Source organism: Pseudomonas saudimassiliensis (assembly GCF_000939975.1).
Taxonomy (GTDB): domain Bacteria; phylum Pseudomonadota; class Gammaproteobacteria; order Pseudomonadales; family Pseudomonadaceae; genus Halopseudomonas; species Halopseudomonas saudimassiliensis.
This window is the reverse complement of record NZ_LK391969.1, coordinates 990,910-1,218,798: the sequence shown is the minus strand read 5'-3', so window position 1 is coordinate 1,218,798 and position 227,889 is coordinate 990,910. Positions and strand designations below refer to the sequence as shown.

Genomic DNA, 227,889 nt, shown 5'->3' with positions numbered 1-227,889 from the left:
GCCTACCAGGCCGAATTCCCCGAGCTGGCCGCCGAGTTCACCCGCCGCATGGCCGGCGAGCTGCCCGCGGACTTCGACGAGAAGGCCTCCGCCTATATCCGCGCGGTGGCCGAGAAGGGCGAGAACATCGCCAGCCGCAAGGCCAGCCAGAACTGCCTGAACGCCTTCGGCCCGCTGCTGCCGGAGCTGCTGGGCGGCTCGGCCGACCTGGCCGGCTCCAACCTGACCCTGTGGGACGGCTGCAAGCCGGTGGTCGAAGAAGACGCCTCGGGCAACTACATGTACTACGGCGTGCGCGAGTTCGGTATGGCCGCGATCATGAATGGCGTGGCCCTGCATGGCGGCCTGATTCCCTACGGTGCGACCTTCCTGATGTTCATGGAATACGCGCGTAACGCGGTACGCATGTCGGCGCTGATGAAGCAGCGGGTGATCTACGTGTTCACCCATGACTCCATCGGCCTGGGCGAAGACGGCCCGACCCACCAGCCGGTCGAGCAATTGACCAGCTTGCGCACCACGCCGAACCTGGATACCTGGCGCCCGGCCGATACCGTCGAGTCGGCGGTGGCCTGGAAGCACGCATTGCAGCGCCAGGACGGCCCCAGCGCCCTGATTTTCTCGCGCCAGAACCTGCCGTGCCATCTGCGCGACCACGAAACCGAGGCGGCCATCGCCCGTGGCGGTTATGTGCTCAAGGGTTGTGAGGGCGAGCCGGAACTGATTCTGATCGCCACCGGTTCGGAAGTCGGGCTGGCCATGCAGGTCTGGGAAAAGCTCACCGAGCAGGGCCGCCAGGTCCGCGTGGTGTCCATGCCCTGTACCAGCGTATTCGACCAGCAGGACGCCGAATACCGCCAGGCCGTACTGCCGCTGGAAGTCGGCGCGCGGATCGCCATCGAAGCGGCTCATGCCGATTACTGGTACAAGTACGTGGGTCTGGATGGTCGCATCGTCGGCATGCACACCTACGGCGAGTCGGCCCCGGCAGGCCAGCTGTTCGAGGAGTTCGGCTTTACCGTCGACAACATCCTGGCGGTGGCTGAAGAGCTGCTGGAAGACTGACCCCAGCGGCAAGCGACAAGCGGCAGGCGCCAAGCTGAACCTATGTAGCTTGCGCTTGCCACTTTCGGCTTGCGGCTTCAACCGAGCTGCTGACCATGCCCTCGAGTCACCGCCCCCTGCGCATCGCCCTCAACGGTTACGGCCGTATCGGGCGCTGTGTGCTGCGTGCACTGCATGAACGTGGCGGCAGCGATATGCAGATTGTCGCCCTCAACGACCTGGCCGATCAGGCCAGTGTCGAGTATCTCACCCGCTTCGATTCGACCCACGGGCGCTTCCCCGGGGAAGTACGGGTGGAAGGGGACTGCCTGCACATCAACGGCCAGTGCGTGCAGGTGCTCTGCGCACCCCGTCCCGAGGATGTCGACTGGCAGGCGCTGGATATCGACCTGCTGCTGGAGTGTTCAGGGCAGTACACTTCCCGCGAGGATGCCGAGCGATTCCTTGCGGCCGGTGCGCCGCGGGTGCTGTTCTCCCAGCCGATGGCCAATGCCGCCGCCGTGGACACCACGCTGGTCTACGGCGTCAATCACCAGACGCTGGATCCCGAGGCCCGCCTGGTCTCCAACGCCTCCTGCACCACCAATGCGAGCGTGCCGGTGCTGCGCCTGCTCGATGAACTGATCGGCCTGGACTACGTCTCCATCACCACCATCCACTCGGCGATGAATGACCAGCCGGTGATCGACGCCTATCATCATGCCGACCTGCGCCGGACGCGCTCGGCATTCCAGTCGGTGATCCCGGTGTCCACCGGTCTGGCCCGCGGTATAGAGCGGTTGCTGCCGGAGTTGGCGGGGCGCGTCGAGGCCAAGGCGATCCGCGTGCCGACGGTCAACGTCTCGGCGCTGGATATCACCCTGCAGACCCGGCGCGATACCAGCGCGGCAGAAGTGAACCGTCTGCTCAAATCCGCGTCTGAGTCTCAGTATCGTGGGCTGCTGGACTATACCGAGCTGCAGCACGCCAGTTGTGACTTCAACCATGACCCGCATTCCGCCATTGTCGACGGCAGTCAGACCCGGGTGGCCGGCCCACGGCTGGTCAATCTGCTGGTGTGGTTCGATAACGAATGGGGCTTCGCCAACCGCATGCTGGATGTGGCGGAGTTCTGGTTGCGGCAAGCGAATCGGCAAGATTGATCAATAATTCGACAAGGAACCCCTGAATGACCGTACTCACCATGAATGAGCTGGATCTCCAAGGCCAGCGGGTGCTGATCCGTGAAGACCTGAACGTGCCGATCAAGGACGGCCAGGTCAAGAGCGATGCGCGTATTCTGGCCGCCCTGCCGACCATCAAGTTGGCGCTGGAGAAGGGCGCCGCGGTGTTGGTCTGTTCACACCTGGGCCGCCCCGAGGAGGGCGTTTTCAGTGAGGAAAACAGCTTGGCGCCGGTCGCTGATTATTTGAGCAAGGCGCTGGGCCGCGACGTACCGCTGGTGCGGGACTATCTGGGTGGTGTGCAGGTGGAGCCGGGCCAGGTGGTACTGCTGGAGAACGTACGGTTCAACCCCGGCGAGAAGAAGAACACCGACGGGCTGGCGCAGCAGTATGCTGCTCTGTGCGACGTCTTCGTGATGGACGCCTTCGGCACGGCGCACCGCGCCCAGGGCTCCACCCATGGCGTGGCCAAGTTCGCCAAGGTCGCCTGTGCCGGCCCGCTGCTGGCGGCCGAGCTGGAGGCCCTGGGCAAGGCGCTGGACCGGCCGGCCAAGCCGATGGCAGCCATTGTCGCCGGCTCCAAGGTGTCGACTAAACTGGATGTACTCAACGCCCTCGCGGAAAAGTGCGACCAGCTGATTGTCGGCGGCGGCATCGCCAACACCTTCCTGGCCGCTGCCGGCCTGCCGGTCGGCAAGTCGCTGTACGAGGCGGACCTGGTGGACACGGCGAAAGCCATCGCCGCCAAGGTCAGCGTGCCGTTGCCGGTGGATGTGGTGGTGGCCAAGGCCTTCGCCGAGGACGCCGAAGCGACCGTCAAGCTGGTGGCCGAGGTAGCTGAGGACGACATGATCCTGGATATCGGCCCGCAGACGGCTGCCCAGTTTGCCGAACTGCTGAAATCCGCCGGCACCATCCTGTGGAATGGCCCGGTCGGGGTGTTCGAATTCGATCAGTTCGGTGAGGGTACCAAGGCCCTGGCCCAGGCCATTGCCGACAGTGATGCCTTCTCGATTGCCGGCGGCGGCGATACCCTGGCGGCCATCGACAAGTATGGCGTAGCCGAGCGTATTTCCTATATTTCCACCGGTGGTGGCGCCTTCCTGGAGTTCGTGGAAGGCAAGGTCCTGCCTGCGGTAGAAGTGCTGGAGCTTCAAGCTGCCAGCGCCAAGCTGTAAGCTGTTCGCAGGATCAGCGTTTTATATGGCAGGCGGCCGGGTAGTCGCCGCTTGCTGCTTGAGGCTTGGAGCTTATGGCTTGAAGCTTTGTCGGATATTCATTTACGGAGAGAAAGATCATGGCTTTGATCAGCATGCGCCAGCTGCTGGACCACGCCGCCGAGCACGGCTACGGCGTCCCGGCCTTCAACGTCAACAACCTGGAACAGATGCGCGCCATCATGGAAGCGGCCGACAAGACCGACTCGCCGGTGATCGTGCAGGCCTCCGCCGGTGCCCGCAAGTATGCCGGTGCGCCTTTCCTGCGCCACCTCATCCTGGCCGCCATTGAAGAATTCCCCCACATTCCGGTGTGCATGCACCAGGACCACGGCACCAGCCCGGCGGTCTGCCAGCGCTCCATTCAGCTGGGCTTTTCCTCGGTGATGATGGACGGTTCCCTGGGTGAGGACGGCAAGACGCCGACCGATTACCAGTACAACGTCGATGTGACCCGTCGCACCGTCGAGATGGCCCATGCCTGCGGCGTGTCCGTGGAAGGCGAGCTGGGTTGCCTGGGCAGCCTGGAAACTGGACAGGCCGGCGAAGAGGACGGCATCGGTGCCGAAGGGATCCTGGACCACAGCCAGATGCTGACCGACCCGGAAGAGGCGGCTGACTTCGTCAAGCAGACCAAGGTGGACGCCCTGGCCATCGCCATCGGCACCAGCCACGGCGCTTACAAGTTCACCAAGCCGCCGACAGGTGACATCCTGGCGATCGACCGCATCAAGGCGATCCATGAGCGCATCCCCAACACCCACCTGGTCATGCATGGCTCCTCCTCGGTGCCGCAGGAGTGGCTGGCGATCATCAACGAGTACGGTGGCGACATCAAGGAAACCTACGGTGTGCCGGTCGAGGAGATCGTCGAAGGCATCAAGTACGGCGTGCGCAAGGTGAACATCGACACCGACCTGCGCCTGGCCTCCACCGGCGCCATCCGCCGCTACATGGCCCAGCACCCGAGCGAGTTCGACCCGCGCAAATTCTTCAGTGAAACGGTCAAGGCCATGCGCGACGTCTGTATCGCCCGTTACGAAGCCTTCGGCACCGCCGGCCATGCATCCAGCATCAAGCCGATCAACCTCGAGACCATGTACCAGCGCTACGCCAGCGGCGAGCTGGACCCCAAGGTCAACTGATCCGTGCTGGCGCCGGGCACCCGTCCCGGCGCCCCTTACGCGAGTCCGACACATGCATTCATCCGATGAGGCGCCTGATGACGCCTTCGCCCATGAAAAGCTGCTCGAGGCGGTCGAGAATCAGCTGATCGCCGGCGAGCCGCCGGCTACCCAGGCAACCTTGAACAAGCTGACCCTGGTGGGCTATGAGCGCGAGGAGATCCTGAGCCTGATGGCCCAGGTGCTGGCGCACCATATCAATCTCATGCTGGAGCAGGACGCACCCTTCGATCTGCAGGGGTACGAGCAGTCCCTGCGCAACCTGCCGGACCTGCCCTGACAAGGAATAGACAATGTCACCGGTTGCTGTACTGCGAGTTATCGTTTTCTATCTGCTGGCCGTCCTGGTGGCGGTCGTCCTCGGTTGCCTGGTACAGGCCCAGCTCCAGCTGGCGGGCACGTCTGCCCCGCAGGTGCCGGTCAGCCTGACCGAGCGGCTCACCCAGGCGTGGCCGGCGCTGCTTGGCTTCGGTCAGGCCTTCGCCCTGCTGGTAGCCGTGGCATTTGGGTGCTTGCTGCCGGTGGCCGCCGGGCTGTCGCGCATATTCCGGCCCTGGCGCTGGCTGTTGTTTGCCCTGGCGGGCGCTGGTGGCGTCTGGGCGGGCTTCAAGCTCAGCGCGATGTATCTGCCGGGCTTCATCGTCGCCCCGGAGCAGGACTGGGGCTTGGTCGCCCTGCTGATCGCGGCGGCCGTGGGAAGCTGGTTATTCGGTCGGCTGACCCGTCCCAAGGCCAGGCGCGGGTTGCGCGTGCTGGGCTGAGGTCGTTATCGCGGCGGGGCGCCGCTCCTACAAAAACCGTAGTACTATCTGAGTGCATCGGTAGGGGCGGCGCCCCGCCGCGATGGCGTCGCAGAACGCCTCGCCCTTCAGGACCCTAGCACCGGTTACGGCAAACCCGGTTGTTTGCAGCAGCGGCGCTTCGCCGCGATGGGGTTGCCCGGACGAGCGTCCCTACAACAACCGCACCTTGAACCGCCGCCCCTTGATCTTGCCTTCCTCCAAACGCTCCAGCGCCGTATTTGCCATATCCCAGCGCACCGCGACCAACGCCTGAAAATCACTGATGCTGATCTTGCCGATGGCGTCGCCCGGCAGCCCGGCTTCGCCGGTCAGCGCCCCGAGCAGGTCACCGGGGCGCACCTTGTCCTTGCGCCCGCCGCCAATGGCCAGAGTACGCATGGGTGGCAGCAGCGGTTTGTCGAGCCGCTCCGGCAACTGGTCCAGGTCATGCCAGGGCAGCGGCTGGCCGAGTTGCTGCTCGATGCTGCGCGCACGCCCCTGTTCCGCCGGGGCGACCAGGCTCAGGGCCAGGCCGGGCTGGCCGGCGCGTCCACTGCGGCCGATGCGGTGGGTGTGTACCGCAGGGTCGGGAGACAGTTCGGCGTTGATGACCGCGGCGACCCCCTCCACGTCAATGCCCCGGGCCGCTACGTCGGTGGCGACCAGCACGCTGCAGCTCTGGTTGGCGAACAGGGCCAGCACCTGGTCCCGTTCCCGCTGTTCCATCTCCCCGTGCAGCGCCTGGGCGCTCACGCCGTTGGTGGACAGCAACTGCTGCAGCTGCTGGCACTGCTGGCGGGTATGGCAGAACACGATGCAGGGTTGGGGCCGCTCCGCCGCCAGCAACCGCAACACGGCATTCATCCGGTCCTCGCCAGTGGTTTCATAGAAGCGCTGGGTGATGGGGTTGACCGGCTCGGCTTCGGTGATGATCACCTGCTGCGGTTCGCGCAGAAACTGCCCGGCCAGGCGCTCGATGCCGGGCGGGTAGGTGGCCGAGAACAGCAGGGTCTGGCGGCGCTCCGGCGTCGCCTCGATGATCTCGCTGATGCTGTCGATAAACCCCATATCGAGCATGCGGTCGGCCTCGTCCAGCACCAGGCAGTTGAGCCGGTCCAGGGCCAGGGTGCCGCGCTGCAGGTGGTCCCGGATGCGTCCCGGGGTGCCGACGATAATGTGCGCGCCCTGTTCCAGCGAGGCAGCCTGGGGGCCGAACGGCGTGCCGCCGCTGAGCGTGACGATCTTGATATTCGGAACGCCGCGAGCCAGGGCCCGCAGGGCCGTGGTGGTCTGCCCGGCAAGCTCCCGAGTCGGGCTGAGTACCAGGGCCTGACAACCGAAAAAGGCGGGATTGAGGGGTGCCAGCAGGCCGATGCCGAAGGCTGCGGTCTTGCCGCTGCCGGTCCGCGAGCGGGCGATCAGGTCCTGCCCGGCCAGGATCACCGGCAGCGCCGCCGCCTGCACCGGCGTCATGCTCTGATAACCCAGATGCTCGATGGTAGAGAGCAGGGAAGGGGGCAGCGGGAGGGAAGAGAAAACGCTACTGGTAGTCACGGTGGCGGCCTGTTGGAAATAGGCGCCACAGTGTAACAGAAGGCAGACCGCGTACGATCAGTTCCTGATGCGCGACTTGCGGAATCCACCATGGGTGACGAAGGATCCGGTATCACCTAGTAACCAGAACCGCGTTGCCCGGTAGCCGGCTTGAAAACGAGAAACGTGATAACTCCGCGCCTTGCTATAGGCCCACTTCCAGCCTCGTTTATTACTCATAATTCGTTGTTACCGTTTCATGATCGGCGGTGCCGAATTTCAGTGACAAAACGGCTTTGGCAGACAGTGGTGCGATGAAGGACACGTCCTTGTTCCAATCGGGGTGCCAATGTGTCCGCCCGCCTCAGACCGACAATGGCCTTTGGAAACGGGTGGGTCGGAATGGTTCCCTGATTTTCCCTGTCAGTCACAAAACCCCTTCCCCAGGGTTACAGCTACCTACTGTGGCTCACCCCTGCTATGGCATACTGCCACTGCTTTATGTGATGCGCCAGTAATTTGATGGATTCTTGGTGATTACGTTAAGAGTGTCAATATTTCATCGCTTGAGGCGATCGACGTCACTCAAATAGGGTATTGTCCTAGAACAGCTCACGTTTTAGGGTCCGGTAAACCCCTGCTAACATCGAAGCCATGACCCAGAGTTCAAGCCCCTTTCCCCTGGACGCCACGTCCCCGCTGCCCGCCCGGTATAGTCAGGTTCTTCTGCGACTGCTGCTGGCCGGAATGAGCGGCTTTTTGCTCTGCGTACCTTGGCTGAATAGCGACCTGTACTGGGTCGGCTGGTTTGCCTGGGTGCCGCTGCTATTTGCCCTGCGCGGCACGGGGGCGGCCGCGGCCCTGTGGCTTGGCTGGTTTGCCGGGGCGATTTGCTTCGCCGGTGGCAGTTACTGGCTGGCCGACTTCATGGTCAATCTCAAGCAGATCAGTCCGCTGTCGAGCCAGTTGCTGGCCCTGCTGTTCTGGGGCTACCTGGGGCTGGTCGTCGGGCTGGGTTGCTTGGGTTATCGCTGGCTGGTCAACCGCCTGGGTGGTTGGGACCTGCTCGCCTTCCCGGCGACCATGGTGGCGGTCATGGCCCTCTACCCCATGCTGTTCAAGACCCACTTTGCCGACGGCCAGGTCGACTTCCTGCCAGCCTTGCAGGGCATCGAACTGACGGGGGCCGCCGGGCTGGATGCACTGATGCTGCTCTTCAACGTGCTGGTGTTTCGCCTGCTGACGCCCCGCCGCTCGCCCCTGGTGTCCTATTCGGGTATTGCCCAGGGACTGGCCTGGGCGGCGGTCGCGCTATGGTTTGGCTATGGCTACGCCAGCCTCTACGAATGGGACCGGCGCATGGCGCAGTGGGATACGCGCCGGATCGGCCTGGTGCAACCCAATGATGCCGTTACGCTGGACATCCCCGCCCCGGCGCCGGGCTTCAGCCGTGAGCGCCCGCCGGAACTGGCGGCGACCGAGCGGCTGGTGGCCGCGGGTGCCCAGTGGGTCGCCTGGCCTGAAGCGCGCTACAAGGGCTTTTTTGACAACTACAGTGTGCGCGACAGTTATGCGGCGACGCTCGCCAAGCATGGGGTGCCGCTGATCTTCCATGATGTGGAGCGGCGCTGGGTGGATGCCGAGCGGGTCAGTTTCAATACCGTGGCGCTGCTGGATCGGCAGGGCGAGCTGACCTCCCAGTACCGCAAGATGCTGCGCATGCCCTTCGGTGAATATCTCCCCGAGCCCTGGTCGTGGCCGGTGCTCAAAGGGATCACGGACCTGGTGTTCGGTGATTTCCTGCGCCCGTTGGGCGCAGGCAAGGAGCATGTTGCCTTCAATCTGGATGGCATGCGGGTGGTTCCCAAGGTCTGTTACGAAGCGGCGTTCCCCGACTTTGTGGCCGAGGCGATCCGGGGGGATGGGGCCGGCAAGATGCTGCTGTTCCTGTCTCAGGACAACTGGTTTGGCGAGACGACCCAGCCCTTCCACCACGGCAACATGTCGATACTGCGCGGCGTGGAGAATCGCCTGCCGATGGCCCATCTGATCAATAACGGCCCATCGGTGGTATCAGCGCCCAATGGGCGGCGCCTGGCTACCAGCGCAGCGTTCAATCGGGACGAGTTGATTGTAGATGTGCCCTTCGATGCGCAAACCGGCGGCAGTTTCTACAGCCGCCATCCGCAGTTGTTCCTGAATCTGATCTACGGGGCGGCAGTGCTGCTGATACTTGCCGCCCTGTGGCGCGGCGGTAGGCCGTTCAGACGGCGAGCCCGGCGCTATAGCCGGATGACCAGGCCCATTGGAAGTTGAAGCCGCCGAGATGGCCGCTGACATCCAGTACCTCGCCGATGAAATACAGCCCCGGGCAGTCCCGGGCTTCCATGGTTTTCGAGCTGATCGCCTCGGTGGCTACCCCGCCGAGGGTAACTTCCGCAGTGCGATAGCCTTCGGTGGCTGAGGGCTTCAGGGCCCAGCCCTGGAGCTGGGCGGCGACGCCCTGCAGTTGCTTGTCGCTGTAATCCGCCAGCGGCCTGGCCGGTGCATCGGGCCACCATAGCTGCAGCAGTTCGGCCACCAGCGCGCGGCCGAGCCGCTGGGCCAGTAGAGTCTTCAGGAGCTGCTTGCCTTGTTGCTGCCGGGCTTCGCGCAGCCAGTTGAAGGTGTCTACGCCCGGCAACAGGTCAATGGTCAGGGTATCGCCCGGGTGCCAGTAGCTGGAAATCTGCAACATTGCCGGTCCGCTGATGCCGCGGTGGGTGAACAGCATGTTTTCGGTAAAGCTCTGGCCATTGCACTCAACGCTCACTTCGAGTGCCAGGCCCGATAGCCGCTCGCAGACCGACTTCATGGTATCGCTGAACATGAAGGGCACCAGGCCGGCACGGCGGGGTACTAATGGCAGGCCGAACTGGGTGGCGATGTCATAGCCGATGCCGCTGCCGCCCAGGGTGGGTATGGACAGCGCGCCGGTGGCCACCACCAGCGACTGGCAGTCCAGCCGCAGGGGCTGTTGCCCCTGGCGCCCGAGCAGACGATAGCGAGGGTGGTGGGTATCCAGAGCCTGCACCTCGGTCACCTCGCAGTGGGTGCGAATCTCGACGCCTGCCTGGTGGCATTCGTCGAGCAGCATATCGAGGATATCCCGCGCCGAATGGCGGCAGAACAGCTGGCTATGCTTGCGCTCCTCATATTCGATGCCGTGGCGTTCCACCATGCCGATGAAGTCCCACTGGGTATAGCGCTTCAGGGCGGCCTTGCAGAAATGCGGGTTGGCCGACAGGAAGTTGTCGGGCTCCACCTGGTAGTTGGTGAAATTGCAGCGGCCACCCCCGGACATGAGAATCTTCTTGCCGACCTTGTTGGCCTTTTCCAGTACCAGGACCCGCCGTCCGCGCTGGGCAGCGGTGGCGGCACACATCAGGCCGGAGGCGCCGGCGCCGAGGATGATCACGTCGAAAGTAGGGCTGGAGGATTGCACGGGAATGGGGTCTGCTCAGCATGGGAAAGGGCAATAAAGGACCGCACGCAGCGCGGGCGTGCCGGCGCGCATGATAACACGCAGCCCTGGATCCCCGCAGCGGGGCGGATGCTACAGCAGGGCCTTCTTGCGCCAGGCCGGCAGCGGGCGGGTGCGGCTGACCGGTGAGGCTGGTGCGCTGGGCGCGGCGAAGGGACGGCACCACCAGAAGGTCGAGCTGGCGGAGGGCGATTGCAAACGGGGTGGGGTAGGTGTCCACATGGCACTGTTCTCTCTAGCGTTCTATGACTTCAACCGGCATCACGATCAGGTCATACAGCCGCCAATCCAGGGCGCGGGCCTGTTCTGCTATCTCCTGCACCCGGCGGGCGACGTTGGCCTGCCCGGGTGCCAATACCACAAAGATCTCGCCACCGACGATGTGCCCTTCTTCACGCAGGCGGGAGGCGGCATCGAGAATGTCCGGCTCGCGCAGCAGGGTTTCGGCGATCAGGTCCTCCAGGCCCAGCGGCTTGTTGCCGATGGTTTCGGTCGGGCGCTGGTCCATCAGGTTGAACATGGCCTTGCGCACATGGGTAACACCGTCCTTCAGCACGTCCAATGAGATGACTGCAGCGGCGAGCGAATCGGCCCACCAGAACCCCAGGCCAATACCCAGGATACCGACGATGGCCGCCGCCGCGGTCATCCAGTCGGCCTTGTTCATGTCCGCGTCGGCATAGAGGGTGCTTTCGTGCAGCGCCTCGGCCAGGGGCATTTTCAGGTGCCCGAGGATCACCGGAAGAATCATCGCGTATACCAGGGCCGCGATCATGATCCAGCCGCCCCAGATCTGGTACTGCCAATCGAACAGCTGGAAGTGACCAATACTGGGATGTTCCCGCTTGATCAGCGACGACAGCGAATCCATCAGCATGAACAGGCCGAACATCAGGATGGCCACAGCGGCCGCCAGGAAAGCCAGCAGGATTGCCCGGCTGTAACCGTAGGGATGGCTCTCGTCCGGCGGTCGCCTGCGGATACGCATTGCCAGCAGGAACACCGCCGGCGGCACGAACGCCAGCAGGTCTTCCAGCAGGGCCATCTTCATCGCCTGGGACGAGCCCATGGTCAGGTACATGGCGACAACAATGGTGAGGGTGAGAAACAGGGAAATCCATTCCAGCCGAATTGCGCGGCGCAGCAGGCGCTCCTTGTCCTCGGGCAGGATATAACCCCGGCGTGCTTTCATCGCTCGTTCTCCTGCTGCTGGAACAGGAAGCGCTCGACGGCCATCAGCAGCGCATTCTCCCCTGGCGGCGTCAACAGCACGCGATCCTCATGGTGGGGGAAGCTGTTGCCGACCTCGGCCTTCCAGGGGTTGGAGCGAGTGAACCCGCCGATCAGCAGATCCAGCTCATAGGCGCGCAGCGCTTCGATCTGCTCCTCCACGCCGCCGGTTTGCCAGTCCACCACCAGGTCGTGTTCGGCAGCGAACTGCGCCACCAGATCGCTTTCAACCCCAGTGGGGGAGGTGGGGTCGGCCAGCTCGACCCAGGGGGGATTGGCAATCACCCCGACCCTCAGGCTGCCCCGTTCCAGGGCGCCATTCAGCGAGTCGCGGGGGTCTGCCGGCCACTGGTCACAGCCCTGCAGTACCAGCATCAGCAGACCCAGCGCCAGGCTGAAACAGATCGATACAGCACGTTGCATGATGGAGCCTGAAATTGTTTGTGAATGTGTCAGAGGGTCAGACTAGGCGCAGCGGTCGGGGTTCCAGTTATATATCCCGGCCAGCGGTTAAAAAACCATCCCAAGGCCGGGCAACTGGCGTAAAATCGTCCCCTTTCTGACTTGATCGGGGTTGCACGATGGGACGCGCTTATCAGAACCGCAAAGAATCCATGGCCAAAACGGCCGATGCGAAAACCAAGATCTACAGCAAGTATGCTCGTGAGATCTATGTCTGCGCCAAGTCCGGCGGTGTTGACCCCAACGGCAACCTGTCCCTGCGGGGCTTGATCGACCGCGCGAAGAAGGACCAGGTGCCCGGTCATGTGATCGACAAGGCCATCGACAAGGCCAAGGGCGGCGGCGGTGAGGACTTTGCTGTCGCGCGCTACGAGGGTTTTGGCCCGGGCAACTGTATCGTCATCGTCGATTGCCTGACCGACAACCCCAACCGCACCATCGCCGATGTGCGTCACTGTTTCACCAAGACCAAATGCAAGATGGGCACCCCCGGCAGCGTCAGCCACATGTTCGACCACTGCGCGATCCTGGCCTTCAAGGGCGATGACGAGGAAGCGGTACTGGAAGCGCTGATGCTGGCGGATGTGGACGTGACCGACATCGAGAACGAGGCTGGCGTCATCACGGTATTTACCCCGCACACCGAATACGCCAAGGCCCGCCAGGCGCTGACCGATGCCCTGGGCGATGTCGATTTCGAGGTGGACGAAATTCAGTTCCTGCCGCAGACCTCGACGCCGATCAGCGCCGAAGACCTGCCCATGTTCGAGCGCTTCATCTACATGCTCAACGATGTCGAGGATGTGCAGAACATCTACCACAACGCCGAGGTCTGATCAGTCGCTGCAGTCCAGCTGCTGCGCCTCTCCCCGCAACTGGAAGCGCCCGTCTTCCCGGGCGTAATCCCAGCGTGAGATACGGCAGTGGCGTTGGCCATTGCTGGCCTCATGTTCGATCAGGTTGACCGAATTGGGCACCGCGCCGCGGACCCGCCGTGACACCCCGGTGCCGGCCTGCAACGCCCAGGCGCGGCGCTGCGACGTGCCGCCAAGGGTCGTCAGGTAGGGCAGGTGAATATGCCCGGCCAACAGCAGGTCTGCCCCGGCGTCGACCCAGGCCGGGATAGCCTGCTCCCGACCGATCAGCAGATTGGATACATCCGTAGGCTGAATGGCGCACACCGGATGGTGCAGCATGATCACCCGCAGCTGGCCCGGCCGCGCCTGACGCAGGCGGTCGGCTACGCGTTTGATCTGGGCGGCGGAGACCTCCCCATCCTTGTGCCGGGCGGGCCGGGTGCTATTGACGCCAATGAGCAGCAGGTCATCCCGTTCCAGCTGCGGTTCCAGCGACTGGCCGAAGGCCCGTCGATAGTTGCCGTAGGGGTTCAGGAGCCGCAGGGGCAGATTGAACAGCGGCAGATCATGGTTGCCGGGCACCGCCAACACGGGCGCCGGCAGTTGCTGGACGAAGGCCCGGGCCGCGGCGAACTGGGCGCGACGGGCGCGCTGGGTGATATCGCCGCTGAGCAGGCACAGATCAGGCTGCTGCTCCCGGGCCAGCTGCAGGAGTGCCGCCACTACCTCCGGGTCCTCGGTGCCGAAATGCAGGTCCGACAGATGCAGGAGGCGGCTCATGGGTGCTCCGGCGGCGGGGCACTGCGGGGAATCAGCAGCGGCAGCGCCTTGGGGACGATATTGAATTGCAGCGGGGTACGCATGCGGAAGATCTCGCCATCCATGGCCACCTTGACCAGCCGCGGGCGCGACCCCAGCTGTGCGGTCATGGTTTCGAAGCCGATGCTGATGACATTGTCCGCCTCGCCCATACGGCTCAGCAGCCCCTGCACCAGCAGGCCATAGAGCGCCAGGGTGCCCACCGGGCGGGAGGCCAGGGCGATCAGGTGATCCGACTCCTCCGGCAGTTGCGGGTCGATGCCGATATGATCCAGTTGCAGCGGATTATTGCAGACCACCAAGGTCGGGGTGCGCAGACTGCGGTGCTGGCCGGCGTAGTCCAGCTGCAGGTGCAGCTGACGATGCGCCCGGGCCAGGGTAACCACTGCCGACCACAATGCCACCAGGCGACTGCGACCATAGCGTTGTTTATAGGCTTCGCGATCCTCCAGCAGTCGGGGATAGAGCCCGACGCTGGCATTGACCAGGAAGTAGCGACCATTGAGCCGCCCCAGGCTGACCTGTTCCAGGCGGGCATCGAGCAGGTCCCGTAGGGCTTGCTCAAGGTCCTGGGAAATCCCGTGGGCCCGCCCGAAATAGTTGAAGGTGCCCTGGGGCAATACCCCGAAGGGCACCCCCTGGCCGACCACGGCCTGACAGACCGCATGCAAGGTGCCGTCACCACCCACGGCGACCACCACACCGGCCTGTTCCCGCGCCAGTTTTACTGCCTGTTTTGCAGTGGCCTCGAGCTGGTTGCCCTGGCGCACCAGGAGTAATTCATGATGTCGCCCAGCCTCCTCGCATACGGCCCTGATGATGGCCTGTCTATCCGTGCTGTCGTGCTTGCCGGAGCCGGCGTTCATGATCATGAACAGGGGCTCGCGACCGGTCAGCGTCAACGTCCCTGTGGGCTGCGGCTGGTGCATCATGCGGATTCTCCGGTGCGGTTCAACGCAGTTGACTGTCCTTGCTGCCGCGGCGGTTATAGCCGCCGGCGGCCTGTTGTTCTCGGTCCAGTGCCGACTGGCACGCCACGCATAACCGCACGCCCGGCACCGCCTGGCGGCGAGCCTCGGGGATGGCCTCGCCACATTCCTCGCAATGGCTGAGGCTTTCACCCGCCGGCAATTTGCTGCGGGCCCGCTCGACGGCGTCCTTGATGGTGTCGTCGATCTGGTCCTGTACCGCACCGTCCTGCGCCCATCCGGTTGCCATGTTTGCCTCCGCACGTCATTGGTCATAGAGCTGGCGATAATAATCATCCGCCAGGCGATCGGAATCGAACCGGGGCAGCACATCGCGCATGCCCTGCTTCACCAGTGCCAGCCAGCGCTCTGGCTGGTCGTAATACAGCGGGCGTACCCGCTGGTCGATGATCTCCATCAGCTGCTGGTAATCGGCCTGGTCCTGGGCTGCGGTATCCAGCCCTGGCTCAGCGGGTCCGATGAGCAGGCAGTTTTGGCCATCGCGGGCGAACTCCGGGACCCAGCCGTCGCTGATCGACAGGTTCACCGCGCCGTTCATGGCGGCCGCCATACCGCTGGTGCCAGACGCCTCGCGTAGCCGCTGGGGCGTATTCAGCCAGACATCGGCGCCCTGTTTCAGCAGGCGCGATAGCCGGATTTCATACCCGGTCAGGACCGCAAAGCGCGCTGTCTTGTAGGACAGCCGCACTAGCCGGTTGAACAGCTCCACAGCGGTCTGATCGAAGGGGAACGGCTTGCCCGCCCAGATCAACTGTACCGGTCGCTCAGTGTCCACAATCAGCCGACAGAATCGATACAGGTCATGCATGAGCAGATCGGCCCGCTTGTAGGCGGCGAAGCGCCTGGCCCAGACGATGGTCAGCACTGCGGGGTCGAACAGCTTGCCGGTCTGGTCTGCCACGACCTCGAACAACTCGCGCTTCAATTCCTGTTTGCGGCGCAACAGCGCCGTGTCGTCCTCCTGATCCAGCGCGTGGCGTAGCGCCCGGTCCTGCCAGAAACGGGCGTTCTGGGCATTAGTCACCGAACCGATCGGACAGGTTCCCGGCTCGCTAGCCCACATCTGATTGGCTACCTCTCCGTGCAGCCGGGAGACGCCATTGGCGCGACGCGCCACGCGCAGCGCCGCCAGGGTGTGGCTGAAAAGGGGGCCGGTCATCCCGGTCAGGTCGGTGATCTGATCGGCACTCAGCTCACCAAAAAAACCCATGCGCTGGAGGAACACCTGGTCGTGTTCGGGGTTGCCGGCTTTTTCCGGCGTGTGGGTGGTGAAGACGATCCGCTGGCGTACCGCCTGGCTGTCCGGCAGGTGCGCCCTGAGGTGGAAGGCCAGGGGCAGGGCGTGGGCTTCGTTTAGATGGTAGACGTCCGCACCGCCGAGGCGCTCCACCAGCCTGGCGCCGCCCATCCCCAGGACGATGCTCTGGGCGATGCGGGTCGAGGGCTCGGTATCGTACAGCCGGTGGGTGATGGTCTGCGCCAGGTAGTCGTTTTCCGGGATGTCGGTGGTCAGCAGGTAAAGCGGGGCGGTACCGAACACCTCGGCCGGCAGCAGCAACGCCTTGACCCAAACCTGGTGGCCATTGACGGTGACCGTAACGCAGATGCCGGTATCCACCAGGAAGGGGTAGTATTTTTTCTGGAATTGCACCCGCATGCCCTGGTCATCCTGGCGGACCTGGTCGTAGTAGCCGTTCTTCCACAGGATACCGATGCCGATCAGGTTCTGGCGCAGGTCGAAGGCACTACGCATATGGGAACCAGCGAGAAAGCCCAGTCCTCCGGAGTAGATCTTCAGCGGCTGGTCGATGGCGTATTCCATGGAGAAATACGCCACGCGGGTGCGGTATCGTGGGTCGGGCTCCCAGGGGAGCGGCCAGGCTTGAGTCATGGAGGACTCCAGTGTGAAAGCAGGCCGGCCTATCGTCGGCCTGCGCTGTCACCCCCTCGACAATCAGGCCATGCAGGCGCGCTCGCGCTGGCCGGCAAACAGGCGCGCATCCGCCAGGGCATGGTGCGGCACCTCCAGTTGCTCATCCCAGGTCACTGGATCATGCGGTACGGCGCGCATGCATACACTAGAGGGTAGCCCATCGGGGCCCAGCAGCCATTTGAGCAGGGGCTGGTCCCAATGGGGCGAGGCGGTCAGGATGTCCACCGGGGCGATAGTCTCGAGAAAGGTGCGCAGCCGCTGGCGCGCCTGGGTGGTCGTCAGACCATGGGCGAGCAGGTCAAGCTTGGGTAGCACGGTGTCCTGAACGAACCCGGAACAATCATCGATCTTCCAGTTATCGAGGAGCTCCAGGTAGAGTTCCTGACCGTCACTGGTGACGAGGGCGAGACTGATCAACCGGGCATGGCTGGCGAGGCTGGTAAATTCCATATCCAGATATGCTCTGCGCATATTCTTGTTCTCCCTGAAGTGTCGCTGAGGTGCAACTTCAGCAATGCTGACCAGCAGAGAATCAATCAATCCGACCCTAAAGGCAATAGGCCGCTCGTCGGTTCGTCGGGCCGAGGGCAGGTGGTGAGACCTGCCTCACGCCACCCGCGCGGTTATTGGCCGAAGTGCGCCGCCAACTCGTCGTAACCGCCGATACGCTCCCCCTCAAGGAACACCTGCGGCGTGGTCTGAACCCCGTGTTCCTCCTTGAACAAGCGCTCCTCGGTCGGGTCGGCAAATACATGCACTCGGTAGGAAACGCCCTGCTTGTCCAGCAGCTCGATGGCCTTGGCGGCGTAGGGGCAACCTTCCTTGTGGTAGACATGGTTTTCGCTGTCGTTCATGGGTACTCCCTCGTCGATAAAAGAATGCTGTCCTTGTTCGACGGGTACGGCAGCAAAAGATTCGGCCTTTTTGTGCTGCAGCGGTCGGCTCAGGTGCTGGTCTGGCGCCGTTCGAAGGCGGCCATCACGTCGGCGACGATACGCATCACCGCCAGGTTGGCTTCTTCCATGCCGCCCAGATGTTGTACGGCCGTTTCCAGCGCGCCGTCGTTGAAGCAGTGCATGGCCGCCAGTCCTTCGCTGTGTACTGCGGTATGCGGTCGTTCGATCTCCCGGAATTGCTGGGACTGCTGGATGCTCTGGCTACCATTACCGTAGTACCACCTGCCGAAGCGGCAATCGCGCTCGCCGGGCAGCTCCGGCAGGGGCGCGCCGCGCTTGCCCAGGAGGTGGTTGTACACCACGAACTTGAGGGACAGCTCGTCCAGATTGGCCAGCTCCACCCCGGCGCGGAAGGCCGAGGTCTCGATTCCCCGTTGCATTTCCCCGGCCAGGCTGTGCAGCAGGTCCATGCCCACCACCGCCGCCTCGGTGGACCGACTGAAGTCCTCGGCCAACGCGCCCTGGGACTGGATGTATTGCTGCACGGCGCCGGTAATCTTCTGCAGCTCGTCGATTCGCGCCACTATGTCGCTGGTGGCCTGGGCGGTGCGTTCGGCCAGGTGCCGGATCTCACTGGCCACCACGGCAAAACCGCGGCCGGCTTCCCCGGCGCGGGCCGCTTCGATGGCGGCGTTGAGGGCGAGCAGGTTGGTCTGGCTGGCAATGCCGCCGATGAGATCGACGATACCGTTGATTTCTGCAGAGTGTTCCGACAGCGTCTCGACCTGATTCGACGCGCCAATCAACCCGCTTTCCATGGCAGTCGCCTTGTGGCGCAGGTCATCGAAGCGCTGCTGATTGCCCAGCGCGGCGCTGGCAACCTCCACGGCATGCTCGCGATCACGGTTGAGCTGGCCGGCCAGGTATTCGAAGGAGTCCCCAAGGTGGGTAACCGAGGTACTGAAACGGATCAGGTTGCCCGATACCTGGCGGTAATAATCCAGTTCGCGCTGGTCGCGGTGCGACTGTTCCTCCAGCTGCTGCTGGAGCTCGGCGATGTGGCTGGCCTGTCTGGCCACTTCGGCTTCGAGGCGCTGCCGGTCCCGCTGCAGTGCCTGTAGTTCATCTTTATTACCGCGCCACCACATGGTTACCTCTGCCCGCCGGTTATTTCCTGTTTTATCGGCAGCGCTGGCTGGGTCATGAGCCAGGGGGGCAATTTGTCGCAGCTGCGGACAACTTCCGCTATCGCCAGGGAAGACAGGCGACCTGCCTTCCCCCGGCTCCGGTTACTGGTTGAGTTCTTCCCGTGTTTCGACGCTGACCTCGTCATCGGGTCGCGGCGTCTTGGCGGTACTGGCCGGCAGCACCGGCAGCGTCAGCTGGGGCTGGTCGCCGGTCAGGCTGTGCAGGAAGGCGGTAATGGCTTTGATGTCGTCCGCTGCCAGTTCCCGTCCCAGCTGGCTATCACCCATGATGGCAACCGCCTGCTCCAGATCCCATACCTCACCGCTATGGAAATAGGGTGGCGTCAAGGCAACGTTACGCAGGGGCGAGGCGCGGAAGACGTATTCATCCGAGGCGGTGCTGGTTACCGCGAACCGGCCCTTGTCCTCCACCGGCAGGATGTCAGCGCCGGGGCGCTTGACCACACCAAAGGGGAAGTAGGCCTGGCCGCCGAGGTTCACGCCGTTATGGCAGGCGACACAGCCGGTGTCGATGAAGGAGGCCAACCCCTTTTTCTGCACCTCGGTCAACGCATCATCATCGCCCTTCAGGAACTGGTCAAAGGGCGCGTTCGGCGTGATGAGCGTGGTTTCAAACGCCGCCAGGGCCTGGGCCGCATTCTCGAAGCTGACCGGATCATCGCCCCCAAAGGCCTGGGTGAATTCATCCACATATTCGGGAATACTTTTCAGTGTGGCCTCGATCCGTTCGGGGGTATTGTTCATTTCTACCGCCGCCTGCAACGGACCCTGGGCCTGCTCCTGCAGATCCTCGGCGCGGCCATCCCAGAACTGGGCGGCGTTGAACACCGCGTTGAGCACCGTCGGGTTGTTACGCGGACCCTTTTGCCAGCCATGACCGATCGACACCTGGACGTTGTCGCCGCCACCGATACTGAGGTTGTGACAGGTGTTGCAACTGATCAGGTGGCTACGTGACAGGCGGGTTTCGAACCAGAGCTTGCGGCCCAACTCGACCTCCGCAGGCTTGACCTGCTTGCCGCGGATCTCGGTAACCTCATCGGGAATGGGCTTGAAGATGGCCTGGGCGCGATCACGGAGCGCCTGATCGGCATGGGCAATACCGGTCGCAAGGGCCAGGCTACCGACCAGCAGCGAGAGCCCTTTACGGGCTGTGGTTCTTTTCATCGTTCACAATTCCTCATCGTTGGCGTGGGGAGAGCGGCCTGCCTGGGCAGGCCGCCAGCCTCGGATAGAGTATAGGACGCTATCGTGACCTGACTCAGGCAGCAGCGATTGCCTCAGCCACACCGAAGTCGCAGGACGATGCTGGGCGGTTGCCCTTGGCGAACCGTGTGCGGCCATGGACGGCCGCACACGAGCGCCATGGACGGCACGGGTGCGAGTTCGCCAAGGGCAACCGCCCAGCATTGTCCAACTCCGAGCCCTGCCGCTACGTGTCGATGATGAAGCCGCCCTTCAGGAATGCTGCTTGAGCTTTTCCGCCTCCAGCGACTGGGGATTGGTTTCGCCCTCATTGACCGCCTTGCGGAAGCCGCTGATGGCGCCGCCAATGTCATTGCCCAGCCCGCGCAGGCGCTTGGTGCCGAACAGCATGATCACGATCAGCAGAATGATCACAAGTTGCCAGATACTGATGCCCATCATCTCGATTTACTCCGTTACTAACTATGATCCGGCCGCCATGGCCGGGTGGTTGTTGGTGCAGGTCAGTGCATCTCGCCATGCATCATGGTGTCGTGCATGTTGTCCTGATCCAGCATATCTGTCATATCACCGTGCTGCGCCGCCGCGGCCTGTTGCAGGAACGCCTGGTCGATCTCGCTGAAGGGCAGCACCACCCCGTTGTGTTCGCTGGCCAGCGCCTCGGCCGCGGCCTTGTCCGCAAAGGAGGCGAGGGACGCCCCCATGGCGCCCTTCAAGGGCGTACCGGAGACATACCAGGCCTGGCGCGCATCAATCAGGTGGGCGTCATCGGGCTGGCCCCACTGGCTGCGGCCCATGTCATGCACATACAGCTGCACATCCAGGATGCGGTTTTCCGGCTGCAGCCACCAGCTGAGCATTTCCGCGGTGGAGCAGAACTTCTTCACCCCATCCTGGCCCACCACCTGGCCCTTCGGGCCATCGAAGTCCGCGACGATCATCCCGCATACATGGCACTCATCGTCCTGGTGAAAGGCCACCGGGTCCAGGTTCACGGGCGCTTCTTCCTTGTCGCCGCAGGCCGCCAGAGCCAGACCCAACAGCATCAACAGCGCAGTACGCAGGGCAGATTTGTAGCTCATCTTCATGACAGTTTTCCTATTCTGGTTGTTCTCGTCAGGCGGCACGGCGCCGGAAGGCGACATAGGCCAGCAACAGCGCCAGGCCAGCCCAGGCCAGCAGGCATAGCCAGAGCACGGCGGCGCCGATGGGCAGATCCTCGCCCAGGGACAACACACCGATGGCGCTGGCCCCATCAAAGCCGGACAGGTTGATCAGCCGGTAGATATCCGTAGGGTTGAGCAGCAGCAGCCACGGCAGCAACTCGGGGTTGAACTTGCCCTCGCTGAAGACCAGCAGAGCCAGCAGCACCAGGTCGAAGACCAGCACGAAGAGAAACCACACCCCCAGGGCCAGGCCGGCGGCGCTGGATTTCTCGCTGACCAGGCTGCTCAGCAGATAGGCCAGTGCCAGGAAGGCCCAGCCCAGCAGGGTCGAGGACAACATGAAGCGGCCGAACGCCCAGACCAGCAGGCCCAGTTCGATATCCTCGACCAGCAGGGCGATGGCCAGGGCGGCGCAACCGAAGCCGATCAATACGGCCAGCGCCAGGATCAGTCCGTGGCCGACAAACTTGCCGAGCAGAATGTGACCGCGACCCAGTGGGTAGGTCATCAGCAACATCAGGGTCCCGCCCTCGTCCTCACCGACGATAGCGTCGTAAGCCAGCAGCAGGGCGATCAACGGCATCAGGAAGGTCGCCAGGCTGGCCAGGCTGGCGATAGTGGCGGGTATCGAGGTGAAGCCCAGTTGCCCGGAGGCAGCGGCGCCGAGCCAGGCGATACCAACGGCCAACGCCGCGAACAACACGCTGATGGCAAGCAACCAGCGGTTGCGCAAGCCGTCGTTGAGCTCCTTGCGGGCAATATTCCAGATCTGGTTCATGCCGTTTCCTCCCGGGCCTGGGTCTGGTTGGCGCGCTCGGTGTAATAGCGGTACAGATCCTCCAATGACGGTTGGATGATCTCGATATCGCTGGGCTGGTCCTGTTCCAGCAGCTGGCGCAGCAGCGGGATCTTGCCGGCGCTGGGGCCGACCAGTTCGATGCTGTCGCTGCCCAGCGCCCGGGATGAGTTGCCCGCCGCACTCAGGGTGGCCAGTAGCTGGTCCCGGTGCTGCAGGCCGCTGGCGCGGATCCGCGCGGGCAGGCCGGCTTCGCTGCGCAGGCTGGCCAGGGTGCCGCTGGCTTCCAGCCGGCCGGCGGCCAGGATGGCGGCGCGGTTGATATGCGCTTCCACCCCGGGCAGGACGTGGGAGCAGAGCACCACACTGGTGCCCTGCTGGCGCAGGGTATCGATGAGCAGGTACAGGTCCTGGGTCGCGATCGGATCCAGGCCCACGGTCGGTTCGTCCAGCAACAGCAATTGTGGATCGCCGAGCAGCGCCTGGGCCAGGCCCAGGCGCTGGCGCATGCCTTTGGAGTAGGTCTTGACCCGGCGGTCAGCGGCATGGGCCAGGCCGACCTGTTCCAGCAGGTCATCGGCTTGCTGGCGGGCGGCGCCCTTGATGCGGGCGAAGTGGTGCAAGGTCTCGCGTCCGGTCAGCTGCGGGTAGAACATCACGTTCTCCGGCAGGTAGCCCAGCTGGCGGCGGATTTCCGGAGTGTCTGCCCTGCCGCCCAGCACCCGCACCTGGCCTTCGGTCGGGGTGAGCAGGCCGAGAATGAGCTTCATGGTGGTGGTCTTGCCGGCGCCGTTATGGCCGAACAGGCCCAACACCTCGCCCGGTTCCAGTTGCAGATCAAGCTGGTGCAGCGCGGTCATGGCGCCATAACGTTTGCTGACACCTCGAATATCAACAGCATTCATCAGTGGGTTTCCTGTGTTCGTTGGGTCAGGTGGCCGGTAGGCAAATGCATCAGCGGATGGCTGTCCTGCACGCCCTGCATCTTGATCACCGGGAAGGCGCGCTGCACCCAACGCAGCAGTTGAATGGCCGGGCTGTTCATCAGCAGCCGTACCTGGGGATACATCCACAACAGCCGGTCGACGTTGTCGTTGGGCTCGTAGGGCACATCGCCAAGGCCGTCATCATTGCGGTCCCAGCCCAGGTAATCGCTCCAGTAGTTGCCGCGGCCGTCGACCGACCATTCCTGGGTGCGGGTGGCGACGTACTTGACCTGTTGCTCGTTATCCATGAAGGCGTTGCCGCTGATCTTGTTGTCCTCCGAGCCCGCAGTCAGGTGAATGCCCAGGTTGCTGCGTTCGAACTGGTTGTTATTGATGGTGTTGAACAGGGAGTTGTAGATGAACAGCGCCTTGCCTTCGCCGCCCTTGATCATGCTGTCGTCGCCGGTCTGGCCGCGCTGCACGTTGGACACGAAGTTATTGCTGATCGTGGAATAGGTAATGAAGTTCATCAGGATGCCGTAGTTGCGGTCATCCTCGGAGCGGTTGTTCTCAACCGTGAGCAGGCGGCTTTGCATCAGCGCATAGCCGGTGCGGGTGCGGCGTGTGGTATTGCCGATCACCCGGTTGCTCTGGGAGAACATGTAATGAATGCCGAAGCGCAGATCCTCCATCAGGTTGCCCTGAATGAGGTTGTTGTTCGAATTGCCGAGGTAGATGCCATCGCGGGTATTCTTCACCCGGTTATCGACGACGCTGGCGTTGTTGGTATTGATCAGGTGGATGCCGTTACCGCGATCCTGGGAGCGCAGCTCGGGATCGCCCTCGATCAGATTGTCCTCGACCCGCAGGTCGCGCGTGCTGTCCGACCAGATGCCGAAGCCCTGGCCGCGCAGGTGGTTGTTGCGCAGCACTACGTTGCTGGCCGTCTGTTCGACGAAGATGGCCGCATCCATGTCGGTCAGGTTGTGCCCCCAGTTGCGCAAGGTGCAGCCTTCGATGGTCACCTCGGCGGCGCGAATGGTCAGGACATTACCTTGGCCGCCAGACTGCAATACGGCGCCCGAGGCACAACGCAGATGGATTGGGGTTTCGATGACGAACTGGCCGGAATATTCCCCCGTGGGCAATATCCAGCTGTCACCTTCGGCCTGCAATGGCAGGCTGTCGATTGATTGGAGGGATGCGTGAGCAGTGGCTGAAAGGCCGCACAGTATCATGAGTGCCGAAAGGCCCCAGGGTATGGCCTGATGCTTGAACAATGCTGTTTCCTTATGCCGCTTGAGATTGCTCTGTTGTCGGTGGGTACGCAGACCGGAATGTGCGAGCCTCACGCGGCTCTTTCTTTGTCCGAGCTGGGCTTATGTGGGAGCGGTCAAGACCGCTCCCACAACCGCTTTACGCCGGTTCGACCAGCATGCGACCGCACATTTCCATGTGCAGAGCATGGCAGAACCAGCTGCAGTAGTACCAGTACACCCCGGCCCGGTCGGCGGTGAAGGTGATGGACGAGGTCTGCTGCGGGCTGATTTCCATGCTCACACCATGGTTGACCATGACGAAGCCGTGGGTCACGTCCTCGATCTGGTCGATGTTGGTGATGGTGACAGTGACTTCGTCGCCCTGCTTGACGGTGAACTCATTGAGACCGAAGGATGGTGCCATCGAGACCATGTACACCCGGACCTTGTTGCCGTCGCGGATGACCTTGCTGTCGCTGGTCAGGTTGATGCCATCGGCCTCGGCCATCTTCACGGTCTCGGCGAAGAAGGGGTCATTACGATCCCAGACCTTCTTGGTACGGATCTGGTCACGGCGGGCCATGATGCAGTCGTGTGGTTCGGCGAAGGTGGGGCCGTCGTGTACCAGGATCATCTCCTCGCCGGAGATATCGATCAGCTGGTCGTTCTCGGGGTGCAGCGGGCCGGTCGGCAGGAAACGGTCCTTGGAGAACTTGGACAACACCACCAGCCACTGGCCGTCTGCTTCGCTGGTTTCGGTCAGCGAGGCGTGGGTGTGGCCCGGCTGGTAATGCACGTCCAGCTTCTGCTTGATGTAGTTGACCTTCTCGCCGTTGTAGGCGCGGATGGCTTCCTCGATGTTCCATTTGACCACCTGGCTGTCGATGAACAGGGTGGTGTAGCCGTTGCCGCGACCGTCGAAGGTGGTATGCAGCGGCCCCAGGCCGAGTTCGACTTCAGCGACGACCACATCCCGCGGGTCTTCGAACTTGTTGTCGAACAGCTCGGGCAGCTTGTCGATGGCAATCACCGTGACGGTGGGCGACAGCTTGCCGGCGGCGATGAAGTACTTGCCATCTGGCGAGGTGTTCAGGCCGTGGGGGTTCTTCGGCACCGGAATGTAACGGGTGACCTTGGGAGCCTTACCGTCCTTCTTGCGACCGTCGACAACCGGCACCTTGGAGTCGCCCAGGGTGATGAAGTTGCCGGCTTTCACTTCAGCCTCGATGGCATTGACGTCGAATACCACGACCCAGTCGCGCTCGTTGCGCATGGTGCCGCCCAGGTCCAGCGCTTTCTCGGAGTTGTAGCAGGTAGCGGCGGCGAAACGGCCGGTGTAATCCGCGTCGGTGTTGTCGAGGTTGCCGTCGACGATGACCTGCCAGGCCACTTCCATGGTTTCCGCGTCGATCGCGTTGTACATGGTGTAGCTGTTCTCGTCATCCATGGCGAAGGTCGAACCATCGTTCGGATGCGGGATGATGAACTCGGCGTTGCAGAACACGTACTTGGTATGCGGCACCTTCTGCAGGCGCAGACCGTGGATGGCCTGCACGTTGGGTACGGTGGTGATCCTGTCCGTCTTCATGATGTCCAGACGGATGCGCGCCACGCGGCTGTTGGCCTTGTCGTTGATGAACAGGTATTTGCCGTCGTACTTGCCATCGGTCATCGACAGGTGCGGGTGGTGGCAGTCGCCGTTGGCGAAGCGGGCGCTGTCGCCGAGGATCCGCTTGCTCTCGTTGGTCAGGCCCCAGCCGGTGGCCGAGTCGACGTTGAAGACCGGGATGCGCATCAGCTCGCGCATGGAAGGCACGCCGAAGACGCGCACTTCGCCCTGGTGGCCGCCGGACCAGAAACCGTAGTAGGTATCCAGCTCGCCCGGGCCGACGTGGATCTTCGCCTGGGCTTTCTTCTGGGCGTCAGTGACTGCCTGCGCCCAGGTTTCACGGCTCATTACCGCGCCGCCGAAGGCCGTCGCCGCCACAGCCGCACCGGTCATCGCACTGGCGCCGAGGAAACCGCGACGGCTCAGGCCTTTGGATTCCGGCTTGGCCGGAAGATTCTTGGGGTTGTCGCTCATGTTCTGCTCCTTATTGGACCATCTTCGTTGACCGGGTGGGGTCAGGGTTCCACTACTTGCACTACGGGGATCAGTTGATCATCCGGCGCCTTCTTGCCACGCGATTTGCGCTTGTTTTTCAGTATCAGCGGGGGACACTTGTTTTCATTGTGGTAAGTCATCTGGCAGTCCAGGCAGTAATGGCATTCGTTGTGGTTGATATGCCCATCCGGATGGATGGCCTGGATCTCGCATTCCTTGGCACACAGCTGGCAGGGGTTGCCACATTCCTTGCGGCGCTTGAGCCAGTCGAACAGCCGTACGCGGCTGGTGACCGACAGCGCGGCGCCCAGCGGGCAGATATAGCGGCAGAACACCTTGCGGGTGAAGATGTTGATCACCAGCAGAATCACCGCGTACAGCACGAACCACCATTGGCGATCGAACTTCAGGGTGATGGCGGTCTTGAAGGGCTCCACCTCGGCGGCCTTCTCGGCCATCATCATCGATTCCAGCGAGATGCCGAACAGCACCAGCAGGATGATGTACTTGATCGCCCACAGTCGTTCATGTACGGCAAAAGGCAACTCGTACTGGGGAATCTTCAGTTTGCGGGCGATCTCGTTGATCAGCTCCTGCAATGCCCCGAAAGGGCACAGCCAGCCACAGAACACGCCGCGGCCCCAGAGCAGGATGCTGGCGGCGGTGAAGGTCCAGATGATGAAGATCACCGGGTCGCTGAGGAACAGCTCCCAGCGGAAATCAGTGAACAGCGCATGGGCGAAGGTCAGCACGTTGACGATCGACAATTGCCCCAATGCATACCAGCCAATGAACACCACGGTGAAGGTCAGGTAGCCGTGGCGCAACCAGCGCAGGAAGTTCGGGTGCCGGGCGAAGTTGTCCTGGAAGAACAGGATGATGGTCAGCAGCAGCAGGGCGACCAGGATCACCCCTACCTGGAAGCTCTTCTGATACCAGATGTTGACCCATACCGGGCGGTTGGCCTCCTCGATGGCCTGCAGTTCCTCGGGGGTAGGTACCGGCCGGTCGATGTACTGCTCCGGGGTTTCGTAGGGCAGCTCGAAACTGGTGAAGATGCTGTCCACCGGGCCGGTCTGGCGGCGTACCAGCAGCTCCAGGGTCCAGGGCGTGCCGGGATCGAATGCCGCATCTTCACGAAGGATGAAGATGGCCATTTCCTGGAACGGCGGAGCGCCGTCGGCCATCACGTCGTACAGCCGGATATGGTCGAGATCGCGGAAGCTGTGGATGTTACCGAACTGGCGAATCTGCACCCGGTCGAAGATGCCGCCGCGCACGTAGCCGGAGCCCTTGAACGAATACTGGCCTCTGCCCAGCACGGCGAAGGCATGCTCGCCGGGCTTGAGATCGTCCATCAGGAAACGGTACTGGTTGTCCCCCAGCACGGCGCGGCCCACGGTGGGGGCGTTCAGCCAGGTAGCGTAGAGGTCGATGAAGGTCTCGTCATTGCGTTCGGCCGGCGCCTCGTCGATGCCTTCGGCCTCGGTGCCCTGGAAGGCACGGTTGATATCGGCATTGGTCAACAGCAGCCGACGGATCGAGCCGTCGCCGGTCAGCTGGGCCCAGCTCGCCTCCTCATAGACGTCTTCACGGACGGTCGCCGGCTTGCCGCGGGCGGTCAGGTTGCCCTTGACCAGCCCCAGCGAGGCGGCCACCTCCTGGGCAGCGCGCATGACGATTTCATTGACCACCATGACGGTCACGGTGGCGCCGGATACCGCATCCACGGTAATGGCGTTCTCATCCCGGGAGCGGCCGACCACCACGCGCCGATCGGCCTTGACGCCGGCATACAGGGCAGTGAAATCGTGCAGTTTCTGCTCGGGAATGCCGATCAGCAGAATGGGTTCGTGATGCTCCAGTACATAGGCATCCCGGATCACGCCCTCGGTATCCAGCAGCACCAGCATGTTGATCGGCTTGCCGGAGTAGGCCGGGATGTTGAGGACGTTGATGCTTTCGAAGGCGTAGCCGTAGACGGTACCCACGGCGTTGCTGAGCGTGCGGACGCCGTAGTCGCCCTCGGGCTCGGATACCACGGTGACGTCGGGAAAGACCTGCTCGATGCGCTGTTCGATGATGGCGGGATCAGCGGCGAAGGCCAGATTCCATGACAGGGTTGCAAACAACAACACGACGGCCAGCACCAGTCTGCTGATGGCGGTCGCAACAATCGGCAACTTCATGGCAGTACATTCCCTATCAAGAATATTTTCATTTTATCGTTCGGCTCTCCAAGAAGACTTGATCACTATCAAGCGGGTGTCAAACCAGGGGGCTACTCCGGCCCCCGCGGTTAGCCCGAACGTCGGCGTTGATGCGGCGGCCGGGCCGGGGTTGCCAGCCCGAGCCGCCGGGTCAGTCGATGCAGGTTGCCACGGTCGATCCGCAGCGCCCGGGCAGTCGCTGACAGGTTGCCCTCATGGTGTGCCAGCATGCTTTCAATGAGCTGGCGCTGATATTCATCCACGGCGTGCCGCAGGCCGCCATGGGCCGATCCCGGGCCGGGTGGCGCCGGTTCGCCGACAATGGTCTGGCTCGTATTGGCGGCCAGGTCCAGGTCGGCCGCGCAGAGTTGCCTGGGGGACGGCGACGCGTCCTTGGCGCGGGCGCGGAGCAGGGCGCGGTTGATCAGGTGCTCCAGCTCGCGCACATTGCCCGGCCAGTCATAGGCCAGCATGGCGTCCCGCGCCGCCCGGCTCAGGCCAAGCGTTGGGACCTGCATCCGGATACGCCCCTGCTCAAGAAAGTAGCCGGCCAGCAACAGTACGTCCTGGCCCCGATCTCGCAGCGCCGGGACATGCAGCGGGTAGGCGCCAAGGCGGTGATACAGATCGGCACGGAAGCGGCCGGCGCGCACCTCCTCGGCCAGGTCCCGGTTGGTGGCGGCGATGATGCGCACATCCACGTGCCGCTGCTGGTCCGACCCCAGGCGCTGCAATTGGCCGTTCTGCAATACCCGCAGCAGCTTGGCCTGAACCGTCAGCGGCAACTCACCCACCTCGTCGAGAAACAGGGTGCCGCCATCGGCCAGCTCGAACTTGCCGCCGCGGGCACCAGTGGCGCCGGAGAAGGCACCGCGGACATGGCCGAACAGCTCGCTTTCCACCAGCGACTCGGGCAAGGCGGCGCAGTTGAGGCTGATCATTGGCTTGTGACGACGATCGGATTGCTGATGGAGCGCCTGGGCCACCAGCTCCTTGCCGACGCCGGTCTCCCCGGTAATCAGCACGGTCAGGTGACTCTTGGCGACCAGCTCGATTTCCTGCAGCAGGCGTCGATGGGCCTCGCTGGCGCCGATCAACTCCCGGGTCGGTGTGCCGTGGGCAACCTGGCGCCAGGTTTCCGCGAGGCGGCGATCGGTCGCCGCCTGCTTGGCCAACCGGTCCATGCGCTCGCAAGCCTTGACCGTGGCCGCGGCCAAGCGGGTAAATGCTTCCAGGGTGGGCAGGTCGATCTGGCCGAAGCGGGCCGGGTCCAGCGAGTCCAGCGTCAGCAGGCCCCAGGGGCGGTCATCGATATACAGCGGACACCCCAGGCAATCATGCACCTGCAACCGTCCGGGGGTGCTTTCGACCAGCCCGTCATAGGGGTCGGGCAGATCGCAGTCCGCGGCAAAGCGGGTCGCGCCCTGGTTAGCCAGGATCTGGGCCAGGCGCGGCTGGTCCGCTACTCGGAACCGGCGCCCCAGGGTATCCGGGCTGAAGCCCAGCACCGCCACGGGCACCAGCAGGTCACCTTCCAGGCGCAACAGTGCCAATGCATCACAGGGCAGGCAGCTGCGCAGCGCCAGCAGCAGGCGACGGTAATGCTCGGCCTGGGGCAGGTCCCGGCTGAGATCATCGAGCAGCGGTAGCAGCGCAGTGAGTAATGGACTTGGGTTCATGTGGTTTCAACAACGCCTGGGTATGGGTTACCAAAAACATGGATGTGAATATGACCCCTTGGGCCGGCCAAGTCCTTGATCCAGGTCAAGTGAAGGGTTGGCACGCTTCGTGGAATGGGTATTGGGACATATCCAGAAAACCAGAAGGAGCATTTATGAAATCCGTTATCAGTTTCGGTCTGACCCTGGCGCTGTTTGCCGCCAGCCACGCGGCGCAGGCCGATGAGATCGTTGCGCAGACCACCGACGCGACCGCGGGTGGTGCCCTCGGCTTGAGTACCGGGGTTATGCTGGGCGGGGCAGCAGGCGGGCCGCTGGGCGCCTTGGTGGGCGCCGGGGTCGGCCTGTTCATGGGCAAGGGCGTCCAGGCCGCGAGCGGACTGGAGGAGCGCGCCTATGTGGTACGGGATAACAGCGGTGCGGAGCGGGTGGTGCGGTCCCCCAACGCGACATTTGCCGTGGGCCAGCAGGTGGGGCGCCAGGGTGCCCGGTTGCGGGCGATCGATAACTCAGACATGCCCCAGGGGTGAGCGGCTGCGCCGGCGGGCACGGCGCTCGGTCAGGCTCAAGGTCAGGCGGGTCAGGGGGCTGCCGGCGTGGGGGTCGCCGTAATGGAACAGCGCCGTGGCCCGGCGGTGCGTCGGACTGCAGGGCTCGTTGGCGTGCAGGGTCCGATAGCCCCAGAACAGATAGAGGTTGCCGGGTCGCAGGATCAGCCGCACGGGTTTCACCCAGCCGCGGGCGATCGCCCTGACCAGTAGCCCGCGGCTGAGGCGGTTCTGCAATAGCGCTTTTTCCAGCAGGTTGACCAGGGCGCTGGCCCGCACGGGGCGCACATTGGGGAACAGCAGCAGGTCGCCGCATTGCTCCGCGTCCTGGGGAATCTCCACCGGGACCAGCGCCGTGACCAGGGTGGCATCGTAGTGGAAGGCGTTCGACTCGCGCCGGCCGGTCTCGCCCTGGACACAGCGCAGCACCGGGCGGATGGTCGGGTCGACGGCGGGCCGGGCGCAGCTCAGGCGATGGATCGAGTCCAGCAGGGTTTGGAATTCCACGGATTCGGCCAGCAGGCCCAGCAGGCTGTGGTCCAGGGTCGGGCCGCCATGGTAGGCGAAATAGTTGCCCTGGTGCTGCAGGGCCTGGGCCGCGACTTCACTGCGCAGCCGAGCCAGTTGCCGGGCGTCGAGGTAGTCGGGAATGCAGGCGAAACCCTGTCTGCGAATATCAGCGACCACGCGGTTGCGGCTAGGTATATCGATGCTCTTGAATATCTCGGTCAAGCGTGGCGCTCCGTCAGTCGCCGGCGGAGCCGGTGAACATAAAGTGGTGCCAGCAATACTCAAGGTGGCAGGACGCAAACAAGTATGGTTCTTATTGCTGTCGTGGCTACTAACCTTTCCCTCACGGCGGCTTTAGCACGGGGGGGTCAGCCCTGCCACCCGCCTCGAAGGGCGGGGGCACGTCAGCTGGTCAGGCGCGCTGCTCGGTTTCCCGTACCCGGAACCAGGCGGCATACAACGCCGGCAGGAACAGCAGGGTCAGTGCCGTGGCCACGGCCAGGCCACCCATGATCGCCACGGCCATGGGCCCGAAAAACACACTGCGCGACAGGGGGATCATCGCCAGGATCGCCGCCAGGGCGGTCAGCACGATGGGGCGGAAGCGCCGCACCGTGGCCTCGATGACGGCGTGCCAAGGATCATGGCCGGCGGCGATGTCCTGTTCGATCTGATCAACCAGGATCACCGAGTTGCGCATGATCATGCCGGACAGGGCGATGGTACCGAGCATGGCGACGAAGCCGAACGGCTCACGGAACGCCAGCAGGAACAGGGTCACGCCGATCAGCCCCAGCGGGGCGGTGAGAAATACCATGACCGAGCGGGAGATACTGCGCAGCTGCAACATCAGCAGGGTCATCACCACCAGCAGGAACAGCGGCATACCCGCCATGATCGACTTCTGGCCACGCTGCGAGTCCTCCACGGTGCCGCCTACCTCGAAGCGGTAACCAGGCGGCAGCTCGGCGCGGATCGCGGTAAGGTTGGGCATGATCTGCTGGACCAGCGTGGGCGGCTGCACGTCGCCATGCACATCGCCGCGCACAGTGACGGTGGGCAGGCGGTCCCGCCGCCAGATCACCCCTTCCTCGAAACCGTATTCGAGCGTGGCCACTTGCTCTAGTGCCACCCTGCGCCCGTCGCCGGACGGGATCGCCAGGCTGGCCAGGTTCTCCAGGGCGCCACGCTCATCAGCCGTACCGCGCAGGGCGATTTCAATCAACTCATCCCCCTCGCGGAACAGGCTCACCGTAGTACCGGTCAGCTGGCTGGTGAGAAAGCGCGATACGTCGCTGGTGCTCAGGCCCAGCGCCCGGGCCCGCTCCTGATCGATCTGCAGGTGCACAACCTTGCTTGGCGCCTCCCAATTGAGGTGCACGTTGGCTACCTCCGGGTTGGCCCGGACCTGCACGGCGACCTCCCGGGCGATGCGACGCACTTCGTCGATGTGCTCGCCGGAGATGCGGAACTGGATCGGATAGCCCACCGGCGGTCCGTTCTCCAGGCGCGAGATACGCGTGCGCACCTCGGGGAATTCCTGCTTCAGCAGCGCCTGCAGCCAGCCGCGCAGCTCTTCGCGGTCGGCCACCGAGTGGGCCTTGATGACGAACTGGCTGAAGTTGGTGGCCGGCAGTTGCTGATCGAGGGGCAGATAGAAGCGTGGTGACCCCGTGCCAACATAGGCGACGAAGTTCTCGATACCCGGGTGATCGCGCAGGCGCTGCTCCAGGCGTTCGGCCTGGGCCTGGGTAGCTGTCAGCGAGGAACCCTCGGCCAGGGTGATATCGACCATCAGCTCGGTACGCGCCGACGGTGGGAAGAACTGCTGCGGGACCAGGCGAAACAGCAGGATCGAACCCACGAACAGGCCCAGGGTCACCAGAATCACCAGCCAGCGATGGCGCACGCACCACTGCACCGTCTGGCGTACGCCCTGATAGAAGCGGGTGGCGTAGGGGTCGTGGCCAGCGGGGTCGCCGCCATGCTTCTTGGCGTGCAGTTTGGCCATGTCCGGCAGCAAGTTGTAACCCAGGTAGGGCACGAAGATGACCGCAGCGATCCAGGACACCAGCAGGGCAATGGTGACCACCTGGAAGATCGATCGGGTGTATTCCCCGGTACCCGAGGCGGCGGTGGCGATGGGCAAAAAACCCGCCGCGGTAATCAGGGTGCCGGTAAGCATCGGGAAGGCGGTGCTGGTCCAGGCGAAGCTGGCCGCCTTGATCCGGTCGAAGCCCTGCTCCATCTTGATCACCATCATTTCCGCGGCAATGATGGCGTCATCCACCATCAGCCCCAACGCCAGCACCAGGGCACCCAGGGAAATCTTGTGCAGGCCGATGTCGAAGTAGTTCATCACCGTGAAGGTCATCGCCAGCACCAGCGGAATCGACAGCGCCACCACCAGGCCGGTACGCAGGCCCAGGGAGAAGAAGCTGACCAGCAGCACAATGACCACCGCCTCGGCCAGTACCTTGACGAACTCGCCGACGCCTTCGCGGACGGCCTCCGGCTGGTCGGACACCTTATGCAATTCCATACCGACGGGCAGGGTCTGGCGCATGCGTTCGAATTCGGCTTCCAGGGTCTGGCCCAGGGCGAGGATATCCCCGCCGGGCTTCATGGATACCGCCAGGCCCAGCGCGTCCTGCTCCATGAAGCGCATGCGCGGCGCCATGGGGTCATTGAAGCCGCGGCGGACATCGGCAATATCGTCGATGCGGAAGGTGCGATCGCCCACCCGGATGGGGAACTGGCGGATCTGCTCCACGCTCTCGAATTGCCCCGACACGCGCAGCCGCACCCGCTCATCCGTGGTCTCGAAAAAGCCGGCCTCTTGCAATGAGTTCTGCTCCTGCAGGGCCTGCTGTACCGCGCTCAGCGGCAGGCCCAGGGTCGCCAGCTTGAGGTTGGAGAGCTCGATCCAGATCTTCTCATCCTGCACCCCGAGCAGCTCGACCTTGCCCACATCGGATACCCGCTGCAGCTGCAGTTGCAGGCGTTCGGCGTAATCCTTCAGCAGCGCATAATCGAAGCCATCCCCGGTGAGCGCGTAGATGTTGCCGAAGGTGGTGCCGAATTCATCGTTATAGAAGGGCCCGACAATATCCGGGGGCAGGGTATGGCGGATGTCATCGATCTTCTTGCGCAACTGGTACCAGAGCTCGGGAATCTCCGCCGAATCCAGGCTATCGAGGGCGACGAAGGTGATGGTCGACTCGCCGGGTCGGGAATAGGACACCACCTGCTGGTAGGCGCCGGTTTCCATGGCCTTCTGCTCGATGCGGTCGGAGACCTGGCGGGCGACTTCCTCGGCGGTCGCGCCCGGCCAGTTGGTGCGTATCACCATCGCCTTGAAGGTAAAGGGCGGGTCCTCGCTCTGGCCCAGTTCGCCATAGGACAGCACGCCGGCCACCGACAGCACCAGCATGAAATAGAGTACGATCTGGCGGTTGCGCAGCGCCCAGGCGGAGAGATTGAATGACATGGTTATTCTCCGAGGGACAGGCTGCGGTTCTGCCGATCCACCGGTTGGATCTGCTGGCCCTCGACCAGGATGTGCACGCCGGCGGCGACCACCCAGTCATCCGCCTCGAGCCCATCGAGGATGGTCGCCTGGTCCTGGCCGTAGGCACCGAGCTGCACCGGTGTGCGCACGACCTGGCGCGTCGCGGGGTCGACTACCCAGACGAAGCTCTGGTTCTGTTCCGCGCTCACTGCCGCCAGGGGGACGGCCAGCGGCACCTGGTCCGGCTGGCGAATGAATACTCGGGCGCTCTGGCCGATTTCGACCCGTTGTTCATCGGCAGCGAAACTGACCCGCGCGGCAAAGGTGCGGGACAGCGGGTCGGCCGCCGGTGACAACTCGCGGACGGTACCGGGCAGGCGTTCCTCCGGGCGGGACCAGAGCTGTACCTCCACCGGCTGGCCCACCGCGATCTGGCCGATACTGCTTTCCGACAGGCTGATCAGCACTTCCCGTTCCCCGTCGGCCGCCAGCACGAAGACCCGTTGCCCGGCGGCCACCACCTGGCCGACCTCGACCGCACGCTGGGCAATCACCCCGTCCTGGGGCGCCCGCAGCACACTGTAGGTCGCCTGGTTGTCCGCTACGTCGAACTCGGCCCGCGCCTGCTTGAGCCGCGCGGCGGCCGAGCGATAGGTGTTGTCCGCATTGTCATACTGCGAGGAGCTGATCATCTGGCGCTCCAGCAGCGTGCGATACCGGTCGCGCTCGGTTTTTGCCAGCTGCAGATTGGCCTCGGCCGCGACCACCTGGGCCCGCGCTGCCTCCAATTGCAGGCGCACGTCCTCGGGATCGAGTTCGGCCAGAGCCTGGCCCTTACGGACGCGGTCACCGGCGTCGACCATGCGCTTGCTCACCTTGCCGCCGATACGGAACGCCAGTTCCGGCTCGAAGCGCGCCCGTACTTCCCCGGGGTAGCTCTGCACCTGGGCCGTCGCGGGTTGGGGCTGGACCACCACGGCAGGGCGCGGCGGCGCGCTTTCGACGCGCTCCGGCTCGCGGCAACCGGCAAGCGAGGTGGTCAGTACAAGGGCGAGAAGGCCGAGCAGGGCATGGCGGGACATGATGGATACCTGGGGCATTGTTGGAATAATTGAACTGGCGAGTATATTATGAATAGCAAACCCGCCAGTCCAGTATTTAAATAGCCCATGCCTGAAAAAAAAGTACGCGCCGCCGGCCCCGGCCGCCCGAAAGATCCAGCGAAGCGCGAAGCCATCCTGCATGCGGCCCAGGAGCTATTCCTGCGCCACAGTTATGAAGGAACCAGCATGGATGCCATCGCCGCCGAAGCGCGGGTCTCCAAGCTGACGGTGTACAGCCATTTCACCGACAAGGACACGCTGTACGCGGCGGCTATCCGCCATGTCTGCGAAGCCCAGATGCCCCAGCTGTTCTTCGAACATGCGCCGGAACATGATATGCGTACGCTGCTGATGCGCATCGGTGAAGGCTTCTGCGTCCTGATCAATGGCCGCGAATCCCTGGCGCTGCATCGCCTGCTGGTCAGCCGAGCCGGGCAGGATCGCAAGCTGGCCCAGCTCTTCTATGAGGCCGGGCCACAGCGGGTCTGCGATGGCATGGTGCAGGTTCTGCAGCGGGCAGTGGATCGCGGTGAATTGCAGATCGAGGCGCCGCTTGAGGCGGCCCGGCATTTCTTCTGTCTGCTCAAGGGCGATCACAACTTTCGCTTGCTGATCGGCCATGACGAGCCGCAGACCGCAGCGGAGCGCCAGCGCCATGTGGCACAGGTGGTGGACATCTTTCTGCGCATCTATTGCCCCCGTTCGGGCTGAGCGGGCGGACGCGGCTGGAGATGCGCAGCGCTTTGGGATATCCTCTGCGCCTTTTTCACAGGGGATATGACATGCTGGAAACCACTCTGACCCAGCTCGAACGACTGGTCACCGAGCTGCTGGAGCAGAACCGCACTCAGGGCGAGCACCTCAAGCGCCTCGAACAGGAGTTGCAGCAGGTCAAGGACGAGAACGACAGCCTGCAACTGGCTGCCATGGAGCAGGAAGAGCAGATGAATTCGACCCTGGGTCGTCTCCAGGCCATCCTGCAGCGTAGCGGCGTCAGCGCCGAGTCATGAGCGATGTGCGGGTAGTCAGTTTCCTGGGGCAGGATTATTCGTTCAGGATCGATGTGAACGACGAACAGCTGTTCCAGCAGGCCACCGCACTGCTGCAACGGAAGCTGAACGAATCCCGCCAACAGCGCAGCGGCAGCGACGCCTACCAGTTACTGATTACCACCGCCCTGGGTCTGTGCGTTTCCGAGATCCAGCAGACCACCCAGTTGCAGCAGGCGGAGCAACGCCTGACTGCGCTGGTTGATCGCCTGGAACAGCATGCCGCGGCTGCGCCAGGCGATCCCGATGGCGCCTGAGGCGCCGTTATCTTCCGGAAACCTCTCTACCTTCTGCATGAAGCGCGTCGCTCCCAGCAGCCGGCTCGGCATTCTTGCGGGTGCCGCGCAGGTTCATCAGGAACAGGCCGACCTGCAGCACGATCAGTGCCCAGGCGTGGGTATGCCAGCCCCAGATGATCCACAGCAGGTTGCTGAGGATGAAGCAGATGAACCCGGCGAAACGCTTGAAGCGCTGACGGGACCCCACCAGCCAGGCCGCCACCAGCGTGATGAGCATGGCCGGCCATTGCAACAGATTGATCAGGTTATCGGTATCCATGTCCAGTCTGACCCACGCGAAGCGGCGGTGTTCCATCGGCGATCATGCCGGTTGGTCGGCAAAATAGCGCCAGGTTTCCCGGCCCGCATGCTTGGCTCGATAGAGCGCGATATCGGCGCAGCGCAGCAACTCGTCGGAATCGTCGGCGTCGTCCGGTGCCAGGGCAATCCCGATGCTGGTGCCCACATGGACGTCGTGACCCTGGTAGGGGATCGGCCGGCCCAGGCGTTCGATGATGCGCGTACACAGCTGGTCGATTTCCGTACGCGCCAGGCGGCCGCACAGGATCATGATGAACTCGTCGCCGCCCAGGCGCGCCACCAGATCCTGGCTGCGAGTACAGTGCAGCAGGCGCTCTGAGACCTCCTGCAGCACCGCATCCCCAGCGGCGTGGCCCAGGTTGTCGTTGATGGCCTTGAACCGGTCCAGGTCGAGGCTGAGGACCACCAGCGGTTGCCGCCTCGCCAAACTGTCGGTAAGGAAGGTCTGGAAGCGGGCGCGGTTGGCCAGGCCGGTCAGCGGGTCATGCAGGGCCAGGTGTTCGATCTGCCGTTGCTCCCTGACCCGCTCGGTGATGTCGCTCGCGGCGCCGCGATAACCGATGCAACGGCCCTTGTCGACGATGGGGCGCGATGCCAGTTGGCTGATGCGCGGGTTACCGAGGCGATCGGTATAGTGACAGCGCAGCGACTCGGGGTCGGCTGACCGCAGCCAGCTTTCCAGGTCGGTGTTTTCACCATGCAGCAGGTCGGCCAGGGGGCGGCCCAGCCAGTCGGTGATGGCGTGGCGCGTAATCGCTTCGAAACGTCCGGACAGGTAGACCAGGCGTAACTGTTCGTCGGTCTCCCAGAGCCAGTCGGAGGCCGCTTCGGCGATATCCCGGAAGCGTTTCTCGGTGGCGGCGAGTTGGCTGCGGCTGGCATCCAACTGGTTGTAGCTGGCGACCAGCTTGCCCGCCGTGCGTAGGGCGTCGCGGGCGATCAGCCCGACCAGCAGCGCCAGTACCAACAACGAGCCGAGGATAACCGGCAGTAGCTCGCGCAACAGTCCGCGGCCGAAGGTCGGCGCCGTCCAGCTGACAATCAGCGGCGATCCATCCAGGTAGGTCAATTGCAGGCGACTGTCGGCAGGGGCCGCATCGTCGGCGATGTGCAGATCCGCCAGCCCGTAATCGAAGCCCAGTTCCAGCAGCGGGTAATCGTTGATCGGGCGGGTCAGGATGAAAATCAGCTCCGGTGGCTGGGCGCCATCCACCGCCGGTACCGTGGCAGCGGCCACCAAAGCTGGCCCATCCGCGGTACGCAGGAAGCCGACCGCGGTGCGTTCCAATGGGTCCATATCGCTCAACAGCAGCGAGCGCCGCTCGGCATCCAGCATGGTATCGCGACCGTGCAGCAACTCCCCGTCGGCGGTGATGATCTGGACATCGTCATGGCCGACCCGCTGATAATAATAGTGCAGGGCGCGGACCTGCTCCGCGGTATCCCCGGCGATGCGGTAACTGGCGGCGATCCGGGCGTGCACCAGGGCCTCCCGGCGCAGCTTCTCGCTTTCCTGCTGGATGGCCTGCCGGGCCAGGTAGGCGCTGTGGTCGACGAAATAGCGATCCAGCACCGTCGTGACATGATGCAAGGTGAATAACCCCGCGAATGCCGCCACCAGGAGCACGCCGACCAATTGTGGCAGTGAGCGGTGGGTAAACGTCGTGTTGACGTGCATGCTACTCCTCGCCATGTACGGGCCGTGGCCAATCAGCTAGCTGACCTCCCGCAAGCGGTCGGGTCAGCGCAAGATAAACAGCACCTGGACCCTGTCGTCCAGCTCGTCGCTATCGACATACCCTATTGCCCGGGGATCGCTCGCCACCAGGTCGAGCATCGCGGCCTGGTCAGCTACCGGCCTGGGTGGGCGTCCCTTGCCGGTAAAGATCCGCGTGGCCCAATAGGATTTCAGTTGGTCCTCGTTCTTGCGTATGAGTTCACGATAGAACTGCTGGCGTACCTCGTTCCAGTTCCCCAGGTCCACGGGCGCCAGTGACCGGTCCAGGCCGAGGTAGATGTTTATCACGTCGGTGCGCGCCGGCCGGCTGGGGGCGTCAGGATGGATGATGACCGCCACATCGGCATGGCTGGCGGCCGCCATGGCGCTTAGCAGCAAGGTTCCGAACAAACGCAACAGGGTGATCATGTGCCGCGTCCTCAGAACAGGAAATCGATACCGACGGCCAGAATATCGCCGTCAAAAGTACGCATGGGCTGGCCCAGTAACCGCTTCCGGGCCAGGGCTTCGAGGTATTCTTCGCCGCTGCGCACGTACACGCCCTGGCTTTCGCTGGCGTTGTCGACGCGCTTGTATTCGCCCTTGAGCACCACTGCCGGGCTCAGGCGGTAGCTCAGTCCCCAGGTCCAGGAGGATTGCCGGCCGGTGAACTCATCATCCAGCTGGGCATAGGTCAGGTGCGCGCCCAGATCGCCGAAACGGCGGCCGCCCATGAGGTAGAAGGCGTCAAAGGACGGGGTCAAGCCCTCGATGACGATGCGCGTCGCTTCGCTGGCCGCCAGCCAGGTGCCATCGTCGTATTGATAGCCGAGGGCGGTGAACTTGCCTTTGACATCATCGGCGATGCCTTCGAGGGGGGTGCCATCCATGTAGGGCAGGCGCATGTTCAGGCTCGCCTCGCTGTAGGCGATGCGGAAGGAGCCCCAGTGGTGGGTCGCCAGGGTGGCGTTGATGCCGGCGACCTTGTGGTAATCCATGTCGTGCTGGTCGTCATGGATGAAGTGGTCCCGGTTGTGGGCCTGGCCACCATTGACCTGCCAGGTGAGGGAGCCAAAGGGCAGGGGAATACTGTACAGCAGGTCCACCCCTTCGTAATTGGCGATCTGCAGCTGGTAGTAGACCTCGTCCGGCAGCCGCAGCCAGGGATAGGTAACCCCGACATTGAGGGTTTCGGAGTACATGTAGACCGGATTGCGCAAGCGTCCGGCCCGCAGGGTCAGGCGGTCGGTCGTTTCCCAGGCCAGGTACAGCCAGTCGAGGTCCAGGCCCCAGCTGTCCTGATCCGCCGCCGCGGTGACCTGGGCGGTGGCAACCAGGTGATCACGCAGTTGGTAGCTGAACTGGCCGCCCAGGCGCGACAGCTCGTCGCCCCGCCAGCGGTCGTTCACCTGGCCCTGGATGCCATAACTGCGTCCCGGGTCTTCGCCGCCCAGCCGGCTGACGCCGAGGGTGCCGAAGCCGTTGAAGGTGAAGCTGCCGTCATTGGCCGGCGCGGACGTGCTAGCCAGCAACAGCAGCAGCGTGAGCATGCGAAACGGATTCATGGGCAACCCCCCCTTGATGGCAGCGAATCACGGCATCACCCGGGCGGACAGTTGAGCGTCTCGGACCCGGCGATGGAAATTTGGCGCTAATAATACGTCAGGGCAAAAAGAATGCCAGATTTGAGTGGCAGCCTTGTGCCAGTATGCGATGGACGGTAGCAAGGGGACTTGATCAGGCGCAAAAAAGCCCGGCGGAGAAAGGCCTGCCGGGCTTTTGCAGCGCTGCGGGCGGATCAGCCGGCGAGCTTGGCCTTCAGCTCGCGGCGTCGGCGGTGCAGAACCGGCTCGGTGTAGCCGTTGGGCTGCTTGGTCCCTTCAAGGATGAGTTCCAGCGACGCCTGGAAGGCGACGCTGTCATCGAAGTTCGGCGCCATCGGGCGGTAGGCCGGATCGCCGGCATTCTGGCGGTCGACCACTTCAGCCATGCGCTGCATGCTTTCGATGACCTGCTGCTCGGTGATGATGCCGTGACGCAGCCAGTTGGCCAGCAGCTGGCTGGAGATCCGCAGGGTGGCACGGTCTTCCATCAGGCCGACATCGTTGATGTCCGGCACCTTGGAACAGCCCACGCCCTGGTCGATCCAGCGCACCACATAACCCAGGATGCCCTGAACGTTGTTGTCGATCTCGTTCTGCTTCTCTTCCGCGCTCCAGTTGGTGTCCTTGGCCAGCGGGATGGTCAGGATATCGTCCACCGAGGCGAAGGGGCGCTTGGCCAGTTCCTGCTGGCGCTCGAATACATTGACCTTGTGATAATGCAGAGCGTGCAGGGTGGCGGCGGTCGGCGAAGGTACCCAGGCGGTGTTGGCGCCGGCCATGGGATGGTTGATCTTCTGCTCGAGCATGCCCGCCATCAGGTCAGGCATGGCCCACATGCCCTTGCCGATCTGCGCCCGGCCGGACAGGCCGCAGTTCAGACCATGGTCCACGTTCCAGTCTTCGTAGGCGGCGATCCACTTCTCACCCTTCATGGCGGCCTTGCGCACTACCGGGCCGGCCTCCATGGAGGTATGGATCTCGTCACCGGTGCGGTCGAGGAAGCCGGTGTTGATGAATACCACGCGCTCGCTGGCGGCCTTGATGCAGGCCTTCAGGTTGACGGTGGTACGACGCTCCTCGTCCATGATGCCCATCTTCAGGGTATTGCGCGCCATGCCCAGCAGGTCTTCCACCCGGTTGAACAGCTCATTGGCGAAGGCGACTTCCTCCGGGCCATGCATCTTCGGCTTGACGATGTACATGGAGCCGGTGCGGCTGTTGGCGCGGGTGGTCTTGCCGCGCAGGTTATGCAGGGCGGCCAGGGACGTGAATACGCAATCCAGGATGCCTTCGGGCACTTCGGCGCCGTCCTTGTCGAGGATGGCATCGTTGGTCATCAGGTGGCCGACGTTACGGATGAACAGCATGGAGCGACCGTGCAGGGTCAGCTCGGAGCCGTCTGCCCCGGTGTAGACCCGATCAGCGTTCATGGTACGGGTGAAGGTGGTACCGCCCTTGCTGACCTGCTCGGCCAGTTCGCCCTTCATCAGGCCCAGCCAGCTGCGGTAGACCACGGTCTTGTCTTCGGCATCGACGGCGGCGGTGGAGTCTTCGCAGTCCATGATGGTGGTGATGGCGGCTTCCATCAGCACGTCCTTCACGCCGGCGGCATCGGTCTGGCCGATGGGGCTGGTGCGGTCGACCTGGATCTCGAAATGCATGCCGTTGTTCTTCAGCAGTACGGCCTGGGGCTCGCTGGCATTGCCCTGGAAGCCCACGAACTTGTCGGCTTCCTTGAGGCCGGTCTGGCTGCCGTCCTTCAGGGTAACCAGCAACTGGCCGTTTTCGATGGCGTAGGCGACCGAGTCGGCATGGGAACCTTTGGTCAGCGGAGCTGCCTCATCAAGGAATGCGCGGGCGAAGGCGATAACCTTGTCGCCGCGTACCTGGTTGTAGCCCGGGCCTTTTTCGGCGCCGTCGGCTTCGCTGATGGCATCGGTGCCGTAGAGGGCGTCATACAGGGAGCCCCAGCGGGCGTTGGCGGCGTTGATGGCGAAGCGGGCGTTCATGATCGGCACCACCAGCTGCGGGCCGGCCATGCTGGTGATCTCTTCATCGACATTGTCGGTGGTGATCTTGAAGTCCGCCGGCTCGGGCAGCAGATAGCCGATGTCCTGGAGGAACGCCTTGTAGGCAACGGCATCATGGGGCTGACCGGAACGCTGCTGGTGCCAGGCATCGATGCTGGCCTGCAGTTCGTCACGCTTGGCCAGCAGGGCGCGGTTCTTCGGAGCCAGATCATGAATCAGCGTGTCCACGCCGCTCCAGAAGGCGTCAGCTTGGACACCGGAATCGGGAATGGCCTGGTCGTTGATGAAATCGAAGAGAACCTTGGCAACCTGGAGGTTACCAACCTGGACGCGTTCAGTCATGAAAACCCCTCACTCTGCTGAGATATTGCGCTCTGGGCGCGAAAAGATGTGGTGTGGAAGTCGCTGCATGTTACACGATGATCGTTTGCAATTCATGTTCAGAACATGAAATTGTATCGATCTCAGATCAAGGCAGCAGATAATTACCCGTCTGCTGCACCAGGACAAGCCGGGACCTCAATGGATCAAACCTTTCTCGACACGCTCGTAGAACAGTTGCCCGAGCTGGAACCGGGTCAGCCATTCAATCAGGCCGCCAGGCAATATGCGGCCTATTATGGTATCGATTTCAGTGCCGATGCCCAGCAACATCTGGGACGTATCAGCGTAGATGGCTTCGACGTCGCCGTACAGGTGTGGCGGCCCTCGGCGCCGCGCGGCACCCTGGTCCTGCTGCATGGCTACTACGACCATATGGGCTTGTACCGCCATCTGATCCGCTGGGCCCTGGGGCAGCGACTGGCGGTGCTGGCCTTCGATCTGCCGGGGCACGGCCTGTCCAGCGGCGAGCGGGCCAGTATCGATTGTTTCCTGCGCTACCAGCAGGTGCTGGACGGCGTCTTCGAGCAAGGCCGTCTGTGGCAATTGCCGGCGCCTTGGCACTTCCTCGGGCAGAGCACCGGTGGGGCGATCCTGATCGATCGCCTGTTGCATGGGCCGGTGCCGGAACAGGCGGGCCAGACCATCCTCATGGCGCCCCTGGTGCGACCGCGGCAATGGGGTGTGTCCCAGTTCAGCCTGAAGTTGCTGGGCGGCTTCATCCAGCAGCTGGGGCGGCGTTTCACCGACAATTCCACGGATATGGATTTTCTCCAGTTCATCCGCCAGCGCGACCCGCTGCAGGCACAGGTGCTACCGGTGGCCTGGGTACAGGCGCTGGATAAATGGATACCACGGATCGAGACCGCGCTGCCGGCGCCGCACCGCCCCCTGATTGTCCAGGGGCAGGCCGATGGCACGGTGGACTGGCAGCACAACATCAAGGTGTTGCGGGAGAAGTTCGACGATCCGCAGCTCTTCTACCTGCCCAAGGCGCGTCATCACCTGGCCAATGAAAAGCCCAGGTATCGCCGCCAGTACCTGGACTGGCTGGGCGAACGCCTGGGCTATTGAGCGGGCTGCACCGGTCCCGCTGCGGTCAGGGGTTCAACGCGTCGCGCACCGCCTGCTCGGTGGCGCGATAGAAGGCCTGGCCGGCGGCGGATTCGGTCCATTCCGCGAAGCGGGTCAACTCGTCGTCGCTCAGCTCCCGATAGATGTAGGCCAGAGTATCGGGCAGGTCGGGGCGCATCTGCGCGCGCAAGCGCTCACGACCACCGCTGCCGTCCTGCTGCGGAAGCTTCATCAATCCCCCCAACAGGTCATTGGCGCTCTGCGCCGCCAGCCCGGTCAGCGCCATGGACACTTCCACGCCCAGCTCCAGGGCCGGCAAGCGGGTCGCCAGCCGCTCGACCAGGGCGCGGCGCGCCGGGCTCAGCTGCTGCGCCGGCAGCCCCTGTTGCATGGCGGCGACCGAGGCCGGCGAACTGGCCCGGGTTTCCGCTGAAACTATTTTGCTTCCCAGGGGACTGTTGAAGAAGGTAAGCGCCTGCTGGATATCCGCCGGTTGCAGCGCCAGCGCCAGCCGTGCCTGGGCGCGATCGTGCATGCCCTGGGGTTCGAACCGCTGGCTGCTGTTGCGGGTCAGGGTTTCCTGCACTGCTGGCGGCAGTTGCTGGGCGTAGCGCTGCTGGGCGCGCTGCAGGGCAGCCTGGAAGTGCTCCTGATGCTGGGCCATGCCGGAGCGCTGGTAGAGTTCGGCGGGGCTGGCAGCGGCATGCAGGCTCCAGAGCAGCAGGGCGGTAAAGGTCAACCACAGAGACGACAGGGGTATGGGGCGCATGGATCCTCGCAATCATGGGATAAGGGCAAAATCGGATACTGTTCCGGAGGGGGCGGTCCGTTTACACTATACGGCGCCCGGAACCCCGGGTCTTGTCCGCCGTGCCCCGTCCGTGGCAGGGCGATGCCGCTACCCCGATTTGAGTATGAACAGGATGCCCGAGTTCCCTGGCGCTGCGCCGGACCGTCTGGTTCGTGTGGCCGACAGCCTTGCCGTGCACGGCTGGTCGATTACCGAGAGTGCGTTACCTGATGAATTGCTCGGGGAGTTGGAGCGCAACTGCCGTTCTCTATGGGCCAGCGATGCCCTGAAACCCGCTGCGGTAGGCCGTGCGGGCGAGCAGGTGGTGGTCCCCGATATCCGTGGCGATCATATCCGCTGGCTGGATGACTGCCCCGGCAACCCGGCGGCGGACGCCTATCTGGCGGCGATGGAGCAGCTGCGCCACACCCTGAACCGGACGCTGTTCCTCGGTCTGGAGGACTTCGAGACCCACTACGCGCTTTACCCGCCCGGCGCCGGCTATCAGCGGCACGTCGACCGCTTCAAGGACAGCCCCCTGCGGACCGTCTCGGTGGTGCTCTACCTGAACCGCCAATGGCAGCCGGGCGATGGGGGAGAGCTGCGCCTGCATCTCCCCGACGGGCCCATCGACGTGCCTCCGCGGGCCGGGACCCTGGCGGTATTCATGAGCGCCAGCCTGCCCCACGAAGTACTCCAGGCCCAGCGTGAGCGGGCCAGCCTGGTAGGTTGGTTCCGCCGCCGGCCGGATAACCCGCTGATGCTCTGACCGCCATGCAGAAGATCCTGATCAGCAGTTGCCTGCTGGGCAATCCGGTCCGTTACGACGGCGCCGCCCATGGCCCCTACACCCTGCTGCAGCAGTGGCAGGCCGAGGGACGGGTGGTGGCGCTCTGCCCGGAGGTCAGCGGTGGGCTGCCTACGCCCCGGCCACCGGCGGAAATCCCCGGCGGGCAGGGCGCGGCGGTGCTGGATGGGCAAGTGCCGGTGGTCGACGTGGATGGCCGCGATGTCACTAGCGCCTTCCGCGCGGGCGCGGATATGGCCGTGCAACTGGCCAGCCGCCACGGCATCCGCTTTGCGGTGCTCAAGGCGCGCAGTCCTTCGTGCGGCAACCGTGAAACCTACGACGGCAGCTTCAGCGGCACCCGGATCGTCGGCGAAGGCGTGACCGCCGCGGCGCTGCGGCGCCACGGGGTTCAGGTATTCAATGAAACCGAGCTGGATCAGCTGGCGCGGTTATTGGGCGATTGAGCGGTCGGCCTGATCCACCGGGACGAACCGGTAGAACAGGTTTGGCTCACTGACCACGTAGACCCGTCGCTGGTTATCGACGGTCAGTCCCTCGGCCTGGGGCACGGTGCGTTCGAGCCCGGCCATGCCGCGCCACAGCCCCAGCACGCTCACGGGCGTGCCATCGGCGGTGTACTCCACCACCATATGGGATTCGTCGCTGAGCAGTAATACATGCCCGCTGCGGCTATCGGCGTTGAGGGAGGACAGGTCACTGACGAACAGGTTCTCGGCGGGCAATGAGGGCTCCAGCTGGATGCTGATGGAGGCGTCCGCCACCTGCCCGACGAAGCCGGTAATGCTCATCACCCGCATGGGGTCACGTTCCTTGACCACCAGCAGCCGTTGGCCCGCCGCGTCCCAGGACAATCCTTCCAGGCCCTTGTTGGCCTTTTCGTCCACGGCGATCGTCAGGCTGGGAGCATTGGTCACATCCAGCTCGGTGGCGCCATCGGGGATATCGATCTCCCGCAGGCGCTGGTTGCGCTCCTCGGCAATCACGTAGCGATCACCGGCAACGTGGGTGAGCCCTTCCATATCCCGCACACCCTCGACCCTGATCTGGCGTAGCAACTGGCCGTCCAGGCTCAGCTCGACGATCAAGGGCGTGCCGTTGACCAGGCCAAACAGCGTATCGCTCTCGCTGTTGTAGGTCAGGGCGGACAGATCGTCATCCAGTTCCGCGATGGGCAGCGCCTCGATATCCACCCGGTAGCGGCCCAGGTCCATGGCCTGGGCCGGCATGGGCTGGCGGTTCAGCTTCCACTGTTGCCAAAGCAGGACATCAAGATGGTGGTAATGCAGGAAGCCGAAGCCTCCCACCAGCAACAGCGCAAAGGTAGCCAGCAGATAGCGTTTCAACGGGAGTTTCCTTTTACTTCAAAGCTGTCAGGACTGGTCCCGCGCCAGGAAAGTTCCCGGTGCAACGATCGGGGCGTCAGTCAAGTACCCGGCTGGTCTGGTGCAGCACGCCGGGAATCGCCAGTTCCAGCGCGTCGCCCGGGTTGAGCACACCCACCCCGGCGGGGGTGCCGGTGATCACCACGTCCCCCGGCAGCAGGGTGAACACCCCGGCGATATGCTGCAGCAGCGCGATGATCGGCGTGATCATCTCGGCGCTGGTGCCTTGCTGGCGCAACTCCCCGTTGATCGTCAACTGCAGGGGGATGGCATTGAGCGCAGGCGCCTGTTCTGGGCGAACGAAGGTCGATAGCGGGCAGGCCGCATCGAAGGCCTTGGCCCGCTCCCAGGGATGACCCTTGGCCTTGAGCTGGTCCTGCAGTTCCCGCAGGGTCAGATCCAGCGCCAGGCCGACGCCGGCAATGGCGCCGGCGGCGTCGGCCGGGTTCACCGTGCCGGACAGCGGGGCACCGATCAGCAGGGCAATCTCGGTTTCATAATGCACGGCGCCGCGGCCGTTGGGCAGCTGGAAGCCATCGGCCAGCGGCACGACCGCGGTGGCGGGCTTGATGAACAGCAGTGGCTCGCTGGGGACCGGATTGTTCAGCTCCCTGGCATGCTCGGCATAGTTGCGGCCCACACAGACCACCTTGCCCATGGTCAGGTTGATCGGCGTGCCGTCAGTGTACTGATGCTGGTAGGTCATGCTTGCCTCCCGTGGGCGATAGTCGTGTGAGCGCTGCTGCCGGCCTTCAGACCGGAAAGATCTTGCCCGGGTTCATGATGCCGTTGGGGTCGAATACCGCCTTGACCGCCTTCATGATGGCGATCTCCTCGGCGCTGCGGCTATAGCCCAGGTAATCGCGCTTGGTCATGCCCATGCCATGTTCGGCGGAGATCGAACCGTTGTAGCGCTTGACGATGTCGAACACCCACTGGTTGACGCTGCCGCACTTGGCGAAGAACTCTTCCTTGGGCATGGCGTCGGGCTTGAGGATGTTCAGGTGCAGGTTGCCATCGCCGATATGGCCGAACCAGACGATCTCGAAGTCCGGGTAATGCTCGCCAACGATGGCATCGATATCCCGCAAAAAGGCCGGCACCTGGCTGATGGTCACCGAAATATCGTTCTTGTACGGCGTCCAGTGGGAGATGGTCTCGGAGATGAACTCGCGCAGCTTCCACAGGTTCTGCAGCTGCTGTTCGCTCTGGCTCATCACCCCATCCAGCACCCAGCCCTGTTCCACGCAGTGCTCGAAGGTTTCCAGCGCCTGGTTGGCGATCTCCTCGCTCACGGCCTCGAATTCCAGCAGGGCATAGAAGGGGCAGTCGGTCTCGAAGGGCGCGGGGACGTCACCGCGGGCCATGATCTTGGCCATCGCCTTGTCAGAGAAGAACTCGAAGGCGGTCAGGTCCAGCTTGCCCTGGAAGGCATGCAGGACCGGCATGATCGAGTCGAAGTCCGGCGTGCCCAGCACCATGGCGGTGAGGTTCTTCGGCGCGCGCTCCAGGCGCATGGTCGCTTCGACCACGAAACCCAGGGTGCCCTCGGCGCCGATGAACAGCTGGCGCAGATCGTAACCGGTGGCGTTCTTCACCAATCCCTTGTTCAGCTCCAGCAGCTCGCCACTGCCGGTGACCACCTTGAGGCCGGCCACCCAGTTGCGGGTCATGCCGTAGCGGATCACCTTGATGCCGCCGGCGTTGGTGCCGATATTGCCGCCGATCTGGCTGGAGCCAGCGGAGGCGAAGTCCACCGGGTAATACAGCCCCTGTTCCTCGGCATACTGCTGCAGCTGCTCGGTCACCACGCCGGGTTGGCAGGTGACGGTGCGGTCATAGCGGTTGAAGTCGAGGATCCGGTTCATGTAGTCGAAGGACACCACGATCTCGCCATTGGCCGCCACCGCGGCGGCGGACAGGCCGGTGCGGCCGCCCGAGGGTGTCAGCGCCAACTTGTGTTCATTGGCGAAGCGCACTACCGCCTGCACCTGCTCGATGCTCTTGGGGAAGACGATGGCCAGCGGTGCGGGCTCGAACTGCTTGGTCCAGTCCCGGCCCCAGGTGTCCAGCGACGCGCTGTCGGTGCGGACCTTGTCGGCGTCGACCAGCGTTTTCAGGGTTTCGATGATGACTTCTGGGTTCATGGCGGCTCTCAAACAAAATTCATGCGGTGCCTGAACACAATTCATGGGTAGCAGGCATCTGGAAAAGGGAGATTATGCTAGCATATGCGGCTTCCGAAACAGGTCAGCGACGGAGAAACGCCGGAAAACCTGACGGACCATCATACATCAGCATTACGGGTAACTGACACATGGCTAAAACCTCGCTGGACAAAAGCAAGATCAAGTTTCTGCTCCTCGAGGGTGTGCACCAGACTGCCGTCGACACGCTCACGGCAGCCGGTTACACCAACATCGATTATCACACCGGCTCCCTCCCCGACGAGCAGCTCAAGGAAGCGATCGCCGATGCCCACTTCATTGGCATCCGCTCCCGCACTCAGCTGACCGCGGACGTGCTGGCACATGCACACAAGCTGGTGGCCATCGGTTGCTTTTGTATCGGTACCAATCAGGTCGACCTGGACGCTGCCCGGGAAATGGGCGTGGCGGTCTTCAACGCGCCCTATTCCAACACCCGGTCGGTCGCTGAGTTGGTGCTGGCCGAAGCCATCCTGCTGCTGCGCGGCATCCCTGAGAAGAACGCGGTTGCCCATCGCGGCGGCTGGCTCAAGAGCGCTACCAATTCCTACGAGATCCGCGGCAAGAAGCTCGGCATCATCGGTTACGGCTCCATCGGTACCCAGCTGTCCGTGCTGGCCGAAGGGCTCGGCATGCAGGTGATCTTCTATGATGTGGTGACCAAGTTGCCGCTGGGCAATGCGCAGCAGATCGGCTCGCTGACCGAGTTGCTGGGCATGGCCGATATCGTCACCCTGCACGTGCCGGAGACCGCCGCCACCAAGTGGATGATCGGCGAGAAGGAAATCCGCGCGATGAAGCCCGGCAGCATCCTGATCAACGCTGCCCGCGGTACCGTGGTCGATATCGATGCGCTGGCTGCCGCGCTGCGCGACAAGCACCTGAACGGCGCCGCCATCGACGTGTTCCCGGTCGAGCCGCGCTCCAACAATGATGAGTTCGTTTCGCCGCTGCGCGAGTTCGACAACTGCCTGCTGACCCCGCACATCGGTGGCTCGACCATGGAAGCCCAGGCCAACATCGGTCTGGAAGTGGCCGAGAAGCTGGTGCGCTACAGCGATAACGGTACCTCCATCACCTCGGTAAACTTCCCCGAAGTGGCGCTGCCATCGCACCCGGGCAAGCACCGCCTGCTGCACATCCACCAGAACATCCCCGGTGTGATGAGCGAGATCAACCAGGTGTTCGCCAGCAACGGCATCAATATTTCCGGTCAGTATCTGCAGACCAACGAGAAGGTGGGTTATGTCGTGATCGACGTCGACGCCGCCTATTCCGACCTGGCGCTGGAGAAGCTCCACGAGATCAACGGCACCATTCGTTGCCGCGTGCTGTTCTGATCTCATCCTGTGGCGGGGCACCCCCGCCACATTGCGGTCCCGGGTAGTCTTCACTGCCCGGCGCACGTGCCCTGGCGTGTCCCGGAAAAAGCGCCGCTTCCCACCCGGTTGGCCTCCCGTTCAGGTAAGGTTCAGCGAATGTTCAGGTCAGGTTCAGGCCCGCTCTGGCATGCTGTTTCTGACTTTTAAAGGAGGCACAGCACATGAAAAATTCTCTGAAAATGTTGGCACTGGGCACTGCAACGGCCATGGCATTTGCCAGCGCCCCTGCGCTGGCGCAGGACAGCTTTGTCGGCCTGACCTGGGGTGAAACCAGCAATAATATGGATCGCTCGAGCAGCCTCAAGCGCAATCCGCTGGCGCCTTCCCTGGACAGCGCCATCAATAACGACAGCACCTGGGGTGTACGTGGCGGGATGCAGGATGAGACCGGACGTATGTACATGACCTACGACTACGTCTCCGACAGCGCCAGAGGCTACAAGCTGCGTCAGCAAAACCTACTGGGTAGCTATGACCTGTTCCTGCCGATCGCCGATAACACCCGTCTATTCGGTGGCGTAACCGCCGGTTTGGTCAAGCTGACTCAGGATTCCCCGGGCTTGCATCGCGATAGCGACATCGGTGTGGCCGGCGGTGTTCAGGCGGGTGTCCTGCATCAGCTCAACGCGCCTGTTTCACTGGAAGCCGGTTACCGCTATCTGCGCACCACGGCGGACGTCAGCGTCAACGCGCGTGACGGGAGCGTGGGCGGCTCTGCCGACCTGAAGAGTTCCGAACAGCTCTATCTCGGTCTAAACTACCACTTCTGATTCGGCAGTGAGTAGTGTCCCGCCCGGCGCTCGCCGGGCGGGTTCGTATGCGTCGGTTACCGGAGGATGAGATGAAGCTCCTGTTGGTCGAAGACGAAGCGCTGCTGCGCCACCACCTGGCGACGCGTTTTGCCGAGGCAGGGCATGTTGTCGACGCCGTAGCCAGTGCGGAGGAAGGCAGTTACCGGGCTCAGCAATACAACCATGATATCGCCATCATCGATCTGGGCCTGCCGGGTATGGACGGGCTGGATCTTATCCGTGAACTGCGCAGTATGGGGCGTACCTTTCCGATTCTCATTCTTACCGCCCGCGGCAACTGGCAGGACAAGGTCGAGGGGTTGACCTCCGGTGCGGACGACTATGTCGTCAAGCCGTTCCAGTTCGAAGAGTTGGAGGCGCGCCTGAATGCCCTGGTACGTCGGTCCTCGGGTTTTGTCCAGGCGCAGATTTCAACGGGCCCGCTGGTGCTCGATCTCAATCGCAAGCAGGCGCTGGTCGAAGGCGAAGCGGTCCCGCTGACAGCGTTTGAATACCGGATTCTCGAATACCTCATGCGCCACCATCAGCAGGTGGTAGCCAAGGAACGGCTGATTGAACAACTTTACCCCGATGATGAAGAGCGTGATCCGAATGTTATCGAGGTACTGGTCGGCCGCCTGCGGCGCAAGCTGGAGGCGGCGGGAGACCTGCGTTTGATCGAGACGGTGCGCGGTCAGGGCTATCTGTTCAGCGAACCCTGCCGGTGACCCATTCGTTACGCGCCCGACTGGTGCTGAGTGCCGCCGCCTTTGCGGCACTGTTCATTCTGGCTCTGGTGCCCGCGCTGCAGAGCGTATTTGACCGAACGCTCGAGCAGGTGGTGCAGCAACGGCTGGCGGCGGACGCCTCGACACTGATCAGTGTCGCCAGCGTCGTGGATGGCCGTCTGGTCATGCCCGAGCGTATGCCCGATGAGGAGTTCAACCTGCCGGAAGCCAAGTTGCTGGGCTATGTGCATGATGCGCTAGGCCAGGTGGTCTGGCATTCCCGGTCAACCACGGATGAGGAGCTGCACTACCTGCCGCACTATTCCGGCAACCGCATCGACTTCCTGCGCATACTCGATACCCGTGGGGAGGAATATTACGTCTATGACGTCGAGGTCAATCTGGCTGGCGACAACCAGTTGCCGCTGAGCTTTGTCACCATGCTGCCGAGCAGCGAGTTCGCCTCCCTGCGGCAGGATTTCACCCAGCGGCTGCGCTGGTGGTTGGGAGGCGGCCTGCTGCTGCTACTGACGCTGCTGTGGTTGGCACTGAGCTGGAGTCTGCGCTCATTGAAAGGTGTGCGCCGCGAACTGCAGGAAATCGAGACCGGAGGCCGGGAGCGGCTGAGTGACGAACATCCCCATGAATTGATGCGGCTCACCCGTTCGTTGAACCGACTGCTGGACAGCGAGCGGCTGCAGCGCACCCGCTACCGCGACTCTTTGGCGGACCTGGCCCATAGTCTCAAGACCCCGCTGGCGGTGTTGCAGACAGTTGCGGAAAATCTCCGTGCACAGCCTGCCGGCGGCGAGCAGGCGCGTATCCTGCAAGATCAGATCGAGCGCATGAGCCAGCAGATCGATTACCAGCTGCAGCGCGCTAGTCTGCGCCGCAGCGGTCTGGTGCAGCACCGCGCTGAAGTGCTGCCCTTGGTAAGGCGGCTGGGTGAAGCCCTGGGCAAGGTGTATCGGGATAAGAATGTGCGGCTGGACACCGACATGGCTGCCGGTGCCACCCTGCCGATCGAGGAGGGTGCGCTACTGGAGGTGCTGGGCAATCTGCTGGAGAATGCCCATCGCCTCTGTGTCTCCTGTATCCGGGTCAGTATCAGCGTGCAGCCAGGGGGCTACGAACTCCGTGTGGATGATGACGGAGCAGGCGTTCCTGAGGACCAGCGCGAGCGGGTCATCGGGCGTGGCGAGCGGCTGGACACCTCTCATCCGGGGCAAGGCATCGGCCTGGCGGTGGTCAAGGACATTATCGAAAGCTACAGCGGCACCCTGAGTCTGGAGGATTCACCTCTGGGCGGCGCCGCCTTCCGGCTATGGCTACCGAGCGACGCCAGGCCGCCCGGCAACCGCCGCCGGCGCGGCTGATCAGCTGCTGCGTTCCATGCGCTTGACGCCCGCAGCGGTACCCAGCAGCAGGATATCCGCCGGACGAGCAGCGAACAGGCCGCTGCAGACCACGCCGACGATGGCGTTGAGCTGTTCTTCCAGCCCGCGCGGATCATGGATCTGCAAATTGTGTACATCGAGGATCACGTTGCCGTTATCGGTCACCACGCCGTGGCGGTACACCGGGTCGCCGCCGAGCTTGACGATTGCCCGGGCGACGTGGCTGCGGGCCATCGGGATGACCTCCACCGGCAGCGGAAACTCCCCCAGGGTGGCGACCAACTTGCTTTCATCGGCAATGCAGATGAAGGTCCGGGCGACGGCGGCGACGATCTTCTCCCGGGTCAGGGCGGCGCCGCCACCCTTGATCAATTCCAGATGCTGGTTGGCCTCGTCGGCCCCGTCCACGTAATAGTCCAGGTTGGCCACATTGTTCAGGTCATAGACCGGAATGCCGTGTTGCTTGAGGCGCTCGGCGGTCGCCTCGGAGCTGGCCACGGCGCCATCGAAACGACCCTTGTGACGGGCCAGGGCGTCGATGAAGCAATTGGCGGTCGAGCCGGTCCCGACCCCGATGACGCTCTGGTCTTCCAGATTGGGCAGCAGAATCTCTACTGCGGCCTGCCCAACGGCTTGCTTGAGTTCGTCCTGGGTCATTGCCCGTTACCTCTGTGCTTTGGATAAAGGGGGCAATTATACGGCCCCACCCGGACAGCGTGTAGTCGGATCGGGCCCGATTCGTTTAGACTGGCGGTTTTATCTCACCCAGTCACCAAGCCGAATCCCGATGCCTACTCTGGAAAGTTACGTAAAGAAGATCCTCTGTTCCCCCGTCTACGATGTCGCCATCGAAACCCCTATTCACCCTGCGCCCTTCCTTTCCGAGCGGCTTGGCAACACCGTGTTGCTCAAGCGCGAGGACCTGCAGCCGGTGTTCTCCTTCAAGATCCGCGGCGCCTACAACAAGCTCAAGCAGCTGACCGATGAGCAGCGGGCCTGCGGCGTGATCGCGGCATCGGCGGGCAACCATGCCCAGGGGCTGGCATTCGCGGCGCGGCATATGGGGGTAAAGGCGACCATCGTGATGCCGCGGACCACGCCGGAGATCAAGGTCAAGGCCGTACGGGCGCGGGGCGGCAAGGTAGTGCTGCATGGGGACGCTTTTGACGAGGCGCTGGCCTACGCGCAGAAGCAGGTGGAAGAGAAGGGCCTGGTATTCATCCACCCCTATGATGACCCTGATACCATTGCCGGCCAGGGCACCGTGGCCATGGAGATCCTGCGCCAGCATCCGGGCCAGCTGGACGCGATCTTCGTGCCGGTCGGTGGTGGTGGGCTGATTGCGGGTATCGCGGCCTATGTGAAGTACCTGCGCCCGGACATCAAGGTGATCGGTGTCGAGCCGCAGGATTCCAACTGCCTGCAGACGGCACTGCAGAAGGGTGAGCGGGTGATCCTGGAGCAGGTCGGGCAGTTTGCCGACGGGGTGGCAGTGGCGCAGATCGGCCAGTACACCTTCGACCTGTGCCAGCAGTACGTGGACGAGGTCATCACCGTGTCCTCGGACGAGATGTGCGCGGCGATCAAGGATATCTACGACGATACGCGCTCGATCTGCGAGCCGGCGGGGTGCCTGGGGGTGGCCGGGATCAAGAAGTATGTCGAGCGCGAGGGCTGCACCGGCCAGGTGATGGTGGCCATCGATTCCGGCGCCAATATCAACTTTGACCGCCTGCGCCATGTGGCCGAGCGTGCCGAGATCGGCGAGCAGCGCGAGGCGCTGCTGGCGGTGACCATCCCCGAGCGCCCGGGCAGTTTCAAGGCGTTCTGCCAGGCCATCGGCAAGCGGGCCATCACCGAATTCAACTATCGCTACCACGATCAGCGCGAGGCCCATATCTTCGTCGGCGTGCAGACCCACCCGGAGCTGGACCCGCGCGAGGCGTTGGTCGCCGGCCTGATCGAGCGGGATTTTCCGGTGCTGGACCTGACCAATAACGAGCTGGCCAAGCTGCACATCCGCCACATGGTCGGCGGTCATTCGGTGCAGGTGGAGGACGAGGTGGTGTACCGCTTCGAATTCCCCGAACGCCCCGGTGCGCTATTCAATTTCCTCAACAAGCTGGGCGGTCGCTGGAACATTTCCATGTTCCATTACCGCAACCATGGCGCCGATTACGGGCGGGTGGTGGTCGGTCTGCAGGTGCCCGAAGCCGAGCGGGTGAAGGTGCCGGCGGCGCTGGATGCGATCGGCTATCGCTATTGGGAGGAGACCGATAATCCGGCCTATCAGCTCTATCTCGGGTAGTCGAGCGGGCCGCTGCGGCGGCCTGGTTCCCGCTTGTATCCGGTCTTGGTTGACTTGCCATTGGATATCCGGTATACGGGTGCGCTCAATACGTCGGAATGTATTGTCCCATAACGCTGTGTGCGTCCATACCGGACGCTCTGATGGATCAGACAAGGTAGTTGGCCAGTATTGGAGGGCAGAAATGCGCCGTAAGCCGGATTTGATGTGGATTCTCGTACTTGTTTTCACCTTGGGTGTGGTAACCACGGGGTATACCCAAAGTTACTTCGACCGCCCAGCAGCTCCCCTCGGGACTGGCACTACTTCAACAGAATGATCTGCTGATCGCTGACAATACCGTCCAGTGGGATATCCCAGCTGGCGGTCGGCAGCTGGGCGACTTTCTGACAGTGATGGGCCAGGCCGAGCAAACGCGGCCCGGTCCAGCATTGGCGGCGTCGACGGTAGGCGAAGGTGCGGTCGTAGAAGCCGCCGCCCATCCCCAGGCGGTTGCCGGCTTCATCGAACCCCACCAGCGGCATCAGCACCAGGTCCAGGCGCCACGGGCGGGCCTGCAGGTCGGGGTCGACGAGCGGCTCGCGAATACCGAAGCGATTGGTGATCCAGCGTTGCCCGGGTACCAGGCGCTGGAAGTGCATGCGGTCGGCCGGCCAGCCGGTAATCACCGGCAGATAGCAATGCTTGCCCAGGCGCTGTGCATGTTCCAGCAGGATCGCCGGATCTATCTCGCCATCATTGGCCAGATAGAAGGCGATATGCCGGGCGCGGCGAAACAGCGGGTGCTGCGCCAGTTGGCGCCACAGTCTCTGGCTGGCCTGGTGTTGCTCAAGGGGGGAGAGGGCGCGGCGTGCGGCGCGCAACTGACGGCGCAGCGTGGAACGGTCGCTACCCGTCATTGAAATGGACCCCGGAATGCCGCTGTCGGGTAAGCCCTTGAACCCGAAAGTTCAAGGCGGAGGACATGGTATCGTTTTAGGCTTTCCGGCAAGCGGACATGCACACCGACGACAACGCGTGCCCCCCTTCTACAGGAGTATCGGCTCAGGGACATCACCGACTGGCAAACATCCCAGGGATGTGACCGAGTATACAGAAAACTCACTGCTATTCCAGACCCGGGGTGGGGTGGCTATTCCTGATGACGGGCGAGGGCTTGATCAAGGCGGTTGGTCAGCTCGGTTATCTGTTGCTGCTGGTCACTCAGCATGCGGCCTTTCTGCAGATTGCCGGTGAGCATCTCGTGGCTGATGTTGAGCGCGGCCATCACTGCGATCCGCTCCAGACCAACCACCTTGCCGCGATTGCGGATGTCGCGCATGGTGTTGTCCAGATGGCGGGCTGCTTCTTCCAGGTTGTAACGTTCTTCCGGGGGGCAGGCGACCTGGTATTCCTTGTCGAGAATGCGCAGGGTGACTGTCAGGGGTTGGTTCATGAATCGTGCTCCAGGGATTTCAGACGCAATATCATGGCTTCGACCTTCTGCCGGGCCAAATCGTTCTTCTCGATCAGTTGCAATCGTTCATCACGCCAGGAACGTTCCTGGGCCAGGAGCTGGTGGTTCTGTTGTTGCAGTCGATCGCAGATGGCGATCAACCGGTCTACTTTCTCGATCAGGTCGTTGATGCTGGAATTGTCCATATAGTCTGCCATCCCCGCTGTCGGGGAACTATAGAGGGGGCCGCCAAGGCGGTCAAACCCGTTGTGGGAATCTGTCGACCTGTCCCAGGTTGTTCCCGGGGCGCTCTGGTCTGTAGGATATGCCAGTTAAGAGAAGCTTCCCAGCCCGATATCCGCCCATGTTTCGAGAGGCCAGTAAACCATGGCTCTGATGCCCGCCGTTTTTGATTACGATCGAGTCGACCAGATGTTCACCGAACAGTCTGCCGCCGGTTTTCCCGCTGAACTGCACGGTCATCTGGTGGGTCGCCTTGCCGCCGGTGGGCGGCTCGACCATGGCACCTGGCTGCAGGTGGCAAGTGAAGTCATCGATGGCCGCGGCAGCCTGTCCGAGGCCGACAAGGTGCTGCTGATCCAGCTGTATGATGCCAGCCTGGCGCAGCTTGCCGGCAGCGGCTTCGATCTGGTGTTGCTGCTGCCCGATGATGACGCCGCCATTGATCACCGGACCCTGGCGCTGGGGCAGTGGTGCGAGGGCTTTCTCGGCGGCTTCGGCCTGGTCGGGCGCGAGGGCAAGCTCAGCGAGGAGGCCGACAGCGTGCTGGCCGACTTCGCCGCCATCGCCCAGGTGCAGAGCGACCTGGAGGAATCGGAGGCCAACGAGGCCGATTTCATGGAGGTCTCGGAGTACGTGCGCATGGCGGTTCTGCTACTGTTCAGCGAGTGCCAGCCGACCGACCAGGCCCCGGACCAACCGCCCGCTTCACTGCACTGAGAGAAGAGTCCATGTATATCAGCAAGCAGGAATATGCCCGCCGCCGCAAGGCGCTGATGGCGCAGATGGAACCCAACAGTATCGCCATCCTGCCGGCCGCCCCGGTTCATATCCGTAACCGCGACGCGGAATACCCCTACCGCCAGGACAGCGACTTTCAGTACCTGACCGGTTTCCCGGAGCCGGAAGCGGTGGCGGTGCTGATTCCGGACCGCGAGCATGGTGAGTACGTCCTGTTCTGCCGGGAGAAGGATCCGGAACGCGAGTTGTGGGACGGCTACCGCGCTGGCCAGGACGGCGCGGTCACGGAGTACGGCGCCGATGATGCTTTTCCGATCGCCGATGTGGACGACATCCTGCCGGGGCTGATCGAGGGCCGCGAGCGGGTCTACTACGCCATGGGCGCCAACCAGGAATTCGATATGCGCCTGACCGGATGGATCAACACCATCCGCAGCAAGGCACGCATGGGTGCCGAGCCGCCGAAGGAGTTCGTGGCGCTGGATCATCTACTGCATGACATGCGCCTGTACAAGAGCGCGGCGGAAATCCGCGTCATGCAGGCCGCCGGGGATATCTCCGCCGAGGCACACGTCCGCGCCATGGAGGTGTGCCGCCCGGGGATGTATGAGTACCAGCTGGAGGCCGAACTGCAGCATACCTTCATGCGCCACGGCAGCCGCGCCCCGGCCTATGCCTCGATTGTTGCCGCCGGGCGCAACGCCTGCATCCTGCACTACACCGAGAACAGCAGCCAGATCCGCGACGGCGACCTGATACTGATAGACGCGGGCTGTGAGCTGGATTGCTATGCCAGCGATATTACCCGCACCTTTCCGGCCAACGGCCGCTTCAGCCCCGAACAACGGGCCATCTACGATATCGTGCTCAAGGCCCAGGCCGCCGCCTTCGCGGTGATCGGCCCGGGGCGGGACTGGAACGAGGCCCATGATGCCACCGTGCGGGTGATCACCGCCGGTCTGCTGGAGCTGGGGCTGCTGCGCGGTGAGCTGGAAGAGTTGATCGTCAGCGGCGCCTACCGGCCCTTCTACATGCACCGCGCCGGCCACTGGCTGGGCATGGATGTGCACGATGTCGGCGAATACCGGGTAGGTGGCGAATGGCGCGTGCTGGAGCCGGGCATGGTGATGACCGTCGAGCCGGGCATCTACATCGCACCGGATAACCTGGATGTGCCGGCCAAATGGCGCGGTATCGGTATCCGCATCGAGGATGACGTGGTGGTGACCCGTGAGGGCCACGATGTGCTCACCGGCAACGTACCCCGGGAGGCCGATGAAATCGAAGCGCTGATGGCCCGGTCCCGCAATGCGGCAGGCGTGGTGGCGTGACCGTCCGCCTGGATATTGTCGGCGGCGGCATGGTTGGTGCCAGCCTGGCGCTGGCCCTGCAGGGGGGCGCCCGCCAGAACGACTGGTCCATTCGCCTGGTCGAGGCCCAGCCGCCGGTCGAAGGTGGCTGGCAACCGAGCTACGACAACCGTTCCACCGCGCTGTCCCACGGCAGCCGGCGGCTGTTCGAGCGCCTGGGCGTCTGGACTGAGCTGGCCCGCCGCGCCGAGCCGATCCGGCAGATCCATGTATCGGATCGCGGCCACCCCGGCTCGGCCCGGATCAATGCTGCCGACGAGGGCGTGCCGGCGCTGGGCTACATCGTCGAGAACGCCTGGCTGGGCGAGGTGCTGCTCGGCGCGCTGGATCGGCAGGCCATCGAGTGGCTGGCACCGGCGCGGGTGTCCCAGGCGCGGCCGCGGCCGGGTGGTTACGCGCTGGATGTGCAGACCCCCGACGGCCCGCAGCAGTTGGCGTCGGATCTGCTGGTCATCGCTGATGGCGGACGGTCCGGTTTGCTCGATCAACTGGGCATTCGGCGCAAGGTAAACCCTTATCAACAGGTAGCGGTGATCGCCAATATCACCTCCGCCGATGGCCACGCCGGGGTTGCCTACGAACGCTTCACCGACAGCGGGCCGCTGGCCTTGTTACCCTTGTCAGGACAACGCAGTGCGCTGGTCTGGAGCCTGCCGGTGGACGTCGCCGAGGCCGTGGCGGCGTTACCGGATGCCGACTTCCTCCAGCGTCTGCAAGCCGCCTTTGGCTTTCGCATGGGCGCGCTGACCAAGGTCGGCGAACGGGCCAGTTATCCGCTGAACCTGATCGAGGCCGAGGAGCAGGTGCGCCCCCATCTGGTGGTGCTGGGCAATGCCGCCCATAGCCTGCACCCGATTGCCGGCCAGGGTTTCAACCTGTCCCTGCGCGATGCCATGGCGCTGGCCGACCGCTTGCAGCAGGCCGGCCGGGAGCAGCGCGATCCCGGCTCGCTGGCCGTATTGCAGGGCTACCTCGACGGCCAGTTTGCCGACCAGGCGGCGACCGTCGCCTTCAGCCATTACCTGACGCGGTTGTTCAGCAACCGCAACCCGGCGCTGGTATCCGGTCGTAACGCCGGTTTGCTGGCGCTGGACCTGCTGCCACCGCTCAAGAGCCTGTTTGCCCGGCAGGGCATGGGGTTGCGGGGATGAACAGCACTGTATCCGGAGATACCATGGCGCAGCAGTTTGACCTGATCATTGTGGGTGCCGGCATGGTCGGCGCGACCCTGGCCCGGGCCCTGGCCGATACCTCGCTGCGCGTGGCGGTACTGGACGCCATACCCCTGGACCAGCCCCTGCCGGTGCCCGCCACGGTGTCGGGCTACGATCCCCGGGTAAGCGCGCTGAGCGCCGCATCGGAAAATATCCTGGCCAACCTCGGCGCCTGGGATCGCATCACGTCACAGTGGCGCAGCCCCTACCGCCACATGTGTGTGTGGGACGGCGAGGGCACCGGGGAAATCCGCTTCGATGCCAGCGTGCTGGGGGAAAACCGTCTCGGGCACATTGTCGAGAATCGCCGCGTGCAGCAGGCCGTGCTGGATAGCCTGGCTGGTACTGGTGTCTCCCTGCTCGGCGAGCGCCGAGTCACCGATCTGATCCGGGGTGATGCCGGCTGGCGCCTGCAGCTGGATAACACCGAGGCGCTGCTGGCGCCCTTGGTCGTGGCGGCTGACGGCGCCCGCTCCCGGTTGCGTGAATTGGCCGGTTTTACCCTGCGCGAGTGGGATTACCTGCACCATGCGGTCGTCACCACCATTCGCACCGAGCGGCCCCATGAGGACACTGCCTGGCAGTGCTTCCTGCCCACCGGTCCGTTGGCCCTGCTGCCGCTCAACGACCGTGACGGGGGGCATTACTGCTCGATTGTCTGGTCGCTGCTGCCCGAGGCAGCCCAGCGGATCATGGCGCTGGACGAGGCCGGGTTCGCCGCCGAGCTGGAAGGCGCCTTCGAAGGCCGGCTGGGCCGAATCCTCCACAGCGACCAGCGCCACTGTATTCCGCTGCGCCAGCGCCACGCGCGGCGTTACGTCCAGCCTGGGCTGGCCTTGGTCGGAGATGCGGCCCACAGCATCCACCCGCTGGCGGGGCAGGGCGTGAATCTCGGGCTGCTGGACGTGGCCGAGCTGGCCGATGTGCTGATCGCGGCGCTGCAGCGGGGCGAGGATATCGCCAGCCTGCCGGTGCTGCAGCGCTACGAGCGCCGGCGGATGGCGGCCAACCTGTCGATGATGGCGGCCATGGAAGGGTTTGAACGGCTATTCCACGCCGATGCGCTGCCGCTGCGTTGGATACGCAATGCCGGAATGCAGTGGCTCGACGGGCAAGGCATGCTCAAGGCAGGCGTCATCCGGCGCGCCATGGGTCTCGGCAGCAAGTTGCCGCCGTTGGCGCAGTCGCCGGAACTGCGGGCGGACGGGGCGGGCGCCAGCTGAAAACCGGATTTTTTCGGCTGCGCTCTGGATTGGAAGAATTAAAATCATTATCATCTGGGTTCGATTTCGACCCAGAGGCTTTCTCCGATGTCCTTTACCCGTAACCTCGTCGCCCTGACCCTGGCGGCCACCGCCTTTACCAGCGTTGCCCAGGCCAAGGAACTGGTGGTGTACTCCTCCCGCCAGGATCACCTGATCAAGCCGGTTTTCGAAATGTACACTGAAAAGACCGGCGTCGAGATCAACTTCATCACCGACAAGGAAGCGCCGCTGATGGCCCGCCTGCGGGCTGAAGGGGCCAATACTCCGGCCGATATGTTCATGACCGTGGATGCGGGTAACCTGTGGCAGGCCGAGGAGCAGGACCTGTTCCGCAAGGTTGATTCGGCCACCATCAAGGAAAACATCCCGGCGCACCTGCGTTCCAGCAACGACATGTGGACCGGCCTGTCCCTGCGCGCCCGGACCATTGCTTACTCTACCGAGCGGGTCAAGCCGGAAGAGCTGAGCACTTACGAGGCGCTGGCCGACGACCAGTGGAAGGGCCGCGTGTGCCTGCGTACCTCGAAGAAGGTCTACAACCAGTCGCTGGTCGCCACCATGCTGGAGTCCATCGGTGAAGAGAAGACCACCGAAGTGATCCAGGGCTGGCTGGCCAACCTGGCGACTCCGGTGTTCTCCGATGACACTGCCCTGCTGAAGGCCATCGACGCCGGCCAGTGCGACGTGGGTATCGTCAACTCCTACTACTTCGGTCGCCTGCACACCGCCGAGCCCGATGTGAAGGTCAAGCTGTTCTGGCCGAACCAGGAAGACCGTGGCGTGCACGTCAACATCTCCGGTGCCGGTGTGACCAAGCACGCCAAGCAGCCGGAAGAGGCAACCAAGCTGCTGGAGTGGATGACCACCGAGGAAGCCCAGCGCGTCTTCGCCGACGTGAATATGGAGTTCCCGGCCAACGCTTCCCTGGAGCCCTCCGCGGAAGTGGCCGCCTGGGGTGATTTCAAGGCCGATAACGTCAATATCGAAGTGGCCGGTCGCCGTCAGCCCGAGGCCATCATGCTGATGGATCGCCTGGGCTGGAACTGATCCGCAGCGCCATGCCGTCGGGGTAAACCCCGACGGTGCCGCTTGCTATATACTGCACGCCCGTCGGCCCTCCGATGGGCGTGTTCGTTTATAACCACAGGACGTTGTCAGTGCCTCTTCCCTCCATCGCCAGGAAAACACGCTGGCAACTCGTCGCCTACCTGTCCGCCGCGCTGGTATTGATGCCGCTGCTGGTGCTGCTGATCAGCTGGCAGGCTATCGATCCGCAGATCTGGGGCCACCTGCTGCAGACGCAGATGCTGCGCCTGATCGGCAATACCCTTTGGTTGATCCTGGGGGTGGGGGCGGGGGTGATCCTGCTGGGGGTGAGCCTGGCCTGGCTGACCAGCCTGTGTGAATTTCCGGGGCGGCGCTGGCTGGACTGGGCGCTGATGCTGCCCTTTGCCGTGCCAGCCTATGTGCTGGCCTTCGTCATGGTCGGGCTGCTGGACTTTGCCGGCCCGCTGCAGAGCCTAGGTCGGGAATGGTTCGGCAATGATTTCCGCTTGCCGCCGATCCGCTCCACCGGCGGGGTGATCATGACCCTGGTGCTGGTGTTCTATCCCTACGTCTACATGCTCGCGCGCAGCGCCTTCCTCGCCCAGGGCCGGGGCCTGATGGAGGCGTCGCGGATTCTCGGGCAGACGCCCTGGCAGGGTTTCTGGCGGGTGGCCATTCCCATGGCGCGCCCGGCCATCAGCGCTGGCACCGCGCTGGCGATCATGGAAACCCTGGCCGACTTCGGCGCGGTGTCGGTATTCAACTACGACACCTTCACCACGGCCATCTACAAGACCTGGTACGGCTTTTTCAGCTTGCAGAGCGCCACCCAGCTGGCCAGCCTGCTGCTGCTGTTCGTGTTCCTTGCGCTCTTTGCCGAGCGTCGTGCCCAGGGCCGCAGCAAGCGCTTTCCGGCCAACGACAAGCCGCGCAAGGGCGCCCTCTATCGGCTTCGGGGACCTGTGGCCTGGCTGGCCAGCGGCTACTGCCTGCTGGTGCTGTCGATTGCCTTCATCATCCCGGTGGCCCAACTGCTGTACTGGCTGCTGAGCAGCGGCATCGCCGATCTGGACAGCCGCTACTGGGGGCTGATCCGCAACACCCTGACCCTGGGAGCCATCGCCGCCGCGCTGACCGTCAGCGTCGCCATCCTGCTAGTGCTGGCCCAGCGGCTGCAGCCGATACGCCGGGTGCGCAGCGCCATTGCCCTGGCCAACCTGGGCTACGCCTTACCCGGCTCGGTCCTGGCGGTGGGCATCATGTTCTTCTTCAGTTACCTGGATAACCAGCTGGTGGTGCCGCTGCAGGGCTGGCTTGGCATGGCCAATCCCGCGCCCCTGTTGCTGGGCGGCCTGTTTGCGCTGCTGCTGGCCTATCTGATCCGCTTCATGGCGGTGGCCTACGGACCGCTGGATACGTCCCTGGCGCGCATCCGGCCCTCGCTGCCGGAAGCGGCGCAGAGTCTCGGCCAGCCCGGCTGGGTGGTGTTCTGGCGGATCTACGTTCCCCTGCTATTACCCGGCATCCTCAGCGCCGGGTTGCTGGTCTTTGTCGATGTACTCAAGGAAATGCCCGCGACCCTGCTGATGCGCCCCTTCGGCTGGGATACCCTGGCGGTACGCATCCACGCCCTGACCACCGAAGGCGACTGGACCCGAGCGTCCTTGCCGGCGCTGACCCTGGTGGCGGTCGGATTGCTGCCGGTGATCGTGTTGATTCGGCGCTCCGGGCGCCGCTGAAGCACGGCCCGGGTGAGAAACTGCCAAAGCCCGATCATTGTGGCTACAATCAGGCATTGACCCGTCACCCCAAGGAGCAGCCATGGGTAAGCGAACGCCCCTCTATGACCGCCACCTGGCCGCGGGTGCCCGGATGGTGGATTTCGGCGGCTGGGACATGCCGCTGCACTACGGCTCCCAGATCGAGGAACATCACCAGGTCCGCCGTGACGCAGGCATGTTCGATGTCTCGCACATGGCAGTGGTGGATATCACCGGCCTGGATGCCAAACCCTGGCTGCAGCGGCTGCTGGCCAACGACGTGGCGCGCCTGGGCGAGATCGGCAGGGCGTTGTACAGCGCCATGCTCAATATCGATGGCGGTATTCTCGATGATCTCATCGTCTACCGCACCGAAGACGGCTACCGGCTGGTGCTCAATGCCGGCACCCGGGACAAGGACCTGGCCTGGATGCAGCAGCAGGTCGACGGCGCCGCCGTAACCCTCACCGAACGTACCGAACTGGCCATGCTGGCCGTCCAGGGGCCGCGGGCCCGGGAGCTCTGCGCCAGCGTGCTCAGCGAGAGCCGCGCTGCCCTGATCTCGATTCTCAAGCCCTTTGAAGGACAGCCGGAAGGCACCTGGTTCATCGCCCGCACCGGTTACACCGGCGAAGACGGCCTGGAAATCATGCTGCCCGCGGACGAGGTGGCCGAGCTCTGGCAGGCACTGCTTGACGCTGGCTGCCAGCCCTGCGGCCTGGGCGCACGGGATACCCTGCGCCTGGAGGCCGGCCTGAACCTGTATGGCGCCGACATCGACGAGCAGACCTCGCCGCTGGCCGCCAACATGGGCTGGACCATCGCCTGGGAGCCGGTCGATCGCGACTTTATCGGCCGCCAGGCCCTGGAAGCCCAGCGCCAGGCCGGTGACCAGCCGAAGCAGGTAGGCCTGGTGCTGAACGAGCGGGCCGTGTTGCGGGCCCATCAGACAGTGATAGTGGACGGCGTCGGGGAGGGCGAGATCACCAGCGGCAGCTTTTCCCCCACCCTCGGCTGTTCCATCGCCCTGGCCCGCGTGCCGGCTGCCACCGGCAGCACCGCCAGGGTCGACATTCGCGGCAGGCAGCTGGACGTGCGCGTGATCCGTCCAGGCTTTGTCCGTAACGGCAAACCGATATTCGAATAACCCATCGAGGACCATGAAAATGAGCGATACCCCCAGCGAACTGCGCTACGCCAGCAGCCACGAATGGAGCCGCCAGGAAGCGGATGGCACCATCACCGTGGGCATTACCAACCATGCCCAGGATGCGCTTGGCGACGTGGTGTTCATCGAGCTGCCGGAAGTGGGGCGCCAGCTCACTGCGGGCGAAGAGTGCGCAGTGGTCGAGTCGGTCAAGGCCGCTTCGGATATCTACGCGCCGGTCAGCGGTGAAGTAATAGCGGTCAACGAAGCCCTTGCCGATACCCCGGAGCTGGTCAACGAAGATCCCTATGGCGCCGCCTGGTTCTTCCGCATCCAGCCCACCGATACCGGCGAGCTGGACAAGCTGCTGGATGCCGAGGGTTATCAGGCCAGTCTCTGAGGTGGTGTTGTCATCCATGAAATGACCATTGGCCGCGGCCCAGCCCAGCCTGTCATCGCCGGGTTGCCCAATGGTTCTCCCCTGCAGCAGAGGTGAACGCATGAGCCATACCCCGAGTCTCCGTGAACTGGAACAGCCTGATGCCTTCATCCGCCGCCATATCGGCCCGGATACGGCGCAGCAGCAAAGCATGCTCGAGACTCTGGGCGTAGCGTCGCGGGCGGAGCTGATCGAACAGACCCTGCCGCGCAGTATTGCCATGGACGCTGCGCTGGCGCTGGACGAGCCGCGCAGCGAGCCGCAGGTACTGGATTATCTGCATGGACTGGCCAGCCGCAACCAGATCTTCACCTCCTGCATCGGCATGGGTTACTACGACACCATCACGCCGCCGGTGATCCTGCGCAACGTGCTGGAAAACCCCGGCTGGTACACGGCCTATACGCCCTACCAGCCGGAGATTTCCCAGGGGCGGTTGGAAGCCCTGCTGAATTTCCAGCAAATGACCCTCGACCTGACCGGCATGGAGCTGGCCAACGCGTCCCTGCTCGATGAGGCCACCGCGGCGGCCGAGGCCATGACCCTGGCGCGGCGGATGGCCAAGAGCAAGAGCAATCTGTTCTTCATCGACCAGGACTGCCACCCGCAGACCATTTCCGTGGTGCGTACCCGGGCCGAGGCGTTCGGGTTCGAGCTGCTGGTGGATTCGGTCGATGTGCTGGCGCAGCATCAGGTGTTCGGGGCGGTCTTCCAGTACACCACCACCTGGGGCGAGGTGCGCGATCTGGCGCCGCTGATTGCCCAGGTCCAGGGCCAGCAGGGGCTGGCCTGCGTGGCGGCGGACCCGCTGAGCCTGGTACTTCTGACGCCGCCGGGCGAGCTGGGCGCCGATGTGGTGTTCGGCTCCTCCCAGCGCTTTGGAGTGCCCATGGGCTACGGCGGCCCCCATGCAGCCTTCTTTGCCACCCGCGACGCCTACAAGCGGGCAATGCCGGGGCGCATCATCGGCGTCTCGGTGGACAGCCGGGGCAACCGGGCGCTGCGCATGGCGCTGCAGACCCGTGAGCAACACATCCGCCGGGAAAAGGCCAACTCCAATATCTGCACCGCCCAGGTGCTGCTGGCCAATATCGCCAGCTTCTATGCCGTCTACCACGGCCCCGAAGGGCTCAGGACCATCGCCCAGCGGGTGCACCGGCTGACCGCCATGCTCGCCGCCGGGCTGGAGCGGTGCGGCATCCAGCGCAGCAACCGGCATTTCTTCGATACCCTGACGCTGCGGGTGCCCGGCCAGGCGGCGGCTATCGTCGGGCGCGCGCGCAGCCGGCGGATCAACCTGCGGCTGATCGATACCGATCATCTGGGCGTGAGTCTGGATGAGACTACCACCGCGGCCACGGTGGAGGCCCTGCTGGGCTGTTTCGCCGGCGACGCCCACGGCCAGGACCTGGCCGACCTGGACCGCCTGGTGGCGAGCAGCGAAGAACCGGGTCTGCCCACCCAACTGCGCCGGCGGACGGCGCTGCTGACCCACCCGGTGTTCCACCTGCATCGCTCGGAAACGGCCATGCTGCGCTACATCAAGGCCCTGGAGAACAAGGACCTGACGCTCAACCACGCGATGATCCCGTTGGGCTCCTGCACCATGAAGCTCAACGCCACCAGCGAGATGATTCCCATCACCTGGCCGCAGTTCGCCCGCATGCATCCCTTTGCCCCGCTGGCCCAGGCCCAGGGGTACCAGGCCATGATCGGCGAGCTGGAGGGGATGTTGCGGGCCATTACCGGCTTCGACGCCATCAGCATGCAGCCCAACTCCGGCGCCCAGGGAGAATATGCCGGGCTGCTGGCGATCCGCAAGTACCATGAGGCCAGCGGCGATGGCCAGCGCAACGTCTGCCTGATCCCGACCTCGGCCCACGGCACCAACCCGGCCTCGGCCATGATGGCCGGCATGCGGGTGGTGCTGGTGGCCTGCGATGAGCAGGGCAACGTCAATGTCGAGGATCTGCGCAGCAAGGCCGCGGCCCATGCCGCTGAGCTGTCTTGCCTGATGATTACCTATCCCTCGACCCATGGGGTCTATGAAGAGGGTATCGGGGAGATTTGCGACATCGTCCACCAGCACGGCGGCCAGGTGTACATGGACGGCGCCAATCTCAACGCCCTGGTCGGCCTGGCGCGGCCAGCGGACTTCGGCGCGGATGTCGCGCACATGAATCTGCACAAGACCTTCTGCATTCCCCACGGTGGAGGCGGGCCCGGCATGGGGCCCATTGGTGTCAAGGCGCACCTGGCGCCCCATGTGGCCAACCACATGGTGGTGCCGCTGGACGGGCCCAACCCGGAGAACGATGCGGTCAGTGCCGCACCCTGGGGCAGTGCCAGCATCCTGCCGATCAGCTGGACCTACATTGCGCTGATGGGCGCCAGTGGCTTGCGCCAGGCCACCGAGGTGGCGATCCTCAACGCCAACTATATTGCCCGGCGGCTCGGCGACGCCTACCCGGTGTTGTACAGCGGCCGCAACGGCCGGGTCGCCCATGAGTGCATCCTCGATATCCGGCCAATCAAGGCCGCCTCGGGCATCACCGAGGAGGATATTGCCAAGCGGCTGATGGACTTTGGCTTCCACGCCCCGACCATGTCCTTCCCGGTGCCCGGCACCCTGATGGTCGAACCCACCGAAAGCGAGTCCAAGGCGGAGCTGGACCGGTTTATCGATGCCATGCTGACCATTCGCGGCGAGATCGCCCAAGTGGAGCAGGGGCACTGGAGTGCCGAGGACAATCCGCTGTGCAACGCGCCCCATACCCTGGCTGATATCACCGGCGACTGGCAACGCAGCTACTCCCGCGAGCAGGCGGTGTTTCCCCGTGGCTGGGTGGCGGCCAACAAGTTCTGGCCCGCGGTCAATCGGATTGACAACGTCCATGGTGACCGCAATCTGTTCTGCGCCTGCCCCCCGCTGGAGGCCTGGGCCGAATAAGGTGGTTTCGCTGCTGCCGCGGCGAACCGGTGTCGCGGCAGTGTGCTATTTTAGCGGGCCGGCCATTGCCGCTTGTAACCCAGGCGTCTGGTTGTGCGTCAATGGAACCACCGCCGATGGAATCACGCCATGAGTGAAGAAACCCTATCCGCTGCCGAAATCCAGGAATCCGTTGCCGAGGCGCTGGTCAGGGGCAAGCTCAAGCGTGTCCGGCGCATTCTCCGTGAGCTGACACCGGCGGAGATTGCCGAGCTGCTGCAGCACCTCGATGCCCAGCAGCAGCAAACGGTGTGGAACCAGATTGGTGACGAGGAGGAGCATTACATTCTCCCGCTGCTGGAGCCGGCCCTGGCCGAACGCCTGCTGCGCCACAGCAACGACAACCCCGACACCGAGGAGCCGCCGGCGGACGAGGCCGAAGAGCTCAGCCCCATCGTCCAGGTGCGCGAGGCGCTGGAAGGCGGCCGCTTCAAGCGCGCCCTGAAGATCCTCGGCAAGCTGCACCCGGCCCAGGCGGCCGGCCTGCTGGAAGCGCTGCCGCCGATCGAGCGCAGCAGCATCTGGTCGCGCCTGGACAGCGCCCGCGCCGGCCGAATACTGGTGCACCTGCGCGAAGAAGTGCGCGCCAGCCTGGCGCTGGAAATGGGCGATGGGGAGCTGCTCGATGCCGCCCGGCAACTGGATCTCGACGACCTGGTGGACCTGATCCAGGCGCTGCCCTTCGGCCCCGGTCGGCAGCTGCTGCTGTCGATGGACGTGAAGAAGCGTCAGCAGCTGGCGGACATGCTGTCCTACCCGGAGGAGTCCGCCGGTGGCCTGATGAATATCGACCACATCTCGGTACGCGCCGATGTGCGGGTGGGCTCGGTGCTGCGTTATCTGCGCCTGCTCGAGGAGTTGCCCGACCATACCGACAAGCTGATGGTGGTCGATCGGGACAACCGCTACCGCGGGGTGCTGCGGCTGAGCCGACTGGTCACCAGCCAGGCCGACGAGCTGGTCAGCGAGGTGATGGACAGCGAATTCAAGGCGCTGGATGTGCTCATGAGCAGCCAGGAAGTGGCGCGGCAGTTCGAGGACCTGGACATGCTCTCGGCGGCGGTGACCAGCGAGGACGGCGTGCTGCTCGGCCGCATCACCGTGGATGACGTGATGGACAGCATCCGCGAGGATTCGGAGCGGGCGATCATGGGCATGGCCGGTCTGGATGACGAGGCGGACATGTTCGCACCGGTACTGACCAGTACCCGACGCCGCTCCGTGTGGCTGGGCTGCAACCTGATCACCGCTTTCCTGGCGGCCTCGGTGATCGGTCAGTTCCAGGGGGCGTTGGAACAGATCGTCGCCCTCGCGGTCCTCATGCCGGTGGTCGCCAGCATGGGCGGCATCGCCGGCAGCCAGACCCTGACCCTGGTCATTCGCGGGTTGGCCCTGGGGCAGGTCGATACCGGTAACCTCAAGGTGCTGCTGGGCAAGGAGCTGGGCATCGGCACGCTCAATGGTCTGCTCTGGGCGGTGCTGGTCGCCGGGGTGGCGATCCTCTGGTTCGGCAGCCTGGGAATCGGCTGGGTCATCGGCCTGGCGATCCTGATCAACCTGATCTGCGCCGTGCTGGCCGGGCTGCTGATCCCGCTCATCCTGCGGCGCTTCGGTATTGACCCGGCACTGGCCGGCAGCATGGTGCTGATGGCCGTCACCGATGTGGTCGGCTTTTCTTCCTTCCTCGGTCTGGCGACCGTGTTCCTCCTGTAACCCGAAATGTGCAGCGGCATCACGCCGCTGTTACAGCTGCCCCTGATAGGGCGGCTCGTCCAGATCCTCCAGCTCGACCATCAGGTCATCGGTAAGCTGCTCCAGATCCGCCCGCAGCGCCTCCCTATCGGAGTGGGGCGACAGGCCCAGCCGGATGCTGGCGCGGAACAGCGGATCAGCACTCATGGGTGCCGGCTCACGGCGGGTATCCAGTTGCTCGATATTGGCGCCATGGCGCGCCAGTACCGCCGAGACCTCATGGACGATGCCCGGGCGATCGTTGCCCACCAGGCTGAGCAGCAGTGTGCCCGGTGCCGGTTCCTCGGCCTGGCCGCTGATGGCCAGTTGCACATTGATGCCGGCACCGCTCATGTTCTCCAGTTCGACCCGCAGCGCTTCGACCTCGCCGGTGGGCACCTCGACCCGCAGAATACCGGCGAACTGACCGGCCATCCGCGCCATGCGGCTGTCCAGCCAGTTGCCCCCGTGCCGGCTGATCGCCTGGGCGAGACTTTCGACCAGCCCGGGTTTGTCGGCGGCGATGACGGTAAGGATCAGCGGAATGGTCATGGGCAGGCTCCTGATGGTTGGCTGGGGGGTGATGCTTCAGTGTAGTCGGCTCCCCTAGGCCATGCCGTCCGGCAATTGGCCGCCAAAACCGGCAGGCAGCGGGCTACGCTCCTGTATACTGCCGTCCCGGCGGAATGTTCCAGCCAGCTATAGTCAGGAGTGCATGATGAGTCTGCCCAGTCTACGTCTCAAATCCAACAGTGATCGCCGTATCAAGGGCGGTCATCTGTGGGTGTTCAGCAACGAGGTGGATACCGCCCAGACCCCGCTCACGGCCCTGACCGCAGGCCAGGAAGTGCAGCTGGAGACCGCCACCGGCAAGGTGCTGGGCCTGGCCACCGTCAGCCCGGACAATCTGATCTGCGCCCGGCTGCACAGCCGCGATGCGGACCATGGGTTGAACAAGTCCCTGCTGGTACACCGCATCAAGATCGCCCTGAGCCTGCGGGAAAAGCTGTTCGACAAGCCGTTCTACCGGCTGGTCTATGGCGAGTCCGACCTGCTGCCGGGCCTGGTGGTCGACCGCTTCGGCGATTACCTGGTGGTGCAGATCACTACGCCGGGCATGGAGCGGGTCCGCGGTGAGGTCATCGAGGCGCTGGTCCAGGTGCTGGCCCCGGCGGGCGTGCTGTTCAAGAACGACGGGGCCGCGCGCAAGGCGGAGCAGCTGGATGCCTATGTCGAGGTGGCCTTCGGTGAAGTGCCGGAGCGGGTGGCACTGGAAGAGAATGGCGTGCGCTTCGAGGCGCCGGTGCACACCGGTCAGAAAACCGGCTGGTTCTACGACCACCGCATGAACCGCGCGCGCCTGGCTCCCTACGTCAAGGGCAAGCGGGTGCTGGATCTGTACAGCTACATCGGCGGTTGGGGTGTGCAGGCGGCAGTATTCGGTGCCAGCGAAGTGATGTGCGTGGACAGCTCCGCGCCAGCGTTGGATCTGGTCGAGTACAACGCCTCGCTGAATGGTGTCGCGGAAAAAATGGCCATCGTTGAAGGCGACGTCATGGAGGCCCTGCGCGAGCTGAAGGGCGCCGGGGAGAAGTTCGACGTGGTCATCGCTGATCCGCCGGCCTTCATCAAGAAGCGCAAGGATATCCGTAACGGCGAGAATGCCTATCGCCGCCTCAATGAACAGGCCATGCGCCTGCTCAACAAGGACGGCATCCTGGTCTCGGCCTCCTGCTCCATGCACCTGGCGGAAGACAGTCTGCGTGACTTGCTATTGGCGGGCAGCCGCCACCTGGACCGCCATCTGGTCATTGCCGAGCGCGGTTTCCAGGGCGCTGACCATCCGCTGCACCCGGCCATTCCGGAAACCGGCTATATCAAATCGTACTTCTGCCGGGTTCTGCCGGTCTGACCACGAGCCGGCCATGAAAAAGGCCCCGACAGCATCGCTGCCGGGGCCTTTTCATTTCAGCGGCGGTACCGCCGGACGATCAGTGATCCGGGTGGACTTCTTCCTTGCGGTTGAAGGCCCACCACGCCGGCGGCCTTTGCCCGGGTGCAGAGATACTCGTTGTTTTTTAAGGGTTATCAGTCACGCAAGCTGATGACAGGCCAGCCATGTTGCTCGGCATGGGCGCGCAGGACATCGTCCGGATCGACGGCCACCGGATTGTCGACCATCGACAGCAGCGGCAGGTCATTGCGCGAGTCGCTGTAGAAGTAGGCGCCGGCAAGGTCATTGCCGGTTTCTTCCAGCCAGCGGTGCAGCCGGGTGACCTTGCCCTCGCGGAAGCAGGGCACATCGTAGGACCGGCCAGTGTAGCGTCCGTTCACCTCTTCGCATTCCGAGGCCAGCATGATGTCGATGCCGTAGCGGCGGCCAATGGGGCCAGCAACGAAGCGGTTGGTGGCGGTGATGATCATGGTGGTATCGCCGGCCTGCTCGTGGCGGGCAATCAGCTCCAGCGCCTTGGGCAGGATAAAGGGCTCGACCTTCTCCTGCATGAACTGGGCGTGCCATGCCTCCAGCTGCTCGCGGCTGTGGCGACCCAGCGGCTCGAGGCAGAAGTCGAGATACTCGGTGACGTCCAGCTTGCCGTCCAGGTAGTCGTTGAAAAACCGGGTGTTGAGCGCGCCGTAGGTCTGCGGGTCGACAATGTTGTGGGCCACCACAAACTCCCCCCAGGCGTTGTCACTGTCGGTCCCCAGCAGGGTGTTGTCGAGGTCAAAGATGGCCAGTGCCACGGAATGCTCCTTATCGCTATAGCAAAGTCGCAAGGATAATTCAGAAAGGGGGCAAATGCTTGGCAAAGCTGGCATTTATGCAATTGCTGGGTCGCGCGTCTTTGTGGAACAATGCAATGGACAACAACCAAGGATACCGGCAGTGATCGACTCCGACGGCTTTCGCCCCAATGTAGGCATCATCCTGACCAATGGGTTGGGGCAGGTGCTGTGGGCCAGGCGTATCGGTCAGGAGGCCTGGCAGTTTCCGCAGGGTGGCATCCAGCGTAACGAGAGCCCTGAACAGGCACTCTTCCGCGAGCTGCACGAAGAGGTCGGGCTGATGCCCGAGGATGTGGAAATTCTCGCCTGCACCCGCGGCTGGCTGCGTTATCGGCTGCCGCAGCGGCTGATTCGCAGCCATTCCCAACCGGTGTGTGTCGGCCAGAAGCAGAAGTGGTTCCTGCTGCGCCTGGCCTGCGAAGACGACCGGGTCTGCATGACCAAGACGGCCAAGCCCGAATTCGATGGCTGGCGCTGGGTCAGTTACTGGTATCCGCTGGGGCAGGTGGTGGCCTTCAAGCGGGATGTCTACCGCCGAGCCATGAAGGAGCTGGCGCCGCGCCTGCCGGTGAACGGGCTGACCGAATGTTGAATATGCTCAATACGCTTCGGCGTATCGTCCAGGAAGTCAATTCCGCCAGGGATCTTGCCTCCGCTCTGAAGATCATCGTCCGCCGGGTGCGCGAGGCGATGGAAACCCATGTCTGCTCCGTGTACCTGCTCAATCCCGATACCGATCGCTACGAGTTGATGGCCACCGAAGGTCTCAACCAGGACGCGGTCGGGGTGGTCAGCCTGGGTAGCAACGAGGGTCTGATCGGTTATGTCGGCATCCGCGAGGAACCGGTCAACCTGGAGGATGCCGCAGCGCATCCGCGGTTCCGCTATTTTGCCGAGACCGGCGAGGAGCGCTACGCCTCCTTCCTCGGGGTGCCGATCATCCACCACCGCCGGGTTATGGGCGTACTAGTGATCCAGGAGAAGGAGCGCCGCCAGTTCGATGAGGTGGAAGAATCCTTCCTGGTGACCATGAGCGCCCAGTTGGCGGGGGTGATTGCCCATGCCGAGGCCACTGGCGCCATGCGCGGCTTCGGCTGGAGCGGCGAAGTTATCCAGGACACCCGTTTCGATGGGGTGCCCGGTGCGCCGGGCATCGGCATGGGGCGGGCAGTCGTGATGCTGCCGCCGGCCGACCTCAAGGCGGTGCCGGACAAGGAAATCAAGGATATCGAGGCCGAGATCGCCCTGTACCGCAAGGCGGTGGAAGCGGTGCGGGTCGATATCAAGCGCCTGTCGGAGAAACTTGCGGCGCAGCTGCGTCCCGAGGAGCTGGCGCTGTTCGACGTCTACCTGATGATGCTCGATGACTCCTCCCTGGGTAACGAAATCATCGCCGGCATCCGCCAGGGCCAATGGGCCCAGGGCGCCCTGCGTGATGTGATCAGCGCCCATGTGGCACGGTTCGAGCTGATGGATGATCCCTACCTGCAGGAGCGGGCGGCGGACATCAAAGATCTGGGCCGCCGGTTGCTGGCCTGCCTGCAGGAAGCCGGTCGCCAGCGGCTGGTATTCCCCAAGCGCACCATCCTGGTGGCCGAGGAGCTGACCCCGGCCATGCTTGGCGAAGTGCCCAAGGAGCGGCTGGTCGGGCTGGTTTCGGTGCTCGGCTCGGGCAGCTCCCATGTGGCGATCCTGGCCCGGGCGATGGGCATCCCCACGGTCATGGGCGCGCTGGACCTGCCCTACCTGCGAATGGACAAGCTGGAGCTGATCGTCGACGGCAACGCTGGCGAGGTCTACTCCAATCCCTCCCAGGAGCTGCGCAAGCATTACCGCGAGCTGATCCGCGAGGAGATGGAGCTGTCCCACGGCCTGGAGAAGCTGCGCAGCGAGCCCTGCGTGACGCTGGATGGCCATCGCGTACCGCTGTGGGTCAACACCGGCCTGTTCGCTGATATCGCCCGGTCGCTGGATCGCGGCGCCGAAGGGGTAGGGCTGTACCGTACCGAAGTGCCCTTCATGATCCAGGATCGCTTCCCCAGCGAAAAGGAGCAGCAGGCGACCTACCGCGAACAACTGCAGGCGTTCCACCCGCTGCCGGTCACCATGCGCACCCTGGATGTGGGCGGCGACAAGGCGCTGAGCTATTTCCCGATCAAGGAAGACAACCCCTTTCTCGGCTGGCGCGGGATCCGCGTTACCCTCGACCACCCGGAAATCTTCCTGGTGCAGATCCGCGCCATGCTCAAGGCCAGCGAAGGCCTGGAAAACCTGCGGATCATGTTGCCGATGATCAGCAGCGTGCACGAGGTCGAGGACGCCCTGCACCTGATCCATCGCGCCTACAGCGAGGTGCTGGACGAAGGGGTCAATGTGCCCATGCCGCCGGTAGGGGTAATGATCGAAGTACCCGCCGCGGTCTACCAGGCCGGCGAGCTGGCGCAACTGGTGGACTTCCTGTCAGTAGGCACCAATGACCTGACCCAGTATCTGCTGGCGGTGGACCGCAACAACCCCCGGGTGGCCGACCTCTATCACTCCCTGCACCCTGCGGTGCTGCAGGCTCTGCGGCTGATCGCCCGAGCCTGTCGGGAAGCTGGCAAACCGATGAGTGTGTGCGGTGAGATGGCGGGCGATCCCGCTGCCGCTGTGCTGCTGCTGGCCATGGGCTGCGACGTGCTGTCGATGAACGCCACCAACCTGCCGCGGGTAAAGTGGCTGCTGCGGCAGATCAGCATGAGCGACGCCCAGGCGCTGCTCGAAGAAGCCCTGCAGCAGGACAACGCCTACCTGGTGCAGAGCATACTGCATCTGGCGCTGCGCAATATGGGACTGGGCAAGGTGTTGACGCGCTAACAGAAGCTATCAGTTATCAGCTGGAAGCGGGAAGCTGGCCGTGCGGGCTGATGGAGCGTGCTCTGGTTCGAGCGTTAATTGGTTGACTGTTTAAGCAAAAACCCTAGCCTTTTTCAGCTTCCAGCTTCCAGCTTCCAGCTTCCAGCTAAAACCGCCACCCTGACTCGCCCAACTCCTCACCCATCGGCCCGAAGCGCTGTTCGATGAAAGTGATGTCGCCTTCGGCGTCGATGGTCAGCAGGGTGCTGGCGCGCGTGCCGTAGTCCTCGCCGACGATGAAGGCGGCGGACAGCCGGCGTTCCCATTCCAGGCTCACGCCACTGTCAGGCAGGCGCTCATCGGGATATTCCCGGTGGTCCTTGAGTAGCGCCAGCAGGGCATCGTTGTCGACGTCGAGATTGGCTTCCAGGCCCTCGCACAGTTTCTGCAGCTTGGGCCAGGGGCTGTTCAGCGAGGCGTTGGACAGGCCATGGATGCCCGGCGCCAGCGCCGTGGCTGCGCCTTCCTGGCTGTTCAGGTGCCACAACTGCTCGGGCGTGCCGACCAGCAGGTTGAAACCCGCATAGTCGTGAAGATCACTACCCAGGTTGGCCAGGTAGTCCTCGGGGGCCAGGTCACCGGTCAGGTAATCCAGCACCAGGGCGCCACGGGAGCACGGGGCGGGGGTGGCCTGGGGCGCGCGGATGTTGGTCAGTGCGGCGAAGCGACCGGCCTGGGTTACGCCCAGCCAGGTGCCACCGGCCTGCAGGTCCTTGCCAGCCAGCAGCTGAGGATGGCCTTCCTCGCTCCAGAAGGTGGCTGGCCGCGTGGGGCGGGGGTGGAATTCGTCGCGGTTGCCCAGCAATACCAAGGGCCGCCCCGACACCTGCCAGGCGAAAGCGATCAGACACATGGTGGTCTCCTGATGTCCTGCGTTTGCTGAGGGACAGTGTACCGGCTCGCTGCCTGGTCGTCTGCGGCCATCCGGGGGCAGCAGCGGCGAGCGGTTTTGGTTACACTAGCCGACTGTGCCGGCGCCCGGAGCGCGGCGTACCCTGGGGAGCAGTAATGGAGTTTGTCATATATCTGGTGCTGGGCGCCTGCGCCGGCGTGCTCGCCGGGCTGTTCGGTGTCGGCGGCGGCATGATCATCGTCCCGGTGCTGGTCTACAGCTTCGCCGTGCAGGGCTTTGCCCCCGAGGTGCTGACCCACATGGCGGTAGGCACCTCCCTGGCTACCATTGCCTTCACCTCGGTCAATTCGGTGCGCGCGCACCACAAGCTGGGTGCGGTCCGCTGGCCGCTGTTCGTGTGGTTGGCGCTGGGTATCGTGTTCGGCTGCATGTTGGGGGCACTTACCGCGTCAGCGATCACCGGGCCGTTGCTGCAAAAGATCATCGGCGTTTTCGCTATCTGCGTGGCCATCCAGATGGCCTTCGAGCTCAAGCCCAAGGCCGCCCTCAGCGAGCCGGGCAAACCGGCGCTGACCGCGGCCGGGGGCGTGATCGGCTGGGCGTCGACCATCTTCGGGATTGGCGGCGGCTCGCTCACCGTGCCCTTCCTGGTGTGGCGCAGTGTGCCCATGCAGCAGGCGGTCGCCACCTCGGCGGCGTGCGGCATGCCCATCGCGCTGGCGGGGGCGGCCAGCTTCATGTTCACCGGCTGGTCAGCCACTGGGTTGCCAGCCTGGAGCCTGGGCTACGTCTACCTGCCGGCGATGATCGGCATCGCGGCCACCAGTGTATTCTTTGCCGGCTATGGGGCGCGCCTGGCCCACCGGTTGTCGCAACGCCTGCTCAAGCGACTGTTTGCCCTGTTGCTGGTGTCGGTAGGCATCAATTTCCTGCTCTGACCATGGGAGTCCTATGCTGACTTATCCGCAGATCGATCCGGTTGCCCTGTCCCTGGGGCCGCTGCAGATCCACTGGTACGGCCTGATGTACCTGATCGGTATTGGTGGGGCCTGGTGGCTGGCCAGCCGACGCCTCAAGCGCTTCGAGCCGACCTGGACCAGCGAAACCCTGTCCGACCTGGTGTTCTGGGTGGCACTGGGGGTCATCGCCGGTGGGCGGCTGGGCTACGTGCTGTTCTACGACCTGGGCTCCTATATCAGTGACCCGACGCTGATCCTGCAGATCTGGAAGGGTGGCATGTCGTTCCACGGCGGACTGCTCGGCGTGCTGCTGGCGACCTGGTGGTTCTCCCGCAAGCATCGGGTGGGCTTCTTCCGGCTGATGGATTTCATTGCGCCGCTGGTGCCGATCGGCCTGGGCGCAGGCCGGATCGGCAACTTCATCAATGCCGAGTTGTGGGGCAAGGCCACCGATGTGCCCTGGGCCATGATCTTTCCCACGGATCCGGCGCAGCTGGCACGCCATCCCTCACAGCTGTACCAGTTTGCCCTGGAGGGGGTGGCGCTATTTGCCATTCTCTGGATCTATTCCCGCAAGCCGCGGCCGACCATGGCCGTCAGCGGCCTGTTCGGCATCTGCTACGGCGTGTTCCGCTTCATCGTCGAATTTGTCCGTGAGCCGGACAGTCATATTGGCTACCTGGCCTTCGGCTGGCTGACCCTGGGTCAGCTGCTGTGTATACCCATGATTCTGGCCGGCGCTGCCCTGATGTGGTGGGCCTACCGCAAAGAGGATGCAAGGCATGAAACAGTATCTTGAGCTGATGCACCGGGTGCGCGAGACTGGCACCTTCAAGAGCGACCGCACCGGCACCGGCACCTGGAGTGTATTCGGCCATCAGATGCGCTTTGATCTGGCCGAGGGCTTTCCCATGGTCACCACCAAGAAGTGCCATCTGAAATCCATTGTCCATGAGCTGTTGTGGTTCCTGCAGGGCGACACCAACATCCGTTATCTCAAGGAAAACGGGGTATCGATCTGGGACGAATGGGCCGACGAGAACGGCGATCTGGGCCCGGTCTACGGTTATCAGTGGCGCAGCTGGCCGGCGCCCAATGGTGAGTCGATCGACCAGATCAGCAAGCTGATCGAGATGATCAAGACCAACCCGGATTCGCGCCGGCTGATCGTCTCGGCGTGGAATCCGGCGCTGGTCGATGAAATGGCCTTGCCACCCTGCCATGCGCTGTTCCAGTTCTACGTGGCCGACGGCAAGTTGAGCTGCCAGCTGTACCAGCGTTCGGCGGATATCTTCCTCGGCGTACCCTTCAACATCGCCAGCTATGCCCTGCTGACGCTGATGGTGGCCCAGGTGTGCGAGCTGCAGCCCGGCGAGTTCATCTGGACCGGCGGTGACTGCCACCTGTATGCCAACCATATCGAGCAGGCTGATCTGCAGCTGAGCCGCGAGCCCTATCCGCTGCCGACCATGCGGTTGAATCCGCAGGTGAAGGATCTGTTTGCCTTCACCTTTGCTGACTTCACCCTGGAGGGCTACCAGTCCCATCCGCATATCAAGGCGCCGGTAGCGGTCTAGAATGATGAACAAATCACTGCCCCTTGCACTGATCGCCGCCTGCGCCCACGACCGGGTGATCGGGTTGAATAACAGCATGCCCTGGCACCTGCCTGCGGATCTCAAGCACTTCAAGGCGCTGACACTCGGCAAGCCGATCATCATGGGCCGCAAGACCTGGGATTCCCTGGGCCGACCGTTGCCTGGCCGGCTCAACCTGGTGGTCAGCCGCCAGTCGGGGCTAGAGCTCGGGGGTGCGGAGGTCTTTGCCAGCCTGGACGCTGCCGTTCGCCGTGCCGAGCAATGGGCGCGGGAGCAGGGCGTGGAGGAGATCATGCTGATCGGTGGTGGTCAGCTGTATGCCCAGGCGCTGCCCCTGGCCGATCGCATCTATCTGACCCGCATCGACCTTGCCGTCGAGGGGGATGCCTTCTTCCCGGACTTCCCCGGTTGGCAGCGGGTGGCAGAGGAAGCCCATCCGGCAGGGGAATCGACCCCGGCCTACCGCTTTGAGACCTGGGTCCGGCCCGACGGCAACTGAGTGGCGGCTGATTGGCCCGGCGGTGGCGCGGGGCCAATCAGCGTTTTCTGCGGTTAGCCCGCCAGGGCGTCGATCAGCGCCTGGTTGAACGCCGGGATGTCGTCCGGCTTGCGGCTGCTGATCAGGTTGCCATCCACCACCACCTCTTGATCGACCCAGTTGGCCCCGGCGTTCTTCATGTCATCGGTCAACGACGGCCAACTGGTGATGGTCTTGCCTTTGACCAGGCCGGCGGAAATCAACAGCCAGCCGCCGTGGCAGATGACGGCGATGGGCTTGTTCGCCCGCGCGGCGTCCCGTACCAGCTCCTGGGCCAGCTCGTCGCTGCGGATATTGTCGGAGTTGACCACCCCGCCGGGCAGCACCAGCGCGTCATAATCCTCCATGCGAATGCGGTCAAAGGTATTGTCGACGGTGAACTCGTCGGCGGGTGTGGTGTGATTCCAGCCGGTCACCTTGCCGGACTCGGCGGAAATGATCTCGGCGCGCGCCCCGGCCTGCTCCAGCGCGTCCCGGGGGCCGGTCAGCTCGACCTGTTCGAAACCATCGGTCACCAGAATCGCGACCCGCTTGCCTTGCAGTGATGAGCTCATATGTCCTCCTGAAAGGGTGGATTTGCCAGTCATACTGAAAATTCGACAGCCCCGGCCAGCTAAGTTCGGCCTTTGTGCCTTGATTTACCCGGTAATTGACTATGCTGATGGCTGGTATCCCTGGCGCGGAGTGAATCCATGAGCAAGACGTTACTGGTGGCGCTGTTGCTGGCCATGCCGGCCCAAGCGGACGAACCCGAGGATAAGAAGCCGCAAACCTGTGCGCAGAAGGAGCAGCGTATCAGCGAAAAATTGCAGGCGGCGGAGGAGGTCGGCAATGAGCGACAGGTGCGGGGGCTGACACGGGCGCTGGCGGAGCTGCGGAGCAGTTGCAGCGAAGCGGAGCTGGCTGCGGCGCGCAGTGAGGAGCTGGCTGATAGCGAGGCGGAGGTGGCGGAACGCCGGGAGGATCTCGCCGAGGCGATACGCAGCGGCGATCAGGAGAAAATCAACCAACGTGAAGGGAAACTGGCCGAGGCGCTGAAGGAACTTGGCGAGGCCAGGGCGGAGTAGCGATCGCCACTCCGCCGGCAGGGCTGCCTGGCTTTGCTCAGTCTTCCAGCATCGCCTTGTTGCGCACCGCGCCCTTGTCGGCACTGGTGGCCAGCAGGGCGTAGGCCTTGAGCGCAGTGGAGACCTTGCGCGGCCGTACTTCCACAGGCTTCCAGCCTTTCTTGTCCTGCTCGATTCGCCGGTGCGACAGTTCCTCGTCGGACACCAGCAGGTTGATGCTGCGGTTGGGAATGTCGATGAGTATCTTGTCGCCTTCCTGCACCAGACCGATGGCACCGCCTGCGGCGGCTTCCGGTGAGGCGTGGCCGATCGACAGACCCGAGGTACCGCCGGAGAAGCGGCCATCGGTCAGCAGGGCGCATTCCTTGCCCAGACCCTTGGACTTCAGGTAGCTGGTGGGGTAGAGCATCTCCTGCATGCCAGGACCACCCTTGGGCCCTTCGTAGCGGATGATGACCACATCGCCCGGCTTGACCTCATCGGCGAGGATGCCACGTACCGCGCTGTCCTGGCTCTCGTAGATCTTCGCGGTGCCTTCGAATACATGGATCGACTCGTCGACCCCGGCGGTTTTCACCACGCAGCCATCCTGGGCGATGTTGCCGTACAGCACGGCCAGACCGCCCTCGGCGGAATAGGCATGTTCTACCGACCGGATGCAGCCCTCGGCGCGGTCATCGTCCAGGCTCGGCCAGCGCGTGCTCTGGCTGAACGCCGTCTGGGTCGGGATACCCGCCGGACCGGCCTTGAAGAACTCATGCACGGCCGGGTCGTTGGACTGGGTGATGTCCCACTTGGCAATGGCGTCGGCCATGGTCGGGCTGTGGATGGTCGGGATGTCGGTATGCAGCAACCCGCCACGGGCCAGCGAGCCGAGGATGGAGAACACCCCACCGGCGCGGTGTACGTCTTCCATGTGGTACTTCTGGATGTTCGGCGCCACCTTGCACAGCTGGGGTACCTTCCGCGACAGGGCATCGATATCCCGCAGGTCGAAATTGATATCCCCTTCCTGGGCAGCAGCCAGCAGGTGCAGGATGGTGTTGGTTGAGCCGCCCATGGCGATATCCAGGGTCATGGCGTTCTCGAACGCCTTGATATTGGCGACATTGCGCGGCAATACCGACTGGTCGTTGTCCCGGTAGTAGCGCTGGCACAGCTCGACGGCCAACCGGCCGGCACGCAGGAACAGTTGCTCACGGTCGCTGTGGGTCGCCAGCAGCGAGCCGTTGCCCGGCAGCGACAGACCCAGCGCTTCGGTCAGGCAGTTCATCGAGTTGGCGGTGAACATGCCCGAGCAGCTCCCGCAGGTCGGACAGGCGCTGCGCTCGTACTCGGCAACGGTCTCGTCGGAGCAGGAGTCGTCAGCGGCGGCGACCATGGCATCGACCAGGTCCAGGCCGTGGGATGCCAGCTTGGTCTTGCCGGCTTCCATCGGGCCGCCGGAGACGAATACCACCGGGATGTTCAGACGCAGGGCGGCCATCAGCATGCCGGGGGTGATCTTGTCGCAGTTGGAGATACAGACGATGGCATCGGCGCAGTGGGCGTTGACCATGTACTCGACCGAGTCGGCAATGATCTCCCGGCTGGGCAGCGAATACAGCATGCCGTCGTGGCCCATGGCGATACCGTCATCCACCGCGATGGTGTTGAATTCCTTGGCCACGCCACCAGCCTTTTCAATCTCGCGGGCAACCAGCTGGCCCATGTCCTTCAGGTGCACGTGACCGGGCACGAACTGGGTAAAGGAGTTGGCGATGGCGATGATCGGCTTCTTGAAGTCTTCATCCTTCATGCCGGTCGCGCGCCACAGGGCACGGGCACCGGCCATGTTGCGGCCGTGGGTAGACGTCTTGGAACGATAATCAGGCATGGATATTGTCTCGTTATGCGTGGTGCAGGATGGGGTCTAGCATATCAATTTGCTGCCGCGCCCGCAGCTATGGCGGACCAGCTGTCAGCTTGGAGCCTGAAGCTTGAAGCTGGAAGCTTGAAGCAAAGCGGCATCTGCGCCTTGGGCAAACGCCGGTCACCGCTACACTACTTCCAGCTTCCAGCTTCCAGCTTCCAGCTTCCAGCTTAAAGCTGCTTCTCAAACACCTTCGAATTGCGCTGGTAGTTGTACAGTGAGGCCCGTTGCTGGGGCAGGCGGGCTACCGAGCTGGGCTCGAAGCCCCGTTCGCGGAACCAGTGCGCGGTGCGGGTGGTGAGCACGAACAGGGTGCTGATCGACAACCGCCGGGCCTCTGCCTCGATATGTTCCAGCAGCTGGTCGCCCCGGCCGCCGTGGCGGTAGTCCGGATGGATGGCGACGCAAGCCAGTTCGGCGCTGTGCTCGTCCAGGGGATAGAGCGCCGCACAACCGATGATCATGCCGTCCCGTTCGACCAGGGTGAACTGGTTGATCTCGGTCTCCAGCACCTCGCGGGAGCGGCGCACCAGGATGCCGGCTTCTTCCAGCGGGTGCAGTAATTCCAGCAGACCGGCGACATCGTCGATGGTCGCGGTGCGGATCTTCTCGAAGGGCTCCTGGGTTACCAGGGTGCCCCCACCGTCGCGGGTGAACAACTCGGTGAGCAGGGCGCCATCTTCGGCGTAGCTGATGATATGGCTGCGCCGTAGCCCCCGGTTGCAGGCCTTGCAGGCCGCCTCCAGCAGCGAGCCGGGCAGGCTGTTGCCGAGGGCTGCCAGCAGCGGCAGGGCGCGGCTGGGCTTGAGCTCCCGCAGCAATTGGCCATCCGCGTCAAAAATTCCGGTGTCGGGGCCGAACAGGATCAGCTTGTCCGCCTCCAAGGCGCTGGCCGCGCTGATAGCGACGTCCTCGCAGGCCAGGTTGAAGACCTCGCCAGTGGGGGAATAGCCGATGGCGGACAACAGCACAATCGAGCCGTCATCCAGTTGCCGGCTGATCGCCTTGCGGTCGACCCGCCGCACTTCGCCGGTGTGGTGCAGGTCCACCCCATCGATCACGCCGATGGGTTTGGCGGTAACCAGGTTGCCACCGACCACGCGCAGGCGGCTGCCCTGGCCCGCCAGGGTGCACAGCCGCGCCTCGATGGCGATCCGCAGGCTGCCGACGGCATCCATCACGCAACTCAGGGTGTCGCTGTCGGTGATCCGCAGGTCCTTGTGATAGCGCGAACTCACCCCGCGCGACGCCAGCCGCTCCTCGATCTGCGGACGCGAGCCGTGCACCAGTACCAGCCGCACACCCAGGCTGTTGAGCAACATGAGGTCATTGACTATGTTGTTGAAATTCGGGTGCGCGATGGCTTCGCCCGGCAGCAGAACGACAAAGGTCCGTTCACGGTGCGTATTGATATAGGGCGTGGAGTGGCGGAACCATTTGACGTAATCGGACATGCGGCTGTTCCGTGAGAAAACGCCAGTTTAGAGACATTCGACCCGGCGCTTCAAGGGCGCTCGACGCCAGGCCGTGCCACGCGGCTGAAACACAGGCAAGATAGAAGGGAATAAACGCCGTGCAGAAGAGAGAACCACGTGAGTACTTCCGATAACTTTACTATTGTGCACACGCCCGAAGAGGCGGTAGATCGACTGTCCGCCCTGTATGACCAGGCGGTAGGCGCCCTGAGCCGCTCGTTGAAGCGGTACCTGCGCGATCGTACCCGTCCGTCCGCCGAGGAGCTGCAGCTGTTTCGCTATCCCGAGTTGCGCCTGATCTGGACCGGCTGCGACCCGGCGCCCAGCAGCGTGCGGGCCTGGGCCAAGGTGCAGGTGCCGGGCACCTACAGCGCCACTATCACCCATCCCCAGGCGTTTCGCAGTTACCTGTTGCAGCAGCTGCATCCCCTGACCGACGAGTTCAACGTGCGGCTGGAGGTGGGTGTGAGCCAGCAGGCCATCCCCTATCCCTACGTGATCGAGCAGGGCGATGAGCTGGCCGGCTCCGGGGTGACCGCGGCGGAAATGGCCCGGGTCTTCCCCAGCACTGACCTGGCCGCGGCCACCGATGGCATCGCCGATGGGCTGGTGGATTGGGAAAAGACCTACCCGCTGCCACTGGCGTTGTTCGACGCGGCCCGCACCGACTTTTCCCTGCGCCGCCTGGTGCACTACACCGGCAGTGACTGGCGCCATGTGCAGCCGTGGATCCTGCTGACCAACTACCACCGCTATGTGGACCAGTTCATCCGCCACGGGCTGGACATGCTGCTGGCCGACTCGCGCTTCTGCCGCATGGTGCTGCCGGGTAACGTGATCGTCGAGCGCGGCATGGCGGAAGGGGAGATGCAGGCGATTCTCGACAGCGTGGTCTGGCACAAGTACCAGATGCCGGCCTACCACCTGCAGGCTGCCGATGGCGACGGTATTACCCTGGTCAACATCGGCGTGGGCCCGTCCAACGCCAAGAACATCACCGATCACCTGGCCGTGCTGCGGCCCCACTGCTGGTTGATGATCGGCCACTGCGGCGGGCTGCGCCAGTCCCAGACCATCGGCGACTACGTGCTGGCCCACGCCTACATGCGCCGCGACGGCATTCTCGACCGGGTACTGCCGCCCAATATTCCCCTGCCGGCCCTGGCCGAGGTGCAGCAGGCTCTGCAGGACGCGGCGGCCCAGGTCACCGGCGACAAGGGTGACGCCCTTAAACGACGACTGCGCACCGGCACCATCCTCACCTATGACGACCGCAACTGGGAGCTGCGCTGGGCCCAGGAGCGCCCGCTGATCAACCTGTCCCGCGCGGTGGCGGTAGATATGGAAAGCGGCACCATCGCCGCCCAGGGCTATCGCCTGCGGGTGCCCTACGGCACTTTGCTCTGCGTGTCGGACAAGCCCCTGCACAGTGAGCTGAAACTGCCTGGCGCGGCGGGGGCCTTCTACGAACGGGCGGTCACCCAGCACCTGCATATTGGGATAACAGCGCTGGACCTGCTGCGCGATCAGTTGCACAGCCTGCACTCGCGCAAGTTGCGCAGTTTTGACGAGCCGTTATTCAGGTAGGTAGCGTTCCCCCTCTCCCCAACCCTCTCCCCAACCCTCTCCCACGAGGTGAGAGGGGGCAGCCGCTACAAACAAAACCGCCCAATCAGCTCCCGTAATACCTTCACCGTGGGCTCGATCCGATCCATCGCCAGATACTCGTCCGGCTGGTGCGCCTGGGCGATATCGCCGGGGCCAAGAATCACCGTCTGCAAACCCAATTGATTCAGATAAGGCCCTTCGGTGGCAAAGGCCACGCTGCCAGCGCTATAGCCCGTGAGCTGTTCACAGGCGCGGACGATTTCCGCGCTGGCGGGGGTGTCCAGCGGCGCGACACCGGGGAACAGCGGCCGATAGTCGATGGTTACCGCGTGTTCCCGGGCCACCACTTGCAGGCGTTGCGCGATGCTGGCGCGCAGTTCATCCGGGTTCATCCCGGGTAGCGGTCGCAGGTCGAACTCCAAAGCGCACTGGCCACAGATGCGGTTGGGGTTGTCGCCGCCGTGGATACAGCCGAGATTGAGGGTCGGCGTCGGCACGCTGAACAGCGGGTTGGTCCATTGCCGTTGCCAGCCGCTGCGCAGCGCCAGCAGTTCACTGATTACCTGGTGCATGGCTTCGATGGCGTTGCGGCCCAGACTCGGGTCGGAGGAATGTCCGGCCTGGCCGGTGATGTCCACCCGCTCCATCAGGATGCCCTTGTGCACCCGGATCGGCTTCAAGCCGGTAGGTTCGCCGATCACGGCGTGCCGCGCGCCAAGCAGGTCGTCGGCGACCAGCGCCTGGGCGCCGCCCATGGCGCTCTCTTCATCGGCGGTGGCGAGGATGATCAAGGGGCGGCTCAGGGGCCGGTCCAGGGCGCGCACGGCTTCGATGATCAGCGGGAAGAACCCCTTCATATCGCAGCTGCCCAGCCCGTACCAGCGCCCGTCGGCCTCAGTCAGCGCAAAGGGATCATGCTGCCAGCGTTCGGGATTGCACGGGACGGTGTCGGTGTGCCCAGCCAGCACCAGGCCGCCGGGACCGGTGCCCAGGCTCGCGATCAGGTTGGCCTTGCCCGGGGCGTCGGCAATCGGCTGGACCCGGCAGTTGAAACCGAGCTCGCTGAGCCAATCGGCCAGCAACTGGATCACCGCGAGGTTGGACTGGTCGTGTTCCGGCTGGGTGCAACTGATGGAGGGGGTTTGCAGCAGGGCGGCAAATTGCGCCTTGAGCGAGGGGAGGGGCATGGCGGACTCCTGACTGACGTCGGCCCCGGCATCCAAGCGATGCACGGGACCTTAGCTGAAGGTACAGCTTACGTCAGGGGTAGCGCTCCGTCAGCCGAAAATGCCCTGCAGGATGAAGAAGAATACGATCGACAGGATGGCACCGGCCGGCAGGGTAACCACCCAGGAGGTAAAGATGGTGCCCACGACCTTGAGGTTCAGCGCGGCGATCCCGCGTGCCATGCCGACCCCCAGCACCGCACCGACCAGGGTGTGGGTGGTGGAAATCGGCAGACCGATACCCGATGCGCCCACCACGGTCGCGGCGGTCGCCAGTTCGGCGGCGAAACCACGGCTCGGGGTCAGCTCGGTGATGTGCTGGCCGATAGTGGCGATGACGCGGTAGCCGTAGGTGGCCAGACCGACCACGATGCCGACACCACCCAAGAGCAGAATCCAGCCAGGGACGACGGACGTGGCGGCAATCTCGCCACCCGATTGCAGTACGCCGACCACTGCGGCCAGCGGGCCGACCGCGTTGGCCACGTCGTTGGAGCCATGGGCAAAGGCCATGGAGCAGGCGGTGAAGATCATCAGGATGCCGAACACCCGTTCGACGCTGTTGTGCTTGCCCTTTTCCAGCGGCGTGTCATTGACGCGGCGTAGCAACACTATGCCCAAGCCGGCCACGGCCAGGCCAATCAGCACGGACAGACCGAAGCCTTCCAGGCCGGAAATATCCAGTCCAACGTGCTTGAGCCCCTTGGTCAGGGTCATCAGCGAGATGAAGAAACCCACCGCAAACATGTAGAAGGGGACGTAGCGCTTGGCGTTGAGGAATGGGTTGTCGGTATCGAGGATGAGGCGGTGGACGCTGACGAAGATCATGAAGGCGACGATGCCAGACAGCAGCGGGGAGATGACCCAGCTCGATACGATCGGCACTACCCCTGACCAGTTGACCGAATCGATGGAGACCCCGACCGCACCGAACCCGATCACCGCGCCGACGATCGAATGGGTCGTGGAGACTGGCCAGCCGCGCATGGATGCGATCAGCAACCAGGAACCTGCGGCCAGCAGCGAGGCCATCATGCCGAACACCATCTGCTCGGCAGAGATCTGGGTCGCATCAAGAATGCCGCTGCGAATCGTCTGGGTTACCGAGCCGCCGGCGAGGTACGCGCCGAGGAATTCGAACACCATCGCGATGATGATGGCCTGCTTGATGGTGAGGGCGCGGGCCCCCACCGATGTGCCCATGGCATTGGCGACATCATTGGCGCCAACCCCCCAAGCCATGAAAAAGCCGAATAGACAGGCCAGCACCAGCAAAATGGTGCCATATTCTGCGATCAGGGTCATAAGATAGAGCTCTGTTGGGTATTTTGACTGGCCCGTTACCGGGCCATGAGGATTTCCAGACGATTGCCTACACGTTCCGCCCGGTCGGCGACATCACCAATCCATTCGATGATCTGATAGGTGAACATGACATCCACGGGGGGCAGTTCGGCTTCACGCTTGTACAGCTCAGCGCGGAGCTTGATCTGCATCTCGTCGGTGTCGTGCTCGATGCGTTCCAGCTCGGTGATGAGGGTCTCCATCAGCTTCACCTCGCGGCCGGCGAAACTGGTTTCCATCAGGTCACTAAGCTCGTCCATCGCCCGCAGGGCCTGGGTGGCCGCCTCGACGGACCGTTCGACGAAGCGCCGAAACGAAGGTTGTACATCGGGGTGGATCTTCATCTTCCGCCCCAGCATCAGCCCCGCCACATCCTTGGCGCGGTTGGCGACTTTGTCCTGTACACTGAGCAACTCCAGCAGATCCGACCGTGGAACGGACAGGAACAGGCTGTTCGGCAGGTTGACCCGGACATTCTTCTTCATCTGGTCAGCCTCCCGTTCCAACTCGCAGATTTGTTGTTGGACTCGTTCTGCTTCGACCCAATCCTCCGCCATCAGCGCGTCGATGAAGGGAACCAGGCAGGCCGCGCACTCGTGCGCCTTGGCCATGTGCCGCTGCATCGGCCCGATGGGCGAACGGCCAAACAGATTCAGGAAAGGATTGTTGGGCATGGGATAGCTCCAGGACGTGTCAGGCAGCGGATTATAATCAGGGCAGAGCATGCGGTCATCCAGTTGACACACTTTTGCCACAAATCGCCGCAAACCCCTTGGTTTCGGCGACTTCACCAGAGATAGAGTATGGCCCAGGAAACAGAAATAAAATTGCGCATCAGCCCCGATGCGATGAACGCGCTGCGCACCCATCCCCTGTTGACGGAACGCCGCCAGGGCGACTGGAAAACCGGCACCCTGTACAACCAGTACTATGACACCGCCAACCGTGATCTGGCGGCGGCGCGGGTGGCCCTGCGGGTGCGTCGTGATGGCGATCAGTTCATCCAGACCCTCAAAAGCAGCGGCCAGAGCGTGGCTGGACTGTCCGAGCGCAGTGAATGGGATTGGCCGGTGTCGGCAGCTTCCCTTGACCTGACGCTGCTGGACGACAGCTGTTGGCCGGCCAGCCTGGCCCCGCTGGACAACTTGCACCTGCTGCCGGTGTTCACCACCGACTTCCAGCGGACCAAGGCGCTGTTGCGTTGGGAGCGGGACGGCGAGACCGTCGAGGTCGAAGCGGCCCTGGACCAGGGCAAGGTGGTTGCCGATGGCCGCGAGGAGCCGATCTGCGAGCTGGAACTGGAGCTGCGCAGTGGCCCGGCGGCTGCGGTCCTGGAGCTGGCCGTCGCGCTGGCGCAGGACGTCGCGCTGATGCCCTGCGATATCAGCAAGGCCGAGCGGGGTTACCGCCTGTACGACCCATCCAGCTACGAGTTGGGCCTCGATGCCCAGGCATGGTCCGCTGACACCCGGGTCGATGAGATCATCGGCTCCGCCGGCTGGCAGTTGCTGGGCCATACCCAGCGGCTGGCGGAGCAGTACCGCTTCGGCGGTCAATGGAAACTGTTCCGCGAACTGACCACCCAGTTGACCAACCTGCGCGCCTTCTTCGGGGTATTTGACCTGGCGCTGCCGCGCAGTGCGGCGCAACCCTTCACGCCGGCCCTGGACCACCTGGTCAACCGTTGCCGGCCCCTGGTGCTGGCCGGCTGGTCGGACGACGAGGAAGGCCGCAGCGCCCGTGAACAGGCACCGGTGGTATTCGAGCAGATGGTCGCCGACCCCAGGTGGGGGCAGTTGTTCATCAGCCTGGCATTGTGGCTGCACACCGCGGGCTGGAAGCACAACCGGCCACCCCGTGGCGAGCGCGTCGGCGATCTGACCCTGCCGCGCTGGCTGCTGGCGGCGGTGGCCCGCGAGATCCAGGAACTGCGGGTGCCCCATCACAATGATCCGGATTCGGACGTCAACGAATGGATGGATCAGCAGCCGCGGCTGGGCCGCCTGCATTTTCTGCTGGCCACCTTCCGCGACCACCTTGAAACACCGGAGCCGAATCGCCTGTTCGGTGAACTGAACAAGCTGCAGGCGCTGCTGGAGCAATATCCCTTGGTAGAGGAGGAGCTGCGCCCGGCGCTGCTGATCGCACTGCGCAAGCAGGGTCAGCGGCTGCGCAAACTCGACGCCTGGCGGGCCCTGAACAGCTAAGCCGGGGCAGGCCCCACCGTAATGACAGGGAGATGAACAAGGATGCTACATCTGGCCGAACTTGCCGCTACGGGCGCTGAGCGCCCGCTGGACCTGACGGACATCCTCAAGGTGCTGGTGGCCCAGGGGCGCCTGGCACTGGAGAGTGCCGAGCAGTTGAGCAGCCTGCGCCGTGCTGCGAGCGGCGAGACCGCCCGGCTGCACCCGCTGGAATTCATCGCCAGCCAGGCGCCGGACGACCTGCTGCGCCCCGGCAAGGCGCTGGACCTGGATTCGCTGACCCGCTGGCTCGCCAGCGAGGCGGACCAGCCCTTCTACCGCATCGATCCGCTCAAGATCGATGTGTCCGCGGTCACGCCGCTGATGTCCTTCGCCTTCGCCCGCCGCCACGGCATTCTTGCCGTGGGGCTGACCGAGCGGGAGGTGACCATCGCCAGCGCCCAGCCCTTCGTTCGGGGCTGGGAAGCGGACCTGGTGCATGTGCTCAAGCGCGATATCCGCCGGGTGGTTGCCAGCCCGGCGGATATCCTGCGCTACTCGGTGGAGTTCTATCGGCTGGCCCGCTCGGTTCATGGCGCCAACGCTACGGACCAGAAGGCCAGCGCCATCGGCAATTTCGAACAGTTGCTGAACCTGGGCAGCATGAGCCAGGAGCCGGACGCCAACGACGCCCATGTGGTCAATATCGTCGACTGGCTGTTCCAGTACGCCTTCGAACAGCGGGCCAGCGACATTCATATCGAGCCGCGCCGGGAAAACGGCAGCGTGCGGCTGCGCATCGATGGGGTGCTGCACACTGTTTACCAGTTCCCGTTGCAGGTGTCGGTGGCGGTGGTCAGTCGGCTGAAAACCCTGGGCCGGATGAACGTGGCAGAGAAACGCAAACCCCAGGATGGACGGGTCAAGACCAAGTCGCCCCAGGGCAACGAGATCGAACTGCGGCTGTCCACCCTGCCCACCGCCTTCGGTGAGAAGATGGTGATGCGGATCTTCGACCCCGACGTGCTGCTGCGCAGTTTCGACCAGTTGGGCTTTTCCAGCGAGGACCAGCGCCGCTGGCAGGGTATGGTGCAACAGCCCAACGGCATCATCCTGGTGACCGGGCCGACCGGCTCGGGCAAGACCACCACCCTGTACACCACCCTCAAGCAACTGGCGACGCCGCAGGTGAACGTCTGCACCATCGAAGACCCGATCGAGATGGTCGAGGACAGCTTCAACCAGATGCAGGTGCAGCACAATATCGAGCTGACCTTCGCCAGCGGCGTGCGGGCACTCATGCGCCAGGACCCGGATATCATCATGATCGGCGAGATTCGCGATCTGGAAACGGCGGAGATGGCCATCCAGGCGGCACTGACCGGGCATCTGGTGCTGTCCACCCTGCATACCAACGACGCGCCCAGCTCGGTGAGCCGGCTGGTCGAGCTGGGCGTCCCGGCGTACCTGATCAAGGCGACGGTGCTCGGGGTCATGGCCCAGCGCCTGGTGCGCACCCTGTGCCCCCATTGCAAGGAGCCGGTAGCGATCGATCCGGTTGACTGGCAGGAGCTGACCAAGCCGTGGAACTCACCCTTGCCGACCCGCGCGCACCGGCCGGTCGGTTGCCCTGAATGCCGTGATACCGGCTACCGTGGCCGGGCCGGTGTGTACGAGCTGATGCCGCTGACGGACAGCCTGAAGCCCCTGGTGCAGGCGGACATTGACCTCAATGCCTTGCGCCGCCAGGCCTATCGGGAGGGCATGCACAGCCTGCGACTGTCCGGCGCGCAGAAGGTCGCCGCCGGCCTGACCACCATCGAAGAGGTACTGCGGGTCACCCCCACCAGTCAGCAGTAGCTAGCAGCAAGCCACCAGCAGCAAGCTGCAAGCAGTCCGTATACACTATCTCCGCGCGGGTCGCCGGCACGGTCGACGCCCCGCTTGTTATTGCACATGAGCCAGCACTGTCTGCTTCTAGCTTCTAGCTTCTAGCTTCTAGCTTCTAGCTTCTAGTTCCACAAGGACCCCCGATGAATTACCGCCACAGTTTTCACGCCGGCAACCACGCCGACGTCCTCAAACATGCCATCCTGCTGCGCATGGTTACCCTGTTGCAGCGCAAGGACGCGCCGCTGTGCTATCTCGATAGCCACGCCGGGACCGCCCTGTACGATCTGCAGGGCGAGGATGCCGGGCGGACGGGGGAGTATCGGGATGGCATTGGTCGGTTGTGGACGCAGGACGACCTGCCGGTGCTGCTCGCGGATTACCGGGACGCCGTCGCCCGGCATAACCCCGACGGCCAGCTGCGGCTGTATCCCGGTTCGCCGCAGTTGATCGCCGACGCCCTGCGTGAGCAGGACCGGATGATCGTCAGCGAACTGCACCCCGTCGACGCCCAGACCCTCAAGGGCCACTTCGCTGACGCGCCACAGATTGCCGTGCACCAGCGCGACGGCTATGAGCTACCCAAGGCCTTTCTGCCCGTGGCGGAGAGGCGGGCGCTGTGGCTGCTCGACCCGCCGTTCGAGAAGGGCGATGACCTGCAGCGCTGCCTGCGGGCCATGGAGCAGGGCATCCAGCGCATGCGCCAGACGGTGATTGCGCTCTGGTATCCGATCAAGGACCAGCGGCTGCTGCGGGACTTCTACCGCCAGATCGGCGCGGCCGGCCTGCCCAAGGTATTGCGGGTTGAACTCAACGTGCGGCCCGCCGACACTACCCTGGGTCTCAACGGCTCGGGACTGATGCTGGTCAATCCGCCGTGGCCCCTCTGGGAAGAGCTGGAACAGGCGCTCCCCTGGATGGCCCGTCAACTGGCTCAGTCTGGGCCGGGCGACTGGCGCATGGACTGGCTGGTGGGCCAGCCCTGAGGGCTAATCAGCGAAGCGGGAAAAAAGGGGGGAACAAGGGGGCGGGGTTCGGGTCAAGTATTGTGTCGGTGTGCTTAACATCGACCAACCCGAAGCTACCAAGGAGCACCAAACATGACTGCTGTTGACAATAACGGACCCGTTTCAAATCAGGACCAGGCTGGCAAGAAGCAGGAAATCGACTCCGGCAAGGAAGCAGTAGCCGCTGCTTACAGCAAACTGATGGAAGCCAAGGAACATTTCAAGCACGCAGCGGAATCCGCCGGCATGGACTGGAAAAGTGATGCCGAAGGGCAGCTGGCCAAGGGCAAGATGAAGGCCAGCGAGCTGTGCGATCACGCCAACAGTTACCTGCATGACAAGCCGCTGGCCACGCTGGGCATTGCCTTCGCAGCCGGTTTCCTGGTCTCCCAGCTGATGTCGAAAAAATGACTGCCGTGCCCGGAGAGAACAGTCCAGAGAGCGGTGATGCCGGCGGCCAGGAGCAGGTCCGGCAACCACTCAAGGATGAATTGAAATCCTCTCTGGCGTGGCTGGAACATGCGGCCCTGGCGGGCGGAGACCTCGTCCGCCTGGCGGTTCTGGAACTACGGCTGGCTGCCGCAGACTCGGGCAAGCTGGCGGTTCTGGGGCTGGCTATGGTGCCGCTGTTGCTGCTCGCCTGGAAAGGCCTATCGGTATTGCTGGCCTGGGGGGTCTATGCCTGGCTCGGATCGGTGGCGTTGGGTATTGCTGCGTTCATTCTCTTGCAATTGGTAGCCCTGGGCATCCTGGCGGCCAAGTGCAAGGAATATGCGAAGAGCCTGAAATTCCCCGCGACCAGCCGACAGTTGAAGACGCTGAAGGAGGAATCCAGTGGAACGCAAGAAGCTGCAAAGTCAGATTCAACAGCTGGATGAGCAACTGGCCGTCGAGTTCAGTCTGCTCAAACTGGATGCGCGGGAGCGCAAGGCTGCGATCCGGCGTGTCTCCCCGCTGTGGGGCGTAGCTGGCGCGGTGGTAGCGGGTCTGGTGGTTGGCAAGCTGGCCGCCGGGCATGGCGGGCCGATGGCGGTGGCGCGGCAGGGGATGAATCTGTTCCGCTTCGCCAGTCTGGTCATGCCAGGAATGGCCATCGCGGCCAGTCCAACTCTGGAAGACGTCCCTTGAACCCAATGTCGGCGGCGCCGAAATCGGCGCCGCCGTAGGGTTCGTTACGCGTCAGGCGTCCCGCGCTATCTCGCCTTCCGAAAAATCCTCTTCCAGCAGGGCGTCCTGAACGTCCGGATCTGCTGTGCTCGTCCCTTGTTGCGCCGCTGCCCGCTTGCTGCGTAGTTTGCCGAACAGGCTGGTAAGCGCTGCGTGCATTTTCTCAATGGCGCCATCCACCGCCAGGTTTACCGAGTCCGCCTTATGGGTAACGGAAATGGGCTGCTGGCCCTTGGGCCTGGCTTCGATCTGGCAACGCTTGTCCTGGGCCCCAGCCTTCTCGCCGTTCTCGTCGTTGATATGGACGTTGATGCGGGTCAGCTGCTCATCAAAGCGCTCGAGCTTGTCGGTCACGCTGGTGCTTACCCATTCCATCAGCCGGGCGTTGCCTTCAGTACGGTTGTCACAATGAACTTGAATCTGCATAAGCCTGTTCCTCTTCATTGATGCGGACAGTCACCGATTGCTCTGGCGACAAGTCCAGACTACGCCATCTGGCCGGGCTTTTGGCAAATTTGCCCAAGAGTTTTTTGTCGCAGGGTAATGCGCTACCCGGGCTGGCACCCGGGCGGGTCATTGGTCGTCGGGGAACTGGTAGGCGCTGGGGGGAGTGTCGTCGCCCTTGGCGTGGCGCGCCCGCAGATTACGGTAGACCGCTGCGCGCATCAGCATCATCGAGGTGACCGGTGCGGTCAGCAGGACGAAGGCGGTGATCAGCAATTCGTGCATCACCGGACGCTCCTCACTGCCGGTGAAATACAGCATGGAGGCGATCAGGAAGCAGCCGGTGCCCACGGTGATGAATACCGCCGGGCCATGGATGCGCTGGAAGAAGTTCGGCAGACGCAGCAGGCCCAGGGCGCCGATGAAGGTGATCAGGCCGCCGAGTACCAGCAGCACCGCGACGGGAATGGCCAGCCAGATCGGCAGGTCGATCATGCCGGTGGTCAGGAAGGTGCTCATTCGATGATCTCCCCGCGAATCAGAAACTTGGCCAGGGCGATGGAGGAAACGAAGCCGAGCAGGGCGATCAACAGTGCCGCCTCGAAGTACACCATGCTGGAAAAGCGGATCCCCAGCAGCAGGATGAACAGCATGGCCGCCATCCACAGTGAGTCCAGCGCCAGGATGCGGTCCTGGGCGGTGGGGCCGAGCAGCAGGCGGACGGTGCAGAACACCATGGCGATCATCACGCAGAGCTGGGCGAAGCCGAGCGCCAGAGCCAGTAGCAGGGTCATGATTGCTCCTGTTCGAAGATATCGATCAAGGGCTGTTCCAGGCGGGTCTTGATCATGTTTACCCACCAGTCCGCATCGTGCAGATCGAACACATGCAGGGCCAGGTCATGACTGCCCGGGATGATCTCGACCCAGACCGTGCCGGGGGTGGAATTGATGATGCAGGCCAGCACCGCCAGGCCATGGCGGTCGCGCAGGTCCAGGGGGATGCGGATGAACTGCGAATTGAGCCGTCCCCCGCCGAACAGGATCAGGGTGCAGACGTTGAAGCAGGACCGCAGTATCTCGATCAGCGCGTAAACGATAAGTCGGACGATCGTCAGCGGCCGCGCGACCCGCACCGGCGTCGGGCGCAGGGGCGCGACCAACCGGGGGATGGCAATCGCCAGCAGTGCCCCCAGCAGCAGGTGTGCCGGCTCGATGCTCTGATTGAGCATCAGCCACAGCACCAGCAGGAAGGCTGACATCAGCGGGGAAGGCAACCAGCGCTTCATGGTTCGACTCCTCCTGTGGCCCCGACCACGCCCGGGACCGGCGTAATGGACAATACCCGGTCGATATACTGGGTCGGTTCGTGCAATGCCGCCGAGGTGCGCTCCAGATAACCACTGACCGGTCCGGCCAGCACCGTCATGGAGATGCACAGCAACAGCAGGATGGAGACCGGCATGGCCTCGGTCAGCTGCAGGCGCGGCGCGGTGGCGTCGATGGACCAGAAGGTACGCACGCCAAACCGCATCAGTGAGATGATCGCGGCCAGGCCGGACAGGATGATCAGCGTCAGCATTGTCCAGGCCAGCGGCCCGGCGGTGTACAGATTGTCCACGAACAGACCCGCGGGATTGAGTAGGGCATGGAACAGGCTGAACTTGGCGACAAAGCCGGACAGCGGCGGCAGCCCGGCAATGATCAGGGCGCAGGCGACAAAGCACAGGCCGAGGAACGCCATGGCCGCAGGAATGATGACCCCGGCGGACTCCTCGGGATCGTTATCGATGGCGAAGGCCTCCATGGTCAGGGCCAGCATCGCGGCGCTGGGCTTGCGGATCCGCTCGATCAGCTCCATCAGCAGCACGAAGGCGGCGACCGCCAGGGTCGAGCTGAGCAGGTAGAACAGGGCGGCGCTGACGACCTTGGGTTCGCCATAGCCTATCGCCGCCAACAAGGTGCCGGAGGAGATGATGGCAGCAAAGCCGGCCATGCGTCCCAATTCCTGACTGCCCAGCAGGCCGATGGTGCCGAAGGCCAGGGTCAGCAGACCGCCGACTACCAGCGCGGTGCCGGACAGCGCCTGGAATGAGGCCGCCTCCCCGGCGAAAACCAGCAGCCACAGCCGTAGCAGCACATAGATACCGACCTTGGTCATCAGTACCAGCATTGCTGCCACCGGTGGGGCAGCGGCGGCGTAGGTGGTGGGCAGCCAGAAGCCCAGCGGCCACATGGCGCTCTTGGTCAGGAAGGCAATGGCCAGGATCGCGGCCCCGACCTCCAGCAACAGGCGCTGACTCTCGTCCAGACCGCCGACGCGCATCGCCAGGTCGGCCATGTTCAGCGTGCCCGCGGCGGCATAAATCAGGGCTACGCCGATCAGGAAGAAGGACGACGCGACCAGGTTGATCACCACGTACTGCATGCTGGCGCGAATGCGGTTGGGCTGCAGGCCGAGCAGCAGCAGGCCATAGGACGCGGCCAGCATGATCTCGAAGAACACGAATAGGTTGAACAGGTCGCCGGTGATGAAGGCGCCGTTGATCCCCGCCAACAGGAACTGGAACAGGGAATGGAAGTGCACGCCGGAGCGGCTCCAACGCCGGTAGGAGAACACCAGCGCGGCGGTAGCGATCACCGCGCACAGCGTCAGCATCAAGGCGGCGAGCCGGTCGACGACCAGCACGATACCGAAGGGCGCCGCCCAGTTGGCGGCCAGGTACGCACCGACGCCATCGGGCCAGACCTCGCTGTCGGTGAACCAGAACAGCACCAGCGCCGTCACCAGCAGGGCCAGGGTGCCGGTCAGGTTGATGGCGAATTTCAGCTGCTGCCGTCGGCCGTTGAACAGCACCAGCAAGGCGGCGCACAGCAGTGGCAGCAATATGGGCAGCAGGATCAGCTGGTCGGCCCAGAACCTCATTGGCGGGGTTCCTTACCGTCCACATGGTCGGTGCCGGTCAGGCCGCGGGACGTCAGCAGCAGCACCAGGTAGAGCGCCGTAGTGGCAAAGCCGATGACGATGGCCGTCAACACCAGGGCCTGGGTGACGGGGTCGGCGAAGGTGCCCGCATCGATCGGGCTTTCCAGGGTCAGTGGCGGCTTGTTGACGGTCAGCCGGCCCATGATGAAGATGAACATGTTCACCGCGTAGGAAATCAGCAGCAGGCCGATGATGACCTGGAAGGTGCGGGGGCGCAGGATCAGCCAGACCCCGGAGGCGAACATGACGCCAATGGCGATGGCAATGACAGCTTCCATCAGGGTGTCTCCTTTGCAGCGGAATCGGCGGCGTCAGTGGCCGCCAGTGGCAGACGGTGACTACGGATCGACTGGTGGGCAAGCGCGATCAGGATCAGCATGGTGGAGCCCACCACGACGCTGAACACGCCCAGATCGAAGAAGAATGCACTGGGCAGATGCACCGCACCCAGGATCGGCAGATAGAGATGGGCGGTATGGCTGGTCAGGAACGGATAGCCTAATACCAGGGCGCCGAGGCCGGTGGCAACCGCCAGAATCAGCCCGAACGCCAACCAGCGGTGGGGTTGCAGGTGCAGGCGCGACTCGACCCACAGCGTGCCGGCGAGCATGTATTGCAGGATGATTGCCACCGCGAACACCAGCCCGGCCACGAAGCCGCCACCAGGCAGGTTGTGGCCGCGCATGAAGAAATAGGCGGCGCAGACCAGAATGATCGGCAGCAACAGCCGCAGGAAGATCCCGGGTATTGCCAGGTAGCCGGTCTCGGCCTGCTCGGCAGGTGGCTGCAGCGCCGCCGGATCGACCGGATTGGTCTGCTGCGGCGGCAGGGCCATGCTTTCGGCTGCCGGGCGGAAGCGGCGCAGCAGACCGTAGACGGTCAACGCCACAATGCCCAGAACGGCGATTTCACCCATGGTATCGAAGCCGCGGAAGTCCACCAGCAGTACGTTGACCACATTGCTGCCGCCGCCCTCGGACAGCGAGCGCTCCAGGAAGAAACTGCCGATGCCGCTGCCCGCAGGCAGCATCAGTACCAGATAGCTGATCGCCGCCATGCCCAGCCCCGCCAGTACGGCGACGATGAAGTCACGGCTGCGGCGGACCCGGGCACGGCGGTTCTCGCGCTGGTCCTGGGCGATGGACAGGATACGTGGCGGCAGCCAGCGCAGGCCCAGCAGAATCAGGATGGTGGTCACGGTTTCGACCATCAGCTGGGTCAAGGCCAGGTCCGGGGCGGACAGCCAGAGGAAGGTCAGGCAGACCACCAGGCCGGCGCCGCCGACCAGGCTGAGCGACGCCAGGCGGTGATACTTGGCCTGCCAGGCGGCGCCGATCGCGCAACCGCCGCCGATGAGCCACAGCAGGGTAAAGGGCAGGTGCGGGCTGGTGGGCTCCAGCGCCGACCATACCTGGGGCGCAGTCAGTGCGGCGGCTACCGCCACGCCGAGGCCGACCACGATCATCAGCAGCAATTGCGGCTGCAGGCGACGGGTACCGAGCAGTTTTTCCAGGCGCGAGGCACTGCTGCGCAGCTCCAGCATGGTGCTTTCATAGGCCTGCTTGCCATTGAAACGGTGCAGCAGCGGCACCTGGTCCCGATAGGTGAGATTGAACCGGGTACGCAGGACAAAATACAGCAGCACGCCCCCGCCCAGGGCGATGAAACTCATCAGCAACGGAATGTTGAAGCCATGCCACAGGGCCAGACTGTAGTAGGGTGTCTGGTCTCCCAGCACCGCCTCCACGCCGTTGTGCAGCAACGGTCCGACACTCAGCCCAGGAATGATCCCGACGATCAGGCAGAAAAGCACCAGCACTTCCACCGGGAAGCGCATCCAGCGTGGGGGTTCGTGGGGCACCTTGGGCAGGTCGGTGGCGGGGGGGCCAAAGAATACGTAGATGAAGCGCAGGGAGTAGGCCACGCTGAACACGCCCATGGTCACCGCCGCCACCGGCATCCACCAGTTGGTGGCGCTACCGACCAGCAGCGCCTCGGCGAAGAACATTTCCTTGGACAGGAAGCCGTTAAGGAAAGGCACCCCGGCCATGGCCGCCGAGGCGACAATGGCGAGCGTCGCGGTGTGTGGCATCAACCGGGACAGGCCGCGCAGCTTGCGCATATCCCGGGTGCCGCTCTCATGGTCGATGATGCCCACCGCCATGAACAGCGATGCCTTGAAGGTGGCGTGGTTCATGGTGTGGAAAATGGCCGCGACCATCGCCAGCGGCGTGCCCATGCCGAGCAGGGCGGTGATCAGTCCCAGGTGGCTGATGGTGGAGTAGGCCAGCAGACCCTTGAGGTCGTGCTGGAAAATCGCAATGAAGGAGCCGATCAGCAGGGTGCAGACCCCGGCCCCGCCAATGATCCAGGTCCATTCCGGCGTGCCCGACAGCACCGGCCACAGGCGCATCAACAGGAAGATCCCGGCCTTGACCATGGTCGCCGAGTGCAGATAGGCGGACACCGGCGTGGGCGCCGCCATGGCATGGGGCAACCAGAAGTGGAAGGGGAACTGGGCGCTCTTGGTCAGGGCTCCCAGGGCGATCAGGATTAGCGTCGGCAGGTACCAGGCGTGGTCGCGCAGGGTGTCGCCGGAGGCCAGCACCACATCGAGATCATAGCTACCGATGATGTGCCCCAGCATCAGCACCCCGGCCAGCAGGCACAGGCCACCGGTGGCGGTCACGGTAAAGGCCATGCGTGCGCCGCGGCGCGCCTCGGCCCGGTGGTGCCAGTAGCCGATCAGCAGGAAGGAGGACAGGCTGGTCAGCTCCCAGAACAGCACCAGCTGCACCAGGTTACCTGACAGCACCACGCCCAGCATCGAGCCCATGAAAGCCATCAGGAAGGAGAAGAAGCGCGGCACCGGGTCTTCCGGCGACATGTAATAGCGCGCATACACCACCACCAGCAGGAAGATGCCGATGATCAGCAGACTGAACAGCCAGGCCAGGCCGTCCATCCGCAGGACCAGGTTCAGGCCGTACTCGGGCATCCAGTCGATCTGGTAACGCAACACCTCGCCGTTATTGATATGCGGAAACTGGAAACCGATGATGATCAGACCGCCCAGGGCGATGGCAGCGGCCAGCCAGGCCTCCCGGTTACGTGCGTTCGCCGGCAACCAGGCCGCAAGGAAGCTGCCGATGAACGGGATCAGTATCAGTGTCAGTAACAGCATGGGCTCCCGGGATGCTCAGATGGTTTTCAGGCGTTCCCACCCCCATTCATGGGCTTGGCCAGCCCAGGGCTGACGTTGCGTAGCAGGCGGCCGGGGGTGAGAGTCTTTATGCAGGGCCAAGGTTTTATTAGTAATCGCTTGAATCTGCAAGCAAAAAGATATTACCGCATGCAAATTCCGGTCCCGGCCAGGCCGCAGTAGCCGCCCGGATTCTTATGCAGATATTGCTGATGATAGGGCTCCGCATAGTAGAACTGCGCCGCGGGCAGAATCTCGGTGGTGATGGGGCCCTTGCCGCCGGCGTGCAGCGCATCGGCAAAGCGTGCCTTGCTGGCTTCCGCCTGGGCGCGTTGGGCCATATCGGTGGTGTAGATGCCGGAGCGATACTGGGTACCCAGGTCGTTGCCCTGGCGCATACCCATGGTGGGATCGTGACTTTCCCAGAATACCCGCAGCACTTCGTCCAAGGTGATCACCTCGGGGTCAAAGACCACCAGCACCACCTCGTTGTGTCCGGTCAGCCCCGAGCACACTTCCTCGTAGGTCGGGTTCGGCGTCAGTCCGGCGGTATACCCCACCGCGGTGGTGTAGACGCCGTCCAGTTGCCAGAACAGCCGTTCCGCCCCCCAGAAACAGCCCATACCCACGATGATCTGCTGCATGCCCGGGGGGAAGGGCGGCTTGAGGGGGGTGCCCAGAACGGCGTGACTCTGGCTGGTGGTCAACGGCTCCGCGCGGCCCGGCAGGGCCTCCGCGGCGGTCGGCAGGCGCATCTTGTGTTCCGGTGGGGTACGGAGAAACATGGCAAGCTCCAGTGTGGACGATGGCTAGCCCAGCAACAGACGCAACAGGGCGTCGTCGGGCTGGCCGGTGGCAATGAAATGGGGGTTCAGCCAGTCGGCGCGATGCGGGTAGCTGAAACGCTCGCCATTCAGGTCGAGCACACGCCCACCGGCGCCTTCCAGTACCGCCTGCGCCGCGGCAGTGTCCCACTGGCTGGTGGGGGCGAAGCGGGGGTAGAGATCCGCCTCGCCGGCGGCCAGCACGCAGAATTTCAGTGAGCTGCCCACGCCAAGCAGTTCGGTATTGTGGGCCTGTTGCAAGCGGTCGAGCAGTGCTTCCTGGTCGGCACTGGTATGCCGCCGGCTGGCGACGATCCGCAGCGGGGTGGCCGGGGCGCGGCAGTGAATCGGCTGGGCCGGCTCGTCGCCCTGCTGGCGCCAGCTACCCAGCCCGGCGCCACCCCAGTAGAGGGTGTCTTGCGCCGGCACGCCAACAATGCCGAAGCGCACCTCGCCGTGCTCGATCAGGGCGATATTGACGGTGAACTCGTCGGAACCGGCAATGAACTCCTTGGTGCCGTCCAGCGGGTCGACCAGCCAGAAACGCGCCCAATGCTGGCGCTCGTCAAAGGGTACGTCGGCGTCTTCCTCGGACAGCACCGGGATCTCCGGCGCCAGGGCTCGCAAGCCGTCGACGATGACCTGGTTGGCGGCAAGGTCAGCGGCCGTCACCGGTGAGTCGTCGGCCTTGGTAATCACCTCGGGGTTGTGCTGCCACCAGGGCAGGGCGGCGTGGCCGGCGTCCCGGGTCAGTTGGCACAGCCGCTCGACGGCAACCGGCAGGCTCATGGTTGCAGCTCCCCGCGTTGCTCCAGCAGATCGCGGACCAGGTACAGGGCGGCCAGCGCCCGGCCTTCGGAAAACGCCGGGCGGGTCATCAGTTCGCTCAGCCCGTACAGGTCGACACTGTCGACCCGGATCGGCTCGGGCTCATCCCCGGGCAAGCGCTTCTCGTAGAGATCCCGGGCCAGCACCACGGAGATGCTCTGGCTCATGTAGCCGGGGGACAGGGACAGCTTGCCCAGCAGTTCCAGGCGTTCGGCGCCGAAGCCGGCTTCTTCCATCAACTCACGATTGGCGGCGTCCAGCACATCCTCGCCGGGCTCGACCAGGCCCTTGGGCAGGGACAGCTGATAGTCCTGGGTGCCGCCGCAATATTCCTCGATCAGCAGTGCCGTGCGATTGTCCTTGAGCGCCACCACCATGACGGCGCCGTAGCCCGTGCCCGAGCCGACCAGACGTTCATAGGTGCGCTCGGTCCCGTTGCTGAAGCGCAATTGCATCTGCTCAACGGTGAACAGGCGGCTTTTGGCAACAACGCGGGCATCGAGAATCTCTGGCTTCTGGGGCATGCTGGCTCCGTGATCGATGGCTGGTTTGTTATCATAGCCGTCCCATTCCCCAAAGCCCAACCATGCATGCTTAACTGGAACACCATCGACACCGTCCTGCTGGATATGGACGGCACGCTGCTCGACCTGCATTTCGACAATCATTTCTGGGTCGAATACCTGCCCCAGCGCTATGCCGAGCACCATGGCCAGTCGCTGGCCTGGGCCAAGCGCGAGATCCATCCGCTGATGGATCGCATTCAGGGCAAGCTGGACTGGTACTGCCTGGATTTCTGGACCCGGGAACTGGGCCTGCCGATCGTCGAGCTCAAGCGCGAGATAGCTCACCTCATCCGCCTGCGGCCAGATGCGGATATCTTCCTGAGGGCGCTGCAGCAAAGCGGCCGACAGGTGATCCTGATTACCAACGCCCACCGCGACGCGCTGTCATTGAAAATGGAGCGGGTGGAGCTGCGCACCTATTTCCAGCGGTTGATCAGCTCCCATGATTTCGGCTATCCAAAGGAAGAGCAGGCTTTCTGGCAAGCGCTGCGGGCCGAGGTGGAATTCGATCCGCAGCGCACCCTGTTCATCGACGATGGCCTGGGTATTCTGCGCGCCGCGCGGGAATATGGCATTGCCCAGCTGCTGGCGGTGCGCCAACCCGACAGCCAGGGCGCACTGCGCGATACCGAGGAATTCGCGGCGGTGGAGGATTACCTCACCCTCGCCGCCGCGCTGACGGCCGCCCCGTCGGCTGAACGATAGACTTCACCGCCGGTCTCAAATCAGGCCCAGTACGCTGATTCGAGGCCCGCTATGACGAATACGTACGCGCCGGCTGACGCCCGGCACTCCCTGCTCTGCGCGCTACCCCTGGGTGCCGGGGTGATGGCGGCGGTGGACGAGATCCTGTTTCACCAGATACTGCAGTGGCACCACTTCTTCGATCGGGCAACGCCTTTCGTCGGCATTCTCTCCGATGGTCTGCTGCATGCCGCCGAGTTGCTGGCGTTGGTCGCCGGCAGCCTGCTGTTGCTGCGCCTGGCCCGCCAGCACCGGTTGCGGGTTCGCCAGGCCTGGGCCGGCCTGCTGCTGGGCGCGGGCGGCTTCCAATTGTTCGACGGTATCGTCAGTCATAAACTGCTGCGCATCCATCAGATCCGCTATGACGTGCCGCTGCTCTGGTACGACCTCACCTGGAACGGCATCGCGCTGGTGCTGCTCCTGCTGGGCTATGCGCTCTGGCGGCGTGCGAGGCAGGTGTAGTGAACCCCGGCCACCAGCTGTTTTCGCAGGTCATGTTGCTGCTGATCGCCGCCGCCACGGTGGGTTATCTGCTGGCGGTCTGGCAGCAGTGGGGGCAGGGTCGCCGCTGGTCGTGGTTGCGGGTCAATTGCTGGTTGGGCGGCAGCCTGCTGCTGGGCATCGGCCTGGTGCCAGGCGTCATGCACCAGGGGCACCTGGATCTGCGTTGGCATATGGGGCAGCACATGTTGCTGGCCATGGTGGCGCCGCTCCTGCTGGTGCTGGCTGCGCCGGCCACGCTGCTGCTGCGCAGCTTGCCGGTCACCGCTGCACGGCCGCTGGCGCGCCTGTTCAGCGGCGCCCTGAGTGCCTTTTTCCTGCACCCGGTCACCGCCCTGGTAGTGAATGTGGGCGGTATGTACCTGCTGTATGCCACGCCGTTATATGCCGCGAGCCTGCAATCGGCGGCGCTGCATCATCTGGTACACCTGCATTTCATCCTGGCGGGATACCTGTTTTGCCAGGCGGTGCTGGGCGGCCCGGATCGCATGGCCCATCGGGCCAGCTGGCAGCTGCGGTTAGCGGCGCTGCTGGGTGCCATCGCTGCCCACTCGGTGCTCAGCAAACTCATGTATGGCTATCACTGGCCAGTCGCGGTGGGATATCCGGCTGCGCAGATCGAGGCGGCTGCGCAGCTGATGTACTACTCCGGTGCGTTGGTCGAGATGCTGTTGCTGGGCCTGCTGCTGGCCGGCGGCCGGCTGACCCGCAATCAGCCCTTGCCCTTGGTGCGGGTCTGATTCGGGCGGGCGTTCTTCTCGATATATTCGATGATCAGCCCGGCGACATCCTTGCCGGTAGTCGACTCGATACCTTCAAGCCCCGGTGAGGAGTTCACCTCCATGACCACCGGGCCGTGATTGGAGCGCAGGATATCCACCCCTGCCACGTTCAGGCCCATCACCCTGGCGGCGCGCACCGCGGTCATGCGCTCCTCGGGGGTGATCTTGATCAGGCTGGCACTGCCGCCGCGGTGCAGGTTGGAGCGGAACTCGCCGGGCTTGGCCTGGCGCTTCATCGCGGCGATCACCTTCTCGCCCACCACCAGGCAGCGGATATCCGCTCCGCCCGCCTCGCGGATGTATTCCTGCACCATGATGTTGGCCTTCAGGCCCATGAAGGCTTCCAGCACCGACTCGGCGGCCTGCTCGGTCTCGCACATGACCACGCCGATGCCCTGGGTCCCTTCCAGCAGCTTGATCACCAGCGGCGCGCCGCCCACCATGTTGATCAGATCGGGAATGTCGTCGGGTGAATGGGCAAAGCCGGTTACCGGCAGGCCCACGCCCTTGCGCGACAGCAGCTGCAGGGAGCGCAGCTTGTCGCGGGAGCGACTGATGGCCACCGACTCGTTCAGTGGAAAGACGCCCATCATCTCGAATTGGCGCAGCACCGCTGCGCCATAGAAGGTGATGGAGGCGCCGATGCGCGGGATCACCGCATCGAACTGCTCCAGCTCCGAGCCCTTGTAATGGATGCTCGGCTTGTGGCTGGCGATGTTCATGTAGGCACGCAGGGTGTCGATCACCCGCACCTCGTGGCCGCGCTCCCGTCCGGCTTCAACCAGGCGGCGGGTAGAGTAGAGATTGGCGTTGCGCGACAATACCGCAATTTTCATGGTGTTTCTTCAGCCTTCTGAATGAAAGAGATGGGTCTCGGGTTGGTCCTGGACAAAGCGTAGTCCGGGATTGATGACCAGTTGGCCATCGAGCATGGCGCTGCAACCCAGCAGCACGCGGTAGCGCATCGACTTGCGGCAGGTCAGGGTGAAGTCCACGTCCCAGCATTTGTCGCCCAGCACCAGCGGTGTGCGGATGACGTGACGTTCCTGCTGGTGGCCGTTGGAGCTCTTGACCCGCTTGATATCGATCAGGCGCGCCTCGCAATCGGTGTCGCGGGGTTTGCGTGGCGTGCCGGTATGGGCCTTGAAACGGACCCAGGTCTCACCGTCACGCTCGAAGGTCTCGATATCGCTGGCGTGCAGGGCCGAGGTCTTGGCGCCGCTGTCGATCTTGGCGCGGAGCTTGGGAATGCCGAGCCCGGGCAGGCCGATCCACTCGCGCAGGCCAATCACCGTCAGATGGTCGAATGTCTTCATCAGGTTACCCCCTCAAGATGCCGCGCATCATGGGCCAAGATCGGAATTTCAACAAGCTTGATACACTGGCCCGAGGTTTCCTTTAGACAGAATCCACAGGAGTACAGACCCGATGAGCGAAGATGGCAAGCCGCGGCTGGATAAATGGCTCTGGGCGGCGCGGTTTTTCAAGACCCGGGCGCTGGCCAGGGCCGCGATAGAAGGGGGCAAGGTGCATTACCGGGGCGAGCGTTGCAAGCCGAGCAAGGAGCCCAAGGTAGGTGACGAAGTGCAGGTCCGCCAGGGCTTCGACGCCCGCACGGTTGTTATCCGCGAGCTGTCCATGGTGCGCCGTGGGGCGCCGGAAGCCCAGACGCTGTACGAGGAAACGCCGGCCAGCATCGAACAACGCGAAGCGGCTGCGGCGCAGCGCCGGGCCGCTGGGGCCGGCGGGCTGATTAGTGAGCATCGCCCGACCAAGAAGCAGCGGCGGCAGATCCACCGTTTTCGCGACGAGCGCAACACACTTTCCGATGAGTGATTGGGTATAATCGGGGTTTTTTCCAAGGTGCAAGCCATGTCGTCCCAGGATGTCAGCCAGCGTTTCCTGTTCGAGCACGCCGACGTGCGCGGCGAACTGGTCTCGCTGAACCAGAGTTATAGCGAAATTCTAGCCAAGCACGATTATCCCGAGCCGGTAAAGGCGCTGCTGGGCGAGCTGCTCGCTGCGGCGGTGTTGCTGTCCAGCGCAATCAAGTTCGATGGTCTGCTGGTCATGCAGGCGCGCTCTTCCGGGCCGCTGTCCACGTTGATGGTCGAATGTTCCAGCCAGCAGGAAGTCCGGGCCATCGCCCGCTATCAGGACGACCTCAGTGGCGAAGGCATGGCCGAGCTCATGCCCGATGGCGTGCTGGCCATCACCGTGGAGCCGGACCAGGGCCAACGCTACCAGGGAGTCGTTGCCCTGCAGGGTGAGTCCCTCGCCGAGGCCCTGGCGGGCTACTTTGACAGCTCCGAGCAGCTGCCGAGCCGCTTCCGCCTGCTGGCCGATGGGCGCACTGCCCGGGGCTTCATGCTGCAGGCGTTGCCCGCCGACCGCCAGACCGATCCGGCGGAGCGCAAGGAGACCTGGAATCGCCTCAGCGTGCTGGCCGACACCCTTACCGTCGAGGAACTGATGGCGCTGGATAACCAGACCATTCTGCATCGGCTCTACCATGAAGAGGACGTGAGGCTGTTTGAGGAGCGTTCCGTTAGCTTTCGGTGCAGCTGCTCCTCGGAACGATCCGGCAACGCGCTGGTCAGTCTTGGGCGGGAGGATGCGTTCCTGCTGCTGGAAGAGCGCGGCGGTGAAATAGAAGTCGATTGCCAGTTCTGCAATTCCCGTTATCGGTTCGACCAGGCGGCCTTGGCCGAGCTGTTCGACAAGGCCCGTGACCACGCCCAGAGCCTGCATTGATCGGCCGTGACGCCCTTGCTTTAGCGTCGCGGTCAAAACTTTGGCATAATGCCGGGCTGGCGCGGTGATGGCGCTGTTTCCATAGAGCTGTAAAAAACCCAGGTGCTGAGGCCGAATCCATCGGTCTTGTGGATATTTCGGTCAAGCCGAAGAGGACGAAGTTTGATGACCCAAGCAACCAATACAACATTCAATGACCTGAGCATTGCCGAGCTGATCGAGCTGGCGGTCCAGCGCAACGAAGGTCATCTGGCCGACACTGGCGCTCTGGTCGTCAAGACGGGCGAACGCACCGGCCGGTCGCCGATGGACCGGTTCATTGTTGACGAGCCGTCCACCAGCTCCGCCATCGCCTGGGGTCCGATCAACCGGCCGTTCCCGGCGGACAAGTTCGATGCGCTGTGGACGCGCGTGGAAGACTACCTGGCCGAGGGTCCAAGCTACGTTTCCCATGTGCACGTCGGTGCCAGCCCTGAGCATTACCTGCCGGTGGTGATGGAAACCGAGACCGCCTGGCACAACCTGTTCGGCCGGACCCTGTTCATCAACCCGGAACAGTACAACCCGGCTGGCAAGGACGAGTGGCAAATCCGGAATGCGCCGCACTTCGTCTGCGAGCCCGAGCGTGATGGCACCAACAGCGATGGCTGCGTGATCATCAATTTCGCCCAGCGCAAGGTGCTGCTGGCTGGTATGCAGTACGCCGGGGAAATGAAGAAGGCCATGTTCTCGGTGCAGAACTTCCTGCTGCCGGCCAAGGACGTGCTGCCCATGCACTGCGCCGCCAACGTGGGCGATGACGGCGATACCACGCTGTTCTTCGGTCTGTCCGGTACCGGCAAGACCACCCTGTCCGCTGATCCGGCGCGTAACCTGATCGGTGACGACGAGCACGGTTGGGGTGAAGGTGTCGTCTTCAATATCGAGGGTGGTTGCTACGCCAAGTGCATCGACCTGTCGCAGAAGAATGAGCCCATCATCTGGGACGCGATTAAGTTCGGTGCGGTACTGGAAAACGTCATCATCGACGAAGAGAGCCGCAAGGCCGACTATACCGACGTATCCCTGACCCAGAACACCCGTGCCGCCTATCCGCTCAAGCACGTCGAGAAGCGGGTTGAAGCCAACCTGGCTGGTGAGCCGAACGCCATTATCTTCCTCACCTGTGACCTCACTGGTGTGTTGCCGCCGGTATCCATCCTGAACAATGAACAGGCTGCCTACCACTTCCTGTCCGGCTATACCGCGCTGGTCGGCTCCACCGAAATGGGTTCGGGTGGTGGCATCAAGTCCACTTTCTCCACCTGCTTTGGTGCGCCCTTCTTCCCGCGTCCGGCCGGCGAGTATGCGGAGCTGCTGATCAAGCGTATCAACGCCTTTGGCAGCAAGGTCTACCTGGTCAACACCGGTTGGACCGGCGGTGGCTACGGTGTCGGCAGCCGTTTCAGCATTCCGACTACCCGCGCCATCATCGCTGCCATTCAGTCCGGCGCCCTGGTCGGTGCCGAGACCGAGCACGTGCCGGTGATCAATCTGGACGTGCCCAAGGCGGTGCCGGGCGTTGATGCCAAGCTGCTCAATCCGCGCAACACCTGGTCTGATCAGGCCGCCTATGATGCCGCGGCGCGGGATCTGGCAGGGCTGTTCATCGAGAACTTCAAGAAGTTCGAGGTGGCCGAGTCTATCATTCAGGCGGGTCCGCAGCTGTAAGGCTGGCCCTGGCTGTACTGCAAACCCGCCAATTGGCGGGTTTGTTGTTTCTAGGGAGTTTTGGCGGCTGCGTAGTGCAGGAAGTGGTGCGTTAGACGGTGCTGGGCAGTGGCCTTTGGCGAACACGCACCCGTGCCGTCCGTGGCGCTCGTGTGCGGCCGTCCATGGCCGCACACGGTTCGCCAAAGGCCACTGCCCAGCACCGTCCCATTGCTTTTGGAATGGCTGATGGGAAAGCGGGAGGGTGGCGTGCTGCTTGTATGTGGTCGATGTAAACCTGTTGGGGGTTCATCGATCAAAGAGCACGTAATGCTTCTGGGGGGGGGCGTGGTGATTGATAGAAAAACGAGGATTCAGGCACGGATGCGCCAGAGAAGCAGAAATTAAACTAGGAGGAGAGTAATGCAAAAGAGGTTTTGAGTGGTGGGTCGTGTAGGATTCGAACCTACGACCAATTGGTTAAAAGCCAACTGCTCTACCAACTGAGCTAACGACCCATGCTCAAAAAAATGGTCGGGGTAGGGGGATTCGAACTCCCGACATCCTGCTCCCAAAGCAGGCGCGCTACCAGACTGCGCTATACCCCGATCTTCACAAGATGGCTCCGCGACCAGGACTCGAACCTGGGACCCAATGATTAACAGTCATTTGCTCTACCAACTGAGCTATCGCGGAATTACCTTGAAAAGCCTCGGCAAGTTACTGTGGGTTGGTGCCACATATCCCCTGCTGAGGCGCGCCATTTTACCGGCCAGGGCTGGGCTGTCAAGCCCGAATTTGAGCTTCCGTTGCATTAATCCAAGGAGTCGCGAAAACGCGACGGGAATGGCGGGTGAATGCAGCGCGAAGCGCCCGCTGCATTCAACGCCGCTGGCCTCAGTGGAGCTTGAGGCGGGGTTCGGTGCTGCGGCCGATACGGTCGCTTAGCATCAGCATGACGGTGCGTGGCAGGCCGTACAGGGCGGTCTGGTGCATCCGGTACAACGAGATATAGAACATACGGGCCAGCCAGCCCTCCAGGGTGATGCTACCGGTCAGGTTGCCCATCAGGTTGCCAACCGCACTGAAGCTGGACAGGGAGATCAGCGAGCCGTGATCGCGGTAGCGGTATTCCTTCAACGGCCGGCCCGCTAGCAGTTCGCCGAGATTGCGGCTCATCAAGGTCGCCTGCTGGTGGGCTGATTGGGCTCGGGGAGGCACAAAGGTGCCCGGTTCATCCATGGGGCAGGCGGCGCAGTCACCAAAGGCGAAGATCCGCTCGTCCCCGGTCCGCAGGGTCTTGTCGACCAGCAACTGGTTGATGCGGTTGGTTTCCAGGCCGAGCTGGGTAAGGAACGCCGGCGCGCGGATACCGGCAGCCCAGACCTTCAGCGAGGCGGGAATGAATTGCCCATCGGCCAGTAGCAGGCCGTCCGCCTTGACCTCGCTGACCGGCGAGCCGGTGCGGATCTGTACGCCCAGCCCATGCAGGGTGGCCGCTGCGCGGTTGGCCAGGCGCTCGGGCAGGGCGGGGAGGATGCGCGGGCCGGCTTCCACCAGGTTGATATTCAGATCCTCCGGACGCACCCGGTCCAGCCCGTAGGAGCGTAGCATCAGCGCCGCGTGGTGCAGTTCCGCGGCCAGTTCCACGCCGGTCGCCCCGGCGCCGATGATGGCCACGTTGATCGATTCGGCAGGTAGCGTCTCGCCGCGGACCTGGGCCTTGAGGTATTGGTTGATCAGCCGGGTGTGGAAGCGCTCGGCCTGGGCGCGGGTATCGAGGAACAGGCAATGCTCGGCGGCACCGGTGGTATTGAAATCGTTGGTCTTGCTGCCAACGGCGATCACCAGGTAGTCATAGGGCACTTCCCGGGCGGGGATCAGGTCTTCGCCGTTGTCATCCTGGATCGGGGCCAGCAGCACCTGCCGCCGGTCCCGGTCGACAGCGGTCATGCAGCCCAGTTGGAAATGGAAGCAGTTCCACTTGGCCTGGGCGACGTAGTTCAGCTCCTCCTCGGTGGCATTGAGCGACCCGGCCGCGACCTCATGCAACAGCGGCTTCCAGATGTGGGTCATGTTGCCGTCGATCAGGGTGATGCGGGCGCGCTTGCGTTTGCCCAGGGTGCGGCCGAGGCGAGTGACCAGTTCAAGGCCACCCGCCCCGCCGCCCACTACGACGATGTGCGGGAGGGGAGAAGATGTGGATTGTGACATGTGCGTCGACTCTTTAAGAACAGGGATCCGGCGCCTGTCAGAGTCATGCAAGCACCAGAGCAGCGAGGAAACGCGCCAGCAGCCCAAGGCCGATGACCGCTACCAGGACAGCGAACAATAACCACCAGATCTTGAAGGGCTTGCGTTCGACCTGGTGCAGCGGGGAGTTGAGATATTCATCGACCCGTTTCTGGTCTTCGGGGTAAAGACGGCTGGCCATATGTCACCTTGCTTTATTGTTATGATCTGAATACTGTTTTGCGCATGAGTCTGACGGACTATGTGGCTATTCTATGCTCCATTGCGCAAGATTGCACCTCAGCCCGGAGGCCCGCCCGGCGCGGGCACAACGCCCTGACCGCGGCGCGATAGTCGCCCGTTTGACTGCCCCTCCAAGCCATTCCCCGGGAGCCTACATGCTGTCAGCCAGCCTGCTAACCACCACCCAGATCGTCCTGAGTCTGTTGTTGTTCGGCGGGACGCTGTTGTGGGCACTGGCACGGATTTCCTGGGTGGAGCTGGTGGCGGACAGTCGCCGCCAGCATCTGTTCTACGGCAGCATCTTCGCGTTGTTCGTGCTCTGGCTGCTGCGCAAGGAATTCGATAACGGCCTGACCTTCCATTTTCTCGGCTTGACGGTCATCACCCTGATGCTGGATTGGCCGCTGGCGGTGGTCGCTGGTGCGCTGGCGCAACTGGCGCTGGTACTGCTGGGGCTTGATGATGCGGCTGCGCTGGGTGCCAATGGGCTGTTGCGCATCCTCATCCCGGTGGCTGTAACCGTGCTGGCCAGCCGCTTTCTGGAACGTTTCAAGCCCACCAACCTGTTCCTCTACATCTTCATCAGCGGCTTCTTTGCCGCGTCCTTTGCCGCGGTCTGTACCATGCTGGCGGGGATGGGGCTGCTGGCCTGGTCGGGCCAGCTGTCGCCGCCGAGTTCGCTGGTCGAGCTGATCGGCTACATGATCATGGTGATGTTCCCTGAAGGCTTCATCAACGGCATGGGGATAGCGGCCATGGTGGTGTTTCACCCCGATTGGGTGGAAACCTTCGATGCCGACCGCTATCTCCAGGAGCCCTTCGACAAGGACCGCTGAGCCCGGGCTCAGGGCATCTGGATCTCGATCACGCCATCGGCATTGACGCTGACATCGGCCTCACCGCCCTCGACCGCCGGGGCGGCCATTTCCGCATCGGCGGCCCTGGCCATCTTGCTGACCTGCATGTAGGGGCGCGGCGACATGAACTGGGTATTGAGGCTCAGCTGCACTATCTTGTAACCCGAGCCGCCCAGGCTTTCGGTGGCGATGTCGGCGCGCTGCTTGAAGGCATCTATTGCTTCCTTGATGAGCTTGTCCTCTTCGGCACTGCGGCTGGCCGGGGACAGGCTGAACTCCATGCTGGCCAGGTTCAGGATGCCGAGCAGGTCGCCGGTGACCGCGGAGACCTGGGCGAAATCGGTGCCCTCCAGGCGGATCTCACCGCGTTCGCGCCAGGCCACGATATTCTCGCGATTGTCATTGTAGACCGGCTGGCTGTAACGGCTGCCGCTGCTGACTTTCACCGCACTGTTGCGGCGCGCTATGTCCAGGCCCTTGTTCAGGGTCTCGGTGATGCGATTGGCCAGTTCGGCCGGATCGCGGTCCTGCGCCTCGGTGAACAGCACCACGGTCAGGGTATCGTTATTGACCGAGCGCTGGACCTCGGCCCGCAGGGAGACCTGGTTGTAGTTCAGGGGCTCGGCCAGGGCCTGGCCGGCAAAGGCCAGGCTGGCCACCAGGGGTAACAGCAGAAACGAACGCATAGTGATCTCCTTGAGCCGGTGCGGCTATGAACTAGCTGAGACTGCGGCGGCGCGATGGCGGTTCCCGGGGTGCCGGTAGGGCCGTGTTTATGCGACCCTATGTCACATCAGGCCCGGTCCTGGCCGATTCTATACTGGAGCCCATTTTGTCGCAGCGATTATTGATGAACCCCAATACCCTGGCGCTTTCCCCCTCCCGACAGAATCTCTGGCGGCTGATCTTCATTCGCTTGCTGGTGTTGCTGGCCCAGGGCGTGTCGGTGCTGGGGGCCTGGCTGAGTGGCTGGTTTGCCCTGGAGTGGACGCCGCTGTTGCTCACCCTGGCGGTATCGGCTGGGGTTAGCCTGCTGACGCTGCTGCGCCTGCTGCGCGACTGGCCAGTAACTGATGTGGAATACGGTGCCCAGTTGCTGTTCGATATCCTGGTGCACAGCGTGCTGCTCTACTACGCGGGCGGGCCGGCCAACCCCTTTGCTTCCTACTTCCTGGTGCCGCTGACCATCGCGGCGGCGACCCTGTCCTGGCAGCACACAGCGGCGCTGGCCAGCGTGGCGATGATCGCCTACAGCCTGCTGCTGTTCTGGTATCACCCGCTGCCGCTGTTCGAGATGCCAATGTACGCCAGCCAGGTGCGGATCGACCTGCGGGTGATCGGCATGTGGCTCAACTTCGCCATGAGTGCCGGGTTGATTACCCTGTTTGTGGTGCACATGGCCGAAGCCCTGCGCCGGCATGCCGAACGGCTGGCCGAGCGCCGCGAGCAGAGCATGCGTGACTCGCAGCTGCTGGGCATTGCCAGCGTCGCCGCTGGTGCTGCCCACGAGTTGTCGACGCCGCTCTCGACCATGAGTGTGCTGCTCAAGGACTTGCGGGCGGACTACGCCGACCCGCAGATCCAGGAGGATCTGGCGCTGCTCCAGGAGCAGGTGCGCCAGTGCAAGGAAAGCCTGCAACAGATGGTTCGCAGCGCGGAGTTCAACCGCAGCCAGCCCCATGTGAACCAGCCGGCGGACATCTGGCTCAAGGGGTTGCTGGAGCGCTGGCAACTCATGCGGCCAGAGGCGTCCTGGCAGCTCAAGGCGGTGCCCGCGGGCAAGGTGCCGCTGGTGCAGGACAGTCCCGAACTGGGCCAGTCCATCCTCAATCTGCTGAACAACGCCGCCGATGCCTGCCCCGACAACATCACCATCGGCCTGGAATGGAACGCCCAGCGGCTGCGCCTGTGTATCCGCGATTACGGCCCCGGGGTGCCCCTGCACATTGCCGAACAGCTGGGCACCGCCTTCGTCACCACCAAGGGCAAGAAGGGGTTCGGTCTGGGACTGTTTCTCAGTCAGGCGGCGGTCGAGCGCGTCGGCGGCAGTGTGAAACTGTTCAACCAGGATGGCGGGGGTACACTCACCGAGGTAATCTTGCCGATAGCTATCGAGGATCAGGCATGACTGAAGAGATCAATCAGGAAGAGCAGCCGCTGCTGCTGTTGGTAGATGACGACCCGACCTTCACCCGGGTTATGGCCCGCGCACTGACACGCCGTGGCCTGCAGGTGGATACCGCCGGGGACGCCGAGGAAGCCATGTTGGTGGCGCAGCGCCGCAAGCCCGATTACGCGGTGCTGGATCTGAAGATGGATGGCGACTCGGGCCTGGTGCTGTTGCCGCGTCTGTTGGAGTTGTACCCCGACCTGCGGGTAGTGATCCTGACGGGTTATTCCAGCATCACCACCGCAGTGGAAGCCATCAAGCGGGGCGCGTGCAACTACCTGTGCAAGCCGGCCGATGCCGATGATGTGCTGACCGCCCTGTTGTCGGATCAGGCCGATCCGGAAAGTCTGGTGCCGGAGCATCCCATGTCGGTCGATCGCTTGCAGTGGGAGCATATCCAGCGGGTGCTGGCCGAGCATGACAACAATATTTCCGCCACTGCCCGCGCCCTGGGCATGCATCGGCGGACGTTGCAGCGCAAGCTGCAGAAGCGCCCGGTGCGGCGCTGAGGTCTCAGTTAGAGGTTAGAAGTTAGAAGTTAGAAGGCTACCAGGCTGGTTGGGCGCTGGTAGCCTTGGTGACTTACCTCAGTTCTGGCGAATACCGCAGATCACCCACGGCTGATTCTCGCCGTCGGCACGCTCCAGGCGCCAGCTCTCATCGAAGCGTTCGCCCTCGTCCTGCGGGAATTCCCGATCCAGGCCAGTGAAGCCGACCGTGGCGATGGTCCGACCGTCGCGCTGCTCAATCCCTTCCAGGCGTACTTCCAGCTCCTCGACAAAGCCATTGCTGCTCGGCGGTGCTTCGGCGCGGGCGGCGATCATCTGTTGCAGCAGGGCTGGGTCCAGGTATTCGGCCATGCCGGCCGTGTCGCCGTCGCGCCAATGGCGCTGCAGGGTAAAGAAGTGCTCTTCGGCGCCCTTGAGGAAGCTGTCGGCATCGAACCAGGCCGGTGCATCCATGGTGACTGGTTGGGCTGCTGCTACCGGCGCCGCTGCACCACCCGCAGGTGTCCAGGTCTGGGGTGCTTGCTGTGGATGACCGGCTGGCCCGCCGGCGGGATGCGGCTGGCGCTGCATGGCCGGAGCGTTGCGCCGGGAGAACAGCTTGAACAGCACAAAGGCAAGCAGGCCGAAGATCAGGATGTCGAAGATCTGCAGGCCCTGGAAGCCATCACCGAACAGCATGGAGGCCAGCAGGCCACCGGCGGCGATGCCGGCCAGCGGGCCGAGCCAGCGACTGGCGCCGGAGGTGGCTGCCGGATTCTGCTGCTGGTTGCGCGGAGCCGCCTGCTGCTGAGCTTGCTGGCGCTGGGCCGGCTGGCTCTTGTGCATGGGCGCGGCGCCGAAGCTCTTGCCGCCACCCATCCGCCGGGCTTCGGCGTCGGGGACGGCCAGGCCGACCATCAGAAATACAGTGAAAAAGGGTAACAGCCAGCGCATGGGCAGGTCTCCAGAATAGATTTGTGCAGCGATAGTGCCAAACCTGGTCGCTGCTCGCCAGCGCTAAAATGTATCGGTATTTGAGTCAGACCCGGTCCAGGCGGAACCGTCTGCGCAGCTGCGCCTCGCGCACCGAGGCGGGAAGCCAGCGCTTGAGCCGCACCATGCTGCGGCTGCCGGAGCCGATCAGCGCGGTCTCCGGTCGCAGCGGGTTCTTGATGTAGCCCATCAGCTCCAGGGCAAAATCCCGGGCAGAGGTGGACGTGGCTTTCTGCGACGCGTTGGCCCGCGCCTGTACGGCTTTCTCCCAGGGTTTGTACCAGGAGCTGTCGGCCAGGGTGATGGCAGCGGTGGCGTTGTTGCCGAAATCCGAGGCAATGGCGCCGGGTTGCACGGTCAGCACGCTGATACCGAAGGGCGCCAGCTCCATGCGCATGGCTTCCGAGAGCGCATGCAACGCCGCCTTGGAAGCACAGTACACCCCGGAGAAGGGCGTCGTGGTCACGCCCGACACGCTGCCGATATTGACGATCAACCCGCGCTGGTCGCGCAGCAGGTCGGCGGTGGCGCGCACCAGCTGCACCGGGGCGAAGACGTTGGTATCGAACTGGCGGAGCAGGGTGTCGCGGTCGGCATCGAGGATCGGCCCCATGGCGCCATAACCGGCATTATTGACCAGCAGGTCGAGTCGACCGGCTTCGTTCTGCAGGCGCTCACGACAGGCGGCGATCTGGGCCGCATCGTTGACGTCCAGCGTCACCGCGTGGGCACCCCGGGCGGTCAGCGGGGCGAGGGTGGCAGGGTTGCGGGCCGCGGCAAATACCTCATAGCCTTCGTCCAGACAGATATGCGCCAGGGCCTGGCCGATGCCGCTGGAGCAGCCGGTGATCAGTGCGACAGGTTTGCTCATGGTTGTGCCTTTATTATGTTTATTGGGTGTCGATGAAATCGGCGCGGACCTTGTCGGCCTGGTATTCCAGATCCGCGGCGCGAAAGCCGCTGCGCAGGCGCGGCACGCGGTAGCACTGTTGCCATTGCCCGCCCGGCTGCAGCGCCTGGCTAGTCTGGTAGATGCTTTCGGTCACGCCGGTATCCAGCAGGTTGGTATTGTAGCCCGGCTGGCGGGCCAGCAATTGCCAACTGATACGGCTGGCGGTTCGGTCAGCGTGATTGCGGATCTGCACTTGCAATGGCTTGCCAAAGTCGCACGCCTGCGGGGCGTACTGGATATTGATTTCCAGCCGCTGCACCTCCTTGCCATAGTGCCATTGCCAGATACCCACCGCGGCCGCCAGCGTCAGGGTCAGGCCGACGATAATGACGCTGGTTGGCAGCATGATGCGCGGAAAGCGGATCAGCAGAACCAGCCAGATCAGCAGTAGCGCTATGCCCAATGGCATGGTGACTCCTTGCAGTAGCTCCCTTGATGGACCGACTCTACCAGACTCGCGCAATCACGCCACCGCAGTGGCGGACCAGCCGAATAATTCACAGGTGTTATGCAGGCACTGGCGGGCCAGTTGTTCCGGTGTCTCCCCCCGCAGCGCGGCCAGCTCCGCGCAGATGCGCGGGAGGTTCTGTGGACTGTTGCGCTGATAGGGGCAAAACGCCGGGGCCATGTCGGGACAGTCGGTTTCCAGCACCAGGCTTTCGGCTGGCAGCTGGGCGATGACCCGGTGCATGCGTTTGGCCTGCGGCCAGGTGGCGGCGCCGCCCATGCCCAACTTGAAGCCCAGGCGGATATATTCGCGGGCCTCCTCGTAACTGCCGGAGAAGGCATGGATGATGCCCGCGCGGCGTAGGCGGTAGCGCTTCAGTGCGGCGGTCACCGGGGCATGGGCGCGGCGCACGTGCAACAACACCGGCAAATCGACGTCGGCGGCGATCTGCAACTGGGCTTCGAACAGCTGCTGCTGGCGCTCGCGGTCCGGGTTGTCGATGTAGTAATCCAGACCGAATTCGCCCACGGCGCAGCACCGCGGGTCATCGGCGTGTCGGGCCAGGCGATCGCGCAGGTGCGTCAGATCCGCCGGCTGGTGCTCGTTGAGAAAGACCGGATGCAAGCCGAAGGCGGCGTAGAGCCGTGAATCCCGCTCGACCATCATCCAGAGCCGGTCCCAGTTGCCGCGGGTCACCCCCATCAGCAGCAGGCGCTGCACGCCGAGTCGCTGGCTGTCGGCCAGTACCGCGTCGCGGTCGCCGTCGAAGTCGTCAAAGTCCAGGTGGGTATGGGTATCGATGTAGGTATTCATGCCCCTAGCATCGTCAGAGTCGGGCCGGCTCGCAAGCGTGACGGCAGGGCAGGCGGTCCGGCAAATGTGTCATTTTGTAGCGCAGGGGCATCCGGCGCCGGGTTTCGCGTTACAATCGCGCGATTTTTTGGCGTTTTGCCCCCTTTGGATTGTCGGTCGACGCCGTCGACGGATAGCAAGTACTGTCTCGCAAGGAGTTGTACATGTACAGGATGTTCGGCATTGTCATGCTGGCCGCGTTGGCGAGCCAGGTTCAAGCCAAGGTAGACCCCGTCCAGGCCGCAAGACTGGGCGCCGACCTGACCCCCCTCGGTGCCGAACGCGCCGGTAACGCCGCCGGCACCATCCCCGCCTGGACCGGTGGGGTGACGCCGCCGGCCCACTATGAGCCGGGGATGCATCACCCTGATCCCTATGCCGATGACGCCATGCTCTATCGGGTAGACGGCGCCGATCTGAGCCAGCATCGCGAGCTGTTGCCGGCCGGGCTGGCCGATCTGCTGGAGCGCCATCCGGACTACTACCTGCAGGTCTATCCGACCCGCCGCAGCGCCGCCAATCCGCAGCGTATCTACGATGCCACCCGGGCCAATGCCGAGCGGGCCGAGCTGATTGCCAATGGCAACGGCGTATCGGGCGCCGTGGCGGGGATTCCCTTCCCGATCCCGCAGGACGGCATGGAAGTGATCTGGAACCACATCCTGCACTACAAGGGCGACCAGACGCACTTCATCAACAACCAGGCGGTGGTGATCAACGGCAAGAGCAACCTGATCAAGCGTGACCGCTACGTCTACTACATCTATAACCGCGACGGCATGACCATCGAGGATATGGACAATACCCTGCTGTACTACCGCTACCAGGTTACGGCGCCGGCGAAGCTGTCCGGTACCTCGCTGGTGGTGCAGGATCCGCTGGACCAGGTACTCACGACCCGCCGGGCCTGGCGCTACAGTCCCAGTGACCGGCGCGTCCGCCGCCTGCCGTCGCTGGCCTATGACTCGGTGCAGCCTGACACCAGTGGCCTGGCCACGGCGGATGTGGTGGATTCCTACAATGGTGCGCCGGATCGCTACGAATGGACCCTGATCGGCAAGCAGGAAATGCTGGTGCCCTACAACAGCTATGCCGTGCATCAACAGGGCATCAGCTATGACCGCATTGTGCTGCCGACAACGCTGAACCCCGAACTGCTACGTTATGAACTGCACCGCGTCTGGGTCGTGGAAGCCAATCTGCGCACCGGCTATGCCCACCCGTACCACACGCGGCGATTCTATATCGATGAGGATAGCTGGCAGATCCTGGCGGTAGACCTGCGGGACGAGAAGGGCGAACTGGTGGGCCTGCAGGAAAGCCACCCGATCAGCTACTACGAGCTGCCGATGTTCAACAGCACCCTCGAGACCCTCTATTACCTGAAGACCGGCAACTACTTTGTCGACGGCCTCGATAATAACGAGCCGATGTACGACTTCAATTACGACATGTCGCCGCGGGATTTCTCACCCCAGGCCTTGCGCCGCGCCGGTAACTGAGGCGCTGTCGAGCCGCTGCGCTGCGGCGGCTCATGTTTCCTATCAGCGGCGCTTGGCATCGCGCCAGCGTTCGCTGACGCTGGTCAGCCAGGCTGGGTCCAGCCGCGGCTGGTGCGGATCCAGCCCTGCCGTCAACATCCGTTCATGATGCTGATCCATCTCCTTGACCAGATCGCTGGCGGCGGTGCTGTTGCCATCAAGCTGATACATCTGCAACAGGCCCAGGTGATAGAAGCGCAGCACCCGCATAGCGGTCGGATCGGCATCGGCCACGCCGGCTTCGACCTGATGCAGGATATTGGTCACCTTCATCAGATTGCGCTTGAGGCGGAAGCCATACACCGCAGGCGCCATCCAGGGCTGCTGCCATAGATAGGTCCGCACCACCGCAATGGTCAGCAACAGGCCGGCGATCACGCCACCCAGGTTCCAGCGAAAATTGTTGCCGCCCGGTTCCCCGAACAGCGCCACCGACAGGGTCGCCAGGGTAATGCACAGCGCCGCCAGGATGGCGCAGAGGATCAGGGTGCTGCGGCGGGTCTGCTCGCGGTAGCGCAGCGGATCCATGGACTGGATTTCAAACATCGGCATACCTCAGAGTTTGCTTTTCAGCGGTACATCGTCGATGACGATCAGCTCCGCCGGCCGGCAACAGCAGGGCAGGATCTCGTCGCGCTTGATAAAGGCCAGCGGGGCACTGGGGTAGACCACGCTGCCGACCTTGAGTTTGACCCGGCAGGCACCGCAGTAGCCGCTGCGGCACTGGTACTCGACATGGTGGCCGGTGCGCTCCAGCCCCTCGAGCAGGGTTTCGTCCTCACCCAGCTCGAAGAAGGTATCGCGGGTAAACACCTGCACGGGTTACAACTCGAACTCGCCAAGGTCTTCCAGGGAGACTTCGGAGTCGATCTGGCCGACCAGGTAGGAGCTGACTTCCACTTCCTGTGGTGCTACCTGCACGTTATCCGACACCAGCCAGGCGTTGATCCACGGGATCGGATTCTGGTTGGCGCCCGGGAAGATCGGCTCCAGCCCCACCGCCGCCATGCGCAGGTTGGTGATGTATTCCACGTACTGGCTGAGGATGCTGTAGTTCAGGCCGATCATGGAGCCATCCTTGAACAGGTACTCGGCCCACTGCTTCTCCTGCTCGGCGGCATGGCGGAACAGTTCGACGCACTGGTCATGGCAGGCGCGGGCCACCTCGGCCATCTGCGGGTCGTCCTCGCCTTCCTGCAGGATATTGATGATGTGCTGGGTGCCGGTCAGGTGCAGCGCCTCGTCCCGGGCAATCAGCCGGATGATCTTGGCGTTGCCCTCCATCAGCCGGCGCTCGGCAAAGGCGAAGGAGCAGGCAAAGCTGACATAGAAGCGGATCGCCTCCAGCACGTTCACCGACATCATGCACAGGTACAGCTTCTTCTTCAGCTCGAACAGATCCAGGGTCACGCTCTGGCCGTTGAGCTGGTGCGTGCCCTCACCGAACTGGTTGTACAGGTTGCTGTACTGGATCAGGTCGTCGTAGTAATTGGCGATATCGCCCGCCCGCTCGATGATGTGCTGGTTGCGTACTATGTCATCGAACACCACCGCCGGATCGTTGACGATATTGCGAATGATGTGGGTATAGGAGCGGCTGTGGATGGTCTCGGAAAACGACCAGGTCTCGATCCAGGTCTCCAGCTCGGGGATCGACACCAGCGGCAGGAAGGCCACGTTCGGGCTGCGGCCCTGGATCGAATCCAGCAGCGTCTGGTACTTCAGGTTGCTGATAAAGATGTGCTTTTCGTGATCCGGCAGGTTGCGAAAATCGATGCGATCCTGGGATACGTCCACTTCTTCCGGGCGCCAGAAGAACGACAGCTGCTTCTCGATCAGCTTCTCGAAGATCGGGTATTTCTGTTGGTCATAGCGCGCCACGTTGACCGGCTGGCCGAAGAACATCGGCTCGCCCATCTGGTTGTTGTCGGTCTGGGAGAAAGTGCTGTATTTCATTTTCATGTTGGCCCCTCGGGGAACCTGAAGTCGTGTAGTTGTTTCTGGAAGTGGGGGTAGGCAGACGCCCGATCCTCCTCTCCCTCGCCGGGCGCCCCAACCCCTCTCCCGCGAGGGGAGAGGGGCTTTAGCCTGTGCTCTCTGCTCGGCCTATCGTGAAGGAGAGCCTTCAGTCTTGGCTCTGACCTGCGTGCGTGTCCTGCTTTTCTCCCTCTCCCTCGCGGGAGAGGGCCGGGGAGAGGGGGAAAGGCAACTCACTCAGATCTTGCAAGCCCCACCCGCACAATCATCCGCCAGGTCCGCCTGGGCATCATCCGCCCCATCCCGGGTGTTCTGATAGTACAGGGTCTTGAGGCCAAGCTTGTACGCGGTCAGCAGATCCTTGAGCAGTTGCTTCATCGGCACCCGGCCCCCCTCGAAGCGCTGCGGGTCGTAGTTGGTGTTGGCCGAAATCGCCTGGTCGACGAACTTCTGCATGATACCCACCAGCTGCAGGTAGCCATCGTTGCTCGGCATCTGCCACAGCAACTCATAGGCGTGCTTGAGCTCATCGTAATCGGGCACCACCTGCTTGAGGATGCCGTCCTTGGACTGCTTGACGGTCACCAACCCGCGGGGCGGTTCGATGCCGTTGGTAGCGTTGGAGATCTGGCTGGAGGTCTCCGACGGCATCAGCGAGGACAGCGTCGAGTTGCGCAGGCCGTGGGTGACGATATCCGCGCGCAGGGCTTCCCAGTCCAGGTGCAGCGGCTCGGAGCAGACCGCGTCCAGGTCCTTCTTGTAGGTATCGATCGGCAGCACCCCCCTGGCGTATACGGTCTCGTTGAAACCGGTGCAGGCACCACGTTCCTGGGCCAGCTTGTTGGAGGCGCGCAGCAGGTAGTACTGGATGGCCTCGAAGGTGCGGTGGGTCAGGTTGTTGGCCGAACCGTCGGAATACTTCACACCATTCTTCGCCAGGTAGTTGGCAAAGTTGATCACGCCGATGCCCAGAGTGCGGCGCTTCATCGAGGCGCGGCGGGCGGCTTCGATCGGGTAGCCCTGGTAATCCAGCAAGGAGTCCAGCGCGCGCACCGCGAGCTCAGCCAGCTCTTCCAGCTCGTCGAGGCTGTTGATCGCGCCCAGGTTCAGGGCGGACAGAGTGCACAGGGCAATCTCGCCGTTGGGGTCATCCATGCTTTCCAGCGGGCTGGTGGGCAGGGCGATTTCCAGGCACAGGTTGGACTGGCGTACCGGTGCGACCTTCGGGTCGAAGGGGCTGTGGGTGTTGCAGTGGTCGACGTTCTGGATATAGATGCGGCCGGTGCTGGAGCGTTCCTGCATCATCAGCGAGAACAGCTCGACCGCCGGAATGCTGCGTTTGCGGATGCTCTCGTCCTGCTCGTATTTCTCGTACAGCCGCTCGAATTCGTCCTGGTCGGCGAAGAAGGCATCGTACAGGCCGGGCACTTCGTGGGGCGAGAACAGGGTGATATTGCCATTCTTGATCAGGCGCTGGTACAGGGTGCGGTTGATCTGCACGCCGTAGTCCATGTGCCGCACGCGGTTTTCTTCCACGCCGCGGTTGTTCTTCAATACCAGCAGCGACTCCACCTCCAGGTGCCACAGCGGGTAGAACAGGGTCGCCGCGCCGCCACGCACGCCGCCCTGGGAGCAGGACTTGACCGCGGACTGGAACAATTTGAAGAAGGGAATACAGCCGGTGTGCTGGGCCTCGCCGCCGCGGATCGGGCTGCCCACGGCGCGGATGCGCCCGGCATTGATGCCGATGCCGGCACGCAGGGACACATACTTGACGATGGCCGAGGTGGTGGCGTTGATCGAGTCCAGGCTGTCGCCGCACTCGATCAGCACACAGGAGCTGAACTGCCGGGACGGCGAGCGCACGCCGGACATGATGGGCGTCGGCAGGGAGATCTTGAACAGCGAGATGGCGTCGTAGAAACGCTTGATGTAATCCAGCCGGGTGTCCCGCGGGTAGTCGGCAAACAGGCACATGCCGATCAGCATGTAGAGCATCTGCGGGCTTTCATAGACCCGGCGGCTGACCCGGTCCTGGATCAGGTACTTGCCTTCCAGCTGCTTGACCGCGGCGTAGGAGAAATTCAGGTCGCGGCTGTGGTCGAGATAGGCGTTGAGGGTGTCGAATTCGTCACGGCTGTAATCGCGCAGGATGTGCTGGTCATAGCGCTTCATTTCGGTCAGGGTAGTGACGTGGTCGAACAGGTGTGGCGGCTCGAACTGACCATAGGCTATCTTGCGCAGGTGAAAGATCGCCAGGCGTGCGGCCATGTATTGGTAATCCGGCGTCTCGGTGGAAATCAGGTCGGCGGCGGCCTTGATGATGGTCTCATGGATATCCTGGCTGCGGATGCCATCGTACAACTGGATCTGCGACTTCAGTTCCACCTGGGATACCGATACGTTGTTCAGCCCCGCCGCCGCCCAGTCCAGCACGCGGTGGATCTTGTCCAGGTTGATGGGTTCCTGGGAGCCGTCGCGCTTGGTGACCTTGAGGGACTGGAAATCGGACATTGGGGCTTTTCCTGGCAAAAAGGGCTTGAAAACAGCGCGCCAGCGTTATAAGGCTGGCGCACTACATATAGTGTTGGTGCGTAATGTTCTGCGCAATATAGTGGGCTGATCGGGGTGGGTCAACCCGAATTGTCCGGGAGCTGACCAGCCCTTGATGCGCAGCGCAGTGCGCACGCAGCTTGCAGCGAAGCAAAAATATTCTGCTTGAATTTATCCCCTGGCGCGGCTAGGGGACAGTGGCGAGGGATGAATGGATCAGCTGGAATTCTTCGATATCCCCAGCCCCTGCATCGGGGTCTGCGAGGCCAATAGCAAGGGCTTCTGCAAAGGGTGTTTCCGCTCGCGGGAGGAGCGCCTCTACTGGCTGGAATTCACTACCGAGCAGAAGCGCCAGGTGGTCCGGCTGTGCCAGTCGCGCCAGGCCCGCGTGCTACGCGCCAGACAGGAAGCGGCCCGGCGCCAGCAAACGGATAGCGATACCCAGTCAGAGCTGTTCTGAACCCTCCACCGCCGGTCAGTGATGCTCGCGGGTAGCGTTGAACTGAATCTCCGGCCAGCGCTCCTCGGTCAGGCTCAGGTTGACCCGGGTCGGGGCCAGGTAGGTCAGATGCCCACCCCCATCCACGGCCAGGTTGTCCGTGGCCTTGTTGCGGAATTCCTCGAGTTTCTTCTTATCCGTGGATTCAATCCAACGGGCGGACCAGACGTTGACCGGTTCGTACAGGCACTCGACCTTGTATTCTTCCTTCAGCCGGCTGGCGACCACGTCGAACTGCAGCACACCCACGGCGCCGAGGATGACGTCGTTGTTGCGCTCGGGGAAGAACACCTGGGTGGCGCCTTCCTCGGCCAGTTCCTGCAGGCCCTGGCGTAGCTGCTTGGACTTGAGCGGATCCTTCAGCCGGACCCGGCGGAACAGTTCTGGGGCAAAGTGCGGGATGCCGGTGAAGCTGATGTTCTCGCCGGCGGTGAAGGTGTCGCCGATCTGAATGGTGCCATGGTTATGCAGACCGATGATGTCGCCGCCGAAGGCCTCCTCCAGCCGCTCCCGGTCGCTGGAGAAGAAGGTCAGGGCGTCGGCAATCTTGATGTCCTTGCCGATGCGTACATGGCGCATCTTCATGCCCTGTTCGTACTTGCCCGAGCACACGCGCATGAAGGCGATGCGGTCGCGGTGGCGCGGGTCCATGTTCGCCTGGATCTTGAACACGAAACCGCTGAAGGTCGGCTCGGTGGGTTTGACCTCACGTTCCTGGGTCAGGCGCGACAGCGGCGCAGGCGCCCAATCGACGAAGGCGTCCAGCACATGGCTGACACCGAAGTTGCCCAGTGCGGTACCGAAGAACACCGGGGTCAGCTTGCCCGCCAGGTATTCCTCCAGATCGAATTCGTGGCAGGCACCCTGAACCAGCTCCAGTTCCTCGACGAAGCTGTCATACATGTCGCCCAGCAGGGCCCGGGCTTCATCGCTGTCCAGCTTCTGGATGATCTTGTCTTCGGTGCGTTCGTGCCCGTGGCCGGGTGTGTAGACATGGATGCAGTCGTTGGCCAGGTGGTAGACGCCCTTGAACTCGCGGTAGCAACCGATCGGCCAGGTTACCGGCGCGGCCTTGATGCTTAGCACTTCCTCGATCTCATCGAGCAGCTCGATGGGGTCACGGATGTCGCGGTCGAGCTTGTTGACGAAGCTGATGATCGGTGTGTCGCGCAGGCGGCACACGTTCATCAGGGCGATGGTACGGGGCTCGACGCCCTTACCGCCGTCAATCATCATCAGCGCGCTGTCCACCGCGGTCAGGGTGCGGTAGGTATCTTCGGAGAAGTCCTCGTGACCGGGGGTGTCCAGCAGGTTGATCATGTGGTCGCGGTAGGGGAACTGCATGACCGAGGTGGTAATGGAGATACCCCGCTGCTGCTCCATGGCCATCCAGTCCGAGGTCGCGTGGCGATCGGATTTGCGGGACTTGACCGTGCCTGCCACCTCGATTGCCTTGCCCATCAGCAGCAGGCGCTCGGTGATGGTGGTCTTACCCGCATCGGGGTGCGAGATGATGGCAAAGGTACGGCGCTTGGCGACTTCTTTCTCGATGTTGGACATGTTGCCTGTTCGGTTCGTGCTGGGCGAGGAGGCGGTGACCGGTGTCGGTCGGCTCCGGGCGGGGGTAAATGAATCGGCGCATATTGTGGCTTATTCATCCGGGCATGACAAAGTAAAATCCGCCCGGCACCCGCCCCCCGCTGCACTCAGACCGTCAGGTAGCGCTGGATCAACTGCTCATCCAGCGTGCTCATGGCCCCGCTGGCGACGTTGCGGCCGCGCTCCATGATGAAAAAGCCATCCGCGGCGCGACGGGCAAAGGGCAGCTTCTGTTCTACCAGCAGTACGGTCAGCCCCAGCTCGGCATTCAACCGGCGAATCACATCGCTGATATCCCGCACGATATTCGGCTGGATGCCCTCGGTCGGCTCATCGAGAATCAGCAGCCTGGGATCCAGCACCAGCGCCCGGCCGATCGCCAGTTGTTGCTGCTGGCCGCCGGACAGGTCACCGCCGCGGCGGTGCTTCATGTCCTTGAGCACCGGGAACAGCTCGTAGATGAGCGCCGGCACCTGGCGGGCGCGGTCAGGGCGGGCGCCCAGCGAGATCTTCAGGTTCTCCTCGACAGTCAACAGCGGGAAGATTTCGCGGCCCTGGGGCACGTAGCCGATGCCGCCGCGGGCGCGGTACTCGGTGGACAACTGGGTGATGTCCTTGCCATTGAACAGGATGCGCCCGCTCTTTACCGGCAACAGACCGGTGATGCACTTGAGCAGGGTGGTCTTGCCCACGCCGTTACGCCCGAGCAGGCAGCCGCAGGTGCCTTCGGCCAGTTCCAGATCCAGATCCCAGAGGATGTGGCTCTGGTTGTAGAACTGATTGATACCTTGAATGCTCAGCACAGTTCACTCTCCCAGATAGACTTCGATGACCCGCGGGTCGTTCTGCACCTGGTCCATGCTGCCTTCGGCCAGCACCGAACCCTGGTGCAGCACGGTGACCTTGCGGGCAATGGAACGGACAAAGGCCATATCGTGCTCGACGACGATCACCGAATGGCGTCCGGCCAGTGAGGTCAGCAGCTGCGCGGTGTGCTCCACCTCTTCGCCGGTCATGCCGGCGACCGGTTCGTCCACCAGCAGCACGCGGGGGTTCTGCACCAGCAGCATGCCGATCTCCAGCCATTGCTTCTGGCCGTGGGACAGGGCGCCAGCGTTCTGCCGCCGCTGCCCGGTCAGGCCGATCAGGGTCAATACCTCGTCGATGCGGTCGCGTTGCTCGCCGTTCAGGTCGTGGTTCAGGGTGTACCAGACGCCCTTGTCCGAGGCGGTGGCGAGCTCCAGGTTCTCGAACACCGAGAGCGCCTCGAAGATGGTCGGCTTCTGGAACTTGCGGCCAATACCGCCGCGGGCAATCTGGTATTCCGGCTGTTTTAGCAGGTCGATGCGCTGGCCGAAGTACACGCTGCCGCTGTCCGGACGGGTCTTGCCGGTGATCACATCCATCATGGTGGTCTTGCCGGCACCGTTGGGGCCAATGATGCAGCGCAGCTCCCCGTCGTCGATATACAGGTTGAGGTTGTTCAGCGCCTTGAACCCGTCAAAGCTGACGCTGACGTCCTCCACATAGAGGATGGGACCGTGGCTGGTGTCCACCGGCCGGTGGAATTCCGGCCTGGGCAACAGGAAGTCGAAGACCTGATCGCGGCGCCAGGCCTGGCGAAACTGTTCCAGTGAATACATTACTTATTCCCCTTGCGACGCAGGTGATCGACCAGGCCGACAATGCCCCGGGGCAACACCAGGGTCACCAGCACAAACAGCCCACCGAGGATGAACAGCCAGGTTTCCGGCGAGAAAGTGGTGAAGAAGGTCTTGGCGTAGTTCACCGAGAATGCCCCGACAATGGCGCCGAACAGGGTGCCGCGCCCGCCGGTGGCCACCCAGACGACCATCTCGATGGAGTTCAGTGGCGAAAACTCGCCCGGATTGATGATGCCCACCTGGGGTACGTACAGCGCCCCGGCCACCGCCGCCAGCATGGCGGAGAATACGAACAGCCAGAGCTTGTACGACTCCACCTGGTAGCCGCTGAACCGGGTGCGGCTTTCCGCATCACGGATCGAGATGATCACCCGCCCCATGCGCGAGGTGACTATGTACCGACACGCCAGATAGCCCAGCACCAGGGCCAGCGCCGAGGCGATGAACAGGCCGATGCGGGTAGTCTTGGCAGCGAGATCGAAGCCGAGAATTTCCTTGAAGTCGTTCAGACCGTTATTACCGCCGAAGCCCATCTCGTTGCGGAAGAATGCCAGCATCAGCGCGTAGGTCAGCGCCTGGGTGATGATCGCGAAATACACTCCGGTGACCCGGGAGCGGAACGCCAACCAGCCGAACACCAGTGCCAGCAGCGCCGGTACCAGCAGAATCATCAGCAGGGCGAACCAGAACATGTCAAAGCCCTGCCAGTACCAGGGCAGGGTCTGCCAGTTGAGCACCACCATGAAATCCATCAGCTCGGGATGACCGTAGACGCCGCGGTCGCCGATCTGGCGCATCAGGTACATGCCCATGCCGTAGCCGCCGAGGCTGAAGAAGGCGCCATGGCCGAGGGAGAGAATCCCGCAGTAGCCCCAGATCAGGTCCACTGACAACGCCAGCAGGGCAAAGCAGAGAAACTTGCCGAGCAGCGCTACGGTAAAGTTGGATACGTAGAACGGCGAGCCGCTGGGCACCGCCAGGTTGAGAATCGGTACCAGCACGGCGGTCAACACGACCAACCCGAGTACCACCAGGCCGCCGCGATCACTGAGTAACAGACGTTGGGTCAGCATACTTCCCTCTCGATCATCTTTGTGGGGCAGGGGCGATCAATCCGCCGCTACCCGTCCTTTCTGCGGGAAGAGTCCCTTGGGTTTTTTCTGGATGAACAGGATCAACATGATCAGCACCAGCACCTTGGCCAGCATGGCGCCGGCCCAGGGCTCGAGGAAGTTGTTGATCAGTCCCAGGCTCATGGCGCTCACCAGCGTGCCCCAGAGGTTGCCGACCCCGCCGAACACCACCACCATGAATGAGTCGATGATGTACGCCTGGCCGAGGTTGGGCCCGACATTGGTGAGCTGCGACAGGGCCACCCCGGCGATACCGGCAATGCCGGAGCCGAGCCCGAAGGTCAGCGCGTCCACCCAGTTCGAGCGCACCCCGACGGCGCGGGCCATGGCGCGGTTCTGCGAGACGGCGCGCACCTTGAGGCCGAGACTGGTGCGCTTCATCACCAGCAGCAGGGCGAAGAACACCGCCAGCCCGAAGATCAGGATGTACAGCCGGGTATAGGTGATCGACAGCACCGGATTGAGGGTCAGGGTGCCGCTGATCCACTCCGGCGAGCTGACCGAGCGGTTGAGCGGACTGAACAGGCTGCGCACGGCCTGCTGCAGTACCAGGCTCAGGCCAAAGGTGGCGAGCAGGGTTTCCAGCGAGCGACCATAGAGGAAGCGGATGACGCCCCGTTCGATGGCCATGCCGACCAGCGCGGTGATGAGGAAGGCGGCGGGGATGGCGATCAGCAGGCTCCATTCGATCAGCTCGGGAAACAGCACCTGCACGCCCCAGGTAGTGTAGGCGCCGATCATGATCAGCTCGCCGTGGGCCATGTTGATCACGCCCATGACGCCGAAGGTGATCGCCAGCCCGATCGCCGCCAGCAGCAGGACCGAGCCGAGGCTCAAACCGAAGAACAGATTTTCCACCAGGCGGTAGAACTGGATGCGCGTCTGGATACCGTCCAGTGCCTGTTGCGCGGCGGCACGCAGCGCCAGATCCCCATCGCTGGCCGCCAGCCCGGCAAGGGCATTGCGGGCCTCGACTTCCAGCGAGCCGCTCAGCGCCTCGACCGCGCCCAGACGGATATCCCGGTCGGCGTGCTGTAACTGGTACAGCGCCACGGCGGTGTCGATGGCGCCCTGGACCAGGCCGGACTCCTCGATTTGCTGGCGCTCACGCAGCAGGTCGATGCTGTCACGGTCGACGCCGTCGCGAATGAAGCGGCGTACTGCCTCGTACCGCGCCTGTGGCTCGGGGTGCTGCAGATTGGCGCGGGCAATCAGGCCGCGCAGTTGGGTACGCAAACTGTTATTGACGGGAATCCGGCGCAGGTCAGCGGCGATCGTCGGATCGATCACCGCGCCGCTCAGTGCATCCTCAATCCGGGTGCCGGTGCGAATGGCGACGGTCGGCGGGTCGTTCCGGTCGGCGAGCAGATCGCCGTCGACCAGCGCGTTGAGAATATGGGGCAGCCGTGGATCAGGGTGATCGGCCAACTGGTGCAGAAGATCGGCACGCTGGCGCAGATTGCCGCCGGGCAGCTCACGTACCAGCCGGTCGAAACTGCGCGAGGTATCCGCGTTGCTGGTGGCGGTGACAGGTTGTGCCTGGCTGGTCAGCGTGACGAGCAGGCTGCTGAGCAGCAGCAGGCCGATGCTCAGCCGGCGCAGGACGGGCCCGAAATTGGCGCGGCAGCGTGGGGTCATGGCAGGGTCTCTCTTCAGTGCCTGGGTAGCCCCCCGCCGCTGGCGCGGGAGGGGCTCGGGTTGGCCATAGGCCGGATGCAGCGGAGGCAGTTACTGGGCAGCTACCGGGCTGGCACCCAGGCAGGCCTTGGTCTGCGTGTTGTAGTTGCCGCAATTGATCGGTGCCGCCCAATCCGCTTCCAGGTCCTTGCTGCCTTCCAGGAAGTCGGACCAAGCGTCGCCGGGCACCAGGCCATCGGTACTGGAGACGGTGAGGAATTGGCCGTCATCCTGGATCTCGCCGATCAGCACCGGTTTGGTGATGTGGTGGTTGGGCAACATCTTGCTGACGCCGCCGGTCAGGTTCGGTACCTCCACGCCGACCATGGCGTCGATGACCTTGTCGGTGTCGGTAGTGCCGGCGGCCTCGACCGCTTTCACCCACATGTTGAAGCCGATGTAGTGCGCTTCCATCGGATCGTTGGTCACGCGCTTGGTGTCGCCGGTGAACTGGTGCCAGGTCTTGATGAAGGCTTCGTTGGCGGGGTTCTCCTCGCTCATGAAGTAGTTCCAGGCGGCCATGTGGCCGACCAGCGGCGAAGTGTCGATACCGGACAGTTCCTCTTCACCGACCGAGAAGGCGATCACCGGAATATCCTCGGCCGATACGCCCTGGTTGCCCAGTTCACGGTAGAAGGGCACGTTGGCGTCACCATTGATAGTGGACACCACTGCGGTCTTCTTGCCGGTGCTGCCAAAGCGTTTGATTTCCGCGACGATGTTCTGCCAGTCCGAATGACCGAACGGGGTGTAATTGACCAGGATGTCCTGTTCCGCTACGCCGTTGGCCTTGAGGTAGGCCTCGAGGATGCGGTTGGTGGTTCGCGGATAGACGTAGTCGGTACCGGCCAGCACCCAGCGCTCGATCCCTACTTCGTCCTTCAGGTAATCCACCGCCGGGATGGCCTGCTGGTTCGGCGCCGCGCCGGTGTAGAACACATTGCGCGAGGACTCTTCCCCTTCGTACTGCACGGGGTAGAAGAGAATACCATTAAGCTCCTCGATCACCGGCAGCACCGCCTTGCGCGAGACCGAGGTCCAGCAACCGAAGATGGCATCGACCTCATGCTGCTCCAGCAGGTCACGGGTGCGTTCGGCAAACAGGGGCCAGTTGGACGCCGGGTCAACCACCACCGCTTCCAGTTGCTTGCCGAGCACACCCCCTTTCTTGTTCTGCTCTTCAATGAGCATCAGCATGGTGTCCTTCAGCGTCGTTTCCGAAATCGCCATGGTGCCCGATAGCGAATGCAGTACGCCGACCTTGATGGTCTCCGCCTGTACCGCCAGGGCGGTCAACGCCATGCTGCAGGCGATACCGAGAGCCCCGGTCCGTTTGGCTAGGTTTTTCAGTTTCATCGACAATCTCCCTTCGTTTGAGCGTGTACAGCGATTGAGAACAGGTTGTGAAACAACGTGTGAAACAGTGGGTGTAATGCACTGGAGGTGCATCACTCGCCAGCTGCGGCCAGTTGGTGTTGTCGTGCCTCGAAAATCATGTGCAGGGTGATCTTGCGAACCTCCGCTTTGCTTTCCTCGATATGGGTCTTGAGCAGTAACTGGGCCTCATCGCTGCGGCGCCGGATGATGCTCTGCAGAATCTGGCCGTGCTCGAGGTAGGTGGCTTCGATGCGCGGGCGCTGGGTGAAGTCGATGCGCCGCACGATGCGCAGGCGTTCGGTGAGGTCGTGGTGGATGCGCGCCATCTCGCCGTTGCCACAGGCTTGCACCAGCTGTTCATGGAAGCGCTCATCCAGGGCGCAGACGGTGGGTCCGTGGGCAAGGCGATCCGCCGGGGCCACCAGCCAGACCCGCTTGAGTGCGTCCAGGTCGGGGGCCGTCGGCATCTCGCAGAGCCGCTTGACCGCGGCCATTTCCAGCACGATGCGCACGTCATAGAGTTGCTCGAACTGCTGGAAATCGAAGGGCCGCACCTGCCAGCCACTGCGGAACGAGACTTCAACGAAACCCTCGCGCTGCAGCCGGGCCAGGGCTTCACGCACCGGCGTGCGGCTGGCCTGCATCTGCTCGGCGATGGCGCTTTCGGTGAAGCGGTCACCGGGCAGCAGGTCAAAATCGAAGATGCTGCGTTTCAGCTGCCGGTAGATACGCTCGGTCAGATTCTCCCGGCCCCCCTGACCCGGTTGTTCCAGGGGTAGCAGCCGGGTCATTCCAGCACCATCAGCAGGTCGCCCGCGTTCACCTGACGGCCCGCGGCGCAGTGGATGGCTCTGACCCGGGCGCTGCGGTCGGCGTGCACGGCGAATTCCATTTTCATGGCCTCGACGATGAGCAGTGGCTGGTCCGGCTCGACCTGCTGGCCGGGCTCCACCAGCAGCTTCCAGATATTGCCGCTGATATCCGCAGTGACGGCATGCCCGTTCACCTCGATCGGCCCACTGGGTGTGCGGACCTGCAGCGCCGCCTCGACCTGGGCCTGCTCATCGGCTTGCCACAAAGTGACCTCCCGGGTGAAGGCAGCCTGCTGCCGGGCCTTGAACGCAGTAATGCTTGGCGCATGCTGCTGTAGAAATGCCCGATGCTCCGCCAGATCGAACCAGCCATCCTCGATATCCAGCTCCAGACGGCCCTCGCGGAACGCCTCACGCTGACGGGTCAGCTCCTCCTCGGAGACCGGGTAATAGCGCACCTGGTCAAAGAACTTCAGCAGCCAGGGTTCACCATTGACGAAGGCCGGGCTCTTGAGAAAGGTGTTCCAGATCGGCAGCGTGCGACCGACCAGCTGGTAGCCACCGGGCGAATCCATGCCGTAGATGCACATGTACACACCGCCGATGCCGACGGTTCCCTCGGCGGTGTAGGTGCGTGCCGGGTTGTATTTGGAGGTCAGCAGGCGATGCCGGGGATCGACCGGCACGGCGCAGGGCGCGCCGAGATAAACGTCGCCCAGGCCCAGCACCATGTAGCTGGCGCTGAACAGGATGTCGCGCACCTCATCGATGGTGTCGAGACCGTTGATGCGGCGCATGAACTCGGTATTGCTGGGCAGCCAGGGCGCGGTATCGCGCACCGACTGGCGGTAGCGGGCCACCGCATCCAGTGTGGCGGAATCCTCAAAGGCCATGGGCAGGCGGATGATACGGCTGGGCACCCGCACGCTGCCGGCATCTGGGAGCTGGGTTTCCAGCAGCACCAGGCGGTCGATCAGCGCATGCTGATGGATGACGCGGCTGTCGTAGTTGATCTGCAGCGAACGCACACCGGGGGACAGTTCAATGATGCCGTCGATGGGGCTGGCGCGGAGCGCTTCCATCAGGGCATGCACGCGCAGCCGCAGGCTGATATCCAATACATTGGGGCCATACTCCAGCAGGATGTACTTGTCCCCCGCCTGTCGATAGACCACCGCCGGGCGTTCGCCGTGGGCAGCCAGGCTGGCCAGAATGCAATCGCCGGAGGCGCCGGGCCGGGCGGGCAGCGCCTGGCTGGCGGCAGGTGCCAGCTGCTCGATGGCGCGATCGGTGGCCAGTTCCAGCGCCAGGGCCTCGTCAAACGTCAGGTGTTTGAAGCGGATGCGATCACCGGGTTTGACCTGGCCCACCTTCCATAGCTCGGCCTTGGCGATCGTCACCGGGCAGACAAAACCGCCGAGGCTGGGGCCGTCCCGAGTGAGGATGACCGGCATATCACCGGTGAAGTTGATCGAGCCGACGGCATATTCGGTGTCGTGGATATTGGACGGATGCAGACCCGCTTCGCCACCGTCGCTCCGCGCCCAGCTGGGTTTGGGGCCGTTGAGGCGAATACCCAGCCGGTTGGAGTTGTAATGCACCTCCCAGGCGGTATCGAAGAACATCTCGATCGCCTCTTCGGTAAAGAAGTCCGGCGCGCCATGGGGGCCATAGAGTACGCCGATCTCCCATTCATTGGGGTAATGGGGGATCAGTTCGGCGGGCGCGGCGGCCGGCGCGTGGGCGGGCGCCGGAGTGGTGCATACCGGTAGCGCCGGGTCGCTGATCGGTAGCATATCCGTAGTCCGTAATATCCGCCCGGCATGGCCGCCAAACTGGCCGAGGGCGAAGGTCGAGCGGCTGCCCAGATACACCGGCACATCGAAGCCATTGCGTACCGCCAGATAGCTGCGGCAGCCGGTCTGCGCCTTGCCCAGGGTCAGCACCTGCCCGGCCTTGACCTGGACGGGCGTCCAGAAGGGCACGGTTGCGCCATCCAGGCGGGCGTCGGAGCGAGCGCCGGTCAGGGCAATCAGGGTGTCACTGTGAAAGCGCAGGGTCGGACCAAGCAGGGTGCATTCCAGGCCCGCGGCGGCGCTGTGGTTACCCACGATGCGGTTGGCCAGGCGGAACGCATAGTCGTCCATCGGCCCGGAGGGCGGTACGCCGACACTCCAGTAGCCAGCGCGGCCGGGGTAATCCTGCACGCTGGTATAGGTGCCGGGCTGCAGTACTTCCACCACAGCTGGCTGGTAGGTGAAATTGGCCAGGCGGTTGGTGGCTACATCGCCCTGGCCGAAGAAGTCGCTGGCGATGATCTGCCGCAGATACTCCAGGTTGGTGGCAATACCACCGATGCTGGTGGCCTCCAATGCCTCGCGCATCTTAGTCAGGGCCTCGGCCCGGTCGCGGCCGTGGACGATGATCTTGGCGATCATCGGGTCGTAGTAGGGCGATACCTGGGTGCCGGTAGCAACCCAGGTATCGACCCGGGCGCTGGCGGGAAAGTCGACGCTGGTCAGCAGCCCGGGCGAGGGCTGGAAGTCGCGCAGCGGATCTTCGGCATACAGGCGCACTTCGATGGCCGCACCGTTGGGCTGGATGGGCATATCCAGCGCGGGCGGCTGACCCGCCGCGCACAGCACCATCCATTCGACCAGGTCGACTCCAGTGCAGGCCTCGGTGATCGGGTGCTCCACCTGCAGGCGAGTGTTGACCTCAAGGAAATAGAAGGCGTCGCGGGCAGCATCGTAGATATATTCCACGGTGCCCGCTGACCGGTAGTTCACTGCCTCGCCCAGTTTGACCGAGGCGTTCAACAACTGCTGGCGCGTGGCGGCAGGCAGGTGCGGGGCTGGGGTCTCCTCGACGACCTTCTGATTGCGCCGCTGCAGTGAGCAATCCCGTTCGCCCAGGGCAATGACCTTGCCATGACCGTCCCCGAAGATCTGCACTTCCACATGCCGGGCGTTATCCACGAAACGCTCGAGAAACACGCCGCTGTCGCAGAAGAAGTTCTGCCCCAGGCGTTTGACGCTCTCGAAGGCGACGGTCAAGGCTGCCGGATCGTCGCAGCGGGTCAGACCGATACCGCCGCCACCGGCGGTACTTTTCAGCATCACCGGGTAGCCGAGGCGGTCCGCGGCGCTGAGCGCCTCCTCCAACGAGTCGAGCAGCCCGGTACCGGGTGTCAGGGGCACGCCGGCCGAGGCGGCAATCTCCCGGGCGCTGTGCTTGAGACCGAACTGGCGGATCTGTTCGGGCGTCGGGCCGCAGAAGGCAATGCCAGCGGCTTCGCATTGCTCGGCAAAGTCGGCGTTCTCCGAGAGAAAGCCATAACCGGGGATGACTGCCTGCGCGCCGCTGTCACGAGCCGCCGCGAGAATCAGCTCGGTCTGCAGGTAGCTGTCCGCGGCGCTGTTGCCGCCCAGGCAGATCGCCTGGTCGCAGGCGCTGACATGGGCGCTGTTGCGGTCGGCCTCGGAGTAAACGGCAACCGAGGTGATGCCCAAGCGCTTGAGGGTGCGGGCAATGCGGACGGCGATCTCGCCCCGGTTGGCTATGAGTACGGTGTTCAACATGAAAGCTTCCTCAATCATCCGCGCGTGGCGATATAGGCGCGCCAGCCGCCCAGGTGGGTGATGTCCGTGGCGCCCTCGATCGCGGCGCCTTCGCAGATGAAACCCTTGACTTCGCGACCGTCCTGCAGGGTCAGGGTGCCGATGCCCAGCGGTGCCGGGATCAGCCCGACAAAGCTGCCGAACAGTTGTACGGGCACATCCCAGAGCTCGACGGCGATGGGTTCGCCACTGCTGGAACGGACCAGCCCCGGCTTGGGCGGGGTGGTATTGGGCAGCGCGTACAGGCGGTAATTGGCGGCGGTGAAGGCCGCCTCGACAAAGCGGGCGTGACGTTCGGTAAGCTGCGAGTTCAGCGGCATGCCACGCAGGTGGGCGCCGACCACTGCCAGGCGAAGGTAGCCATTGGGTGCGGTGTTCACTTGCGCGTCAGTGCCTGCCGGGGCAGTACGGTCGGTAGCCCCCAGTTTCCAGGGCATGTGCCGTTGCCAGCGTTTGCCGAACTCCGCCAGTGCCGCGTCCTGCCAGGCGGCGCCGAGCAGGGTGATGCCAAACGGCAGGCCGTCCGCGCGAATGCCCGCCGGTAACGCCAGCGCTGCGCAATCGGCAAGGTTGACGAAGTTGGTCCAGGTGCCCAGTTGGCTGTTGACCAGCACCGGCTCCTGCTCTACCTCGGCCAGGGTGGGCAGCTTTGGCGCAGTGGGTACCACCAGCGCGTCCACCGACTGCATCAGTGTCTGGATCTCCCGCGCCAGATCGGCACGGCGGTATTCCGCCTCGAAGCAGTCCACGGCACTGAAGTGCTCGGCCTGGCTGATGATGCTGCGTACTACCGGATGGATCTGCTCGGCGTGCTGGGCGATAAAGGGCGCGATGGCGGCGTAGCGCTCGGCCACCCAGGGCCCACCATAGAGCAGTTGCGCCAGCTCCTGCATGGGGCTGAAATCCAGCTCGACCAGTTCCGCCCCCAGCGCCTGGAGCCGACTGAGCGCGCTGGCCCAGGCGGCTTCCGCTTGAGTGTCGCCGAACCACTGGGGCTGGGCTGGAATACCGAGGCGCGGTTGTTCGCCCAGCAGCACGGCGGGCTGGCCTGGGTGGCGCGAGTAACTGTCGTTGGCGTCGAAGCCTTCCAGCGTCGCTGCCACCTCCTCGGCATCCTCGACGGTCAGGGCAAACACCGAGACGCAATCCAGCGTACGACAGGCCGGTAGCACCCCATGGGCACTGAACCGGCCCCGGGTGGGCTTGAGCCCGACGATATTATTGAAGCCGGCCGGCACCCGCCCGGAGCCTGCGGTATCGGTGCCGAGGCTGAAGGGCACCAGGCCGCGGGCCACGGCCACCGCGGAGCCTGAGCTGGAGCCGCCGGAGATATAGGCAGGATTGAAACTGTTGGGCACTGCACCGAACGGGGAGCGGGTGCCGACCAGACCGGTAGCGAACTGGTCGAGGTTGGTCTTGGCCAGCACCACGGCGCCGGCGGCGCGCAGACGGGCGACGCTGGTGGCGTCCGCGCTGGGGGTATGGGCAAAGGCGGGGCAGGCAGCGCTGGTCGGCAGCCCGGCTACATCGATATTGTCCTTGACCACGAAGGGAATGCCATAGAGCGGCAGGTCAGGGGCATGTGGCAGGGCCGCGAGCTGGTCGAGCTGGGCGTCGAGCTCGGCGCTGGAAACGATATGAATCCAGGCCGGGTCGCTGTCCTGCAGCGCCGCACGCAGACCCTGCAGGGCATCGCGCGGCTCGATGGATCCGTTTCGATAGCTCTGGCGCCACTCTGCCAGTGTCCATCCCATTTGCTGCGTCATTGAACCCTCCCATGCGTCTGCATACCAACTTGTATGCAAGGCGATTGAGCAGGGAGCGTGCCAACAGCGGTAAATACTTCGCAGATGGTGAAAAAAGCTATTTAAAACAACGAGTAATGAAGCGGGAAAGAGGCGGGGCGCAGGGCTGTCGAGCCCCGCCCGCGCTGGCGAGGCCGCGCTGTTTCAGTGCTGGCAATCAGTGCTGTGGCTGGATTTGGTGCAGAAACAGGCAGGCTGCGCAGTGCGGCACCGGCCCCTGGCGAGACCGGGCCAGGCGGCTCAGGGCTTGCGCCACTTGCTGCGAATGTCCATGAAATCCCGCAACACCGCCGCCTCGCCGTGACGGATGTGCAGGCCCAGCTTGGAGCGCCGCCAGAGTACATCCTCGGCGGTCAGGGCCCACTCGGTCTGGATCAGGTAGTGCACTTCCCGGGCGTAGAGGTCGGCGCCGAAATGACGCCCCATCTCGTCCATGCTGCGGCAGCCATTGAGCAGCTCATGGGTGAGGGTGCCGTAGCTGCGGGTAAAGCGCCGTGCGGTGGCGGCGGGCAACCAGGGGTAGAGCTTCTGCAGGTCCGCCAGTAGGGTCTGCTGGTCGCGGAAGTCGCCGCCGGGCAGGGCCGCCTCGCGGGTCCAGGCGCGAGCGGGGCTATGCAGCAGCTCGCACAGTTGATCGGTGGCCTCCTCGGCGAGGCGGCGGTAGGTAGTGATCTTGCCACCGAGCACGGACAGCAGCGGCGGGTGGCCATGCTGGGCATGGACATCCAGCAGGTAATCCCGGGAGGCGGCCTGGGCCGCGCCTTTTTTGTCCTCATCGAACAAGGCCCGGACGCCGGCATAGCTCCAGAGGATATTCCGCTGCGTCAATTGCTGGCGGAAGTGGTTGTTCACCACGTGCAGCAGATAGTTGCCTTCCTCGGGTGACAATTCGGCCGCCGCGGGATCGCCCTGGTAATCGACGTCGGTGGTGCCGATCAGCGAGTAGTCCTGCTCATAGGGGATCACAAAAACGATGCGATTATCCTCGTTCTGCAGGATGTAGGACTCTTCCCCCGGGTGCAGGCGCGGCACCACGATATGGCTGCCCTTGACCAGGCGCAAGGGGCGGCGCACTGGCGTGTCGATGACCGCTTCAAGCATTTGCGCCGCCCACGGGCCGCTGGCATTGACCAACGCCCGGCTGCGGTAGCTACGGCGCTGGCCGCTCTGGCGGTCCTCGAGCGTCACCTGCCAGAGACCATCGACGCGCTTGGCATTCACGCAAGCGGTCCGGGTCAGGATCTGCGCGCCCCGCTGGGCGGCGGCGCGGGCGGTCAACACGACCAGGCGGGAATCGTCGACCCAGGCATCGGAATACTCGAAGCCGCGGAATATCTCCGGTTTCAGCGGGCTGCTCTGGTCGAAGCGCAGGCCGCGGGAGCCGGGTAGGGTTTTGCGGCGGGCCAGGTGATCGTAAAGGAACAGCCCGAGGCGAATCATCCAGGCTGGGCGCAGGTGCGGCCGGTGGGGCAGGCGAAAACGCATAGGCCAGATGATGTGGGGCGCGTTATGCAACAGGGCCTCACGCTCGGCCAGCGCCTTGCCCACCAGCCGGAACTGGTAGAACTCCAGGTAGCGCAGCCCGCCGTGGATCAGCTTGCTGCTGCGCGAGGAGGTCGCCGAGGCCAGGTCATCCTGCTCGCACAGCAGCACTCGCAGGCCCCGGCCGGCGGCGTCCATGGCGATACCGCAACCATTCACACCGCCGCCGATGATGATCACATCCTGGACGTCATCATCAACTGCCGTCGAGTCTGGGTGGTGAAGGGATGCATCCCGCATGTCGGAATTCCTCTGCTGAGTAGGGGCGTGAAATGGATTATTGCACATGGGCGGTCCCAGCCTATTGACCGCGCGCGCGCTTGGTTTTATGGTGCGCACCGAACGTTGAGGCTGGCACGATCCATACGGCTCAAGTACTGACGACGAGACAGCAAGACCGTTCCCTAACGGGACGGACTTATTGCTTTCGGCGCACGCCTTGGGAAGTAGGCGAACCAAAGTGGGGATACTGATCAGACGTTCGCACCCCCGGGTTGTGTGTTGGCTATACGTTCAGAGTCGCTTACGGAAGGCGCTGCCTGCTCCTGGTATGAATACCGGGTGTGCGGGTACGCCTGTCTGCCCTGCACCTGATCTTCAAGTCCCCACGCGGCCCGACACCAGAACCTTGCTTTGGAGCCGACGCCATGACCATCAAGTTGGAAGAATATTTCGACCGCGACACCTTCAGCCGTATCCGTGCCTGTGCCGACCAGCACGAAACCCCTTTCCTGGTCGTTGACCTCAAGACCATTGACCGCGCCTATGATGAATTGGTTGCGGGCTTTCCCTTTGCCAAGGTGTATTATGCGGTCAAGGCCAACCCAGCCAACGAAGTGCTGAGCCTGCTGCAGAACAAGGGCTCGAACTTCGACATCGCCTCGATCTACGAGCTGGAGAAGGTGCTGGCGCTGGGCGTCAAGCCAGAGCAGATCAGCTACGGCAACACCATCAAGAAGTCCCGCGACATCCGCGCCTTCTACGAGAAGGGCGTGCGCATGTATGCCACCGACTCCGAGGCCGACCTGCGCAATATCGCCAAGGCGGCGCCGGGCTCCAAGGTCTATGTACGCATCCTGACCGAAGGCTCGACCACTGCCGACTGGCCGCTGTCGCGCAAGTTCGGCTGCCAGAGCGACATGGCCATGGACCTACTGGTGCTGGCCCGCGAACTGGGCCTGGAGCCCTACGGCGTGTCCTTCCACGTTGGTTCGCAGCAGCGCGACATCGGTGCCTGGGACGGTGCCATTGCCAAGGTCAAGGTGATTTTCGAGCGCCTGAAGGAAGAGGACGGCATCGTCCTGAAGATGATCAACATGGGCGGCGGCTTCCCGGCCAATTACCTGACCAAGACCAACACCCTGCAGACCTACGCCGAGGAAATCACCCGCTTCCTGCAGGAGGACTTCGGCGAGGAGCTGCCGGAAATCATCCTGGAGCCGGGCCGCTCCCTGATCGCCAACGCCGGCGTGCTGGTCAGCGAAGTGGTCCTGGTCTCGCGCAAATCCCATACCGCGCTGGAGCGCTGGGTGTTCACCGACGTGGGCAAGTTCTCCGGCCTGGTGGAAACCATGGACGAGGCGATCAAGTTCCCGATCTGGACTGACAAGCGCGGCGAACTGGAAGAAGCCGTCATCGCCGGCCCGACCTGCGACAGCGCCGATATCATGTACGAGAACTACAAATACGGTTTGCCGCTGAACCTGGCGATCGGCGACCGCATGTACTGGCTGTCGACCGGTGCCTACACCACCAGCTACAGCTCGATCGAGTTCAACGGCTTCCCGCCGCTGGAAGCCTTCTATATCTGAGATGCGCCGCTGACTATACCGGCACCCGGCGCGCCTGCGCCAGGTGCCGGGCCCTGCCTGGTCAGCGGTAAGGTGTTGCCGAAGCTGTTCCGCTGGCAATAGCCTGCCCCCCGATACCATACTCAGCTCATGTCGATCCGGCGTGGGCAAGTGCCTGCCGGTTCCGTTTTGTGTGTTATTGCGAGGATACCGCCATGCTTTCCCAATCCGTCAGAGATACCATCAAGGCCACCGTACCGGTGCTGGCCGATCACGGCCGGGACATCATCATGTGCTTTTACCGGAACATGCTCGCCGAGCATCCCGAGTTGAAGAACGTGTTCAATATGGCCCACCAGCAGAAGGGCCAGCAGCAGGAGGCCCTGGCCCGTGCGGTTTATGCCTATGCCGCCAACATCGATGATCCGCAGAGCCTGGGCGCTCTGCTCGACGGCATCGCCCACAAGCACGCCAGTCTCGGCATCCAGCCCGACCAGTATCCGATCGTCGGCAAGCATCTGTTGGGCGCCATCAAGGAGGTGCTCGGCGCCGCGGCCACCGATGACATCATGCATGCCTGGGAACAGGCTTACGGCCAGTTGGCGGATGTGTTGATCGGCATGGAGCAGGGGCTCTATCAACAGCGGGCGAGCGGCGCAGGCGGCTGGAACGGCTGGCGCGAGTTTGTTGTGCGCGAGAAGAATCCGGAGAGCGAGGAGATTACCTCCTTTGTGCTGGCACCGGCCGATGACGGCCCTGTCATCCATTTCGAGCCCGGCCAGTACACCAGCGTTGCCGTGCAGGTACCCGCGCTGGGCGTGCAGCAGATCCGCCAGTACAGCCTGTCGGATGTGCCCAACGGGCGGACCTACCGGATCTCGGTCAAGCGTGAGTCGGGCACCGAGGAGCAGCCGCCCGGTTATGTCTCCAACCTGCTGCATGACCATGTGCAGGTCGGTGACCGCATCCGCCTGGCGGCGCCCTACGGCAACTTCTTCATCGACGTGAATGCCACCACGCCGGTAGTGCTGATCAGTGGCGGGGTGGGGCTGACGCCCATGATCAGCATGCTCAAGCGGGTGCTGCAGTCACCCGACCAGCGCCAGTTGCTGTTCGTGCACGGTGCGCGCAACGGGCGGGTGCAAGCGATGAAAGCCAAGCTGCGCCAGGCAGCTGCCGAGCACGACAACTTCCAGCTGATCATGTTCTACAGCGAGCCACTGCCCACCGACCAGGCGGGGCAGGACTATGACTACGAGGGCTTCGTCGACGTCCGGCCGATAGCGGACCGGATCCTGCTGGATGACGCGGATTACTATATCTGCGGGCCGGTTCCCTTCATGCGCATGCAACACGATGCTCTGATGAACCTGGGCGTCAAGGAGGCGCGCATCCATTACGAGGTGTTCGGTCCGGACCTGTTCGCCGAGCAACGTTGAGTTGCCCGGTACCGGTCAGAGCAGGGCGGCAGCTGCCTCGTCGACGATCACCGTGGCGTCGGGGTGAAGCTGCAGGGCTGAGGCCGGGACGGCCTCGGTAACCGGGCCATTGACCATCTGGCTGATGCATTCAGCTTTGCCGCGGCCGCTGGCGATCAGCAGGATGGACTTGGCCTGCAGGATGTTCTTGATGCCCATGGTGATGGCGGTGGTGGGCACCTCATCCAGCGAGTCGAAGAAGCGCTGGTTGTCCTGGCGGGTCTTGTCAGCCAAACGAGTGAGGAAGGTCTCCCGGTCGAAGGGCGTGCCCGGCTCGCAGAAGCCGATATGCCCGTTGCTGCCGATACCCAGCAGTTGCAGGTCCACCGTGGCGGCGCGGAGCAGCGCGTTGTAGGCGTCGCACTGGGCCTGTAGGTCGCCGTTCTCGGCGCAGGGAATGTGCCGGTTCTCCGGTTGGATATCCACATGGCGGAACAGATTGTCGTGCATGAAGCGGAAGTAGCTCTGGGGATGGCTGCGGGGCAGGCCGCAATATTCGTCCAGGTTGAAGGTCTGTACTTCCCGGAACGAAATATCACCGGCGCGGTAACGCTCGACAAGATAGTCGTAGGCGCCCTGCGGGGTGCTGCCCGTGGCCAGGCCCAGGGTGCAGTGCGGCTGGCGGCGGATCAGGTCAGTGATGAGTTGACCGGCGGTGGAGCTGAGCTCCTGGTAGTTCTTGACGGTGATGATCTTCATGCGCCGGATCCTGGCTGCAACCTTGGGGAAGCGCCCGATTCTACTCCGGGATGACAGCGGGACGGAAGCGTCAACGAACCGGTTCGCCCCATTTTGGGGCGAACGCGGATCAGCGGCAGGCGATCAGCTGAACTTCTGGATGTTCTGCATCAATTCCTTCAGCGCTTCGATATTGTCCTTCGGATGCACGGCATTCTCGAAGCTGCACAGCTGCTCGAAGTTCGCCTGCACATCCTCGGGGCTGAAACCTTCATCGGGGTTGAAGCCAATGCCCAGCGAACGCTCCCAGCGTACCTTGCCCATCCAGCCGCCACCGACTTCGAACAAGCTGGAGGTTTCCTGGCACTGCTCGGAGCACAGGTAGACCACCAGCGGGCTGACCAGCTCCGGCTTGAGCTTCTCGAAGGCGCCGGGCGGGAACAGGCCTTCGGTCATGCGGGTACCGCCGGTCGGGGCGATGGCATTGACGAAGATGTTGTTCTTGCGGCCTTCGATGGCCAGGGTGCGGGTCAGGCCATACAGGCCCAGCTTGGCCATGCCGTAGTTGGCCTGGCCGAAGTTGCCGTAGATGCCGGAGGTAGAGGAGGTGAAGATGATGCGACCGAAATTCTGCTCCTTCATGTAGGGCCAGGCGGCGTGGGTCACCTTGTAGGCACCCTCGACGTGCACCTTGTAGACCAGGTCCCAGTCGGCATCGGTCATCTTCTGGAAGCTCTTGTCGCGCAGGATACCGGCGTTGTTGACCACCACATCGACCCGGCCGAAGTTGTCCATGGCGCACTGGACGATCTTGTCGCCGTCCACCACGCTGTCCGGGTTGGCGATGGCGGTGCCGCCTGCGGCCTTGATTTCTTCCACTACCTTGAGCGCCGCTTCGCTGTTGGCGCCTTCGCCCTGGGCGCTGCCGCCCAGGTCGTTGACCACTACCTTGGCGCCATGCTTGGCGAACAGCAGCGCGTGGGCGCGGCCGATACCGCCGCCGGCGCCGGTGACGATGACCACCTTGTCTTCAAAACGGATGTCGCTCATGGAGATCTCCTTGGCAGGACTGAAATTGCGGAACCCTGAGGCCCCCGAAAAAGTTGGCGGACAGTGTCATGCAGTTGCCGGCGGCCGGCAAGACGTCCGCGGCTGGTGAATGGTCTGCCATAACAGCCGGCCCACCGGCAAAGCATTAGCCAATCGATAGCCCACGGGCCGCCACCCGGCAGTATTCTCAGCTGGCTCAGGTCATACCGGAGGAGGGAGACGGCCATGGATAATCGGGATGTATGGGTGGACCATGCCAAGGCGCTGGGTATCGTGCTGGTGGTGTACGGCCACGTAATGCGCGGGCTGCACAGCGCCGGTATCGCCATGCCGGAAACCCTCTTTCGGCTGGCCGACAGCATCGTCTACAGTTTCCACATGCCGCTGTTCTTCTTCCTCGCCGGGCTGTTCTTCTACCAGTCCATCGAGGCGAAAGGCCCCTGCGGCCTGCTGTACAGCAAGCTGGATACCATCGTCTATCCCTACGTGCTCTGGTCACTGTTGCAGGGGCTGATCGAGGCTACCCTGGCCGACTACACCAACGGCGCCGTGACCTACGGTGAGGTGTTCGCACTGCTGTGGGCGCCCCGGGCGCAGTTCTGGTTTCTCTACGCGCTGCTGCTGTGTTTTCTGCTGGCGATCGCCGTGTTCTGCCTGTCGCGGCGCTTGCTCCTGCCGACGACGATCGTCATGGCCATCCTGTATCTGAGTTCGCCGCTGCTGCCGGAGTGGGCGCTGCTGCGCTACCTGACCGACAACTTCATATTCTTCGCGCTGGGGATTTTGGGCGTTACGCGGCTGCGTGACGCAACGGTGCCGTCGGGTCGGCAGGTGCTTGCCATGCTGGGATTGTTCGTCGTCGCGCAATCCGTTTTTCACGGCGTGCTGGGCCTGCACTACGGTGACCAGGGCCTGTGGTCGTTGCTGCTGGCGCTGATCTCGATTGCGGCGGTAGTTGCGGTGTGCCGCTGGTCCGCTCCGGTAGCACCGGGGTTCGTTGCCTATCTGGGCACCGCGTCGATGGCGATCTACCTGATGCATATCCTGGCGGGCAGCGGCGTACGGGTGCTGCTCAAGGTCGCCGGGGTCGATTCCCTGCTGGTGCATGCCACCGTTGGTGTGGCGGCGGGGATCCTGCTGCCGCTGTTGGCGCTGGCCCTGGCCCAGCGGCTGGGGCTGCGCTATCTGTTTGCCGCCCCCATCAGCCGTGGATTACCGCTGCCCGCCCGGCGGGCCGTGCCGCGGGCGGGTGGTTGAACGCGGTCAGATCTTGAAGCTGTCGACCAGTTGCTTGAGTCGACCGGCCTGGTGGGAGAGGGCGTCACAGTCTTTCAGGGTGTCCTGGAGACTGGCGACGCCCTGCTGATTGAGCAGGTTGATATGGCTGATATCCATGTTCAGCGCTTCGACCACCGTGGTCTGCTCCTCGGTGGCGGCCGCTACCGACTGGTTCATGCCGTCGATCTCGATGATCCGCGAGATAACGCTCCCCAGGCGCTCACCGGCCTGGTTGGCCACGCCGACACTATCGGCGCTGGAGGCCTGGCTGGCATGCATGGTGTTCACCGCCTCCTGGGAGCCCTGCTGCAAGGTGGTGATCATGCGGTGGATTTCCTCGGCCGACTGCTGGGTGCGATGGGCCAGGTTACGTACCTCATCGGCCACCACGGCAAAGCCGCGACCCGCGTCTCCGGCGCGAGCGGCCTCGATCGCGGCGTTCAGCGCCAGCAGGTTGGTCTGCTCGGAAATGCCCTTGATCACATCCAGGATATGGCCGATGTCCTCGGTGCTGGCGTTCAGCGCCTCGATCTGCTGCCGTGAGGAGCTGATCGTGCCGGACAATGCGGTCATCGCCTCGATGGTTCTGGCCATTACTTGCCGGCCGTCCTCGGCCTGCTCGCTGGCGCTGCTGGCCTGGTTCGAGGCATCGGCCGCGTTACGCGCAATTTCCTGGGTGGCAGCACCCAGCTCATTGATGGCCGCCGCCACGCTTTCGGTACGGGCGCTCTGTTCGTTGGAGCCGGCGATCGAGGCGTTGGACGCGGCCATGACCCGCACCGCCAGATCGTGCACCTGGCGGGTGGCAGAGGCGACCTCGCTGATGGAGGCATGAATGCGCTCGACGAACTGGTTGAACGAGACGCTCAGTTCGCCGAACTCGTCGCGGCTTTCCACCGTCAGTCGGCGGGTCAGATCGCCTTCGCCCTCAGCGATGTCGGCCATGGCCCGGCCCATATTCTGCAGCGGTCGCATCAGCACCTTGATCAGCAGGCTCAGTAATACGGCAATCGCCACCACCGCGATCAGCATGGCGATGATTGCCGAGGTACGGAACTGGGCCAGCGGGGCGAAGGCCTTTTCCCGGTCGATGGACAGGCCGATATACCAATCCACCGACGGCAGGCCAGCGACCGGCGTGAAGGACAGCAGCCGCTCCTGGCCATCGAGCACGACCGCCTGCAGACCCGGTTCGATCCGTGGCACCTGACCCTGGTAGATATCGCTGAGCTGCTTCATCAGCTGATCCGGCTCAGGCGTGACCAATACCTGCCCATCGCCGCTGACCAGGAAGGCGTGGCCCAGACCGCCGAAATCCACGGAATTGATCAGCTTCACCAGCGTTTCCAGACTCAGGTCGCCGCCAACCACACCGGCCAGCCGACCATGGTGTTGCACCGGTGTGGCCACGGTCATCACCAGCGCACCGGTAGGGTCACGGTAAGGTTCGGTCAGGGTGCTGCCGCCAGCGGACACCGAGTCGGTATACCAGGGGCGGTCCCGCGGGTCGTAGTCGGCGGGTAATTCTTCACGTGGATGCTGGATGAAACCACCCTCGGCAGTGCCGAGATAGGTGAACAGGAACTGGGAGGCAAAGGTGGCTTGCCCGATCAGTTCTGCCTGGGCGGCCGGCATGGGCTCAACGGCAATGTTCTCGGCCAGGTTCTCCATCAGCAAAACCCGCCCCCCTAACCAGTTTTGCACGCTGCTGGCGGTGAGGGAGCCCGATTGCGCTATGGAAAATTCGAGATTGTGCTGAATGGTGTTGCGCTGCAGGTAGTCGTTGTACAGCGCGAACAGGCTGAATGCGAGAATGACGATGCCGCAGCCGGCAAGCAGAATTTTATGACTGAATTTGAGATTCATGGCCGCCTATCCTGGGGAACGAAAACCGGTGCGTGCGTACCGGTCGCTTAACAGGGGTGTCGGCGGTGAGACGGAAAGCTTGAGGGCGAAAGGACGCCAGCCGTCCGGCTGGCGTCAGGTCAGGTTCAGATCAATTCGATGGCCACGGCGGTCGCTTCGCCCCCGCCGATGCACAGGGAGGCCACACCGCGGCGGCCGCCAGTCTGTTGCAGGGCGTTGATCAGGGTCACGATCAGGCGCGAGCCGGTGGAGCCGACCGGATGGCCCTGGGCGCAGGCGCCACCGAAGATGTTCACCTTGCTGTGATCCAGCCCGTGTTCACGCATCGCCAGCATGGTGACCATGGCAAAGGCTTCGTTGATCTCGAACAGGTCCACCTCATCCTTGCTCCAGCCGGTCTTGCGGAACAGGTTGGCCATGGCGCCGACCGGGGCGATGGTGAATTCGCTCGGGTCCTGGCTCTGGGTGGCGTGGCCGACGATGCGGGCCAGGGGCTTGAGCCCGCGGCGGGTGGCTTCGGCTTCAGTCATCAGGACCAGGGCGCTGGCACCGTCGGAAATCGAGCTGGCGTTGGCCGCGGTGATGGTACCGTCCTTGGCGAAGGCCGGGCGCAGGCCAGGGATCTTCTCGATATTGGCGTTATGCGGCTGCTCATCATCCTTGACCACCAGCTCGCCCTTGCGCGAGGTGACGGTCACGGGGACGATTTCGCTGTTCAGGGCGCCACTGTCGATGGCCTTCTTGGCCCGGGTGAGGGATTCGATGGCATAGGCATCCATGTCTTCACGGGTCAGGCCGTACTTGTCGGCGGTCTCCTGGGCGAAGGAGCCCATCAGCCGTCCGGTGCTCGCATCTTCCAGTCCGTCGAGGAACATGTGGTCCTTGATTTCGCCATGGCCCATGCGCAGGCCACTGCGGGCCTTCTCGATCACATAGGGTGCGTTGGACATGCTCTCCATGCCCCCGGCGAGCATGATCTGGTTGGAGCCGGCCTTGAGCATGTCGGCAGCCATCATCACGGCCTTCATACCGGAACCGCAGAGCTTGTTGATGGTGGTGCAGCCGGTGGCGCTGGGCAGCCCGGCCTGCAGGCTGGCCTGGCGAGCAGGGCCCTGCTTGAGGCCCGCGGGGAGCACACAACCCATGATGACTTCCTCGACATCCGCCGGGGCGATGCCGGCCCGAGCCACCGCTTCGCGGATGACCAGTGCGCCCAGGTCTACTGCCGATACGCCGGACAGGCTTCCCTGAAAACCACCCATGGGCGTACGGACGCCGCTGACAATGACGATGCTCTCGGACATGTTGACTCCTGAAATATGACTGATTGTTTATTTGTGGTCATCAATAGACTTTATACGCCGTTGCAATACGTATTGTCGAGGCCAAAGCTTGTATGATCGGGATACACAACGGCCATGGTTGCCCGGCTGCGCTGTGGCTATATTGATGCACATCCGGGGTAGGGCGCTGCCCCGGCATACCAACAACAAGAAGGTTGCCCTATGCTGAATACACGGATTTTACCGCCTACTGAGCAGGCCCACTCCACGCCTCTGCTGATCAAGAATCTGCTGCTCTCGGGGGTGCGCTACGAAGCGTCGCAGGAAATCGTCTATCGCGACATCAGCCGTTACGACTATGCCACCTTCAATCAGCGTATCTGCCGGTTGGCCAATGCGCTGACCCAGGCGGGCGTCAAGGCCGGCGACACCGTTGCGGTAATGGACTGGGACAGCCACCGCTATCTGGAATGCATGTTTGCCGTGCCGATGATCGGTGCGGTGCTGCACACCATCAACGTGCGGCTGTCCCCGGAGCAGATCCTGTACACCATGAACCATGCCGATGACGCCATGGTGCTGGTCAACAGCGAGTTCCTGCCGCTGTACCAGGCCATCGAGTCGCAGTTGACCACGGTTACCGCGACCATCCTGCTGACCGATGGCGAGGACCGCACGGCGGACCTGCGCGGCTTCGTCGGTGAATACGAGCAGCTGCTGGCCGCAGCGGACAGCACTTACGAGTTCGCCGACTTCGATGAAAACTCGGTCGCCACTACCTTCTATACCACCGGTACCACGGGCAACCCCAAGGGCGTCTACTTCACCCATCGCCAACTGGTGCTGCACACCCTGACCCAGGCGGGCATGCTCAACGGCCTGGGCCATGAGCAGCTGCTGAGCAACCGCGACGTGTACATGCCGATCACGCCCATGTTCCACGTCCACGCCTGGGGTATGCCCTATACCGCCACCATGCTGGGGGTGAAGCAGGTGTATCCGGGCCGTTACGACCCGGAACTGCTGGTGCAGCTGATGCAGCGGGAGCAGGTGACCTATTCCCACTGCGTGCCGACCATCCTGCAGATGCTGCTCAACGCCAAGGCGGCGCAAGGGTATGACTTCGGCGGGGTGAAGATCATCATCGGCGGCAGCGCCCTGACCCGCGGGCTCTACGAGGCGGCCGGAGCACGCGGCATCCGGCTGTCCGGTGCCTATGGCATGTCGGAAACCTGCCCGCTGATCTCCGCCGGTTACAACAACCTGCAGATCGAGGCAGGCAGCGAAGACGAGCAGATCAGCTACAAGATCAAGGCGGGCGTGCCGGTGCCCCTGGTCGAGGCGCGGCTGATGGATGAGCAGGGCGGCTTCCTGCCCCACGACGGCCACACCCAGGGCGAGCTGGTATTGCGTGCGCCCTGGTTGACCCAGGGTTACTTCAAGGAGCCGGAAAAGAGCCAGGAGCTGTGGGCCCACGGCTGGATGCACACTGGCGACGTGGCCACCATCGACCATACCGGCAGCATCGATATCCGCGACCGGATCAAGGACGTGATCAAGACCGGCGGCGAGTGGCTGTCCTCGCTGGAGCTGGAAAGCCTGATCAGTCTGCACCCGGCGGTGCGGGATGTGGCGGTGGTCGGGGTGCCGGACCCACGGTGGGACGAGCGGCCCTTTGCCCTGCTGGTGGTCAAGCCAGGGGAAGAGATGAGCGCCACTGTGCTGGCGGCGCACCTGCAGCCCTTTGTCGAGGAAGGCCGCATCAACAAGTGGGCGGTGCCCACCCAGATTGCCGTGGTGGACGAGATCCCCAAGACCAGCGTCGGCAAGCTGGACAAGAAGCGCATCCGCGTGGATGCGGTAGGCTGGCTGGAGCAGCAGGCGTCCTGCATCTCCTCGCTGTAAGCTGCGCAGTAGCGCCCCGGTCGCGTGCCGGGGCAGCTATCCTGGGGTATCCTGCCTGGCCCACCGCAGAGGAGAACTGATGTGCCCAGCCTGAACCGCCTGATATTCATCGCCGCCGGCCTTGGTGTGCTGATCGGCCTGCTGCTCAGCGGTATGCCCCAGGAGAACGAGCTGCGCAGCGGTGTGCTCTATGGCAGCACGCTGGTGGGTGCGGTGTTCATCGGCCTGCTGAAGATGGTGCTCATTCCCCTGGTGTTCACCTCCATCGTGGTCGGGGTAGCGAGCCTGCAGGCACATCACCAGGTTCACCGGGTCTGGATCACCACCCTGTTGTATTTCATGCTCACCACGGGCCTGGCCATGCTGTTGGCGCTGGTGGTGGCCAATATCTTCAAACCGGGCGCCGGCATGTCGCTGGATCTGTTCGCCGATGCCATGGACTCCTTCGAAGCACGGCAGATGACGATGCCGGAGTTCTTCCAGCACTTCTTCACCGGCCTGTTCAAGAACCCCTTCGAAGCCTTTGCCAATGGCGATATCCTGTCGGTGCTGATGTTTGCGATTTTCGTCGGCGTCGCCCTGGTCGCCGGCGGCGAGCGCTACCGCAGCGTACTGCAACTGATGCAGGAGTTTCTCGATCTGCTGCTGCGGATCATCAGCTGGATCATGTGGCTGGCGCCGTTGGGTATCCTGGCCTTGCTGATCCGCCTGGTCGCCGAACAGGACGTTGCCCTGCTGGTCACCATGCTCGGCTTCATCGTGCTGATCTTCGCCACCACCCTGTTCCACGGGATGGTCACCCTGCCGGGGATTCTCTATGCGGTCACCCGCAAGTCGCCGCTGTGGTTGTGGCGCGGCGCCCGCGAAGCCATCATTACCGCCTTTGCGACCAGCTCCAGCTCGGCGGCGTTACCGATTTCCCTGCGCTGCGCCCAGGATAATCTGGGGGTGAAGCGCAGTGTGGCCGGCTTCGTCCTGCCACTGGGAGCCACCATGAATATGGATGGCACGGCACTCTACGAGGCGGCAGCCGCCCTGTTCGTGGCCAACCTGATCGGGGTGGAACTGACCCTGGTGCAGCAGTTGGTGGTGTTCCTGACCGCCATGATCGCCTCCAGTGGGGCGCCGGGTATCCCCAGCGCCGGCATGGTGACCATGGTCATGGTGTTGCAGGCGGTAGGCTTGCCGGCGGAGGCGATTGCCATCCTGCTACCGATCGACCGCCTGTTGGATACCGTACGCACTGCGGTCAACGTCGAAGGCGACATCATCGGCAGTGTGGTAGTCCAGTCGTTGACGGAGGCGCAAGTCGAGCAGCGGGGAGCCTAGTCCCCCGCTGCGGCGGTCAACGCCCGGTCTGCCGATTCCGCAGCAGGTAGCACACCCAGATCACCGCGACCCACACCGGCAGGGCGATGACCGACAGCCGCGTGCCGCTATCCAAGGACAGCACCACCAGGATGAAGCCGACGAAGGCCAGGCACAGGTAGTTGCCGAAGGGCGACCACAGGGCCTTGAAGGTCGGCACCACGCCCTGGGCGAGCATGCTCCGGCGGAACATCAGGTGCGACAGGGAGATCATCGCCCAGTTGAGCACCAGCGCCGCCACCACCAGCGACATCAGCAGAATCAACGCCCCTTCCGGCAACGCATAGTTCAGCCCCACGCAGAGCAGGGTAATGGCGCCGGACACCGCGATGCCGCGCACCGGCACGCCGTTGCCGCTCAGCTTGAGGAAGGCCCGTGGCGCATCGCCCTGTTCAGCCATGCCATACAGCATGCGGCTGTTGCAGTACACGCCACTGTTATAGACCGACAGGGCAGCGGTCAGGACCACGAAGTTGAGTACGTGGGCGGCGGTATCGCTGCCGATCAGCGAGAAGATCTGCACGAAGGGGCTGCGGGCGTAGGGGTCGGCACCGCTGGTCAGCGTCTCCACCAGGCTGTCCCAGGGGTACAACGACAGCAGGATGCCCAGGGCGAAGATATAGAACAGCAGGATCCGGTAGACCACCTGGTTGATCGCCTTGGGGATCACCTGGCGCGGGTTTTCCGCCTCGGCGGCGGTGATACCCACCAGCTCCAGGCCGCCAAAGGAGAACATGATCACCGCCATGACCAGCACCAGGCCGCTGACCCCATTGGGAAAGAAGCCCCCGTGCTGCCACAGGTTGCTGACGCTGGCCTGCTCGCCACCGGCGCCCGAGATCAACAGGTACAGACCCAGCGCGATCATGCCGAGGATGGCCCCGACCTTGATGATGGCAAACCAGAACTCGGCCTCACCGAAGGCCTTCACGTTGCACAGGTTGATCAGGTTGATCAGGGCGAAGAAGGCCAGGGCGGTCGCCCAGGTGGGGATGTCCGGATACCAGTACTGCACGTACTTACCCACCGCCGTCAGCTCGGCCATGCCCACCAGGATATATAGCACCCAGTAGTTCCAGCCCGAGAGAAAGCCGGCGAAGGGACTCCAGTAGCGGTGGGCAAAATGGCTGAAGGAACCAGCCACCGGCTCCTCGACGATCATCTCCCCCAGTTGGCGCATGATCAGGAACGCGATAAGCCCGCCAATGGCATACCCCAGCAGCATCGACGGCCCAGCACTTTTCATCACCCCGGCGGAACCGAGAAACAGGCCGGTCCCGATGGCGCCGCCAAGGGCGATCAGCTGGATATGGCGATTGGTCAGGCCGCGCTTGAGTTGGCCCTGTTGCTGAACTGAATCGGTCATTGGAGGTTCCGTGGCGGGGGAGCTGGCAGTAAAAAGGGGCAAATTGTACACAGATTGGCCCATGTTCGCAGGCTATCGGTCCGATTAGACCGAGTGTCGGTGATCCCGGCGTCCCATGGGCCGCAGTATCGGCTGGTTTTCGCGGTGCGGTGCCCGCCGCAAGCGCTTCCGCCGGGACAGTGCAGAGGTTTTCTCGGCGCTGATTTGGCATACTCACCCGCAGCCAACAGACATAAGGACTCCCATGGACGCCACCACTCCCGCCCTGATCCGCGAAACCTTCCCGGTCGGCCCGTTGCAGTGCAACTGCACCATCATCGGCGATCCGCTGACCAAGAAAGCCATCGTCATCGATCCCGGTGGCGACCATCAGTTGATCCTCGATCGCCTGGATCAGCTTGGCCTGAAGGTGGTGAGCATCATCCATACCCACGCGCATCTGGATCACTTCCTGGCTTCGGGTGAAATGAAGAAGGCCACCGGAGCGACCTTGCATCTGCACAAGGACGACCAGTTCCTCTGGGACAACCTGGAGATGCAGTGCAAGATGTTCGGCGTGCCCTACACACCGGTGCCGGCACCGGACCAGTGGCTGCAGGATGATGAAGAGCTGGCCTGCGGTTGCGGCGTGGCGCTGCATACGCCGGGACATACCCCGGGTTCGATGAGCTTCTGGTTTCCCCAGGCCAAGCTGCTGGTTGCCGGGGACACATTGTTTCGCCGCGGCATCGGCCGCACTGACCTGTGGGGCGGCGATTATGCGCAGATCGAGTCGTCGATTCGCCAACGGTTGTACACGCTGGATGAGGAAGCGGTGGTGGTGACTGGCCACGGCCCGGATACACTGATCGGCGATGAGATCCGCGAGAACCCTTTCATTCGGGGATAAAGTGACCATACTTACCCGACGCGGGGATAAATCGCCGGGTAAAGTGGTCCTACTCCTCTATACGCGTCCCGGCTGGGGTGCCGCGTTGCGACGATGAAGTCAATTTAAGGAAAAATCCATGAAAATCAAAGCACTTATTGCCGCCTCTGCCTGTGTTGCGCTGTTGGCAGGTTGTACCAACAATCCCTATACCGGTGAGCGTGAAGCCGGCAAGGCGGGCGTCTACGGCGGCGGTGGCGCTGCAGCGGGTGCGCTGATCGGGGCGGCTACTTCGAGCAAGAAGGACCGGGGCAAGGGCGCGCTGATCGGTGCCGTGGTAGGTGGCGCCGCAGGTGCCGGTTACGGCTACTACGCTGACCGCCAGGAGCAGCGTCTGCGTCAGGAGCTGAGCGGGACCGGCGTGCAGGTGGTGCGCAACGGCGATAACCTGCAGCTGGTCATGCCGGGCAATATCACCTTCGCCAGCAGCTCCGCGGATATCTCCAGCAGCTTCTACCCGACGCTGAACTCGCTGGTCAAGGTGTTCAAGGAGTTCGACAAGAACGGTATCGACATCGTCGGTCATACCGATAGCAGCGGTTCCCTGGAGCTGAACATGCGCCTGTCCCAGGAGCGTGCCACCAGCGTCGCCTCCTATCTCACGGGCCAGGGCGTATCCGGTGCGCGTATCAGCAGCCGTGGCGTTGGCCCGAGCCAGCCGATCGCCAGCAACGACACCGCTGCCGGCAAGGCGCAGAACCGTCGCGTGGAGATCAACCTGCGGCCGCTGTAAGCAGCTAGCCGGTTGCATGAAAAACGGGACGCCAAGGCGTCCCGTTTTCTTTGGTGCGGACTGCCCGCCAGGGTATCGTTATCAGGTGGCAGGGGGATGGTCCCGGTGCAGCTGCGCAAGCAGGGCATCCTTCTCTTCCCACAGGCCGTTGATCCAGGCCTGGAACGCCTGCCGGAAGGCGGCATCGTTGTGGTAATCCCGGCCGAGAAACTCGGGGGGAATCGGTCGTGTCTGGCAGCGCATTACCACCTTGCGAATCCGGCCGCTGAGCAGATCCCAGAAGCTCGGGTTGCCGTCCGGATAATGGATGGTGATGTCCACCAGCGAGCGCAACTGTTGGCCCATGGCGTCCAGGACGAAGGCGGCGCCGCCGGATTTGGGGCGCAGCAGATACCGATAGGGGGATTGCTGCTCGGCATGTTTGGCTGGGGTTAGCCGGGTGCCCTCGAGGAAGTTGAACACCGCTACCGGGGTGGTCTTGAATTTTTCGCAGGCGCGCTGGGTCGCCAGCAGGTCCTGCCCGGCGCGTTCCGGGTGCCGGGCCAGATAGGCCTTGCTGTAGCGCTTCATGAAGGGGAAATCCAGCGCCCACCAGCAGATGCCGATGACCGGAACCCAGATCAGCTCCTGCTTGAGGAAGAACTTCAGCATCGGCATGCGGCGGTTGAGGTTGTGTTGCAGCACCAGGATATCAACCCAGCTCTGGTGATTGCTGGTCACCAGGTACCAGCCGTCATGGTCGAGACCCTCATGGCCCTGGACGTCCCACTCGGTGCGACCGGCCAGGCGCATCCAGCCACTGTTGAAGAGCATCCAGTTTTCGGCGATGCGGATCAGGACCCGGGTGAGAAAGGTCTGCAGCGTCGGGATCGGCAGCAGTTTGACCAGGGCACAGGGGAACAGCAAGCTGAACCAGAACAGGGTGTTGAGGATCAGCAGCAGGAGCGAGAGGCTCCCGCGCAGCGGAGCAGGCAAAAAATACAGCATTGTCTGAAAACTCATCCGTGGGGCATGGCAGCCTGTAGGGGTTCACTGACCATACAGGCTGCCGGTGGGCACTGATCAGCTCTCGTCCGTGTCGGCCTGTATGGCGGTCAGGGCGATAGTAAACACGATATCGTCCACCAACGCACCCCGGGACAGGTCATTCACCGGCTTGCGCAGACCTTGCAACATCGGGCCGACACTGATGACGTTGGCGCTGCGCTGCACCGCCTTGTAGGTGGTGTTGCCAGTGTTCAGGTCGGGGAAGATGAAGACCGTGGCCTTGCCGGCGACCGGGCTGTCCGGGGCCTTCTGCAGACCGACGCTGGCAATGGCGGCGGCATCATACTGCAGCGGACCGTCGATCAACAGCCCGGGCTCGCGTTCCCGTGCCAGGCGGGTGGCCTCGCGGACCTTTTCCACGTCTTCGCCGCTGCCCGAGCTGCCGGTGGAGTAGCTGATCATGGCGACCCGCGGCGGTATGCCGAAGGCGGCCGCCGAACGGGCGCTCTGGATGGCGATCTCCGCCAGCTCCGAGGCGTTGGGGTCCGGGTTGACCGCGCAGTCGCCATACACCAGTACCTGGTCAGGCAGCAGCATGAAGAAGATCGAGGAGACCAGGCTGTACTCCGGGGCGGTCTTGATCAACTGGAAGGCCGGGCGGATGGTGTTGGCCGTGGTATGCACCGCGCCGGAGACCAGGCCGTCCACCTCATCCAGGGCCAGCATCATGGTGCCGAGCACCACGTTGTCTTCCAGTTGCTGCAGCGCCACCGGTGCGGTCAGGCCACGATCCTTGCGCAGCTCCACCATGGGCGCCACATAATCCTCGCGCACCTCGTCGGGATCAATGATCTGCAGTCCCTCCGGCAGGGTGATGTGCTGGGCGCGCGCGACGGCCTCCACGGCCTCCGGTTTGGCCAGCAATACGCACTGGGCAATCCCGCGGCGCTGGCAGATGGCGGCGGCCTGCACGGTGCGGGGCTCATCGCCCTCGGGCAGGACAATGCGCTTGCCGGCCTGCTGCGCCCGGTTGACCAGGTCGTAGCGGAACGCCGGCGGCGACATGCGCAGTTCCCGCGGCATGCCGCAACGGTGCTGCAGCCAGCTGTGGTCGATATGGGAGGCAACGAAGTCGGTGACCAGCCCGGCCCGCTCATGATCGTCGATGGGAATCTCCCGGTTCATCCGGTCCAACTGGGAGGAGGTGGCGAAGCTGCCGGTGCCCACCAGGAAGATCGGCAGACCGTTGTCCAGGGCCGGCTGGCACAGCTTCATGACCCGCTCGTCGGGCATGATGTCGCCGGTCAGCAGCAGGCCGGCCAGCGGGGTACCGGACAGCGAGGCCAGGCTGCTGGAAATGATGATGTCATCGCGATCGCCGGGTACGACCAGCAGGGTGCCGGGGCGGAACAGGTGCAGGGTGTTGGGCACCGTGCGGGCGCAGAGGATGATGTCCAGCACCCGGCGCTGGTGCATGTCGCCGGGATGCAGGATCTTGGCATTGAGCAGCGAGGCGACATCGGCGCTGCGCGGAGCGCTCAGTTCACTCTGCCAGGGAACGCAGCCGATCAGCCGGAACGCCTCGGTATCCAGCACTCTAGAGTGTTGCTTCAACGCGGCGGCATATTCCTTCAGCGTGCGCTTGAGGTGGCCGCGGTCCGGGGGCACGTCACCGCCCAGATCCAGGTCCTGCACCTTGTTGATGATCACCCCCAGCACCTTGGGATCCTGGGGGCCGCCAAAGCCGTGGGCGTGCAGTTCGATGCGGTTCGCCAGGGTCGCCAGGTTGTCGTCGTCCGGCGCCGATACCAGGATGATGTCGGCATCCAGGCTGCGGGCCAGGTGCTGGTTGATGCGGGCGGCGTAGGCGGCCTGCCGGGTCGGCACCATGCCTTCGACTACCACCACGTCGGCGTCCCGGGCAGCTTCGCGGTAGCGGCTGACGATATCTTCCAGCACTTCATCGAGCTCGCCATTGGCCAGCCGCCGTTCCACTTCCGGCAGCTCCAGCGGCGTCGGCGGCGTCAGGCCCATGGTGCGGCTGATCAGCGCGGTGGAGCGTTCGGGGCCGTCGTCGCCCGGATGGGGCTGGGCGATGGGTTTGAGAAAGTGCACTCGCAGGCCGTTGCGCTCCAGTGCGCGGATCAGGCCCAGGCTGACCGACGTCAGGCCGACGCCGAATCCAGATGGAGCGAGAAAAAAGGTATGCATCACTCAGCTTCCTGTGTCGCGGATGGGTTGGCAGCGAGGTCCAGCAGGGCCAGGCACTCTTCGGTGATCTGGCGTTCCTCGTCCGTGGGGATGACGAGGATGGCCGGGGAGTTGCCGGCCTGGATCTGGCGGGCCGGGTTGCCGGGCGGGGTGGCGTTGGCGGCAGGGTCGATGGCCAGGCCGAAGAGCGCCAGGTGGCGGACGGTCAGTTCACGCACCAGCGGCGAGTTTTCACCGATGCCACCGGTGAAAATCACCCCGTCGATGCGCGGCAGGGCCACGGCCAGGCCGGCCATGGAGCGGGCCAGGCGGTAGCAGAATACCTCAACGGCCAGCCGGGCCCCGGGGTGGCCGTCGGCACGCGCGGCTACCAGGGTGCGCATGTCGTTGGACAGCCCGCCGGACAGGCCCAGCAGGCCACTTTCCCGGTTGAGCATCTGGTCGATGCGCTCCAGGTCCCAGCCGAGGGTGCGGGCCAGGTGCGAATGCAGGTTCGGGTCCACGTCCCCGCTGCGCGTGCCCATGACCAGGCCTTCCAGCGGCGTCAGGCCCATGCTGGTGTCGAGGCTCTTGCCATCGAGGATGGCGCAGGTCGAGCAGCCGTTACCCAGGTGCGCGGTGAGCCAGGCGCCATGGCCCGGTTCCAGGCCCAGCAACAGGCTGGCCTGGGTGGATACGAAGCGGTGGCTGGTGCCATGGAAGCCGTAGCGGCGCACGCCGTGCTGGCTGTACAGCGCCTCCGGCAGGGCATACCGGTAGGCGTGGGGCGGCATGCTCTGATGGAAGGCGGTATCGAAGATGGCAATATGCGGGATATCGGTGAATACCTTCATCGCTTCACTGATGCCCACCAGATGCGCCGGGTTATGCAGGGGGGCGAGGGGGGCGCTGTCCTCGATGGCGGCGATGACGGTGTCATCGATGCGGCTGGCGCCGGTAAAGTGTTCCCCGCCATGGACCACGCGGTGGCCGACGGCAGTCAGCGGATACAGGGCGAAGCGTTCGATCAGCGGAATCAGGCTGGCCATGGCCGAGCTGTGCTTGCCGTCGGGGATGGCCACCTGTTCACGGATGTCGCCGGCTTTCCAGTTCAATACGCCTTCAGGGGTACCAAGACGTTCTGCGAGGCCGCTGAGCAGGGGTTTGGGTTCGGATTCGCTACGCAGCGCAAATTTGAGGGACGAGCTTCCACAATTAATGACAAGTACCAATCGATCGGCCATGGTGCTCCATTCTTAGCAGTCAGGAAGACGCCTAGCCTGGACTCGCGCATCTTCCGGTTACGGATTCAGGGTTACTTATACCTTAGCTGTCCGTGCGTTTCCGGCCATTTGTGCGTAAACTGGGCACTTCTGAGAGCGAAAACACAGGATTTATTTATGCAGATTGCTGCCAACAAAGCCGTATCGATTGAATATACACTGACCAACGATGCCGGCGAAACGCTGGATACCTCCGCTGGCGGCGAACCGCTGGTTTATCTGCACGGGGCCGGTAACATCATCCCGGGTCTGGAGCAGGCGTTGGCTGGTAAGCAGGTCGGCGATGAACTGAAAGTGACCGTCGAGCCGGAAAACGCCTACGGCGAATACAGTGCCGAGCTGGTTGCGGTACTGGGTCGCAACATGTTCGAAGGCGTGGATGAGCTGGAAGTGGGCATGCAGTTCCATGCCTCCGCGCCGGATGGCGGTATGCAGATTGTCACCATCACCGCGCTGGATGGCGATGAAGTGACTGTCGATGGCAACCACCCGCTGGCCGGCCAACGCTTGACCTTCGACGTCAAGGTAGCGGACATCCGTGACGCGACCGAAGACGAGCTGGCCCATGGTCACATCCATGGCGAAGGTGGTGTGCACCACTGAGGCCATCCGGTTTCAGCGTTGCCCGAAAGCCGGCCTGTGCGCCGGCTTTTTCATGTCCCGAGTTTACCGGTGGCTGATGGTAACGGCTTCTATCGCGCCATCAATCTCATCAATTGAACTCCCCAACGGGTACCTTGCCTTTATAGTGGCCATCCAAAATTGCTTTCCCAGGAGTCAAAGATGCCGACCAATGCCGGTTCCCTGTTCCAGCCCGTCGTGCTGGGTTCGCTGAGTCTTCCCAGTCGCCTGGTCATGGCGCCCATGACGCGCAACTTCTCCCCCAATGGTGTCCCCACCGAGCAGGTCGTCGAATACTACCGGCGCCGCGCTGCCGAGGGCGTTGGCCTGATCATCACCGAGGGCACCACGGTTAATCACTGTGCGGCGAATGGCTATCCGAATGTGCCCCAGTTCCATGGCGAGGATGCCCTGGCGGGCTGGCGCAAGGTGGTCGATGCTGTGCACGCCGCGGGTGGCAAATTTGCCCCGCAACTGTGGCACGTGGGCAACGTGCGCCGCCTGGGCACTGAGCCTGACGGCACCGTGCCGGGCTACGGCCCGATGGAAAAGCGCAAGGACGACAAGGTCATCGTCCACGGCATGACCAAGGACGACATCCAGGATGTGGTCAACGCCTTTGCCCAGGCGGCCAAGGACGCCAAGGCCATCGGCTGCGACGCGGTGGAGCTGCATGGCGCCCACGGTTACCTGATCGACCAGTTCTTCTGGGAAGGGACCAACCAGCGTGACGACGAGTACGGCGGCAACATGGATAATCGGGGTCGCTTCGCCGTGGAAATCATCCGCGCGGTGCGCGAAGCGGTGGGCCCGGACTTCCCGATCATCTTCCGTTTCTCCCAATGGAAGCAGCAGGACTATACCGCCCGCCTGGCGCCGACGCCGGAGCTGCTCGAGCAGTTCCTCACCCCGCTGAGCGAAGCTGGCGTGGATATCTTCCACTGTTCGCAGCGCCGTTACTGGGAGCCCGAGTTCGACGGCTCGCCACTGAACCTGGCCGGCTGGACCCGTCAGATCACCGGCAAGCCCTGCATTACCGTTGGCAGCGTCGGGTTGGACAGCGAGTTCCTGGAATACATGGTCAAGACCGACAAGGTTGCCCAGACTGCCAATATCGACGACCTGTTGCAGCGTCTGGACAACGGCGAGTTCGACCTTGTTGCGCTGGGTCGGGTGCTGATTGTCGATCCGGCCTGGCCGGCCAAGCTGCGCGAAGGACGTTTTGACGAAGTGCTGCCCTACAGCCGCGAAGCGCTCAAGCAGCTGGTGTAACACTGCAGCGGCTAGCCCCGGATGCCGGGGCTGGCCGTCATGGTCCGGGCGTTCGACAGGCTCGCGCGGTTGAGGTAGCCCTCAAAGCGTTCCACTATCATCGGCCAGCCCAGTTGGCAGGCGCGGTGCCGGGCATGCAGCCGGGCGCTACGCAACCCCTCGGTGTTGCTGACCAGCCAGCGCAGGTTATCCAGAAACGCCTCCTCATTGGCCACCGGCGCCAGGCCACCGCTGTAGCGGTCGCGGATGTGCTGGTGCGCCGCTGCCAGGTCAAATGCATTCACCGCCAGGCCCGACGCCATGGCCTCGGTCACCACATTGCCGAAGGTCTCGGTCAGGCTCGGAAAGATGAAGATATCTGCACTGGCATAGACCCGGGCCAGGTCGACGCCGGTCAGGGCGCCGGTGAAGATCGCGCCGGGCATGCTCCGTTGCAGCGAGGCGCGCAGCGGCCCATCACCCACCACCACCAGCCGCAGCCGCACAGTGCTGTTAGACATCGCCTGCAGCGCCTGCCAGCTACGCTCAAGCAGGGGCAGGTTCTTCTCGGCGGCCAGCCGGCCGACATGCAACATGACCAGGTCATCCTTGCCTGCGCCCCAGCGGGCGCGCAGCGCTGGATCGCGGCGGCTCGGATGGAAGAGATCACAATCCACGCCGCGGCCCAGTAACATCAGGTTGTTGATCCCCAGGCGCGCCAGTTCCCGTTGTTGCGTGCTGCTGGCGGTCAGGGTCAGCAGCGACTGGTTGTGAAACCAGCGCAGCCAGGCCACAGCGGGACGCTGCAGTAAGCCCAGGCCGTAATACTCGCTGTAGTGCTGGAAGCTGGTATGAAAACCACTTACCACCGGGATGCCCAGTTGCCGCGCGGCGCGCATTGCCGACCAGCCAAGCGGCCCCTCGGTGGCCAGGTACACCGCATCCGGCCGCTGGCGTTGCCAGTACGCCTTGAGCTGGCGCGTGGCTGGCCAGCCGAATTGCAACCCGGGATAGCCGGGCAGGGGAGCACCCGGCACCCGTAGCTCCTGCGCCGAACCGTCATCCGTAAACCCGGCGGTCTCGCCGGGTTGGGCGGGGCGTATCAGCTGGACACGATGGTGGTTACGCAGCAGCCCCTCATGCAGGCGGCCAAGGGTATTGGCCACGCCATTGATCTGCGGCTTCCAGGTTTCGGTAACCAGTGCGTACTGCGAATGCGCAAGCGAGAGAGTGGTCATGGCGATCAGTATGGTCGCCCTCGGTGATCACAGTGTGACGATCCGGTGACCGATTCATGTCAGCGGCCAGGGCCCTCCCGGACCCACAGCAGCGTGGAGCCGGCAACCGCCGAAGGCATCACCAGCAGATTCACCAGCGGGATCAGCATGCCGATATAGACCGGCAACCCGAAACCCAGGGACAGTGCCCGGCGCCCGCGCATCCAGCGCAGCAGGTCGCGGAAATCCACTTGGTCGTTGTCCGCCTGGTAATCGATATATTGCACCGCCATCATCCACACCCCGAAGGCCAGCAGCAGGGGCGAGGCGGCCAGGTTCACCACTGGGATCAACGTCAACAACAGCAGGCCGATCAGCCGCGGCAGGTAATAGGCGATCTTGCGAAATTCTCGGCCCAGGCTGCGGGGCACCACCATGAGAATCTCCCGCCAGCCGGTCGGCGGGCTGACCAGCCCGCGCTCCTGTTCGGCCACCTTCTCGGCGAGAAAGCCGTAGAAGGGCGAAGCGATCAGGTTGGCGAGGATGCTGAAACCGAAGAACAGCACCAGCAACACCACCAGCGCGAACAGTGGCCACAGCAACCATTCGACGAAGGCGGCCCACTCCGGCAGGTGCGGCATCAGCCGGTCCATCCAGTAATTGAATTGCCGGGCGCCCCAGCCAATCAGCGCCACGAACAACGTCAGGTTCAATATCAGGGGAATCACCAGAAAGCGCCGCAGGCCGGGCTGGCGTATGCGCTGCCAGCCTTCGCGCAGGTATTCCGGCCCGCGTAGTGGGGCAATTGCCTGAGTCATCAATAGTCCTTGGTTATCTTCAAATAGGGGCACGCTATGCGGCTGATATAGTGACAGCAGTATTCATCCTCTGCCCAGTGCCTTAACATGCAAGCCATGAAATTCAATCATGCCGCTGCGCGGTGATCTGGAGGAATCAATGTCTGAAGCACGCCACTCCCGTCTGATCATTCTGGGCTCGGGCCCGGCTGGTTACAGTGCCGCCGTCTACGCGGCGCGGGCCAACCTCAAGCCGTTGCTGATCACGGGCATGCAGATGGGTGGTCAGCTTACCACCACCACCGAGGTGGACAACTGGCCGGGCGATGTCGAAGGGCTGCAGGGCCCGGATCTGATGGAGCGCATGCGTAAGCACGCCGAGCGTTTCGAGACCGAAATCGTCTTCGACCACATCAATCAGGTCGAGCTCCAAGAGCGTCCCTTCGTGCTGACTGGGGACCAGGGCCAATACACCTGCGATGCCCTGATCATCGCCACTGGCGCCTCCGCTCGCTACCTGGGCCTGCCTTCGGAGGAAGCCTTCATGGGCAAGGGCGTCTCCGCCTGCGCTACCTGTGACGGCTTCTTCTATCGCAACCAGGACGTGGCCGTGGTCGGCGGCGGCAATACCGCCGTCGAGGAAGCACTGTATCTGGCCAACATCGCCAGGAAAGTCACCTTGGTGCATCGCCGCGATACCTTCCGCGCGGAGAAGATCCTGGTCGACAAGCTGATGGCCAAGGTCGCCGAAGGCAAGATCGAGCTCAAGCTCAACGCCAACCTCGACGAAGTGCTGGGTGATGACAGCGGCGTTACCGGCATGCGCCTGGCACACAACGATGGCCACCAGGAAGACATCGCCCTGGCCGGCGTCTTCATCGCCATCGGCCATACGCCCAACACCGGCCTGTTCGAAGGTCAGTTGAACATGAAGGACGGCTACCTGAAGATCAACAGCGGCACCGAAGGCAACGCCACCGCCACCAACATTCCCGGCGTGTTCGCTGCCGGAGATGTGGCCGACCACGTCTATCGTCAGGCGATCACGTCCGCCGGCGCGGGCTGCATGGCGGCGTTGGATGCGGAGCGGTTTCTGGATCAGCAGTAAATCACAGCCGCTGCCGTCTACAAGGGCGGTAGCGGCTGGATATCCGAGCTAGCATAGTTAGCTCATTAGCTTGGATCAGAGTGCGACCTGAGCAATGTCTAGTTCGATCAGATCCTTGATCAGCGCCTGGATGTTTACCCGAATTGCCCCCTCATTGGCCAACCGCAGCCGAGTCACACCAGCAAATGCATCGGAAAAGGCGGCGGTATATGGCAGATCAATCGTTCTTTCGAATACTGTCTTATTGGTCTGTCTGTCGAGAATCACATAATGGATTTTCGATGAGACGGTCATCGATGCGCCGAAGAGTGGCTGACGCAACCCATCAAGATGGGCTCTGAGTAGGTATTGACCCTCACTGCCGCTGGCCAGCATACCCGCCGAAGCGAGTGATGCTTCAAGCGCCTGCCGAAAGTCGCTGTTGCTGACTTGCGACGTCCACAATGGATTAGTTCCCTTCCCGCCGGTGATCTCACTCACATACAGGTTTGCCTGCAGCGCATTGGGTTCGGTTCGCTGTTCATGAAAGGTGGTTGCCTTCATGTTGCTGACCTGCGCGGGGCTCGCGCAACCAGTAATCACGACGCAGGTGGCAACGACAGAGAAAGCCAGAATTTTACGCATGAGAAAGTCCTTTTCTGAATAGTATGGATACGCCGCCCTGGCTGTACTCCGTTCAACGGCATGGCTAGATCGTATCATTGTGATGTCATATTGCAATGACAAACAGCTGGCGTCCAGGTAGTATCACGCCGCCAAAACGGCACCTCATTATTAGAAAGGATTCTTATGCGTATTATGCAAACCACTCGTGCGGCTTGTGCCTTGGCTGCTACTGTGATCTTAAGCGGTTGCGCAAGTATCATCAGCGACAGTCACTACCCTGTATCCTTTAGTTCACAGCCTGTGGGAGCAACATTTTCTGTACGCAATGAAAGCGGAGTGGTAGTACATCAAGGTGTTACCCCCGGTACTGTTACTCTCAAGGCAGGTGACGGCTATTTCAGCGGCGCAAATTATACGGTGGCCTTTTCCAAGGAGGGCTATGAGGGTCAGACCAATATCATCTCACCGAGCGTAGATGGTTGGTATGTCGCTAATATCCTGTTTGGTGGAATTATTGGTTTGTTGATCATCGACCCTGCTACCGGAGCGATGTACAAGTTGCCCGAGTCCAGTGCGGCACATATGACCCCACTTGTCGTTACTCCCGAGGCTGACGGGGAGGAAGTCGTTGAATTGGGCGAGGTGGTGTCCATCAACACCCTGACGGATGTCCAGAAGCAGCAGCTAATCAGAATCAACTGATCTATGTCGCCACGGGTGGTTTTGCGATGACCTCGATAACGGTCATCGCTCCCAAGGCGGCGTAAATTACAAATACAAAAAAACCGGCTCAGGGCCGGTTTGTCATGCTTGCCACTCTATTCTTTCACCATTCGCATCGAATGGTGCCTCGGGGGAGAATCGAACTCCCACTCTGTCACCAGAAGCGGATTTTGAATCCGCCGCGTCTACCAATTCCGCCACCGAGGCTTTTTGCAAGCCGCGCGGAGTATACGGAGCCTTGAGCGTTCAGGTCAATGCTTTGCGTGGTCGAAAAGGCAGAAGTCCGCTACTATATGCGCCCCTTTCTTACCGCTGGAAATTCCCCATGCGCGTCAGCGATTTTCAATTCGAGCTGCCTGACCGGCTGATCGCCCGGCATCCATTGGCCGAACGGCGTGCCAGCCGGCTGCTGTGCCTGGATGGGCCGAGCGGCGAGCTGGCGCACCGGCAGTTCGCCGATCTGCTGGAGTATCTGCGTCCGGGCGATCTGATGGTGTTCAACAATACCCGGGTGATTCCGGCCCGGCTGTTCGGGCGCAAGGAAACCGGCGGGCAGCTGGAGATCCTGGTGGAGCGGGTGCTGGACAACCGGCGGGTGCTGGCCCATGTGCGGTCGAGCAAGTCGCCCAAGCCGGGCAGCCGCATCCTCTTAGAAGGGGATAGCACTGCCACCATGGTCGCCCGGCACGATGCCCTGTTCGAGCTGGAATTCGATGAGCCGGTCCTGCCGCTACTGGATCGGGTCGGGCACATGCCCTTGCCGCCCTACATCGATCGGCCCGACGAAAGCGCCGACCGCGAGCGCTACCAGACGGTGTATGCCCAGCGCGCGGGTGCGGTGGCAGCGCCCACCGCTGGCCTGCACTTCGATCAAGAACTGCTGCAGGCGATTGCCGCCAAAGGCGTCGCCACCGCCCAGGTCACCCTGCACGTGGGCGCAGGTACTTTCCAGCCGGTGCGGGTCGAGCGTATCGAAGACCACCACATGCACAGCGAATGGCTGGAAGTGGGGCAGGATGTGGTCGACGCCGTTCATGCCTGCAAGGCCCGGGGCGGGCGCGTGATTGCGGTAGGCACCACCAGTGTGCGCTCGCTGGAAACCGCCGCGCGTGACGGCCAGCTCAAGGCCTTCAGCGGCGACACTGACATCTTCATCTACCCCGGGCGGCCCTTCCATGTGGTCGACGCCCTGGTGACCAACTTCCACCTGCCTGAGTCGACCTTGTTGATGCTGGTGTCGGCCTTCGCCGGTTACCCGGAAACCATGGCGGCCTACCAGGCTGCGGTGGATCACGATTATCGCTTTTTCAGTTACGGTGATGCCATGTTCATCACCCGCAATCCGGCTGCCTGCGGGCCCGAGGACGTGCAATGAGTCATATGCAGTTTGAAATTTCCGCCACCGATGGCAAGGCCCGCCGTGGCCGCCTGACCTTCCCCCGTGGCGTGGTGGAAACCCCAGCGTTTATGCCGGTGGGTACCTACGGCACCGTGAAGGGCATGCTGCCGCGCGACGTAAAGGATATCGGCGCGCAGATCATTCTCGGCAATACCTTCCACCTGTGGTTGCGCCCGGGGACCGAGGTCATCCGCAAGCACGGCGACCTGCATGACTTCATGCAGTGGCAGGGACCGATCCTGACCGATTCCGGCGGCTTCCAGGTGTTCAGCCTGGGGGCGATGCGCAAGATCAAGGAGGAGGGCGTGTATTTCTCCTCCCCGGTAGACGGCGCCAAGGTGTTCATGGGGCCGGAGGAGTCGATGCAGGTCCAGCGCGATCTGGGCTCCGATATCGTGATGATCTTCGATGAGTGCACCCCCTATCCGGCGGATCTGGATACCGCGCGCCGCTCCATGGAGCTGTCGCTGCGCTGGGCCAAGCGTTCCAAGGTTGCCCATGAGGGCAATCCTTCGGCGCTGTTCGGCATTGTGCAGGGGGGTATGCACGAGGACCTGCGCGCGCGCTCGTTGGAGGGGCTGTGCGAGATCGGCTTCGACGGTCTGGCAATCGGTGGGCTGTCGGTAGGTGAGCCCAAGGAAGACATGATCCGTATCCTCGATTACCTGCCGCCACTGATGCCGCCGGAAAAGCCCCGTTACCTGATGGGCGTGGGCAAGCCGGAGGACCTGGTGGAAGGGGTGCGTCGGGGTGTCGATATGTTCGACTGCGTGATGCCGACACGCAACGCCCGCAATGGACACCTGTTCACCGATACCGGCGTGGTGAAAATCCGCAACGCGGTGCATCGCCATGACGATTCCCCGCTGGATCCCGGCTGTGATTGCTACACCTGCCAGCATTTCACCCGCTCCTATCTGCACCATCTGGACAAGTGCGGCGAGATGCTTGGCAGCATGCTCAATACCATCCATAACCTGCGGCATTATCAGCGTGTAATGCATGGTTTGCGCGGTGCGATTCAACAAGGTACATTGACCGCCTTTGTGGATAACTTCTACGCACGTCTCGGCCAACCGGTACCTCCTCTGGAGGCCTGAATAGCGGTCAGGAAGCCCCATTATTCTTTTCTTGCGACACTATAAAACAGGAGTTCTACATGAGTTTTTTCATCTCCGAGGCCATGGCCCAAACTGCACCTGGCGCTGCTCCGGCGGGCTTTGACCCGATGAGCATGATTTTCCTGGTCGGTTTCGTGGTCATCTTCTACCTGATGATCTGGCGGCCCCAGGCCAAGCGCGCCAAGGACCACAAGAACCTGATCGGCGGCCTGAGCGTGGGTGACGAAGTGGTAACCGGCGGCGGTATCCTCGGTAAGGTGAAGAAAGTCACCGACGAGTTCATCGTGCTGGAAGTGAGCGAAGGCCAGGAACTCAAGTTCCAGAAGGGCGCTGTGGTAGCCGCACTGCCCAAAGGCACGCTGAAAGCCATCTAATTTTTCCAGACATGCATCCGGGCGCTTTCTGCGCCCGGATCGTTATCGGGCTCTCACATGCTCAATCGTTATCCCCTGTGGAAATATCTGCTGATCGTGGCGGTGCTCGCGCTCGGCCTGATTTACGCAACTCCCAATCTCTACCCCGATGATCCGGCCATCCAGATCTCCGGGGTCAGTTCTACCCAGACCATCCAGCAGGGCGACCTGCAGCGCATCGAGCAGGCCCTGAACGAGGCCGGTATCGAGACCAAGGGCATCGAGCTCGGCAGCAATGCCAGTTCCGGCCTGGTGCGTCTGGTCAATATGTCGGATCAGTTGCCGGCACAGGACATCGTTCGCCGTACCCTGGGCCATGATTTCGTCGTGGCACAGAATCTGGCAGCGACGACGCCGGACTGGCTGCTGAACATCGGCGCCGGCCCCATGAAGCTCGGTCTCGACCTGGCCGGTGGTGTGCACTTCCTGTTGGAAGTGGACATGGAAAAGGCCATTGAAGCGCGGGTCAATGTGTACGACAGCGAGCTGCGGACCCTGTTTCGCAACGAACGAGTCCGCTATCGCAGCCTGCCCGCGCAGGGCACCGTATTGCAGTTCGGCTTCACCGACGAGGATCAGCTGAGCGCTGCGCAGCGGGCGGTCGCCGGCAAGTACAACGAATTCCAGATCAGCACCACGCGCCGCGACAACATGGACGTCCTGCGTCTGGCCCTGACCGACGCCAAGCTGACGGAAATCCGCGAATACTCGGTGCGCCAGAACCTGACCACCGTCCGCAATCGGGTCAATGAGCTGGGTGTAGCCGAGCCGCTGGTGCAGCGCCAGGGTGCCAACCGCATCGTGGTTGAGCTACCGGGCGTACAGGATACGGCCGAAGCCAAGCGTATTCTCGGCAAGACCGCCAACCTCGAATTCCGCCTCGCCGCGGAGCCCAATGCGCCGCGGGCCACGGTCGAGACCTTCGAGTTTCGCGATGGCATGGGTCGCCCGCCGGCTGACATCGAGCGCAGTATCATCCTCACCGGTGACCAGGTTACCGATGCCCAGTCCAACTTCGACGAGAACGGCAACCCGCAGGTCAACATCCGCCTGGATGGGCACGGCGGCGAGCTGATGACCCGGGCCACCCGCAACAACGTGGGCCGGGGCATGGCAGTGCTGTTTATCGAGCAGCGTGAAGTGCCGCGCGTGGTCCGCCAGGAAGTCGATGGGGTGATGCAGGACGTGTCGGTGCCGACCTTTGTCGAAGACAAGTCCATCATCAGCCTGGCAACCATCCAGAGCACCCTGGGCAACCAGTTCCGTATCACGGGCCTCGGTTCGCCAGCGGAAGCCTCCGAACTGGCCCTGCTGCTGCGTGCCGGTGGCCTGGCCGCGCCCATGTACTTCGCCGAGGAACGCACCATCGGGCCGAGCCTGGGCGCCGAGAACATCGCCAACGGTATCACTGCGACCCAGATCGGCTTCCTGCTGGTCGTGCTGTTCATGATAGTGATCTATCGGGGTTTCGGCGTGCTGGCGAGTATCGCCCTGAGCTTCAACCTGGTGCTGCTGCTGGCGCTGATGTCACTGCTGGGGGCGACCCTGACCCTGCCGGGGATTGCCGGTATCGTGCTGACCCTGGGTATGGCAGTGGACGCCAACGTGCTGATCTTCTCGCGGATTCGGGAAGAGGTGGCCAATGGGGCGTCCATTCAGCGCGCTGTGCATGAGGGTTTCGACAAGGCGTTCTCGGCGATCCTCGACGGTAACCTCACCACCTTGTTGGTGGGCGTGATCCTGTTCGCCATGGGTACCGGGCCGATCAAGGGCTTTGCGGTCACTCTCTCGCTGGGTATTGTCACCTCCATGTTCAGCGCCATCATGGTCACCCGTGCACTGGTCAACCTGAGCATCGGCGGGCGCGACCTCAAGAAGTCCTGGAAGCTATGGCTGTGAGGAACAGATCATGATCAATATCAAAACCATCAATTTCATGCGGTTGCGCAAGCCGTTCTATGTGCTTGCACTGATTGTGATGATCGGTTCCATCGCTTCGCTGGCGGTCAAGCAGCTGAACTTCGGCCTGGATTTCACCGGCGGTGCGCTGGTGGAGCTGAACTACAGCGAGCCTGCTGATCTGGATGCGGTGCGCGCCACGCTGCGGGCTGGCGGCTGGGACGATGCCATCGTGCAGAACTTCGGCGCCAGCACCGATGTGATCATCCGGTTGTCCAGCGATGATCCAGAGCTGGGTAGTGAAATTGCCCGGGTGGTGACACAGCAGGGCGGAGCCGATGTTGTGGTCAAGCGCGTCGAGTTTATCGGTCCGCAGGTGGGCGAGGAGCTGCGTGATCAGGGCGGCTTGGGCATGTTGCTGGCGATTGCCGGCATCCTGGTCTACGTCGGCCTGCGCTTCCAGCTCAAGTTTGCCGTGGCCGCGGTGGCTGCCCTGCTGCATGACGTGATCTTCGTGCTGGGCTTCTTCTCCCTGCTCGGTTTGACCTTCGATCTCACCGTACTGGCGGCGGTACTGGCAGTCATCGGTTATTCGTTGAACGACACCATCGTGGTCTTCGACCGGGTGCGTGAGAATCTGCGATTGATGCGTAACTCCGATGTGGAGCACGTGATCAACGTATCCACCACCCAGACCCTCGCGCGGACCTTGGCTACCTCGATCAGTACGCTGCTGGTACTGGTGTCGCTCTATTGGTTCGGTGGCGAGAGCATGCGCGGCTTTGCCCTGGCATTGATCGTCGGCATCGGGGTGGGTACCTACTCCTCCATCTACGTGTCCAACGGTCTGCTGATCAACCTCCGGCTGACCCGCGAAGACCTGATCCCGACGCAACTGGAAGAGGTGGACGACCGGCCCTGAGGGCTGGTCAGCTTCCTGCGCCAAGCAGTAAGCGGCAGCAAAAGAAAACCCCGGGCAGCCTTGCTGTACCGGGGTTTTTCTTTGGGTTTGCTTCAAGCTTCAAGCTTCAAGCTTCAAGCTTTCAGCTGCCCTTACCGCTTCATCGAGGCCGGCAGGTGCGGCTGGATGGCGGTCAGCACGGCCTTGAAACACTTCGGGTTGCCCGCCACGATATGGCCCTTGTCCAGGAAGTGGTTGTCGCCGGTGAAGTCGCTCACCAGGCCACCCGCTTCCTGGATCAGCAGACTGCCTGCGGCCATGTCCCATTCCGCCAGGCCGAATTCCCAGAAGGCGTCATAGCGGCCGGCGGCCACATAGGCCAGGTCCAGGCTGGCGGCGCCGCAGCGGCGGATGCCGGCGGTCTGGCCAACCAGGCTGCGGAACATGCCCAGGTAGTTATCCAGCGATTCGGTCTGGTCTTCACGGAATGGGAAGCCGGTGCCGAGCAGGGCGCCTTCCAGGCTCTTGCGCGCGCTGACGCGCAGGCGCTTGCCATTCAATGCAGCACCGCGGCCACGGCTGGCGGTAAATTCTTCCTGACGTACCGGATCCAGTACCACCGCGTGTTCGATGCGGCCCTTGATGCGGCAGGCGATGCTTACGGCGAAGTGCGGCACGCCACGCAGGAAGTTGGTGGTGCCGTCCAGCGGGTCGATGATCCAGACGATGTCGGCACCTTCGCCGTGGCCGGGCTGGAAGCCAGACTCCTCGGCATGGATGCCGTGATCGGGGTAGGTCCTGCGGAGTTGCTGGATGATGGCCTGTTCCGCAGCCCGGTCCACTTCGCTGACGTAATCGTTAGCTTCTTTCTCGCTGACGGTCAGGACATCCAGCCGTTCCATGGAGCGATAGATCAATTCTCCGGCGCTGCGCGCGGCGCGCAGGGCGATGTTCAACATGGGCTGCATACGGGGGTATCTCTAGAATGGAAGTACGAAAAGCCGGAAATTATAGCAGAGTTGGCGCAAGACATGAAAAAAACCATCGTAGTCAGTGGGGGGTGGATTTTAGTAAGATGTAGGGCTCTTCCGCCCGTAGTGCAATCCTGGAGTGTCCGTGTTCGACAACATTCGCGTGGTCCTGGTCAATACCAGTCATCCCGGCAACATCGGCGGCGCAGCGCGGGCCATGAAAAACATGGGGCTGAGTCAGCTGGTCTTGGTCGACCCCCAGCGTTTCCCCGACCCGGAAGCCAACGCCCGAGCCTCGGGCGCCGATGATGTGCTGGCCAAGGCGCGGGTCGTGGCGACCCTCGAGGAAGCGGTCGCCGATTGCGTACTGGTGCTGGGCACCAGCGCCCGGGACCGACGCATCCCCTGGCCGGTGGTCGATCCCCGGGAAGCGGCGGACAAGGTGCTCGACCAGTTGGAGGGCCCCGCCGCTGGCCCGGTGGCGCTGGTATTCGGCCGGGAGGATTCGGGCCTGACCAGTGACGAGTTGCAGCGCTGCGAGTTCCATGTGCATATCCCCTCGGACCCGGATTTCAGCTCGCTGAACCTGGCCACCGCGGTGCAGGTGCTGGCCTACGAATTGCGCATGCAGAGCCTGCAGCGCCAGGGCCAGCCGACCAAGATGCGCAAGCTGGAAACCACTGCGCTGGATAACGAGATTCCCGCTACCGCCGAGCAGATGGAACAGTTCTATGCCCATCTGCAGCAGGTGTTGATCGAGATCGGCTTCCTTGACCCCGAGCACCCCCGCAAGCTGATGCCCCGTTTGCGCCGGCTGTTTGGACGGGCCCACCCCAATCTGGTCGAGATGAACATACTGCGCGGCATACTGACCGAAACCCAGAAGACCATCGGCGTCCAGGCGTCCGGTGCGCGGAGGCGTTGAGCATGTTCGACAGGATGAAGGAAGATATCGCCAGCGTATTTCACCGGGACCCGGCGGCGCGCAACAAGCTCGAAGTGGTGCTCTGCTATCCCGGTCTGCATGCGATCTGGTTCCACCGCCTGGCCCACTGCCTGTGGGTGCGGGATGCGCGCCTGCTCGCGCGGATGGTATCCAACCTGGGGCGCTGGCTGACCGGTATCGAGATTCACCCGGGCGCCCGGGTCGGCCGGCGCTTCTTCATCGACCACGGTATGGGCGTGGTCATCGGCGAGACCGCTGAAATCGGCGATGACGTGACCCTGTACCAGGGGGTGACCCTGGGCGGCACCAGCTGGAACAAGGGCAAGCGCCACCCCACGCTGGAAGATGGCGTGGTGGTCGGGGCCGGGGCCAAGGTGCTCGGTCCCTTTACCGTGGGCAAGGGGGCCAAGATCGGTTCCAATGCGGTGGTGACCAAGGCCGTGCCGGCGGGAGCGACCGCGGTGGGTATTCCGGGGCGCATCATCGTCAAGGACGAGGCGGCCAGTGAACAGGAGGTCAAGCGCCAGGCGATGGCCGAGAAGATCGGCTTCGATGCCTACGGCGTCACCCGCGACACGCCTGACCCGGTGGCCCGCGCCATCGGGCTCATGCTCGACCACATGCACGCGGTGGACGGCCGTATCGAGGGAATGTGCCAGGCCCTGAACGAGCTGGGCAGCGACTATTGCGCCCGCGACCTGCCGAAGCTGGATACCGAGGATTTTGAAGCGCTCATGGACGACGCCGACATCGAGCCGCCATCGTCCCAGGCCGACTCGCCCGCATCGCGCTGACACCTTAACCGGAACCAACCCTAGCCATGAAATTACCGATCTATCTGGATTACGCCGCCACCACACCCGTCGACCCGCAGGTGGCGGAGAAGATGTGTGCGTGCCTGACCATGGACGGCAATTTTGCCAACCCGGCCTCGCGCTCCCACCTGTATGGTTGGCAAGCGGAGGAAGCGGTCGAGCTGGCCCGGCGCCAGGTCGCCGACCTGGTGGGTGCCGACCCGCGCGAGATTGTCTGGACCTCCGGGGCGACCGAGTCGGACAACCTGGCGATCAAGGGCGTCGCCCATGCCTTCGCCGACCGCGGCCGCCACCTCATTACCTCGCAGATCGAGCACAAGGCGGTGCTGGACAGCTGTCGCCAGCTGGAGCGCGAGGGCTTCGAAGTCACCTATCTCAAGCCGGACGCGGCGGGCCTGATCAGTGTCGAGCAGTTGCAGGCAGCACTGCGGGAAGACACTATCCTGGTGTCGCTGATGCACGTGAATAACGAGATCGGCGTCATCAATGATATTGCCGCTCTCGGCGCCCTGGTGCGCGAGCGGGGCATCCTGTTCCATGTCGATGCGGCGCAGTCTACCGGCAAATTGCCGATCAACCTCAAGCAGTTGCCGGTCGACCTGATGTCCTTCAGTGCCCACAAGAGCTACGGGCCCAAGGGCGTTGGCGCGCTCTATGTACGGCGCTCGCCGGATGTGCGCATCGAGGCGTTGATCCATGGGGGTGGTCATGAGCGGGGCATGCGCTCGGGTACCCTGGCGACTCATCAGTTGGTCGGCATGGGCGAGGCCTTTGCCCTGGCCGGCAGCCAGATGCAGGCCGAGACCCAGCGGATCAGCGCGCTGCGTGATCGGCTGCTGGCAGGTCTGGCAGGACTCGAAGGCGTCTCGTTCAACGGTTCGACCGAGCACCGCGTGCCGCATAACCTGAACCTGGCGTTTGCCGGCGTGGATGGCGAGTTGCTGCTGCTGGCCCTGCGCGACCTGGCTCTGTCCACGGGGTCGGCCTGTACCTCGGCCTCGGTAGAGCCCTCCTATGTGCTGCGCGCCATTGGCTTGCCGGACAACCTGGCCCACAGCTCCATCCGCCTGTCACTGGGGCGTTTCAGCACCGAAGAGGACGTGCAGCATGCCGCCGAGGTGCTGTGCAAGGCGGTGGAGCGCCTACGCCAGAGCAACTGACGAAGCGGTTAATACGGCGTTGCAACTCGATTGCCACGCCTGTTACGTATTTGCAGTCAACCTGCGTATAATCTGCGGGTTGACAACCCTGCTATTTATCACCAAATCCCTTTTCTGGAGAGTTACATGGCCGTAGAACGTACCCTGTCCATCATCAAGCCCGACGCCGTTGCCAAGAACGTGATTGGTCAGATCCTGAGCCGCTTCGAGCAGGCCGGTCTGAGCATTGTTGCGGCCAAGATGGTGCAATTGTCCCAGGCAGACGCCGAAGGTTTCTACGCCGAGCACAAAGAGCGTCCCTTCTTCAAGGATCTGGTCAGCTTCATGACCTCCGGCCCGGTTGTCGTCCAGGTGCTGGAAGGCGAAGGCGCAGTACTGAAGAACCGTGACCTGATGGGCGCGACCAACCCCAAGGAAGCCGCTGCCGGTACCATCCGTGCCGACTTCGCCGAGTCCATCGATGCCAACGCCGTTCACGGTTCGGACTCCACTACCTCCGCTGCCCGCGAAATCGGCTACTTCTTCGCCGAAACCGAGCTGTGCCAGCGCACCCGCTGAGCCCTGCCCAAGACACCAACTGAGTGATGGATTGCAATGACTGAGACCACCGGCAAGATCAACCTGCTGGGCCTGACACAGCCGAAACTGGAAGCTTTTTTCGAAGAGCTCGGGGAGAAGCGCTTTCGTGCCGGGCAGGTCATGAAGTGGATCCATCACTTCGGTGTCGACAATTTCGATGACATGACCAATGTCGGCAAGGCCCTGCGCGACAAGCTCAAGGCCCGCGCCGAGATTCGCGGCCCGGAAGTGGTCAGCGAAGATATTTCCAAGGATGGCACGCGCAAGTGGGTGGTGCGCGTGGCATCTGGCAGCTGCGTCGAAACCGTGTACATCCCGCAGAATGGCCGCGGCACCCTGTGTGTCTCATCCCAGGCGGGATGTGCGCTGGACTGCAGCTTCTGCTCCACCGGCAAGCAGGGCTTCAACAGCGACCTGACGGCCGCCGAGATCATCGGCCAGGTGTGGATCGCCAACAAGTCCTTCGGTACCGTGCCGGCCAAGGTCGACCGGGCCATCACCAACGTGGTGATGATGGGCATGGGTGAGCCGCTGCTCAACTTCGACAACGTTATCGACGCCATGACGCTGATGATGGACGACCTGGGCTATGGTATTTCCAAGCGCAAGGTGACCCTGTCCACCTCGGGTGTGGTGCCGATGATCGAGAAGCTGGGGCAGGTGACCGACGTGGCCCTGGCCCTGTCGCTGCACGCGCCCAATGATGAGCTGCGTAGCCAGCTGGTGCCGCTGAACAAGAAGTACCCCCTGTCGGTATTGTTGCCGGCTTGCAACAAGTACATTGCCGGGCTGGGTGAAAAGCGCTACCTGACCATCGAGTACACCCTGCTCAAGGACGTCAACGATCAGCCGGAACACGCCCGGCAACTGATCGAGCTGCTGCGGGAAACCCCGTGCAAGATCAACCTGATTCCCTTCAACCCTTTCCCCTATTCCGGTTACGAACGGCCGAGCAACAATGCCATCCGCCGCTTCCAGGATATGCTGCACAACGCCGGCTACAACGTCACGGTGCGCACCACCCGGGGGGAGGATATCGATGCAGCCTGCGGACAGCTGGTCGGCCAGGTCATGGACAAGACCCGGCGCAGTGAACGCTACATTGCGGTACGCCAGCTTGCCGAAGGGCCAGCTGAGGTTACGCCGTCGACAAATCGCCGATAACATCCAGCCGAGGAACGATTGTGATGAGCAAGCATATTGTCGTGATCTGGTTACTGAGCCTGGCGCTCAGTGGCTGTGTGACCACCAGTGATCAGCCGACTCGCAAGACCGATCCCGCCGAAGCGCGGGACGCTTATATCCAGCTGGGCCTGGGCTATCTGCAGAAGGGCGAGACCGAGCGGGCCAAGGCACCGCTGAGCGAGGCGCTGAAGCTCGATCCCCGTTCCGAGTCGGCCAACGTCGCCCTGGCGCTGGTCTTCCAGCAGGAAGGCGAGGCCCCATTGGCGGACAAGCATTTTCGCGCAGCCCTGGCCTCGGCCCCGGATAACGCCCGGATCCTGAACAACTACGGCGCCTTCCTGCTGCAGGAAGGGCGCCATGACGAGGCGCTCAAGCATTTTCAGCGGGCCGTCACCGATACCCTCTACGTCGAGCGCTCCCGGGTATTCGAGAACCTCGGGCTGACCTACAAGCAACTCGGCCAGACCGAGGAAGCCAAGGCGAGCTTCGAGCGCGCGCTGCGGCTGAACAGTCGCCAACCGCTGGCACTGCTGGAGTTGGCCCGTATCGAGTTTGCCGAGCAGAACTACGTGCCGGCATGGAACTACTACCTGAGCTTCAGCCAGATGTCGGCGCAGAACGCGCCGAGCCTGTGGTTGGGGGTTCAACTGGCGCGGCGCTTCAATGATCACAATCGCGCCGCCAGTTATGCACTGCAGCTGCGCCGGCTGTATCCGGCCAGCCCGGAAGCCCGCGCCCTGCTTGAGTCGGAGCAGTCCTGATGGCGGATGAAGTGGGAACAACAACCGGCGCTGAACAGGCCGGACGAGTCAACCCCGGCGAGGTGCTGCGCGCCGAGCGGGAGCGTGTCGGCTTTACCGCGGACGAGGTGGCAACCCACCTGCGTCTGACCCGGGCCACGCTGGGCTACCTGGAGGCCGGCCGCTTCGAGCGGCTGCCGGGCGATACCTTCGCCCGCGGTTACGTACGCGCCTACGCCCGGTTGCTCAAACTTGACCCGGCAAGGTTCGTCGAGCAGTACGACCGCTACGTGGGTATCAACAGCCGCGAGAGCAGCGTGCACACCATCGACAAGGTAGACGTCAAACCCAAGCGTGGCGCGCGCGTGGTCATGACCGTCAGCACGCTGCTGATTATCCTGATCATGGTCTCCCTCGGGCTGTGGTGGTGGAATGACAGCCGCGAGACGCCCAGCCGGGGGGCCGAGCCGGGCACCCTGGACGAGGTCCAGGTCGACTCGATGTTGCCCCCCGACAGCTTCACTTCCTCCTTTGGCGATGAGCCGAACGCGGACGCGGCCGTGGCGGATGAAGCGCTGAGCGAGCCGGCAGAGGGCGCCACCGCGCCAGCCTGTCGAACCGGCAGCGGCCGGGGAGCCAGCGCAGGTGCAGCCCAGCCCAGCGGCGGAGACGCCTGCGCCGTCGGCGGCGGCCCCGGTGAGCGCACCCGCTGCAGACCCTGCCGCTGCCCCAGCTCCTGCAGCCGCGAGCCAGGGCGGGTTGGTAATGACCTTCTCCGACAATTGCTGGGTGCAGGTCAGCACCACCGGGGGACGGGTGTTGCACAGTCGCCAGATGCAGCAGGGCGAGACACTGAATATCGACCGCCAGGGCCCGCTGGATCTGGTGATAGGCGCCGCCAATGCCGTGGCGACGATTGAATACAACGGGCAACCAGTCGAACTCCGGGCCAACGCCAGTTCCGGCGTCGCCCGGCTTCGACTGGGCCAGTAAGAGGTAACGCAATGCATCAGCAATCCCCGGTCGTACGCAGAAAGTCCCGCCAGATTCGCGTGGGCTCGGTACTGGTTGGCGGCGATGCACCCATTTCGGTGCAGAGCATGACCAACACCGAGACCTGCGACGTTGCGGCCACGGTGGCGCAGATCCGCCAACTGGAAGCCGTTGGTGCCGACATCGTCCGCGTATCGGTACCCAGCATGGAGGCCGCCGAGGCCTTCGGCGAAATCCGCAAGCAGGTCAACATGCCGCTGGTGGCGGACATCCATTTCGATTACAAGATCGCGCTGCGGGTGGCTGAGCTGGGCGTTGATTGCCTGCGCATCAACCCCGGCAATATCGGCCGCGAGGATCGCATCCGCGCGGTGGTCGACGCGGCGCGTCACCACGGCATCCCGATCCGCATCGGCGTCAACGCGGGTTCGCTGGAAAAGGACCTGCAGAAGAAGTACGGCGAGCCAACCCCCGAAGCCCTGCTGGAGTCGGCGCTGCGCCATGTCGATCATTTCGACAAGCTGGACTTCCAGGACTTCAAGGTCAGCGTCAAGGCCTCCGACGTATTCATGGCCGTTGGTGCCTATCGTCTGCTCGCTGCCCAGATCGACCAGCCGCTGCACCTGGGTATCACCGAGGCCGGCGGCCTGCGTTCGGGCACCGTGAAGTCCGCGGTCGGCCTGGGCATGCTGCTGGCCGAAGGCATCGGCGATACCATTCGCATTTCGCTGGCAGCCGACCCGGTCCAGGAGATCAAGGTCGGTTTCGATATTCTCAAGTCCCTGCGTCTGCGCTCCCGTGGCATCAACTTCATTGCCTGCCCGAGCTGCTCGCGGCAGAATTTCGATGTGGTCAAGACCATGAACGAGCTGGAAGCGCGCCTGGACGATGTGGTGGTGCCGCTGGACGTGGCCGTCATCGGCTGCGTGGTCAATGGTCCGGGCGAAGCCAAGGAAGCTGACATCGGCCTGGCCGGTGGCTCGCCGAACAACCTGGTCTATGTCGACGGGGCGCCGAGCCAGAAGGTGACCAACGATGACATGGTGGACCGCCTGGAAAAACTGATTCGCGACAAGGTGGCCGCCAAGCAGGCATTGGACGACAACACCATCGCCCGCGGCTGAGCCGCTGACAAGGAAAACGATTTTGAAGAACCTGCAAGCCGTGCGCGGCATGAACGACATCCTGCCCGCCGACAGCGCCCTGTGGCAATATCTTGAAAGCACCGTAGCCAAGGTTCTGGCCGGCTACGGTTATCAGCAGATCCGACTGCCCATCGTCGAGCCGACTGAACTGTTCAAGCGCTCCATCGGTGAAGTCACCGACATCGTCGAGAAGGAAATGTATACCTTTGCCGACCGTAATGGTGACTCCCTGACCCTGCGCCCCGAAGGCACCGCCGGCTGTGTCCGGGCGATGCTCGAGCATGGCCTGCTGGGCGGCGGCGTCAGCCACAAGGTCTGGTACACCGGACCGATGTTCCGCCATGAACGGCCGCAGAAAGGGCGTTACCGCCAGTTCCACCAGGTAGGCGTGGAAACCTTCAACCTGGGCGGCCCGGACATCGATGCCGAGCTGATCATCCTCAGCTGGCGGCTGTGGCGCATGCTCGGGCTGGACGAGGCGGTTACTCTTGAACTCAACAGCCTGGGCTCCAGTGCCGATCGGGCCCGTTACCGGGACGACCTGGTGGCCTATCTGCGCGAACGCTTCGACCAGCTCGATGAGGACAGCCAGCGCCGGCTCGAGAGCAATCCGCTGCGGGTTCTGGACAGCAAGAATCCTGACACCCAGGCGCTGCTGGCCGATGCCCCCAAGCTGGCCGACTATCTGAATGACGAGGCGCGTGACCATTTTGCGGGCCTGCGTGCCTTGCTGGATGCGGCCGGCATCCCTTACGTCGTCAACCCGCGGTTGGTCCGCGGGCTGGACTATTACGGATTGACGGTGTTCGAATGGGTGACCGATCGTCTGGGCGCCCAGGGCACCGTCTGTGCCGGCGGCCGTTATGACGGTCTGGTCGAGCAGCTTGGCGGCAAGCCGGCACCGGCGGTCGGCTTCGCCATGGGTGTCGAGCGGCTGCTGCTGTTGATCGAGACCCTGGGCAAGGTGCCCGCCGAACTGTCCCGGCAGATTGATGTCTATCTCGTCACCCTGGGTGCCGAGACGCAGCAGCCGGCCATTCGTCTGGCCGAACAGCTGCGCGACGCCTTGCCCGGCATACGTCTGGTAGTGCATTGTGGCGGCGGCAGTTTCAAGAGTCAGTTCAAGAAGGCCGACAAGTCCGGCGCGCTGTATGCGCTGATCCTCGGTGACGCGGAAGCGGCAGCGGGCCAGGTCGGCTTCAAGCCCCTGCGCGGGGACGGCGAGCAGTTGACGCTGGCCTGGGATGCGGTGCCGGAGCAACTGCGCAGGGTTTTGCAGTAACGGCGAATCAATCGGATGCGGTATAGGAGAGCAGGGTGAGTTACCAGACAGAAGAAGAACAGGTAGAACGGATCAAGGAAGTCTGGCACCGCCACGGTGTGCCCGTACTGACCGGTGTGGTCCTGGCGTTGGCCGGGGTATTCGGCTGGAACGGCTGGACCAACTACCAGGAGAACAAGGCCAGCAATGCCTCGGCGGTCTACCAGAGCATGCTCGAAAGCGTGCTGGAAGAGGACAGCGAGGCCGGCCGCACCCGCGCCGCCGAGCTGGCAGAAACCCTGCGCAAGGATTACCCCGGCACGCGCTACGCCAGCTATGCGGCCCTGATGCAGGCCCGCCTGGCGGTGGAAGCGGAAGACTTTGTCGCGGCTGAAGCGCTGCTGCGCGACGTTGCCGATGATGGCGATGATCCGGCCCTGCAGGAAATTGCGCGTCAGCGCCTGGCCCGCGTGCTGGGTCAGCTGGAGCGCGCCGAGGAAGCACTCGAGCTGTTCAATGAGCCGGTAACCGGCGAGCTGCTGGCCAGCCGCGAAGAAGTGCGTGGCGACCTGCTGTTGCGCCTGGACCGGGTAGCTGATGCACGCCAGGCCTATCAGGCCGCGTTGCAAGCCACTACCGACCCACGTACCCGGCCGCAATTGCAGCTGAAACTGGATGACCTGGCGGAGGAAGCCTCTTGAAGCTGATGTCCCGAACTCTGGCTGCCGGGCTCGCTGCCCTGCTGCTGGTCGGCTGTGGTAGTTCCGGCAAGAAGGAGCTGCCCCCGGCAGAACTGGAAAAATTCGATGCTGAGGTCCAACTGGAGCGCAGCTGGAAACGTAACATTGGCGTGGGCCAGGGCGAGCTGTTCAACAAGCTCCAGCCGACGCTTGATGGTCTGACCCTGTACGCCGCCGATGCCAAGGGCCGGGTCGTTGCCCTGGACCGGGACACCGGCGCGGTCAACTGGCAGGTCAAGCTGAAGGAGCCGCTGTCGGGCGCCGTGGGTGCCGGTGGTGGCCGGGTCATGCTGGGCACGCTCAGCGGCCTGGTCATCGTCCTCGACGAGGCCGATGGCAGCGAGCTCTGGCGCGCCCAGGTGTCCAGCGAAGTGCTGGCGCCGCCGCAGACCAATGGTGACGTGGTGGTGGTGCAGACCCAGGACGACAAACTGGTTGCGCTGGATATCGGTACCGGTGAGCAGCGCTGGCTGTATGAGTCCAGCCTGCCGGTACTGACCGTGCGTGGTCACAGCACCCCGATCGTCTCGCTGCACCGCGTGTATGCCGGCCTGGCCAGCGGCCGCGTGGTCGCCCTGGACGCACAGAACGGCATTCCCCTCTGGGAGCAGCGGATCGCCCAACCGGTCGGCCGCTCGGAGCTTGAGCGTATGGTCGACATTGACGGTCGGCTGACACTGGATGATCAGGTGCTCTACGCCGCGACCTATCAGGGCAACCTGGTGGCCATGGACGCTGAAACCGGCTCCATTCGCTGGCAGCGTCCGGCATCCAGCCATGCGGGTGCCGCGGTGGGTTTCGGTAGCGTCTACCTGACCGAAGCCGGCGGTGTCGTTGAAGCCTACGACCAGAATCGCGCCTCGCCGCTGTGGACCAACGACAGCCTGCAGCGGCGCCAGCTCACCGGGCCGGCCGCCTTCAGCAGCTACGTCGCCGTGGCGGACTTCGAAGGCTACCTGCATCTGCTGGCGCAGACCGACGGACGGTTGGTCGGCCGGGTGCGCGTAGACAGCAAGGGTGTCCGGGTAACGCCGATTGTGCAGGGCGATACCCTCTATGTGTATGGCAACAGCGGTGATCTGGCGGCTTACCAGCTGCGCTGAAGTCGAAACAGGTTATACTTTCCGGCCGCTGCCCACTGAAGGAGCAGCGGCCTTTTTGTTTTTGTTTGGCGCCAAAAGGTGCGCGGAGTAATCATGGTTCCTGTCATTGCCCTGGTGGGCCGGCCGAATGTCGGCAAATCCACGTTGTTCAACCGTCTGACCAAAAGTCGTGACGCCATAGTCGCCGACGTGGCCGGGTTGACCCGTGATCGCCAGTATGGCGAAGCCGTCTGGCAGGGTCAGCCCTTCATTGTCGTGGACACCGGCGGCCTGACTGGCGACGAGAACGGCATCGATACGCTGATGGCTGGGCAGTCGCTGCAGGCCATCGAAGAAGCGGACGCGGTGCTGTTTTTGGTCGATGCCCGGGCCGGCCGCACCGCCGGCGACGAGATGATCGCCGAGCATCTGCGCAAGCGCGACAAGCACACCTTCCTGATTGCCAACAAGATCGACGGAGCTGATCCGGACTCCATTGTCGGTGAGTTTGCGGCGTTGGGCCTGGGCGCGCCGATCGGTATCGCCGCAGCGCACGGGCGCAATATCAATCCGATGCTCGAAGCGGTGCTGGTCAAGGGCGACATCCAGACCGTAGAGCTTGATGAAGAAGGCAATCCCATCGAACGCCTGCCGGTCACCCCGATCGGCACCAAGATCGCGATCATTGGCCGGCCCAACGTCGGCAAGTCCACCCTGGTCAACCGCATGCTGGGTGAGGATCGGGTGGTGGTCTTCGACCAGGCCGGCACCACCCGGGACAGCATTTATATCCCCTACGAACGCCATGGCAAGCCCTACACCCTGATCGACACTGCCGGTGTGCGCCGCCGCGGCAAGGTATTCGAGGCCATCGAGAAGTTCTCGGTGATCAAGACCCTGCAGGCGATCCAGGATGCCAACGTGGTGATCTTCGTGGTCGACGCCCGGGACGGCATCGTCGAGCAGGATCTGCACCTGCTGGGCTTCGTGCTGGAATCCGGCCGCGCCCTGGTGGTTGCCATCAACAAATGGGATGGCATGGAGCAGGGCGAGAAGGAATACGTCAAGAAGGAGTTGGAGCGCCGGCTGATCTTCACCCAGTTTGCCGATCAGCACTTCATTTCCGCGCTGCATGGTAGCGGGGTAGGGCTACTCTACAAGTCGGTGGATCAGGCCTATGAAAGCGCCATGACCAAAATCCCGACCAAGCGCATGACCGAGATTCTTGAAGCTGCCGTGGCCGAGCATCAGCCGCCGCTGGTCAATGGCCGCCGCATCAAGCTGCGGTATGCCCACCTGGGTGGCTCCAACCCGCCGATCATCGTCATCCACGGTAACCAGGTGGACGCGGTGCCGCGCTCCTACACCCGCTACCTGGAAAACATCTTTCGCAAGGTGCTCAAATTGTCCGGCACGCCGATCCGTATCGAGTACAAGGGCGGCGACAACCCCTTTGCGGAGAAGAAGAACAAGCTGTCCGAGCGTCAGGTGAACAAGAAGCGTCGCCTGATGAGCCATCACAAGAAGGCCGAGAAAAAGCGCAAGGACAAGCGCTGACAGTCTGCTTTACCCCAGGAACCCCACGCGGCTGCGTGGGGTTCTCTTCCTCGATGTAACTCCCCATTGCCTGCCCATCGCCTATCTTCCTTCTCGGGTGCGCATTGCTGCGCCCAGCTTTTCTGTTGTCCCAATGCCGACACCACGCCCTATATGCAACCAGTTGCACAACCAGGCCCGGATTGCTAATTTAGACGCCTGATGCAGCACCCGCTCCGCCCATGACTGGCGGCGGCCGGGGCTGTCGAGATCGACGTCGTGAAAAGGAAGCAGCCATGCAACAGACACTTTTATCGTCGGCAGCCCAGCGCACCCTCGAGGCCTGGCATCACATTCTCGAGCGCAACGCCATGGAGGAGCTCGATCCCTGGCTGGCCGAGGAGATCGTGTTCCGCTCACCGGTCGCGCACCAACCCTACCCGGGCAAGGCAGCCATCAAGTTGGTGCTGAAAAACGTCAATCAGGTCTTTGAGAACTTTACCTACCATCGCAGCTTCGTCAGCGATGACGGCAGCAGCGCTGTGCTGGAGTTCAGTGCCCACGTCAATGGCAAGCAGCTCAAGGGGATCGACATGCTGCGCTTTGACGAGGCGGGCCGGATTCTCGAATTCGAAGTTATGGTGCGACCGCTCAGCGGCCTGCAGGCGCTGGCCGAGGAGATGGGCAAGCGGATGGCGCCCCATGCGGCCGTGCTGAAAGGTCAAGCGGGCGCCTGACCCGTTCATATCAACCCCGTTTTCCTGTGGAGTGACAATGTCTCTACCTGATCTGCTCAAGGGCCGGCTGTCCATCCCGGTTGTCGGCTCGCCGCTGTTTATCATCTCCAATCCCGATCTGGTCATCGCCCAGTGCAAGGCCGGCGTGGTGGGATCCTTCCCTTCGCTCAATGCGCGGCCGGTGGAGATATTCGAGCAATGGCTGCAGCGCATCACCAGCGAGCTGGATGAATACAACGCCCAACATCCGGACCGGCCGGCTGCGCCCTTTGCGGTCAACCAGATCGTGCACAAGTCCAACGACCGCCTGGAGCAGGATCTGGCGCTCTGTGTGAAGTACAAGGTGCCGATAGTCATCACCTCGCTGGGCGCGCGGGAGGACGTCAACAACGCCGTGCATTCCTACGGCGGCATCGTGTTGCATGACGTGATCAACAACTTCTACGCGAAAAAAGCGATCGAGAAGGGCGCCGATGGGCTGATCGCCGTGGCCGCCGGCGCTGGCGGCCATGCCGGCACGCTGTCGCCCTTTGCGCTGATCCATGAGATCCGGGAATGGTTCGACGGGCCGCTGCTGCTGTCCGGGGCCATTTCCAATGGCAACACCATTCTCGCGGCCCAGGCAGCGGGCGCGGACCTGGCCTACATCGGCTCGGCGTTTATCGCCACGGAGGAAGCCAACGCCCAGCAGGCCTACAAGGACATGATCGTCGGCAGTACCGCGTCGGATATTGTCTATTCCAACCTGTTTACCGGCGTGCATGGCAACTACCTGAAGCAGAGCATCATCAACAGCGGGCTGGACCCGGCCGACCTGCCCGAATCGGACCCCTCGAAGATGAATTTCGGCTCCGGTGGCAGTACCAAGGCCAAAGCCTGGCGGGATATCTGGGGGGCCGGGCAGGGCGTCGGTGCGGTGAAGCAGGTGGTGCCTGCCGCGGCGTTGATCCAGCGCTTGCAGCGGGAATATCAGGCTGCGCGAGAGCGTCTGGCGGCCCTGTAATCCCGGCGCATTGCGCCTATCTGGACTCCGTCCCGACCAGCCTGGCAACGGCGCACATTGGTCGGGCGGAGGTTGGCCGTCCTGGTCATTCCACCAGCGGCAGGGTCTCCTCGGCCCAGGTCAGCCAGTTTTCTTCGGTCCTGATGCCCATGCGCAGCACGGCATGCTGCAGTTTCTGCGCCTGGCCCATGGCTGGATCGGAGAAGTCGCGCCGCTCGATATCGCGGTACATCTGCAGGCGCTGGCGATGCTGCTCAATCAGCCGCCGCAGCTCGCTAGCCACCCCCAAGGGTCCTAAGACCGCTTCGGCCCGCAACTTGATCAACAAGGCCTGGTCAGCGCTGCCAGTGCCGGGTTCGACCACCCAGCGGGCCAGCTCTTCGCGGCCAGCGTCAAGCACATGGTAGGTTTTCTTGCGGCGTCCGGTACCGGCCGGCTCATGCTCGACCAGCAGCCAGCCGGCGTCGGTCATGCGGCCCAGTTCGCGGTAGATCTGTTGGTGAGTTGCTCGCCAGAAGTAGCCGATCGAGTGATCGAACCGGTTGGCCAGCTCATAGCCGGAGGAAGGTTTTTCCAGCAGCGAGGTCAGCAGCGCATGTTGAATGGACATGGAGCGATTCTAGTGGCGCAGCCGCCTGGAAAACAAGCATCGGGGGTGAGTCAGCGAGCCCACGACTGCCCAGGCAGACCGGAACGGGCTCCGGCCTGCCTGGGCGGCGCAGCGGTATGGACGTTCAGGCCGCCTGGGCCTGAGCGTGGCGCTTGGCCCGGTTCAACGCGCTGAACAGGGCGCGGAAACTGGCCGCGGTGAGGTTTGCGTCAATGCCAATGCCATGCAGCGGGCGGCCATTGGCCAGACGGATCTCGATATAGGCGACCGCCTTGGCATCGCTCCCCGAGCCGATTGCGTGCTCGTGGTAATCCATGATCTCCAGGGTCTCCGGCAAGCCGGCGACCAGTGCTTCCAGCGGGCCCTTGCCCACGCCGCGCCAGTGCTGGGTAGTGCCGGCGTCGAGGACTTCCACATCCACTGCGCTGGTGCCATTTTCCTCCTGCAGGCGGTGGCGAACCAGAGCGTAGGGACTGGTGGCTTGCAGATACTCGCGCTCCAATAACCCGTGGATCTGCGCGGCCGTCATCTCCAGGCCCAGGCGATCGGTTTCGGCCTGGACCACCTGGCTGAACTCGATCTGCAGGCGGCGCGGCAGACTGATGCCGTATTCCTGTTCCAGCAGATAGGTGATGCCGCCCTTGCCGGACTGGCTGTTGACCCGGATGACCGCCTCATAGCTGCGGCCGATGTCCGCCGGATCGATAGGCAGGTAGGGGACTTCCCAGATGCCATTCGGATCCTGCTGGGCAAAGCCCTTGCGGATCGCATCCTGATGCGAGCCGGAGAAGGCGGTATGCACCAGGTCGCCGACATACGGATGGCGGGGATGAACCGGGAGCTGGTTGCACTCCTCGACCACTTTGCGCACGGCGTCGATGTCGGAGAAGTCGAGCTTGGGGTCCACACCCTGGGTGTACAGGTTCAGTGCCAAGGTTACCAGGCAGACGTTGCCGGTACGCTCGCCGTTGCCGAACAGGCAGCCCTCGACGCGGTCGGCGCCGGCCATGACCGCCAGTTCGGACGCTGCGACACCGGTGCCCCGGTCGTTGTGGGTGTGCACGCTGATCAGTACGCTGTCCCGGCGATCGATATGCCGGCCGAACCACTCGATCTGGTCGGCGTAGTTGTTCGGCGTAGCGCACTCGATGGTCGCCGGCAGGTTGAGGATCAGCTTGTTCTGCGGGGTCGGCTCGAACACGCCAATCACGGCGTTGCAGACCTCAACCGCAAACTCGGTTTCGGTGGAACTGAACACCTCGGGGGAGTACTCGAAGCGCCACTGGGTTTCCGGTGCGGCTTCAGCCAGACGGCGAATGGTCTTGCCCGCGGCAACGGCGATCGCCTTCACGCCGGCCTGGTCCTGATGGAAGACGATCTTGCGGAAGGCCGGCGCGCAGGCGTTGTAGTAATGCACTATGGCCTGCTTGGCACCTTTGACCGACTCGAAGGTACGTTCGATCAGGTCATCGCGGGCCTGGGTCAGCACCTGGATGGTCACGTCATCGGGAATATGCCCGCCCTCGATCAACTCACGCACGAAGTCGAAATCCGTCTGCGAAGCGGAGGGGAAGCCGACCTCGATTTCCTTGACGCCCACCGCCACCAGGCACTTGAAAAAGCGCATCTTCTTTTCCGCATCCATCGGCTCGATCAGCGACTGGTTACCGTCGCGCAGGTCGGTAGACAGCCAGATCGGCGCCTGTTGGATAACCTTGTCCGGCCAGGTGCGGTCGGGCAGGGCGATGGGGGTGAACGGACGATATTTACTGGATGGGTCAGCGAGCATGGTCATGGCGAAAATCCTGTTCTGTGTGCGAAACGGCCTGGGCGGCCAACGGTCGGGTAGAGCCAAGGGCGTCAGTGACGCAGTCGGCGGCTGACCAGGCAGAGGCAGGCATGCTGCCGGAGGGTGAAGAGTGTCTGTGGTGTTTTCATGCTGAAAACTTTACGACTATGCGGCTTTGATGGCAATAACCGGGATGAGAAAGCAATTTATCGCCGCGCTGTTCGTGTTTTGGGGTGTTTTCGTGCGTGAGAGGCGGGTTTTTCCGTTTCCGGCGACAGATTCCGGCGCGCCCGAGCGGCGCGCCGGAAAAAGATCAACCCAGCGAGGTCGTGCCTGGCTGGGCGGCGGCCTGCCGGGGCAGACTCATCTGGCGCAGGTCACTGCCGCTCGGATGCTGGAAAACGCTCAAGCCAAATTCCGGCAGGATGGCCATCAGGTGATCGAAGATATCCGCCTGGATACCCTCGTAATCCGCCCAAGCCACGGTGTTGGTGAAGCAATACAACTCCATCGGCAAGCCATCGGCGGTGGGCGCCAGCTGGCGCACCATCAGGGTCATGTTCTGGTGAATGCCCGGATGGCTGCGCAGGTAACGATCCACGTAGGCGCGGAAGGTGCCGACATTGGTGATCCGCCGCGTGTTGACCGGCTCCTGGCCTTGCTCTTCAAGCTGGCGGTTCCAGTCGTCGATATCGGCCTGCTTTTCCTTGAGGTAATCACTGAGCAGGCGGAACCGGTGCAGGTGGCGGCATTCGTCTGCGTCCAAAAAATGCACGCTCTGCTGGTCGAGCATGATGCTGCGCTTGATCCGCCGGCCACCGGACTCCTGCATGCCGCGCCAGTTCTTGAACGGGTCGCTGATCAGGCGCTTGGTGGGAATGGTGGTGATGGTCTTGTCCCAGTTCTGCACCTTGACGGTATGCAGGGAGATATCGATGACATCACCGTCGGCGCTCAGGGCCGGCATTTCCACCCAATCGCCCACCCGGACGATGTCGTTGGAGCTGATCTGCACACTGGCCACCAGCGACAGCAAAGTGTCCTGGAAGATCAACATCAGCACCGCTGCCATGGCCCCGAGACCGGAGAGCAGGATCAGTGGCGAACGGTCGATCAGGGTGGCAATGATCAGGATGGTCGCTATCGAATAGATGACGATATTGATGACCTGGATGTAGCCCTTGATCGGCTTCATCCGGGCCTTGGGGCGTCGCTCATACAGCGTGTTGACCAGGGTCAGCGCATTGGCGATGGCGATGGCGATCGTGAGGATGATGAAGGCGCCACAGACGTTGCGGACGATGGTGACCAGGGTCTCCGACAGACCGGGGATCAGGCCTATGCCGATGGAGAGGATCAGCGCCGGAACGATATTGGCCAGCCGGGAAATGACATGGGAGTCATGCAGCGCACGGTCGGTGCCGACCGGTGTGGAACGCAGCAGGTGCATCAGGCCGCGAATGAGGATGCGCTTGACGATCCAGTTGGCGATCCAGGCGCCGATGATCAGGGCCGAGAGGGCGAGCAGGCTATAGAGCTGGGGGTATTCTTCCAGCCACAGGATGAGATCGTTGTATTGGGATTGCATGGCAGTTCCGAGTATCGAGTGGGTTGGCGCCGGTCAGCGGCGCGGGCACATCCTAGCAAAGACCGATGACAGATGTTGGATGGTCAGTCCAGCAGCGGCAGCGTATGCGGCTGGTCATTCTCGACCCGCAGGGTGAGCTGCCCATCATGCAGCCGGGCCTGGAGTTTCTGGCCGGGGCGGGTGTCGCTGCGGCTGCGCACCGCCCGGCCCTGGCCGTCCAACAGAATGCTGTATCCGCGGCCCAGTGTCGCCAGCGGGCTGACCAGTTGCAGGGTCTGCACGGCGTTCCCCAACTGCTGGCGGCGCTGCTCCAGTCGTTGCTGCATGACGCGCGGCAGGCGCTGGCGCAGCTGTTCGAGACGCTCGCCCAGCAGGGCCAGCCGGCGCCCGGGGTGCTGATGCTGCAAGCGGCCTTGCAGGTGCTCCAGGCGCTGACGCCGGTGTTGCAGGCGATGATGCAGGGCGCGCTGCATGCGCATTTCCAGTTCATCCAATCGCTGGGCCTGCTGCGCCAGGCGCTCGCCGGGGTGGCGGAGCCGCTTGCGCAGGTTATCCAGCCGCAGGCTGTCGCGGGCCAGGCGGACCTTCATGCACTGCTGCAACTGCCGGTGGCTGCGCTGCAGCTGGACCATCATGGCCTGGGTGTCCGGGCTCAGCAGTTCAGCGGCCGCCGACGGGGTCGGGGCCCGCAGGTCGGCGACGAAGTCACTGATCGAAACGTCGGTTTCATGGCCCACCGCGCTGATGATAGGGGTGCGGCAGGCGGCCACGGCGCGGGCGACCATTTCCTCGTTGAATGGCCACAGATCCTCCAGCGAGCCACCGCCGCGGGCGAGGATGAGCGCATCGAAGCCGGCGCGGTCGGCCCGTTCCAGCGCGCGGACGATCTGCGGGGCGGCGTCCCGACCCTGCACGGCGGTGGGGCTGATGATCAGCTCGATAAAGGGCGCGCGCCGCCCGAACACGTTGATGATGTCGCGCACCGCCGCGCCGCTGGGAGAGGTGATCACACCGATGCGGGATGGATGCGTCGGTAGCGGCCGCTTGCGCTCCGCGGCAAACAGGCCTTCCGCCTGCAGCTTGGCCTTGAGCGCCTCGAACGCCTGGCGCAAGGCGCCATCGCCAGCGGGCTCCAGGCTGTCGATGATCATCTGGTAATCGCCACGCCCTTCATACAGGCTCACTCGGCCCCGCGCCTGCACCAACAGGCCGTCGCGCAGATCCATGCGGATCCGGGCGGCATTCTGTCGGAAAAGTGCGCAGCGCACCTGGGCGCCGCTGTCCTTGAGGGTGAAATACAGATGCCCCGAAGACGGCCGGGCCAGGTTGGACAATTCGCCCTCAACCCAGACCCGTGGGAAGACCTCTTCCAGCAGGCTGCGGGCCCTGGCATTGAGCTGGCTGATGGTGAGCACTTCGCGTTCTGTGCCCAACCGGCGGAAAATAGCGTCATCATTGTTCATGTGCGCATCTTACCAGCAGGCGCTGGCGGTTTACCTCTTTGTGATGATTCCAATTGAGTACCGCTGGCTGCATGGGTATAATGGCGCGCTTCCATTTTCCCGCTCGGGAGCCCCTGCTATGCTGCGTATTCGCCAAGAAGCCCTTACTTTCGATGATGTCCTGTTGGTGCCCGGTTATTCCGAAGTGCTGCCGAAGGACGTCTCTCTCAAAACGCACCTGACCCGCGGGATTGAGCTGAGCATTCCGCTGATGTCAGCGGCCATGGACACCGTGACCGAAGCCCGCCTGGCGATTGCCATGGCCCAGGAAGGCGGCATCGGCATCATCCACAAGAACATGACCATCGAGCAGCAGGCCAACGAGGTTCGCAAGGTCAAGAAGTTCGAGGCTGGCGTTGTCAAGGACCCGATCACCATTGGGGCTGACGCGACCGTGGCCGAACTGTTCGAGCTGACTCACCAGAACAATATTTCCGGTGTACCGGTGCTGTACAACGACGACCTGGTCGGTATCGTCACCTCCCGGGATATCCGCTTCGAAACGCGCCTGGATGCCAAGGTGCGCGAAGTGATGACGCCGAAAGAGCGTCTGGTCACCGTCAAGGAAGGCTCGTCCACCAGTGAAGTGCGCAAGTTGCTGCACAAGCATCGCATCGAGCGAGTACTGGTTGTCGATGACGCTTTCCGCCTCAAGGGCATGATGACCGTCAATGACATCGAGAAGGCCAAGGCCTACCCGCTGGCCAGCAAGGACGAGCAGGGTCGCCTGCGGGTCGGCGCGGCCGTGGGTACCGGTGCCGAGACCCCTGAACGTGTGACTGCACTGGTCAAGGCCGGCGTCGACGTGATCATTGTCGACACCGCCCATGGTCACTCCAAGGGCGTGATCGAGCGCGTTCGCTGGGTCAAGCAGACCTTCCCCGAGATCCAGGTGGTTGGTGGCAACATCGCCACTGGCGCCGCCGCGCTGGCACTGGTCGCGGCCGGCGCCGATGCGGTCAAGGTGGGCATTGGCCCGGGCTCCATCTGCACCACCCGTATCGTTGCCGGGGTGGGCGTGCCCCAGGTGTCGGCCATCGCCGACGTGGCCGCTGCCCTCAAGGACACCGGCGTGCCGCTGATTGCCGACGGCGGTATCCGCTTCTCCGGCGATCTGGCCAAGGCGATCGCCGCCGGCGCTTCGGTGGTGATGATGGGGTCCATGTTCGCCGGTACCGAAGAGGCACCGGGTGAAATCGAACTCTTCCAGGGCCGTTCCTACAAGGCCTACCGTGGCATGGGCTCGCTGGGCGCGATGGCCAATTCCGGTGGTGGTTCGGCTGACCGTTACTTCCAGGACGCCGGTGCCGGCGCCGAGAAGCTGGTGCCCGAAGGCATCGAAGGGCGCGTGCCGTACAAAGGTCCGCTGGCGGCGATCCTGCATCAGTTGATGGGCGGCCTGCGCGCCTCCATGGGTTACACCGGTTGCGCCAGCATTGACGAGATGCGCGTCAAGCCGGAGTTCGTGCGCATTACCGGTGCCGGCATGAGCGAATCCCACGTGCACGATGTACAAATTACCAAAGAGGCGCCGAACTACCGGGTCAGCTGACCCGGCACAGCCGTCAGCCACAAGCTACCCGCGGCATGCGCTCCAGTGCCGCGGGCAACTCGCAGTTCAGACCATTATCGAGAAGACACCATGTCCCACCACGACATTCATGCTCACCGCATCCTGATCCTGGATTTCGGCTCCCAGTACACCCAGCTGATTGCACGGCGGGTACGTGAAATCGGCGTCTACTGTGAAATCCATGCCTGGGATATGGACGAAGCGGCCATCCGCGCCTTCGCCCCCAAGGGTGTGGTGCTCGCCGGTGGCCCGGAGTCGGTGCCGGAAGCCGGCAGCCCGCGGGCGCCGCAGGTGGTCTTCGAGTTGGGCGTGCCGGTACTCGGCATCTGCTACGGCATGCAGACCATGGCGGCCCAGCTGGGTGGGGCCGTGCAGGGTTCCGAAGAGCGTGAATTCGGTTATGCGCGGGTTGACCTGGTCGGCAAGAGCCGCTTCCTCGATGGCATCGAAGACGCGGTCTCGGACCACGGCGTGCTCAGCCTGGACGTATGGATGAGCCATGGCGACAAGGTCGTCGACCTGCCTGAAGGCTTCCAGGTGCTCGCCAGCACCCCGAGCTGCGCCATCGCCGCCATGGGCGACGATGCCCGCCAGTTCTACGGCGTGCAGTTCCACCCGGAAGTGACCCACACCAAGCAGGGGCTGCGCATCCTGTCCCGTTTCATTCTCGATTTGTGCGGCTGTGAAGCTTTGTGGACCCCGGCCAATATCGTCGAGGACGCCATCGCCAATGTCCGCGCCCAGGTGGGTGATGCCAAGGTCCTGCTCGGCCTGTCCGGCGGGGTCGACTCGTCAGTGGTTGCCGCGCTGCTGCATCGGGCCATCGGTGACCAGCTGACCTGCGTATTCGTCGACAACGGCCTGTTGCGCCTGCACGAAGGCGAGCAGGTAATGGCCATGTTCGCCGAGAACATGGGGGTGAAGGTAATCCGCGCCAACGCCGAGGAGAAATTCCTCTCCCGTCTGCTGGGGGTTACCGACCCCGAAGCCAAGCGCAAGGTCATCGGCCGCACCTTCATCGAGGTCTTCGATGAAGAGGCCACCAAGCTGCAGGACGTCAAGTTCCTGGCCCAGGGCACCATCTACCCCGACGTGATCGAATCCGCTGGTGCCAAGACTGGCAAGGCCCACGTGATCAAGTCGCACCACAACGTCGGCGGCCTGCCCGAGGACATGGCCTTTGAATTGGTCGAGCCGCTGCGCGAGCTGTTCAAGGACGAAGTGCGCAAGATCGGCCTGGAGCTGGGCTTGCCTTACGACATGGTCTACCGCCACCCGTTCCCCGGCCCGGGCCTGGGCGTGCGGATCCTCGCCGAAGTGCGCAAGGAGTACGCCGATATCCTGCGCCGCGCCGACCATATCTTCATCGAAGAACTGCGCAAGGCCGACCTGTACCACAAGACCAGCCAGGCGTTTGCCGTCTTCCTGCCGGTCAAGTCGGTTGGTGTGGTGGGTGACGCTCGCCGCTACGAATGGGTCATCGCCCTGCGGGCAGTGGAAACCATCGACTTCATGACCGCTCGTTGGGCGCACCTGCCCTATGAGTTCCTGGAAACGGTGTCGAACCGGATCATCAATGAAATCAGCGGTGTGTCACGGGTCACCTACGACATTTCCAGCAAACCGCCGGCCACTATCGAGTGGGAGTAAACCGATGAATAACAGCGAAAAGATCTATTCCGGCAAGACCAAGGACCTGTACGCCCTGGACAATGGCAATATCCTGCTAGTGTTCAAGGACGATGTGACCGGTGCGGACGGAGTCATCGACCCGGGCGCCAATACCGTGATCGGCCAGGTAGAAGGCAAGGGGCGCAAGTCCCTGGCGATGACCGACTACTTCTTTGCGCGCCTGCATGCCGCCGACATCCCCACCCACATGGTGGAGGTTGATCTGGCGCAGGGCACCATGGAAGTGCGTCGTGCCGAGCCCCTGGGCAAGGATATCAGCGGCAAGGGTGGCCTCGAATTCATCTGCCGCACCCGGCCCTGGGGAAGTTTCCAGCGCCGTTACCAAAATTACATCGGTGAAACTACGGGTAATCTCGACTACCTCGTCGAGATTACCATCAAGGACGACGAGCGCGGTGATCCGCTCATCAACGACGACACCATCGTTGCCCTCGGTCTCCTTAGTCAACAGCAACTCGATCAGGCCAAGGATCTCACCCGTCAGGTGTGCCGTATCGTCGAGTCAGATCTGGCTGACAAGGGCCTTGGCCTGATCGACATGAAGATCGAAATCGGCTTCGTCGACGGCGAGGTCGTGGTCATCGACGAGGTCTCGGCAGATGCGATGCGGGTCATGGACGGCGAAGGCAAAGTGATGGAGCACGGGACGCTGTACGAAAAGCTGATCCGCTAGGGTGCTGGGGCACAGCTGACAGCATCAATCCCACAAAGCCCGCAGTCCAAAGATGCGGGCTTTTTTTATGTTGTTTTGGCACTGCATTACAACGAAGGCATCCCAAGAAAGTGTGAGTTCATAGCTAAGGAAAAAGTTCTCTCGGCCGATACCCTCTAGTTGACAGTGGAATTAGCCGCAGCACCTGGATCCCTATGCCTAATAATGCCTCCCCCGTTATCCATATTGCCGCCAGGTGCCACTCGAGTGTGGCCCTGATGCGTGCTTCATTGCGGAGGTTTTCGCTGCTCTTGGCAGGCGTATTTCTACTAGCCACCTGTTTGCTTCTCTATGTGTCATATCGCCTAGAGGAGGCTGAAGAAGTGAAAAGCCTTTTCTACATAAAGAAAGCCATGGAGGCGATAGAAGACTCCGCAGGTTCGACGGTAAAGGATTACGCCTTCTGGGGCGATGCATATATACACCTGCACAGGGAGGTGGACACTGACTGGGCATTTGTTCGTCAGAATGCAGGCCCGACGCTGTACGCGGATTTCGGCTTTCAAGGTGTATTTGTGGTCGATGGCGCAGATCGAACCGTTTACTCGGTAATCAGGGGTGAGCTCGAATCAGTCGAGATCGCCGACTGGTTGGGGCAGCCCATCGACGGGGTTGTCGATCAGGCCCGTGCAGCTGCTGAGTATGAAACGTCTGTGACCACTGTCATGAACGTCGATGGCATGCCAGCCGTGATCGCGGCCGCCGCATTGACGCCCGGTACCGATCCGACAGTAGAAACAGATGAAGGCCCTGAATCGGTGATCATCTTTATAAACGTATTGGACGGCGACGAACTGGAAGCGATCGGCGCCGACTATGGCATCAGGAAACTGCGGGTCCTAGCCCCTAACGAAGTACGTTCCGCAGCGATATTGCCGATAGGCGAAAACGGTTCTGCCGGCACATTGCACTGGGATTCGGAAAATCCTGGCAAACGATTGTTGAGTGTCATGTTGCCGATGATAGGTATGGCTGCGCTGATAGTTTTGCTGATGACCTGGGTTTTGTTGCGCCGCACGACCCTCGCAGCCCGGGCGCTTGATCTTAGCCATACATCATTGCGAAACAGCCAGGCGGCTCTGGCGACCAGTGAGCAGCGTTTCCGCGATGTTGCCGAAGCGAGTTCGGATTGGATATGGGAAGTTGATGCCCAGGGCCGTTTCACCTATCTGTCCGAGCGATTCCAGGAGGTCACAGGCCACTCCAGAGATGCCAGGATCGGTACTGGCATAGATGAGCTGCTGCGCACTGAAACCGGAACCTTGTCCCAGTGGCTCAGAATGCCCAAACATCGCCCCGGCATCAGTACCCAGTGCAGTTACATAGACCATAAAGGTCAGACTCGAATCACCCGCCTCACAGCCCGAGATATGGATGGTAAGGGGTTTCGCGGCACGGCAAGCGATGTCACGGATGAAGTCGAAGCCCGGCGACGCATAGATTACCTTTCGCAGCATGACGCATTGACTGGCCTGCCAAATAGGACGCGCCTGCAGGCCTTCCTTGATGGCAAGCTCAAGGCTGCCCCCACGCAGGACAGCCCCCTGGTCATGCTCTGCCTGGATCTGGACCGCTTCAAGCCGGTCAATGACCTGCTCGGTCATGCTGCCGGCGATCAAGTGCTCAACGAGGTGTCCGGACGCCTCGCCGAATGCCTGCGAAACGGGGATCTGGTGGCGAGGGTCGGCGGGGATGAGTTCGTGCTGATCCTTACTGATGTCAGTTCTCAGGACGAGGTCGAAGCGCTATGCGGCCGCCTGATCAAGTCCATCGAGCAGCCGGTAGTGATGGACGAACAGGAGGTGTTTGTCAGTGCCAGCATCGGGATCGCGATGGCGCCCACGGATGCACGGGAGGCCACCGAACTGCTGCGTTATGCGGATATAGCATTGTATGAAGCCAAGGCTGCCGGGCGTGCTACCTGGCGTTTCTATGCAGGCGATATGAATGTCAGAATTATCGAGCGTCGCCAGTTGGAAAATGATCTGCGCTACGCCATCAAAGTTGGCGAACTGCGATTGCATTTTCAGCCGCGAATCCGCATCGCAGATGGCGTGATGATGGGCGCCGAAGCGCTCGTGCGCTGGCGGCACCCCGAACGTGGACTGATTCCACCTGACACCTTCATACCTATCGCCGAGGAAGCCGGGTTGATCGCGCCGCTGAGCGATTGGGTGCTTCACACGGCTTGCAGCAGCGCCAAGCGTTGGCCGGAAGGTGTGTTTGTATCAGTCAACCTGTCATCCGTGGAGTTCCAGCGGGGGGATGTGGTCAAGCGCGTCCAGAATGTCCTTCGCGAAACCGGATTTGATCCGGCCCGGCTGGAGTTGGAACTGACTGAAAGCGTCATGCTCGAAGACGCCACAGGGGCGCTTGATGTCATGCGCGCGCTCAAGGAGTTGGGCGTTCGGCTAACCATGGATGATTTTGGCACTGGCTATTCTTCGCTCGGTTATCTGCGCTCATTCCCGTTCGATGGCCTCAAAATAGACCGTAGCTTCGTCAACGGTTTGGCCGAGAATGAAGATGACAAATCGATCATTCAGGCGATTGTCGGGCTTGGGCGTGCCTTGTCCTTGACCGTCACGGCAGAAGGCATTGAAACCGCTGAGCAGTTGGAGCTGCTCAAAGCGGTACATTGCGACGAAGGCCAAGGGTATTTCCTGAGTCGACCGCTGGATGCCGAAGGATTTGATGCATTGATGGCGAGCAGGAAGCTGGGAGAACAGGATCCCGTGATCAAATTTTTCTGAGTGCCCTGCGGTTCGGCAGCCTACCAAGCGCCGGTCCCATTATCGGGATCTTGGGAGACATCCGCTTCCAGGCACCACCAAAGCCCGCCCTTAATAGCGGTTCTCAATGGCTTAACCCACCTGCTCCGCCCTCATGGCCTGGGCGATCAGCTCGAAGGAGCGCAGGCGCTTAGCCGGATCAAAGATATCCGAGACGATCATCAACTCGTCTGCAGCGGTGTCCTCGATCAGTTTGAGCAGGCCGCGGCGTACCGTCTCGGGGCCGCCGACGACGCTGCAGCTGAGCATCTGTCCGGCCTGGGCTTTTTCCTGGGGTGACCAGTAGGTCTCGATGTCCTCGATCGGCGGCTGCATCAGGCTGCGAGCGCCGCGGAACAGATCGGCAAAGGACATCTGCTGCGACGTCGCCAGATAGCGCGCCTCCTCGTCGGTCTCGGCGGCAATCACGTTCACTCCCACCAGTGCGTACGGCTTGTCCTGCTGCGGGGAGGGCTTGAAGTTGGTGCGGTAGACATTGAGCGCCTGGTGCAATGCCTGGGGCGCAAAGTGCGAGGCAAAGCCGTAGGGCAGCCCCAGCGCGGCGGCCAATTGGGCGCCGAACAGGCTGGAGCCGAGAATCCACAGGGGGACTTCGGTCCCGGCGCCAGGCACGGCCTCGATCCGTTGCCCCGAGCCTTTGGGGCCCAGGAATGCCTGCAGCTCGAGTACGTCTTGGGGAAAGTTATCCGCCGCGGCCGGGTCCCGGCGCAGCGCGCGCAGGGTCATCTGGTCGGTGCCCGGGGCGCGGCCGAGACCGAGATCGATGCGGCCGGGAAACAGGGTTTCCAGTGTGCCGAACTGTTCGGCGATCACGTAAGGCGCGTGGTTGGGCAGCATGATGCCCCCGGCGCCGACGCGAATGAGGCTGGTGCCCGCGGCCAGGTGGGCAATAACGATGGAGGTGGCTGCGGTGGTGACGCCCGGCATGTTGTGATGCTCTGCCACCCAGATCCGGCGATAGCCTGCCTGTTCTGCGTGCTGCGCCAGGGTGCGGGCCTCATTGAGTGCGGTACGTGCGTCGGAACCCTGGCGTACGCGCCCCAGTTCTAGGATGGACAATGGGATCATGGGCACTACCTCGGCAATTGGCCGCCTGTCATGCAGACAGCCTGGATGTGTTTTCTGGCCGCTACGGCGCGCTGTGTTTGCGTCCCATCGGCAGGGGAGGGGCTGGTTGCCGTAACGGGCGGGCCCCGACGGATAATCTCCAGCGAGCCCGCAGCGGAATCTTTCAAGTAGTTGGAATGTAGAGATGAACGCAGCCAAGATCAAGGTCGGGCCGAGGGCCGTGGTCTGCTGTCGGGCGGTTATGCGGCTTAACGGGGCACCGGTCAGCGGGCGAGCAAGGCCTGGGGCGCGTCCCGGCGGGCTGGCCGGGCGGACGCGCGTCGGGTAACCTGCCTGCCTTTTCGATGTGGATGTCGCTGCGCATGACTCAATTACTTGCCTCCCTCTGGCCGCTGTTTGCCCTGATCCTGGGTGGTTATGTCATGCGCAGAATGGGCTTTCCCAGCCGGGAGTTCTGGCCCGGGGCCGAGCGGCTGAACTACTTCGTGCTGTTTCCGGCGCTGCTGTTCAGCAGCCTGGCGACTGCGCCCTTGAACAACCCGGCGCTGGCACCGGTAGCGCTGTGCGTCGCCATAATGCTAGGTGGCGCCTGGCTTGGCCTGCTGCTGGTGCGTTGGCAGCGCGGTTGGCCGGCGGCGCGGTTCGGGGTGTTCGTGCAGAGTACCCTGCGTTTCAATACCTATATTGGCCTCGCCACCGTGGGTGCGCTGTTTGGCAGTGAGGGGCTGACGTTGATGGCGCTGCTGCTGGCGATCACCGTGCCAGCGGTCAATATCCTGTCGGTGCATGCATTGACCGCGGGTGGCCAGGTTACCCGGCGCGCCCAGCTGCTCATCCTGCTGAAGAACCCGCTGATTCTTTCCTGCCTGTTGGGTGTGCTGGCCAATCTGTCGGGCCTGCGGTTGGGCGGTGGGGTGGACAATCTGCTGGCGCTGGTGGCGGCGTCCAGTCTGCCCCTGGGCTTGCTCTGTGTAGGCGCTGCCTTGCAGCCCCAGGGGCTGCGCGGTGAAACGCCGGCGCTGCTGGGCAGTAGCCTGGTGCGGCTGGTGCTGATGCCCGCGGCGGCCTGGCTGGTGGTCAGCCTGCTGGGGCTGCCACCGATGGAGAGCGTCATCCTGATCCTGTTCTTCGCGCTGCCCTGCGCGCCCACCGCCTATGTGCTGGCGCGCCAGTACGGTGGCGATGCCCATCTGATGGCCGGCAGTATCACCCTACAGACGCTATTGGCGATGCTGGTGCTGCCGGCGCTCCTGCTGCTGGTCCTGTAACCGGGGCGGTTACTCCGGCACCGCCAGTTCCTGGGGGATGACCGCCACCTGTTGGGCGGTCCATGCTACCAATTCCCTGGCGAGCGCTTCGCTGGCCTGGCCATAGGCGGCCACCACGCCGTCGATCTGGGTGTTGTCCACCGGCTGTTCCACCTGGAAATGGCGACTCAGGTAGATGCGCCGGCTTTCCGGATTGACCAGTCGGGCATCCAGCTCGATAACGACTCGGGAGGTGCCATCGAGATCGAGATTGAAGCGGCGCAGGTTGGTGTCCAGGTGGACGTCCGCATGCAGCGCATGCTCGTCGGTGGTTACGCTGCTCAGGGCGCCGGAGCGCTGCAGCGACACCGCCAGGTACTCACGCAGGAGCTGCGGGCTGGGATCGCTCCAGCGTACGCCCTTGTAGCTCTGCACCCGGTCATCGGCGGTGACGACGATGATGCGCGGCCCACTGAAGGCATAGCCCGCCTGCGGGGTGTTGACCCGCAAGGACAGGGGCGCGCGCTGGTCGACGCGTGCAGAGGCCGGTGGCGGCGTCGGGAACTGGTAGACGCTGAGGGCTTCCGATTCCGGCAATATCGTGCAGGCACCCAGGCCCAGCAAGGCGGTGAGCAGTGCAGCGGATGTGAGGGGGCGGATCATGGCTGATATTCCTCGAAGGTGTCACGGCCCAGCAGGAAGCGTGCGGGGTTGTCTTCCAGGCGGCGGGTGATCGAGCGCAGCCCATTGAGGCTGCCGCGCAGTTCGCTGATGGCCGGTTCCAGCTGACCGAGGCCTTGGATGCCGCTGGTGAAGGCTTCGGCGTTGTCCGTCAGCATGTTTTCCAGGGTTTCGCTGGCGCGGGCGATGGAGGCGAAGGTTTCCTCGGCACTCTCCAGCGTCTGGCTGCCCTGGTCATTGACCAGGGTGTTGATGCTGCCCATCAGCTCGGTGGCCTGCTGGCTGGCCAGGGTCAGTTCGTTGACCAGCGCCTTCACGTCATCGCCCTGGCTGGACAGGCTGCCAGCCGCGGTTTCGATGGACTCCAGGGTGCTGGCGATGCGGTCGGCATTCTCATCGGAGAGCAGCTTGCGGGCGTTGATCACCAGTTGATTGATGTTGGTCATCAGGTCTTCGCCGTTGGCCAGCAGGCTCGAGAGCGGGGAGGGCACGGCGTGGATGAGCGGCGCCTCGCCGTCGATGCTTTCCAGGGGCGGGCTCTTGGGGTCGCCCGGCACCAGCTCGATCACAGAGTTACCGGTAATGCCGGTAAAGGTCAGCCTGGCCTTGGTGTCCTGGGTGACCGGCGCGGTATCGCTCAGGCGCACCCGCGCCAATACCCGACCCGGGTCGTTCGGGTCCAGGGTCAGCTCGCTGATATCGCCTACCGGGATGCCGCTGTACTGCACGGCGCTGCCGCGGGACAGACCGGTGACCGTTTCACGGAAAACCACCGTGTAGTACCGGTAGTCCTTGCTGGTGCTGGCATTGCTGATCCAGATGGCGAAGAAGATCGCACCGGCGCCCGCAAGCAGGGTGAACAGTCCGATCATGACGTGGTGAGCACGCGTTTCCATTAGAGCTCCGGCTGATGGCTGTGAGACTGGGATTGGCTGGCGGCGGCCGCGGTAGCGGCGCGCCCGCGGGGGCCGTGAAAGTAGTCCTGGATCCATTCGTTATCGGTGGCGGCAACGCGCTCCAGGGTGTCGGCCACCAGGACGCGCTTGTCCGCCAGGACAGCCACCCGGTCGCAGATGGCGTACAGGGTATCCAGGTCATGGGTGACCAGGAACACGCTCAGCCCGAGGGCATCGCGCAGGGTGAGGATCAGTTGATCGAAGGCGGCGGCACCGATCGGGTCGAGCCCGGCGGTGGGTTCGTCGAGAAACAGGATGTCGGGGTCCAGTGCCAGGGCGCGGGCCAGAGCGGCGCGCTTGACCATGCCGCCGGACAGCTCGGAAGGAAACTTGTCGCCGGCGCCCGGCGGCAGCCCGGCCAGGGCCAGCTTCATGCAGGCCAGGTGCTCGGCATCGTCCCGGCTGAGCCCGGCATGCTCGATCAGCGGCAGGGCGACGTTTTCGGTCACTGTCAGCGAGGAAAACAGCGCCCCTTTCTGAAACAACACGCCAAAGCGGCGTTCGATCAGGGAGCGCTGTTGTTCATCCAGCTGCTGGAGGTCTTCGCCAAATACCTGCACGCTGCCTGCGTTGGGCCGGCGCAGGCCGACAATGGAGCGCAGCAGCACCGACTTGCCGGTCCCCGAGCCGCCCACCACACCGAGAATCTCGCCCGGATGGATATCCAGGTCGAGGTCGTCATGCACGGTCTGGGAGCCGAAGCGATTGACCAGGCCGCGTATTTCCACCAGGGGCTTTTGCGTCTCGGTCACCAGTCCATCTCCATGAAGAACAGCGCCGCCAGGGCGTCCATGAGAATGACCACGAAGATCGACTGCACCACGCTGGAGGTGGTGTGCTCACCGACCGACTCGGCACTGCCGCTGACCTTGAAGCCTTCCATGCAGCCAATGATAGCGATCAGGAAGGCGAACAGCGGGGCCTTGGCCATGCCTAGATAGAAGTGCTGCACCGCCACGTTCTGCTGCAGGATGCTGAGGAACATGGTCGGCGAAATATCCAGCGCCAGGGAGCAGACCACCGCGCCCCCGAGCAGCCCCGACAGCATGCCGATGAAGGTCAGGATTGGCAGCGAGATCATCATCGCGATGACGCGCGGGATGACCAGGATCTGCAGCGGGTTCAGCCCGAGGGTGCGGATCGCGTCAATCTCCTCATTGGCCTTCATCGAACCGATCTGCGCGGTGAAGGCGCTGGCGGTGCGTCCGGCCATGAGGATGGCCGTCAGCAGCACGGCGAATTCCCGCAGGAAGGAGAAGGCGATCAGGTCGACGGTGTAGATGGTGGCGCCAAAGTCCGCCAGCACCGTGGCGCCAAGGAAGGCGATGACTGCCCCGACCATGAAGGTGAGCAGGGCAACAATGCCAACGGCATTGAGCGCAATCTGTTCGATCTGCGCGACCACCGAGGTCACCCGCCAGGTGCCGGGGCGCACCAGGCTGCTCACCAGGCCAGCCAGCGTCAGGCCGATGAAGCCCAGCAGGTGGACTACATGGCTATAGAAACTGAGGGTGCCTTTGCCGATATTGCCCAGCAGCTCAAACAGCGCACCGTGGCTCGGCGGGCGCTCATTCTTGCCCTGCAGGCTATCCGCGATCCGCCGCAGCAGGATCCGCCGCTCTTCCGGCAGGCCGCCACCTTCGTCGGTCAGGGATTGGATGCGCTCGCTGCCGAGCAGTTCAGTAAGCAACTGGCCGCCGGCGGTGTCCAGGCGACCGAGCTGACTGAGGTCGGGCTCCCGGGTTTCGCCTTCCTTGCGCAGCTGGCCTACCAGTTGGCGCAGCTCGGTGTAGTGCTCCAGGATCCAGTCGCCCTGGATGACCAGGAGGTCCGGGTTGTCCCCGGATCTAACCACAAAGCGGTTTTCTGCGTCAGGCATGAAGGAGTCCGTTTGGCGCCGCCGGTCTGGCCGGGGCGACCGGTATTATTATCTGCGTTTCACACCGAATTCTTCGGAAAGCATGCCGGGGCCTTCGTCCGATTTGGTGGCGTAGTCGCGGGGCGGCTCGAGGGTGTCGAATACCGGCTCGATGCGCTCGCGGGAGGAGACCGGGTCGCTATCCTGCTCCAGCGCCGCCAGCAGGCGTTGCCGGGTCATGTCGTCGGGCGCCAGTTCCACCGCGGCCTGGCCCAGGTGCTCCTGGATATCCTGATAGCTGCGGTTAAGCCGGGAAACCAGGCTGGCAGTGGTGTTGAAATGGCTGGCGACTTCCTGCTGGTACTCTTCAAAGCGCAGCTGCAGGCTTTCCAGTTGGGCTTGGGTCCCTGAGGACGGTCGGCCGCTGATTCGCGGGGCCAGACGGGCTACAATGATGCCCGCGATGAAGCCCACAGCCAGGGCGATAACTATTGCAATCCACAGGTTTTCGCTTGTTTCCACCTTGGGTCCCTCATTGAACTGAAACGTGCGGCGCCAACGCGCTGCTTGGGTCTGCTGCTACGGTAACGGCATTTGGCAAACAAGGCTAGGGTCAACAAGACCTTAGCCATCAGCTGTAGTGTAGGTTATGCGACGCGGGTGCGAATACAGTGGTCACGGAGAATTCGAATGAAGCGCAATACTGAAGAGAAATTATCGATCGATGGGCCAGCCGGTACGCTGGAGCTGCTGGTCACCCGGGCTGAGTCATCACGAGCGGTGGCGGTCATCTGCCACCCCCATCCGCTGCACGGCGGGACCATGCACAACAAGGTGGTGTCCACCCTGATGCGCGCCGCGCGGGACCTGGGGGCCAGCACGGTGCGCTTCAATTTTCGCGGCGTGGGCGACAGCGCTGGCGAGCATGCTGACGGCATCGGTGAGACTGAGGACTGCAAGGCGGTGATCGCCTGGGCTGCGCAGGAGTTCAGCGGTCAGCAGCTGTGGCTCATGGGGTTCTCCTTCGGGGGCTATGTGGCTGCCGCGGCAGCCCGGGAGCAGGCCAACTGGCCGCAGCGGTTACTGCTGGTGGCGCCGTCGGTTGAGCGCATGCCCTTTGCCGAGCTGCTGCCGCTGCCGGGGCCGACCACGGTATTGATGGGGGAGGCCGACGAGGTCGTCGCCCCGGCGGCGGTCTTCGAGCTCCTGGACGGGCAGGAGGGTGTCGAGGTGGTCCGTTTTGCCGATACCAGCCATTTCTTCCATGGCAAGCTGGTGGAGCTGAAGGCCGCGGCGGAGCAGGCCCTGGGCTAAGGCGCGATTGCCAAGAGGCGGCGTGGCGGGTAGAGTACCGACCCCCTGTTTTTACTGGACCCCAGCATGACGCCTCTTGAACGCTATCAGGCGGACCTCAAGCGTCCGGACTTCTTTCACGACCCCGCCCAGGAAAACGCCGTTCGGCATCTGCAGCGCCTGTACGACGAGATTCTCGAAGCGGGGCCGCCGCGCAGCGTCGGTCTGTTCGGCAAGTTTCGGCCCAAGCGCAGCCTGCCGGTCAAGGGGTTGTATTTCTGGGGTGGCGTCGGTCGGGGCAAGACCTACCTGGTCGACACCTTCTTCGACGCCCTGCCGATCAAGCGCAAGATGCGTACCCACTTCCACCGCTTCATGCAGCGGGTGCATCAGGAGCTGCGCGAGCTCAAGGGCGAGAAGAACCCGTTGAAGCTGATTGCCCGCAAGTTCGCCCATGAGGCGCGGGTCATCTGCTTCGACGAATTCTTCGTCACCGATATTACCGATGCGATGATCCTCGGCACCCTCATGGAGGAGCTGTTCGAACACGGGGTGATCCTGGTCGCGACCTCCAACATAGTGCCGGACGGGCTCTACAAGGACGGCCTGCAACGCGCCCGCTTCCTGCCCGCCATCGCGTTGCTCAAGGAGCACACCGAGGTGGTCAATGTCGATAACGGCGTGGACTACCGGTTGCGCGCGCTGGAGCAGGCCGACCTCTACCACTGGCCGTTGGGGCCCGAGGCCGATGCCAGCCTGCAGCGCAGTTTCGACAGTCTGGTGCTGGAGCCTGAGCATGTGCAGCATGGCGCCGAGCTGACCATTGAGAACCGTACCGTCAAGGCCGTGCGGATGTACGAGAACGTCGCCTGGTTCGAGTTCCGTGAGCTCTGTGACGGGCCGCGCAGCCAGAACGACTATATCGCCCTGGGCAAGATCTTCCAGGCAGTGCTGATCGCCAACGTGGAACAGATGAATGTGGCCAAGGACGATATGGCGCGGCGCTTCATCAACCTGGTGGACGAGTTCTATGACCGCAACGTCAAGCTGATCGTGTCCGCCGAAGTGCCGCTCAAGGATCTGTATGCCGGTGGGCGCCTGGAGTTCGAATTCCAGCGCACCCTCAGCCGGTTGCTGGAAATGCAGTCCCACGACTTTCTGGCGCGGCCGCACAAGCCGTAAGCGGGAATCAGAGGAAGGAACAGAAGGGCAGCCGTGGGCTGCCCTTCTGCGTTGTGCTGTCAGGGTGCCGGGTTCGGCTGGCAGCGGTGAATCTCCTCGATGCTTTCCAGGATCTTGTCGGTAAGGCCCATGTTGATGCTGCTGAGGTTACGGCTGAGCTGATCCATGTTGGTCGCGCCGATGATGTTGCTGGTCACGAAGGGCTGTCGGGTGACGAAGGCCAGCGCCATCTGGGCCGGGTCTATGCCGTGATCCCGGGCCAGCTGTACGTAGCGGGCGCAGGCCTTCTGGGCCTGGGGGTTGGTGTAGCGGCTGAAGCGGCTGAACAGCGTCAGGCGGGCCTTTTCCGGCCACAGGCCGTTGAGGTACTTGCCGGTCAGGGTGCCGAAGGCCAGGGGAGAGTAGGCCAGCAGGCCGACCTGCTCACGAATGGACATCTCTGCCATGCCCACTTCATAACTGCGGTTGAGCAGATTGTAGGGGTTCTGCACCGATACGATCCGCGGCCAGCCGCGGGCTTCGGCCAGTTGCAGGAAGCGGCTGACGCCCCAGGGTGTTTCGTTCGACAGGCCGATATGGCGGACCTTGCCCGCGCGCACCAACGCGTCCAGTACTTCCAGAGTGTCCTCGATCGGCGTGATCTGCTCTTCCATGTCGTGCTGGTAGCCCAGCTTGCCAAAGAAGTTGGTATTGCGATCGGGCCAGTGCAGTTGGTAGAGATCCAGGTAGTCGGTCTGCAGGCGTTGCAGGCTGGCTTCCAGGGCGGCGTGGATGTGCTCGCGGTTGAAGCGGGTAAGGCCGCCGCGGATATGGTGCATGTCGCGGCTGGGGCCGGCGATCTTGCTGGCCAGAATCCAGTTGTCGCGCTCGCCCCGCTCGCGCAGGTAATTGCCGACGATGGTCTCGGTAGCGCCGTAGGTCTCGCCGCGGGGCGGCACCGGGTACATCTCGGCGCAGTCAATGAAGTTGACGCCAGCGTCCCGCGCCCGGTCGATCTGGGCAAAGGCATCGCGCTGGGTATTCTGTTCGCCCCAGGTCATGGTGCCCAGACACAGGGCGCTGACTTTCAGGGGGCTGGTGCCGAGAGGGCGATATAGCATGGGGTGGCTCCCGAGGAAGAATTGAACAGCCATTATTGGTCATCAGGCCGGGATTGTCAGACAATGTCTGGCACGCGGGGCGGGGCGCCAAATAAGGGTTGTAATTTTCTACCACGTTGGCATAATGCCCGCCACTTTCGACAGGATGCCTAGCCTGTCGTTGTTGTTACACCGCAGATGCCACCCAGACCCACAGAGCCCCCACTGAGTGTCTGTCTAGGCTTTGTTGGCTTGTAAAAACACATATCATTCTGTAAGATTCGCCCTCTTCATATTAAGAGCGGCCTCTGAGGCTAGGATTTAATGAAAACCTTCAGCGCCAAACCGGAAACAGTCAAACGCGACTGGTACGTAGTAGATGCCACTGGTCTGACCCTTGGTCGTCTGGCTACCGAGATTGCTTCCCGCCTGCGCGGCAAGCACAAGCCCGAATACACCCCGCACGTGGATACCGGCGACTACATCGTTGTCGTTAACGCCGAGAAAATCCATGTGACTGGCAACAAGGCACAGGACAAGATCTACTACAGCCACTCCGGTTTCCCGGGCGGTATCAAGTCGATCAACTTTGAAAAGCTCAATCTGCGTGCTCCTGAGCGTATCATCGAGATGGCTGTCAAGGGCATGCTGCCCAAGAATCCTCTGGGTCGTGCGATGTATCGCAAGATGAAGGTGTACAAAGGTGCAGCTCATCCGCATGCCGCTCAGCAACCCCAAGACCTCAAGATCTAACAGGAGCTCACTATGTCGGTGACACAAAACTACGGCACTGGCCGCCGTAAAACCGCCACCGCTCGGGTGTTCCTGCGTCCGGGTACTGGCAATATCTCCATCAACAACCGCAGCATCGAAACCTTCTTCGGTCGTGAAACTGCCCGCATGGTAGTGCGTCAGCCCCTCGAGCTGACTGAAAGCACCGAAAAGTTCGATGTCTACGTTACCGTTCAGGGTGGTGGTATTTCCGGTCAGGCCGGCGCCATCCGTCACGGTATCACCCGTGCCCTGATGGATTACGACGAGACTCTGCGCAGCGAGCTGCGTAAAGCCGGTTTCGTAACCCGCGATGCGCGTGAAGTTGAACGTAAGAAAGTGGGTCTGCGTAAAGCGCGTAAGCGTCCGCAATACTCCAAGCGCTAAGCCTTTCAGGCTCGGCCTTAAAGCGCCCGGTTTCCTTCGCAGGAACCCGGGCGTTTTTGCATCTGCGACAAGGTGTCGCGTAAATGGAGCCCTATCCGAAGCGCCCGTCACGCCTCGCTTGAGGTAAACTTCGCGGATGCCTGGTTAATGGAGATCGCCTTGTCACGGTGGGGCTTTTTCATTACCATCTGTTTCATTTTGTGCAGGCAGTTAAAAACTTGAAAAGGCCTTGTTTCAAGGGCTGAATTAGCTGATGGGAGACGACTGGATGAGTAATGACGGCGTAAATAACGGCCGGCGTCGCTTCCTGGTGGCAGCCACGAGTGTGGTGGGTGCTGCTGGTGTAGTGGGGGTTGCTGTGCCCTTTGTGGGGTCATGGTTCCCGAGCGCAAGAGCCAAGGCGGCAGGTGCGCCGGTTAAGGTGAATATCAGCAAGATCGAGCCGGGTCAGCAGATCGTTGCTGAATGGCGCGGTCAGCCGATCTTCATCTCGCGTAGAACGCCGGAAGCCCTGGCGCTGCTGGATGAAACGGATGGCATCGTAGCCGACCCCAACTCCGAGTCGTCTGATCAGCCGGAATATGTGGATGGCAAGACCCGGGCCATCAAGCCCGAGATCCTGGTCGTGCTGGGTATCTGTACCCACCTGGGTTGCTCGCCGCTGTTCAAGCCGCAAGTGGGTGCTGCGGATATGGGTGCCGACTGGAAAGGGGGTTACTTCTGCCCCTGTCATGGTTCGTACTACGACATGTCCGGCCGTGTGTTCAAGAGCATGCCGGCTCCGCTGAACCTCCCCGTACCACCGCATACCTACGAGTCCGATGACGTCATCATCATCGGCGTGGATCAGGAGACAGCCTGATGAGCAAACTGCTTAACTGGGTCAACGAACGTATGGCCGTCACTCAGGTATGGGAAGACCACCTGAGCAAGTACTACGCACCGAAGAACTTCAACTTCTTCTACTTCTTCGGCTCGCTCGCGCTGCTGGTCCTGGTCAACCAGATCATCACCGGCATCTGGCTGACCATGAGCTACGAGCCGTCCGGCGCGGGCGCCTTCGCCTCCATCGAATACATCATGCGTGATGTGGAATACGGCTGGCTGCTGCGCTACCTGCACTCCACCGGCGCCTCGGCGTTCTTCGTGGTGGTGTACCTGCACATGCTACGCGGCATCATGTACGGTTCCTACCGCAAGCCCCGCGAGCTGGTGTGGACCTTCGGCATGCTGATCTACCTGGCGCTGATGGCGGAAGCCTTCATGGGCTACCTGCTGCCCTGGGGCCAGATGTCGTACTGGGGCGCTCAGGTGATCATCTCGCTGTTCGGTGCTATCCCGTTCATTGGTCCGGACCTGGCCCAGTGGGTGCGTGGTGACTACCTGATCTCCGGGATTACCCTGAACCGTTTCTTCGCCCTGCACGTGATTGCGGTGCCGATCGTCCTGCTGGGTCTGGTCGTGCTGCATATCATTGCGCTGCATGAAGTGGGTTCGAACAACCCCGACGGCATCGAGATCAAGAAGCTGAAAGATGAAAACGGCATCCCGCTCGACGGCATCCCGTTCCATCCCTACTACACCGTCAAGGACATCGTCGGTGTGGTGGTCTTCCTGTTCGTGTTCTGCGCCGTGGTGTTCTTCTTCCCGGAAATGGGCGGTTACTTCCTGGAAAAGCCGAACTTCGAAATCTCCAACCCGTTGAAGACACCTGACCACATCGCGCCGGTCTGGTACTTCACACCCTTCTACGCCATCCTGCGTGCCGTGCCGGCCATCGGCGGCTCTGCATTCCCCGGGGTACTGGCAATGGGTGCCGCAATCGCCGTGTTGTTCGTGCTGCCCTGGCTCGACCGTAGTCCGGTCAAGTCCATTCGTTACAAGGGCTGGCTGAGCAAGCTGTGGCTGGTGATCTTCTGTGTGAGCTTCGTCGTCCTGGGTGTGCTGGGTGCCATTCCCGCAACACCGGGTCGTACCTTGCTGTCGCAGGTGTGCACCGTTCTGTATTTTGCCTTCTTCATCCTGATGCCGTTCTACACCCGTATGGAGAAGACCAAACCGGTTCCGGAGAGGGTTACTGGCTGATGAAAAAACAACTTATTGCTTTGATGTTCGCACTGCTGCCGGGCTTCGCCCTGGCCGCAGGGCCAAGTGTGGAGCTGGACGAGGCCAACATTGACCTGTCGGACAAGGCTTCCCTGCAGGATGGTGCACGCACCTTCGTCAACTACTGCATGGGCTGTCACTCTGCCCAATACCAGCGTTACGAGCGCGTTGCTACCGACCTGGGTATTCCGGAAGAGCTGATGATGGAAAACCTGGTGTTCACCGACGCACTGTACGGCGAACACATGGAAATCGGCATGCGTCCGGAAGACTCCAAGGTATGGTTCGGGGCAGCGCCGCCGGACCTGACCATGGTTGCCCGGGTGCGTGGCGAGGACTGGCTGTACTCCTACATGCGCGGCTTCTACGAAGACCCGTCCCGTCCCTTGGGCTGGAACAACACCGTCTTCGAGAACGTCGGTATGCCGCACGTGCTGGCCGAGCTGCAGGGCAACGTGGTCAAGGGTTGCAAGCCCATGCCGGTAGAGGAAAACGGCAAGGTCGTGCGTGACACCCTGACCGGTGAGCCAATGCTGGAAGAGCAGTGTGACGTGCTGGTGGTAGAAGAAGGTACCGGTACCCAGACTGCTGAAGAGTACGATACAACGGTCCGCAACCTGGTCGCCTTCCTCAGCTACTCGGCTGATCCGATCAAGGAAACCCGTCATCGTATCGGCGTCTATGTGCTGCTGTACCTGGCCATCCTGTTCGTCTTCGCTTACCTGCTGAAGCGCGAATACTGGAGAGACGTGCACTGATTCCGCAGCGTCCGGAGTAAATACACGCGCCCCCTTTGGGGCGCGTTGTTGTTTCTGGGGTATAATGCTCGCTTTCGATAAAGGCCTGTCCCGCGTTGCACGACGCTGGACGTCCGCAGGCGCTTTACCGTAATCCGCCACAGGATGAGGGTTGATATATGAGTGTTACCGCCAACAAGCGTTCTTCGATGGCTTTCTTTTCCGATCCGACCGACCAGTACTGTCATCGGGTGCGCATTGTGCTGGCAGAAAAGGGTGTAACCGTCGACATCGTCAATGTCGAGCCGGATAACCACCCCCAGGAGCTGGCGGAGGCCAACCCCTACAATACCGTACCTACCTTGCTCGACCGGGATCTCGTGCTCTATGAGCCGAACATCATGATGGAATATCTCGACGAGCGTTTTCCCCATCCGCCGCTGCTACCGGTCTACCCCGTCGCCCGCGCCAACAGCCGCCTGCTGATGTACCGCATCCAGCGTGACTGGAGCGTGCTGGTGGATATCCTGAACAACCCGAAAAGCCCCGCCGCGGCCGTCACCAAGGCGCGCAAGGAGCTGCGGGAAAGCCTGGTGGGTGTCGCCCCGGTCTTTGCTGAAATGCCGTTCTTCATGAGCGATGAATTCAGTCTGGTGGATTGCTGCCTGGCCCCCATCCTCTGGCGTCTGCCCAAGCTGGGCATCGAGCTGCCGCGTCAGGCCAAGCCGCTGCAGGACTACATGGATCGCATCTTCCAGCGCGAGGGTTTCATCGGTAGCCTGTCCGCCGCTGAACGGGACATGCAGTAACCCGCCATTTATCTTTCCGCACAGGAGTGAGCATGATGCAGATGAGCTCAAGCCGGCCGTATCTGATCCGGGCATTGTATGAATGGATGCTGGATAACGACAGCACCCCCTACGTGCTGGTCAATGCCGACTACCCGGGCACTACGGTGCCGGAAGGGTTCGTTGAAGGTGGCCAGATAGTGCTGAACCTGTCGCCCAGTGCGATCCGGCACCTGGACATGGACAATGAGCGGATCTGCTTCGACGGTCGTTTTGGCGGTGTCGCCCAGCAGGTCTGGTTGCCGATCGGCGCGGTCATGGCGATCTATGCCCGGGAGAACGGTCAGGGCATGGTGTTCGAGATTGAAACCGAAACGCCTCCGCCCCAGGACACTGATCCGACTGATGAGCCACCCAAGCCCACTGGCCGGCCGGCGCTCAAAGTCGTGAAGTAACCTCCAGCGCACCAAGCAAAACGGCGACTCCCGAGAGGGCGTCGCCGTTTTTTGTCCGCAGCTCTTATTCGTCGGCTAATGATCAGTCGATATATTCGAACAGTTTGACGATGCGCTGGACGCCGCCGACCTGCTGTACCGCAGCGACTGCCGCATTGGCTTCGGCATGGGTGACCAGACCCATCAGGTAGACCGCACCGGCTTCGGTGACGATCTTGATGCGGCGCCCCGGAATGCTGCTGTCGGCCAGCATGCGCGTCTTGCTGCTGGAGGTGATCAGGGCGTCGTTGTTGCGTGCCAGCAAGGACAGCTTAGGTCCCACGGTCAGCTCGTTATGCACGACCTTGACCCGCTGCACCTGCTTGACCGCATTGGCGGCCACATCGCGCAGCTCGGCACGCGGCACCTGGCCGGTCAGCAGCACCACACCGTTGAAGCTGACCACGTCGTAGCGGGCCTGGCTCTCGAGGTCCGGGTGGGCCTTGGCGATGTTGACGCTGGCCTTGGTCTCGATTAGTTGATCATCGATGGTGCTGCCCAGGGTGCGGGTGCCGTAATTGTGGTCGATCGGCTGTTCACGGGTGGCGGTCATTACGCCGCTGCAACCGGTGAGCGTCACTACCAGCAGGATGGCGGTCAGGCGGATCATTCTTCACTCCCGAACAGTTGCCGGTCGATCAGATCGCACAGGCAGTGGATCGCCAGCAGGTGGACTTCCTGGATGCGGGCAGTGGAGCGAGCCGGTACGCGGATCTCGACGTCCTCTGGCAGCAGCAGGGATGCCATGCCGCCGCCATCGCGGCCGGTCAGGGCGACCACCAGCATGTCACGGTCATGGGCGGCCTGGATCGCCTGGAGCACGTTGCCGGAGTTGCCGCTGGTAGAGATGGCCAGCAGCACGTCGCCGGGTTGGCCCAGGGCGCGGATCTGCTTGGAGAACACTTCGTCGTAGCTGTAGTCGTTGGCGATCGAGGTGATGGTGGAGCTGTCGGTCGTCAGGGCGATGGCCGGCAGGCTCGGGCGCTCGCGCTCGAAGCGGTTCAGCAGTTCCGAGGAGAAATGCTGGGCATCGCCGGCCGAGCCGCCATTGCCACAGGTAAGGATCTTGCGCTCGCTCAGCAGGCAGCTGACCATCAGCTGGCTGGCCTGTTCGATGCTGGGTCCCAGCACCTCCATGGCGCGGGTCTTGGTTTCAATGCTGTCGGTGAACAGCTGTTTGATACGGTGTTGCATGTCCATAAGAAGAACTCGCTAGCAGGTGAAGGCTTCTCGGATCCATCGGTATGAGGTTGGGTCCGCTGGATCGCCGGTAGCCGCGACAACGTCGAAGCGACAGGGCTGGTTGGCCAGATGGGGGTGGGTCAGGAGATAGTGATGGGCGGCGGCAATCAGGCGTTTCTGTTTGCGCCAGTCCACGGTCTCCACCGCATCGCCCCACTGGTTTCGTCGCCGGTAGCGCACTTCCACGAATACTACTGTATCCACATCGCGCATGACCAGATCCAGCTCGCCCTGTTTGCAACGGTAGTTGCGGGCGAGCAGGCGCAGTCCGGCGCTGATCAAGAGCCGCTCGCTGGCGCGTTCGGCCTGATTGCCGGTGCGCTGCTTGTCGGTCAGTCGATCCATTGCAAGGGTGGGGGCGTCATGGGTTGCAGTTGGCCGTCGACCATTTCACCCCAGGGCAACAAACGGATGATCCGGCCCTGTGGGTCCAGGGACAGGGTGCCGGTGGCGCCGTCGATGCGGGTGTCGGGTTGTTCCTGCATCTGCAGCAGGCGGCTGAAGATGCGCTGGGCATCCACCCCCATGGCGTACAGCCGGCCCATGGGCCCGGCAGCGGTGGGCCAGCTGTCGGTCACGCTCTGGTACAGCGGATCGGAGCGGTTCAACAGCCAGGGGATCTCGGCGATCATCAGGCCGTCGATATCGGGGTTGGGCTCGCCGTTGAGTGACAGGCGGTAGGTACGCGACGTGGCGTAGACCGGCAGGTCGCCGGCGTACTGGAATACCAGGGTCGGCTTGATCTGCCGCGCCTGCAGCGGGTCGGCTGCGAGGAACAGGGCGTGCAGGTCAGGGCGGGGCGCCGGGCTGGTCGAGGGCGCGGCCGCTGGAGTGTCGGATAACTCGTCCGCTGCGGGCTGGGTGCGTTCGCGCACCTGCAGCAGGCCGGCGATCTGGCCGGCAATGCGCGCCGGCTCGTCGATGATTTCATAGCCCGCCAGGGTGCCGCCCAGCTCCTGCCACTGTGCGGTGAAGGCGCTCGCCGAGCGCTGGCTCCAGTCGTCATTGTTGGCCAGGATCGCCATCTGCCGGTGGCCGTCTTCCCAGGCCTGGATGGCCGCGGAACGGGCTTCATGCTCCGGTGCCAGACCGAACTGGAACAGCCCTGGCGGCGGCGCCGTGTTGCTGTCGGCATAGTTCAGCGCCAGGGTCGGCAGCGGCAGTTGGGGCAGGCCGGCCAGTGCGGCGACCTGCTGGCGGTCCAGCGGGCCGACGACCCACTGCACGCCATCGGCCTGAGCCTGTTGATAGAACTGGGTCAGGTCGGCATAGGCGCCACTGTCATACAAGCTGATCCGCGGCTGGCTGAGGCCTTCGCTATGGGCGTGGTACTGGGCAGCCAGAAAGCCGTCACGCAGGGCGTCAGCGGCCGCCGCCAGGCCGCCCGAGAAGGGCAGCAACACGGCGATATGCTGGGGACGCTCGGCATGCAATTCCATCACCCGGCTGATGTCTTCCGGCGGAGTGATGGCGGCGGGGTGACTGGCGTGGCGATCCTGCCATTGCTGCATGGCATGAACCTGCAGGTCCAGGTTGCTGTGGTCGCGAACAATCAGCGCCAGCTCCAGCCAGCCGGCCAGCTCGCCGCTGGCGGCCGTGGACGCTTCGCGCAGTTGCTCGGTGGGCGCCTGATTCAGGCTCTGCCAGATCTGCGTCAGGTTATCCTGCTGCGTCTCGGCCGACAGCAGGTTGTGAATGAAGATGCGCTCCCGGGCGGCATTCAGGTGCTCCCCGGCGGCAGCCATGGTCTCGGCGCGCAGCAACTGGATGTCCAGTTGCGCGTCGGGCGCCAGGCTGTCGAGCTGTTGCAAAGACGGATGACGCAGGGCACGCAATGCGGCAGCGGGTTGACTCAGGGCCAACTCGCTGCGCGCCTGGAGTTCGCTGAAACGCTGTTGTTGATCCAGCGGCAGGTCGCTTTGCGGAATCTGCGCCAGGATGCTGCGTACCTGCTCCGGTTGCTGCCGCTGCCACGCGGTCTGGGCCGCATGCAGCCGCAGCAGGTGGGCTTCGGCGCCGGTCCGGCGTTCGGCCTGACGGAGTATCTCTTCGATCGGAGTATCAGTGGTGGTGGGCAGCTCCGACAATTGACGGGGCGTCGAGGAGCAGCCGGCGATCAGCGAGGCCAACAGCAGGCCGGCAAGCGGCAGGCGATTCATGCGGAGCATCAGGCAGGTTACCTTGGTGGCGCGTGAGTGATGTGCTGCATTGTAACCAAGGGGCGTGCTCGCCGCCATGCGCCCCGCCGGGTCCTGTACAATAAGCGCCAAACTCGTCACAGGATTCGTTATGGCTGCCTCTACCGGTACCTTGTATGTCGTCGCCACTCCGATTGGCAATCTGCAGGACATGACGCCCCGCGCCCTCGAGGTGCTCAAGGCGGTGAGCCTGATCGCGGCGGAAGACACCCGGCACAGCGGGCGGTTGCTGCAGCACTTCGGTATCCAGACGCCGACCACGGCCTGCCATGACCATAACGAGCGGGGCAAGAGCCAGCAGCTGGTCGAGCGGCTGCTGGCCGGCGAGGACCTGGCGCTGATCTCCGATGCCGGTACGCCGCTGATCTCCGACCCGGGCTATCATCTGGTGCGCCAGGCCCGGGAGGCGGGGGTGCGCATCTGCCCGGTGCCCGGCCCCTGTGCTCTGGTCGCTGCGCTGAGCGCGGCGGGTCTGCCGTCGGACCGCTTCACCTTTGAGGGTTTTCTTCCAGCCAAGGCCCATGGTCGACGCCAGCGCATCCAGGAGTTGAGCGCAGAGCCGCGCACCTGGATGCTCTACGAGGCGCCGCATCGCCTGCTCGAATGTCTGCAGGACATGCTCGAGCTGCTCGGACCGACGCGCCAGGTGGTGCTGGCCCGGGAGCTGACCAAGACCTTCGAGACCATCAAGGGTGCGCCCCTGGCCGAGCTGGTTGAGTGGGTCCGCGCCGATGCCGACCAGCAGCGCGGTGAGTGTGTGTTGATTGTCGAAGGGGCGCCCCAGGTGACCGACGGGGATGCCCTGGATCCGGCTGCGGAGCGCGTGCTGGATATTCTGCTGACCGAGTTGCCGGTCAAGCAGGCCGCGGCCCTGGCGGCGCAGATCACTGGCCTGAAGAAGAATCGCCTGTATCAACTGGCCCTGGAAAAGACCGCCTGAGCGAGGCGGGGGAATGGTTGTGCCTTTTATCTGGCAGGGCGTGATAATCCCCGTCCTTGAGCGATCTTTGCTTGCTGTCGGGCGGCAACCGGGCTAACCTTGCGCTCAGGAGTTGGCCGGACAGTCGCTGTATCGCTTTGGCGGTATGGAGGAAAGTCCGGGCTCCATAGGGCAGAGTGCCAGGTAACGCCTGGGAGGCGCGAGCCTACGGAAAGTGCAGCAGAGAGTAGACCGCCTAAGCGCGCAAGCGCCGGTAAGGGTGAAAGGGTGCGGTAAGAGCGCACCGCGCGACTGGCAACAGTTCGTGGCATGGTAAACCCCACTCGGAGCAAGACCAAATAGGAACCCGTCGGTGTGGCCCGCACTGGGTTCGGGTAGGTTGCTACAGGCAGTCAGTGATGGCTGTCGCAGAGGAATGACTGTTCTCGACAGAACCCGGCTTACAGGCCAACTCCTGATTTTTTCCGCCTGAAATTTTCCCCGCCGATAAAATGCTTCTTACTTAATGTTGAACATTAAGTTCGAGGAGCATCTTCTTGTTATTGCTCTACTTCTTTTTTATGCGCCGCTCCGGTTAGTTCTTCCCCATTTGCCGTTACCCGCTAACCCCTCGTCACATAAGGCTTTTTCTGTGAATTGGTGGCTTGACGCTGTGTGGGCGCCTTTCTATAGTGTGCGAAAGTGGGCTGAAGTGGGTGAAAGTGGATTTTTCTGGGCTGGACGTTGTCCAAGCTGTGGTCTCATCAGGGGAATAATAAAACGTGTTTCGTGGAGCGAACGCCATCAATCTGGACGCCAAGGGGCGACTTGCGATGCCTGCCCGGTATCGTGATCGTCTGCTGGATTCCTGTGGCGGTCAGCTTGTCGCGACTATTGCCCTCGAAGAACGCTGCCTGTGGATCTATCCCCTGCATGAATGGGAGGCCGTCGAGCAGCAGCTACGCAAGGCGCCCAACATGCACCCCGCGGTCAAACGACTCAATCGTCTGTTGATCGGTAATGCCAATGAAATAGAACTGGACAGCCATGGCCGCTTCGTCGTGCCACCGTTGTTACGCGATCATGCCGGCCTCGACAAGAAAGTCATGCTGGTGGGTCAATTGAGCAAATTCGAGCTGTGGAGTGAAGAGGTCTGGCAGACCACCACCGCCGCTTACCTGGAAGAAGAGCAGGACGTTGGCGAGTTGCCGGCGGAACTGCACTCGTTGAGTCTATGAATCAGCAGACCGAATTGAAACATGTCAGTGTACTGCTGAACGAAGCGCTGGAAGGTCTCGCGGTTCGCCCGGAAGGTACTTATATAGACGGCACCTTTGGCCGGGGTGGGCATAGCCGTGCCATCTTGCAGCAGCTGGCCGATGGGGGGCGGCTGCTCGGGTTCGACAAGGACCCGGAGGCGATCCGGGTCGGTAACCAGCTGGCGGCCGAAGACGGCCGCTTTGTCGTTGTACAACGCTCATTTGCCGACATGGCCGAAGAGCTGCGTGAGCGCGGCCTGTACGGCCAGGTCGATGGCGTGTTGCTCGATCTGGGCGTGTCCTCGCCGCAACTCGACGACCCGGAACGGGGCTTCAGCTTCCTCAATGACGGCCCGCTGGACATGCGCATGAATCCCGATGTCGGCCAGAGCGCCGCCGACTGGATCAACAATGCCGACGAGGCCGATATTGCCACCGTACTCTGGGAGTACGGCGAGGAACGCTTTTCCCGGCGTATGGCCCGGGCGATCGTCAACCGCCGCGCCGAGCAGCCATTCACCCGCACCGCCGACCTGGCCGAAGTGATCAAGGTTGCCAACCCGGCGTGGGAAAAGCACAAGCATCCGGCCACCCGTGCGTTCCAGGGTATCCGCATCTTCATCAACCGCGAGCTTGAGGATCTGGCAGACGGCCTGCGCGCTGCGCTGGAGGTCCTGGCCCCTGGTGGGCGCCTGGCGGTGATCAGCTTCCATTCCCTCGAGGATCGCCAGGTCAAGCAGTTCATGCGCCGCGAAGCCAAGGGCGAGCCCTTGCCCCGTGGCCTGCCGGTGCGCGACGCCGATATCCATACCAGCCTGAAGCTGGTGGGCAAGGCGATCAAGCCGTCCGCCGCCGAGATCGCCGCCAACCCCCGGGCGCGCAGCGCGGTATTGCGCGTGGCGGAGAAACACAGATGACCGATCAGGCCCAGTCCCCCGTCAGCAATGCCCGCATCGGCCTGCCCGCGAGCAGCGGCTGGTTGCTGATTGTCTGGGTGCTGATCCTCGGCAGCGGCCTGGCAGTGCCCTACAGCGCCCACTGGAGTCGCCAGTTGCTCAATGAGCTGGCCACGGAAATGACCCAGCGGGAGAAAGCCCAGGCCGAATGGGGCCGGCTGGTTCTGGAGCAGAGCACCTGGACTGCCCACAGTCGGGTGGAAGCCATTGCGACCCGGGAGCTGGGCATGCGGGTACCGGAGCCGAACGAAGTGGTCCTGGTGCGCCCATGAAGAAATTCTCGTTCAAGCCCAATGGCAGCCTCTATCCCTGGCGTTTTCGCCTGGTCATCGGCCTGCTCGGGCTGTGCTGCGTGGCGGTGACCTGGCGGATCGCCGAGCTGCACGTGCTGGACGAAGGGTTCCTGAAGAACCAGGGTGACAAGCGCAGCGTTCGCCACGTGCCGATTCCCGCCCATCGCGGGCAGATCACCGATCGTAATGGCGAACCCCTGGCCATCAGCACCCCGGTGCTGACGATCTGGGCCAACCCGACCCAGTTGATCCACCAGCGCTCCCATTGGCCCGCCCTGGCCAAGGCGCTCGGCACCGACCTCGGTACCTTCAGCGAGCGGCTGCAGAGCAATGCCGACAAGGAATTCATCTACCTGCGCCGGCGCATGGTGCCCGCCGCGGGCGACGCCGTCATGGCGCTCAAGGTGCCGGGTGTCTACGGCATCGAGGAGTACCGCCGCTTTTACCCCGCAGGGGAGGTGACCGCTCACCTAGTGGGCTTTACCAACGTCGATGAAAAGGGCCAGGAAGGTATCGAGCTGGCCTATGACCATTGGCTCGAAGGCGTACCCGGCAAGCGGCAGGTACTGCAGGACCGCCGCGGCCGGCTGATCAAGGACGTGCAGGTGGTGCAGAACGCGCGCCCCGGTAACGACCTGACCCTGTCCATCGACCTGCGCCTGCAATACCTGGCGCACCGGCAACTGCGTGAAGCCCTGCAGGAGTTCGAGGCCAGTGCCGGCTCCATCGTCATGCTCGACGTGCGCACCGGGGAAGTGCTGGCGATGGTCAATCACCCGACCTACAACCCGAACAACCGCGCCAAGCTCAAGCCGGACATGATGCGTAACCGCGCCCTGATCGACGTGTTCGAGCCGGGCTCCACGGTCAAACCGATCTCCATGAGCGCCGCACTGGCGTCGGGTCGCTGGTCGCCTACCGATGAGGTCAATGTTTACCCCGGCACACTGCGGATCGGCCGCTATACCATCCGCGACGTGTCCCGCGCGCCCGGCGGCGTGCTGGACCTGACCGGCATCCTGCTCAAGTCCAGTAACGTCGGGATGAGCAAGATCGCCTTTGATATCGGCGGGCCGGCGCTGCGCGAAACCATGCAGAACGTCGGCTTCGGTCAATACACCGGCCTGGGCTTCCCCGGCGAGCGGGTCGGCAATCTGCCCAGTTTCCGTGAATGGCGCCAGGCCGAGACAGCGGCCCTGTCCTATGGCTATGGCCTGTCGGTGACCACCATGCAGATGGCCCAGGCTTACGCCATCCTCGCCAATGATGGGCGCAAGGCGCCGATGTCGTTGCTGCGGCTCAACGAGAAGCCCGACACCCAGCAGATGATTCCCGAAGATGTGGCCCGTACCGTACAGGGCATGCTGCAACAGGTCATCGAGCTGCCGGGCGGTACTTTCCGGGCGCAGGTGCCCGGTTATCACGTGGCAGGCAAGAGCGGCACGGCGCGCAAGACCAGCGTCGGCAGCAAGGGCTACAAGGAAGACTCCTATCGCTCCCTGTTTGCCGGTTTTGCCCCCAGCACCGACCCGCGCATCGCCATCGCGGTGGTGATCGACGAGCCAACCAAGGGTGGTTACTACGGTGGTCTGGTTGCGGCACCCGTATTCAGCGGCTTGATGTCCAACGCCCTGCGCCTGCTGAATATCGCGCCCGATAACCTGGCGGACATGCAACAGGTCGAACTGCCCACGGTGAAGCAAGAGGAGGAGCGCGGATGATGCAGCTCCAGCAGCTTCTTCCCCAATGGCAAGGCGCCCCGGTGACCATCACCGGGTTGGCCCTGGACAGCCGCAAGGTGGCGCCGGGCTACCTGTTTCTCGCCGTACCCGGCCTGCGTCACGACGGGCGTGACCATATCCAGCAAGCCATCGCTGCGGGCGCCGCTGCGGTGGCCTACGAAGCCGCAGACGGCTTCAGCGTCGATGCGGCGCTGCCGCTGGTGCCGGTGGCGCACCTGGCCGCCGAGCTGTCCGCCATCGCCGGGCGCTTCCATGGTCAGCCGGCCGAGCGCCTGGGCCTGATCGGGGTCACCGGCACCAACGGCAAGACCAGCGTCAGTCAGATGATTGCCCAGGCCTTGAACGGAGTGCAGCAGCGCTGTGGCGTTATCGGCACCCTGGGCAGCGGTTTGCCGGGCGCCTTGCTTGATCATGGCATGACGACCCCCGATGCGCTGGCCGTGCAGGAACAGCTTGCTTCCCTGCTGGCCCAGGGCGCCGAGCGGGTGTGCATGGAGGTGTCATCCCACGCGCTGGAGCAGGGCCGGGTTGCTACGCTGCAGTTCGATGTCGGGGTGTTCACCAACCTGAGCCGCGATCATCTGGATTACCACGGCGACATGGCCAGCTACGGCGCAGCCAAGGCGCGGTTGTTCAGCCAGTCCCGCGCTGCGGTCATCAACCTGGATGACAGTTTCGGCCGGCAGCTGGCCGCGAGCTGTCCGGTACCGCGACTCACCTACAGCCTGAGCGATGACAGCGCTGACCTGTATTGCCGCGACATCCAATTCGACGGCGCGGGCATCAAGGCCCGTCTGCACACCCCGGCCGGCAGTGCCGAGCTGCGCAGTCCGCTGCTGGGTACCTTCAACCTCGCCAATGTGCTGGCGGTGGCCGGCACCCTGCTGACCCTGCAGATACCCCTGGCGCAGGTGGTGGCGCTGATCGCTGATCTACTGCCGCCGGATGGCCGTATGCAGCGCCTCGGCGGCCAGGGTCAGCCGCTGGTGGTGATTGATTACGCCCACACCCCGGATGCCCTGGAAAAGGCACTCGCGGCGCTGCGCGCCCACGTCGCTGGCCGGCTGGTCTGCGTGTTCGGCTGTGGCGGGGACCGGGATCGCGGCAAGCGGCCGCTGATGGGCCGCATTGCCGAGCAGGGCGCTGACCTGGTCGTGGTAACCGATGACAACCCGCGTACCGAAGTATCCGCCGCCATCATTGATGAAATCCTTGCCGGTATTGAACAACCCCAGCAGGCCATAGTCATAGCCAACCGTGCCGAGGCCATCAACCAGACCATCGCCCGCGCCGAGCCGGGGGATGTGATCCTGCTGGCTGGCAAGGGGCATGAAACCTATCAGGAGATCCATGGGGTGCGTCACCCTTTCAGCGATATCGAACAGGCCAAACGCGCCTTGCAACACCGGGAGAACCATCATGCTTGAAGCGATGCGTCTCTCGGACCTACTCAAACCGCTCAATGCCAGCCTTGAGGGCGGCGATGCCAGTTTCGATAGCGTGAGCATCGATGCCCGCACGGTCCAGGCCGGCGGCCTGTTCGTCGCGCTGCCCGGCAGCCGTGTCGATGGCCATGATTTCATCGCCCAGGCCCGGGCCCGCGGCGCTACCGCCGCCCTGGTCGAGCGTCCGGTCGAAGACCCTCTTCCGCAATTGGTGGTGCATGACTGCGCCTATGCCCTGGGGCAGCTCGGTGCCTTGAACCGGGCGGCCTTCACCGGGCCGCTGGTTGCCATCACCGGCTCCAGCGGCAAGACCACGGTCAAGGAAATGCTCGCCTCGATTCTCGGCGAATGCGGCCGGGTACTGGCCACCCGCGGCAACCTGAATAACGAACTGGGCGTGCCCCTGACGTTGCTCGAGCTGGCGCCGGAGCACCAGTATGCAGTAGTGGAAATGGGCGCTGCGGCAAAGGGCGATATCGCCTACAGCATGCGCCTGGCCAAGCCGAGCGTGAGCGTGCTGACCAATGCTGGTACCGCCCATCTCGGCCGTTTCGGCAGCGAACAGGCCATTGCCGAAGCCAAGGGCGAAATCTTCGCCGGGCTGGAGCGCGATGGCCAGGGCGTGATCAATCTCGATAGTCCCTGGTTCGAAAGCTGGTACCAGGCACTCGGCGAGCGCAGAAAGCACGTGTTCAGCACACAGAATTCGACCGCCGAACTGCGCGCCGAAGGGGTGACCCTCGACGAGTCCGGCTGCCCGCGGTTCACGCTGATTTCCCCCTTTGGAGAAACCGTTATCCAGTTGCAGGTGGCCGGCGCACATAACGTGGCCAATGCCCTGGCGGCAGCGGGCGCAGCCCAGGCACTGAGTATTTCGCTGGATGCTATTGGCCGCGGCTTGGGCAAGCTGCAGCCCATGGCCGGCCGCGGCAAACGCCTGGCCGGGGAAAACGGCGCGGTGATCATCGATGACAGCTACAACGCCAACCCGGCGTCGGTGCGCGCTGCGATCGATCTGCTGGCCAGCCTGCCGGGCCAGCGTCTGCTGGTACTGGGCGACATGGGTGAACTGGGGGCGACGGAAGAACAAGCCCATGCGCAGATCGGTGCCTACGCCAAGGCCCAAGGCCTGGACGGCCTGTATGTGACCGGGCGGTTGTCCGCACTGGCCGCTGCCGAATTCGGCGAAGGCGGTCAGGTATTTGCCGATCGCGCGGCATTGTCGGCGGCACTCAGAACACGGCTGGACCCGCAAACGCGGGTGCTGGTCAAGGGCTCGCGCAGCGCGGGCATGGAAGAGGTCGTCGCCGCTCTGGTGGCAGGCTCGCAGATCAGGGAAGAGGGCTAGCCGACATGCTGCTGATACTTGCTCAATATCTCCAACAATTTCACACCGGGTTCGGTGTTTTCCAGTACCTGACCCTGC

At 63.3% G+C, this 227,889-nt stretch carries 214 protein-coding genes, 4 tRNA genes, 2 other RNA genes and 3 pseudogenes (2 of these 223 cut by a window edge); 110 read left to right on the top strand and 113 right to left on the bottom strand.

All coding sequences use genetic code 11. From position 1 onward, the window contains the following. From tkt to VG99_RS05740, 6 genes are all read left to right on the top strand, one after another. Positions 1-1,065, top strand: the 3' portion of a protein-coding gene (gene tkt, locus VG99_RS05765) for a transketolase (protein ID WP_044498766.1). Its footprint begins 933 nt before the window's first position; only the last 1,065 of its 1,998 coding nucleotides appear in the window; its start codon lies beyond the left edge, outside the window; its stop codon occupies positions 1,063-1,065. Positions 1,066-1,160: 95 nt separating this feature from the next. Beyond that, positions 1,161-2,207, top strand: coding sequence for an erythrose-4-phosphate dehydrogenase (epd, locus tag VG99_RS05760; RefSeq protein ID WP_044498765.1), 1,047 nt, complete (start codon positions 1,161-1,163; stop codon positions 2,205-2,207). A 26-nt stretch (positions 2,208-2,233) separates the two neighbouring features. Continuing rightward, the gene (locus VG99_RS05755) at positions 2,234-3,406 is read left to right on the top strand and encodes a phosphoglycerate kinase (RefSeq protein WP_044498763.1); all 1,173 of its coding nucleotides are present in this window, start codon (positions 2,234-2,236) and stop codon (positions 3,404-3,406) included. A gap of 119 nt (positions 3,407-3,525) precedes the next feature. Continuing rightward, positions 3,526-4,590, top strand: a complete 1,065-nt coding sequence (gene fba, locus VG99_RS05750) for a class II fructose-bisphosphate aldolase (protein ID WP_044498762.1) — start codon at positions 3,526-3,528, stop codon at positions 4,588-4,590. Positions 4,591-4,642: 52 nt separating this feature from the next. Then, entirely contained in the window at positions 4,643-4,909 is a 267-nt protein-coding gene (locus VG99_RS05745) for a hypothetical protein (RefSeq protein ID WP_044498760.1), read from the top strand. Positions 4,910-4,922: 13 nt separating this feature from the next. After that, on the top strand, positions 4,923-5,390 hold the full coding sequence (locus VG99_RS05740; protein ID WP_044498759.1) for a hypothetical protein: 468 nt from the start codon (positions 4,923-4,925) through the stop codon (positions 5,388-5,390). Between the two features lie 192 nt (positions 5,391-5,582). On the opposite strand, the gene dbpA is transcribed toward VG99_RS05740, so the two are convergent. Beyond that, positions 5,583-6,965 (bottom strand): ATP-dependent RNA helicase DbpA, encoded by a 1,383-nt coding sequence (gene dbpA / locus VG99_RS05735; protein WP_044498758.1) that lies wholly within the window; start codon positions 6,963-6,965, stop codon positions 5,583-5,585. A gap of 633 nt (positions 6,966-7,598) precedes the next feature. Here dbpA and lnt point away from each other — a divergent pair. Then, a complete protein-coding gene (gene lnt / locus VG99_RS05730) occupies positions 7,599-9,260 on the top strand; it encodes an apolipoprotein N-acyltransferase (RefSeq protein ID WP_082049994.1) in 1,662 nt (553 codons plus the stop codon). On the opposite strand, the gene VG99_RS05725 is transcribed toward lnt, so the two are convergent. The 4 genes from VG99_RS05725 to VG99_RS05715 form a co-directional block, all read right to left on the bottom strand. After that, the gene (locus tag VG99_RS05725) at positions 9,208-10,428 is read right to left on the bottom strand and encodes a BaiN/RdsA family NAD(P)/FAD-dependent oxidoreductase (protein WP_082049993.1); all 1,221 of its coding nucleotides are present in this window, start codon (positions 10,426-10,428) and stop codon (positions 9,208-9,210) included. The two genes, lnt and VG99_RS05725, sit on opposite strands and share 53 nt — an antisense overlap. A 111-nt stretch (positions 10,429-10,539) precedes the next feature. Beyond that, entirely contained in the window at positions 10,540-10,689 is a 150-nt protein-coding gene (locus VG99_RS16020) for a hypothetical protein (RefSeq protein WP_158023881.1), read from the bottom strand. Between the two features lie 13 nt (positions 10,690-10,702). After that, the gene (locus tag VG99_RS05720; protein WP_044498756.1) at positions 10,703-11,659 is read right to left on the bottom strand and encodes a cation diffusion facilitator family transporter; all 957 of its coding nucleotides are present in this window, start codon (positions 11,657-11,659) and stop codon (positions 10,703-10,705) included. Next, on the bottom strand, positions 11,656-12,120 hold the full coding sequence (locus VG99_RS05715) for a transporter substrate-binding domain-containing protein (protein WP_044498754.1): 465 nt from the start codon (positions 12,118-12,120) through the stop codon (positions 11,656-11,658). The genes VG99_RS05720 and VG99_RS05715 overlap by 4 nt, the downstream gene beginning before the upstream one ends. A 158-nt stretch (positions 12,121-12,278) precedes the next feature. Here VG99_RS05715 and VG99_RS05710 point away from each other — a divergent pair, with 158 nt between their 5' ends. Next, entirely contained in the window at positions 12,279-12,995 is a 717-nt protein-coding gene (locus VG99_RS05710; RefSeq protein ID WP_044498753.1) for a YebC/PmpR family DNA-binding transcriptional regulator, read from the top strand. On the opposite strand, the gene VG99_RS05705 is transcribed toward VG99_RS05710, so the two are convergent. The 17 genes and pseudogenes from VG99_RS05705 to norR all read right to left on the bottom strand — a co-directional run bounded on the left by VG99_RS05705 (position 12,996) and on the right by norR (position 30,207). Then, on the bottom strand, positions 12,996-13,796 hold the full coding sequence (locus VG99_RS05705; RefSeq protein WP_044498752.1) for a metallophosphoesterase family protein: 801 nt from the start codon (positions 13,794-13,796) through the stop codon (positions 12,996-12,998). It lies immediately after the preceding gene. Beyond that, a complete protein-coding gene (locus tag VG99_RS05700; RefSeq protein WP_158023880.1) occupies positions 13,793-14,767 on the bottom strand; it encodes a diacylglycerol/lipid kinase family protein in 975 nt (324 codons plus the stop codon). Before VG99_RS05700 ends, VG99_RS05705 begins: the two co-directional genes overlap by 4 nt. A gap of 19 nt (positions 14,768-14,786) precedes the next feature. Continuing rightward, on the bottom strand, positions 14,787-15,053 hold the full coding sequence (locus VG99_RS05695; protein WP_044498750.1) for a DksA/TraR family C4-type zinc finger protein: 267 nt from the start codon (positions 15,051-15,053) through the stop codon (positions 14,787-14,789). Positions 15,054-15,068: 15 nt separating this feature from the next. Beyond that, on the bottom strand, positions 15,069-16,715 hold the full coding sequence (glgP, locus tag VG99_RS05690) for an alpha-glucan family phosphorylase (RefSeq protein WP_204216690.1): 1,647 nt from the start codon (positions 16,713-16,715) through the stop codon (positions 15,069-15,071). Between the two features lie 63 nt (positions 16,716-16,778). Next, positions 16,779-17,228: a hypothetical protein gene (locus VG99_RS05685; protein WP_044498748.1), complete on the bottom strand. Its 450-nt coding sequence runs from the start codon at positions 17,226-17,228 to the stop codon at positions 16,779-16,781. A 152-nt stretch (positions 17,229-17,380) separates the two neighbouring features. Next, positions 17,381-17,611, bottom strand: coding sequence for a glutaredoxin family protein (locus VG99_RS05680; RefSeq protein WP_044498747.1), 231 nt, complete (start codon positions 17,609-17,611; stop codon positions 17,381-17,383). Between the two features lie 89 nt (positions 17,612-17,700). Further along, positions 17,701-18,093 carry a CZB domain-containing protein gene (locus VG99_RS16455; RefSeq protein WP_420848289.1) on the bottom strand — a complete coding sequence of 131 codons (393 nt, stop codon included), beginning with the start codon at positions 18,091-18,093 and terminating at the stop codon, positions 17,701-17,703. A gap of 99 nt (positions 18,094-18,192) precedes the next feature. After that, positions 18,193-18,429 (bottom strand): annotated as a pseudogene (locus VG99_RS16450) (methyl-accepting chemotaxis protein); the annotation flags it as partial. Positions 18,430-18,942: 513 nt separating this feature from the next. After that, complete coding sequence (locus tag VG99_RS05670; protein ID WP_044498745.1) at positions 18,943-20,028, bottom strand: cytochrome-c peroxidase; 1,086 nt, start codon at positions 20,026-20,028, stop codon at positions 18,943-18,945. 291 nt (positions 20,029-20,319) lie between these two features. Further along, positions 20,320-20,508, bottom strand: coding sequence for a twin-arginine translocase TatA/TatE family subunit (gene tatA / locus VG99_RS05665; protein WP_076939728.1), 189 nt, complete (start codon positions 20,506-20,508; stop codon positions 20,320-20,322). Positions 20,509-20,570: 62 nt separating this feature from the next. After that, positions 20,571-21,155, bottom strand: coding sequence for a nitrous oxide reductase accessory protein NosL (locus VG99_RS05660; protein ID WP_044498743.1), 585 nt, complete (start codon positions 21,153-21,155; stop codon positions 20,571-20,573). Between the two features lie 28 nt (positions 21,156-21,183). Beyond that, entirely contained in the window at positions 21,184-22,011 is an 828-nt protein-coding gene (locus VG99_RS05655) for an ABC transporter permease (protein WP_044498742.1), read from the bottom strand. Continuing rightward, entirely contained in the window at positions 22,008-22,934 is a 927-nt protein-coding gene (locus VG99_RS05650) for an ABC transporter ATP-binding protein (protein WP_044498741.1), read from the bottom strand. Before VG99_RS05650 ends, VG99_RS05655 begins: the two co-directional genes overlap by 4 nt. Further along, positions 22,934-24,235: a nitrous oxide reductase family maturation protein NosD gene (locus VG99_RS05645; protein WP_044498740.1), complete on the bottom strand. Its 1,302-nt coding sequence runs from the start codon at positions 24,233-24,235 to the stop codon at positions 22,934-22,936. Before VG99_RS05645 ends, VG99_RS05650 begins: the two co-directional genes overlap by 1 nt. Before the next feature lie 136 nt (positions 24,236-24,371). Beyond that, positions 24,372-26,297, bottom strand: a complete 1,926-nt coding sequence (gene nosZ / locus VG99_RS05640; protein ID WP_044498739.1) for a TAT-dependent nitrous-oxide reductase — start codon at positions 26,295-26,297, stop codon at positions 24,372-24,374. Positions 26,298-26,338: 41 nt separating this feature from the next. Further along, the gene (gene nosR / locus VG99_RS05635) at positions 26,339-28,507 is read right to left on the bottom strand and encodes a transcriptional regulator NosR (protein ID WP_044498738.1); all 2,169 of its coding nucleotides are present in this window, start codon (positions 28,505-28,507) and stop codon (positions 26,339-26,341) included. A gap of 110 nt (positions 28,508-28,617) precedes the next feature. Next, positions 28,618-30,207, bottom strand: a complete 1,590-nt coding sequence (norR, locus tag VG99_RS05630) for a nitric oxide reductase transcriptional regulator NorR (RefSeq protein ID WP_044498737.1) — start codon at positions 30,205-30,207, stop codon at positions 28,618-28,620. Positions 30,208-30,362: 155 nt separating this feature from the next. On the opposite strand from norR, the gene VG99_RS05625 reads away from it, so the two are divergent. Further along, positions 30,363-30,737, top strand: coding sequence for a hypothetical protein (locus VG99_RS05625; RefSeq protein WP_044498736.1), 375 nt, complete (start codon positions 30,363-30,365; stop codon positions 30,735-30,737). Here the strand turns inward: VG99_RS05625 and VG99_RS05620 are convergent. From VG99_RS05620 to VG99_RS05610, 3 genes are all read right to left on the bottom strand, one after another. Continuing rightward, positions 30,717-31,487, bottom strand: a complete 771-nt coding sequence (locus tag VG99_RS05620) for a phytanoyl-CoA dioxygenase family protein (protein ID WP_044498735.1) — start codon at positions 31,485-31,487, stop codon at positions 30,717-30,719. The two genes, VG99_RS05625 and VG99_RS05620, sit on opposite strands and share 21 nt — an antisense overlap. Positions 31,488-31,677: 190 nt before the next feature. After that, the gene (locus VG99_RS05615) at positions 31,678-34,755 is read right to left on the bottom strand and encodes an efflux RND transporter permease subunit (protein WP_044498734.1); all 3,078 of its coding nucleotides are present in this window, start codon (positions 34,753-34,755) and stop codon (positions 31,678-31,680) included. Positions 34,756-34,757: 2 nt separating this feature from the next. After that, positions 34,758-35,858, bottom strand: coding sequence for an efflux RND transporter periplasmic adaptor subunit (locus tag VG99_RS05610; RefSeq protein ID WP_044498732.1), 1,101 nt, complete (start codon positions 35,856-35,858; stop codon positions 34,758-34,760). 87 nt (positions 35,859-35,945) lie between these two features. Between VG99_RS05610 and VG99_RS05605 the strand changes: the two genes are divergently transcribed. The 3 genes from VG99_RS05605 (at position 35,946) to VG99_RS05595 (ending at position 37,185) form a co-directional block, all read left to right on the top strand. Then, entirely contained in the window at positions 35,946-36,590 is a 645-nt protein-coding gene (locus VG99_RS05605) for a TetR/AcrR family transcriptional regulator (protein ID WP_044498731.1), read from the top strand. 71 nt (positions 36,591-36,661) lie between these two features. After that, positions 36,662-36,889 (top strand): hypothetical protein, encoded by a 228-nt coding sequence (locus tag VG99_RS05600; RefSeq protein WP_044498729.1) that lies wholly within the window; start codon positions 36,662-36,664, stop codon positions 36,887-36,889. After that, entirely contained in the window at positions 36,886-37,185 is a 300-nt protein-coding gene (locus VG99_RS05595; RefSeq protein ID WP_044498728.1) for a cell division protein ZapA, read from the top strand. The genes VG99_RS05600 and VG99_RS05595 overlap by 4 nt, the downstream gene beginning before the upstream one ends. 7 nt (positions 37,186-37,192) lie before the next feature. Here VG99_RS05595 and VG99_RS05590 read toward each other — a convergent pair whose 3' ends face one another. The 5 genes from VG99_RS05590 to VG99_RS05570 form a co-directional block, all read right to left on the bottom strand. Further along, positions 37,193-37,486 (bottom strand): hypothetical protein, encoded by a 294-nt coding sequence (locus VG99_RS05590; RefSeq protein ID WP_044501464.1) that lies wholly within the window; start codon positions 37,484-37,486, stop codon positions 37,193-37,195. A gap of 42 nt (positions 37,487-37,528) precedes the next feature. Then, positions 37,529-39,205: a diguanylate cyclase domain-containing protein gene (locus VG99_RS05585; RefSeq protein ID WP_052508708.1), complete on the bottom strand. Its 1,677-nt coding sequence runs from the start codon at positions 39,203-39,205 to the stop codon at positions 37,529-37,531. 63 nt (positions 39,206-39,268) lie between these two features. Then, a complete protein-coding gene (locus VG99_RS05580; protein WP_044498727.1) occupies positions 39,269-39,673 on the bottom strand; it encodes a type 2 periplasmic-binding domain-containing protein in 405 nt (134 codons plus the stop codon). 11 nt (positions 39,674-39,684) lie between these two features. After that, positions 39,685-40,809 carry a porin gene (locus tag VG99_RS05575; protein WP_044498726.1) on the bottom strand — a complete coding sequence of 375 codons (1,125 nt, stop codon included), beginning with the start codon at positions 40,807-40,809 and terminating at the stop codon, positions 39,685-39,687. A 233-nt stretch (positions 40,810-41,042) separates the two neighbouring features. Next, complete coding sequence (locus VG99_RS05570; RefSeq protein ID WP_044498724.1) at positions 41,043-43,220, bottom strand: malate synthase G; 2,178 nt, start codon at positions 43,218-43,220, stop codon at positions 41,043-41,045. A 180-nt stretch (positions 43,221-43,400) separates the two neighbouring features. Between VG99_RS05570 and bipL the strand changes: the two genes are divergently transcribed. Then, positions 43,401-44,333, top strand: a complete 933-nt coding sequence (gene bipL / locus VG99_RS05565) for a phospholipase BipL (RefSeq protein ID WP_044498723.1) — start codon at positions 43,401-43,403, stop codon at positions 44,331-44,333. A 25-nt stretch (positions 44,334-44,358) separates the two neighbouring features. Here bipL and VG99_RS05560 read toward each other — a convergent pair whose 3' ends face one another. Further along, entirely contained in the window at positions 44,359-45,102 is a 744-nt protein-coding gene (locus VG99_RS05560; protein WP_044498722.1) for a DUF2059 domain-containing protein, read from the bottom strand. A 145-nt stretch (positions 45,103-45,247) separates the two neighbouring features. Between VG99_RS05560 and VG99_RS05555 the strand changes: the two genes are divergently transcribed. Together VG99_RS05555 and VG99_RS05550 are read left to right on the top strand one after the other, a co-directional pair. Then, a complete protein-coding gene (locus VG99_RS05555; protein WP_420848276.1) occupies positions 45,248-45,892 on the top strand; it encodes a 2OG-Fe(II) oxygenase in 645 nt (214 codons plus the stop codon). Between the two features lie 5 nt (positions 45,893-45,897). Next, on the top strand, positions 45,898-46,377 hold the full coding sequence (locus tag VG99_RS05550) for a 2-thiouracil desulfurase family protein (RefSeq protein ID WP_044498720.1): 480 nt from the start codon (positions 45,898-45,900) through the stop codon (positions 46,375-46,377). On the opposite strand, the gene VG99_RS05545 is transcribed toward VG99_RS05550, so the two are convergent. The 3 genes from VG99_RS05545 to VG99_RS05535 all read right to left on the bottom strand — a co-directional run bounded on the left by VG99_RS05545 (position 46,363) and on the right by VG99_RS05535 (position 49,463). Next, on the bottom strand, positions 46,363-47,277 hold the full coding sequence (locus VG99_RS05545) for an SdiA-regulated domain-containing protein (protein WP_052508706.1): 915 nt from the start codon (positions 47,275-47,277) through the stop codon (positions 46,363-46,365). The genes VG99_RS05550 and VG99_RS05545 overlap by 15 nt on opposite strands. 76 nt (positions 47,278-47,353) lie before the next feature. Continuing rightward, on the bottom strand, positions 47,354-48,022 hold the full coding sequence (locus tag VG99_RS05540) for a fumarylacetoacetate hydrolase family protein (protein ID WP_044498719.1): 669 nt from the start codon (positions 48,020-48,022) through the stop codon (positions 47,354-47,356). A 46-nt stretch (positions 48,023-48,068) separates the two neighbouring features. Beyond that, on the bottom strand, positions 48,069-49,463 hold the full coding sequence (locus VG99_RS05535) for an FAD-binding oxidoreductase (RefSeq protein ID WP_044498718.1): 1,395 nt from the start codon (positions 49,461-49,463) through the stop codon (positions 48,069-48,071). Between the two features lie 170 nt (positions 49,464-49,633). Here VG99_RS05535 and serA point away from each other — a divergent pair, with 170 nt between their 5' ends. From serA to VG99_RS05515, 4 genes are all read left to right on the top strand, one after another. Further along, positions 49,634-50,863, top strand: coding sequence for a phosphoglycerate dehydrogenase (gene serA, locus VG99_RS05530; protein WP_044498717.1), 1,230 nt, complete (start codon positions 49,634-49,636; stop codon positions 50,861-50,863). 203 nt (positions 50,864-51,066) lie between these two features. Beyond that, entirely contained in the window at positions 51,067-51,675 is a 609-nt protein-coding gene (locus tag VG99_RS05525; RefSeq protein ID WP_044498716.1) for an outer membrane beta-barrel protein, read from the top strand. A gap of 71 nt (positions 51,676-51,746) precedes the next feature. After that, a complete protein-coding gene (locus VG99_RS05520; protein ID WP_044498715.1) occupies positions 51,747-52,424 on the top strand; it encodes a response regulator in 678 nt (225 codons plus the stop codon). Continuing rightward, the gene (locus VG99_RS05515; protein ID WP_044498713.1) at positions 52,421-53,800 is read left to right on the top strand and encodes an ATP-binding protein; all 1,380 of its coding nucleotides are present in this window, start codon (positions 52,421-52,423) and stop codon (positions 53,798-53,800) included. Before VG99_RS05520 ends, VG99_RS05515 begins: the two co-directional genes overlap by 4 nt. Here the strand turns inward: VG99_RS05515 and rpiA are convergent, their stop codons facing one another. Then, positions 53,801-54,478, bottom strand: a complete 678-nt coding sequence (gene rpiA / locus VG99_RS05510; RefSeq protein ID WP_044498712.1) for a ribose-5-phosphate isomerase RpiA — start codon at positions 54,476-54,478, stop codon at positions 53,801-53,803. It abuts the gene before it with no gap. A gap of 130 nt (positions 54,479-54,608) precedes the next feature. Here rpiA and ilvA point away from each other — a divergent pair, with 130 nt between their 5' ends. Further along, positions 54,609-56,129 carry a threonine ammonia-lyase, biosynthetic gene (ilvA, locus tag VG99_RS05505; protein WP_044498711.1) on the top strand — a complete coding sequence of 507 codons (1,521 nt, stop codon included), beginning with the start codon at positions 54,609-54,611 and terminating at the stop codon, positions 56,127-56,129. Positions 56,130-56,431: 302 nt separating this feature from the next. Here the strand turns inward: ilvA and VG99_RS05500 are convergent, their stop codons facing one another. From VG99_RS05500 to VG99_RS05490, 4 genes are all read right to left on the bottom strand, one after another. Beyond that, positions 56,432-57,028, bottom strand: a complete 597-nt coding sequence (locus VG99_RS05500) for a 5-formyltetrahydrofolate cyclo-ligase (protein ID WP_044498710.1) — start codon at positions 57,026-57,028, stop codon at positions 56,432-56,434. A gap of 4 nt (positions 57,029-57,032) precedes the next feature. Next, positions 57,033-57,211, bottom strand: a non-coding RNA gene (gene ssrS, locus VG99_RS15670) — 6S RNA. Between the two features lie 50 nt (positions 57,212-57,261). Beyond that, complete coding sequence (locus VG99_RS05495) at positions 57,262-57,564, bottom strand: cell division protein ZapA (protein ID WP_044498708.1); 303 nt, start codon at positions 57,562-57,564, stop codon at positions 57,262-57,264. Then, positions 57,561-57,770, bottom strand: a complete 210-nt coding sequence (locus tag VG99_RS05490; RefSeq protein WP_044498707.1) for a TIGR02449 family protein — start codon at positions 57,768-57,770, stop codon at positions 57,561-57,563. Before VG99_RS05490 ends, VG99_RS05495 begins: the two co-directional genes overlap by 4 nt. 181 nt (positions 57,771-57,951) lie before the next feature. Between VG99_RS05490 and VG99_RS05485 the strand changes: the two genes are divergently transcribed. The 10 genes from VG99_RS05485 to mgtE all read left to right on the top strand — a co-directional run bounded on the left by VG99_RS05485 (position 57,952) and on the right by mgtE (position 71,489). Further along, positions 57,952-58,524, top strand: coding sequence for a UPF0149 family protein (locus VG99_RS05485; RefSeq protein ID WP_204216689.1), 573 nt, complete (start codon positions 57,952-57,954; stop codon positions 58,522-58,524). Between the two features lie 11 nt (positions 58,525-58,535). After that, on the top strand, positions 58,536-59,876 hold the full coding sequence (pepP, locus tag VG99_RS05480; RefSeq protein WP_044498706.1) for a Xaa-Pro aminopeptidase: 1,341 nt from the start codon (positions 58,536-58,538) through the stop codon (positions 59,874-59,876). Continuing rightward, positions 59,873-61,066, top strand: a complete 1,194-nt coding sequence (gene ubiH, locus VG99_RS05475; RefSeq protein ID WP_275425465.1) for a 2-octaprenyl-6-methoxyphenyl hydroxylase — start codon at positions 59,873-59,875, stop codon at positions 61,064-61,066. Before pepP ends, ubiH begins: the two co-directional genes overlap by 4 nt. A 23-nt stretch (positions 61,067-61,089) precedes the next feature. Then, positions 61,090-62,352, top strand: a complete 1,263-nt coding sequence (locus VG99_RS05470; RefSeq protein WP_044498705.1) for an FAD-dependent monooxygenase — start codon at positions 61,090-61,092, stop codon at positions 62,350-62,352. A gap of 87 nt (positions 62,353-62,439) precedes the next feature. After that, complete coding sequence (locus VG99_RS05465) at positions 62,440-63,441, top strand: extracellular solute-binding protein (RefSeq protein ID WP_044498704.1); 1,002 nt, start codon at positions 62,440-62,442, stop codon at positions 63,439-63,441. A 125-nt stretch (positions 63,442-63,566) separates the two neighbouring features. Continuing rightward, complete coding sequence (locus VG99_RS05460; protein ID WP_239419960.1) at positions 63,567-65,180, top strand: ABC transporter permease; 1,614 nt, start codon at positions 63,567-63,569, stop codon at positions 65,178-65,180. Positions 65,181-65,262: 82 nt separating this feature from the next. Continuing rightward, positions 65,263-66,348: a glycine cleavage system aminomethyltransferase GcvT gene (gene gcvT / locus VG99_RS05455; protein ID WP_044498699.1), complete on the top strand. Its 1,086-nt coding sequence runs from the start codon at positions 65,263-65,265 to the stop codon at positions 66,346-66,348. A 19-nt stretch (positions 66,349-66,367) separates the two neighbouring features. Further along, positions 66,368-66,748 carry a glycine cleavage system protein GcvH gene (gene gcvH / locus VG99_RS05450; RefSeq protein ID WP_044498697.1) on the top strand — a complete coding sequence of 127 codons (381 nt, stop codon included), beginning with the start codon at positions 66,368-66,370 and terminating at the stop codon, positions 66,746-66,748. Positions 66,749-66,848: 100 nt separating this feature from the next. Continuing rightward, entirely contained in the window at positions 66,849-69,737 is a 2,889-nt protein-coding gene (gene gcvP, locus VG99_RS05445; RefSeq protein WP_044498696.1) for an aminomethyl-transferring glycine dehydrogenase, read from the top strand. Between the two features lie 129 nt (positions 69,738-69,866). After that, on the top strand, positions 69,867-71,489 hold the full coding sequence (gene mgtE / locus VG99_RS05440; RefSeq protein ID WP_082049991.1) for a magnesium transporter: 1,623 nt from the start codon (positions 69,867-69,869) through the stop codon (positions 71,487-71,489). Positions 71,490-71,519: 30 nt separating this feature from the next. Here mgtE and VG99_RS05435 read toward each other — a convergent pair whose 3' ends face one another. After that, the gene (locus VG99_RS05435) at positions 71,520-72,059 is read right to left on the bottom strand and encodes a glycine cleavage system transcriptional repressor (protein WP_044498694.1); all 540 of its coding nucleotides are present in this window, start codon (positions 72,057-72,059) and stop codon (positions 71,520-71,522) included. Between the two features lie 166 nt (positions 72,060-72,225). On the opposite strand from VG99_RS05435, the gene VG99_RS05430 reads away from it, so the two are divergent. Next, complete coding sequence (locus VG99_RS05430) at positions 72,226-73,419, top strand: class I SAM-dependent rRNA methyltransferase (protein WP_044498693.1); 1,194 nt, start codon at positions 72,226-72,228, stop codon at positions 73,417-73,419. Between the two features lie 176 nt (positions 73,420-73,595). Here VG99_RS05430 and VG99_RS05425 read toward each other — a convergent pair whose 3' ends face one another. Then, a complete protein-coding gene (locus VG99_RS05425) occupies positions 73,596-74,252 on the bottom strand; it encodes a histidinol-phosphatase (protein ID WP_044498692.1) in 657 nt (218 codons plus the stop codon). A gap of 142 nt (positions 74,253-74,394) precedes the next feature. On the opposite strand from VG99_RS05425, the gene rppH reads away from it, so the two are divergent. Further along, on the top strand, positions 74,395-74,886 hold the full coding sequence (gene rppH, locus VG99_RS05420; RefSeq protein ID WP_044498690.1) for an RNA pyrophosphohydrolase: 492 nt from the start codon (positions 74,395-74,397) through the stop codon (positions 74,884-74,886). A 2-nt stretch (positions 74,887-74,888) separates the two neighbouring features. Further along, complete coding sequence (ptsP, locus tag VG99_RS05415; protein WP_044498689.1) at positions 74,889-77,150, top strand: phosphoenolpyruvate--protein phosphotransferase; 2,262 nt, start codon at positions 74,889-74,891, stop codon at positions 77,148-77,150. A gap of 145 nt (positions 77,151-77,295) precedes the next feature. Here the strand turns inward: ptsP and VG99_RS05410 are convergent, their stop codons facing one another. Then, positions 77,296-78,042, bottom strand: coding sequence for an NRDE family protein (locus VG99_RS05410; protein ID WP_044498688.1), 747 nt, complete (start codon positions 78,040-78,042; stop codon positions 77,296-77,298). Between the two features lie 155 nt (positions 78,043-78,197). On the opposite strand from VG99_RS05410, the gene VG99_RS05405 reads away from it, so the two are divergent. From VG99_RS05405 to VG99_RS05390, 4 genes are read left to right on the top strand one after another with little or no spacing between them, the layout of a single operon-like run. Further along, positions 78,198-78,980, top strand: coding sequence for a sulfite exporter TauE/SafE family protein (locus tag VG99_RS05405; protein WP_044498687.1), 783 nt, complete (start codon positions 78,198-78,200; stop codon positions 78,978-78,980). Positions 78,981-78,993: 13 nt separating this feature from the next. Then, positions 78,994-79,800 carry a prolipoprotein diacylglyceryl transferase gene (gene lgt, locus VG99_RS05400; RefSeq protein WP_044498686.1) on the top strand — a complete coding sequence of 269 codons (807 nt, stop codon included), beginning with the start codon at positions 78,994-78,996 and terminating at the stop codon, positions 79,798-79,800. Further along, positions 79,784-80,578 carry a thymidylate synthase gene (locus VG99_RS05395; RefSeq protein ID WP_044498685.1) on the top strand — a complete coding sequence of 265 codons (795 nt, stop codon included), beginning with the start codon at positions 79,784-79,786 and terminating at the stop codon, positions 80,576-80,578. The genes lgt and VG99_RS05395 overlap by 17 nt, the downstream gene beginning before the upstream one ends. A 4-nt stretch (positions 80,579-80,582) precedes the next feature. Beyond that, positions 80,583-81,098: a dihydrofolate reductase gene (locus VG99_RS05390; RefSeq protein ID WP_044501458.1), complete on the top strand. Its 516-nt coding sequence runs from the start codon at positions 80,583-80,585 to the stop codon at positions 81,096-81,098. A 53-nt stretch (positions 81,099-81,151) separates the two neighbouring features. On the opposite strand, the gene VG99_RS05385 is transcribed toward VG99_RS05390, so the two are convergent. After that, the gene (locus VG99_RS05385; RefSeq protein ID WP_044498684.1) at positions 81,152-81,691 is read right to left on the bottom strand and encodes a type 1 glutamine amidotransferase domain-containing protein; all 540 of its coding nucleotides are present in this window, start codon (positions 81,689-81,691) and stop codon (positions 81,152-81,154) included. A 138-nt stretch (positions 81,692-81,829) separates the two neighbouring features. Between VG99_RS05385 and VG99_RS05380 the strand changes: the two genes are divergently transcribed. Beyond that, a complete protein-coding gene (locus VG99_RS05380) occupies positions 81,830-82,204 on the top strand; it encodes a DUF1090 domain-containing protein (RefSeq protein ID WP_052508705.1) in 375 nt (124 codons plus the stop codon). Positions 82,205-82,241: 37 nt separating this feature from the next. Here the strand turns inward: VG99_RS05380 and ilvD are convergent, their stop codons facing one another. Continuing rightward, entirely contained in the window at positions 82,242-84,080 is a 1,839-nt protein-coding gene (ilvD, locus tag VG99_RS05375) for a dihydroxy-acid dehydratase (protein WP_044498683.1), read from the bottom strand. A 206-nt stretch (positions 84,081-84,286) separates the two neighbouring features. Beyond that, on the bottom strand, positions 84,287-85,570 hold the full coding sequence (argA, locus tag VG99_RS05370; RefSeq protein WP_044498682.1) for an amino-acid N-acetyltransferase: 1,284 nt from the start codon (positions 85,568-85,570) through the stop codon (positions 84,287-84,289). A 138-nt stretch (positions 85,571-85,708) separates the two neighbouring features. On the opposite strand from argA, the gene amn reads away from it, so the two are divergent. Beyond that, positions 85,709-87,178, top strand: coding sequence for an AMP nucleosidase (gene amn / locus VG99_RS05365; protein ID WP_044498680.1), 1,470 nt, complete (start codon positions 85,709-85,711; stop codon positions 87,176-87,178). Between the two features lie 65 nt (positions 87,179-87,243). On the opposite strand, the gene argE is transcribed toward amn, so the two are convergent. The 3 genes from argE to VG99_RS05350 all read right to left on the bottom strand — a co-directional run bounded on the left by argE (position 87,244) and on the right by VG99_RS05350 (position 90,443). After that, a complete protein-coding gene (argE, locus tag VG99_RS05360) occupies positions 87,244-88,386 on the bottom strand; it encodes an acetylornithine deacetylase (protein ID WP_044498679.1) in 1,143 nt (380 codons plus the stop codon). A 90-nt stretch (positions 88,387-88,476) separates the two neighbouring features. Then, the gene (locus tag VG99_RS05355) at positions 88,477-89,730 is read right to left on the bottom strand and encodes an inorganic phosphate transporter (protein WP_044498678.1); all 1,254 of its coding nucleotides are present in this window, start codon (positions 89,728-89,730) and stop codon (positions 88,477-88,479) included. A gap of 35 nt (positions 89,731-89,765) precedes the next feature. Beyond that, a complete protein-coding gene (locus VG99_RS05350; RefSeq protein WP_044498677.1) occupies positions 89,766-90,443 on the bottom strand; it encodes a TIGR00153 family protein in 678 nt (225 codons plus the stop codon). A 129-nt stretch (positions 90,444-90,572) separates the two neighbouring features. Here VG99_RS05350 and VG99_RS05345 point away from each other — a divergent pair, with 129 nt between their 5' ends. The 6 genes from VG99_RS05345 to VG99_RS05320 all read left to right on the top strand — a co-directional run bounded on the left by VG99_RS05345 (position 90,573) and on the right by VG99_RS05320 (position 95,980). Next, entirely contained in the window at positions 90,573-91,976 is a 1,404-nt protein-coding gene (locus tag VG99_RS05345) for a CYTH domain-containing protein (protein WP_044498676.1), read from the top strand. A 42-nt stretch (positions 91,977-92,018) separates the two neighbouring features. Then, entirely contained in the window at positions 92,019-93,815 is a 1,797-nt protein-coding gene (gene tfpB, locus VG99_RS05340; RefSeq protein ID WP_158023878.1) for a type IV pilus assembly ATPase TfpB, read from the top strand. A 173-nt stretch (positions 93,816-93,988) separates the two neighbouring features. Next, complete coding sequence (locus VG99_RS05335; protein WP_044498675.1) at positions 93,989-94,831, top strand: 23S rRNA (adenine(2030)-N(6))-methyltransferase RlmJ; 843 nt, start codon at positions 93,989-93,991, stop codon at positions 94,829-94,831. A gap of 114 nt (positions 94,832-94,945) precedes the next feature. After that, positions 94,946-95,263, top strand: coding sequence for a DUF883 C-terminal domain-containing protein (locus VG99_RS15470; RefSeq protein ID WP_052508704.1), 318 nt, complete (start codon positions 94,946-94,948; stop codon positions 95,261-95,263). After that, positions 95,260-95,730, top strand: a complete 471-nt coding sequence (locus tag VG99_RS05325) for a phage holin family protein (protein WP_044498674.1) — start codon at positions 95,260-95,262, stop codon at positions 95,728-95,730. The genes VG99_RS15470 and VG99_RS05325 overlap by 4 nt, the downstream gene beginning before the upstream one ends. Then, positions 95,687-95,980, top strand: a complete 294-nt coding sequence (locus VG99_RS05320; protein ID WP_044498673.1) for a hypothetical protein — start codon at positions 95,687-95,689, stop codon at positions 95,978-95,980. The genes VG99_RS05325 and VG99_RS05320 overlap by 44 nt, the downstream gene beginning before the upstream one ends. Before the next feature lie 51 nt (positions 95,981-96,031). Here VG99_RS05320 and VG99_RS05315 read toward each other — a convergent pair whose 3' ends face one another. The 10 genes from VG99_RS05315 to nudE all read right to left on the bottom strand — a co-directional run bounded on the left by VG99_RS05315 (position 96,032) and on the right by nudE (position 104,826). Next, positions 96,032-96,445, bottom strand: a complete 414-nt coding sequence (locus tag VG99_RS05315; protein ID WP_044498671.1) for an HPF/RaiA family ribosome-associated protein — start codon at positions 96,443-96,445, stop codon at positions 96,032-96,034. Between the two features lie 147 nt (positions 96,446-96,592). After that, positions 96,593-96,982: a monovalent cation/H(+) antiporter subunit G gene (gene mnhG, locus VG99_RS05310; RefSeq protein ID WP_044498670.1), complete on the bottom strand. Its 390-nt coding sequence runs from the start codon at positions 96,980-96,982 to the stop codon at positions 96,593-96,595. Continuing rightward, positions 96,979-97,257, bottom strand: coding sequence for a K+/H+ antiporter subunit F (locus VG99_RS05305; RefSeq protein ID WP_044498669.1), 279 nt, complete (start codon positions 97,255-97,257; stop codon positions 96,979-96,981). The genes mnhG and VG99_RS05305 overlap by 4 nt, the downstream gene beginning before the upstream one ends. Continuing rightward, complete coding sequence (locus tag VG99_RS05300; RefSeq protein ID WP_044498667.1) at positions 97,254-97,751, bottom strand: Na+/H+ antiporter subunit E; 498 nt, start codon at positions 97,749-97,751, stop codon at positions 97,254-97,256. Before VG99_RS05300 ends, VG99_RS05305 begins: the two co-directional genes overlap by 4 nt. After that, a complete protein-coding gene (locus tag VG99_RS05295; RefSeq protein WP_044498666.1) occupies positions 97,748-99,388 on the bottom strand; it encodes a monovalent cation/H+ antiporter subunit D in 1,641 nt (546 codons plus the stop codon). Before VG99_RS05295 ends, VG99_RS05300 begins: the two co-directional genes overlap by 4 nt. After that, on the bottom strand, positions 99,385-99,726 hold the full coding sequence (locus VG99_RS05290) for a Na+/H+ antiporter subunit C (protein ID WP_044498664.1): 342 nt from the start codon (positions 99,724-99,726) through the stop codon (positions 99,385-99,387). The genes VG99_RS05295 and VG99_RS05290 overlap by 4 nt, the downstream gene beginning before the upstream one ends. Then, complete coding sequence (locus tag VG99_RS05285; protein WP_044498662.1) at positions 99,726-102,632, bottom strand: monovalent cation/H+ antiporter subunit A; 2,907 nt, start codon at positions 102,630-102,632, stop codon at positions 99,726-99,728. Before VG99_RS05285 ends, VG99_RS05290 begins: the two co-directional genes overlap by 1 nt. 161 nt (positions 102,633-102,793) lie before the next feature. Next, the gene (gene msrA / locus VG99_RS05280) at positions 102,794-103,435 is read right to left on the bottom strand and encodes a peptide-methionine (S)-S-oxide reductase MsrA (RefSeq protein ID WP_044498661.1); all 642 of its coding nucleotides are present in this window, start codon (positions 103,433-103,435) and stop codon (positions 102,794-102,796) included. 24 nt (positions 103,436-103,459) lie between these two features. Next, complete coding sequence (gene cysQ / locus VG99_RS05275) at positions 103,460-104,263, bottom strand: 3'(2'),5'-bisphosphate nucleotidase CysQ (protein ID WP_044498660.1); 804 nt, start codon at positions 104,261-104,263, stop codon at positions 103,460-103,462. Continuing rightward, complete coding sequence (gene nudE / locus VG99_RS05270) at positions 104,260-104,826, bottom strand: ADP compounds hydrolase NudE (protein WP_044501454.1); 567 nt, start codon at positions 104,824-104,826, stop codon at positions 104,260-104,262. The genes cysQ and nudE overlap by 4 nt, the downstream gene beginning before the upstream one ends. Positions 104,827-104,892: 66 nt before the next feature. On the opposite strand from nudE, the gene yrfG reads away from it, so the two are divergent. From yrfG to VG99_RS05255, 3 genes are read left to right on the top strand one after another with little or no spacing between them, the layout of a single operon-like run. After that, positions 104,893-105,573, top strand: a complete 681-nt coding sequence (gene yrfG / locus VG99_RS05265) for a GMP/IMP nucleotidase (protein ID WP_044498659.1) — start codon at positions 104,893-104,895, stop codon at positions 105,571-105,573. 51 nt (positions 105,574-105,624) lie between these two features. After that, positions 105,625-106,074, top strand: coding sequence for a DUF2243 domain-containing protein (locus tag VG99_RS05260; protein WP_044498658.1), 450 nt, complete (start codon positions 105,625-105,627; stop codon positions 106,072-106,074). Continuing rightward, entirely contained in the window at positions 106,074-106,853 is a 780-nt protein-coding gene (locus VG99_RS05255; RefSeq protein ID WP_052508703.1) for a cytochrome c oxidase assembly protein, read from the top strand. The genes VG99_RS05260 and VG99_RS05255 overlap by 1 nt, the downstream gene beginning before the upstream one ends. Here VG99_RS05255 and rimK read toward each other — a convergent pair. Continuing rightward, a complete protein-coding gene (gene rimK / locus VG99_RS05250; protein WP_044498655.1) occupies positions 106,826-107,731 on the bottom strand; it encodes a 30S ribosomal protein S6--L-glutamate ligase in 906 nt (301 codons plus the stop codon). The genes VG99_RS05255 and rimK overlap by 28 nt on opposite strands. A gap of 9 nt (positions 107,732-107,740) precedes the next feature. Beyond that, positions 107,741-108,211: a retropepsin-like aspartic endopeptidase RimB gene (gene rimB / locus VG99_RS05245; protein WP_044498654.1), complete on the bottom strand. Its 471-nt coding sequence runs from the start codon at positions 108,209-108,211 to the stop codon at positions 107,741-107,743. A gap of 112 nt (positions 108,212-108,323) precedes the next feature. Here rimB and VG99_RS05240 point away from each other — a divergent pair, with 112 nt between their 5' ends. The 3 genes from VG99_RS05240 to VG99_RS05230 all read left to right on the top strand — a co-directional run bounded on the left by VG99_RS05240 (position 108,324) and on the right by VG99_RS05230 (position 111,359). Then, on the top strand, positions 108,324-108,731 hold the full coding sequence (locus tag VG99_RS05240; RefSeq protein ID WP_044498653.1) for an RNA-binding S4 domain-containing protein: 408 nt from the start codon (positions 108,324-108,326) through the stop codon (positions 108,729-108,731). 36 nt (positions 108,732-108,767) lie between these two features. Next, positions 108,768-109,649, top strand: coding sequence for an Hsp33 family molecular chaperone HslO (gene hslO / locus VG99_RS05235; protein WP_044498652.1), 882 nt, complete (start codon positions 108,768-108,770; stop codon positions 109,647-109,649). Between the two features lie 165 nt (positions 109,650-109,814). Then, a complete protein-coding gene (locus VG99_RS05230; RefSeq protein ID WP_044498651.1) occupies positions 109,815-111,359 on the top strand; it encodes a phosphoenolpyruvate carboxykinase in 1,545 nt (514 codons plus the stop codon). A 421-nt stretch (positions 111,360-111,780) separates the two neighbouring features. On the opposite strand, the gene VG99_RS05225 is transcribed toward VG99_RS05230, so the two are convergent. The 5 genes from VG99_RS05225 to VG99_RS05205 form a co-directional block, all read right to left on the bottom strand. Then, positions 111,781-111,856: transfer RNA gene (locus VG99_RS05225), tRNA-Lys, on the bottom strand. A gap of 13 nt (positions 111,857-111,869) precedes the next feature. Continuing rightward, a tRNA-Pro gene (locus tag VG99_RS05220) sits at positions 111,870-111,946 on the bottom strand. A gap of 12 nt (positions 111,947-111,958) precedes the next feature. After that, positions 111,959-112,034 (bottom strand) — tRNA-Asn (locus tag VG99_RS05215). 201 nt (positions 112,035-112,235) lie between these two features. Then, entirely contained in the window at positions 112,236-113,552 is a 1,317-nt protein-coding gene (locus VG99_RS05210; RefSeq protein ID WP_044498650.1) for an NAD(P)/FAD-dependent oxidoreductase, read from the bottom strand. Between the two features lie 43 nt (positions 113,553-113,595). Then, entirely contained in the window at positions 113,596-113,772 is a 177-nt protein-coding gene (locus tag VG99_RS05205; protein ID WP_044498648.1) for a DUF3094 family protein, read from the bottom strand. 196 nt (positions 113,773-113,968) lie between these two features. On the opposite strand from VG99_RS05205, the gene VG99_RS05200 reads away from it, so the two are divergent. Beyond that, positions 113,969-114,649, top strand: a complete 681-nt coding sequence (locus tag VG99_RS05200; RefSeq protein ID WP_044498647.1) for an energy-coupling factor ABC transporter permease — start codon at positions 113,969-113,971, stop codon at positions 114,647-114,649. A gap of 8 nt (positions 114,650-114,657) precedes the next feature. Here VG99_RS05200 and VG99_RS05195 read toward each other — a convergent pair whose 3' ends face one another. Continuing rightward, on the bottom strand, positions 114,658-115,356 hold the full coding sequence (locus tag VG99_RS05195) for an SIMPL domain-containing protein (protein WP_044498646.1): 699 nt from the start codon (positions 115,354-115,356) through the stop codon (positions 114,658-114,660). 164 nt (positions 115,357-115,520) lie between these two features. Here VG99_RS05195 and VG99_RS05190 point away from each other — a divergent pair, with 164 nt between their 5' ends. Together VG99_RS05190 and VG99_RS05185 are read left to right on the top strand one after the other, a co-directional pair. After that, on the top strand, positions 115,521-116,798 hold the full coding sequence (locus VG99_RS05190) for an ATP-binding protein (RefSeq protein ID WP_044498645.1): 1,278 nt from the start codon (positions 115,521-115,523) through the stop codon (positions 116,796-116,798). Further along, complete coding sequence (locus VG99_RS05185; RefSeq protein ID WP_044498644.1) at positions 116,795-117,349, top strand: response regulator transcription factor; 555 nt, start codon at positions 116,795-116,797, stop codon at positions 117,347-117,349. Before VG99_RS05190 ends, VG99_RS05185 begins: the two co-directional genes overlap by 4 nt. A 78-nt stretch (positions 117,350-117,427) precedes the next feature. Here the strand turns inward: VG99_RS05185 and VG99_RS05180 are convergent, their stop codons facing one another. From VG99_RS05180 to VG99_RS05165, 4 genes are all read right to left on the bottom strand, one after another. After that, the gene (locus VG99_RS05180) at positions 117,428-118,282 is read right to left on the bottom strand and encodes a Tim44 domain-containing protein (protein WP_044498640.1); all 855 of its coding nucleotides are present in this window, start codon (positions 118,280-118,282) and stop codon (positions 117,428-117,430) included. An 85-nt stretch (positions 118,283-118,367) separates the two neighbouring features. Continuing rightward, on the bottom strand, positions 118,368-119,192 hold the full coding sequence (locus tag VG99_RS05175; RefSeq protein ID WP_044498639.1) for an SDR family oxidoreductase: 825 nt from the start codon (positions 119,190-119,192) through the stop codon (positions 118,368-118,370). A gap of 19 nt (positions 119,193-119,211) precedes the next feature. Continuing rightward, on the bottom strand, positions 119,212-119,682 hold the full coding sequence (locus VG99_RS05170; RefSeq protein WP_044498638.1) for a hypothetical protein: 471 nt from the start codon (positions 119,680-119,682) through the stop codon (positions 119,212-119,214). Positions 119,683-119,736: 54 nt separating this feature from the next. Beyond that, on the bottom strand, positions 119,737-120,534 hold the full coding sequence (locus VG99_RS05165; protein WP_044498637.1) for a TatD family hydrolase: 798 nt from the start codon (positions 120,532-120,534) through the stop codon (positions 119,737-119,739). Between the two features lie 203 nt (positions 120,535-120,737). On the opposite strand from VG99_RS05165, the gene VG99_RS05160 reads away from it, so the two are divergent. Next, entirely contained in the window at positions 120,738-122,075 is a 1,338-nt protein-coding gene (locus VG99_RS05160) for a DUF1329 domain-containing protein (protein WP_044498636.1), read from the top strand. 42 nt (positions 122,076-122,117) lie between these two features. Here the strand turns inward: VG99_RS05160 and VG99_RS05155 are convergent, their stop codons facing one another. The 4 genes from VG99_RS05155 to nrdA all read right to left on the bottom strand — a co-directional run bounded on the left by VG99_RS05155 (position 122,118) and on the right by nrdA (position 126,605). Then, positions 122,118-122,660 (bottom strand): DUF3087 domain-containing protein, encoded by a 543-nt coding sequence (locus tag VG99_RS05155; RefSeq protein WP_044498635.1) that lies wholly within the window; start codon positions 122,658-122,660, stop codon positions 122,118-122,120. A 9-nt stretch (positions 122,661-122,669) separates the two neighbouring features. Further along, positions 122,670-122,933, bottom strand: coding sequence for a class I ribonucleotide reductase maintenance protein YfaE (gene yfaE, locus VG99_RS05150; protein ID WP_044498634.1), 264 nt, complete (start codon positions 122,931-122,933; stop codon positions 122,670-122,672). A gap of 3 nt (positions 122,934-122,936) precedes the next feature. After that, positions 122,937-124,076, bottom strand: a complete 1,140-nt coding sequence (gene nrdB / locus VG99_RS05145) for a class Ia ribonucleoside-diphosphate reductase subunit beta (protein WP_239419816.1) — start codon at positions 124,074-124,076, stop codon at positions 122,937-122,939. 252 nt (positions 124,077-124,328) lie between these two features. Beyond that, the gene (gene nrdA / locus VG99_RS05140; protein ID WP_044498633.1) at positions 124,329-126,605 is read right to left on the bottom strand and encodes a class 1a ribonucleoside-diphosphate reductase subunit alpha; all 2,277 of its coding nucleotides are present in this window, start codon (positions 126,603-126,605) and stop codon (positions 124,329-124,331) included. Between the two features lie 250 nt (positions 126,606-126,855). On the opposite strand from nrdA, the gene VG99_RS05135 reads away from it, so the two are divergent. Next, positions 126,856-127,104, top strand: coding sequence for a DUF1289 domain-containing protein (locus tag VG99_RS05135; protein ID WP_044498632.1), 249 nt, complete (start codon positions 126,856-126,858; stop codon positions 127,102-127,104). A gap of 15 nt (positions 127,105-127,119) precedes the next feature. Here the strand turns inward: VG99_RS05135 and VG99_RS05130 are convergent, their stop codons facing one another. From VG99_RS05130 to glpD, 10 genes are all read right to left on the bottom strand, one after another. After that, positions 127,120-128,703: a peptide chain release factor 3 gene (locus tag VG99_RS05130; protein WP_044498631.1), complete on the bottom strand. Its 1,584-nt coding sequence runs from the start codon at positions 128,701-128,703 to the stop codon at positions 127,120-127,122. Positions 128,704-128,849: 146 nt separating this feature from the next. Then, entirely contained in the window at positions 128,850-129,545 is a 696-nt protein-coding gene (gene urtE / locus VG99_RS05125; protein WP_044498630.1) for an urea ABC transporter ATP-binding subunit UrtE, read from the bottom strand. 3 nt (positions 129,546-129,548) lie between these two features. After that, positions 129,549-130,385, bottom strand: a complete 837-nt coding sequence (gene urtD / locus VG99_RS05120) for an urea ABC transporter ATP-binding protein UrtD (protein WP_082049990.1) — start codon at positions 130,383-130,385, stop codon at positions 129,549-129,551. Then, positions 130,385-131,479, bottom strand: coding sequence for an urea ABC transporter permease subunit UrtC (gene urtC, locus VG99_RS05115; protein ID WP_044498629.1), 1,095 nt, complete (start codon positions 131,477-131,479; stop codon positions 130,385-130,387). The genes urtD and urtC overlap by 1 nt, the downstream gene beginning before the upstream one ends. A gap of 36 nt (positions 131,480-131,515) precedes the next feature. Further along, positions 131,516-133,177 (bottom strand): urea ABC transporter permease subunit UrtB, encoded by a 1,662-nt coding sequence (urtB, locus tag VG99_RS05110; protein ID WP_082049989.1) that lies wholly within the window; start codon positions 133,175-133,177, stop codon positions 131,516-131,518. 90 nt (positions 133,178-133,267) lie between these two features. Continuing rightward, positions 133,268-134,572: an urea ABC transporter substrate-binding protein gene (urtA, locus tag VG99_RS05105; RefSeq protein WP_044498627.1), complete on the bottom strand. Its 1,305-nt coding sequence runs from the start codon at positions 134,570-134,572 to the stop codon at positions 133,268-133,270. A 92-nt stretch (positions 134,573-134,664) separates the two neighbouring features. Continuing rightward, positions 134,665-135,384: a GntR family transcriptional regulator gene (locus VG99_RS05100; RefSeq protein ID WP_044498626.1), complete on the bottom strand. Its 720-nt coding sequence runs from the start codon at positions 135,382-135,384 to the stop codon at positions 134,665-134,667. Then, positions 135,381-138,986: an urea carboxylase gene (gene uca / locus VG99_RS05095; RefSeq protein WP_044498624.1), complete on the bottom strand. Its 3,606-nt coding sequence runs from the start codon at positions 138,984-138,986 to the stop codon at positions 135,381-135,383. Before uca ends, VG99_RS05100 begins: the two co-directional genes overlap by 4 nt. A gap of 14 nt (positions 138,987-139,000) precedes the next feature. Then, complete coding sequence (gene atzF / locus VG99_RS05090) at positions 139,001-140,791, bottom strand: allophanate hydrolase (RefSeq protein WP_044498623.1); 1,791 nt, start codon at positions 140,789-140,791, stop codon at positions 139,001-139,003. Positions 140,792-141,070: 279 nt separating this feature from the next. After that, complete coding sequence (gene glpD, locus VG99_RS05085) at positions 141,071-142,612, bottom strand: glycerol-3-phosphate dehydrogenase (protein WP_044498621.1); 1,542 nt, start codon at positions 142,610-142,612, stop codon at positions 141,071-141,073. Between the two features lie 407 nt (positions 142,613-143,019). On the opposite strand from glpD, the gene VG99_RS05080 reads away from it, so the two are divergent. Both VG99_RS05080 and hmpA read left to right on the top strand, forming a co-directional pair. Continuing rightward, on the top strand, positions 143,020-144,183 hold the full coding sequence (locus VG99_RS05080) for a type III PLP-dependent enzyme (protein ID WP_044498620.1): 1,164 nt from the start codon (positions 143,020-143,022) through the stop codon (positions 144,181-144,183). Between the two features lie 194 nt (positions 144,184-144,377). Beyond that, a complete protein-coding gene (gene hmpA, locus VG99_RS05075; protein ID WP_044498619.1) occupies positions 144,378-145,601 on the top strand; it encodes an NO-inducible flavohemoprotein in 1,224 nt (407 codons plus the stop codon). A gap of 15 nt (positions 145,602-145,616) precedes the next feature. On the opposite strand, the gene nagB is transcribed toward hmpA, so the two are convergent. Together nagB and VG99_RS05065 are read right to left on the bottom strand one after the other, a co-directional pair. Further along, positions 145,617-146,339, bottom strand: a complete 723-nt coding sequence (nagB, locus tag VG99_RS05070) for a glucosamine-6-phosphate deaminase (protein ID WP_044498618.1) — start codon at positions 146,337-146,339, stop codon at positions 145,617-145,619. Between the two features lie 123 nt (positions 146,340-146,462). Beyond that, entirely contained in the window at positions 146,463-147,368 is a 906-nt protein-coding gene (locus VG99_RS05065) for an SDR family oxidoreductase (RefSeq protein WP_044498617.1), read from the bottom strand. Positions 147,369-147,593: 225 nt separating this feature from the next. Here VG99_RS05065 and VG99_RS05060 point away from each other — a divergent pair, with 225 nt between their 5' ends. After that, complete coding sequence (locus VG99_RS05060; RefSeq protein ID WP_044498616.1) at positions 147,594-148,625, top strand: acyltransferase family protein; 1,032 nt, start codon at positions 147,594-147,596, stop codon at positions 148,623-148,625. A gap of 6 nt (positions 148,626-148,631) precedes the next feature. On the opposite strand, the gene VG99_RS16445 is transcribed toward VG99_RS05060, so the two are convergent. The 3 genes and pseudogenes from VG99_RS16445 to VG99_RS05050 form a co-directional block, all read right to left on the bottom strand. After that, the gene (locus VG99_RS16445) at positions 148,632-149,417 is read right to left on the bottom strand and encodes a methyl-accepting chemotaxis protein (RefSeq protein ID WP_420848288.1); all 786 of its coding nucleotides are present in this window, start codon (positions 149,415-149,417) and stop codon (positions 148,632-148,634) included. A gap of 69 nt (positions 149,418-149,486) precedes the next feature. Further along, a pseudogene (locus tag VG99_RS16440) lies at positions 149,487-150,512 on the bottom strand (HAMP domain-containing protein); the annotation flags it as partial. A 125-nt stretch (positions 150,513-150,637) separates the two neighbouring features. Continuing rightward, positions 150,638-151,816 carry a thiolase family protein gene (locus tag VG99_RS05050; protein ID WP_044498614.1) on the bottom strand — a complete coding sequence of 393 codons (1,179 nt, stop codon included), beginning with the start codon at positions 151,814-151,816 and terminating at the stop codon, positions 150,638-150,640. Between the two features lie 201 nt (positions 151,817-152,017). Between VG99_RS05050 and VG99_RS05045 the strand changes: the two genes are divergently transcribed. Beyond that, on the top strand, positions 152,018-153,700 hold the full coding sequence (locus tag VG99_RS05045; protein ID WP_044498613.1) for a fatty acid--CoA ligase: 1,683 nt from the start codon (positions 152,018-152,020) through the stop codon (positions 153,698-153,700). Between the two features lie 81 nt (positions 153,701-153,781). Continuing rightward, positions 153,782-155,029: a dicarboxylate/amino acid:cation symporter gene (locus VG99_RS05040; protein WP_044498612.1), complete on the top strand. Its 1,248-nt coding sequence runs from the start codon at positions 153,782-153,784 to the stop codon at positions 155,027-155,029. A 16-nt stretch (positions 155,030-155,045) separates the two neighbouring features. Here VG99_RS05040 and VG99_RS05035 read toward each other — a convergent pair whose 3' ends face one another. Further along, entirely contained in the window at positions 155,046-156,434 is a 1,389-nt protein-coding gene (locus VG99_RS05035) for an amino acid permease (RefSeq protein ID WP_044498611.1), read from the bottom strand. Positions 156,435-156,678: 244 nt separating this feature from the next. Here VG99_RS05035 and VG99_RS05030 point away from each other — a divergent pair, with 244 nt between their 5' ends. Continuing rightward, positions 156,679-157,323 (top strand): MBL fold metallo-hydrolase, encoded by a 645-nt coding sequence (locus tag VG99_RS05030; protein ID WP_044498610.1) that lies wholly within the window; start codon positions 156,679-156,681, stop codon positions 157,321-157,323. A gap of 118 nt (positions 157,324-157,441) precedes the next feature. Further along, the gene (locus VG99_RS05025; RefSeq protein ID WP_044498609.1) at positions 157,442-158,095 is read left to right on the top strand and encodes a YiaD family glycine zipper/OmpA-like lipoprotein; all 654 of its coding nucleotides are present in this window, start codon (positions 157,442-157,444) and stop codon (positions 158,093-158,095) included. Positions 158,096-158,176: 81 nt separating this feature from the next. On the opposite strand, the gene VG99_RS05020 is transcribed toward VG99_RS05025, so the two are convergent. The 3 genes from VG99_RS05020 to VG99_RS05010 form a co-directional block, all read right to left on the bottom strand. Continuing rightward, positions 158,177-159,082, bottom strand: a complete 906-nt coding sequence (locus tag VG99_RS05020; RefSeq protein ID WP_044498608.1) for an acyltransferase — start codon at positions 159,080-159,082, stop codon at positions 158,177-158,179. Positions 159,083-159,157: 75 nt separating this feature from the next. Further along, positions 159,158-161,293, bottom strand: coding sequence for a phosphate acetyltransferase (pta, locus tag VG99_RS05015; RefSeq protein ID WP_044498607.1), 2,136 nt, complete (start codon positions 161,291-161,293; stop codon positions 159,158-159,160). Next, on the bottom strand, positions 161,293-162,516 hold the full coding sequence (locus VG99_RS05010; protein ID WP_044498606.1) for an acetate kinase: 1,224 nt from the start codon (positions 162,514-162,516) through the stop codon (positions 161,293-161,295). The genes pta and VG99_RS05010 overlap by 1 nt, the downstream gene beginning before the upstream one ends. A 156-nt stretch (positions 162,517-162,672) precedes the next feature. On the opposite strand from VG99_RS05010, the gene VG99_RS05005 reads away from it, so the two are divergent. Next, positions 162,673-163,158, top strand: coding sequence for an FKBP-type peptidyl-prolyl cis-trans isomerase (locus tag VG99_RS05005; protein WP_044498605.1), 486 nt, complete (start codon positions 162,673-162,675; stop codon positions 163,156-163,158). Between the two features lie 180 nt (positions 163,159-163,338). After that, entirely contained in the window at positions 163,339-164,448 is a 1,110-nt protein-coding gene (locus VG99_RS05000; protein ID WP_044498604.1) for an NADH:flavin oxidoreductase, read from the top strand. Between the two features lie 11 nt (positions 164,449-164,459). Here VG99_RS05000 and VG99_RS04995 read toward each other — a convergent pair whose 3' ends face one another. Next, positions 164,460-165,665 (bottom strand): glycosyltransferase family 4 protein, encoded by a 1,206-nt coding sequence (locus VG99_RS04995; RefSeq protein WP_044498603.1) that lies wholly within the window; start codon positions 165,663-165,665, stop codon positions 164,460-164,462. A gap of 59 nt (positions 165,666-165,724) precedes the next feature. Then, a complete protein-coding gene (cysZ, locus tag VG99_RS04990) occupies positions 165,725-166,462 on the bottom strand; it encodes a sulfate transporter CysZ (RefSeq protein WP_044498602.1) in 738 nt (245 codons plus the stop codon). Positions 166,463-166,601: 139 nt separating this feature from the next. On the opposite strand from cysZ, the gene trxB reads away from it, so the two are divergent. After that, on the top strand, positions 166,602-167,549 hold the full coding sequence (trxB, locus tag VG99_RS04985) for a thioredoxin-disulfide reductase (protein WP_044501450.1): 948 nt from the start codon (positions 166,602-166,604) through the stop codon (positions 167,547-167,549). A gap of 75 nt (positions 167,550-167,624) precedes the next feature. Here the strand turns inward: trxB and VG99_RS04980 are convergent, their stop codons facing one another. Further along, a complete protein-coding gene (locus VG99_RS04980; RefSeq protein WP_044498601.1) occupies positions 167,625-168,173 on the bottom strand; it encodes a hypothetical protein in 549 nt (182 codons plus the stop codon). A 165-nt stretch (positions 168,174-168,338) separates the two neighbouring features. Here VG99_RS04980 and VG99_RS04975 point away from each other — a divergent pair, with 165 nt between their 5' ends. Then, positions 168,339-168,857, top strand: coding sequence for a hypothetical protein (locus VG99_RS04975; RefSeq protein WP_052508702.1), 519 nt, complete (start codon positions 168,339-168,341; stop codon positions 168,855-168,857). Positions 168,858-168,998: 141 nt separating this feature from the next. On the opposite strand, the gene VG99_RS04970 is transcribed toward VG99_RS04975, so the two are convergent. After that, positions 168,999-169,085: transfer RNA gene (locus VG99_RS04970), tRNA-Leu, on the bottom strand. Between the two features lie 118 nt (positions 169,086-169,203). On the opposite strand from VG99_RS04970, the gene queA reads away from it, so the two are divergent. The 5 genes from queA to secF are packed head-to-tail and all read left to right on the top strand — an operon-like array spanning position 169,204 to position 174,632. Further along, positions 169,204-170,253 carry a tRNA preQ1(34) S-adenosylmethionine ribosyltransferase-isomerase QueA gene (gene queA / locus VG99_RS04965; RefSeq protein ID WP_044498600.1) on the top strand — a complete coding sequence of 350 codons (1,050 nt, stop codon included), beginning with the start codon at positions 169,204-169,206 and terminating at the stop codon, positions 170,251-170,253. Positions 170,254-170,258: 5 nt separating this feature from the next. Next, on the top strand, positions 170,259-171,377 hold the full coding sequence (gene tgt / locus VG99_RS04960; RefSeq protein WP_044498599.1) for a tRNA guanosine(34) transglycosylase Tgt: 1,119 nt from the start codon (positions 170,259-170,261) through the stop codon (positions 171,375-171,377). 59 nt (positions 171,378-171,436) lie between these two features. Beyond that, positions 171,437-171,772 (top strand): preprotein translocase subunit YajC, encoded by a 336-nt coding sequence (gene yajC, locus VG99_RS04955; protein ID WP_044498598.1) that lies wholly within the window; start codon positions 171,437-171,439, stop codon positions 171,770-171,772. A 57-nt stretch (positions 171,773-171,829) separates the two neighbouring features. Further along, positions 171,830-173,710: a protein translocase subunit SecD gene (gene secD, locus VG99_RS04950; protein ID WP_044498597.1), complete on the top strand. Its 1,881-nt coding sequence runs from the start codon at positions 171,830-171,832 to the stop codon at positions 173,708-173,710. Between the two features lie 10 nt (positions 173,711-173,720). Beyond that, positions 173,721-174,632 (top strand): protein translocase subunit SecF, encoded by a 912-nt coding sequence (gene secF, locus VG99_RS04945; protein WP_044498596.1) that lies wholly within the window; start codon positions 173,721-173,723, stop codon positions 174,630-174,632. 131 nt (positions 174,633-174,763) lie between these two features. Here the strand turns inward: secF and suhB are convergent, their stop codons facing one another. Further along, positions 174,764-175,579 (bottom strand): type III secretion system regulator SuhB, encoded by an 816-nt coding sequence (gene suhB / locus VG99_RS04940; RefSeq protein ID WP_044498595.1) that lies wholly within the window; start codon positions 175,577-175,579, stop codon positions 174,764-174,766. A 148-nt stretch (positions 175,580-175,727) separates the two neighbouring features. Here suhB and trmJ point away from each other — a divergent pair, with 148 nt between their 5' ends. The 15 genes and pseudogenes from trmJ (at position 175,728) to VG99_RS04870 (ending at position 189,504) form a co-directional block, all read left to right on the top strand. Further along, positions 175,728-176,507, top strand: a complete 780-nt coding sequence (gene trmJ, locus VG99_RS04935; RefSeq protein WP_044498594.1) for a tRNA (cytosine(32)/uridine(32)-2'-O)-methyltransferase TrmJ — start codon at positions 175,728-175,730, stop codon at positions 176,505-176,507. 2 nt (positions 176,508-176,509) lie between these two features. Further along, a complete protein-coding gene (gene cysE, locus VG99_RS04930; RefSeq protein ID WP_044498593.1) occupies positions 176,510-177,322 on the top strand; it encodes a serine O-acetyltransferase in 813 nt (270 codons plus the stop codon). Positions 177,323-177,348: 26 nt separating this feature from the next. Next, positions 177,349-178,503, top strand: coding sequence for an IscS subfamily cysteine desulfurase (locus VG99_RS04925; protein WP_044498592.1), 1,155 nt, complete (start codon positions 177,349-177,351; stop codon positions 178,501-178,503). A 126-nt stretch (positions 178,504-178,629) separates the two neighbouring features. Then, the gene (gene ndk / locus VG99_RS04920; RefSeq protein WP_036989372.1) at positions 178,630-179,061 is read left to right on the top strand and encodes a nucleoside-diphosphate kinase; all 432 of its coding nucleotides are present in this window, start codon (positions 178,630-178,632) and stop codon (positions 179,059-179,061) included. Positions 179,062-179,097: 36 nt separating this feature from the next. Continuing rightward, the gene (gene rlmN, locus VG99_RS04915) at positions 179,098-180,246 is read left to right on the top strand and encodes a dual-specificity RNA methyltransferase RlmN (RefSeq protein ID WP_044498591.1); all 1,149 of its coding nucleotides are present in this window, start codon (positions 179,098-179,100) and stop codon (positions 180,244-180,246) included. A gap of 23 nt (positions 180,247-180,269) precedes the next feature. Further along, positions 180,270-181,028: a type IV pilus biogenesis/stability protein PilW gene (gene pilW / locus VG99_RS04910; RefSeq protein WP_044498590.1), complete on the top strand. Its 759-nt coding sequence runs from the start codon at positions 180,270-180,272 to the stop codon at positions 181,026-181,028. After that, positions 181,028-181,261 (top strand): annotated as a pseudogene (locus VG99_RS16435) (helix-turn-helix domain-containing protein); the annotation flags it as partial. The gene pilW and the pseudogene VG99_RS16435, both read left to right, overlap by 1 nt. Before the next feature lie 511 nt (positions 181,262-181,772). Continuing rightward, positions 181,773-182,000: a DUF4115 domain-containing protein gene (locus VG99_RS16430; RefSeq protein ID WP_082049988.1), complete on the top strand. Its 228-nt coding sequence runs from the start codon at positions 181,773-181,775 to the stop codon at positions 181,998-182,000. Between the two features lie 11 nt (positions 182,001-182,011). Further along, positions 182,012-183,124: a flavodoxin-dependent (E)-4-hydroxy-3-methylbut-2-enyl-diphosphate synthase gene (gene ispG, locus VG99_RS04900; protein ID WP_044498589.1), complete on the top strand. Its 1,113-nt coding sequence runs from the start codon at positions 182,012-182,014 to the stop codon at positions 183,122-183,124. A gap of 19 nt (positions 183,125-183,143) precedes the next feature. Beyond that, positions 183,144-184,427, top strand: a complete 1,284-nt coding sequence (gene hisS / locus VG99_RS04895) for a histidine--tRNA ligase (RefSeq protein ID WP_044498588.1) — start codon at positions 183,144-183,146, stop codon at positions 184,425-184,427. A 35-nt stretch (positions 184,428-184,462) separates the two neighbouring features. Then, positions 184,463-185,107: a YfgM family protein gene (locus tag VG99_RS04890; RefSeq protein ID WP_044498587.1), complete on the top strand. Its 645-nt coding sequence runs from the start codon at positions 184,463-184,465 to the stop codon at positions 185,105-185,107. A gap of 5 nt (positions 185,108-185,112) precedes the next feature. Continuing rightward, complete coding sequence (gene bamB / locus VG99_RS04885; RefSeq protein ID WP_044501448.1) at positions 185,113-186,249, top strand: outer membrane protein assembly factor BamB; 1,137 nt, start codon at positions 185,113-185,115, stop codon at positions 186,247-186,249. Between the two features lie 93 nt (positions 186,250-186,342). Next, entirely contained in the window at positions 186,343-187,785 is a 1,443-nt protein-coding gene (gene der / locus VG99_RS04880; protein ID WP_044498586.1) for a ribosome biogenesis GTPase Der, read from the top strand. Between the two features lie 275 nt (positions 187,786-188,060). Continuing rightward, a complete protein-coding gene (locus VG99_RS04875; RefSeq protein ID WP_044498585.1) occupies positions 188,061-188,501 on the top strand; it encodes a nuclear transport factor 2 family protein in 441 nt (146 codons plus the stop codon). 37 nt (positions 188,502-188,538) lie between these two features. Next, positions 188,539-189,504, top strand: coding sequence for an NAD(P)H-dependent flavin oxidoreductase (locus tag VG99_RS04870; protein WP_044498584.1), 966 nt, complete (start codon positions 188,539-188,541; stop codon positions 189,502-189,504). Between the two features lie 85 nt (positions 189,505-189,589). Here VG99_RS04870 and VG99_RS04865 read toward each other — a convergent pair whose 3' ends face one another. From VG99_RS04865 to xseA, 4 genes are all read right to left on the bottom strand, one after another. After that, entirely contained in the window at positions 189,590-190,114 is a 525-nt protein-coding gene (locus VG99_RS04865) for a PadR family transcriptional regulator (RefSeq protein ID WP_044498583.1), read from the bottom strand. A gap of 124 nt (positions 190,115-190,238) precedes the next feature. Beyond that, the gene (gene leuA, locus VG99_RS04860; RefSeq protein WP_044498582.1) at positions 190,239-191,909 is read right to left on the bottom strand and encodes a 2-isopropylmalate synthase; all 1,671 of its coding nucleotides are present in this window, start codon (positions 191,907-191,909) and stop codon (positions 190,239-190,241) included. A gap of 307 nt (positions 191,910-192,216) precedes the next feature. Beyond that, positions 192,217-193,491: a mechanosensitive ion channel family protein gene (locus tag VG99_RS04855; RefSeq protein ID WP_044498581.1), complete on the bottom strand. Its 1,275-nt coding sequence runs from the start codon at positions 193,489-193,491 to the stop codon at positions 192,217-192,219. 83 nt (positions 193,492-193,574) lie between these two features. Then, positions 193,575-194,954 (bottom strand): exodeoxyribonuclease VII large subunit, encoded by a 1,380-nt coding sequence (gene xseA / locus VG99_RS04850; protein WP_044498580.1) that lies wholly within the window; start codon positions 194,952-194,954, stop codon positions 193,575-193,577. 118 nt (positions 194,955-195,072) lie between these two features. On the opposite strand from xseA, the gene guaB reads away from it, so the two are divergent. From guaB to VG99_RS04830, 4 genes are all read left to right on the top strand, one after another. Next, positions 195,073-196,545, top strand: a complete 1,473-nt coding sequence (gene guaB / locus VG99_RS04845) for an IMP dehydrogenase (RefSeq protein ID WP_044498579.1) — start codon at positions 195,073-195,075, stop codon at positions 196,543-196,545. Between the two features lie 90 nt (positions 196,546-196,635). Continuing rightward, positions 196,636-198,216: a glutamine-hydrolyzing GMP synthase gene (gene guaA / locus VG99_RS04840; RefSeq protein ID WP_044498578.1), complete on the top strand. Its 1,581-nt coding sequence runs from the start codon at positions 196,636-196,638 to the stop codon at positions 198,214-198,216. A gap of 4 nt (positions 198,217-198,220) precedes the next feature. Then, positions 198,221-198,931, top strand: coding sequence for a phosphoribosylaminoimidazolesuccinocarboxamide synthase (locus VG99_RS04835; protein WP_044498577.1), 711 nt, complete (start codon positions 198,221-198,223; stop codon positions 198,929-198,931). 194 nt (positions 198,932-199,125) lie between these two features. Beyond that, positions 199,126-201,723, top strand: coding sequence for a bifunctional diguanylate cyclase/phosphodiesterase (locus tag VG99_RS04830; RefSeq protein WP_044498576.1), 2,598 nt, complete (start codon positions 199,126-199,128; stop codon positions 201,721-201,723). Positions 201,724-201,834: 111 nt separating this feature from the next. Here VG99_RS04830 and VG99_RS04825 read toward each other — a convergent pair whose 3' ends face one another. Further along, a complete protein-coding gene (locus VG99_RS04825) occupies positions 201,835-202,830 on the bottom strand; it encodes an LLM class flavin-dependent oxidoreductase (protein WP_044498575.1) in 996 nt (331 codons plus the stop codon). A 362-nt stretch (positions 202,831-203,192) separates the two neighbouring features. Here VG99_RS04825 and VG99_RS04820 point away from each other — a divergent pair, with 362 nt between their 5' ends. Next, positions 203,193-204,098, top strand: a complete 906-nt coding sequence (locus VG99_RS04820) for an AEC family transporter (RefSeq protein ID WP_044501447.1) — start codon at positions 203,193-203,195, stop codon at positions 204,096-204,098. Positions 204,099-204,107: 9 nt separating this feature from the next. Here the strand turns inward: VG99_RS04820 and VG99_RS04815 are convergent, their stop codons facing one another. Genes VG99_RS04815 through VG99_RS04795 form a run of 5 tightly spaced genes read right to left on the bottom strand, consistent with a single transcriptional unit; the run spans position 204,108 to position 208,094 of the window. Then, on the bottom strand, positions 204,108-204,740 hold the full coding sequence (locus VG99_RS04815; RefSeq protein WP_044498574.1) for an ABC-type transport auxiliary lipoprotein family protein: 633 nt from the start codon (positions 204,738-204,740) through the stop codon (positions 204,108-204,110). After that, on the bottom strand, positions 204,737-205,654 hold the full coding sequence (locus VG99_RS04810) for an MlaD family protein (protein ID WP_044498572.1): 918 nt from the start codon (positions 205,652-205,654) through the stop codon (positions 204,737-204,739). Before VG99_RS04810 ends, VG99_RS04815 begins: the two co-directional genes overlap by 4 nt. Continuing rightward, on the bottom strand, positions 205,654-206,466 hold the full coding sequence (locus VG99_RS04805) for an ABC transporter ATP-binding protein (RefSeq protein WP_044498571.1): 813 nt from the start codon (positions 206,464-206,466) through the stop codon (positions 205,654-205,656). The genes VG99_RS04810 and VG99_RS04805 overlap by 1 nt, the downstream gene beginning before the upstream one ends. Continuing rightward, positions 206,463-207,593, bottom strand: a complete 1,131-nt coding sequence (locus tag VG99_RS04800) for an MlaE family ABC transporter permease (protein WP_044498569.1) — start codon at positions 207,591-207,593, stop codon at positions 206,463-206,465. Before VG99_RS04800 ends, VG99_RS04805 begins: the two co-directional genes overlap by 4 nt. Positions 207,594-207,641: 48 nt before the next feature. Beyond that, positions 207,642-208,094, bottom strand: coding sequence for a Z-ring associated ZapG family protein (locus VG99_RS04795; protein WP_044498568.1), 453 nt, complete (start codon positions 208,092-208,094; stop codon positions 207,642-207,644). Positions 208,095-208,262: 168 nt separating this feature from the next. On the opposite strand from VG99_RS04795, the gene VG99_RS04790 reads away from it, so the two are divergent. Together VG99_RS04790 and zapE are read left to right on the top strand one after the other, a co-directional pair. Next, a complete protein-coding gene (locus VG99_RS04790) occupies positions 208,263-208,886 on the top strand; it encodes an alpha/beta hydrolase (protein WP_044498567.1) in 624 nt (207 codons plus the stop codon). A 66-nt stretch (positions 208,887-208,952) separates the two neighbouring features. Beyond that, positions 208,953-210,047 carry a cell division protein ZapE gene (gene zapE, locus VG99_RS04785; RefSeq protein ID WP_044498566.1) on the top strand — a complete coding sequence of 365 codons (1,095 nt, stop codon included), beginning with the start codon at positions 208,953-208,955 and terminating at the stop codon, positions 210,045-210,047. Positions 210,048-210,106: 59 nt separating this feature from the next. On the opposite strand, the gene VG99_RS04780 is transcribed toward zapE, so the two are convergent. Then, a complete protein-coding gene (locus tag VG99_RS04780; RefSeq protein ID WP_044498565.1) occupies positions 210,107-211,147 on the bottom strand; it encodes an NADP(H)-dependent aldo-keto reductase in 1,041 nt (346 codons plus the stop codon). Between the two features lie 303 nt (positions 211,148-211,450). On the opposite strand from VG99_RS04780, the gene rplM reads away from it, so the two are divergent. The 7 genes from rplM to VG99_RS04745 all read left to right on the top strand — a co-directional run bounded on the left by rplM (position 211,451) and on the right by VG99_RS04745 (position 216,370). Continuing rightward, a complete protein-coding gene (gene rplM, locus VG99_RS04775) occupies positions 211,451-211,879 on the top strand; it encodes a 50S ribosomal protein L13 (RefSeq protein ID WP_044498564.1) in 429 nt (142 codons plus the stop codon). Between the two features lie 12 nt (positions 211,880-211,891). After that, positions 211,892-212,284 (top strand): 30S ribosomal protein S9, encoded by a 393-nt coding sequence (gene rpsI, locus VG99_RS04770; RefSeq protein ID WP_044498563.1) that lies wholly within the window; start codon positions 211,892-211,894, stop codon positions 212,282-212,284. A 268-nt stretch (positions 212,285-212,552) separates the two neighbouring features. Then, entirely contained in the window at positions 212,553-213,146 is a 594-nt protein-coding gene (petA, locus tag VG99_RS04765; RefSeq protein ID WP_044498562.1) for a ubiquinol-cytochrome c reductase iron-sulfur subunit, read from the top strand. After that, the gene (locus tag VG99_RS04760; protein ID WP_044498561.1) at positions 213,146-214,369 is read left to right on the top strand and encodes a cytochrome b; all 1,224 of its coding nucleotides are present in this window, start codon (positions 213,146-213,148) and stop codon (positions 214,367-214,369) included. The genes petA and VG99_RS04760 overlap by 1 nt, the downstream gene beginning before the upstream one ends. Next, positions 214,369-215,148 carry a cytochrome c1 gene (locus VG99_RS04755; protein ID WP_044498560.1) on the top strand — a complete coding sequence of 260 codons (780 nt, stop codon included), beginning with the start codon at positions 214,369-214,371 and terminating at the stop codon, positions 215,146-215,148. Before VG99_RS04760 ends, VG99_RS04755 begins: the two co-directional genes overlap by 1 nt. A 158-nt stretch (positions 215,149-215,306) precedes the next feature. Further along, a complete protein-coding gene (locus VG99_RS04750; RefSeq protein ID WP_044498559.1) occupies positions 215,307-215,936 on the top strand; it encodes a glutathione S-transferase N-terminal domain-containing protein in 630 nt (209 codons plus the stop codon). Positions 215,937-215,977: 41 nt separating this feature from the next. Continuing rightward, a complete protein-coding gene (locus VG99_RS04745) occupies positions 215,978-216,370 on the top strand; it encodes a ClpXP protease specificity-enhancing factor (RefSeq protein WP_044501446.1) in 393 nt (130 codons plus the stop codon). An 82-nt stretch (positions 216,371-216,452) separates the two neighbouring features. Here the strand turns inward: VG99_RS04745 and VG99_RS04740 are convergent, their stop codons facing one another. The 4 genes from VG99_RS04740 to VG99_RS04725 are packed head-to-tail and all read right to left on the bottom strand — an operon-like array spanning position 216,453 to position 219,819. Continuing rightward, positions 216,453-217,019 (bottom strand): BON domain-containing protein, encoded by a 567-nt coding sequence (locus VG99_RS04740; RefSeq protein WP_044498558.1) that lies wholly within the window; start codon positions 217,017-217,019, stop codon positions 216,453-216,455. Next, on the bottom strand, positions 217,016-217,609 hold the full coding sequence (locus VG99_RS04735) for a phosphoheptose isomerase (RefSeq protein ID WP_044498557.1): 594 nt from the start codon (positions 217,607-217,609) through the stop codon (positions 217,016-217,018). The genes VG99_RS04740 and VG99_RS04735 overlap by 4 nt, the downstream gene beginning before the upstream one ends. Positions 217,610-217,621: 12 nt before the next feature. Next, positions 217,622-217,987, bottom strand: coding sequence for a YraN family protein (locus tag VG99_RS04730; RefSeq protein ID WP_052508839.1), 366 nt, complete (start codon positions 217,985-217,987; stop codon positions 217,622-217,624). Then, on the bottom strand, positions 217,984-219,819 hold the full coding sequence (locus VG99_RS04725) for a penicillin-binding protein activator (RefSeq protein ID WP_044498555.1): 1,836 nt from the start codon (positions 219,817-219,819) through the stop codon (positions 217,984-217,986). The genes VG99_RS04730 and VG99_RS04725 overlap by 4 nt, the downstream gene beginning before the upstream one ends. A gap of 121 nt (positions 219,820-219,940) precedes the next feature. Here VG99_RS04725 and rsmI point away from each other — a divergent pair, with 121 nt between their 5' ends. From rsmI to mraY, 9 genes are all read left to right on the top strand, one after another. Continuing rightward, positions 219,941-220,789 carry a 16S rRNA (cytidine(1402)-2'-O)-methyltransferase gene (rsmI, locus tag VG99_RS04720; RefSeq protein WP_076939726.1) on the top strand — a complete coding sequence of 283 codons (849 nt, stop codon included), beginning with the start codon at positions 219,941-219,943 and terminating at the stop codon, positions 220,787-220,789. 108 nt (positions 220,790-220,897) lie between these two features. Next, positions 220,898-221,248: RNase P RNA component class A (rnpB, locus tag VG99_RS15575), an RNA gene on the top strand. Positions 221,249-221,550: 302 nt separating this feature from the next. Beyond that, on the top strand, positions 221,551-222,006 hold the full coding sequence (gene mraZ, locus VG99_RS04715; RefSeq protein ID WP_044498553.1) for a division/cell wall cluster transcriptional repressor MraZ: 456 nt from the start codon (positions 221,551-221,553) through the stop codon (positions 222,004-222,006). Continuing rightward, a complete protein-coding gene (rsmH, locus tag VG99_RS04710; RefSeq protein WP_044498552.1) occupies positions 222,003-222,944 on the top strand; it encodes a 16S rRNA (cytosine(1402)-N(4))-methyltransferase RsmH in 942 nt (313 codons plus the stop codon). Before mraZ ends, rsmH begins: the two co-directional genes overlap by 4 nt. Further along, entirely contained in the window at positions 222,941-223,255 is a 315-nt protein-coding gene (ftsL, locus tag VG99_RS04705; protein WP_044498551.1) for a cell division protein FtsL, read from the top strand. The genes rsmH and ftsL overlap by 4 nt, the downstream gene beginning before the upstream one ends. Beyond that, entirely contained in the window at positions 223,252-224,997 is a 1,746-nt protein-coding gene (locus VG99_RS04700; protein WP_044498550.1) for a peptidoglycan D,D-transpeptidase FtsI family protein, read from the top strand. Before ftsL ends, VG99_RS04700 begins: the two co-directional genes overlap by 4 nt. Continuing rightward, complete coding sequence (locus tag VG99_RS04695; protein WP_082050076.1) at positions 224,997-226,445, top strand: UDP-N-acetylmuramoyl-L-alanyl-D-glutamate--2,6-diaminopimelate ligase; 1,449 nt, start codon at positions 224,997-224,999, stop codon at positions 226,443-226,445. Before VG99_RS04700 ends, VG99_RS04695 begins: the two co-directional genes overlap by 1 nt. Then, a complete protein-coding gene (locus VG99_RS04690; protein ID WP_044498548.1) occupies positions 226,438-227,811 on the top strand; it encodes a UDP-N-acetylmuramoyl-tripeptide--D-alanyl-D-alanine ligase in 1,374 nt (457 codons plus the stop codon). Before VG99_RS04695 ends, VG99_RS04690 begins: the two co-directional genes overlap by 8 nt. A gap of 5 nt (positions 227,812-227,816) precedes the next feature. Then, positions 227,817-227,889: the beginning of a phospho-N-acetylmuramoyl-pentapeptide-transferase gene (mraY, locus tag VG99_RS04685; protein WP_044498547.1), read on the top strand. Its footprint extends 1,010 nt past the window's final position; only the first 73 of its 1,083 coding nucleotides appear in the window; the start codon lies at positions 227,817-227,819; its stop codon lies beyond the right edge, outside the window.

Coding starts and splice junctions, on each gene's coding strand:
- rlmN (WP_044498591.1), top strand. CDS start 179,098: ATGACTGAGACCACCGGCAAGATCAACCTGCTGGGCCTGACACAGCCG.
- VG99_RS05000 (WP_044498604.1), top strand. CDS start 163,339: ATGCCGACCAATGCCGGTTCCCTGTTCCAGCCCGTCGTGCTGGGTTCG.
- urtC (WP_044498629.1), bottom strand. CDS start 131,479: ATGCTGACCCAACGTCTGTTACTCAGTGATCGCGGCGGCCTGGTGGTA.
- nagB (WP_044498618.1), bottom strand. CDS start 146,339: ATGAAGATCATCACCGTCAAGAACTACCAGGAGCTCAGCTCCACCGCC.
- VG99_RS05290 (WP_044498664.1), bottom strand. CDS start 99,726: ATGGAAGCTGTCATTGCCATCGCCATTGGCGTCATGTTCGCCTCCGGG.
- VG99_RS04745 (WP_044501446.1), top strand. CDS start 215,978: ATGAGCTCAAGCCGGCCGTATCTGATCCGGGCATTGTATGAATGGATG.
- yrfG (WP_044498659.1), top strand. CDS start 104,893: ATGCTTAACTGGAACACCATCGACACCGTCCTGCTGGATATGGACGGC.
- VG99_RS05005 (WP_044498605.1), top strand. CDS start 162,673: ATGCAGATTGCTGCCAACAAAGCCGTATCGATTGAATATACACTGACC.
- VG99_RS05755 (WP_044498763.1), top strand. CDS start 2,234: ATGACCGTACTCACCATGAATGAGCTGGATCTCCAAGGCCAGCGGGTG.
- VG99_RS05575 (WP_044498726.1), bottom strand. CDS start 40,809: ATGAATCCGTTTCGCATGCTCACGCTGCTGCTGTTGCTGGCTAGCACG.
- VG99_RS05660 (WP_044498743.1), bottom strand. CDS start 21,155: ATGAAGATGAGCTACAAATCTGCCCTGCGTACTGCGCTGTTGATGCTG.
- secF (WP_044498596.1), top strand. CDS start 173,721: ATGATCAATATCAAAACCATCAATTTCATGCGGTTGCGCAAGCCGTTC.
- VG99_RS05175 (WP_044498639.1), bottom strand. CDS start 119,192: ATGAGCAAACCTGTCGCACTGATCACCGGCTGCTCCAGCGGCATCGGC.
- VG99_RS05410 (WP_044498688.1), bottom strand. CDS start 78,042: ATGTGTCTGATCGCTTTCGCCTGGCAGGTGTCGGGGCGGCCCTTGGTA.
- rpsI (WP_044498563.1), top strand. CDS start 211,892: ATGTCGGTGACACAAAACTACGGCACTGGCCGCCGTAAAACCGCCACC.
- rpiA (WP_044498712.1), bottom strand. CDS start 54,478: ATGACCCAGGACGAACTCAAGCAAGCCGTTGGGCAGGCCGCAGTAGAG.
- VG99_RS05495 (WP_044498708.1), bottom strand. CDS start 57,564: ATGAACCAACCCCTGACAGTCACCCTGCGCATTCTCGACAAGGAATAC.
- VG99_RS05300 (WP_044498667.1), bottom strand. CDS start 97,751: ATGAAGCGCTGGTTGCCTTCCCCGCTGATGTCAGCCTTCCTGCTGGTG.
- VG99_RS05335 (WP_044498675.1), top strand. CDS start 93,989: ATGAATTACCGCCACAGTTTTCACGCCGGCAACCACGCCGACGTCCTC.
- VG99_RS05295 (WP_044498666.1), bottom strand. CDS start 99,388: ATGAGGTTCTGGGCCGACCAGCTGATCCTGCTGCCCATATTGCTGCCA.
- VG99_RS04690 (WP_044498548.1), top strand. CDS start 226,438: ATGCTTGAAGCGATGCGTCTCTCGGACCTACTCAAACCGCTCAATGCC.
- VG99_RS05705 (WP_044498752.1), bottom strand. CDS start 13,796: ATGAGCCGCCTCCTGCATCTGTCGGACCTGCATTTCGGCACCGAGGAC.
- VG99_RS05740 (WP_044498759.1), top strand. CDS start 4,923: ATGTCACCGGTTGCTGTACTGCGAGTTATCGTTTTCTATCTGCTGGCC.
- gcvH (WP_044498697.1), top strand. CDS start 66,368: ATGAGCGATACCCCCAGCGAACTGCGCTACGCCAGCAGCCACGAATGG.
- VG99_RS05570 (WP_044498724.1), bottom strand. CDS start 43,220: ATGACTGAACGCGTCCAGGTTGGTAACCTCCAGGTTGCCAAGGTTCTC.
- VG99_RS04875 (WP_044498585.1), top strand. CDS start 188,061: ATGCAACAGACACTTTTATCGTCGGCAGCCCAGCGCACCCTCGAGGCC.
- VG99_RS05655 (WP_044498742.1), bottom strand. CDS start 22,011: ATGAACCAGATCTGGAATATTGCCCGCAAGGAGCTCAACGACGGCTTG.
- leuA (WP_044498582.1), bottom strand. CDS start 191,909: ATGACCATGCTCGCTGACCCATCCAGTAAATATCGTCCGTTCACCCCC.
- VG99_RS16445 (WP_420848288.1), bottom strand. CDS start 149,417: ATGGCCGCGTCCAACGCCTCGATCGCCGGCTCCAACGAACAGAGCGCC.
- pilW (WP_044498590.1), top strand. CDS start 180,270: ATGAGCAAGCATATTGTCGTGATCTGGTTACTGAGCCTGGCGCTCAGT.
- VG99_RS05560 (WP_044498722.1), bottom strand. CDS start 45,102: ATGCGCCCCATACCCCTGTCGTCTCTGTGGTTGACCTTTACCGCCCTG.
- tgt (WP_044498599.1), top strand. CDS start 170,259: ATGCAGTTTGAAATTTCCGCCACCGATGGCAAGGCCCGCCGTGGCCGC.
- VG99_RS04815 (WP_044498574.1), bottom strand. CDS start 204,740: ATGATCCGCCCCCTCACATCCGCTGCACTGCTCACCGCCTTGCTGGGC.
- VG99_RS05010 (WP_044498606.1), bottom strand. CDS start 162,516: ATGGCCGATCGATTGGTACTTGTCATTAATTGTGGAAGCTCGTCCCTC.
- VG99_RS04925 (WP_044498592.1), top strand. CDS start 177,349: ATGAAATTACCGATCTATCTGGATTACGCCGCCACCACACCCGTCGAC.
- VG99_RS05210 (WP_044498650.1), bottom strand. CDS start 113,552: ATGTCACAATCCACATCTTCTCCCCTCCCGCACATCGTCGTAGTGGGC.
- argE (WP_044498679.1), bottom strand. CDS start 88,386: ATGCCCCTCCCCTCGCTCAAGGCGCAATTTGCCGCCCTGCTGCAAACC.
- gcvT (WP_044498699.1), top strand. CDS start 65,263: ATGGGTAAGCGAACGCCCCTCTATGACCGCCACCTGGCCGCGGGTGCC.
- nosR (WP_044498738.1), bottom strand. CDS start 28,507: ATGAAGTTGCCGATTGTTGCGACCGCCATCAGCAGACTGGTGCTGGCC.
- VG99_RS05430 (WP_044498693.1), top strand. CDS start 72,226: ATGAGTCTGCCCAGTCTACGTCTCAAATCCAACAGTGATCGCCGTATC.
- VG99_RS04755 (WP_044498560.1), top strand. CDS start 214,369: ATGAAAAAACAACTTATTGCTTTGATGTTCGCACTGCTGCCGGGCTTC.
- VG99_RS05550 (WP_044498720.1), top strand. CDS start 45,898: ATGCAGAAGATCCTGATCAGCAGTTGCCTGCTGGGCAATCCGGTCCGT.
- VG99_RS05435 (WP_044498694.1), bottom strand. CDS start 72,059: ATGACCATTCCGCTGATCCTTACCGTCATCGCCGCCGACAAACCCGGG.
- VG99_RS05180 (WP_044498640.1), bottom strand. CDS start 118,282: ATGCGCTGGCTGTTACCCTTTTTCACTGTATTTCTGATGGTCGGCCTG.
- VG99_RS05380 (WP_052508705.1), top strand. CDS start 81,830: ATGAGCAAGACGTTACTGGTGGCGCTGTTGCTGGCCATGCCGGCCCAA.
- VG99_RS05260 (WP_044498658.1), top strand. CDS start 105,625: ATGACGAATACGTACGCGCCGGCTGACGCCCGGCACTCCCTGCTCTGC.
- guaB (WP_044498579.1), top strand. CDS start 195,073: ATGCTGCGTATTCGCCAAGAAGCCCTTACTTTCGATGATGTCCTGTTG.
- VG99_RS05405 (WP_044498687.1), top strand. CDS start 78,198: ATGGAGTTTGTCATATATCTGGTGCTGGGCGCCTGCGCCGGCGTGCTC.
- trxB (WP_044501450.1), top strand. CDS start 166,602: ATGTCTGAAGCACGCCACTCCCGTCTGATCATTCTGGGCTCGGGCCCG.
- VG99_RS04735 (WP_044498557.1), bottom strand. CDS start 217,609: ATGGACATGCAACACCGTATCAAACAGCTGTTCACCGACAGCATTGAA.
- VG99_RS05540 (WP_044498719.1), bottom strand. CDS start 48,022: ATGACCTACCAGCATCAGTACACTGACGGCACGCCGATCAACCTGACC.
- VG99_RS05035 (WP_044498611.1), bottom strand. CDS start 156,434: ATGACCGATTCAGTTCAGCAACAGGGCCAACTCAAGCGCGGCCTGACC.
- mgtE (WP_082049991.1), top strand. CDS start 69,867: ATGAGTGAAGAAACCCTATCCGCTGCCGAAATCCAGGAATCCGTTGCC.
- VG99_RS05045 (WP_044498613.1), top strand. CDS start 152,018: ATGCTGAATACACGGATTTTACCGCCTACTGAGCAGGCCCACTCCACG.
- VG99_RS05465 (WP_044498704.1), top strand. CDS start 62,440: ATGTCCTTTACCCGTAACCTCGTCGCCCTGACCCTGGCGGCCACCGCC.
- xseA (WP_044498580.1), bottom strand. CDS start 194,954: ATGAACAATGATGACGCTATTTTCCGCCGGTTGGGCACAGAACGCGAA.
- VG99_RS05580 (WP_044498727.1), bottom strand. CDS start 39,673: ATGATCACCCTGTTGCGTTTGTTCGGAACCTTGCTGCTAAGCGCCATG.
- VG99_RS04980 (WP_044498601.1), bottom strand. CDS start 168,173: ATGCGTAAAATTCTGGCTTTCTCTGTCGTTGCCACCTGCGTCGTGATT.
- VG99_RS05060 (WP_044498616.1), top strand. CDS start 147,594: ATGGATAATCGGGATGTATGGGTGGACCATGCCAAGGCGCTGGGTATC.
- cysE (WP_044498593.1), top strand. CDS start 176,510: ATGTTCGACAGGATGAAGGAAGATATCGCCAGCGTATTTCACCGGGAC.
- VG99_RS04695 (WP_082050076.1), top strand. CDS start 224,997: ATGCAGCTCCAGCAGCTTCTTCCCCAATGGCAAGGCGCCCCGGTGACC.
- VG99_RS05535 (WP_044498718.1), bottom strand. CDS start 49,463: ATGAACCCAGAAGTCATCATCGAAACCCTGAAAACGCTGGTCGACGCC.
- VG99_RS16020 (WP_158023881.1), bottom strand. CDS start 10,689: ATGTGGACACCTACCCCACCCCGTTTGCAATCGCCCTCCGCCAGCTCG.
- gcvP (WP_044498696.1), top strand. CDS start 66,849: ATGAGCCATACCCCGAGTCTCCGTGAACTGGAACAGCCTGATGCCTTC.
- VG99_RS05195 (WP_044498646.1), bottom strand. CDS start 115,356: ATGCGTTCGTTTCTGCTGTTACCCCTGGTGGCCAGCCTGGCCTTTGCC.
- uca (WP_044498624.1), bottom strand. CDS start 138,986: ATGTTGAACACCGTACTCATAGCCAACCGGGGCGAGATCGCCGTCCGC.
- VG99_RS05050 (WP_044498614.1), bottom strand. CDS start 151,816: ATGTCCGAGAGCATCGTCATTGTCAGCGGCGTCCGTACGCCCATGGGT.
- der (WP_044498586.1), top strand. CDS start 186,343: ATGGTTCCTGTCATTGCCCTGGTGGGCCGGCCGAATGTCGGCAAATCC.
- rsmI (WP_076939726.1), top strand. CDS start 219,941: ATGGCTGCCTCTACCGGTACCTTGTATGTCGTCGCCACTCCGATTGGC.
- VG99_RS05585 (WP_052508708.1), bottom strand. CDS start 39,205: ATGCACGTCAACACGACGTTTACCCACCGCTCACTGCCACAATTGGTC.
- queA (WP_044498600.1), top strand. CDS start 169,204: ATGCGCGTCAGCGATTTTCAATTCGAGCTGCCTGACCGGCTGATCGCC.
- rimB (WP_044498654.1), bottom strand. CDS start 108,211: ATGAAGACATTCGACCATCTGACGGTGATTGGCCTGCGCGAGTGGATC.
- VG99_RS05100 (WP_044498626.1), bottom strand. CDS start 135,384: ATGACCCGGCTGCTACCCCTGGAACAACCGGGTCAGGGGGGCCGGGAG.
- VG99_RS05390 (WP_044501458.1), top strand. CDS start 80,583: ATGAACAAATCACTGCCCCTTGCACTGATCGCCGCCTGCGCCCACGAC.
- VG99_RS05525 (WP_044498716.1), top strand. CDS start 51,067: ATGAAAAATTCTCTGAAAATGTTGGCACTGGGCACTGCAACGGCCATG.
- nrdA (WP_044498633.1), bottom strand. CDS start 126,605: ATGTCCGATTTCCAGTCCCTCAAGGTCACCAAGCGCGACGGCTCCCAG.
- ftsL (WP_044498551.1), top strand. CDS start 222,941: ATGACCGATCAGGCCCAGTCCCCCGTCAGCAATGCCCGCATCGGCCTG.
- VG99_RS05680 (WP_044498747.1), bottom strand. CDS start 17,611: ATGAACGACAGCGAAAACCATGTCTACCACAAGGAAGGTTGCCCCTAC.
- argA (WP_044498682.1), bottom strand. CDS start 85,570: ATGTCCGATTACGTCAAATGGTTCCGCCACTCCACGCCCTATATCAAT.
- VG99_RS04810 (WP_044498572.1), bottom strand. CDS start 205,654: ATGGAAACGCGTGCTCACCACGTCATGATCGGACTGTTCACCCTGCTT.
- VG99_RS05065 (WP_044498617.1), bottom strand. CDS start 147,368: ATGAGCGACATCCGTTTTGAAGACAAGGTGGTCATCGTCACCGGCGCC.
- VG99_RS04865 (WP_044498583.1), bottom strand. CDS start 190,114: ATGTCCATTCAACATGCGCTGCTGACCTCGCTGCTGGAAAAACCTTCC.
- mnhG (WP_044498670.1), bottom strand. CDS start 96,982: ATGAGCACCTTCCTGACCACCGGCATGATCGACCTGCCGATCTGGCTG.
- ndk (WP_036989372.1), top strand. CDS start 178,630: ATGGCCGTAGAACGTACCCTGTCCATCATCAAGCCCGACGCCGTTGCC.
- VG99_RS05695 (WP_044498750.1), bottom strand. CDS start 15,053: ATGGCAACCGGATGGGCGCAGGACGGTGCGGTACAGGACCAGATCGAC.
- VG99_RS05670 (WP_044498745.1), bottom strand. CDS start 20,028: ATGAAAAGAACCACAGCCCGTAAAGGGCTCTCGCTGCTGGTCGGTAGC.
- suhB (WP_044498595.1), bottom strand. CDS start 175,579: ATGCAGCCCATGTTGAACATCGCCCTGCGCGCCGCGCGCAGCGCCGGA.
- VG99_RS16455 (WP_420848289.1), bottom strand. CDS start 18,093: ATGCAACGGGGAATCGAGACCTCGGCCTTCCGCGCCGGGGTGGAGCTG.
- VG99_RS05590 (WP_044501464.1), bottom strand. CDS start 37,486: ATGGATACCGATAACCTGATCAATCTGTTGCAATGGCCGGCCATGCTC.
- VG99_RS05485 (WP_204216689.1), top strand. CDS start 57,952: ATGGCTCTGATGCCCGCCGTTTTTGATTACGATCGAGTCGACCAGATG.
- urtA (WP_044498627.1), bottom strand. CDS start 134,572: ATGAAACTGAAAAACCTAGCCAAACGGACCGGGGCTCTCGGTATCGCC.
- VG99_RS05185 (WP_044498644.1), top strand. CDS start 116,795: ATGACTGAAGAGATCAATCAGGAAGAGCAGCCGCTGCTGCTGTTGGTA.
- VG99_RS05155 (WP_044498635.1), bottom strand. CDS start 122,660: ATGTTTGAAATCCAGTCCATGGATCCGCTGCGCTACCGCGAGCAGACC.
- VG99_RS05385 (WP_044498684.1), bottom strand. CDS start 81,691: ATGAGCTCATCACTGCAAGGCAAGCGGGTCGCGATTCTGGTGACCGAT.
- bamB (WP_044501448.1), top strand. CDS start 185,113: ATGTCCCGAACTCTGGCTGCCGGGCTCGCTGCCCTGCTGCTGGTCGGC.
- VG99_RS05170 (WP_044498638.1), bottom strand. CDS start 119,682: ATGCCATTGGGCATAGCGCTACTGCTGATCTGGCTGGTTCTGCTGATC.
- VG99_RS05555 (WP_420848276.1), top strand. CDS start 45,248: ATGAACAGGATGCCCGAGTTCCCTGGCGCTGCGCCGGACCGTCTGGTT.
- VG99_RS05080 (WP_044498620.1), top strand. CDS start 143,020: ATGACCATCAAGTTGGAAGAATATTTCGACCGCGACACCTTCAGCCGT.
- lnt (WP_082049994.1), top strand. CDS start 7,599: ATGACCCAGAGTTCAAGCCCCTTTCCCCTGGACGCCACGTCCCCGCTG.
- VG99_RS05500 (WP_044498710.1), bottom strand. CDS start 57,028: ATGACGGGTAGCGACCGTTCCACGCTGCGCCGTCAGTTGCGCGCCGCA.
- VG99_RS05020 (WP_044498608.1), bottom strand. CDS start 159,082: ATGCTGTATTTTTTGCCTGCTCCGCTGCGCGGGAGCCTCTCGCTCCTG.
- VG99_RS05200 (WP_044498647.1), top strand. CDS start 113,969: ATGCTGTCAGCCAGCCTGCTAACCACCACCCAGATCGTCCTGAGTCTG.
- VG99_RS05520 (WP_044498715.1), top strand. CDS start 51,747: ATGAAGCTCCTGTTGGTCGAAGACGAAGCGCTGCTGCGCCACCACCTG.
- VG99_RS05240 (WP_044498653.1), top strand. CDS start 108,324: ATGAGCGAAGATGGCAAGCCGCGGCTGGATAAATGGCTCTGGGCGGCG.
- VG99_RS05350 (WP_044498677.1), bottom strand. CDS start 90,443: ATGCCCAACAATCCTTTCCTGAATCTGTTTGGCCGTTCGCCCATCGGG.
- rplM (WP_044498564.1), top strand. CDS start 211,451: ATGAAAACCTTCAGCGCCAAACCGGAAACAGTCAAACGCGACTGGTAC.
- VG99_RS05600 (WP_044498729.1), top strand. CDS start 36,662: ATGCTGGAAACCACTCTGACCCAGCTCGAACGACTGGTCACCGAGCTG.
- VG99_RS04820 (WP_044501447.1), top strand. CDS start 203,193: ATGACTCAATTACTTGCCTCCCTCTGGCCGCTGTTTGCCCTGATCCTG.
- VG99_RS05025 (WP_044498609.1), top strand. CDS start 157,442: ATGAAAATCAAAGCACTTATTGCCGCCTCTGCCTGTGTTGCGCTGTTG.
- nrdB (WP_239419816.1), bottom strand. CDS start 124,076: ATGAAAATGAAATACAGCACTTTCTCCCAGACCGACAACAACCAGATG.
- VG99_RS04825 (WP_044498575.1), bottom strand. CDS start 202,830: ATGATCCCATTGTCCATCCTAGAACTGGGGCGCGTACGCCAGGGTTCC.
- cysQ (WP_044498660.1), bottom strand. CDS start 104,263: ATGAGCCTGCCGGTTGCCGTCGAGCGGCTGTGCCAACTGACCCGGGAC.
- VG99_RS05605 (WP_044498731.1), top strand. CDS start 35,946: ATGCCTGAAAAAAAAGTACGCGCCGCCGGCCCCGGCCGCCCGAAAGAT.
- lgt (WP_044498686.1), top strand. CDS start 78,994: ATGCTGACTTATCCGCAGATCGATCCGGTTGCCCTGTCCCTGGGGCCG.
- VG99_RS04870 (WP_044498584.1), top strand. CDS start 188,539: ATGTCTCTACCTGATCTGCTCAAGGGCCGGCTGTCCATCCCGGTTGTC.
- ilvA (WP_044498711.1), top strand. CDS start 54,609: ATGCCTACTCTGGAAAGTTACGTAAAGAAGATCCTCTGTTCCCCCGTC.
- VG99_RS05345 (WP_044498676.1), top strand. CDS start 90,573: ATGGCCCAGGAAACAGAAATAAAATTGCGCATCAGCCCCGATGCGATG.
- VG99_RS04750 (WP_044498559.1), top strand. CDS start 215,307: ATGAGTGTTACCGCCAACAAGCGTTCTTCGATGGCTTTCTTTTCCGAT.
- VG99_RS05700 (WP_158023880.1), bottom strand. CDS start 14,767: ATGATGCACCAGCCGCAGCCCACAGGGACGTTGACGCTGACCGGTCGC.
- secD (WP_044498597.1), top strand. CDS start 171,830: ATGCTCAATCGTTATCCCCTGTGGAAATATCTGCTGATCGTGGCGGTG.
- VG99_RS05135 (WP_044498632.1), top strand. CDS start 126,856: ATGGATCAGCTGGAATTCTTCGATATCCCCAGCCCCTGCATCGGGGTC.
- VG99_RS05625 (WP_044498736.1), top strand. CDS start 30,363: ATGAAATCCGTTATCAGTTTCGGTCTGACCCTGGCGCTGTTTGCCGCC.
- VG99_RS04790 (WP_044498567.1), top strand. CDS start 208,263: ATGAAGCGCAATACTGAAGAGAAATTATCGATCGATGGGCCAGCCGGT.
- VG99_RS05355 (WP_044498678.1), bottom strand. CDS start 89,730: ATGACCCTGATCGCAGAATATGGCACCATTTTGCTGGTGCTGGCCTGT.
- tfpB (WP_158023878.1), top strand. CDS start 92,019: ATGCTACATCTGGCCGAACTTGCCGCTACGGGCGCTGAGCGCCCGCTG.
- VG99_RS05650 (WP_044498741.1), bottom strand. CDS start 22,934: ATGAATGCTGTTGATATTCGAGGTGTCAGCAAACGTTATGGCGCCATG.
- VG99_RS05395 (WP_044498685.1), top strand. CDS start 79,784: ATGAAACAGTATCTTGAGCTGATGCACCGGGTGCGCGAGACTGGCACC.
- VG99_RS05615 (WP_044498734.1), bottom strand. CDS start 34,755: ATGTCATTCAATCTCTCCGCCTGGGCGCTGCGCAACCGCCAGATCGTA.
- pta (WP_044498607.1), bottom strand. CDS start 161,293: ATGCATACCTTTTTTCTCGCTCCATCTGGATTCGGCGTCGGCCTGACG.
- serA (WP_044498717.1), top strand. CDS start 49,634: ATGGCTAAAACCTCGCTGGACAAAAGCAAGATCAAGTTTCTGCTCCTC.
- yajC (WP_044498598.1), top strand. CDS start 171,437: ATGAGTTTTTTCATCTCCGAGGCCATGGCCCAAACTGCACCTGGCGCT.
- VG99_RS04800 (WP_044498569.1), bottom strand. CDS start 207,593: ATGCCTGACGCAGAAAACCGCTTTGTGGTTAGATCCGGGGACAACCCG.
- rsmH (WP_044498552.1), top strand. CDS start 222,003: ATGAATCAGCAGACCGAATTGAAACATGTCAGTGTACTGCTGAACGAA.
- VG99_RS05490 (WP_044498707.1), bottom strand. CDS start 57,770: ATGGACAATTCCAGCATCAACGACCTGATCGAGAAAGTAGACCGGTTG.
- VG99_RS05165 (WP_044498637.1), bottom strand. CDS start 120,534: ATGAATACCTACATCGATACCCATACCCACCTGGACTTTGACGACTTC.
- VG99_RS05130 (WP_044498631.1), bottom strand. CDS start 128,703: ATGTCCAACATCGAGAAAGAAGTCGCCAAGCGCCGTACCTTTGCCATC.
- VG99_RS04830 (WP_044498576.1), top strand. CDS start 199,126: ATGCCTAATAATGCCTCCCCCGTTATCCATATTGCCGCCAGGTGCCAC.
- norR (WP_044498737.1), bottom strand. CDS start 30,207: ATGAACCCAAGTCCATTACTCACTGCGCTGCTACCGCTGCTCGATGAT.
- VG99_RS05745 (WP_044498760.1), top strand. CDS start 4,643: ATGCATTCATCCGATGAGGCGCCTGATGACGCCTTCGCCCATGAAAAG.
- VG99_RS05610 (WP_044498732.1), bottom strand. CDS start 35,858: ATGTCCCGCCATGCCCTGCTCGGCCTTCTCGCCCTTGTACTGACCACC.
- VG99_RS05720 (WP_044498756.1), bottom strand. CDS start 11,659: ATGAAAGCACGCCGGGGTTATATCCTGCCCGAGGACAAGGAGCGCCTG.
- VG99_RS05205 (WP_044498648.1), bottom strand. CDS start 113,772: ATGGCCAGCCGTCTTTACCCCGAAGACCAGAAACGGGTCGATGAATAT.
- hmpA (WP_044498619.1), top strand. CDS start 144,378: ATGCTTTCCCAATCCGTCAGAGATACCATCAAGGCCACCGTACCGGTG.
- VG99_RS04760 (WP_044498561.1), top strand. CDS start 213,146: ATGAGCAAACTGCTTAACTGGGTCAACGAACGTATGGCCGTCACTCAG.
- pepP (WP_044498706.1), top strand. CDS start 58,536: ATGTATATCAGCAAGCAGGAATATGCCCGCCGCCGCAAGGCGCTGATG.
- fba (WP_044498762.1), top strand. CDS start 3,526: ATGGCTTTGATCAGCATGCGCCAGCTGCTGGACCACGCCGCCGAGCAC.
- VG99_RS05305 (WP_044498669.1), bottom strand. CDS start 97,257: ATGACCCTGCTACTGGCTCTGGCGCTCGGCTTCGCCCAGCTCTGCGTG.
- VG99_RS05030 (WP_044498610.1), top strand. CDS start 156,679: ATGGACGCCACCACTCCCGCCCTGATCCGCGAAACCTTCCCGGTCGGC.
- VG99_RS16430 (WP_082049988.1), top strand. CDS start 181,773: ATGACCTTCTCCGACAATTGCTGGGTGCAGGTCAGCACCACCGGGGGA.
- nosZ (WP_044498739.1), bottom strand. CDS start 26,297: ATGAGCGACAACCCCAAGAATCTTCCGGCCAAGCCGGAATCCAAAGGC.
- atzF (WP_044498623.1), bottom strand. CDS start 140,791: ATGACGCAGCAAATGGGATGGACACTGGCAGAGTGGCGCCAGAGCTAT.
- glpD (WP_044498621.1), bottom strand. CDS start 142,612: ATGCGGGATGCATCCCTTCACCACCCAGACTCGACGGCAGTTGATGAT.
- petA (WP_044498562.1), top strand. CDS start 212,553: ATGAGTAATGACGGCGTAAATAACGGCCGGCGTCGCTTCCTGGTGGCA.
- ilvD (WP_044498683.1), bottom strand. CDS start 84,080: ATGCCTGATTATCGTTCCAAGACGTCTACCCACGGCCGCAACATGGCC.
- VG99_RS15470 (WP_052508704.1), top strand. CDS start 94,946: ATGACTGCTGTTGACAATAACGGACCCGTTTCAAATCAGGACCAGGCT.
- guaA (WP_044498578.1), top strand. CDS start 196,636: ATGTCCCACCACGACATTCATGCTCACCGCATCCTGATCCTGGATTTC.
- VG99_RS05190 (WP_044498645.1), top strand. CDS start 115,521: ATGAACCCCAATACCCTGGCGCTTTCCCCCTCCCGACAGAATCTCTGG.
- VG99_RS05710 (WP_044498753.1), top strand. CDS start 12,279: ATGGGACGCGCTTATCAGAACCGCAAAGAATCCATGGCCAAAACGGCC.
- ptsP (WP_044498689.1), top strand. CDS start 74,889: ATGCTCAATACGCTTCGGCGTATCGTCCAGGAAGTCAATTCCGCCAGG.
- msrA (WP_044498661.1), bottom strand. CDS start 103,435: ATGTTTCTCCGTACCCCACCGGAACACAAGATGCGCCTGCCGACCGCC.
- rimK (WP_044498655.1), bottom strand. CDS start 107,731: ATGAAAATTGCGGTATTGTCGCGCAACGCCAATCTCTACTCTACCCGC.
- VG99_RS05715 (WP_044498754.1), bottom strand. CDS start 12,120: ATGCAACGTGCTGTATCGATCTGTTTCAGCCTGGCGCTGGGTCTGCTG.
- urtB (WP_082049989.1), bottom strand. CDS start 133,177: ATGACCCCACGCTGCCGCGCCAATTTCGGGCCCGTCCTGCGCCGGCTG.
- VG99_RS05325 (WP_044498674.1), top strand. CDS start 95,260: ATGACTGCCGTGCCCGGAGAGAACAGTCCAGAGAGCGGTGATGCCGGC.
- VG99_RS04995 (WP_044498603.1), bottom strand. CDS start 165,665: ATGACCACTCTCTCGCTTGCGCATTCGCAGTACGCACTGGTTACCGAA.
- nudE (WP_044501454.1), bottom strand. CDS start 104,826: ATGCCCCAGAAGCCAGAGATTCTCGATGCCCGCGTTGTTGCCAAAAGC.
- ispG (WP_044498589.1), top strand. CDS start 182,012: ATGCATCAGCAATCCCCGGTCGTACGCAGAAAGTCCCGCCAGATTCGC.
- VG99_RS05685 (WP_044498748.1), bottom strand. CDS start 17,228: ATGCGCAGAGCATATCTGGATATGGAATTTACCAGCCTCGCCAGCCAT.
- VG99_RS05470 (WP_044498705.1), top strand. CDS start 61,090: ATGGCGCAGCAGTTTGACCTGATCATTGTGGGTGCCGGCATGGTCGGC.
- VG99_RS04725 (WP_044498555.1), bottom strand. CDS start 219,819: ATGCTCCGCATGAATCGCCTGCCGCTTGCCGGCCTGCTGTTGGCCTCG.
- glgP (WP_204216690.1), bottom strand. CDS start 16,715: ATGACTCAAGCCTGGCCGCTCCCCTGGGAGCCCGACCCACGATACCGC.
- tatA (WP_076939728.1), bottom strand. CDS start 20,508: ATGATGGGCATCAGTATCTGGCAACTTGTGATCATTCTGCTGATCGTG.
- hslO (WP_044498652.1), top strand. CDS start 108,768: ATGTCGTCCCAGGATGTCAGCCAGCGTTTCCTGTTCGAGCACGCCGAC.
- VG99_RS04855 (WP_044498581.1), bottom strand. CDS start 193,491: ATGCAATCCCAATACAACGATCTCATCCTGTGGCTGGAAGAATACCCC.
- VG99_RS04780 (WP_044498565.1), bottom strand. CDS start 211,147: ATGCTATATCGCCCTCTCGGCACCAGCCCCCTGAAAGTCAGCGCCCTG.
- zapE (WP_044498566.1), top strand. CDS start 208,953: ATGACGCCTCTTGAACGCTATCAGGCGGACCTCAAGCGTCCGGACTTC.
- VG99_RS04835 (WP_044498577.1), top strand. CDS start 198,221: ATGAATAACAGCGAAAAGATCTATTCCGGCAAGACCAAGGACCTGTAC.
- VG99_RS05285 (WP_044498662.1), bottom strand. CDS start 102,632: ATGCTGTTACTGACACTGATACTGATCCCGTTCATCGGCAGCTTCCTT.
- bipL (WP_044498723.1), top strand. CDS start 43,401: ATGGATCAAACCTTTCTCGACACGCTCGTAGAACAGTTGCCCGAGCTG.
- epd (WP_044498765.1), top strand. CDS start 1,161: ATGCCCTCGAGTCACCGCCCCCTGCGCATCGCCCTCAACGGTTACGGC.
- cysZ (WP_044498602.1), bottom strand. CDS start 166,462: ATGACTCAGGCAATTGCCCCACTACGCGGGCCGGAATACCTGCGCGAA.
- VG99_RS04700 (WP_044498550.1), top strand. CDS start 223,252: ATGAAGAAATTCTCGTTCAAGCCCAATGGCAGCCTCTATCCCTGGCGT.
- VG99_RS05230 (WP_044498651.1), top strand. CDS start 109,815: ATGACCCAAGCAACCAATACAACATTCAATGACCTGAGCATTGCCGAG.
- VG99_RS05160 (WP_044498636.1), top strand. CDS start 120,738: ATGTACAGGATGTTCGGCATTGTCATGCTGGCCGCGTTGGCGAGCCAG.
- urtD (WP_082049990.1), bottom strand. CDS start 130,385: ATGTATTCACTGGAACAGTTTCGCCAGGCCTGGCGCCGCGATCAGGTC.
- VG99_RS05595 (WP_044498728.1), top strand. CDS start 36,886: ATGAGCGATGTGCGGGTAGTCAGTTTCCTGGGGCAGGATTATTCGTTC.
- VG99_RS05315 (WP_044498671.1), bottom strand. CDS start 96,445: ATGCAGATTCAAGTTCATTGTGACAACCGTACTGAAGGCAACGCCCGG.
- VG99_RS04975 (WP_052508702.1), top strand. CDS start 168,339: ATGCGTATTATGCAAACCACTCGTGCGGCTTGTGCCTTGGCTGCTACT.
- VG99_RS04740 (WP_044498558.1), bottom strand. CDS start 217,019: ATGATCCGCCTGACCGCCATCCTGCTGGTAGTGACGCTCACCGGTTGC.